This window comes from Prevotella sp. E15-22 (genome assembly GCF_023204875.1).
In the GTDB taxonomy this organism is placed as follows: Bacteria; Bacteroidota; Bacteroidia; order Bacteroidales; family Bacteroidaceae; genus Prevotella.
The window spans coordinates 1,556,851-1,787,536 of the sequence record NZ_CP096247.1 but is presented as its reverse complement, the minus strand read 5'-3'; the positions used below and the strand labels follow the sequence as shown (position 1 = coordinate 1,787,536).

Sequence of the window (230,686 nt, the reverse complement as noted above, 5' to 3'; positions counted from 1 at the left end):
CGTAATGATGATGCAATTATCGAAATAATAGTTATGAAGAAGTTCCTTTTAGCAGTCACCTTTTTTTTGCCCACTTTTTGTATGGCTCAGCAAAGTGATTTGAGTGTTCGCGATGCCTTGAAACTGATGCCAGATTCATTGGTTCCCTATTTGTCATTGAATAACCGCCTTGATATGGTTGATTTTATGGATGCAAAGATGAGGGCTGCTGTAGATAATTCTTTGGGAGGTGAGTCTGAGATGACGTTTCTTTCCGATGACTCGTTGGCAATTATGTTGAACGAGACGAGTATGCTGAGTATGAAGGTGGTGGCGAAAGATACCTCTTTGGTCATTGTTTTGCATCGTAGATATCAAACAAAAAGAAACCAATATGAGTTGGTCACTCAGACCTTTGACTCATATTGGCATCCTTTATCTAAACCTGTTGCGGTGTCAACGCTTCTGAAGCGAGATGATGAAGTGAAGAACCTGCCTCACTTCTGATTACTTGTCTCACCTTTGGTTTCCCTGACGATTACCACCAGCACCAGGCCAATTATTCCATCTTTGATTCTGATTGTGATTCTGCTGGTTCATCTGTGGAATCTGTGTGTTGGTTCGATTGAAGCGACGTAACATTCGACGATGGAATCGGTCCTCAGCTTGCAGCACCGCATAGAGTTTTGAGGCAGGCATGATTTCCAGGAATTTCTCGTGGTAGTTCTGTTGAATACGCTTCAGTTCCAAATCAATCGCATCACGCTCGCGGATAGCCTTTAGGCATGAACTCTCGTCGTGAGGGCGCTGCATGCCTAGAATGCGCTGTTTTTCATAGATGGCGCGTTGCTTTCCTTGCATCTCCTTGTAGATAGGGAAGAATTTCGTAGCCTCTTGCGGTGTCAGTTTTGCTTGCGAGGTGATGAATTCATGCAGTTCAGCATCAAACTTCTCTGGTGAGAATTTCTGCTGATCTTGTGCGTTCATGTTCAGTGTGAACATGAATGAAACGAGGAGATAGATTAGTCTGTTCTTCATACTTTTTCTTTTTTCGTGTCTGCTGACAGATGTATATTTTTACTCTATTGAAGATAGGTGTATTACATGTCTGCCAAGAGACTTGCGTAGATGTCGTCGTTGTCGAGCATAGCATAGTCGGTAGCTTCCTCGATGTATGAGTCGCTATAGCTATGAACGGTGACGATGTTACTCTGTAGCTGCTGTGTGTCGGTTGCTTGCTTATTAAGGTGATTATAGGCAGCGATACCGAAGACAGCAATGCATGTGCATGCGGCAGCATAGAATAATGGTCTGAGGGTGCGCATGATGGCCTTCTTAGCTGGCTTCATCTGCTGTATGCGGGCTGTCTGAATATTCTCCTCGCTATTGTCCTGAATGTTATCCTCGGGAATATTCTTCATGATTTGCTCGGTCAGCTGATCGAAGTAGCCTTGGGACACCGTGAACGGGTTCCTCTTGCCCATTTTGCTGTTTATCAATACTTCTTCGTTCATCATATCCTTAATCTTTTATTGTTTAGACGATTACGTGTATAAATGGTTTAATCATTATGCTTAAAAAATTCGGAGATTTTTTTCACGGCTATGTGATAGGATGCTTTCAGGCCTCCTTCCGATGTTCCCAGAATCTTGCTAATCTCGCTATATTTCATTTCGTCGTAGTAGCGTAGCATGAAAACTGTTTTCTGGACATCCGGCAGTTGTGCGATGGCTTCTTGCAGTTGAGCCTCCGTTTCGTCTCCGTCGAAATAGTTGTCGGCCATCAGTTGGTTGGCCAGTCCGAGTTCCTCGTCGTCTGTGCTTTGCAGAGGATGGTTCTTCTGTTTGCGTGTAAAGTCGAGAGCCTCGTTGATGGCAATTCGTGAGAGCCATGTGGACAGCTTTGAGTCGCCTTTGAAGGTGTCGAGCGATGTCCATGCTTTCATAAATGCGTTTTGCAATACATCATTACTGTCTTCGTGAGTCAGTACGATGCGACGCACCTGCCAATACAACTGTTCGCTGTATTGTCTGACCATCATTTCGAATCCTCGTCTTCGCGTGGTCTGATTCTTGATGAGCTCCTTTAAATGCTCGTCGTCATGCTGTTGCATCTCTTATTGATGGACGTTTATCGGCAGGAATGGTTTAATAGCTTTGATAATCTGGTTATCGTATTCATAGCGATCGGGCCAGGTTTCAAACTCTCCTGTTTCTGGGTTAGGATAATAAGTGTAATAGTCTATAGACAGCGGAATGTTTGGCTTTACGTAGGCCAGTTGAGTGAGTCGTATGGGCTCTTCGCTGTGTTCTTCGTTATGTTCTTTCAGATATTTGATGCCTCGTTCCGTCTCAGGTTTCATATCAATGGAGAGTCGGATCTTATCGAGCATCCATTCATCAGGGTCGTTGAGCACAAAGAGTAATAAGTTGAACGGGCGCTGCACGCGCACGCACCCGTGCGAGATGGTGCGTCGGTCGGCGTTGAAGGCGTTGTGGTTGTTGGTGTCGTGCAGATAGACATCAAACTGATTCTTGAACCGGAAGATGATTCGTCCCAACGAGTTGTGCTTGCCGCTGCGCTGAGCCACCCTATAGGCACCACTTTTCAGTTGACTGCTGGTGATTAGCTTCGGACTGATAGTGTCGCCCGTGTTGCGGTTCACGATGAAATAGTCGTTACGAGCAAAGTAGGCCGAGTCGCCCGCATGTGCGCTCACCTCATCACGCAGGATAGAGGCAGGGATGTTCCATTCTGGATTAAACTGGATATAGCTGATGTTGCTTTCCAGCAGAGGCGTTTTCGTCTTCCACGCGCCACAGCAGATGCGCATTGACAGTACGCTGTCTGGGCAGATGGCCCACAGCTGTTGTGCAGCGATGTTCACGAAGATGTGCTTCTCGTTAGGGTTAATCTGCTGAACGTGTCGCCAGCGCAGACGCTCCATATTGCAAAGGATGCGTTGACGGTTCGTGCCAGTAGAGTCGTTGGCTAGTTCCCGTTTCAGTTGTGCATATACTGGATGATCGGTCTCCGCCTTTTTCAGATAGTCTGCGGGATGCTTATCGCCCGCATGCCCCAGAGCCGTGGTCAGGAAGTTGTCGTCGGCCTTCTCGATGTCGATGTCGTAGATGATACGGAAGCCTCCCTCCTTGCGTGCATCCAAGCGGTTGAGCATCCGGTGAGGATTCGTAAATCCATAGCGCTGCCCCTGAGCATAGCGCAAGAAGGCCCTGGAGAGTTGCCATTCCAGAAGCGCCATCGTCTCGACAGCACTCACATGCGTAGAGTCGAAATCCATTTGGCGCAGCATTCGGATGTTCGTCCTGATATCGTCGATATGGAAAGCCTGGGCAGAAAAGCCCATCTCGTGTGCTTGCTTCTCAAGAAAATCCGTTATTTCGTCGGCCTTCGCCATGAAAGCCGTATCTTCGGACAACCAGAACCAATGGCCGTTGTCCTTGTAGTATTGATTCACCTTCTTGTCGGTTTGCACCGAGTCACGATGAGACGCGGCAAACGCCTGCAGCCATTGTTGTGCAGCGGGCAAACTGTCAGAAAGTAATTGCTGTCGTTTGTTGTATAGGGCTTCTTCTTCGGGCGACACACGATGCCAGAAGCACGCATTCAGAGTGCCCAGCACGAGTAGTCCGAAAAAGAGGGTTAACGCAATGTGACCTTGCGTACTGTTTTTCCAACTTTCAGAATGTAACATCCTTTGGCCAGGTTGAGTTCAATGCGCTGTGAAGGTCCTTCGATTTTGTAGGCTGCAATGGCCTTGCCCGTGAGCGACATGATTTCAAGTGTCATGCCTTGGGCATCTTGTACGGTTACGCTCTTGTTCTGGATTTTTATAGTGGGGGCGTTCTCCTCAACTTGCTCGGCGATGCCCAGTTCGGTAACCGTGTTCGTGGCAGCATAGGCCTGAACACCCATTCCGATTAGCATGGCGGCGGCTATTATGAGTAGTTTCTTTTGCATAAGCGTTTCCTTTATTCTATTTGGTGGCAAAGATATAGAAAATCCTTGAAACCTCCAAATATTTTCCCTGTTTTTTCAGATTACACGTCGAAAACCTTCATTTCGGCCGTGAGATAAGCGTTTTCGAACACCTCCTTAGCCTCGTTCAGCAGGATATTCTCGTCTGTATATCGAGCGCTGAAGTGGCCCAGCAGCAGCTTGCCCACGTGGGCGTCGCGAGCCACCGTGGCCGCCTGTCGAGCCGTGCTGTGGAAGTATTTCTGAGCTCCGTCTTCTTTGTCGTTGGCGTAGGTGCTCTCGTGATAGAGCGTGCTGATGCCCTCGAGCATCTCGTGCAGACGAGGCATGTAGCGCGTGTCCGAGCAGTAGGCATAGGAGCGCGGCTTGTCGGCAGGCGTCACCAGTCGTTCGTGCGGAATCTCGGTACCGTCGGGCAACGTGTAGCCCTGTCCGGCCTTGATGTTGTTGATTTGCGACACGGGGATGCCGTACATGTCAATCATCTCGCGACGGATGTGAGGCAGTGTGGGTTTTTCGCGGAAGAGGAAGCCAGCGCAGGGCATGCGGTGGTCCAATGGGATGGACTCGACACTGAGCGAGCGGTCTTCGTAGATAACCTGATGCTTGGTGGTGTCGACGGCATGGAACTCAATCTTATAGCCGATGTCGTAGTTGAAGAAAAGGTCCAACTGCGCCTTGAGCATAGGCTCCATCTCGGCCGGTGCATGCACATGGATAGTGGCCGTACGCCCCAGCAGTCCGAAGGTAGAGAGCAGTCCGATGAGTCCGAAGCAGTGGTCGCCGTGAAGATGCGAGATGAAGATGTGACCCACCTTCTCGAACGACAGTTGCGAGCGTCGCAGTTGCAGTTGCGCCCCCTCGCCGCAGTCCACCATAAACAGTTTGCCGCGACACTCCACGACCTGCATTGACGGCAGGTGGCGAGTGGTGGGCAGGGCACTTCCGCAGCCCAGGATATGTACGCGAAATGGTTCCATTAATTGTGGTCCGTTTTGTCTTAAATTTTATAATCACTTTCGTCGCCCGAGTCGTAGTTCACGCCATCCTCCAATTCGTCGTCGTCGGGCGTTGGATGCGTATATTCGTAAGTGTCATCCTCGTCGCGGATCACCAGCGAGTCGGGCGTCAGTTTTACGAAGTTGAACAGCATATACTCCTCCATGTCGATGCCGTCCTCGCGCGTGGCCTGCACCTGCATCTGTCCGTTGATGATGCGCCACGACTTATATACGATGCTGCTCTGCTCGATGCTCTCGGCCAGTCCGCCGCGCAGGATGCGGATGCCCGTTTCCGAGCTGCCGTCGATGGGGTTCGGCATGATCCATTCGCCGTGCAGCATGCTTTTGTTTATCACCATTGTAGCCTCCGTGGTGTCCTTGTTGACGAGGATGGCCAACTCGTCGCCCACGGCATAGCCGCCGAACACCTTGTCCATGTCGCGCGCCCTGGTGACGCTCACGTTGATGGTGTCGCCCGTGTCGGTGATCAGTTGCAGCGTGTTCATGGCCGAGCCCTCGCCACAGAAGCCATAGATGGTCGAGTCACGATAGGCATACTCTATCTCTTGTTCGTCGTTGTTGTCAGCGGTTTGTTGCTGGTTGCCGCCCTTACAGGCCGTCAGCAGTGCCAGTGCGATGATAGGAAAAAGTAGTTTTTTCATCTTTTCAGGTAGTTCTAAGTTATATTGATTAATGTTATTCTTTTTCGCAGTTTTTCTCGAAGCGCTTAGCCTCGTTCCAGAGGGCGTCCATCTCCTCGAGCGACATCTCGGTGAGCGGCTTTCCGGCCTTGATAGAGTGCTCCTCGATATAGTTGAAGCGACTGATGAACTTGCGGTTGGTGCGCTCCAGGGCATTGTCGGGGTTGAGGTGATAGAGACGGGCGGCGTTGATCACCGAGAAGAGGAAGTCGCCCAGCTCGTCGGTCGACCGCTCCTTGTCCTCTCGCGCCAGTTCTGCCTCCAACTCGCCCAGTTCCTCGTGCACCTTCTGCCATACATCCTCGCGTTTCTGCCAGTCGAACCCCACGTTGCGCGCCTTGTCCTGAATGCGGTAGGCCTTGATGAGCGAGGGTAGGGCGGCGGGCACGCCCGAGAGGACACTCTTGTTGCCGTCCTTCTCCTTCAGTTTTATCTGCTCCCAGTTCTGCAGCACCTGCTCCGAGGTCTTGGCGTTGGCAAACTCGCGCTCGCTGTTGTCCTCGCCGTAGGGCAGCGGTTTCGGTTCGGGAGCACCCACCTGCGAGGGGTGATAGATGTGCGGGTGTCGGAAGATGAGTTTGTCGGCCTGTCGGTTCAGCACGTCGGCCATGTCGAACTCGCCCTTCTCCGCACCGATCTTGGCATAGAAGCACACATGCATCAGCACGTCGCCCAGTTCCTTCATGATTTCGTGCTGGTCGTCGCGACCCAGCGCGTCGCAGAGCTCAAAGGTCTCCTCGATGGTGTTCGGCCTCAGGCTCTCGTTGGTCTGCTTCTTGTCCCACGGACATTTCTCTCTCAGTTGGTCCAGCACGTCCAACAGGCGTCCGAAGGCCTTCATCTGTTCTTCTCTTGTATGCATTCTTGCGTTTAAAAAATGTTGCGAATATGATACTGCAAAGGTACGGAATTATTTTGAACTATCCAAAAATGGGCGACTGTTTTTGCGTAAAAATTTGCAAAGAAGTGAAAATGCCACAGTGTAACATTGTAACAGTATAACAGTATCACACTAAGGAGTTGCGGGTGTTGGTGTATTATCAGTTAAATTATTATATATATTATAATATATATAATAATTTAGCATAATGATGCAGGGTATCTGTGTCTGACACCTTGAAATGTGCTTAATGTTATAATGTTATATTGTTACATTGTGGCAAATGTGAGGGTGAGGGAGTGGATGTGTGATGTTTATTTCGCGCGTATGTGATGTTTTTGTGTAAAAAGGGCCCCATGTTCGCCCTAAAATTTGCATATTTCAGAAATTTTTTGTACCTTTGCATCGTATTTGAAAGACAGAGAAAGCGAATATGATATCTATAGAAGGTCTGAAGGTGGAATTCGGGGTGAAGCCCCTGTTCAGCGACGCCACCTTCGTGATTAACGATAAGGACCGCGTGGCCCTGGTGGGTAAGAACGGTGCCGGCAAATCCACACTGCTCAAGGTGCTTTGTGGCAAAGAGAAACCCACGGCGGGCACGGTGAGTACGGGCTCGGACACCACGGTGGGCTATCTGCCCCAGGTGATGATACTGCAGGACGACACCACCGTGCGTCAGGAGGCTCAAAAAGCCTTTGCTGACATCCAGAAGATGGCCGACCGCATTCAGCGCATGGAACAGCAGTTGAACGAGCGCACCGACTACGAAAGTGACGACTATATGGCCCTGGTCGAGAAGTTTACGGCCGAGCACGAGCGCTATCAGATGCTGGGTGCCGAGGGCTATGAGGCTGAGATAGAGCGCACGTTGACCGGACTGGGTTTTGAGCGCACCGACTTCGACCGCCCCACCTCCGAATTCTCGGGCGGCTGGCGCATGCGTATCGAGTTGGCCAAGATTCTGTTGCGCCGCCCCGACGTGCTGTTGCTCGACGAGCCCACCAACCACCTCGACATCGAGTCAATCCAGTGGCTGGAGCAGTTGCTCGCCACGTGGAGTGGGGCCGTGGTACTGGTGAGTCACGACCGCGCCTTTATAAATAATGTGTCGAACCGCACCCTCGAGATTTCCTGCGGCCGTATCATCGACTATCGCGTGAAGTACGACGAGTATGTGGTGCTCAGAAAAGAGCGCCGCGAGCAGCAGTTGCGCGCCTACGAGAATCAGCAGAAGGAGATGGCCGACATCCGCGATTTCGTGGAGCGCTTCCGCTATAAGCCCACCAAGGCCGTACAGGTGCAGCAGCGCCTGCGCCAGTTGGAAAAGATGGAGATTATCGAGGTCGACGAGGTCGATAACTCGGCCATGCACCTGAAGTTCCCGCCCTGTCTGCGCAGTGGCGACTATCCCGTGATTTGCGACGAGGTCAAGAAGACATATCCTATTGCCTCAAACACCTCGGCCGACAGCGTTCATCTGGTGTTCGACCACGTGAACCTCACCATCAAGCGCGGCGAGAAAGTGGCCTTCGTGGGCAAGAACGGCGAGGGTAAGTCAACGCTGGTGAAGTGTATCATGGGCGAGATTCCCTTCGAGGGCTCGCTCAAGGTGGGTCACAACGTGCAGATAGGCTATTTTGCCCAGAACCAGGCGCAGTTGCTCGACGAGAACCTCACCGTGTTTCAGACCATCGACAATGTGGCCAAGGGTGATATTCGACTGAGAATCAACGACATACTCGGCGCCTTTATGTTTGGCGGCGAGGCTTCCGAAAAACGTGTAAAAGTGCTCAGTGGTGGCGAGCGTAGTCGTCTGGCCATGATCCGCCTGCTGCTGGAGCCCGTCAACCTCTTGATTCTCGACGAGCCCACCAACCACCTCGACATGCCATCGAAGGATGTGCTGAAGGAAGCCATCCGCGCCTTCGACGGCACCGCCATCATCGTGTCGCACGACCGTGAGTTCCTCGACGGACTCGTCACCAAGGTCTATGAGTTTGGCGGCGGCAAGGTTCGCGAGCATATCGGCGGTATCTACGACTTCCTGCACAACAGAGCCGAGAAGTTGGAAGTGCGAGGCGAGCGCATCGAGTTCTCAAGTGCCTCGAGTCCGTCGAAACAGTCGGCAGCCCCCGCAGCTCAGTCGCCTTCGGCACCCGCCCAGAAGCAGGACTATGCCGAGCATAAGGAGCAGCAGAAGCGCCAGAAGAGGGCCGAGAAGGCTGTGGAGGAGAGCGAGAAGAAGATTGCCAAGATGGAGCAGCGACTCAAAGAGCTCGACAGCCTGCTGTGCGACCCCAAGAATGCCTCGGACATGACACTCGTCACCGAGTATACCGACATCAAGCGCCAGCTCGACGAGGAGGTGGAGCGCTGGGAGCAGTTGTCCGAAGAGGCCGAAATGCTAAGAAACTAATCAATTTTTGTGCAACACAAATCATACAATGAAACTCAAAACATTTTTTACTGTTATGGCATTGACATCAATGTCGCTTGGAACCATGGCTCAGAAGCCATTGGGTTCGGGCCTTTCAAAGGGTGATCTGGACACATCAGTGAAGCCCGCCGACGATTTCTATGAGTACGCCTGTGGCGGATGGATGAAGCAGAACCCCCTGCCAGCCGCCTATTCGCGCTACGGCTCTTTCGACCGTCTGGGCGAGGAGAATAACAAACGCATCAACGGCATCCTGAGCGAACTGCTGAACAACACTTATGCCAAGGGAAGCATCGAGCAGAAACTGTCCGACCTCTATAAGTTGGCCATGGACTCTGTGCGCCGCGAGAAGGAGGGCATCCAGCCCGTTGTGGCCCGTTTGAAGGCCCTCGAGCAGGCCAAGACCATGAAGCAGCTGTTTGCCATCCAGCTGGAGATGGCCAAGTATGGCAACACCGAGTTCTATGGTGCCGGCATGGGTGCCGACGAGAAGAACGCTACGCAGAATATCCTAAACGTTCAGCAGGGCGGTTTGACCCTCGGCATGAAGGACTATTACCTCGAGAACGACGAGGCCACTACCAAGATTCGTAACGAGTATAAGAAGCACATTGTCAGGATGTTTCAGGTTTATGGCTTCAGTAAGGCTGCTGCCACGAAGAAGATGAAGAACATCTTTGCCCTGGAGCTGGCTCTGGCCAAGATTTCGAAGAGTCGCACCGAGCTTCGCGACCCTCAGGCCAACTACAACAAGATGACCCTGAAGGAGTTTACCGAGAAGTATCCCAACCTGAAGTTGGAGCAGGTGATGAACGCCCAGGGACTGAAGAGCGAGTTTATGCAGGAGATGGTTGTTGGTCAGCCTGCCTTCATGGAGGGCGCCAACAAGATTCTGGCCACGATGAAGCCCGCCACCTATCGCGACGTGATGGAGTGGAGCGTCATCATGAGCTCTACGGGCTGCTTGAACAACGCCGTTCGCGAGGCCAACTTCGAGTTCTTCGGCAAGGTGATGTCGGGTCGCAAGCAGGATCATCCTGCATGGCGCCGTGCCACCAGTCAGGTGGAGGCTCAGATGGGTCAGGCCCTGGGTCGCATCTATGTTGAGAAGTACTTCCCCGCTGCTGCCAAGGAGCGCATGACGAAGCTCATCAAGAACCTGCAGATTGCCCTTGGCGAGCGCATTGCTGCACAGGACTGGATGTCTGACTCGACAAAGGTGAACGCCCTGTTGAAGTTGAACACGTTCTATGTGAAGGTGGGCTATCCCGACAAGTGGATCGACATGACAAAGCTTGAGATCGACCCCAAGAAGTCGTACTACGAGAATATGCTGGCCTGCCGCAAGTTCTGGAACGACTACGAGATTGAGCACACCGCTGGCAAGCCCGTTGACAACGACGACTGGTATATGAATCCTCAGACGGTGAACGCCTACTATAACCCCACCACCAACGAGATCTGCTTCCCTGCCGGCATCCTGCAGCGTCCCTTCTTCGATATGGAGGCCGACGATGCTTTCAACTATGGTGCCATCGGCGTGGTTATCGGTCACGAGATGACCCACGGCTTCGACGATCAGGGTCGTCAGTTCGATAAGGACGGCAATATGCACGACTGGTGGGCCGCTTCCGACGGTGAGCAGTTTAAGACACGCACCGACAAGTATGCCGACTTCTTCTCGGCCATCAAGGTGCTGCCCGACCTCAACGCTAACGGAAGACTGACACTGGGCGAGAACCTGGCCGACCACGGCGGTCTGATGGTGGCCTATGCTGCTTATAAGAACGCTACAAAGAACAATCCGCTGCCCGTCATCGACGGACTCACCGCCGACCAGCGCTTCTTCCTGGCTTATGCTGGCGTGTGGGCTGGTAATATCACCGAGGCCGAAATCCGCAACCGCACCAAGAGCGATCCTCACTCGCTGGGCCGCTGGCGCGTCAATGGCGCACTGCCTCATATCGATGCGTGGTACGAGGCCTTCGGCGTGAAGGAGGGCGACAAGATGTTCATCCCCAAGGACCAGCGTCTGCCTCTCTGGTAAGCACCCGGTTCTGTTAAGGAAAAATGAAATACCCGTAGGCAGGTTGACTCCTCGCAGTCAGCCTGTTTGCGGGCTTTTCTTTGAAAATAAATAACTGAACGAAAGTTTTTTATGTGATTATTTGCAGATATCACAAACAATTTGTATCTTTGCAGCATTAATTTCATCAATGATTAACCGAAAATGACAGAAGAAAGACCCGTGTTTTCAGACCAGATACAAAGGGAACGCGAACTGCAGATGCAGCGCGAACAACCCATGATGCAGCAGCAGATGATGATGCAAGACGATGCTGCCAATGGTGTGGTGTGTCCTAAATGCGGCACCGTGAACGAGCCCGAGGCTCAGTTCTGTGCGTCGTGTGGCGAACCACTGCATATGGCTACATGTCCTAACTGTGGTAGCGAGATTGACCCCGACGCTGATTACTGTGAGGTGTGTCACCACTACATCCGTCAGGACGTTTGCTCTTTCTGTGGTGCCGACTTTAATATCAACGATGGCTATTGTCCGCAGTGCGGCATGCCTCGTGGCGGCATCGTGTGTCCGGCCTGTCATACACTGAACGACTTCTCTTTCTGCAAACAGTGTGGACAGCCCCTCACGGCCGAAGCTAAGGCTATTCTGGCCGAGATGCGTCAGCTGCCCGAATACAAGGAGCTGATGTCGCTCTCGCACGAATACAACGAACTGCAGATGCAGCTGCCCTACGAGACGGTGCAGGACAAGGAGCGTGGCGACGACCTTCACGGACTTCGCGAGCGTGTGCTCCGACTGCTGGCCGAGGACGAGGGCGAGGAGTTTCCCGAGATTCCTGCTCCTCACAAAAAGCGCGTCACCAAGGAGGAATTGCAGGAGGCTAAGCAGAAGAAGCTGGACCAGTTGGCCGAGCTGCTCAGTCGCATGACCATTCCGCCACATCAATCGCCCGCTAAGGTGCGCAACTTCGCCATGGCGCAGAAGCCTGCTGGTGTGCGTCTGGCATGGAAATGCAACTATAAGCAGGCGCTTCACTCCAGTCCCTGTGGATGCGCTAAGCCTCAGATGGGTGGCACATGGGTCATCCTGGGACATAATTCGAAACAAGAAATCAAGGACGATAAGTAATAATGGCAGACGATCTCGAAAAAACGACGATAATGGGCGGAGACAGCGATTTGTCTGACGACCTCGATAAGACCACCATTATGGACGGCGAACGCACCACTATCATGGATGGCGAACGCACTACTATCATGGACGGCGAACGCACCACTATCATGGATGGCGAACGCACTACTATCATGGACGGCGAACGCACCACTATCATGGACGGCGAACGCACCACTATCATGGATGGCGAGCGCACTACTATCATGGATGGCGAACGTACCACCATCATGAACGATGATGATGATAGCGACAAGACCATGGCCTATGGCAGCAATGATAGCGATAGGACAATGGCCTATAGTGGTGGCGGCGAAACAACGATGCGTCCTAATACCGACATCTCGAACGATCCCATTGACGCTCCTACCGTGTTCAATCTTCGCGGCATTGAATACGAACAGACTTCTGTACTTAGCGAGAATACGGGTGAGGCGCAGGTGTTCCTGGTTAAAAAGGATGGCAAGGAATACGTGCTCAAACTCTATTACCCCAACTTCGATATCAACAAGAAACTCATGCAGGTTGTCCGCTCGTTCGATTTCGAGATGATTGTCAACCTCATTGATTATGGCAGAACGTATGTCGACGGTAAGAACCGTCAGTACGAGTTGATGGAGTATCTGAAGGGTGGTACGCTGAAGGATGTGAAACTTCATGGCGATTTCAACCGCTTCCGCCGTTTGGCCCTGCAGGCTGCTGCCGCATTGGCCTACTGTCATAAGAGTTATGTGCTGCACAAGGACGTTAAGCCCACCAACTATTTCTTCCGTGACGAAGATCAGAAGGAACTGGTGCTGGGCGACTTTGGTATTTCTTCTCTGCAGGACGCACCAGGAAAGTCGTTCCGCACAACGCAGGCGCGTACGCCTATCTATGCTGCGCCTGAGATGTATACCGATGTGATCGACGGCGTGGTGGAGATTACATATGCTGCCGACTTCTATTCACTGGGTATGACGCTGTTCGCACTCTGGTTGGGCGAGAGTCCTATGAGTACCAACGAGCGCACCATGATGAAGCAGAAGAACGAGGGCCGTCTGCCGCGCTTGAATGAATTGCCCGACAGGGTGAAGCAGATTGTTCAGGGTCTGACCTCCGTAAACCAGCAGACGCGCTGGGGATATGACGAGGTGGAGCGCTGGTTTAAAGGTGAGGACGTGGCTGTCGATATATCATCGCCCTTCCTGCGCTATAAGAGCTTCGTGGTGGATCCCGAGCGTAACTTGATTGCTGAGAACGTACATGAGTTGGTGCCCTTGCTGCTTGACAACGAGCAGTTGGGCATGAACTATCTTTATAATGGTCGTATCATCCAGTGGCTGGAGCAGAGTGGCAACGTGAAGATGTCGACCATCGTTAAGGATATCGTCGAGAAGAAGTATCCTAACGACCAGCATGCGGGCTTGCACGCCAGCTGCTATGCGATGGAGCCCACGATGAACTATCGCGACGTGAGCAATGAGGAGTGTGAGGACGTGATGGCTATCGCAATGTCGCTGCTCACCTATCAGGAGAAGTATGCCATCATGCTGATGAATCCCAACGATTCGCTCTTCCTGTGGCTCGAGGCTCGCGGCATTGGCGACGTGAAGCGCTTGCGTAAGTACTTCGATGGTGCACTGGATCCGAAAGTGGCTGTGCTCAGAATGATATTCGAGCTCGATGCTAATATCCCCTTTATTGCACATCTGCCGTCGTCGTCGGTCGAGGAAATCGTTCATTCGTTTGGCTACGAGGATGTGCGTGAGGACGATTGGCATGCTTTGTGTGACGGTCGACTGCTGTCGTGGCTTTATTCTCACGAGGATCTGACCATCTGTGAAAAGGTTCGACTGCTCACGGAGAAACAACCGTTCTCCATGTCGTTGGCTTACAAGGTGCTCTATTCTATTGAGCCTTTCGCTGCCTACGACCTGAAAGAGGCTTCGACACCCGAGAAGATTGGAGCTTTACTGGCTCACGACTTGATAAAGTGTCAACGCATGTCGGAGGAGGAACTGGCCGACCTGATGGTGGAATATACCGACCCCAACGGACGATTCGTTTTCTATGCCCGTCAGTATGGCTGGGACTCGCTGGTTAGCGAAGCTGGAAGGTGCTTTGACTTGATGTCGGAGGAAAACCGTGAGCGATTGGGAGCCTACGACCTTCATACAGCGCTATATCGTTTCTGCTGTATCTTAGGCAACAAGCCTGTCTACTATCTGCAGAACGGCACTATGCTGACCGACGGAAGAAATCTGGACTCGAAGAAGATGCCGCAGATTCGTACGGAGATTCGTACGGGGTCGTTGATGCAATGGATGTCGGTGTTCTATCACGAGGATCCTTCTCAGTATTTCGACGAGGAATATAGCTATGAACAAGAACTGGCCGAATGGGTGAAGGCGCTGGGAGAACTTGATCCTCAGCAGAACTTCTACCGCCGCTATAAGAAGGCTATAACCGAGACGGAAGACCGTATTGATCAGGTACGTGTGGAATGGCGCACGGCTCATTATCGCGAGGAGATTTGTCGCATGTCGTTCTTCGTGCTCAGTGGACTTTGGGCATTGATGGTTCTCATCTTTGGACTGGACGACCGAACATACATCTTCCGCCACCATATCATGTGTATCATCCTGCCCTTGGGCGGTATGACGGGTGTCATCGTGGCTGCACGTTCTTATTTCAAAGGTATCGGTGCTTTCTTCTCGCTGATTCTGGGTGGCTTAGGCTTACTCACAGCATATTTGCCTTATTACGGACTGAATTATGTAAACAGTCATTTCCCCAGTCTGTTCCATCTTGCCGTACTCGCCTTTACTGGGGTGTATGTGGCAGTGGCTAAGTTGACCGACTTTAGTCGTGATCAGAAACTAGATAAGAAGTTCGTTAACGAGGCTTTGGCTCAGCAGGATATTAAAACCACTCTGCTTGAACCGCTGTATTTCGCATTTAAAACGAAGTCGCAACGTTATAAAGCTACGCATTTCAGCGTGCTCGACGAAATTGAAGACCATATCAACTCTTTGTCTGGCGAATCGGTGATCCACTATATCTTGTGGTCGCTGTTGGCTTTCGTCATGATTTTCGAGTTGTGTTTGTTCAGTCCACTCATTGTTGGCTGGAAATAAAAAACGGCAAGTACTCATAAAACATCTGAGAGTATAAAATGATTTGCGAAATCTGTCATAAGGAAAATAGGAACAGCGCCAAGTTCTGCAAATGGTGCGGTCAGCCTTTGGTGTCGCAGCATGTACTCGACAAGTTGGTTGGACTGAAGGATGTAAAGACTCAGTTGAAGACCGTTGTCGATACCTATGCTTATTTGCGCACACGTAAGGATATCTCTACCATACGTCTCTCTCTTAATGCCATCATCATGGGCGAGACTGGTACGGGAAAGACGGCTCTTGCAGAGATTATACGTGATTATTTCTATCAGCATAAGATTCTGGAAAAACCAAAACTGACGATGGTTGACGCTGTGGACTATCAGCGTTTCGTTGATCAGTGGGACGAGAATATCAAGAAGGCTCGAAACGGCATCCTCTTCTTTGATAATGTTCAGAAACTGCTACCTGACAAGTATTCTAATCAGGTGAATCCATTGGACAAGTTATTTGTGGAAATGGACAAGTGGGAGGGCAATCCTATTGTCATGATGGCAGGTTTGCCTAAGGGTTTTGAGGAGTTCCTCGAGAATAACCCTGCCGTTAAGAACCGCTTTAAGTACATGTTCCACCTGCCCACACCTAATTGTCAGGAACTGTGTGACATCGCCAAGCTACAGCTGCGCACGAAGTATAGTCTTACAACGTTCTCAGAGGAGGCTGACAAGCAATTGACTCGCTACTTCAAATATCAGATAAAGATTAAGGACGAGACCTTTGGTAATGCTCACTTGGCCATGAAAACGGCTGAGGACATCTTCACTTCTTTCATCAGTAGAGGTGCTAAAGACTCGATAGTGGAGTGTGAGGATATCAGGGGATATGTGCCCGAGGAGAGAACTCTGGATCAGATCTTGAGCGACCTTGATACGTTCATCGGCATGAACGACGTGAAACAAGCTGTGAAGGAAATGGCTTATTCCGTACAAAACGACATGCAACGTGCCGAACGTGGATTGGGTGAGTATCAAAAGATGTCTATGCACATTGTCTTGACGGGTAATCCTGGAACGGGTAAGACAACCATTGCTCGTAAGTTGGGCGAGATCTTAGCGGCCATCGGCTATCTGGACTCAGGTCATGTGGTCGAGGTGGATCGTTCAAAGATGGTGTCTCCGTATCAGGGCGAAACACCTAAATTGGTTAACCAACTGTGTGACAAGGCTATGGGCGGCATCCTTTTTGTCGATGAGGCTTATACTCTGGCACCTGTCAGTCAGGCGGGCGACCGCGATGCACAAGGAGCTCAGGCCTTGGAGACTCTGATGAAGCGCATGGAGGACGACCGTGGTAAGTTCGTGGTTATTGCTGCGGGCTATCGTATGGAAATGGATAATCTATTCCGTATCAATCCGGGAATGCGTAGCCGCTTTAACTATTTCCTAAATTTGGAGGATTATAACCCAGACGAGCTCTATCAGATCTTGATGGTGTTTCTGGGAGGCAAGAAATATAAGTTCTCGCCCGAGGCAGAGGAGTTGGTTCGTAAGCAGATTAAGGAACTGTATAACACACGCGATAAGGATTTTGCTAACGGACGCACGATGCGCTCTCTGTTTGATGAGATATGTAAGCGTCAGGCTCGCAGATTGCAAACAGGTGATGTGTCTCAAATGAGTAACGACGAATTAATGACTTTCATCACCGAGGATATCCCGTATGAGGCTCCGCAGGCTGTCGATTGCTCAGAATGTCTGAAGAAGTTTGATGGTATGGTGGGATTGGAGTCGGTTAAGAAGGAGGTTTCTAACTTGACTGCTTTCCTGACTCTTCAAATCAAGCGTGGCGAGACAAATACTTTCCAGGGAAAACACTATGTGTTTACGGGTAATCCAGGTACCGGTAAGACTACCGTTGCTCGCATCATGGCCGATGTTTTCAAGACATTGGGCATCCTTTCGCGTGGACAATTGGTCGAGGCTGACCGTTCGAAGTTGGTAGCAGGCTTCGCAGGACAGACTGCCATCAAGACCAACCAGTTGATTGACTCGGCTATGGGTGGCGTACTCTTTATTGATGAGGCATACACCTTGAAGTCGGGTGATAACGATACTTTCGGCGCTGAAGCCATTGACACTCTGTTGAAGCGTCTGGAGGACGATCGCGGCAAGTTTATATGTATTGTGGCTGGCTATACAGACAATATGCACGACTTCATCGACTCGAACCCGGGCCTGAAGAGTAGGTTTACGCAGACTATCCATTTCGAGGATTATACTGCAGATGAGTTGACGCAGATCTTTGTAAATATGTCTACAGCAAAGAACTTTGTTGTTGATGACGAGATGAAAACTGCTGTTCATCGATTGTTTGAACAACTCTATTTGCGTCGTGACAAGAACTTTGGCAATGCGCGTGAGGCTCGTAGAATCTTCGACCAGACAGTGGAGCGACAGAGTCAGCGACTGGTGAAGGAGATGAATCAACCTGGCGTTCAGGTGTGCGATGACGAGGCTAACGGCTTTGAACTGAATGATATGTATCGCTTCAAGGTGGAGGATCTGCCTACTGCTCAAGGCAATGCTGGACCTGCACGCTCGCTGGACGAGGTTCTCAAGGAACTGGAAGAGTTCATCGGTATGCGTTCGGTCAAGAATGCCATTCGCCGTCTGGCTGTACAAAGCATGTTTATTAAACAACGTGCGGCTATGGGAGCAGGTAGTGTTCAACAAATGAGTATGAACTTTATCCTGACGGGTAATCCTGGAACGGGTAAGACAACCATTGCCCGTAAGATGGGCGAGGTGCTGCAAGCTATTGAGGTGTTGCCAACCGCCAATGTCGTTGAGGCAAGTAGGGCAACGCTGATAGGAAAGTATATGGGTGAGACACCTAAGATTGTCAATGCAATGTGCGACAAAGCGATGGGTGGCATCCTGTTCATCGATGAGGCATATACACTTTCTGATCAAAACGACCAGTATGGCAAGGAAGCCATAGACACGCTGATGAAGCGCATGGAGGACGACCGTGGTAAGTTTGTGGTTATCGCTGCCGGCTATCAGGATAAGATGGATGAGTTCTTGACGATGAACGCAGGACTAGCCAGTCGTTTCACTCACAAGCTTCATATTGAGGATTACAATGCGGATGAACTGTTGGCAATTTTCAAGAAAATGGCCGAGAAAGAGCAGTATGTCCTGTCGCCTACAGCGGAGTTCAAGGCACTCGATGTTATCTGTAGGATGTTGAGTACCAAGGACGAGACTTTCGGAAATGCTCGTGAGATTCGTAACATGCTTGACGAGACGATACAGCAGTTGTCTGTCCGTGTAGCCGAGTTGCCCCCCGATCAGGTGACGAAAGAAACATATCAGTTAATACTTCCAGAAGATATTAAAGAAAGATGATTATTTGTCCAAACTGCAAAGAAGAAATAGATGACGATTCCCATTACTGTGACCAATGTGGTCAGATGCTGACCTATTGCGAGAAATGTGGACGTGTGGGAATGGGACGTCGCTGCACATCGTGTGGCGGACTGATGCTCTCGGCCGACGACTATCAGCGTAGAGGCTCAAATAGTATCAGTGTCTCTATGTCTATGGGCATGTCTCAGGGATTCCTATCTAGTTCTCAGCGCTATCTTAATACCACGGGAAACAGACCAGTCAATGCTTCGCATTCACAGCGTGGCGGAATGCCTCCGCAATTATTGCTCTACAATGATTCGCTTGGCATCCGCATCATTGGCATCAATGGAGGCGTGATTGGAAGACGTCAGGGACCTTATGTGCAATTCTTCCAACAGCAGAAATACATGTCGGGAGTGCATGCGCAGCTGATGTTCTATCCCGAGACAGGATGGCATATCGTTGACAAGCATTCCTCAAATGGAACAAAGTTGAATGATCATAAGTTACAGCCTGATGTCGAAATGTCGCTTAAGAATGGTGACATTGTGACTTTGGCCAATGTTGTATTGAAAGTAAGTATTAATTAAATCATCATATGGCACATTTTTATATTACTGCATCAAGTAGGGTTGGTTGCGTACGAGCCAACAACGAGGATATGATTATGCTTGATCACGATTTCATTCGTGATGCTGTTGAAAGTAAAACCATTGATCTTACTAGTTCAGAGCGCCTGATATTGGCCTTGGCCGATGGCATGGGCGGTCATAAATGTGGCGAAGTGGCGAGTTCTGAGGTGCTTCATAGCCTGCGCTATTTCTTTGGTGATTTGCCTAATAATCTGCCAGCCGATGAGTTTGCTTCTTCTATCCGGAAATGGCTGATGAGCATTAGTCTTGAGATTAACTCACGCGGACTTGCCAATCCAGCCTATTCCGATATGGGCACTACTGTGGTTGCTCTGGCCTATCTGGCAGGTGAGTATTATTGGATGAATTGTGGCGATAGCCGTCTTTATCTGCTTCATAAAGGTGAACTGCGACAGCTTACCACAGACCACTCGCTGAGTCAGGTCTTAGGTCTGAAGGAACACTCCAGTCAGATTGTGAATTGTATTGGTGGCGGATGCAAAGATTGCTATATTGATATAGAGAAAATTACAGAAAAGATAGAGGTGGGCGATAAGCTACTCATTTGTAGCGATGGACTCACAGATATGATTAGTGACGACATCATCTGTCAGCGAATGATGGATGGATGTGATGCTGAAACACTATGCCAGATGGCCGAGGATGCTGGTGGCTTTGATAATGTGTCGGTGATTGTAGTTCATGTAGAAGAATAATAAGTTTTAATGCCTTTAAGATTACCAGACAGATTGCCTGCGATAGATATTCTGAAAAATGAGAATATCTTTGTGATGGATAACTCGCGGGCTCATGCACAGGATATTCGTCCTTTGCGCATTGTTATTTTGAATTTGATGCCTCTGAAGATTACTACAGAGACAGATTTGGTTCGTTTGTTGTCGAACACGCCGCTTCAGATGGATATTAACTTCATGAAGCTGAAGAGTCATACACCAAAGAATACGCCCATTGAGCATATGATGATGTTTTATCGCGACTTTGAGTCGATGCGCAATGAGAAGTTTGATGGCATGATAGTTACCGGTGCACCCGTTGAGACGATGGACTATGAGAAGGTGACCTATTGGGATGAGATTGTGGATATATTCGACTGGGCTCGCACTCATGTGACGAGTACTTTGTATATCTGCTGGGCTGCTCAGGCAGGTCTTTATCATTATTATGGTGTGCCCAAATATCCTCTGGACAAGAAAATGTTCGGCATTTTCGAACAACACACTTTAGACCCCAAAATGCCCATTTTCCGTGGATTCGATGATAAGTTTATGATGCCACATAGCCGTCATACTGAGGTGAGGAAGGAAGATATCCTCACTCATCCGGAACTTCAGCTCATTGCCGAGTCGGAGGACAGTGGTGTCAGCATTGTCATGGGTCGCCAGGGACGTGAGTTCTTTATCACTGGTCATTTGGAATATGCGCCTAATACGCTCGATACAGAGTATAAACGCGATTTTGGTGTGCGCGATGATGTAGAGATGCCTCTCAATTATTATCGGAATGACGACCCTCAGCAGCCACCAATGGTCACATGGCGTGCTCATGCCAACCTCTTTTATAGTAACTGGATTAACTATTACGTCTATCAGGAGACGCCTTACGATATTACAAAGATCGGATGAGACAACTTGAACTGCTGGCTCCAGCCAAAAATCTGGAGTGCGGTATGGCTGCCATTGATCATGGGGCCGATGCCGTGTATATAGGTGCGCAGCGCTTTGGGGCGCGTGCGGCAGTGGGAAACAGTGTCGACGACATCCGCTCTCTCTGTCAATATGCCCATCGTTTTGGCGCAAAAGTCTATGTCACTGTTAATACAATAGTCTTTGACAACGAACTGGAGGATACGCGATTGCTGCTTCAGCAATTAAAAGATGCTGAGGTCGATGCTGTTCTTGTGCAGGACATGGGTGTGATGCAGATGGCTCAGGAGATAGGTCTCACCGTTCATGCCAGTACGCAGACTGACAATCGCACACCGCAGAAGGTGCGTTGGCTCAGTTCTCTTGGCTTCGCGCGTGTTGTTTTGGCTCGCGAACTATCGGCCAATGAGATTGCCGATATCCATCGTGAAGTTCCTGAAACTGAGCTCGAAGTCTTTGTCCACGGCGCTCTTTGTGTCAGCTATAGCGGACTTTGCTATGCCTCGCAACATTGTTTCGGTCGCAGTGCCAATCGTGGCGCTTGCGCCCAGTTCTGTCGCATGAAGTTTGATTTGCTTGATGCCGACGGCGAAGTGCTCGATCGTCAGCGTTATTTCCTATCACTCAAGGATATGAACCAGAGTGAACATTTAGGCGAACTCATCGAGGCTGGCGCTGTAAGCTTTAAGATTGAGGGGCGACTGAAGGATGTTACTTATGTGAAAAACGTCACAGCAGCCTATAGCGAGCTGCTCAACGACTATATCCGCCGACATGCTTCGGCTTACGAACGCGCGTCGAAAGGTCATTGTTCTTATACGTTTAAGCCCGATTTGCGCAAGACTTTTAATCGCGGCTACACAACCTATTTCCTCAACGGACGACAACCCAATATTGCTTCTTTTGATACTCCGAAGGCTATGGGTGAGTTTGTTGGCACTGTGAAGGAACTTCGCGGACACTCTTTTAATGTGGCGGGTGTGGCTTCGTTCAGTAATGGCGATGGCCTCTGCTTCGTAAACGATAATCGTGAGCTAGAGGGCTTCCGTGTGAATAGGGTAGAGGGCAATCGGCTTTTCCCATTGAAGATGCCCGAAAACCTGCGTCCGGGCTTGCGTCTTTATCGTAATAATGACCAGGAGATGGAACGACTGCTTGCAAAGTCTAGTGCCGAACGTAAGGTTCCTGTCAAAATGTCTATACGTGCCACACATGCTGGCTTTTCGTTGCGGATGAACGATGTTGAGGCTTGTATCGTGGCCGAGCATCAGGAGGCACAGAAAGACCCACGCGAGAATATTAATCGTCAGCTGACGAAACTTGGCGGCACACCCTATGAATGCTCTGAGGTGGACATCCCTGCCGATTTTAACTTCTTTATTCCAAGCAGTTTGCTGGCCGATTTGCGCCGTCAGGTTGTTGCCTTGCAGGATTCGTATCATCAAAAGCCCATGCTAACGCCCCGTAAGTGTGCCACTTGCGATGCGCAGACATATGATTTCCCTTATCTGTATAATGTGTCCAACAAGCAGGCACGTCAGTTCTATGAACAGCTCAATGTTTCTGCTGGCAATGCCTATGAGATTCGTCCTCAGCAAGGCCCCATCATGCAGTGCCGCCATTGCCTGCGCTATTCGTTGGGGTTCTGCGTGAAGAATGGCGGACGCCGACCCGAATGGAAGGAACCCCTGTCGCTTCGGTTGGGGGATGGACGTACGTTCCGTTTAGAGTTCGATTGTAAACGTTGTCAAATGAATGTCTATGCCAATGAATAAGTTCTATCTTTGCTTCCTCAGTATGATGATTCTGATGCTGAACAGCTGTTATCATCAGAATCCGGAGACGTCAGATGCCTGGATTGTGACGGAAGAACAGATGGACTCCATATCGTTCTATACCACTCACCATTATACACAGAACTATAATTTCATGGTGACGGCAGACTCTTTGCGACTCATTGTTCAGCAGCCATCAGAGTTGCTCAGCGAGATGCTGGTTGACACGATTGCCGTCTATCATGACGACCGTTTGGTGGTGGCTGATATCATGACTCTTCCTTCTGATACGGTGGATTCCGTGTGGGTTCAGGTGGCACGCGATCAGATGACTATTGGATGGATACGCGAGAAAGAAATGTTGCCTGGCGTGGCACCCGATAACCCCATTTCTCAGTTCATAGATTTTTTCTCTGACACCCACTTGCTGCTGATGTTGGCATTCTGGGCCGTTGTGGCGGCTATCTATACGATTTGGGCATTGACGCGTCGTAATGCCAAGATTGTGCATTTTAATGATATTCCGTCGTTCTATCCTACGCTCCTGGCTCTTTTCGTCGCAGCGTCTGCCGTGTTCTACAGCACCATTCAACTCGCTGCTCCCGATTCGTGGCGTCATTATTATTATCATCCCACACTTAACCCCTTTGCAGCTCCGTTGCATCTCAGTGTTTTCATCGTGTCGGTTTGGGGGCTCCTACTTATTTCCCTTGCGGCTGTCGATGACATTCGTCGCCATTTGTCGTTGGGCGAGACGATACTCTATGGTCTTGGCCTTATGGGTGTCTGTGCTATTAACTACGTTGTTTTCAGCATTTCCACCTTGTATTATATTGGTTATCCGCTTTTAATTCTTTATGCTTATCTGGCCATTCGCCAGTACGTGCATAAGAGTAGGGCAGCCTATTTCTGTGGGCGATGTGGAGAAAAGTTATATCACAAAGGTGTTTGCCCACATTGCGGAGCAATAAATGAGTGAATGATTATAATTGCATAGAATGAAAAATACAAAAGGGAGTTGGGATTACTTTAATTCCAACTCCTTTTGCATTCGTATAATTTCGTCGCGATACTGAGCAGCTTGCATAAAGTCCATCTGCTTGGCGGCTTCCTTCATGCGACGTGTAGTCTCGGCAATAAGCTTTTCCAGTTGCGGACGTGTCATCTGAAGCTCTATTGGGTCGGCTGCAATCTTCGCTTCCACTTGTTTTCCGCCAATGGCAGTCTTCAGTTCCTTCACGTCCGGACGGTCATCTCTGCTCAACGAACTGTTCAGTGTCTTGATAATCTGTTTTGGTGTGATGTGATGTTCCTCGTTGTAGCGCAATTGCTTGATTCTTCGACGGTTCGTCTCGTCAATCGTTTCCTGCATTGAATGGGTAATGGTGTCAGCATACATGATGACGCGACCATTGACATTACGGGCGGCACGGCCTGCAGTTTGTACTAACGAACGGCGTGAACGGAGGAAACCTTCCTTGTCGGCGTCGAGAATGGCAACGAGTGATACTTCTGGAAGGTCGAGACCCTCACGAAGCAAATTGACGCCTACCAATACATCATATTCGCCCTTGCGTAGTTTCTCCAGAATCTGGACACGATCAAGTGTGGCTACATCGCTGTGAATATAGGCTGTTTGGATGTTGTGGTTCAGCAGGAACTCAGACAACTCTTCGGCCATACGTTTGGTAAGGGTGGTTACAAGCACGCGCTCTTGACGTTCAATACGTATGCGAATCTCTTCTAATAGGTCATCAATCTGATGTTCGCTTGGCCGTACCTCTATTTCTGGGTCTAGAAGGCCTGTAGGACGGATGACTTGCTCGACAACGACGCCCTCCGCTTCTTCTAATTCAAAATCGGCAGGAGTTGCACTGACATAGACTACTTGCTTTACTTCCTTCTGAAATTCATCGAAAGTTAGAGGACGGTTGTCAAAGGCAGCAGGCAGGCGGAATCCATATTCTACGAGGTTGGTTTTGCGAGCTCTGTCGCCACCGTACATAGCACCAATTTGCGGTACGCTTACGTGACTCTCGTCAATAAACAGCAGATAGTCATCTGGGAAGAAATCTAGTAGGCAGTATGGGCGTTCGCCTGGTTTTCGCCCGTCAAAATAGCGTGAGTAGTTCTCAATGCCCGAGCAATGCCCTAGCTCTTTGATCATCTCCATATCGTATTCCACACGCTCTTTGATACGCTGTGCCTTGATGCCATCGCCTAATTCTTCAAAGAAAGCCACTTGTTTCACCAGATCGTCCTGAATATCATGGATGGCTTGATTTGTCTGTTCTTGTGTGGTCATGAAAAGGTTGGCCGGATATATTCTGTATTCGGCGTATCGACCAGTGCGATACATGGTGATGGGGTCGAGTTCTTCTATTGCATCAATCTCGTCGTCCCAAAAGGTGACGCGCAGAATAATGTTGTTGTAGGCCATGTAGATGTCAATCGTATCACCTTTCACTCGAAAGTTTCCTCGCTCCAAATTAAGATCATTGCGAACATAAAGTGATTGAACTAACTTTCTTAACAAAGCATTACGGTCAATATTTTGACCTTGGCGAATCTCAATGACATTTTCAGAAAGTGCATTGGGACTTCCCATGCCGTATATGCATGAAACCGATGATACAACAACAACATCTTTTCGTCCTGATAATAAGCTGCTTACTGCTGAAAGCCGAAGTCGATCTATTTCTTCGTTGATAGCCAGGTCTTTTTCTATGTATGTGTCGCTTGATGGTAGATACGCTTCTGGTTGGTAGTAGTCGTAATAACTTACATAATATTCTACAGCGTTGTCGGGAAAGAAACCGCGCATCTCGTCGTAAAGTTGGGCTGCCAACGTCTTGTTATGACTTAATATCAGGGTGGGCTTGTTTACGTTGGCAATCACGTTAGCCATCGTAAATGTCTTTCCAGAACCAGTGACACCTAGTAGCACTTGAGCTCTGTCGCCACGATTAATACCATCCGTTAGTTGGCGGATGGCTTCGGGCTGGTCGCCCGTGGGCTTGTATTTTGAAGTAAGTTTAAAATTCATAAATTTTGGGGCAAAGGTACTAATATTCTGTGAAATCTGTATAATCAGCGGTTAAAAAATATATAATCTCTTGTATGTTTAAAGAAAAATGAGTAATTTTGCAGTCCAAATATTAGTAAAATGAAAATTAAACTCATTATCATAGTTTCGTTCGCACTCGTCTTGACGGGTTGTGCTAGCGAATTTAATAGGGTTTTTAAGAGTTCGGATTTAGATTATCGATATGAATATGCCAAGCAGTGTTTTGCGCAGGGGCAATTCAGTCGAGCTGAAATATTGTTGCAGGATCTCATTACTACAAAAAAAGGCACGGATGAAGCGGAGGAGTCGTTATACATGCTTGCCATGTCGCAGTTCATGAATGCGGATTATGAGAGTGCTGCAGCAACATTCCGAAAATATTTTCAGTCGTACCCTCGTGGCATCTATGCAGAGCGTGCTATGTATTATGTTGGCCAGTCGCTCTATCAGAGTGCTCCGGAACCTCGTTTGGATCAGACTCCAACAATTGGTGCCATCAATGCTTATCAGCAGTTCTTGGATTATTTCCCCAATTCTTCACTGTATCAGAATGCACAAGATCGTCTTTTTGAATTACAGGATAAACTTGTGATGAAGGAGTTGCTGTCAGCTCAACTCTATTACAATTTGGGTGGATACTTTGGAAATATTTCTTCAAGCACCGAAAGCAATTATTCTTCTTGTATCATTGTCGCTCAAAATGCTCTTAAGAACTATCCTTATATGAGATGGCGTGAGGAGTTTACTGCCTTGATTATGAAGAGTAAGTTTGAATTGGCCGAGAATTCCACTGAGGATAAGAAGTTGGAACGCTATCGTGACGCCGAGGACGAGTGCTATGGCTTTATCAATGAGTTTCCTGAGTCGAAAGACAGGGCAACTGCAGAGAAGTATATAGTTAAGTGCAAGAAAGTTGTGAAAGATTAAATAGAATAAAATAACATCATTTGAATAATTTATAGAAAAACATGGATTACAAGAAATCAAAAGCACCGGTAAATACCGTAACCCGCAACATTATGGATCTCTGCGATGAGACAGGAAATATCTACGAGAGCGTATCCATCATCGCTAAGCGTGCCAATCAGATTTCAGTGCAGATTAAAGAAGACCTGTCAAAGAAACTGGCTGAGTTTGCTTCTTATAATGATGCTTTGGAAGAGGTGTTCGAGAACCGTGAGCAGATTGAAATCTCACGTTACTATGAGAAACTGCCAAAGCCCTCGCTGCTGGCTACTCAGGAGTTCATTGAAGGAAAAGTATACTGGCGCGACCCTGCTAAGGACGCTCAGACCGCAGAGGCATGATACAGCGCATACAAACCGTTTACCTACTACTTGCGTTAATATTGCTGGTTGTAGGACTCTTTGTTGGACGTGCGGATGAGTGGATTTTTAATGGGCTGTCTTGTATAATGATGGCAGTTACTTTGAGATGTATTCTCTTGTTTAAAAATCGTCCAGCACAATCTACATGGTGTTTGGTTCTCATGCTGATGGGTGTAGCGTATTATATTATCTTGGCAGTAAAACAGCCTACGATAGATTGGTATCATGCTATGCCTTTGGCTGCAGTATTGCTGACTTTTGTTGCTAGAAAGCGAATCATTAAAGACGAGAAACTTGTCCGATCGCTTGATAGAATAAGATAATTGAATCAAATAGGGGGCGTCGAACTAAACAAGCGAGTCGCCCCTTTTTTGTCTTTTTATTCAGTGTACTGTTTCATATATAGTTAATAGTTCCCGTCAAATCATATTACTGAATGGATATTAAAACTGCAGAATTCACATTGTCGTCGCCTAATGTTGGAATGTGTCCGAAAGACAATAAGCCAGAGTACGCTTTTATTGGAAGGTCGAATGTGGGAAAGTCGAGCTTGATTAACATGTTGTCTCGCAATAAGAAATTGGCAAAGACATCATCTACTCCTGGTAAGACGCTCCTTATTAATCATTTTCTAATGAATCGCGAATGGTATTTGGTAGACTTACCAGGTTATGGCTTTGCCAAGCGATCAAAGAGCGAGGTGGCTAAACTCGACCAGATGATACGTGGCTATATTCTTGGTCGTGAGCAATTGGTGAATGTTTTCGTGCTAGTAGATATCCGCCATGAGGCTCAGAATATCGATCTGGAATTTATCAATTGGCTGGGTGTCTCGTCTATTCCCTTTGCTATTGTCTTTACCAAGGCCGACAAGTTGTCGGAAGGTAAAGTGAAGGCCAATGTTAATGCATATGTTCAGAAGATGCTGGAAACATGGGAAGAGATGCCTCCCTATTTTGTTACTTCGTCCGAGAAGGCTCGCGGTCGTGATGAGGTGCTTAACTATATTGATGAGATTAATAAGTCGTTGAAATAGGGATTCCTGTAAAGACATTCAATCGTATTTTTTAGGAATGGCAAAAGAGATACCATATTTAGATGTGCAGAACCTTACAAAGTCGTTTGGCTCAACGGTTTTGTTCGAGAATATCTCATTCTCTATTGCAGAGCGTCAGCGTGTGGGACTTATCGCCAAGAATGGAACGGGTAAGTCTACGTTGTTGTCTATCCTGTCTGGCAAAGAAGGGTATGATAGTGGGGAGATAATCTTTCGCCGTGACCTGAAAGTAGGGTTTCTTGAACAGACTCCTGCTTTTCAGCCCAATGATTCTGTGCTCGATGCTTGTTTTAATCATCAAGGCAATGAGGAGAAAATCCTGAAGGCAAAACAGATTCTGACTCAGTTGAAGATTCGTGATTTGAGTCAACCTATGTGTCAACTCAGTGGAGGACAGCAAAAGCGTGTGGCGCTGGCAAATGTTTTGATTACAGAACCCGATTTGTTGATCTTGGATGAGCCAACCAACCATTTGGATCTTGAGATGATTGAATGGCTGGAAGGTTTTTTGAATCGTGGAAACAAGACGTTATTGATGGTTACACATGATCGTTATTTCTTGGATCGAGTATGCTCGGTGATTTTGGAACTTGACGATCGTACCATCTATACATATAGGGGCAATTACTCTTATTATCTGGAAAAGCGTCAGGAACGCATAGATAACCGCCGTGCCGAGATTGCTCGTGCTAATAATCTTTATCGTACAGAGTTGGAATGGATGCGTCGTATGCCTCAGGCTCGTGGTCATAAAGCTAAATATCGCGAGGATGCTTTTTACGATTTGGAGCGTGTGGCCAAGAGTAGGATAGAAGAGAGAGCTGTACGTTTGAAAGCTTCTAATGTATATATTGGAAGTAAGATATTTGAGTGCCAGTATATCTCTAAGTCTTTTCCTTTGTCAGATAGTGGTGATCACGGTTCAAACGGTGAACTCTGTATCATGAAGGATTTCTATTACAACTTCTCGCGTTTTGAGAAAATGGGAATCGTTGGTAATAATGGTACAGGTAAATCCACTTTCCTTAAAATGTTGCTCGGTGAGGCTCAGCCTGATAGTGGAAAGATTGTAGTAGGCGAAACAGTCCGTTTTGGCTATTTTTCTCAGGAAGGATTGAAGTTCGATGAGCAGACAAAAGTTATTGATGTGGTGCGTGACATTGCTGAGTATATCGACATGGGTGGCGGTAAACACCTTTCAGCTAGTCAGTTCCTTCAGCACTTTCTTTTTACGCCAGAACAACAGCATAACTATGTATATAAACTCTCGGGCGGCGAGAAACGTAAGCTATATCTTTGCACCGTTTTGATGCAGAATCCAAACTTTCTTGTTCTTGACGAGCCGACAAACGATCTCGATATTGTTACTTTGCAGATTCTAGAGGAATACCTGCAGGATTTCCCTGGATGTGTTATTGTTGTTAGCCATGATCGCTATTTCATGGATAAGGTGGTGGACCATCTCATGGTGTTCAAGGGTGATGGTGTGATAAAGGATTTTCCAGGTAACTATACACAGTATCGTGAATGGCAGGCTTTGCTTCCCAAAGAAGCAGGTGAGTTAAAGGTTGATAAAGATACAAAACCTACCAAGACTGTCAGAGAGAAGGTGAAGATGACTTTCAAAGAGAAACGTGAGTTTGAGCAATTAGAGAAGGACATCACACTCTTGGAAGATGAGAAGAAGAGAATAGAAGACGCATTGAGTACTGGAATGCTCAGTGTTGATCAGATAACAGAGATGAGTAAACGACTGCCAGTGCTGAACGATGAACTTGATGAGAAATCTATGCGCTGGTTGGAATTAAGTGAGTTAGCATGATACAGCAATATCCTTCACGACTATTGGAATCGGCTGTTCAAGAGTTTTCTAAACTGCCTGGTATCGGACGCAAGACAGCTTTAAGACTTGTGCTCTACATGTTGCGTATGGAGCACGAGGAGGTTTCGCGTTTTACTGAATCGCTTGATAGGTTGAAAAAAGAGGTAAAGTTCTGTCGCGTATGTCACAACATTAGTGATCAAGATATTTGCCCAATTTGTTCAGACGAACGTCGTGATGTTTCCACTATATGCGTAGTTGAGAATATTCAGGATGTAATGGCGGTTGAGAATACCCAACAGTTCAATGGACTGTATCATGTATTAGGAGGACTTATATCGCCGATGGACGGTATTGGTCCTTCTGACTTAGAGATTGGTTCGTTGGTACAGCGTGTTTCAGAAGGAGATGTAAAAGAGGTTATTCTAGCCTTAAGTTCTACAATGGAAGGTGATACAACTAACTTCTATATCTTTCGCAAACTTGCTGACTACGATGTAAAGGTGAGTATCATAGCAAGGGGTATTGCAGTGGGCAATGAATTGGAATATACTGATGAAGTGACATTAGGACGCTCCATTCAGAATCGTGTACCCTTTGAACAATAATAAACTATAAATATGAAAAGAATTAGAAATATACTTCTTATCGTTTATTGTTTTTTCTTGGCATTAGCCGGTTTGGTATATGTGTCAGGCGAGTTTCTAGAGATTGACTTAGCATGGCTCTCAGATACTTCTGCTATTCGGAATTATACTATTCAAATGGTAATGATTCTTGTTACATTAGGTCAAATACCCTTTGCACTACGCTTGTTTAGGTTTCGAATGATTCATAATGAATTGGTTAGTAACCCGATGTCTTTGCTTAAATGGGGTATCGTTCGTATTCTTTTGTTGGGTGTACCTTTAATGACCAATACCTTATTATATTATTTCTATGCTTTTGAGCCTGCATATGGTTATCTGGCCGTTATTACTCTTCTCTCAATGGTTTTCATTCTGCCTACTTCAGACCGTTGTGAATCAGAAATAACAGAAGAAATCATTGTAGAGGAATCTGAGAATATGACAGATAAAACAGAAGAAAACGAGGAGAAATGAATATGAAACTTTCAGTTGTTATTGTTAACTATAACGTCTGTCATTATATTGAGCAATGTATATATAGTGTTCAGAAGGCCACTTGTGATATGGATTGCGAGATTTTTGTTGTTGACAATCATTCGGCAGATGGATCTGTTGACTATCTTAAGCAACGTTTTGGTTCACAGATAAATCTCATAGAATGTAATCATAATGGTGGTTTTGCCAAGGCTAATAACCTCGCGATACGCCAGAGTAAAGGTGAATATGTACTTTTATTGAATCCCGATACATTTGTTGGCGAGGATTGTTTGAAGATGGTTGTTGACTTTATGGATGAGCATCCCAAAGCTGGTGGTTCAGGTGTTATGATGCACAATGCTGATGGAACGGTGGCACGCGAATCTCGTAGAGGTCTTCCAACCCCCTTTGTCTCGCTACTTAAAATGTTAGGTTTTACTCAACATTATTACATGAGTCATCTTTCGTGGAATGAGCCTGGACGGATTGATGTCATTAGTGGCGCTTTTTTTATGCTTCGTCGTGAGGCATTGAATAATGTGGGTTTCTTGGATGAAGATTTCTTTATGTATGGCGAGGATATAGATCTCTCATATCGACTATTAAAGGGTGGTTATGAGAACTGGTATGTTCCTGCTAATGTTGTTCATTATAAAGGTGAATCGACCCAGAAGACTAGTTACCGTTATGTCCATGTTTTCTATCAAGCCATGCTGATTTTTTTTCGAAAACATTATGGACACCTGACTTTTCTAGTCACACTGCCAATTAAGTTGGCTATATATTTCCGTGCCATGATGGCTCTGGCTATGATGGCCAATTGGCGCCTCCGGAAATACATGGGACTTGTTAATCGAGTCGTATCTCCGATTTATGTATTAAAAGGTGGCTCGGCAATGAAAAAGTCGTGCGAGGAAATACTTACGCGCAAGGGACTAAGCTATAAAAAGGACTTTGTGGATAAGAATAACGTATGCATTGTTTACGATGCTGACACACTTTCTTATGAAGATATTATTCGCTTAGCCAAAGAAAATGCAGGATGCATCTTGGGAACTTATAGTAGCAAGAATCACATGATTATCACTCCAAAAGAGATTATCAAATGAGTACGTCCATAATTACATTACGAGCTATTGAACCCGAAGATCTCGATTTGCTTTATCGCATAGAGAATGATGACGAGTTGTGGGGGGTGGGGGTAACAAACGTGCCTTATTCACGTTACGTTCTACATTCGTTCTTATCAGAAACAACATCTGACATTTATACTGATAAACAAGTAAGATTGGTAATTGAGAACGAGGAGAATAAGGTAGTCGGTCTTGCCGACCTTATGTCATTTGACCCAAAGAATTGTAGGGCAGAGTTAGGACTTGTTGTGATGCGTGAATATCGTCATCAAGGATATGCACGAGAGGCTGTACTTAAGTTGCAGGAATATGCATTGAACACCTTACACCTTCATCAGATATATGCAGTTATCCCTGTTGACAATGAGAACTCATTACAACTCTTTCGTCGATTGAACTATCAGATATCAGCGCACCTCAAAGACTGGCTTTTCGATGGCATACGTTATCATGATGCATTAGTGATGCAGCATGTGTTAGCGTAATATTGATATTGCAGATGTGATTCGTCCTTATCGTATTCTACGTTTAAACTCAGAGCATGTGATAGCCGTGGCAATGGCAACGTTTAAACTCTCTGGACCTTCTTGAAATTTGGGTATAAGTAACTTGTTTGTTATCAGTTGACGAATTTCGGGTGAAATGCCATTACCCTCGTTACCCATCACAATGATACCATGCTCAGTTAACTCTTGTGCGTAAATGTCTTTCCCATCAAGCAAAGTTCCATATACGGGCAGATTTGTTTGTTTTATTAGTTGCTTCAAATTCGTGTATACTACTTCGACTCGTGCAATACTACCCATTGTGGCCTGAATTACTTTGGGATTCCATACGTCGGCAGTATCCTCTGAACAGAAAATAGTATTGATACCGAACCAGTCAGCCAAACGGATGATTGTTCCAAGGTTACCTGGGTCCTGCACTCCGTCAAGAGCTAAATACAATTCATCTTCCGAGATGGATTTGCATGTCTTGCTTTCAGGAATTTCAAATACCCCTAACACTTGCTGTGGATGTTGCAGAAAACTTAATTTGCGTAATTCATCGTCGGTTACTTCCTGAACACATCCTGTTAGTTCCTTTTTTATCCATTCTTCAACAGCAAAGAGCATGCGGGGATTAAACCCCGCAGTCATTAGATCGCCTACCACCTTGGGACCTTCGGCAACGAACAGTCCTTCTTTGCGACGATATTTCTTTTGCTCCAGCTGATGAACAAACTTTAAATTGTTTTTGCTTATCATACGTGATAACACGAATCGTTTGATGAGTAAAATACATACTTACTTAAACTGGCGAAGAGCACCAATAAGTTCATTGTTTTCGTTGCGTGTGCCAATGGTGACGCGCAGGCAGTTTTTGCATAGCTGAACACGCGTGCGGTTGCGAACGATGATACCTTGTTTCACCAAATAGTCATAGATGCTTTGGGCATCCGTTACTTTAGCAAGGAAGAAGTTGGCGTCTGTTGGATAAACTTTCTCGCATAAAGGCAGCAGACTGAAAGCCTCTTGCATACGTACGCGTTCCTGAAGAATGAGCTGAATCCAGCGATCCACCTCATATGGGTCACTAAGCACTTTGATGGCTTGCTGTTGAGTTAGATAGTTCACGTTGTAGGGATACTTCACTTTGTTGAAGATATCGATAATCTCAGGCGATGCAAATGCCATACCTAAGCGAATAGCAGCCGATGCCCATGCCTTGCTCAGTGTGTTGAGCACAATGAGGTTGGGGTAGCGAGGTAACTCATAGCGTAAGGGACGCAATTTTGAGAAGTCGCTATATGCTTCGTCAACAATGACTATTCCGTCAAATGACTCGAGTAACTTTACTATTTCTTCGCGGTGGAGATCATTACCAGTGGGGTTGTTTGGACTACATATCCAGATAACCTTTGTATAATCATCGCATGCGGCCAGCAACTTTTCTGCCGTTATCTGATAATTTTCGTCTAATAAAACCGGTCTATATTCCACATCGTTGATGTCTGCACATACCTTATACATGCCGTAGGTTGGTTCGATGGCTACGACGTTGTCTTCCTTTGGTTCGCAGAAACAACGATATACCAAATCGATAGCTTCGTCGCTGCCATTGCCAAGAAATGTATAATTGGCTGGAATTCCTTTAACCTCCTCAATCTTTTGCTTCAACTCCATCTGCATTGGATCGGGATAACGGTTCAGTTGATTGCCATACGGATTCTCGTTGGCATCAAGGAATACAGTTGCATTGACTCCTGAAAATTCGTTGCGAGCGCAACTATAGGGAGCCAGGTTCCATATGTTTTTTCTAACTAATTGTTCTAAAGGCTTCATAGGGATAAATGTCTATGTCTATTTGTGGCAAACATGTCTATTTAGAGGCAATCTCTTGGATTCTCACCGTCATAGCGTTTTTGTGTGCATCTAGTTGCTCGGCTGCTGCCATAAGTTCTACTGCAGGGCCTATCTCACGAATGCCTTCTTCAGTGAGATGCTGGAATGTGACCTTGCGACAATAGCTGTCCAGGTTCACGCCGCTGTAGGCAGTAGCATAACCATGCGTCGGCAATGTGTGGTTAGTGCCGCTTGCATAGTCGCCAGCACTTTCACATGCATATTGTCCTAAGAATACGCTGCCTGCGTTCACCACCTTCTCTGCCATCTCTTGGTAGTTGGCTGTTTGTATTATAAGATGTTCTGGTGCATACGCGTTAGAGAGTGCCATCATTTCGCCTGCTGATTCTACTAGGACAAATCGACTATTGTCTAAAGATTTCTTCGCCATTTCCCTACGTGGCAACAAATTCAACTGTCGGTTAGTCTCATCGATTACCTTGTTGAGCATTTTTTCAGAGGTAGTAACGAATAGCACTTGTGAGTCAACACCATGTTCTGCTTGTGACAGTAGGTCAGCAGCCACGAATACAGCGTTAGCGGTTTCATCAGCCAGTACGCATACCTCACTTGGGCCAGCAGGCATGTCGATAGCAACATCACCCAATGATACTTGTTGCTTAGCTGCCATTACATATTGGTTGCCCGGTCCAAAGATTTTGAATACCTTGGGCACAGATTCTGTTCCGTATGCCATTGCACCAATAGCCTGTACACCACCGGCTTTGAAAATCTTACTGACACCAGCCGTACGGGCTGCCACAAGAATTGCTGGATTCACCTTGCCCTCGCGATTGGGAGGCGTACAAAGTACAATCTCCTTGCAACCAGCAATTTTAGCTGGTGTAGCCAGCATTAATACAGTAGAAAAGAGTGGAGCTGTTCCGCCGGGTATATAGAGACCAACTTTTTCAATGGGTACACTTTTTTGCCAACATTCAACTCCAGGGCGAGTTTTTATCTTCTGACCTTCAAACTTTTGAGCAGCATGAAATTGATAGATGTTTTCGTGAGCCAGTGCAATGGCATCTTTCAATTCTTTGCTTACTAGCGTTTCGGCCTCATCAATCTCACTTTCAGTAACTGACAGTGAATTGAGTACAACATGGTCAAAACGCTCTTCATATTCATACACAGCCTTGTCACCACGTGTTTTGATATCGCAAAGCACAGTATTCACAGTGCTCATCAGTTGCGTGATGTCAAGATGTGGACGTTGACATATCTCGGCCCAATCTTCCTGTCGGGGTCTTTTTATAATTTTCATGATAGCGGTATCAATTATTCACTATTCATTATTCCCCTTATTACAGGATCATTTTCTCGATGGGGGTTACAAGAATGCCCTGAGCACCTAATTCTTTTAATTGACCGATAATCTCCCAGAATCGTTTCTGGTCGAGTACCGTGTGAACGGAGCACCATTCCTCGTCTGCCAAGGGGATGATTGTTGGACTCTTCAGTCCAGGCAGAACGTTGATAATCTCCTGCATGCGTGCCTTGGGTACGTTCATGCGTACGTACTTTTTGTCTTCGGCCTCGCGAACAGCTGCAAAACGAAACAGCATTTGGTTCAAAAGATCCTTTTTCTCTTTGCTCATGCCAGGATAACCAATTAACAGAGCTTCGCTCTTCATAACAACCTCCACCTCGCGCAGATTGTTGCTCACTAATGTTGAGCCACTGCTTACAATGTCGAAGATTGCGTCTGCCAGACCGATACCTGGGCTAATCTCTACACTACCGGTGATTACATGAATCTCAGCATGGATATGATGCTCGTCGAGGAACTTTTTAAGAATGACGGGATACGAGGTGGCAATGGTTTTTCCTTCAAACCATTCCAGTCCTTTGTAATCAATGTCTTTTGGAAGGGCCAGTGACAGGCGGCAGCGACTGAATCCTAGACGTGAGACTATTTCTGCCTCAGCGCCCTTCTCCATGAATTCGTTCTCGCCAACCACACCTATGTCTGCCACTCCAGAGGCCACACTCTGTGGAATATCGTCATCGCGCAAGTAAAGAACCTCTAAAGGAAAGTTGCTGGATTCAACCAGCAGAGTTCTCTTACTGGCACTCACTTTGATGTCGGCCTCATTGAGCAACTGCATCGTGTCGTCGAACAGACGACCTTTTGACTGAACTGCGATTCTAAGCATAATCTAATTTTTTTCGTGTAAAACGTGTGCAAAATTACGGTTTTTTTCTTTAATTTCCAATAAAATGCTTACTTTTGCACGAAAATTCTGATTTTTTTGAAACACTTAAGTATATTTATGCTATTTCTTCTGTTGTTGGCGTCTTGTACACAGCGGCAGGATATTGTAACGCCACCTTGGGCTAATCAGCAGCAGATTTCCGATACTGCAGAATTCGATTTGGCAGCCATCCAACAAGCGGGCGAATTGATAGGCTTGACTCTTTCAGGTCCTGATACCTATTATACCTATCGTGGTCAACTTTTGGGCACACAGTATTTGCTGGGTGAAAGGTTTGCCACAGAGATTGGTGTCCGTCTTCGTATAGAGGTTTGTCGTGACAGTGCTGAACTTAAAACTCGTCTGGCTGCTGGTGATGGCGATGTGATATTAATGTCTATTGATACCACTAATCATTCTATGCCAGGATGGGTAATAGGTAAGGGTAAACCTCTCTTGACTGCAGCCATACGTCAATGGTATCGCCCCGCTTTGCTTGACGAAGTGAAAAAGGAAGAACGGCAGATGTTCTTACGGCCTTTAGTTCGTCGTAGAGTTTATGCGCCAATGCTTAGTCGTGGCGTTATTTCACACTATGACAGTTATTTCCGTACTTATTGTAAAAGTATTGGTTGGGATTGGCGCTTGTTAGCTTCCCAATGTTATCAGGAGTCTACTTTTGACCCACAAGCACAGTCGTGGGCTGGAGCAAAAGGCCTCATGCAGATTATGCCAGGTACGGCCGACCATCTTGGTCTTTCGCGTACCGATATGCATAATCCCGAGAAAAGTATTGAGGCTGCCACACGTTATATTAAAGAACTTGATGGAGAACTAAGTGACATTCATGATCGTTATGAACGCGAGAACTTTGTTTTAGCATCTTATAATGGTGGTTTGCAACATGTACGAGACGCTATGCGTTTGGCTCAACGCGATGGGAAGAATCCGCAGGTATGGGATCAGGTGAAACCCTACGTCTTAAAATTGAATTTGCCTCGTTACTATCGCGACACGTTGGTACATGCAGGCTATATGCGCGGACAAGAAACAGTAGAATATGTTGACCATATTCGACAAAGATATATGAAATATAGAAAATCTGCAAGATGAAACAACACATTCTGATAGCTGACAGTGGTAGTACCAAGACTGAATGGGACTTGGATGGATTACGCATAAAAACGCAGGGTATTAATCCCTTTCATCAAGACGATGACACTATTCGTGCCATTTTGTGTGATGAATTGCTTCCACAGCTATATTCTCATTGTTCTGTTTCAGAATTCTCGTCTCTCAAGGTTTCCTTTTATGGTAGTGGCGTGCGTCCTGAATTGGAGGAAAAGATTGTACGGTTACTTAGCGAAGCTTTCCCAGAAGCAAAGCAGATAGATGCTCATAGCGATTTGTTAGGAGCCGCTATTGCTCTATGTGGTCATAGTGAGGGTATTGCTTGTATACTAGGAACGGGCGCTAACTCATGCCTGTTCGATGGGCAGCGTATTGTGAAAAATACGCCACCCATGGGGTATGTTCTGGGCGACGAGGGCAGCGGAGCCGTGCTTGGTATTCGCTTTCTCAACGCCCTCTATAAGGACCGCTTGCCTCATACTATTCTTTCTGATTTTGAGGCTTACATCGGCATGAATCTTGCACAGGTTGTTGACCGTGTTTATCGTCAGCCTCTAGCCAATCGTTGGCTTGCTTCTTTGTCGGAGTTTATCCACGCCCACGTGGACGAACCATTGATTGAGGCGCTTGTTGTTGAGAACTTCCGCGATTTTCTTCGCTATAACGTTGACCCATACGGTCGTCGTGACCTTCCAGTATCTGCATTGGGCAGTATTGCATATTATTATCAGAGTCAGTTTCTTGAGGCCTTAAAATCAGAAGGCTACACAGTGGGAAAGATACTGCGCGGCCCTCTGGATGGTTTGGTGAGGCAGACGGTCTAGTCTGCTGTTATGTTGTCCGACTCTCAGTCCATATGAAACAACTCGGGTAGGGGGATGGTGACAGGCGAATTGTCGGCATTCACTTCCATAATGTCGGCCATCATGTCCCACCATCGCTGTGTAATGGGGTCAATGTTTTCCGTATCTTGCGAGCTGGTCTCTTTTGAACATTCTTGATATGCAAAGAGAATATTTGTGTCTTTGTCCCAGTAAATACTGTAGTTTCCCACTCCCTGTTCCTTAATCATCTGTTTTAACTCAGGCCATATGGCAGCGTGTCGTCTTTCGTATTCGGCCTCGCAACCCGGTTTTAGAAACATTTTGAATGCAAATCTTTTCATTTCTTTTTTGAGTGTTTTAGTTTCTGTTATATTGTTAAGTGTTACTTATCGTTCTTTCTTTCTATTGTTAGGAAATATCCTAACCTATAGAGTTTGAAAAGCTTGAGAGAGGGCCTCTTTCCACATAGATTCCGACGTTCTGCTTCGCCAAATAATCTGTGCCATAAAATAAAAATCCATTTTACTATTCCCACGTGAATGCCATCAACAAAAGTTAGCATTTGCGAGTAGCCGCGCAGATCGGTTCTGAATTCGTTAAGAGTGCGTAAGCCTTCTTCTGTCTTGCTGACAAAGTGGGCATTATCTTCGAAGTCGAAGAATCCCGCGGGATTGTCAATGTGACATATGCTGACGCCTGCCGCCCGTAGTTGCTTACCAAAGAGTACGTCTTCGTAGCCATAATGACGAAAACGCTCGTCGAACGGGTGTGACAGCATTAACTCTCTTTGAATCATGAAATTGCAGGTGTGAAAATGCTGAAACGGACGCTTCCTGCGCTCTTCGGCGCGATGCATCGGTTCGCATTGCTTCTCATACAGATATCGTAGTGAAGACGACTCGCCGCTGCCTACAATGTAGCCGCCATAGGCTAGCTGGCCGGTGTTGGCCTCAACCCATTGCTTTACAAAATTGTTACTAGGGATGGACATGTCGCCATCCATAAACAATAACCATTCGTAGCGAGCCTCGCGTGCCAGAAAATTGCGGATGGCGGCGCGTCCTACGTTATGCTTGCGGCGGATATAACGTACACCGGGCAGATGCTGCCATGTCTGCGAGAAGTCTGTTGATGGCTCAGGTCTGTTAGTCACGGTCCGCAACAGTCCTTCGTCCGACCCGTCGTCGGCCACTACAATCTCGAACTCCAGGTTCTTGATAGCCTGCGCCTGAGTGCTCAGGGCTTCCACTTGCTCACGGCAGTCGTTATTGTATATAGGTATGAGAATAGATAGTTGATGCTTCATTTCAGGTCCAAAATTACACAAAAAACTCTAAAAAACGACAGAAAAGTGTGGAAAAATTTGTTCAACTGCTTAAAAATGAGTAATTTTGCGGCCGCTTCCACGAGTTGGGAGCATGAAATTCAATTTTTTAACAACAAACAAAACATTAAAAAAACATGGCAACAAAAATCAGATTGCAGCGCGGTGGCCGTAAGAGCTATGCTTTCTACAGCATCGTAATCGCCGACGCTCGTGCACCACGTGATGGTCGTTTCACTGAGAAGATTGGTTCTTACAATCCTAACACCAATCCCGCCACGGTAGACTTGAATTTCGACCGTGCATTGTACTGGGTAGAGTGCGGCGCACAGCCCACAGACACTGTTCGCAACATCCTCAGCAATGAGGGCGTTTATCTTATGAAGCACCTTAAGGGTGGCGTAAAGAAGGGCGCTTTCGATGAGGCTACTGCACAGAAGAAGTTTGATGCATGGAAGGCTGACAAGCAGAAGGGTCTTGAGAAGGTAGCTGCTGAGGTCGCTAAGGCCAAGAAGGATGCTGAGGCAAAGGCTCTGGCTGAAGAGAAGAAGGTTAACGAAGCAATTGCTAAGAAGGTAGCAGATAAGAAGGCTGCTGCTGCAGCTGCTGAAGTAGAAGCTCCTGCTGAGGCAGAGGCTGCTACAGAGGAGGCTCCCGCAGAGGCATAATTTGCATCCTAACGATTCAGTCGTTACAAACCAACAATCGGACGTGTCATTAGTTTATGACTCGTCCGATTCTTTTTTATTTAATTGTTTCTGCTCCCGAAAATCATACCAATATATTTCCGAAGTATTTCTATGATGTTTAGTAATGGTATGTATGTCGTTTACATGCACAAAATATATTGTTTTTCGGTGATATGTTATTCAGATAAGAAACTGTTGTGTGATGTGGAAAAAATAAAAGACAGGACATTTGTCCTGTCTTACTGGTGGTAGGAACATTGGGACTCGAACCCAAGACCTCTTCAATGTGACTGAAGCGCTCTAAACCAACTGAGCTATGCTCCTATAGTGTGAACCCGAAGGGATTCAAACCCTTGACCTTCAGAACCGGAATCTGACGCTCTATTCAGCTAAGCTACGGGTCCCCTTCGTTTGTTTGCGGGTGCAAAAGTACTCATTTTTTTTTAATCGTGCAAATTTTTGGTTAATAATTTATCTTGATTGCAGATTTATTTGTAACTTTGCACCACAAATTGAGAGTGGTGCATAGAAAACGTGTTGATTATTTCATATTTGTATGAATAGATTCTTTTTGTTCTGTGTGGTTGTTGCTTGCTTTTTACAGGGATGCAAGCAGAATTCATTGGCAGAAAACAATGGGGGAACGGACGATACTGACAGCATCGGAATGGTGGATGATGATCCAACGGCCGACGAAACGGATGAGTTAATATCAGAGGAACCCATGCCTAAGGCAGCTGAGGAGTTTTTTGATGACTTCTTTTTTAATTTTGCATCGAACAAACGATTGCAAAAAGAGCGCATTTGCTTTCCTTTGTTGGTTCGCTCTAATGCCAAGACTGATACATTGCAGAGCAAAGACTGGCACACAGACCACTTCTTTATGCACCAAGAGGAATATACCCTGATTTTTGATAACGAAGAACAGATGAATCAAGCCAAGGAGGTTCCTGTGGAAGAGGTTACAGTAGAGAAGATATTTCTGTCGCAGGCTTTTGTTAATCAGTATGTTTTTCGCAAGAAGAACGGTCAATGGAAATTGGATGAGATTCGCAAACAGACCCTTTCGCTGAATCCTAATGCCTCTTTCCTGGCGTTCTATCGTAGGTTCGCGTCAGACTCGATATTTCAACACCAGAGTCTGAACGAGGAGATTCAGTTTGTGGGGCCTGATCCAGATGACGAGTTTAGCCAAATGGAAGGTGTTATTACGCCAGATTTTTGGGAAGCTTTTGCACCCGAACTGCCACGCGACACCATATATAATATTATCTATGGTAAACGAAAAACATCGGCCGACGACAAAATTTTTGTGATTCGTGGTATATCTAATGGACAGGAGGTGATGCTAACCTTCCATCATCAGCATGATAAATGGAAACTTACTAAACTGAGTGAATAATGACTGTTCAACATAATTATAGCCTGTTGGCACACAATACTTTTGGTATTGATGTGTGCTGTCACACTTTTATTGAATATGCTTCGGTTTCCGAAGCCAAGGAACTGGCACAGATGCTGAAGGGACAGAACGTTCCCCTGCTGATTGTTGGTGGCGGTAGTAACCTGCTGTTAACCAAAGACTATGAGGGTATGGTGGTTCATTCGGTGATTAAAGGTTATGAGGTAGTGGCCGAGAACGATGACAATTTGTTGCTGCGAGTGGGTAGTGGCGAAGTATGGGACGATGTCGTTGCCATGTGTGTAGAGCATGGATGGTATGGCGCAGAGAACCTCTCTTTGATACCTGGTGAGGTGGGCGCTTCGGCTGTACAGAATATTGGTGCCTATGGTGCCGAGGCTTCCGATTTGATAGACAAGGTCGAAGTTGTGAGCTTGTGTGATGGCAGTTGTCAGGTATTCTCTAATACCGATTGTCAGTATGGCTATCGGCAGAGCAAATTTAAAGGCGAATGGAAAAACCAGTATCTGGTGACACATGTGACATATAGGTTAAAAAAGACTTTTGAGCCTCAGCTTGACTATGGTAATATACGTTTGGAATTGGAACGCAGAGGTATTTCAGCCCCCACTGCCCAGCAGTTGCGTGAGGTCATTATCGATATCCGCCAAAAGAAACTACCTGACCCCAAAGTAGAAGGTAATGCCGGCAGTTTCTTCATGAATCCCATTGTATGTCGCGAGCAATATGAGCGTTTGTTGGATCAATATCCCCAAATGCCTCATTATTATATTGATGAAAACCACGAGAAGATTCCTGCAGGATGGCTGATAGACCAATGTGGATGGAAGGGACGCAGTCTGGGCAAGGCAGGTGTCCATTGCAATCAGGCATTGGTTCTGGTGAACCGTGGCGGTGCCACAGGTATGGATATCGTTAATCTATGTGAAGCCGTTCGACAGGATGTGAAACATCGCTTCGATATACAGATTGAACCAGAGGTAAACATTATATGAAAATAACGTTTCTTGGCACAGGAACTTCATGTGGCGTGCCCGTTATAGGCTGTCAATGCAACGTGTGCAGAAGTATGGATCCTAAAGATCGACGCTTGCGCTGCTCTATTCTTGTGGAGACAGAGGACACTCGATTGCTGGTGGATGTCGGACCTGATTTTCGCGAGCAAATTCTTCCACAGCCTTTTCGAAAAATTGATGGCATTCTCGTTACGCATTCTCACTATGATCATGTTGGCGGGATGGATGATATCCGTCCTTATTGCCAGTTCGGTCAGATTAATGTATATGCCGACCCCATAGCCAAAGAGGGAATGCTACAGATGTTGCCCTATTGTTTTGCAGAGAATCGCTATCCTGGTGTGCCTAGAATCGAACTTAACGAAATACATGCCGGATATGCTTTTACTATTGGTGATATTGAGGTGATGCCGATTGAAGTGATGCACGGTAAGTTGCCAATCCTTGGTTATCGTTTTGGTCACTTTGCATATATTACTGACATGAAGACTATCGATGACACTCAATTGGCACTACTTTCTGGTGTCGAAGTGCTGGTGGTTAATGCTCTACGCTTTGACAAACCCCATCATTCGCATCAATTGGTTGATGATGCATTGGCGTTTGCCAGAAGAGTGGGGGCCAAGCGTACCTTATTAACGCATATGTGTCATGATATTGGACTTCATCGTGAAGTGAACGATAAACTACCTCAAGGTGTTGAACTGGCGTACGACGGTTTGCAACTTACAATATAGGCACGTTTTCCAAAAGGTAACGTGCCTATATTGTTTTTTAAAATACAAATTCTTTTTATCTGCGGAAGATGTTGAGAATGTTACCGTAGTTGCGCTTCAACTTGTGAAACGTCATGAAACCATCGTAAGCCATGATTCCATATTTAATGAATCTTGCAATTTGCTCGCCGCGAGACATCTCTTTCTCCTCCTCAGTCAGTTGTTCCCACAAGCGCTTCAATTCTTGGTCTTCTAACTCAATGACCTCATTGAGTTGTTCCTTGCGCATCTGTATTTCTTCTAAAGAATGATAGGGCTTTGTTCTTCTCTTTTTGGCCATAATTTCGATCTCTAGTTCAATAATAGCTTTGACAGAAATGTGACAAGGGGACGCTCAATCCAGGACGAACGCATCGTATAGCCTATGATTAGCATCAGAAGATAGAATCCTGCAACTAACAACAGTGATTGGTGGAGCGCCATGTATTGCGACAACCAGACTGCGATGGCTGCTGATGTGAAAAGCAGAATAGCCGAAATGAGGATAATGACTATAAGAGCTAGTGCGAACATTGTGAGCAAGCGTACTACCTTCTCAACAATATCCAATTTGGCATATTCCTTGCGCAGTTCAAAGTTGTGCTTGACCATCTCTATGAGTTGCGAGAGGGTCTCAACGTTTTTGTCGCTCGATAGCATGATGCTTGATTTGTTTATTCGTCGGCCAGATTCTCTAAATCGTCAACTAAGTCGCCTACGTCTTTGCGCTTCAGTTTGATATTATGCTTCTTCAAAAATTCGTCAACGGTGTTTGACAGTTTCTCACGGGTGTTGCTGCCTTTGTCGGGAGCAATAAGGATACCAATGGCTGCACCAGCCAGTGCACCACCAAGGAATGCACCTACATAACCTAAACCTTTCATAGTCTTAAATGTTTTTATTAAAAAAATATTCTTATCGACAGCAAATATACGAATTATTTGGTAAGAAGAATAAAAAAGTGGCGTTTTTTTTGCTAAAATGAACATATTTGACCTATTTAACAAAGTTTAGTCACTATTTTATTCCGTTTTTCATTGATATTTTGTAACTTCGCACCAAATTTATACGGTAAGTAAATAAACTGACTATTTATGAAAAAGAACATCGTTTTGTGTGCAGGCCTTTGCCTCGCAATGGTATTCACTGGATGTAAGTCAAGTGAGAGTGCTTATAAGAAAGCCTATGAAAAGGCTCAGGCCCAGGCTGCTCAGCAGGTGGAAGCTCCTGTTCAGCAGGTGGCTGAGACTCCTGTGGTAACCCCAGTGGTAACAAAACCCGCTAACCAAACTCAGGTAGTTGACAATATGGATAACGTAACTGTACGTCAGGAGCGTGTGTCTGTTGTGAATGGCGCTGGTCTTAAGAATTACAGCGTTGTTGTTGGATCATTCTCAGTGATTGCAAACGCAGAGGGACTTCAGCAGCGTCTGAAGAACGCTGGCTATAGTGCACAAATCGTAAAGAACGACGATCGTAACATGTATCGTGTCATTGCATCAACTTTTGATAGTAAGGCTGATGCTGTTCAGAGCCGCGACCAGTTGCGTGCCACTTATCAGGACGCTTGGTTGTTGTTCTATACACGATAACTTTAAATCATTGGCAAGAATACTTTCCATCGACTACGGTCGTAAAAGAACAGGCTTAGCAGTCACTGATCCACTGCAACTTATTGCGGGTGGATTGGCGACTGTTTCTACATCAGAGCTTTTTGATTGGCTCAAAGCTTATATTGCTCGCGAACCTGTAGAACGAATTGTTATTGGAGAACCACGCCAGCCTAATGGCGAACCAAGCGAGAATCTTGCGCGTGTTCAGCAATTTGTGAACCGATGGCGCAAGGCTATGCCCAATATCCCTATTGATTACTTTGACGAACGATTTACATCTGTTTTGGCTCACAAGGTAATGATAGACAGTGGTATAGGTAAGAAAGCTCGCCAGAATAAAGGACTGGTAGATGAGATAAGTGCGACCATTATTTTGGAAGACTATCTGCGTTCTAAGAAATTGTTTTAAATTGATATAAGTATATATGATTTTACCTATTTATATTTATGGCCAGCCAGTACTCCGTAAGGTGGCAGAAGATATCACACCTGACTATCCGGAATTAAAACAGCTCATTAGTGATATGTGGGAGACGCTTTTCCAATCGGAAGGCATCGGACTTGCAGCACCACAGATAGGCCGTGACATTCGTTTGGTGGTGATTGATCTGGATCCATTGGCAGAAGACATGCCTGAGTATAAAGATTTCCGTAAGGTATATATTAATGCGCATATCGTAGAATATGACGAGACTTCAACTACCACTTCGGAAGAAGGCTGTTTGTCGCTGCCTGCTATACATGAGAAAGTGACTCGTCCCGCGAGAATTCGTGTACAATGGATGGATGAGAACTTTGAGGCACATGATGAATGGATAGAAGGATATCTGGCTCGAGTGATGCAGCATGAGTTCGATCACTTGGATGGCAAGATGTTTATTGACCGTGTTTCGCCTTTGCGTCGCCAGTTGATTAAAAGTAAACTAAAGTCTTTAACGCTGGGACGCTATCGTTGTGGTTATAAAACAAAGCCTGTAAGACGATAGTTGAGAGGGAAACATAGAAATAAAAGATAAAAAAGTAAAAGAGGTATTATGAATGGAATATGTCCTTTGCTGAAGAGGGATATAAAGAGGAGTAATATTTTACTTTTTTATCTTTTATTGTTCCTTCCTCTTAAAGCCCAGTATAATACAGACCATTTGGTAACGATAGGACGCTCTGCTTTATATTTTGAGGACTTTGTTTTGTCCATTCGTTACTTTAATCAAGCAATTTCTGCTAAGCCATATCTCTATGAACCATGGTTTTATAGAGGTGTGGCTAAATATTATCTTGATGATTTTTCTGGAGCAGAATATGATTGTAGTGAGGCTATTCGTCGAAATCCGTATGTAGTCAGTTCTTATGAGCTGCGAGGACTGGCGCGCATTCAACAAGAGAAGTATTCTGATGCTATAGACGACTATACTACAGCCTTACGATATGATCCTGAAAACAGAGGATTCTGGAATAACCGCGTGCTCTGTCGTATTCAGAATAAAGACTTTGAAAAGGCGCTAGCCGAGTTGGATACCATTCAGCGCAGATGGAGCCAGTTCTCAAAAGCATGGAATATGCGTGCAGATGTATATTTGCAGCAGAAAGATACGACGAAGGCAGATGAGGCGTTAAAGAAAAGTTTGTCAATGGATCCATTTGATGGGCAGACGTGGGCAGCACGTAGTATCATCAGTTTGTCAAGAGAAGAGTGGGATAGTGCAGAGGTTCAATTGAACCAAGCTATTCATTTGATGCCAAGACATGCTGGTTGTTATATCAATCGTGCTTTAGCCCGCTATAATTGTAATAATCTGCGTGGCGCCATGAGTGACTATGATATGGCGCTTGACCTGGAACCTAATAACTTTTTGGGTCATTACAATCGTGGACTATTGCGTGCACAAGTAGGCGATGACAATAGGGCTATCACAGACTTTGACTTTGTACTTCGTCTGGAGCCAGACAACATGATGGCATTATTTAACCGTGCAGTACTATTGGATAAAACTGGTGATTTAGAGGCTGCTATCCGTGATTATTCAAAGGTGATTGACGAATATCCAAATTTCTGGACGGGATTGGAGTTTCGTGCTGCTTGCTATCGACGTTTGGGAAAGGTAAAATTGGCTGAAGCTGATGAATTTACAGTTTATAAGGCACGTCTTTATAAGCATTTATATGGTACGCAGCCTCGGTTGAATCCCAATCAGATTCGTAAGCGTAGCGATGCTGATATGGAGAAGTATAACCAGTTGGTGATGGAGGACGAACAGGAACCAGAGAGGGAATACTCCAGTGATTATCGTGGACGTGTGCAGGATCATAAGGTTGATTTTGAGTTTATGCCGATGTTTGTTCTTTCGTTTGAGCAACAACATAGTGAGGTTCGATCCGATCATGCTTATGATAAATTGGTGGAACAAATAAACGAGCAGTCACATTTACGAAAAATTTACATCACTTATCAGCAAACATCGCTAGACGAAGAACACTCTAAGTCATATTTTGCATATGTCGATTCTCTTACTTTGGCCATAAATAGTGCAAAAAACACGTCAAAGGCCATTATTTCCTTAATGTATAGAGCTATTGCCTTTTCTATTATTCAGGATTATGATTATGCAATTGACGATTTGACAACCTATCTTCATGAAGATTCTACATCTGTGCTAGCTCTCTGGCAACGTGCAGTATGTCAGTCTCGTATTAATCAGGTCCTTGCGTCTCAAGGACAGATGATTGAATTGAAGGAGGTTAGTGTGAGGGAAGATTTGAATTTGGCACTTAGATATTCTCCAAAGCATCCTTATCTTTTGTATAATCGTGGCGTTTTTGAAGCCCAACATGCCGACTATCAAAATGCTATTGCTGATTTTACAAAGGCTCTTGAGTTCGAACCGTATTTGGCTGAAGCATATTTTAATCGTGGACTTTGCCAGTTGTATCTGAAGCATGAAATGGAAGCAGTTCAGGATTTGAGTAAAGCTGGTGAAATGGGGCTTTATCAGGCATATAGTTTAATAAAGAAGATTAGAAAGTAGCGCATATGTATGCAAGAAACAATAATTGTTTCTCATTTTTTGTTTTTTTTATTCCTGATTATTTCTATTTCTCGCGCGAAAGTTGTAACTTTGCCCTCGGTTTATGAAGACGAGTGAAAAAAAAGATAGTGTGCGCATGGCTGCAGAGCGCATTCTAGATAATTATATGGAGATGAGCAATCATCGTAAGACGCCCGAACGGTATGCTATCCTGCGGGCTGTCTATAGTATAGATGGACACTTTACTCTTGATGAACTTGGGGAGAAATTGGCAGCAGATTACAAGTTTCCCGTTTCTCGTGCTACTCTTTATAATACGCTAAATTTGTTCCTAGAACTACGATTGGTTATCCGTCATCGCTTCCAAGGAACTACTAAGTATGAATCGTGCTATGCAGGCACGGGACATTGCCACCAAATATGTACGGTATGTGGCAAAGTGACGGAGGTAAAGGTTCCGGAAATAACACAGGTAGTCGACCAGACACATTTGAAGCGTTTCCGTAAGGATGGTTTTTCGCTCTATATATATGGTATCTGTTCGACATGTCAATCGGCAATAACTAGAAGAAACAAGAAAACTAAAGAATAAAAAACAATGAAACAAGGTAAGGTTGATGTTCTGTTGGGACTCCAATGGGGCGATGAAGGTAAAGGAAAGGTTGTTGATGTACTGACACCACATTACGATGTTGTGGCTCGTTTCCAAGGTGGACCTAATGCTGGTCATACGTTAGAGTTTAACGGTGAGAAGTATGTCCTCCGTTCTATCCCTTCTGGCATCTTTCAGGGTGGTAAGGTAAACATTATCGGTAATGGCGTTGTTTTGGCTCCAGACCTTTTTATGGAAGAGGCCAAAGCATTGGAAGCGACTGGTCATCCTTTGAAAGAGCGTCTTCATATTTCAAAGAAGGCTCATTTAATAATGCCTACTCATCGTGTGCTGGATGCTGCATATGAGGCCCAAAAAGGAAAAAATAAAGTGGGCACAACTGGTAAGGGCATAGGTCCTACATATACCGATAAGGTGAGTCGCACAGGTCTTCGTGTAGGCGATATTCTTGAAAACTTTCCTGAGAAATACGCTGCTGCAAAGGCTCGACATGAGGCCATTCTGAAATCGCTAAACTTCGAATATGATATCACAGAAGTTGAGAAGAAATGGTTAGAGGGTATTGAGTATTTGCGTCAGTTCCCGATTGTTGATAGTGAACACGAAATCAATCAAATTCTGCGCTCTGGTAAGAGTGTTCTGTGCGAAGGCGCTCAAGGCACAATGCTTGATGTTGACTTTGGTAGCTATCCCTTTGTAACTTCTTCAAACACTATTTGTGCTGGTGCATGCACGGGTTTGGGTATCGGCCCCAACAAAATTGGTGAAGTGTTTGGTATCATGAAGGCTTATTGTACACGTGTTGGCGCCGGTCCTTTCCCCACAGAGCTCTTCGATGAGACTGGTAAGAAGATTCGTGACCTGGGTCATGAGTATGGTGCCGTGACTGGTCGTGAGCGTCGTTGTGGATGGATTGATCTCGTTGCTCTGCGCTATTCTATCATGGTCAATGGCGTTACGCAGCTCATCATGATGAAGAGTGATGTGCTCGATGGCTTCGACACTATCAAGGCCTGCACATCGTACAAGGTGAATGGCGTTGAAACGCGCGATTTCCCCTACAATATCGAGGAGGGTATCGAACCTGTATATGTAGAGCTGCCTGGTTGGAAGACTGATATGACGAAGTTTACTTCTGAGGACCAGTTCCCCCAACAGTTCTCTGACTATATCAAGTTTCTTGAGAAAGAACTCGAAACTCCAATTACTATCATCTCTATCGGCCCCGATAGAGAGCAAACTATCGTAAGAAAATAAATGGCAAATAAACCAAGTATTCCCAAAGGAACTCGCGACTTCGGCCCTGTAGAGATGGCCAAGCGCAACTATATTTTTAATACCATCCGTAGTGTGTACGAGCTCTACGGATTCCAGCAGATCGAAACGCCTGCTCAGGAAACCCTTCAAACCTTGATGGGTAAGTATGGCGAGGAGGGTGACAAGCTTCTTTTCAAGATTCTGAATTCTGGTGACTACCTGTCGAAGATTGATGATAGCGAACTAACCGAGCGTAACACGCTTCGTTTGGCTTCTAAGATTTGCGAGAAAGGTCTGCGCTATGATCTCACTGTGCCTTTTGCCCGCTATGTGGTGATGCACCGTGATGAACTGCAGTTGCCCTTTAAGCGTTATCAGGTTCAACCTGTGTGGCGTGCCGATCGTCCTCAGAAGGGGCGCTACCGTGAATTCTACCAGTTTGATGGTGATGTAGTAGGTTCGGACTCTTTGCTTAACGAGGTGGAACTGATGCAGATTGTTGATACTGTTTTCTCTCGTTTTGGTGTTCGCGTTCAAATTAAGATTAACAACCGCAAGATTCTAACTGGTATTGCTGAGGTGATTGGCGCTGCTGATAAGATTGTGGATATTACAGTTGCTATCGACAAACTCGATAAGATTGGAATAGACAATGTTAATGCTGAATTGCGTGAAGACGGACTTACCGACGAGCAGATAGAGAAACTGCAACCAATCATCATGTTAGAAGGTACTAACGAAGAAAAACTTAACATTATTGCTGAGGTACTCGCCTCAAGCGAGACTGGCTTGAAGGGCGTTGAGGAAACTCGTTATATTCTTGGATTCCTGACTACACTTAATAATGAGATTCAGCTTGATTTGACACTAGCGCGCGGTTTAAGCTACTATACTGGTGCTATCTTCGAGGTGAAGGCACTCGACACACCAATGGGGTCTATCTCTGGTGGTGGACGTTACGATAATCTCACAGGAATCTTTGGAATGCCGGGACTTTCAGGTGTCGGAATATCGTTTGGCGTTGACCGTATATATGATGTACTGAATGCTCTTGATCTATATCCCCAAGACTCTCTTAATACTACTCAGGTGCTTTTCATTAATTTTGGTGAAAAGGAAACTTCATATTGCCTGCCTATCATTGCTAAGGTGCGTGCAGCTGGCATTCGTGCAGAAATTTATCCTGATAGTGCTAAGATGAAGAAACAAATGTCTTATGCCAACGCTAAGCAGATTCCTTTTGTCGTACTAGCAGGCGATAATGAAATTGCTGAGGGAAAGGTTACATTGAAAAATATGGAGACGGGCGAGCAGAAACTTGTTTCTGATGACGAGCTTATTTCTGCAATCGAATAAGTAAACTCAGTTGTTACAGTCTTTCATCAATGTTGTACTGACAATGTTGAAATAGGAATTCTAAGAATATTAAAACAAATCTCGCAAAAAATTTGCGAGATTTGTTTTTTCTATGTATCTTTGCCAAATAACATTATTTATTTACTAAACAATAACTAACGACTATGAAGAAGAAATTTATTTGTGCTGTTTGTGGATATATCTACGAAGGCGAGAATCCCCCAGAAAAGTGTCCCATTTGTAAAGCTCCAGCTTCTAAGTTCTCGGAATTGAAGGATGATGCTGATATGACCTATGCTACTGTTCATAAGATAGGTGATGGTAAACCAGAGGGTGTTAGCGAGGAAATGATAAATGATCTGCGTAATCATTTTAATGGTGAATGTAGTGAAGTTGGTATGTATTTGGCAATGGCTCGTCAGGCAGATCGTGAGGGTTATCCTGAGGTTGCAGAAGCATTCAAACGTTATGCTTTCGAGGAAGCTGATCATGCTAGTCGTTTTGCGGAACTGCTTGGTGAATGTGTTTGGGACACGAAGACTAACCTCGAAAAACGTGCTGTTGCTGAGGCTGGTGCTTGTGAGGATAAGTTCCGTATTGCTAAGAATGCAAAAGCTGCAGGTTTTGATGCTATTCATGATACCGTTCACGAGATGGCCAAGGATGAAGCTCGTCATGGCGCAGGTTTCGCTGGATTGCTAAAACGTTATTTTGGTAAGTAGGCATTAAAAAGTAATATCACATACATCGAAAGTGATACAATAAAAATATGAAAAGTTCGTTTTATTTATATATGATAAGACGAACTTTTCTTTTTCTCAGTATAGTAATCGGTCTTTTGGCCTGTTCGGATAACGACACGTTTACAACGAGTCCTAATGCGTTATTGTCTTTCTCAAAAGATACAGTGAATATGGATACTATTTTCTCGAATTATGGTTCCAGAACACATGACTTTTGGGTTTTTAATAATACTTCAGATGGTTTGCGAATACAAAGCGTTCGCCTGAAGCGTGGAAACCAGACTGGATATCGAGTGAATGTAGATGGTATCTATCTTGATAATAATTATGGTTCAGTGCTGACTGACATTGAGGTACGTAAGAATGATAGTATTCGTGTGTTCGTTGAATTGACAGCACCGGAGAACGGTGAACTTGATCCTCAACCTATTGATGATCAATTGGTTTTCAAGCTTGAGAGTGGTGTCGAACAGGTGGTATCTTTGCATGCGTTTGCATGGGATGCCATTGAGTTACGTGATATGGTTGTTAAATCAGATAGTGTGATAGAGAGTCAACGGCCCATAGTGGTATATGGTGGAATTACAGTTGATAGTGCTATAACGCTTACCATCAAAAATTCAACCCTTTATTTCCATGATGGAAAAGGAGTTGACGTTTATGGTTGTCTGATGATGGATTCTGTTGTGTTGCGTGGTGATCGATTGGATCACATGTTTGACTATTTACCTTACGATCGTGTGAGTGGACAATGGGGCAATAAAGGAGGTATTCGTATTCATAGTTCCTCAAAGGGTAATAAATTTCGTCGAACAGAGATTCGTAATGCTGGTGAGTTTGGTGTGCGCTGTGATTCTGCTTCTTTCGATGCTGACGTGCTTCGACTGGATATGGAGCGTTGTATAATTCATAATTGTAAGGGTGTTGGTCTTGTAAGTCTTAATTCGAATATCCGCCTTCGTGACTGTCAGATTTCTAATACACAAGGCGATTGTGTTAGTATTGTTGGTGGCTTCGCAGATATTTCGCATTGTACTTTGGCACAGTTCTATCCTTTTGTTGGCGGACGCGGTGCCGCATTACGCTTTAGTAATCTTCTGCCTCTTTATGGTTTAGTCTGCGATAGTAGTATTGTTACAGGTTATGATAATGATGTTGTGATGGGGGTTAATACAGATACCTTAAATATTTTCGATTATCGATTCAGCCATACCTTATTGCGTACACCTATGGTCGAGACGGAAGATAGTTTGCGTTTTGTATGTATGATTTGGGAAAGTCCAAAAGATTCTATTCAAGGGAAGCAGCACTTCAGACTTGTTGATGAACAGAATCTGAAGTACGACTTCCATCTTGATTCTATTTCCCCAGCTCAAGGCTTAGGGTGTTATTATTAAAACTCGGTGAACGACAGCGGCATTAAATGTTTGATGCCGTCCATCACGTATACCTTATTCTTTCCGTAAAGAAGTATTCTAAGTGGCTTAGAGAAACGTGTCTCAGTCTCGATTATCACTTGACGACAGGTTCCACATGGACTTACGGGTTCGGCAGTCAATTCGCCATTGGGCTGTCGGGCCGCAATAGCTAGTGTTGTGGGAGCCACATCGGGATACAAAGCGCCAGCGGCAAAGATGGCAGAACGTTCGGCACAAATACCAGCAGGGAAGGCTGCGTTTTCTTGATTGCATCCTGGCAGAACCTCACCATTTTCTAGTTGTAAGGCTGCTCCCACATGGAAATGCGAATATTTGGCATAACTGTTGTTAGTCATTTCAATTGCCTTTGACAACAAGAACTGCTCATCGTTTGTCAATTCTTCCATTTTGCATTCCATAATAATGGGTTTCAGATTCAATTCTTTCATATGCGTTTTCTTAGATTTAATTCTAATTTCAGAATTCTATGTAGTTATGCAATTATTTGATACTTTGCCTTATATCTTTGCTTTTAGATATTGTCCCGTTATACTCTCTTGACACTTCACTACTTCCTCAGGTGTTCCTGCAACGACAAGCTGACCACCCTTATCACCACCATCCGGACCTAAGTCGATGATATGGTCGGCCAACTTGATAACATCCATATTGTGTTCAATGATGACAATGGTATGTCCTCTAGAGATAAGCGCATCCATTGATGACATTAAACATTTTATGTCATGAAAATGAAGACCTGTTGTTGGCTCGTCAAAGATAAAGAGTGTGGGGTCTTGTTTCTCCTGACCTATAAAATAAGCTAGTTTTACGCGCTGGTTCTCGCCGCCAGAGAGTGTGCTAGAACTTTGTCCCATTTTAATATATCCTAGGCCAACATTCTCTAATGGCCTCAGCCTGTTAACAATAGTCTTCTGCCCATGCGTCTTAAAGAACTCGATAGCTTCGGAGATGGTCATATTAAGGATGTCATCAATATTCTTTCCTTCATATCTAACATCCAAAATATCTTTCTTAAAGCGTTTCCCATGACACGATTCACATTCCAACACAAGGTCGGCCATGAATTGCATTTCTACCGTAATGGTGCCCACACCCTTACACTCGTCGCATCGTCCACCATCAGCATTAAATGAGAAGTATTGTGCAGTGAATCCCATCTGTTGTGACAGTGGTTGAGCTGCATATAAGTCGCGAATGGCATCCCATGCTTTTACGTATGTAGCAGGGTTCGAACGCGTTGATTTTCCTATGGGGTTTTGATCAACGAATTCTATGCGCCGAATAGCGTCGATATCGCCCGAGAGTTTACTGTATTCGCCTGGAGCATCGCATACATCGCCCAGATGGCGTTTAATAGCAGGATAGAGAATGCCTTTAATAAGACTTGATTTACCTGAGCCTGATACACCGGTAACAACGGTGAGAACATTGAGCGGAATTTGTACATCGATACCTCGAAGATTGTTCATTCTTGCTCCTAGGATGTCTATGTGACGATTCCAGGGGCGTCTACTTTGAGGAACGCTTATTGTTTCTGTTCCAGAGAGATAAGCTAGAGTGTAAGATCTTGTGTCGTTAGCCTTGTCTGCATTGTTAGAATGGGTGGGATTATCTGTTTTGCTATTTGAACTCTTGTTGTTTGGTTCACCTGCAAACACAATCTCTCCTCCTAGTCTGCCAGCGTCTGGACCAACATCAATTAGATAGTCTGCAGCGCGTATAATATCCTCGTCGTGTTCCACTACCACCACCGTGTTGCCTAGTGCTTGTAATTCTTTAAGTACTTTGATAAGACGGTCGGTGTCACGTGAATGCAGTCCGATGCTTGGCTCATCAAGGATATAGAGTGAACCAACCAGACTGCTTCCAAGCGATGTACATAGGTTGATGCGCTGACTTTCACCGCCGGATAAGCTGTTTGACAGACGATTAAGTGTGAGATATCCCAATCCAACATCTAGCAGGAACTGCAGACGGGAAGTAATCTCTGTTAGTAGTCGGCGTGCCACTTCCGTATCGTGTTCAGACAAATCTAGTTTATCAAACCATTCTTTTAGCCTTACTACAGGCATCTGAACCAAATCCGTAATACTTCTTCCACCTATCTTTACATACTCTGCCTCTGGTTTCAATCGTGTGCCATGACAAGTGGGGCACATCGTCTTGCCACGATAGCGCGCCATCATCACACGGTATTGTATCTTGTATTGATTTTCCTTCACCATTTCGAAGAACGCATCAATACATGGTTTTTCTTTAGCTTTCTTGTCCGATGGCAAGCCGTGCCACAACCAGTCCTTTTGTTGTTGTGTCAGATTGTAATAAGGTTCAAAAATTGGGAAGTCGTCTTTTGCAGCATGCTGGATAAACCAATTCTTCCATTCTCCCATCTTTTCGCCACGCCAACATACAACACAACCATCGTATAACGATAGGCTGGGGTCGGGGACGACGAGATGCTCGTCGATACCAATTACCTGTCCGAATCCTTGGCATTCAGGACATGCGCCAGCTGGCGAGTTAAACGAGAATAATTGGTCGGAAGGATCCTCAAAACTGATGCCGTCCGCTTCGAATCGCGTAGAAAAGTCGTATGCCAATCCTGCAGGCAATACCAAGAGTCGCATTTCCCCTCTGCCTTCAAAGAATGCTGTTTCGGCAGAATCAACCAATCGGTCAACGGTATCTTTGTTTGTTGATGCCGACAAGCGATCGATGACGATATAAATATCTTCGTCTGTAGCTCCACAGTCTAAATAGTCGTCAATACGCTGCACATCATTCTTTACATAGATTCGACTATATCCCTGAATGATATATGCTTTTAGCTGCTGTTCTATGCTGCGTCCCTCTGTGCGTATGAGTGGTGCCATCACCAGAAACTTCGTTCCTTCAGAGAACTCCAGCATCTTCTTGATAACATCCTCCGTTGAATGTCGCTTAACTTCTTCACCGCTTACTGGCGAGAATGTATGGCCGATTCGTGCAAAAAGTAGTCTCAGATATTCGTAAATCTCTGTCGACGTGCCAACCGTACTTCGTGGGTTACGTGCTATAACCTTCTGCTCTATTGCAATGGCCGGTGGAATGCCTTTGATAAAGTCGCATTCCGGTTTGTTCATACGTCCAAGAAACTGGCGTGCATAGCTAGAGAGACTCTCCACATAGCGGCGCTGTCCCTCTGCATATAGTGTATCGAAGGCCAGCGACGATTTGCCGCTGCCCGATACGCCTGCAATGACTACGAACTTATTTCTGGGAATTCGCACGTCAACATTCTTTAGATTGTTGACGCGCGCTCCCTTAATTACGATAAACTTTTGACTCACCTTATATATATTAGATGCGCTTCAGTACCAACAGCAGATGATCCCATACCATTTGGACAGTGGGAATATATAGACGCTCGTCTGGCGTATGAACGTCGCGCAGCGTAGGACCAAAAGAGATCATATCGATATTTGGATAGCGCTCCGAGAACAGACCGCATTCCAATCCGGCGTGAATACCACGTACCACAGGCTCTTTACCGAACAGTTCCTTATATGTCTCGACTACTGTATCGCGGAGTTTACTCTCTGCTCTCATCTTCCATGCCGGATAGCCATCGCTGCTGTGTGCTTCTGCACCAGCTAATTGGAAGGTGGCCACAATGGTTGCGCACATGTTGTCAAGGTTTGACATTACGTTAGAACGCTGTGATGAGAGAATGGTAATCTCTGTTTCGGTTGAGTGGATTGCTGCGATATTGCTTGATGTCTCTACCATATCGTTCAGCTCGGGGTCTTGACAGATGGCATAGATGCCATTGTCTACAGCCTGCAATGCCCACACAAAATTACGGGCAACTTGAGCTTCAATCACAGTCTGTGCCTCTGCGCTCTCCATGGTCCATACCATTTGTGTGTCAGTAACATGGAATTCGTCTTCTACCTGAGCGGCAAAAACGTTCCAGTCTGCCTTTACATTCTCTTTTACATCGTGAGGAACGGCAATAACAAACATACCATCGCGAGGAATGGCGTTGTGCAGTTTGCCTGAATGAAACTCTGCTAAGCGTACACCCTCATAGCGGTTCATTGTCTGGAACAGGAAACGTCCTAAAAGCTTGATGGCGTTGGCGCGCTTCTTGTTGATGTCGTCACCCGAGTGTCCGCCTGTCAGTCCCTTCAGTTGGGCACGCAGGAAGAAAGAATCTGCTGCAGCTTCCTCGCGCTTGAATGTAAATTTTGCCTGTGTGTTTCGTCCGCCGGCACACGATACGAACATTTCGCCCTCATCCTCCGAGTCAAGGTTAATCAGATAATCGCCTGTCATGAAGCCTGCCTTCATTCCCTCTGCGCCACTGAGACCAGTCTCTTCATCGCGGGTGAATACACACTCCAATGGACCATGCTCTATGTCGTTCGCCTCGAGAATTGCTAGTTCAATAGCACAACCAATGCCGTCGTCAGCACCAAGAGTGGTTCCCTTAGCTTTAAGCCAGTCACCGTCTACGTATGTCTGAATGGCATCCTTGTCAAAGTCAAAGTCAACATCCACCAACTTGTCGCACACCATATCCATATGGCTCTGCAGAATCACCGTTTTGCGATTCTCCATTCCTTTGGTGGCTGGTTTGCGAATCAGTACGTTGCCTGTCTCGTCAACAATGGTCTCAAGATTGTGGCTCTCACCCCAACTCTTGAGGTATTCAATCATCTTCTCTTCGCGTTTCGAGGGGCGGGGAATTTCGTTAATCTTTGCAAATTGCTCGAACACTGAAGCAGGTTTTAAATCACTTTTATTCATTTTTAATGTTTTATTGATATATTGTTTAATTTATTATTATTACCTTTGCAGCGCAAAATTACAAAAAATGAGTGAAATAATTGCTATCTGCACGTTAATAATTGCTATATCGATGGCATTTTTGTGCATTAAACTGTTTTTCCTGAAAGATGGACGCTTTGCTTCTCAGCATATTCATGACTCTGAGGCGATGCGTGAACGTGACATCCATTGTGTGATGGACCAAGATAGAGAGCAGCGTCGTAAGAGTCGCTGGGCAGTTAGTGAAAAATCAAATAAATAAATAATAGAAATGAAAAAGAACTTTTTTCGTGCTTATGCACTGTTGACTGTTGCCGTAGTCTTTGGGTCATGTAACAACTCTGCACCTCAGATGGACGAAGAACCCGTTGCAGAGGTGAGTGCTGAGGCAGGTAATGGCATGCGTATTGCCTACATTGAGATTGATACCCTGACTTCTCAGTATGAGTTTGCCAAGCAGAAGTCATTGGAACTCGAGAAGAAAGGAACTAATGCTCGCAACACCATTCAGGCTAAGAGTCAGCAGTTTGAGAAGAAAGCCGCTGCCTTCCAGCAGAAGTTGCAGAGTAACGGTTTTACCAGTCGTGAGCAGGCTGAGGCCGAACAGGCAGCCCTTCAGCGCGAACAGCAGAACATTATGGCTCTCCAGCAGCGTCTTGAGAATGAGTTGGCCAGTGAGCAGCAGAAATTCTTGCAGGCTTTCCAGGACTCACTCGATAATTATCTGAAAGCCTATAATAAGGCTAAGAAGTACGATATGATTGTCAACAAGGCTGCAGTGCTTTATGCTGACAAGCGCTTTGATATTACCTCTGAAGTGGTAAAGGGCATGAATAACCGCTATAAGAAGGGTTCTGCCTCTAGTACTGAGAAGAGTAAGTAAATATTAGAATATCATTTTAAAGTATTTCCTCAACTGATGACACCGATTATCGTTATACTCCTGCTGTTTAGCTATTTACTAATAGCTACTACCCATCTTACTGGGGTGAATAAGGCAGCTATCAGCATTGTTCTTGCTGCCATAGGTTGGGTTGTGTACATCAGTTGGGGTTTCGACTTTGTGATGGACCTGCATTCTGTTGCCTATTCAGAATATCTGGGCGAGAATGTAGCTACCAGCGATACTGTCAAAAATTTCATTTACGACAATGTCTTCCTGAAGTATGTAGGTAAGGCAGCGGCTATTGTGATGTATTTGTTGGCTACTATGTCGATAATAGAAATACTCAACACCAATGGCTGCTTCGACTTTATCAACGAATGGATCCGCACACGCAATACCAATCGCTTCCTGTGGACCATTACTTTGGTTACCTTTGTACTTTCGGCCAATCTCGACAATCTCACTACAACCATTGTGATGTTGGTCATCATGCATAGCCTTGTCAAGAGTCGCCCGCAGCGTATGCTCATTGGCTCTGCTGTTGTCTTGGCTGCTGTTTGTGGAGGTTGCTTCACTGTTATTGGTGATCCTACGGGCCTTCTGTTGTGGGCCAATGAAGCCGTTACTGCTACTGACTTTTCTAGCTATTTGGCTTTCCCTGCATTGGTGGCTTGGATTGTGCCAACGTTCTTGATTGGACGCCAATTACCAAGTCGATTGGATATAGAGTGGGGAACTGCTGCTCCGTTCCGTGGAGATGATACGCGCCTGAACCGTTGGCAGCGAATGCTGATGCTCTTTGTGGGTATTGGTGGCTTATGGTTTATACCTACGTTCCTCAGTATTACACGACTTCCTGCTTTCTTGGGAGCCCTGGTGGTACTGTCACTATTGTGGGTGGTTAACGAGGCTTTTAATCGTAAGTTAATGAATGCAGACCAAATGTCTCAGCGTCGCATACCTCGTGTTATACAGTATGAGGCCATCCAGCAGATGCTCTTCGTTATGGGTATTATGCTAGGTTTGGCTGTTGTCATTGAGACGGGTGTATTTACCGAAGTGGCCGACTGGCTCGATGCTACTATCAGCAATATTTGGATTGAAGGTCTTATTGCTGGCGTTCTTAGTAGCTTGGTCGATTCGTTTACCATTGCTGCTTCTGGTATATCGCTCTATGATGTATGGAGTGCAGGCGACTATGCCCAGGACGGCCTCTATTGGAAAGTCATCGCCTATAGCACTGCTGCAGGAGGCTGTCTGCTGTCTGTTGGCAGTGTGTGTGGCTTGGCTCTTATGAAAATGGAACATATCCACTTTGGCTGGTACTTCAAAAACATTTCCTTCAAGGTTCTTTTGGGATGGCTCTTGGGGCTGGGTGTATTGTGGATAGAGTCCATGATTTATTCTTAAGACATTCACTACTACTATTATAACTATGACAAAGATAAAAACTATCGGCATTCTTACCTCAGGAGGTGATGCTCCTGGCATGAATGCAGCTATCCGTGCTGTCACACGTAGTGGCATATGCAACGGATTCACTATCAAAGGTATTTATCGTGGTTATGACGGACTCATTAAGGGTGAGGTTGAGACCTTTACCACAGAGAACGTCTCTGGTATCATTACCCGTGGCGGTACTATTCTTAAGACTGCTCGCTCAAAGGAGTTTATGACACCTGAAGGAATGGCTAAGGCTTATGAGACATGTCAGCGCGAAGCCATTGATGCTTTGGTGGTTATTGGTGGCAATGGCTCACTTACTGGAGCGCGAAATTTCGCTATGGAATACGACTTCCCTGTGGTTGGACTGCCTGGTACCATTGATAATGATCTCTATGGTACTGATTCAACCATTGGCTACGACACCACTATGAACACTATTATGGAGTGTGTGGACCGTATTCGTGATACTGCCAATTCTCATGAGCGTATCTTCTTTGTCGAGGTGATGGGACGTGATGCTGGCTTTTTGGCACTTAATAGTGCTATTGCATGTGGTGCTGAAGCAGCCCTTATTCCTGAGGAAGAAACAGATGCCGACCAGTTAAAGGACTTCATGGCACGTGGCATTCGCAAGTCTAAGAAATCGTGTATCGTTATCGTCAGCGAAAGTCCAAAGTGCGGCGCTCTTTATTATGCCGATCGCGTGAAAAAGGAGTTTCCTGAGTTCGATGTACGTGTGTCAATCCTTGGCCACATGCAGCGTGGAGGTAGTCCTTCGGCTCACGATCGCATATTGGCTAGTCGCACGGGTGTGGGTGCTATTAAGGCATTGATGCAAGGACAGCGCAACGTTATGATTGGTGTTCGTAACAATGAGGTTGTCTTTGTTCCGTTCTCCGAGGCCATTCGCAGTGATAAGCCTTTTAACAAGGGATTGATTAAGGTGCTCGACGAACTAAGCATCTAATAAAGTACAAAAGAAGCGGATATCAAAAATATCCGCTTCTTTTTTATTTAAACATCTTCAGGTCAATGCAATTACCCATTGTTTCATAACCTTTGGCATTCAGGTGCAGCCAGTCATTTTCAAAAAGAAATTCTTTTTGCATGGCTTGCAGGTTATTTGGGTCGCGTACAGCCTTGTCAAAGTCAATCACGCCGTCTAATTCTTTCGATGTGCGAATCCATTCATTCAGCGTGGTACGACCTTGCTCGTGATTCTCTGAGAAATAGTTATTTCCCTTAAATGGTGTGATGGTAGCTCCAAACACCTTGATTCCCTTCTGGTGAGCCTCACTGATAATCTGCTTGTATACATCGATGATTCGCTGGGCTGTTTCATGGCCGTTTCTACTATAGCCTAGATCGTTTACAGCTTCAAAAAGGATAATCCATTTTACGCCCTCTTGCTGAAACAAGTCTCTGGGATAGCGTTTTACTCCTGCAGGTCCCAGGCCGCCGCCTAGCACGCAATTGCCACCGATTCCCATGTTCAGAACGCCAATCATACTTGTTTTCTTGTTTTCCAGGAGCCTGCGCGAAAACACGTCGGCCCATCGGTTTTGCACGTTAGTAGTTGAGCCGCGCCCGTCTGTAATTGAGTTGCCTAGAATAACCACGGCACCTGCCTTTTTCGGTGCGTCAACTTCTAGTGCCAGAATGTTGTACCAATGATCTGTGCGGATGGCATCAGTAAAGTCGGTGGTATTGCCTGCCTTCAGATATGATGTCGTACGTGATCCTGGGTGTCCACTCACGCTTTCCGAAGTTTTGCCATAGTGTATGGTTATGGCCACATTTTCGCGGTTGCCAACTTTAAAGTCCACAGCATCCGACACCACTTTCTCACCGGCAGCCATGGTTATTGATTCGCTTCCGCCAAAGGTTAGTTTCACAGTTGATTTTTCGTCAATGTCACTACTGCTGCCAGCTGTCTTGGCTATGGCCAACTCTACAGCCTTAATCTCTGTGGGTGTGTTACTAAATTCATTTGTCAGTTTTAGGCGTATTCGCTTTCCGCCTATTGACACTTGTACAATCTCACGTAGCGAATTACCTGTTAGTCCGGGTTGTGGAGGGTTGTTGTGTCTCTCTACTAACTGAGGCGCTGTAGCCCATGTACCTACCCAGTGTTCCTCTGCCTGGGCCATTCCTGTTGTCAGCATGCAAGCCAACATCATCAACAGTTTTTTCATTTCTGTAGGTTTTTGGTTCTTGTTCTTTAAAAATTTGTTTGCAAAGATATATAAAAAAAGCCGCCTGACAAAATCGGGCGGCATTTTTTATTTGTTAGTATGTCACTTTGTGAACCAAAGTATAATGTTTCTTCATTGAAAGTATGTTGTTTAGCTCCCGTAACTATATTGTTTTGAGAACCCAAATGAAATCTGCCTTTATTGTATTTCGAACGATAGTTCTTCTTTATCAGTTGCTTTATCGATGACGATAGTTGCACCTGCTGGCAGACTTTCTGCGAGAAGCATCTCGCAGATACCGTCTTCAATGTAGTTTTGGATGGCGCGTTTCAGAGGTCGCGCACCAAACTGAACATCATAACCTTTGGAAGCCACAAATTCTTTTGCCTCAGGCGTGAGAGTCATCTCGTAGCCTAACTCGTGAATGCGGTGATATAAGCCTTTGAGTTCAACATTGATAATGCGCTTGATTGCTTCAAGATCGAGTTGCTCAAACGTAATAATCTCGTCTAAACGGTTTAGAAATTCTGGTGAGAACTGTTTCGACAGAGCTTTCTGAACAATTGAACGAGCGTGCTCGCGGTCTTTCTCATTCATGTTTAGGCCCAATGACGAGGCGGTAAAGCCAATGCCATTGCCAAATTCCTTGAGCTGACGGGTGCCAGCATTGGACGTCATGATGATGACCGTATTGCGGAAGTCTACAAAACGACCGTTACCATCGGTAAGTCGACCTTCGTCTAATACCTGAAGTAGGAGGTTGAAGACATTTCCGTGTGCTTTCTCAATCTCGTCGAGCAGTACAATGGAATAGGGCTTGCGACGTACACGTTCTGTGAGTTGACCGCCTTCTTCGTAGCCAACATATCCCGGAGGAGCACCAATGAGTCGGCTTACGTTAAACGACTCAGTATATTCGCTCATGTCTATGCGAATAAGGGCATCGGAAGAACCAAACATCTGTTCGGCAAGTTTCTTTGCCAGATATGTTTTGCCAACGCCCGTGGGACCTAGGAACATAAATGCACCAATGGGGTGATTGGGTGCTTTCAAACCAACACGATTGCGCTGAATAGCCTTGACCATCTTGTCGATAGCTGCATCCTGAGCAATGACACTTGACTTGAGGTTTGGTGCCATGTCTTTAAGGCGCTGACCTTCGTTTTCGGCCATGCGTTGAACAGGAATTCCCGTCATCATAGATACAACATCGCTTACTTCGGCTTCGGTAACTATCTGACGCTGGGCGTCTGTACCTTTCATCCATTCTGCCTGCATGTCGGCCAATTGCTTCTCGAGCATGGTCTGCGTGTCGCGATGGCTGGCTGCCAGTTCGTAGTTCTGATCCTTAACAGCCTGATTCTTTTGTTCCTTGATTTGTGTAATCTGTTTTTCCAGATTTGCAATCTCAGGTGTTATCTTTGCGTTCTTTAAATGCACACGAGCACCTGTCTCATCCATAGCATCAATGGCTTTGTCTGGCTGAGCGCGGTCGGTGACATAGCGTTCTGTCAATCTGACACATGCCAAGATAGCATCGTCTGTGTATTCCACATGATGATGTTTCTCGTAGCGGTCTTTAATATTATGCAGAATCTGTAGGGTCTGTTCGGCCGTGGTGGGGTCGACTATTACCTTTTGGAAACGGCGTTCCAAGGCTCCGTCTTTCTCTATGCTGTTACGATATTCATCGAGCGTGGTGGCGCCAATGCACTGAATGGTTCCTCGTGCCAATGCGGGTTTCATGATGTTGGCAGCATCCATACTGCCCGGGGTTGAGCCGGCACCAATAAGAGTATGAATCTCATCGATAAATACGATAATCTGTGGATTGGCCTCTATCTCCTTGATAAGGGCTCGGATGCGTTCCTCAAACTGTCCGCGATACTTGGTTCCTGCCACTACACCTGTCATGTCGAGACTGACAATTCGACGGTTGAAGAACATGGGGGAGCATTTGTGCTGAGCAATGAGCTGAGCCATGCCTTCTACAATGGCGCTCTTGCCTACACCGGGTTCGCCAATTAGGATGGGGTTGTTCTTCTTTCGACGTCCAAGAATCTCCATAACACGTTGAATCTCTTGCTCGCGACCTACGCATGGATCGAGTTTTCCATCAAGAGCTGCTTGTGTTAGGTCTGTTGAGAAGTTGTCGAGTACGGGAGTCTTCGACTTTTCACCTTTTTCGTCGGTAGCGGTTTTTGTGCTACGAGAAGTTGAATTGCTCTTAGTGTTATCGTATTCGTCTTCGTCCTCCTCTGGCAACTGCAACATATCCTTGGGTTGATGAATGGGTTGTGACTGCTTCAAGAGGTCACAAACATTGTTATAGTCTATATGACGCTCTTCAAGCAATTGCTTAGCGGTGTTGTTTGAGCGATCATGCAGAATGGCGAGTAACAAGTGTTGTTCGTCAATGTCCTGCTGATGCAGCAAACGGGCCTCAAGGACTGCCAATTTTAATATATTGTTGGCATTCTCGTTAAGTGTGAGTTCGCTGCCATCGGTGGGCGGAAAAACCGTTTCTGTGCGGTGGAGTCTCTCTTCGATTTGTGTTTTAAGTATGTCTTGATTGACATTGAACTTCTGACACACCTTGGCTAGAATGCCGTCGGTGGAACGCATCATACCTAACAGCAGGTGCTCTGGTCCAACGTAGTCATTCAGCAGACGTGCGGCTTCTTCGCGGGAATAAGCCAGGATTTGAGAGACTTTATTTGTGAACTGGTTTGTCATTATTCGTTTTCTTCTTTCTACGTTTGTTTGGTGATGAACTTGCAAATGGCGTGCCAGAATTATTTGGCTTCTTTGAACTTCCATGAGAGTTCTTCCTGCTGCCTCTGTGCGAACCATTCTTGGAACCTCGACCACGTCCTCTGTTGCCTTTCTTCATCACCGATAGGGTTTTGTAGTCTGGACCTTCGCCTAAATCTTCTGGAAGAGGTAGTTTTTCTACTTCTTTTTCGAGGAAATCTTCTATTTGTTTGAACGAGGGTGCATCAGCATCGCTGACAAAAGTGATGGCCTGACCATCGCGATCGGCACGGGCTGTACGACCAATTCGGTGAACATAGTCCTCGCTGTCGTGAGGAACATCGTAGTTGATGACCATTCGAATGTCGTCAATGTCTATGCCACGAGCTACGATATCTGTGGCCACGAGTACGTCGACCTGACCGGTTTTAAAGCGATACATTACATCATCACGTTCCTGTTGGCTGAGGTCGGAATGCATGGGGGCGCAGTTAATCTTAAGTTTCAGCAGAGCACGGTTAATGTCTTTAACCTTGTCTTTCTTGCCGCAGAATATGATGACGCGTTTTAAATCGCCTTGAGTGAAAATATGTTTTACAATGCCCACTTTCTGAGGTTCGTAGCATACGTATGCCATCTGACGAATCTTCTCTGCCGGACGGCTTACTGCCAGCTTTATTTCAACAGGATTGTGGAGCAAAGATACTGCTAACTCGCGAATTTTTGCGGGCATGGTGGCAGAGAACATTACTTTTTGACATGTCTTTGGTAATAAGGCGTTAATCTGAAGAATATCTTCCATGAAGCCCATGTCGAGCATACGATCTGCCTCGTCGAGAACAAAGAATGATGTTCGTGAAAGATCGAGATTGCCCACCTTAAGGTGACTGAGCAAACGACCAGGAGTAGCAATCACAACGGGAGCTCCGCCACGCAAACTCTTTATCTCTTGATCGTATCGGCCACCGTCGTTTCCACCATAGACAGCAATGCTGCTAACGTTGTTAAGATAATAACCAAATCCCTGCATGGCTTGGTCAATTTGTTGGGCCAATTCGCGGGTGGGCGACATAACGATGCAATTGATGGCATCTTCAGGGAAACCTCCATCGTCGAGCATCGAAAGAATGGGGAGAAGGTATGCAGCAGTCTTACCTGTACCTGTTTGAGCCACACCCAGCACATCGTGCCCGTCAAGAATTTCTGGAATACAACGCTCTTGAATAGGAGTCATTTCCTCAAAATGCATGTCGTAAAGCGCATCGAGGATATTATCGTTTAAGTATGTTTCTTCAAATGTCATGTTTATTTTAATTTGGTGCCTGACGATAGCAGAAATAGGCTATCACGGCATAAATGATATTGGGAATCCATGCAGCCAATATAGCAGGCATGCCGGCGTTGATGGCAAATGTTGCACTAATGGTTTGCAGTAGGATATACGAGAACGAGAGTGCTAGACCGATACCTAGCGATAGTCCCATACCTCCTTTGCGCTTGCGGGCCGACAGTGAGGCACCGATAAGGGTGAGGATAAACGAAGCAAAGGATGTGGCTATGCGCTTGTGGTATTCTACTTCGTATTGCACAACGTTCTGTGAACCGCGTTCCTGCTGTTTTGATATGTAACGAAGAAGCTCGGGTGAGGTGAATGTCTCTTGTTGCCCCGTACTATATACCAGGTCCATAGGTTCCATCATAATCAGCGTGTCGAGCTCGCCGCCAGTTTGAATCTGTTCACGAAGTCCCTTTAGTGTACGTATCTTGTAACTGATGGCCTTCCAATGATAACGTGAGTCCGAAATAGTGTCATATTGAATGACGTTGGCTGTCATATGACTGACGAGTTTTTTGTTCTCAAACTTGTCCAACGAGAAGCCATAACCGCGTCGGATGTTGTTGTCATATTGCTGAAGGTAAGCAATGACTCCAGGTGCCACCTGTAGTTGTACGTTGCTGGCAGATGTTATACGCCTTTTGTTCTTGTACTTTGTTTCAAAATTATAACGTGTTACATTGCCGTGAGGGATGACATAAGCTCCGAGATACAGATTGACTACTGCAATAATGGCTGCAGACACCATGTAAGGGCGCAACAGTCGTTTAAAGCTTGTTCCTGCCGCCAGCATAGCGATGATTTCGGAATTGCCTGCCAGTTTCGAAGTGAAGAAAATGACAGCAATGAACACGAACAACGGCGAGAAGAGGTTCGCAAAGTAGGGAACGAAGTTTGCGTAGTAGTCGAAGATAATGGCACTCCAGGGTGCATGATATGTAGAGAACTTGTTTAAGTTCTCGTTGAAATCGAATACGATACTTATGCTGATAATCAGCATGATAGAATATATATACGTTCCGATAAATTTGCTGATAATATAGCGATCAAGCCGTGGGACTAGTCGTGCCAAAATCTTCTTCATACTCTGCGTCCTAAGTCGTTAATAACTGAACGTTTCCATTGTGAGAAGTCGCCCTGTTCAATATGCTGACGTGCATCGTTGACCAATCGTAGATAGAAAGCCAGATTGTGTATAGAGGCTATCTGAAGTGCCAACAACTCTTGAGCTTTGAAAAGATGGTGCAGGTAAGCCTTTGTATGAAGGCGGTCTATGTCGCAGCCGTCGGGGTCGATGGGCGAGAAATCATTCTCCCATTTTTTGTTTCTCATGTTCATAGTACCCTGATAGGTAAAAAGCATGGCATTACGACCATTTCGGGTAGGCATCACGCAGTCGAACATGTCGACACCGCGTTCAATGCCTTCAAGGATGTTCTGTGGTGTGCCTACTCCCATCAGATAGCGTGGGCGATCTTTGGGCAGAATGTTATTGACGACCTCTATCATTTCATACATTACCTCCGTTGGTTCACCAACAGCCAGTCCGCCAATCGAAGCTCCACCACCGTCGTTCAGCATACCTAAGCGGTCAACCACGTGTTTGGCTGCATCCTGTCTAAGATCTTTATATTTGCAACCCTGAACAATGGGGAAGAGAGTTTGACGATGACCATACAGAGGTTCTGTCTCATTGAATCTTTTGATGCAACGGTCCAACCATCGCTGTGTGAGGTGAAGACTGTTCTTTGCATATTGATAGTCGCTTTCGCCTGGGGGACATTCGTCGAATGCCATCATAATGTCGGCACCGATGATGCGCTGTGTGTCCATTACATTCTCGGGCGTAAAAATATGTTTTGAACCGTCGATATGCGAGCGAAACTCGCAACCTTCTTCTTTTAATTTGCGAATACCAGTTAGCGAAAATACCTGGAAGCCTCCTGAATCTGTTAGGATTGGACGGTCCCATGTGTTAAACTTATGCAGTCCGCCGGCCTTTCGTAACGTGTCCAGTCCAGGGCGCAGATACAAGTGATAGGTGTTTCCCAGGATAATCTGGGCCTTTACTTGTTCGCGGAGTTCAGAGAAATGTACACCCTTCACACTACCACATGTGCCTACGGGCATGAAGATCGGTGTCTTAATTTGTCCGTGGTCGGTGGTAATCACGCCGGCACGGGCGCTGCTATAGGGGTCTGTATGTTGTAGCTCGAATGTCATTTCTTCTCTTTTTCTTCGTCAATATCGAAAACTAGTGGATTGTCAACAGTCTCGTTAGTGAGTGCAATCTTCCATACGTCAAGTACATTTTCAACATAATGGAATTTTACGCCCTTGAGGTACATTTCAGGAATCTCAAGAATATCCTTCTCGTTCTCCTGACACATAATAATGTCGGTGATGCCAGCGCGCTTGGCAGCCAGTATCTTTTCTTTGATGCCACCAACGGGAAGAACTTTTCCGCGAAGAGTAATCTCGCCAGTCATTGCTATGTTCTTGCGAACCTTACGTTGTGTAAGGGCTGATGCAATACTGGTAGCGATGGTAATACCTGCCGATGGGCCGTCTTTCGGTGTAGCACCTTCTGGTACGTGGATGTGGATGTTCCAGTTGTCGAAGATGCGATAGTCGATGCCCAACTTGTCTGCATGAGCCTTAACATACTCCAATGCCAGTATAGCCGACTCCTTCATTACGTCGCCCAGATTACCTGTAAGCGTAAGCTTAGAACCCTTGCCCTTTGACAATGATGTCTCGATGAAGAGAATCTCGCCACCAACGCTAGTCCATGCAAGTCCGGTGACCACACCTGCATAACTATTGCCCTGATAGATGTCACGATAGAAAGGTGGCTTGCCAAGAAGGTCTTCCAATGACTCAGGTGTAATCTTCCAGTTGTCAATTGTGCCATTTAACTGTTGGTTGTAAGCCAATTTGCGCATGGCCTTGTTAATCTGCTTCTCCAACTGTCGTACGCCGCTTTCGCGCGTATATTGTTCAATCATCTTTTCAATGGCAGCCTTATTGAACTTAGGCTTGTTTTCCAATGTCTTCAAACCGGTATTGTCCAGTTCGCGCGGAATCAGATGGCGTTTCGCAATCTCAATTTTCTCTTCTGTGATATAACCGCTCACTTCGATAATCTCCATTCGGTCCAAAAGGGGACGGGGAATGGTACTGAGGTTGTTGGCGGTGGCAATAAAGAGAACCTTTGAAAGGTCGTAGTCCACATCGAGGTAGTTGTCGTGGAAAGCGGTGTTCTGTTCAGGATCTAAAACCTCGAGAAGTGCTGACGCAGGATCGCCATTTACGGTGTTCTGAGTCACTTTGTCAATCTCATCGAGAATAAAGACGGGGTTACTAGAACCTGCCTTTTGGATGCTCTTGATGATACGACCAGGCATAGCTCCGATATAGGTGCGACGATGGCCTCTGATTTCAGCTTCATCGTGAAGACCACCCAACGACACGCGCACATATTTGCGCTTCATGGCTTCGGCTATACTCTTGCCCAATGATGTCTTACCAACACCTGGAGGGCCGTAGAGGCAGATGATAGGACTTTTCAAATCGCCGCGTAGCGACAGTACGGCCATATGTTCAAGGATACGCTCTTTCACCTTCTCCATTCCATAGTGGTCGTGGTCCAGAATCTTTTGTGCTCGCTGCAGATTCAGGTCGTCCTTGGTATATTCGTTCCAGGGGAGCGATACGAACGTCTGAAGATAGTTCAGTTGAACATTATAGTCGGGACTCTGAGGCTGTACATTATCCAGCTTGTCGCACTCCTTATAGAAAATCTTCTCAATCTCCTCCGGCCATTTCTTTGTTTGTGCCTTGCGCAGCAGCTCAGATTTCTCGGGCGACTGTTCATGGCCCATCTCTGCTTGCATATTTTTAATTTGCTGCTGCAGGAAGTAGTTCTTCTGCTGTTCGTCAATATCCTCGCGTGTCTTATTACGAATGTCTGTCTTCAGTTGTTGAAGATTAATCTCGCGATTCAAGGCTTTCAGAGCACCAAACAGTCGCTCTTTTACACTTTCGGCCGAGAGCAATTTAATCTTCTCCTTGATGGTGAAGGGCATATTGGCACACAAGAAACTCAGCATCATCTCCTCGTTGCTGATGTTGCGGATGGCAAACAAAGCCTCGTCAGAGATTTCATCCACCATTGTGATGTATTGTTCAGCCACTTTCTGCAAGTCCTCGAAAGCAGTCTTCCATTCTTTGTCGTGCTTGTCGGGGTGTATCTCTGGCATATGCTCAACCTCTCCTTCAAGGTAAGGAACATATTTGGTGAGCTTCTTCAAACGGAAACGCCCCAGTGCCTGAACGATGACCGTAGTAGATCCGTTGGGCAAAGTGAACAACTTGACGATTTTTGCAGCGACGCCATAGTTGTAGAGGTCACTTTCCAAAGGCGCTTCTACATCGGGATCGCGCTGACAGACGACGCCGATGAGCATATTATTCTTGTTGGCCTGACGCACCAACTTCAAACTTGATTCACGTCCAAGCAGAATAGGCCACACAACGCCAGGGAAAACTACAATGTTTCGAACGGGTAGGATGGGGAGATTGGTGGGGATTTCTCCGTCAATCATTTCCGAGAAGTCACCCTCCACATCTGCTATCATTGAAATAGACTTAGTGTTATACTGATTGTCACTCATTTTAATTTTATACTGCATATTGGGATGCAAAGTTACTAAATTATCTTGATAAATTGGTATATATTAGTTGATTATTAACAAAAAATGTATAACTTTGCGGCCGATTATGGCAAATAACTACTTTGAATTCAAACAATTTACCATCTGGCAGCAGCATTGTGCAATGAAGGTTGGAACAGACGGAACGCTACTTGGGGCTTGGGCCGACGGTGGTGAGCGCATCCTGGATGTGGGTACTGGCACAGGACTCATTGCGTTGATGATGGCACAGCGTTTTCCTTCTGCTCAAGTGGTGGGGGTTGATATCGACGAGAAGGCTGTTGGTCAGGCTTCTCAGAACGTTGCGACAGCACCTTTTTCGCATCGCGTCAGAATTGAACAGGCAGATGCCAATATCCTGGAAGGTAGTTATGATTGTGTGGTGTCTAATCCGCCATTCTTTGAAAAGTCGTTGACGTGCCTTGACAACCAGCGAACCATGGCCCGACACGATGACGGTTTTTCGTATGCAGCCTTATTCGAATTGGGAAAAAGGGTATTGACGGCACATGGAAAGTTGTCACTTGTGGCGCCTGCCGATTATCGCAGCAGAGTGTTGGAAGAGGCAAGTCTGCACGGTTTCTTCCTTCATAGGGAGTGTGCAGTAAAGACTACCCCCCAAAAACAGCCGCGCCGCTATCTGTTTTGCTTTGCACTTAGTAGTGCAGCCAGCATAGATAGTGGCACGGGTGTGATTGAGGATGCGCCAGGCGTCAGGTCGGAATGGTATCGGCAGCTTACTGACGACTTCTACATTAAATAACCAGTGGCGCTTTCCATTACTTGTTTCTTAGTTCTTGATTAATCTGATTGGCGAGTTCAGACCGCTTGGCATCGGTTCCCATTGGTCGTATGTCGTCTTTTTGTAGTTGATGTCTACAACATTTATTTCCTCCATCTTGCGCCATTTCACGCCTTGACGGTCAAGACTGGCAATACGGTTGGCAGGCAGATTAGTGACCTCAATGCGGAGTTCGTTGCTGCCCGCTTTCAGAGTGCCTTTCGTGTCGAGAATAAACGGCACCGACCAAGCGCATCCAACAAATTGGCCGTTGATATAAACTCGGGCTGATTCGCGTACGTCGCCTAAGTCAATAAGCCATTGGCCGTCGCCTAGCGCTTTCTTCGACAACTTGAGTGTAGTGGTGTAAACGCCAGTACCCATCAGCGCACTTGTCTCATCGTTCAGATTCTCCCATGTTTTTAATGTGTCGATTTTGTACGATTTGTTTGTGTCGATGGACGAATCTATGAATGAGAGATTCCAAGGACCATTGATGGCTATTTCTCTTGAGTCTTTTCCTGCGTTTAAAGGAGAAATGTTGGCTGTTATTTCTTCGTTGAATAATTGAAGAATCATGGATTCTCCACTCTTCAGATGTATGGAAACTTTATTGCCATTGCTGCATTCGCAACGGGCAATATCACCATTCAAAGGATTAAACCAAAGCGCATCTTTGAATGGAACGGCTATTGTCACATCCTCGTCGACGTCGTTTGGCGTCAGGTTGGCGATGAAATAGTGATATCCGTTGTCGTTTTTGCGACGGATGGCTTTGAGTCCCAACTTGCTTTTCATGAGTTCGGGTTGCGCAAAGCGAGCCATGTCAGCGTCGTTCTCTCCATAGATAACCATTGGTGACAGGCGTTCGAGTGTCCTTTTGAGTTGAGGTGTGATAGTGGTGCCAGTGGGTATAACGATGGCTTTGTAACTTGTGCCTGCCTCGGTGACCAATCGGTTGCCGTCTCTTCGAACTTTTTCCAGCAGTTGGTCGCTAATATAGTCGCAGTCGTAACCTGCCTTCTCGATGGCCAGGATACTCTTGATAAACTCAGGCGCCAACTGCCCCATGGCGTGAATAGAAAACTGCATGAGCAGTTTGCCCGTATTCTTTTTCCACATGTCGCGCACAGGCAGGTATACAAGGAAGTCGTTATCCGGCTGTCCCATCTGCAGGAAACTCTGGCAGCGCGTCACGTAGTCCATAAAGAACGGCGCATCACGCCAGATGCTGTTCGTGGGACTCATATCAATAGAGGCATAAAATTTCCATCCGGGCCATTCGTCGTCTTTTGGAGAATAACAAGTGCCGTGAAAGAACATGTGGTTGACACCAGCGCAGAACATCAGGTCGATGTCGGGTTTGAGTTGCGATAGCGATGTGCGGAAATGCTCGGTGAGCCATGTGAAAGTCTCACTCGACGTGTAGGTTTTCCCGCAGATATGAGCCGCAGAAGGCGCATATTTCAACATGGAGAAATCACTATCGTTCTTGCGTGTTTTACCGGGATCTTGTCGCAGACCCTTGATGCCGAAATCAGAAAGGCCAAAACCCTCAATCTCGGGTATGTCGACAGCAGCGTAGCAGTCAATTAGGTTGGCAGGCGAACCGTGAGCCTGATTGCGCGTGATGGCACCGTGCTTATGTGCCCAGGCTGTCCACTGGCGCGTGAAGTTTTCGAGGAGCAGGTCGCCAAGCGTTTCGCGATAGTCGCTCAAAACCTGCGGTTCATAGGCCAATAACTCGGGAAAATGATTTTCCAGTTTATAGCCGCGACGTTTCTCAAACTCATCCAGAAGGGTAGGGGTCCAAGTGCCAGCCTCTACTTCGTACGAGTCGTTGAAGAACGTGTGAGGATAGGGCGTCTTGGTGCGTTCAAAGGCCTGCTCAATATGCTGCAGATAGTGCGCCACGGCATTGCGGTCGAAATGGTCAATCACAAGTCCTTCGCCGCCAGGAGCTGCACGCTTCACCTTCATTACACCATATTTGATATAAAGAGCCACGATGGACTTTGGCTTAAACGGGATGCTGCCGGGTAGCGTTAGCTGATTGTTGCTGACTTGCGAAGTTACATCGAGAGCCTGTCCATCGCCATACAGCATGACCTTTTCAAGAAAGGCATTTTTGGCATCTGAACCTGCCGGATTGATGTCGCAAACAGCCTGTTTGCTGTTCGTAAGTGACTTACTTACAAAAACGGCCTTACAGGCACTTTCCTTCAAAGGAACCCAAGGGCCGCCGAAGGGCCAGCCAGTACCAGTCGACATGTCCAGTTCAATCCCGTTGTGCTCCACTTGCTGTTGTGTATAGCGCAGCATGTCGAGCCATTGGTCCGACAAATATGGAATGTTGTTCTTGTCGTTTCCTTGAACGCCATAGATTGGTGTTATCTCAACTGCTCCAATGCCGTGCTTGGCATATTCTGAGAGGTTCCATTTCAAGTTCTCCTTGTCGACAGCCGACCCCAGCCACCACCAACGGGTGCCTGGCTTCGCTTCTGTTGTTGGCGTTGGCCAAGACTGGGCAGAGGCAATAGTTGTCAGAGAAGCCAGCGTAAATATAAATAGTAGTTTCTTCATCGTTGTTTAGTTGCCGTCAGGTTTTGCATCTTCCACCATACGCGAGGGCGCCCACTTAAACGTCCTCCAATTGTCGGGCTGAGCAGGGTTGAAGTCCTGCCAATCATCACGCAAATATTTCGCAATGGGCAGATTCAGCTCTTTGATACCCATCACCACGCATTTGGCCACCTCGTAGGCTCCGAAGGGATTGAAGTGCGTATTGTCGGCCAACTCCTTGCCATACATGCTCTTCGGGTAGTGAACCAACGCGCGCTTGGAGTCTTCGAACCCTAAAGTTTCAAAGAACACCTTCGTCTTTTGGTTCAGATCAATCAGGGGCACATGCTCCTTTTCGGCCACCATCTTCATGGCCGCGGGAAAGTCGCCGTGCGTGTTCATAATGGTTTTGTTGTCCTTGTCGAAAAAGCGTCGCTGCGTGGGTGTGCAGAACACGATGTCGGCGCCCTTTGCGCGCACCTCGTCAATAAAGATCTTCAGTTGGTATTGATAGTGATACCAGGCACCGTCGCCGGGGCGCTTTTCTTTTTCGTCGTTATGACCGAATTCCACAAACACATAATCACCCTTTTTGAGGGTCGACAGAATCTTGTCCAGTCTGTTCGAGGCGATGAATGTGCGGGCCGTGAGACCGCTTTCGGCATGATTCGAGATGGCTACCTCGGGGCCGAACCAGCGTGTAATCATCTGTCCCCACGAGGCCCATGGCTCGAAGTTCTGGTCGACCACGGTCGAGTTGCCGCAGAGGTAAATCGTAGGTACGTCAACCCTCTCGATGTGAATACTTTTGACGGCGGGGTTCGAGCCATTAAACTCCAGAGTGAGCTTGTCATCCCACGCCATGTAGTCTTTCTCGCGCGCCTTAATCTTAACCTGTTTTGTTTCAGAGATATATGTAGAGCGCTTGTTGACCACAAACACCACTTTCTTAGTGTCCTTCTGTTTGACTGTTTTGATGTTCTCGGCCATCAATCTGCGCCCTTCCGCTCTGACGGTGTTGTCAGAATTCTTCTTGCCTCCAACGACCACCTCAACGCGATAGTTACCGTCGGGCACCTTTACCGAGAAGTAGAACGGATCGGTGGTGTTCTTTGTGCGAGGGGCGGGTAGGATGTCGTATCCGAATCCGATGCTGTCGTTATAAACCGGTTGCGACTTCGTCAGGTCGAAGTCATAACATTGCGCTACCATCTGCATGGGAAGTGTGGCAAGTAGCGAAAATAGTAAGTTTTTTGTTATTGTTTTCAAGTTTGTAAGTTTGTTATGTTAATTTGTTGTGCAAAAGTACTCTTTTTTTTCAAAAAGGCAAAAAGATTTTGGTAAAATATGTCTTTTGTTTGCAAATTAATTGCTACCTTTGCACCGCCTTTAAAACAGACGATATTGTTATAACATTAAATAGTTTTATGAATTTCACAATGTTAATTACCGTCCTAGTGACGGCTATTACACTGGTGGCAGCAGCTTACGTTACGGCGAAACTATTAGGTCCACGTTCCTATAATAAGGTCAAGGGTGAACCGTTTGAATGCGGTATTCCTACACGTGGTTCCAGTTGGATTCCCATTAACGTGGGCTATTATTTATTTGCCATCCTCTTTCTCATGTTCGATGTAGAAACTGTGTTTCTGTATCCGTGGGCTGTAGTTGTGAAGGACTTCGGACCGATGGCTCTGCTGTCAATCGGGTTCTTCCTGGTAGTATTAGTATTTGGCCTGGCTTATGCTTGGCGGAAAGGAGCACTGGAATGGAAGTAAGAAAGCCAGCAATCAAGTCTCTACCATACGACGAGTTCAAGGATAACGAATCGTTGGAGAAAATCGTTGACGAGCTCCATGAGGGCGGTGTCAACGTGGTAACAGGCAATCTGGACTCCCTGATCAACTGGGGACGTTCAAACTCGCTTTGGTCACTTACGTTTGCCACTTCGTGCTGCGGTATCGAGTTTATGGCGTGCGGTTGTTCGCGCTACGACTTCTCGCGCTTCGGTTTCGAGGTAACGCGTAACTCTCCCCGTCAGGCCGACCTCATCATGTGTGCCGGCACCATTACCCACAAGATGGCTCCTGCCTTGAAGCGTCTTTACGACGAGATGGCCGAGCCTAAATATGTGGTAGCTGTTGGTGGATGTGCCATCAGCGGTGGCCCCTTCAAACAGAGTTATCATGTGGTGAAGGGTATCGAGGAGATTGTTCCTGTGGATGTGTTCATCCCAGGTTGTCCTCCCCGTCCGGAGGCCATCCTCTATGGCATGATGCAGCTGCAGCGTAAGGTGAAGATCGAGAAGTTCTTCGGTGGTGCCAACCACAAGCAGACCAAGGAAGAGGCCGCTCTGGGTGTCTCTAACGAAGAGCTGACCTACGGACGCGGCGGCAAGAAGCCCATTGTGGTGACCGAGGTGCCTGCAGAGTTTACAGAAACCCTTAAAAAAGAACAGGAGGAAGCGAAATGAAACTGAATCATCTTGTATTTGACTTCGACAAGTTCGCACAGGAGATGCAGAACTTGAAAGACAAGAAGCACTTCGACTTCCTGGTGACCATCGTTGGCGAGGACTTCGGCGAAGAAGAAGGTCTTGGCTGTGTGTATATCCTCGAGAATACCGAGAGTCACGAGCGTGTCAGCGTGAAGATGCTGGCAAAGGTTGTTGATGGCGAGAGCGTCATTCCTACTGTGGTTAACATCTGGAAGGGTGCCGACCTCCTGGAGCGCGAGTGCTTCGATTTCCTCGGCATCAAGTTCCTGGGACATCCCGACATGCGTCGCCTGTTCCTGCGCAACGACTTCAAGGGATACCCCCTTCGCAAGGACTTCCAGGCCACTAACGAGTATACACTTGAGGACGACAACGAGCCCGACTTCGGACTCGAGTATTCGCTTGATCGCGACGGCCGTCTGCAGAAGAAAGAGAACAAGCTTTTCGCTTCCGACGACTACGTCATCAATATCGGTCCTCAGCACCCCTCAACCCATGGTGTGCTCCGCTTGCAGACCGTGCTGAATGGTGAGACCGTGAAGCGCGTTTATCCTCATCTGGGATATATTCATCGTGGCATCGAGAAGATGTGGGAGTCAATGACCTATCCTCAGACGCTGGCTCTGACCGACCGTCTGAACTACCTCTGCGCCATGCAGCAGCGCCACGCGCTGGTGGGCGTCATCGAGGAAGCTATGGAGGTTGAGTTGACCGACCGCATCCACTATATCCGCACCATCATGGACGAGCTTCAGCGTTTGGACAGTCACCTGCTGTTCACCTCATGCTGTGCTCAGGACCTGGGCGCCCTCACCGCCTTCCTTTATGGCATGCGCGACCGTGAGCATGTGCTCAACGTGATGGAGGAGACCACCGGCGGACGCCTCATTCAGAACTATTATAGAATAGGTGGCCTGCAGGACGACATTGATCCTAACTTCGTGAACAACGTGAAGGAACTCTGTAAGTACCTGCGTCCGATGATTAAGGAATACATGGACGTGTTTGGCGATAACATCATCGCCCACAACCGTCTGGAGAATGTAGGTCCTATGTCGATGGCCGACTGTATTAATTATGGTGTGACAGGTCCTGCCGGTCGTGCTTCTGGTTGGAAGAACGACGTTCGCAAGAACCATCCTTACGACATGTATGGTAAGGTGGACTTCGAGCAGATCACCCTCGACACCTGCGACTCTATGGGTCGTTATCTGGTTCACATCAACGAGATGTATCAGAGCTTGAACATCATTGAGCAACTCATCGACAATATCCCCGAGGGTGACTTCTATGTGAAGCAGAAGCCCATCATCAAGGTGCCCGAGGGACAGTGGTACTTCTCTGTCGAGGGTGCTGCAGGTGAGTTTGGCGTATACCTTGATTCAAAGGGCGACAAGAGTCCTTACCGCATGAAGATGCGTCCTATGGGTCTCTCGCTCGTTGGTGCACTCGACCCCATGCTGCGTGGCCAGAAGATTGCCGACCTGGTGACCACTGGTGCAGCTATTGATATTGTTATACCTGACATCGACAGATAAAACAAACTATGGAACATATATTTGATTTCTCACAAGTAACCACTTGGTTTCACGAACTGCTTATGCAGACCCTGGGACTGAGCGAGTTCTTTGCGATTCTCATTGAGTGTGTGCTCGTGGGTGCAGCCATCCTGGGTGCCTACTCGGTAATCGCTATGATACTGATTTTCATGGAGCGTAAGGTCTGCGCCTACTTCCAGTGCCGTATCGGCCCGGTTCGCGTAGGACCATGGGGCTTGATGCAGGTGCTGGCCGACGTGCTGAAGATGCTCATCAAGGAGATCTTCATCGTTGATAAGGCCGACAAACTGCTTTATATCGTGGCTCCCTTCCTGGTTATCATCGGTTCGGTTGGCGCTTTCGCCTTCCTGCCCTGGAACCGTGGTGCTCACATCCTCGACTTCAACGTAGGCATCTTCCTGCTCACCGCCATCTCGTCAATTGGCGTCGTAGGCATCTTCCTCGCCGGTTGGGGCTCTAACAACAAGTATTCTGTGGTATCGGCCATGCGTGCCGCCGTTCAGATGATTTCTTACGAGATGTCACTCTGCCTCTGCCTTATCACGGCTGTCATCCTGACAGGCACCATGCAGGTGAGCGGCATCGTCGAGAGTCAGGCCGGTCCTTGGGGATGGCTCATCGTCAAGGGTCACGTGCCCGCCATCATCGCATTCCTGGTGTTCCTTATCGCCGGAAATGCTGAAGCCAACCGCGGCCCGTTCGATATGGCCGAGGCCGAGAGCGAGTTGACAGCCGGTCACCACACCGAGTATTCTGGTATGGGCTTCGGCTTCTTCTACCTGGCCGAGTTCCTCAACCTCTTTATTATTGCCGGCATCGCTGCCACCGTATTCCTGGGCGGCTGGGCACCCATTCAGATTGGTGTCGAGGCCTTCGACGAGGTGATGCAGTATATCCCCGGCATCGTGTGGTTCATGGGTAAGGCCTTCCTGCTGGTTTGGTTGCTCATGTGGATTAAGTGGACGTTCCCCCGTCTGCGTATCGACCAGATTCTGAAGTTAGAGTGGAAGTACCTGATGCCGCTGGCACTTATCAACCTGGTGCTGATGACGGTCATTGTGGCCTTCGGACTGTATCTTTAAAGCGACCTTAAATACTTAAGGACCTTAAAAAGAAAAAGTAAAAATGGAAAAAGAAAAATCATATTTCGGAGAAATAGGGCACGGCATCAAGACGTTGGCCACCGGTATGAAGGTCACCCTGGGTGAGTACTTCAAGGACTACTGGACCAACAAATCTACTGAGCAGTACCCTGAGAACCGCAAGACCACACTCCACGTGTCGAAGCGTCATCGCGGACGTCTGGTCTTCAAGCGTAACGAAGATGGCGCCTACAAGTGCACGGCCTGCACCTTGTGCGAGAAGGCTTGTCCTAACGGCACTATCAAGATTACTGCCCACATGGAGGAAGATCCCGAGACGGGCAAGAAAAAGAAGGTGCTCGACGACTATCAGTACGACCTGGGCGACTGCATGTTCTGTCAGCTCTGCACCAATGCCTGCAACTTCGACGCCATCGAGTTCACCAACGATTTCGAGAACGCCACGTTCAGTCGCGACTCATTGGTACTTCACCTTAATAAAGAGGTATACGGCGGCGGCTCGCTGCCCAACATCCTTGAAGGTGGAGCCGAGTGGCAGGTTGGTAAGTTTAACACTAAAAAGAAGTAAACCGCACTATGGCTAGTATAGTAGTATTTTCTATTCTCGCTGTTGTCATCCTGGGTTCTGCCCTGTTGTGTGTGACAACAAAGCGAATCATGAGAGCCGCCACCTATATGTTGTTCGTGCTCTTTGGCGTAGCAGGTCTTTACTTCCTGCTCGATTACACCTACCTGGGTGCCGCACAGATTGCCGTTTATGCCGGTGGCGTAACGATGATCTATGTGTTTGCCATCCAGCTGGTAAGCAAGCAGACGCTGCAGGGAATGGTTGAGCACATCAAGTGCTCGCGCATGCTCCAGGGCCTGCTTCTCTCGGTTGTAGGTCTGGCCACCGTAGCTGTTGTCTTCCTGAAGAACAGCTTCATCAGCGCCGCCACCACCGACGAGTTGCCTATGGACCAGATTGGTACCGCCCTGCTGGGTAGCGAAAAGTATCAGTATGTGTTGCCGTTCGAGTTTATCTCAGTATTCCTGCTGGCATGCATCATCGGCGGTTTGGTTGTTTCACGTAAAAAGGAGGATTAAGCTATGGTACCTGTAGAATGTTATTTTGTGCTCTCAGCACTCCTGTTCTTCATCGGCGTCTATGGTTTCGTCACCCGTCGCAACCTCATCGCTATGCTCATCTCTATCGAGCTGGTGCTCAATGCCGTTGACATTAACTTCGCAGCGTTCAACCGCCTGCTGTTCCCCGGCGAGCTCGAGGGCTTCTTCATGACCCTCTTCTCGATTGGTGTGAGTGCAGCCGAGAGTGCTGTGGCTATCGCTATTATTATTAATGTGTTCCGCAACTTCAAGAGTGACAGCGTGGACGCTATTACTAACATGAAAGGATAAACCGCTATGATCTACGAATTATCTTATTTGATTCTGCTTCTGCCGCTGCTGTCCTTCCTCGTGTTAGGACTGGCTGGCATGAAGATGCAGCACAAGACTGCCGGACTCATCGGCACTTGCTCGCTGTCGCTGGTTACTGTTCTGTCATACCTCACGGCCATCACCTATTTCACGGCCCCCCGTACGGCAGAGGGTATCTTCCAGACCATCGTTCCCTTCAACTTCACATGGCTGCCTCTGGGCAATCTCCACTTCGACATGGGTATCCTTCTGGATCCTATCTCGGTGATGATGCTCGTGGTCATCTCAACCGTGTCGTTGATGGTTCACATCTACTCATTCGGCTATATGCACGGTGAGAAAGGTTTCCAGCGCTACTACGCTTTCCTGAGCCTCTTCACCATGTCAATGCTGGGCCTGGTTTTGGCCACCAACATCTTCCAGATGTACATGTTCTGGGAGCTTGTGGGTGTATCATCTTACCTGCTCATCGGCTTCTACTATCCTTTGAAGCCCGCCATTGCAGCCAGTAAGAAGGCCTTCATCGTGACCCGCTTTGCCGATATGTTCTTCCTGATTGGTATTCTGACCTTCGGCTATTATACCGATTCGTTCAGCTTCTCGTTTGCTGGCGACATCGTGATGGGTCAGGGCACCACACCGTTCATCGAGGGCAATATGGCCAAGGCCGTTGCCGCAGGTGGTTTTATTCTGCCTACGGCTCTGGTGCTGATGTTCATCGGTGGTGCCGGTAAGAGTGCCATGTTCCCCCTGCACATCTGGCTGCCCGATGCCATGGAGGGCCCAACACCTGTATCTGCACTCATCCACGCCGCTACGATGGTGGTGGCCGGTGTGTTCCAGATTGCACGTATGTTCCCCCTCTGGATTGAGTATGCCCCCGAGGCTATGTCGATTGTGGTTTGGGTAGGCGTTATCACCGCCTTCTATGCAGCTGCTGTGGCTTGCGCCCAGAGCGACATCAAGCGTGTGCTGGCCTTCTCGACCATTTCTCAGATTGCCTTCATGATGGTGGCCCTTGGCGTATCGCTGCCCGGTCATCACGGCGCTCTGCTCGACAACCACGCACAGCTGGGTTATATGGCTGGCATGTTCCACCTCTTCACCCACGCTATGTTCAAGGCCTGCCTGTTCCTGGGTGCCGGCTGTATCATCCATGCCGTTCACTCTAACGAGATGGCCCTGATGGGTGGCCTGCGCAAGTATATGCCTATCACCCACATCACCTTCCTCATCTCATGTCTGGCCATTGCCGGTATTCCCTTCTTCTCGGGCTTCAGCTCGAAGGACGAGATTATCACCGCCTGCATGGCCTACAGTCCGGTGGTTGGTTGGATCATGACGGGTATTGCCGCTATGACCGCCTTCTATATGTTCCGCCTGTACTACGGCATCTTCTGGGGTACAGAGAACAAAGAGGCACACGAGCATCACACACCACACGAGGCTCCGCTCACCATGACCCTGCCTCTCATTGTGCTCTGTGTGATCACCGTTGGCGTGGGTGTTTATTCTACGCTGGCAGGCTTCCTGGATTGGGGTGGCAGTTTTGGTTCGTTCGTATCGGCTGCCGGTACCGACTATACCATCCACTTCGACACCCAGATTGCAGCCACCTCAACGGTCATCGCCATCCTGAGCATCTGTCTGGCCACCTATATCTATAAAGGTGAGAGTCAGCCCATTGCCGACCGCCTGTATAAGACGTTCCCCAAGTTGCACCGTGCAGCCTACAAGCGTTTCTATCAGGACGAGATTTGGCAGTATGTCACCCACCGCATCATCTTCCGTTGCGTTTCTACGCCCATTGCCTGGTTCGACCGCCATATTGTTGACGGTACGTTCAACTTCCTGGCTTGGGGTGCCAACGAGGGCGGCGAGAGTCTGCGTGCCTGGCAGAGTGGCGACGTGCGCAAGTATGCCGTTTGGTTCCTCACCGGCACAGTGGCATTAACATTAATCCTATTAGCTCTATAGTACTATAGTATCTATAGTGCCTATAGTAACTATAAGAAAGGAATAAGATTATGAATATATTAAGTTTATTCGTTTTGATTCCCGCCCTGATGCTTCTGGGATTGTGGATTGCCCGCAACCTCAACCAGGTGCGTGGCGTGATGGTGGCCGGCTCGTCAATGTTGCTGGCGCTGTCCATCTGGCTTTGCTATTATTTTGTGACCGAGCGTAACGGCGGCAACGATGCAGAGATGCTGCTCGTGGCCTCTACGCCTTGGTTCAAGCCCCTGAATATTGCCTACAGCGTAGGCGTCGACGGCATCTCGGTGGTCATGCTGCTCCTGTCGAGCATCATCGTGTTCACCGGCACCTTCGCCTCATGGCAGCTGAAGCCCATGACCAAGGAGTATTTCCTTTGGTTCACCCTCCTTTCAACGGGTGTTTACGGCTTCTTTATCTGCACCGACATGTTCACCATGTTCATGTTCTACGAGGTAGCCCTGATCCCCATGTACCTGCTCATTGGCGTGTGGGGTAGTGGACGCAAGGAATACTCGGCCATGAAGCTCACCCTGATGCTGATGGGTGGCTCGGCCCTGCTGATTCTCGGTGTGCTGGGTATCTATTACTTCAGCGGCCACACCACGATGAACGTCAACGAGATTGCTGCTATGCACAACATCCCCGAGGAGGTTCAGAATGCCTTCTTCCCCTTCATCTTCATCGGTTTCGGTGTGCTGGGTGCACTGTTCCCCTTCCACACATGGAGCCCTGACGGTCACGCTTCTGCGCCCACAGCCGTATCAATGCTGCACGCAGGCGTACTGATGAAGCTCGGTGGCTATGGCTGTTTCCGCCTGGCCATGTATCTGCTGCCCGACGCCGCTCAGAACCTGTCATGGATCTTCCTGATTCTCACCACCATCTCGGTGGTCTATGGTGCCTTGAGCGCTTGCGTGCAGACCGACCTGAAGTATATCAACGCCTATTCGTCGGTGTCACACTGCGGACTGGTGCTCTTCGCGCTGCTCATGATGCAGAAGACCGCCTGCACGGGTGCTATCCTCCAGATGTTGTCACACGGTTTGATGACCGCCCTCTTCTTCGCCCTCATCGGTATGATCTACGGACGTACCCACACCCGCGACATCCGCGAGTTGGCAGGCCTGATGAAGATTATGCCTTTCCTGGCTGTGGGCTATGTCATTGCCGGTTTGGCCAACCTGGGTCTGCCCGGCTTCTCAGGCTTCATTGCCGAGATGACCATCTTCGTTGGCTCGTTCAGCGCAGGCGAGATGTCGGGCGATCCCTCATCGTCGTTCCGCATGGTGGCCACCATCATTGCCTGTACGTCGATTGTGGTCACCGCAGTCTACATTCTGCGTGTGGTGGGTAAGATTCTGTATGGCGAGGTTGAGAACAAGCACTTCCTGGAACTCACCGATGCCACATGGGACGAGCGCGTGGCCGTGTGCTGCCTCATCTTCTGTGTGGCCGGTCTGGGTTGCGCTCCCTTCTTCTTCAGCGATATGATCTCGCCCTCAGTAGGAAATATCTTAAGTTCAATTGGAGTCATGTAAAGGAGGAAAAGAAATGGATTACAGTCAATTTTTGAATATGATTCCCGAGGCAACCCTGATGTTGGCCTTGATTATAGTGTTCTGTGCCGACTTTGCATTGAGCACGAGCCCCCGCAAGACCCACGTGCTGAGCATCCTCACCGGCGCTCTGCTGCTGTGCCAGTTGGTGCCCTGCTTCATGGCCCAGCCTGCCACAGCCTTCGGAGGTCTGTATGTTTCGTCGGCCATCGTCAATGTGATGAAGACCGTGCTCACCCTGGGCACCTTCATCGTTGTCGTGATGTCGCAGTCGTGGATCAACAACAACGCCACCAAGATCTCGGGCGAGTTCTATGTGCTGGTCATCTCAACACTCCTGGGTATGTATATGATGATGTCTGCCGGACATTTCCTCATGTTCTTCCTCGGACTCGAAATGGCATCCGTGCCCATGGCCTGCCTCGTAGCCTTCGACCGCTACAAGCAGAAGTCGGCCGAGGCCGCTGCCAAGTATATCCTCACAGCCACCTTCTCGAGCGGCGTGATGCTCTATGGCATCTCGTTCCTCTATGGTGCTGTAGGCACGCTTTATTTCGATGATATGGCCGCACAGATTCAGCTCACCCCGCTCACCATTATGGGCATGGTGTTCTTCTTCAGTGGACTCGGTTTCAAGATCTCGCTGGTGCCCTTCCACTTCTGGACGGCCGACACCTACGAGGGTGCTCCCACACCCGTCACGGGTTATCTGAGCGTTGTGTCGAAGGGTGCAGCCACGCTGACGCTGGCCATCATCCTCATCCACGTCTTCGGACGCCTGGTAGACCTATGGCAGCCCCTGCTCTGGATTGTCATCATGCTCACCATCACCGTGGGCAACCTCATGGCCATCCGTCAGAGCGAGTTGAAGCGCTTCATGGCCTTCTCGTCAATCTCGCAGGCAGGCTATATCATGCTGGCCGTGGTGGGCAACAGCACCGCCAGTCTCACCGCCCTCACATTCTACGTGCTGGTTTACGTGGCTGCCAACATGGCCGTGTTCACCGTTATCAGCACCGTGGAGGAGAACAATGGCGGCAAGACTCAGATGAGCGCCTACAACGGCCTTTATCAGACCAACCCCAAGTTGGCCCTGCTGATGACCCTTGCGCTCTTCTCGCTGGCCGGCATTCCTCCCTTTGCAGGCATGTTCTCAAAGTTCTTTGTATTTATGAGTGCCGTAGGTGGTCACGAGAGTGCACCCTTCTGGCCCTATTTCGTGGTGTTCATCGCCCTCATCAATACGGTGGTCAGCTTGTACTACTATCTGCTCATCGTCAAGGCCATGTATATCACCAAAGAAGAGAACCCACTGCCCACCTTCCGCAATGGCGCTGCCATCAACTGGAGCCTCGCCATCTGCACCGCGGGCATCCTGCTGTTCGGCATTTGCTCGTGCATTTACGAATGGATTGACAAGGCCGCTGTGGCCTCGCTCTAAAATGATGAAATCATTTAGTTAAGTATATCGTGGCCGTGAGGCTACTTTCATGGTTTTTCGAAAGCATTTTTCTATAAAAATGCTGTAGAAAAGAATTTTTGTTATTTATTTGCAGGAGGCCCGCGTGATGCGTCCCTCCTGTTTTTTTATTAGAACAAAAGGGATGCACTCGTTTTGAGTACATCCCTTCTTTCTTTGTCATCGATGCTCAGACTCCCATGCACGAGGTGGTGCCCAGTGTGGTGAGGATGGCCGTAATGACGCTTGCAATAATCTGCAAGATTGTTTTCCAACCTTCTTTCTTCATGATACTTTTTGATTTTTAATGGTTAACCGTTGTTGTTGCCGTTGCCAGAGTTGTTGTTCTTGTGGGCAGCCTCGTCAGCCTTAATCGATGCAACATATTCGCTGAAAGATGTCTCGCCTTTTACCGCTCTACCGTCGGGGCCTTCCTCGTAGTTGACGATGCTCTTGACGCGCAGAGCGCACTTCTCCTTCATGACGCGACTTGTCAGGTTGTCCAGCGTGGTGCTGTCGGGATGGAAGCGCACGTGCACACCCTTCACGTGCTCTGCAACGCTGTACTCTTCGATTTTGTTGGCACCTGCCGACTCAAGCATGGGATAGAATGTGCCGATGCCCTCCAACTGAATGGCCACGCCCTGCGCAATGAGTTCGGGAATGCAGCGACGCAAAGTGGCAATGACACCAGCCACCACATCACTTGTGTAGATGCTTCCGTGACTCTCAATGTGCTGACACAGTGCGCGAGTGTTCAGCGTTGTACGACGAATCACACGGCCATACCACTTACAGTAGGCCTTCGAGGCCATGTTCTTGTTCTGGGATAGAATAATGTCCAGAGGAATTCTTGATTTTGCCATAACTTTTAATGGTTCTTTAATGGTTAAACTTGCGTTATTTTTAATGGTTAAGGACGTCTCTTAAACGCATTACAAAGGTACAAAATTTTTCTGAATCCTGCAAATATTTTGCCAACTTTTTTCTGAAAAATATTTGTTTTATTTTGTGGGTGAGGAAACGGCAGATCGTGGGGCTCGAAACGGCATATCGAGCCCCACGAAACGGCATATTGTCACGAGTCAGCCGATTTTGATAATCGCTTTAAGTACAGTTCACTAAAGTCTTTGCAGTCAGGTGGCAACTGATGATGCACCAACGAAGGCAGCACCTCTTTCAGTTGCAGGAACAGTCGCTCGCCAGGCGCATCACGATCGGGATACATGTGATAGCTAATTGATAATTGAGAATTGAGAATTGACAATTGTTCCATGTCCGCTTTTATGAGCAGCGTGGCCGAGGGGATGGCAATGGCCTTATGACCTGCCGAGAGCATGGCCCAGCAGTCGGAAGCGCCCTCGGTGATAAAGAGCTCCTCGCCCGATCGAAGCAGGTTCAACACGGGCAGGTTGTAGATGCCACATTGCGAGCCCTGAGGAAAGCGGAAGCGAGGCAGAGCACCCTTTATCAGGTTGCGGTTCTGCACGCCCACCAGTCGCCCCTCACAATCGTAATAAGGAATCTGCAGCCACGGCACGCCCTGCTTATCTTTCCACGAAGTGAGTCGGCACCAGCGAACCACCCTCGGGTCAATCCGTCGCTCGTCAAAAAGAAACCGCCGTGCCTCGTCGTTCAAAAACGGCCGATCAAAAAATCTTTCGTATCGATGCAGACTCACCCCCAACCCCTCCCTGTGAGGGAGGGGAGTGGTTACCTCTTGCGACTTCCATTCGTCAAGGATGATGTTGTTCTCGTTGGCCAGCCACTTGCAAGCAGCTCGGAAGTCCAGATGCAGGTGCCGCATCACCAAGTCAATCGTGCCGCCCGAAGCCCCACACACAAAACACCGATACGTATTCTTGCTTACCTTAAACGAAAGACTCGGATGCGAGTCGGCATGAAACGGACACAGCGCTTTGTGCCTCGCCACCCGCAGTCCAAGTCGCTCCGCGACCCCCTCGATGGGGAGGTCGCGGAGCTTCTGAAGTTCGTACTTTTCCATTATCGTGTGCGGTTTAGGTAAGACTCGGTCTTCGTGTAAAGCCCTGTCTGCTCGTTGAAGGTTATCAGTCCGCGATGCACCCACACGCGCAGCTGTCGCTTGGTGCCTTCCTTGCTCTTGCCTGACTCCAATCGAAGAGCCTCCAGTTGCTGTTCGTTAAACGAGTCGCCCTTGATATCGTCGAGCATATTGGCAGGTGCGGCCTTCGAGGCCTCAGTCGTACAGGTGTCACCCTCTTTCAGCAGGTCGCCCAGCACCTGGTATTTACTCCACATGTCATGGAAGACCAACCATTCTACCACGTCGCCCATCGAGCGCGTCCATGTCATATTGTTGAGCGCCCACATGATGCAACCAGCCTTCCAAGCAGAAATCAGACTACGCTTACCCATATCCCAGAGGCTGTCGTTATCGGTCAAGTCGCCCAACTCGGCGATGTCGTTGGCCAAATGTTCTATGAGCTTGTTCAGCGGTTTGATGACATAGCGCCCCTTGCAGTTGTCGAGGCGAGCTAGATACTCGTCCAACTTCCCATAGAAATCATCACTGAACTTACCTATGCGTGGAATCTTTCCGTCACGGTTTCCACGAGCCTTATAGGAGAAAACCATGCGTCCCAGCGTGCCGTCGTAGAGGTTGTACTTGAAGAATTGGCGTGCTCGGATGGGCGTCGTGCTGACGGTCAGGTTAGTTCTTAATAAGGCCGAGCCCGTGATGCCATCCACCGTAGCACGCAGGGCGTTGTACACCTCACGGTCCCACATCAGGCGCAGCATCTGCGTCACCTGCTTGTGATTGCCGCAAAGGTTGTCCAGCTGCTCAATCTCTTTCAGGTCGATGTAGGTGCTCAGTCCGCCATGCTCCTGACAAGCCATCTGTGCTTTCAGGTAGCCCGGCTTCGAGCAGTCGGCAGGCAGGAATCTGAGCAACGGAAACACCTCTTCAGGTCGTTCCTTCGACTGAGAGCGCTTTTTGTAGGTCTTCTGATATTCGAGATACTTTCTCAGTTCTTCAGCATCCTGCTGACGGAAATCGCGGTTGCAGGCTTCCACTAAGAGTCCCAACTGACCCTTGTTTCCTGCACTATCGGCTATCAAAGCAGCCTGCTGACCGCACATTTCGAACCATTGACCCGAGGGATATTGAAATTCTGCCTGACTGATTTTGGTGCCTATTACAGGAGAAAGCATGGGTAGGAGTGGTTCATTCATGTCCTGACTGGTCTGCGAAAGCAGCAATTTAAAACATTCTGTGCCCTTGCCAAGAGTAGGCATTGAGGGTGCTGTTGATTTTGTGATATCGTATTTCATGTTGATAATCAATTATTTACGTTAATACTATGGCGTTTCAGCGTTTCGCGTTTCAGCGTTTCAGTAGGGGGTATGTGGGGTGTTTAATCTCTTTTCTTATATATAACTTATTAATTATTAGATAGTTATAAGTATTAATAAAGAAGATGAAACGACTTTTCCTTGGGTGAAACGCTGAAACGCTGAAACGCTTCAGCCTGTCACTTACTTCTCTATAAGGCTCTTCAGTCCTTGACGTAGTTCGCGATACACCTCGAAAGCATAGTTGTCAATACTCAGGTTCGAACCAAGCTTTGGCATCTGTTTTAAGTTTGGACGATAAGAACCATCATCCCTGCGAGTAATCGTGACGAACATACTGTCGAATACGTGTGGATTGCGCTTGATGGCAGTCTGAGGTACGGTCTCCACAAATGTGTAGTGTGGATCACGGCAGATGAACTCATCAACTTCGGCATCCGTGTCAAGTCTCAACACGCCCGGGTAGCTCTTGCCCGCCTTTGCTCGCTTGTCGTTGCGTAGAAGTGTCTTCACGTTACACCCCAAGTCCGTGTTCGCGTGCCAACTTTGCTCTTCATCTTCCTCATTCTCCTGAGAAGCGATGTACTGGCGGTAGCCAATAGCGAGCGGTGAATTATCATGAAGCATTTCTGATACGATGCTTCCGAGAAGGCGAGGTTCGTTAGATTCTCTTGAACCTGCCTCAATGTTGCTTTTTAATACCTTTTTCATAATTTTATAGCGGTATTAAGGGCGTGAGACCATCTGCATTGCCCAACCACAGCGGCCAAGAACTGAACTGTTCAATTCTCGGCAGCAAAGGACTTAAGACCTTTTAGTACCCTGAAAATCAGCAAAAAGACCTTTTTAGACCCAGGGTACGGAAATCGTACCTTTTCGGACTTTGTTCAAATTCGGGCATTAAAAAAGCCTTTGAACAGTATTCGTTTACCATTCAAAGGCTAATATGTATTATCAATCTGATGCTGCTAACTTCCGACTATCTTCTTGTATTCCTCTTTCACAAGGTCTTTGTATTTCCAGCCAAGATACTTGTAAGATGCATTTCTTGTATCGGTAGGAGAAACACTTACAGATAATCTGTAATGACGGAAAGCATTTCCTGCTTCCTTGTTCATGATATTCTTTGTACACCACGTGTCATGCTGATTAAGCTTATAGCCACTTACATGATGGTCGGCAATCCATTTATAGAAATCAAGAAAATCCAACATAGCAGCAGTATGTCCAAATGTGTCTGCTATAGTTTCCTTTTCTTCAAGCAGGCATTCCACCAACTGACGAATCTTCTGTGGTGTGCCAAGTTCTTTGACCTTGGGCATTTCCGAGAAAGTATAAAGATTGGCTGCTTCAAGAAACAAATCGAATTTGTCTTTGGGAAGGACTGAAGCAGTAGCTGTTTGTTCTTGAGATATAGATTGGATGGTGTTCACTCGTCGGATGACAGATGGGGTAAAAGCCTTCACCTTTTCGTTGTATCTCATTACAACATCAGCATCTGGGAATTCGCCTTTCCAATCGAAAACGAAATTCTCAAAGTCCGTTTCGTACTTCTGCTGTAAGCTTTTCTCCAATACTCTTCTGAAAGTATGGTATACTTCAAAATAGAATTGGGTGAGCGATTCCTTTATGTATGTTTCGTTTGCGTCTTTGCATAGTGACGTGATAGAGGAGAACAGCTTGCGAATATAGGTGCGTACTACACCATCATCCTGAACAGACATTACCAACATCAGTAGGCATTCCATAGTTCTGCAACATTCCACCTTGACCAACAAATGAAGGAACTTTTCCGTTGGAGTCGTTTCCGGGGTAGGTGAAAATAATCCTTCAAGACTAAGCTTTTCATCGACTCTTGTATAGTCATCATCTCCAAAGTTCATGCCTTGTTTTCGTGCTTGTTCTGCCCCCTGACGTATCTCTCGGTCATCTTTATAGTCGGCAGACACCTGCACTAATCCGCTTGTTTCGACAGCAGCAATTAGAGATTCCTCTAATGCCATCAGGCTTTGCCCACCTTGAGAAAAGATTTTCATCAAGTCACGCCAGAGCAGAGAAATCTCTTTATCCGTTTTTAACGTGGAGAGTATCTGTCTGCGCAGGTCGCCTCTCAACATGCTATCAATAATGGCTAATGTCATAGTTTCAATCCGTTAGAGCATCCAGAGATTATGTTTTCCAAACTCCGGCAAGTCCTCATCGTTGAAATGTGGAACGTATTCAGCTACCAATTCCGGGTATGCAATCGTAATAGGCACATTCTGCATCTTGACCGACTTCCAATAGAGTCGGCAGAATTGATAAACCTGAGTGATAATATCGATGGTATCTTCCTTAGTCAGAATGCCTCCAGTATTGGTATTTGCGCTTGTAATAGTCAATTTGATTGGGAAGAGGATGTCAGCCTTTCCATAATCGGAATATCTCTCGTTGTTGTAAAGCAAAAATTGTGTGTCTCTCAGATGCACGTATGTACCACTTGCAGGCATAAAGTCGTTCTTGCTTACATCGAACGCTATCAAATCATCATTCACGGCTGTTACCATGTTGACCACATATACAGGACATTGCAAGTCATTCTGTTTGAGCATCATTTCAATCTGCTCTCCTTCTTCGCGGCGAAGTTTCTTATAATAGTGAATAATAAGTCGGTCGGGGTTCTGGTACTCTTTACAGAATTGCCAAAGTGCTTTCTTCAAGCTCGTTCCTAAAGCTTCGGTATCTTCTGCCTGACAGCAATCGAACTCACGGAATTGTCCCTCCTTGTCGAAGCAGAAAGCAGTACCGAGGTAAGGTCTTCGTCCTTGCTGCTTAGATGCTCCAATGCCAACAATCATATCGTTTCGTTGAGACAGACTTTCCAATCCCCACGGCATACCAAACTGCTTACCTGTAATGGCTGCGGCGATGTTGGGAAGGAAATATCCAAAACTGTTGTTGTCGATATTTGGAGCGTAGATGACCTGCGACGTAATTTTTGATTTCATCAGCAGTTCTTTCATCCTGTAATATATTTCATGCAGACGCGGTTCTTGCGTGTCCTTATGAATCTCACTTATGATGATTGCTATGTAGTTTGTGCCAGGAATGAAGCGGCTGTCATCCATCAGATGTTGCTGCAATTCCTGTAGTGCCGTGTCGTATGACTTATATGAAAGACTGAGTTTGGGTACCCATGATATGGGTTGGGTAAGATACTCACCCAATCGTTTGAAAGTTCTGTTTGTACCTGTTTCTATATCGCCCTTGCATACTACGGAAGTGTCACGACCATTCTGGAAAATGTTGTAAAGACGATTGCGTGTAGCATTACTCTTCGGTGAATCCAAACTGACAAAGAAGTATTTGAATGGCTGCGGTTGAGTAAATGGGCCATGCTCAGAAAACTCATTGCGAGGTATTGCCCCAACATAGCCATCGCCGTATTTGAGGTTCTTCGCCTTGTCATCTACCATAAATATATTACTTGGTTTGACTTCAATTAAAGCACCGTTGTTCAATATATTAATGTCAAGAGCATCTTGAAACTGCGATATGACAAGGTATGTTTGGATGAAGTCTTTTACCTTCTTCATCTTGGTAGCATACTTATTTCTGTCGTATGAGCGAGGTTCTGACAAATTAAGCATCTTCTTAGTGTACCTATTTACAATAGGACATCCGCCACCATATTTCTGAAAATGGTGTTGCTTGACTTGCTTTCTGCGAAGCACTTCTGTTCCTACTACGACTTCAAAACCATGATCATCAAGGTCAACTTCATACAAGGTCTTCTTTGAACACCGACTTTCGCCACTATGGCTGACATCAATCTGCCATCCATCTGTTATGTCTTTATAGTAAGGTCTGAGAGTATATCTGTTGTAAAGGATGGCGTTTCCTTCGTCCTTGGGAATCCAAACCTCGATTCTTCCAATGAAATCGCGGCACACAGGAAACCCAAGGCCTCTAAAATAACGCACAATCTTCTGGGTCATTTCGAATCTACCTATACGACACAAATCATTCAGGTCTGCCTTGATAGAGAATTGCTCACCTCTTGGGATGTCCCGGAGTTCCTCTTCCCAGTCGGCAAGGAACACTTCCGATAGATCGTTTAAACATGGATTGTCTTTCCATAGGTTCTCGCATGAATCTTTTGCCACACGGATTGTACCATACTTCCATGTGCTCTTTTGCTCTTTGGTTAGACCTCCACATCCTGCGAAGAGATCAATTACTTTGATACTGCTGCGTCGTTCGACCGCGATGCTGTTAAAAACCAGTTTGTTCATCTTTTATTTTGGTTTATTAGAGTGCAAAAATACTAAAAAATAATTAGAAAAGTGGAGAATTCGTCATATAAAAGATATTTTTTTCGTGATTATTTCGGTTTGGTGCATGCTAATTCGGGAATTATTAGTATTTTTGCACTTGTAATATTCATCTAATAACGATTCACGATGGCGAAAAATCTGAATAGAATTAAGGCTGTCTTGGCCGACAAACAGCGCACCAACAAGTGGTTGGCAGAGCAATTGGGTAAAGACCCCGCAACAGTCAGCAAGTGGTGTACAAACAGCAGCCAGCCCCCGCTGGAGACTCTCATGCAGATAGCCCGTGTGCTGGGTGTCACGGCTGACGACCTCTTGAGGCTCGAAGAGCTACCAGCTATTGGTGCTCGTGGAGAATTACTATAATTAAAAGTAATACGAAGATACAATGGCAAAGAAGGTTACAAATATAGAAGTAAAGGACGCAACAGTTCGTACAATTAAACACGAAGGAGAGGACTTTGTTTGCATTACAGATATTGCACGCCAGAAAAATAGTAGTGACCCAAATGGCGTAATAGCAAATTGGATGCGCAATCGCAACACGATAGAATTCCTGGGTATTTGGGAACAACTATTCAATCCTTGTTTTAACCCCCTCGAATTCGAGGGGTTTAGAAAAGAGGCAGGACTCAATGCTTTCACAATGTCGCCATCAAGATGGATTGAATCAACAAATGCAAAAGGACTTGTAGCAATGGCAGGTCGTTACGGAGGTACTTACGCACGCACAGATATTGCCTTTGAATTTGCATCTTGGATTTCTGTGGAATTCAAACTTTATCTCGTCAAGGAATTCCAACGTCTCAAAGCTGACGAACAGAAGCAACTTGCATGGTCGGCCAAGCGTGAACTTTCGAAAATCAACTATCGTATTCATACCGATGCCATCAAGAGCAACCTTATTCCCGCAGAAGTAACTCGCGAGCAAGCAGCGATGAAGTATGCTGAGGAAGCCGATGTGCTCAATGTGGCTATGTTTGGTATGACTGCCAAGCAATGGCGCGAAGCAAATCCCGACAAGAAGGGTAACATACGCGACTATGCAACCATCAACGAGCTCATCTGCCTCTCGAATATGGAGAACATAAATGCCGTGCTCATCAACGACGGTATGCCACAGGGCGAAAGGCTCATCAAACTCAATCAGATTGCCATCCAACAGATGCAGGTGCTGGAGGATAATGAAGGAAGGAAATTGCTGAAGTAAAACGAAAAACTATCTAGATATGCCAGAACAACGACTACACGAACATTATTATCATCAGTCCCAATTACCATCGCATTATTCATAAGAACAATCCAAGGTTCAATCGCAAGAAGTTCCAGTTCGAGTTTGGGAATGGCGAGGTTTTGAAGCTGAAGTTGTATGAGCATTTGAAGGTATAGAGAATAAAGCAAGTAATAAATAATAACGCAAAATGTAGTTCTATGTCGATTATCGATTTCATAAAAGGTCTTTTTGGTGGAGAGCCTAATGAAGAGACTGATCAGAACGCAAACGTGGTTGAAGATAAGTCTGCAAACTCTGTTTGTTTCGTCGACAACACTCCATCTTTAGAGAATGTAGCTCGTTTTGTCATCCAAAAAGGGATATGTAAGGGGGCAGACATTCAAAGGTATTTCCAAATAGGTTATAGACTATCTGGTAGCTTGATGTCGCAACTTCAGCAGAAAGGAGTTCTTGATAACAATTATAATGTGTTGGTTGATGCCAATATTTCCGATCAAGAATTGGCTCAATTGTTAAGCAAGGAGATACCGGAAACACTTGATTGTCATTCTGCTTCATCTGCCTTCGGGTTTGAGTTAAAAGTAATCTCATCATCCCCTACAGAAATTGAATCATTCATAAAACCTTATATACCTGGGCTATCAAAATATGAGAGCTACGTAGTTTTCGATACAGAGACATCTGGATTATCACCTCAGCAAGGTCATGAGATTCTTCAGATTGGAGCAGTAAAATACAACACTCGGACAGGAGAAACCATTGATACTCGAAGTATCTACATTAAGCCATCCCCCAATTGCGTAATAGAGCCATCTGCTTTGCGTGTCAATGGTATTGACATAGAAAATTTGAAACAAACAGGCGTATCAAAAAGTCAAGCCATCAACACTTTCATCGATTTTATTGGCACATGCCCTCTTTTTGCATACAATGCACCTTTTGATATGCGATTCTTGAAATCTACATGCGAAATGGTTAACATACCTCTGCCGACAAATCCTGTGTGCGATGTTCTTGCAATGGTTAGAAAACTAGCATTGCCAACAGAAAACAAAAAGTTGGGAACCATTTCGGAACATTTTGGGTTTGAAGGAGGCTGTTTTCATGAAGCAATAAAGGACTGTGACGCTACTAATTTTGTGATTCGCCAAATATACTTCAATAACGAAGGAAAGCCTATTGGCAAATCTGTTGATGACATACATTCCAATCTCTATAGAAATGGAGTGAAGCTTGAGCCTTACATAGAGCAAAACATGTTGGAACTTGACGTTTATTCTCGCTTAACAGGTGAGTTTCTGTTCACGAAAACCATAAGGCAATGTGCCGAGAAGGGAATCTATGTGTCATATTCTACGGTAAAAGATTTAGAGGAAACTTTGTGGACAACCGATTATGGCATAAGGCTGCATGAAGATTCGATAGGAAAAATAGAACCTGATATCTATTATGGGAAACGCCTTATTGACGTATATTCCAGAACGACTGGTGAATTCCTTTTCACCAAGACATTGGAAGAATGCGCTGGATTAGCATCGTCTTTAACACAAAAGAAGATTGCGAATGCCACACTAGAAAAGAGTTGGTTAGGTGAATATGGTTTCCGAGCTCATGAAGAAGAATCACAAACGAAGATAGATCGTGACTTCACCTATGGAAAGCGGCTCATTGATTGCTATTCCAAGGATGGTGATTTCTTGAAAAGGTATGAGAGCATTTCTGACATCGTTACTGAGTTGGGCTTTGCTGGGGATAGTCCTATCAAAACCATGCTTCGCCAAGACAAGATAACGTATAATCTAAATGGCTATATTTTCATTTATGCGACGTCCGAACAACCAATTCTGAAAATCGAAGGTGCGCTAATGACGAAAGAGGCTAAGCGCCCCATTTACGTATTCGACCTTGACGGAAATTATCTCAATGTATTTTTGAAGATAACAGATTGCACAGCGACGTATGGTTTACAAGCCGAAGGTGTAAGGAGATGTTTGTCTTCTGGCAAGCCTCAGTATAATGGCTACATCTTCAGATATTCCAATACGCCTTTGAGCGAAGAAGAATTAGCAGCAGCAAAGGAGAATTATGCATATAGGGAAACGTCAAAAGTTGAGAATTAGCACATTGCATCGAAACTCCCAAAGGCTATTCGCTCAAAGTATTTGTCTGTATTAGATTGATTTAGATGTGGTAAAATGGAAATAAATAACAATGACAATACAAGAATTTCGTGATTACATGGCATCGGGCAAACCTGTCGTTGGCGGTGGTGATGTCCACATGATGTTTCATCAACTGTCGCAGGAGGCACTGAAGATAACAGCAGAGATTAACGGCAAGTATCATACTCCAGAGCAGTTGCACGATTTGCTGGAACAACTTTGGGGGCGTGAGGTCCCCAAGACGGTAGGCCTGTTCCCTCCGTTTCATACCGATTGCGGCAAGAACACTATCGTTGGTGAACGGGTCTTCATCAACATGGGTTGTAAGTTCCAAGACCAGGGCGGCATCACCATCGACGAGGGTGCACTCATAGGTCACAACGTCGTGCTGGCAACCATCAATCACGACCTTGACCCGGCCAACCGCCAGAGCATGAGCTATGCACCAATTCACATCGGCAAAAACGTATGGATTGGAGCCAATGCCACCGTTCTTGCAGGCGTGACTATTGGCGATGGAGCCGTAGTAGCTGCTGGTGCAGTAGTGACAAAGGATGTGGAACCGAATACCATTGTTGGTGGCGTTCCAGCCAAGGTGATTAAAAAGATAGAAATGTAAACAGATAAATCGGAATTTACAGCTATGGATTGGAATGAAATGTTTCATGGAATTATTGGATATCACAAAAAGACATTAGTCTCAGATGATATTGTGGAAAAATTCCCTAAGTTAAGTGGAAGGTTGTCATCGATTATTCAAGAAGTTCCCTGTACACCTAATGTCTTGTATTTATACAAGCTCAGGAAAGGGTTTTCCAAAGAGTGGAAATGGTGGGCTATAGAAATGATGGAAAAAGGATTCCAGACACCAGGCATCATTCAATTAGCAGGTGAGGATAAGAATATGAATCCCATTGAATTTTCATCACTTGTCGAAACCATTTTTCATGAATTGGATTTGGACATTAGCAATGATGATGCATTCTATCAATATGCTCTATGGGTGGCTCATCAGGTTCTCGACGGTATGATCTCAGCTGAAGAAGGCTTTAAAGAATTAACTCAAGCTGCAATAGACACAGACTATCACAAAGCCTTTTTGGAGTTCTATTATCTGGAAGAAAACGCAGACCTTTTGCGTGACCATCTACCAGGGTGCTATGGCGATGGGAATATGCGCGAAGATAATATAGAAGCATGGATGCACCAATATTTTGAAAAGTTAATCGAAAGGAACTAATGAGGGCTGTCTTTTGGGGCAGCCCTTTTTTGTATTGTCTTTTGGGTAGTAGAAATCCGGTCAAATCCGATTATTTCCGATCTTTTCCGATCGTTCGGAAATGACCGGAAATGGCCAGAAAAGTTCGGGAAAGTTCGTAAAAGTTCGGAAAAGTTCGGGAAAGTTCGTAAAAGTTCGGAAATGTTCGGAAAAGTTCGGAAAAGATCGGAAATGGCCAGAAATGACCGGAAATGGCCAGAAATGATCGGAAATGATCGGAAAAGTTCGGAAATAAAATTTGGAAATCAACTTTTCTCGCTCAGCGCGGCGAAGGGCGCAAACTGGGCGGCACGGCTCTGCATCGACATGCGGGGATGATGCTTGGGCTCGTAGTGGGGCAGATTGATGATGTCGTCGTAGTCGTGGGTCATGCCTTGTGTCCTCCTATTTGTTTGTTGCGCTCCTTGGCCGTGGCACCTTCCTCGAAGTTCAGGCCTCGGAGGATGGCGTTCTTGCCAAAGCGCTTCTTGATTTTTAACTGTACCTCCTGCATGCGGCGCTCCTTGTCGAGCTTGGCCTGCTCGGCCTGCCGCTGCTTTTCAAGTGCCTCGTAGTCGGTGAAGAGGTCGAGCTGCTGGGGCGCCTGGTCCTTGGCCACGACGGACGCCTCAGGAACCACGTGGTTGGCGGTGATGTTCATGCGGCGCACGAGTAGGTCGGCATTCACGCAACGGTCGAACAGCTGGGTGGCGCCGTCCATGATCTGTCGCGACGACGACGTGGGGCGGTCGAAGTTGAACGTGCCGTGAGCATGCTTGGGCACGGGCTTTCCATAGTGGTTGGTGGTAATCTCGCCGTGGTATTTCTCGCGAATCTCGGGGCGTGTCAGGCATTCGGCATCGTAGCTCACGGTGAGCACCAGCTGGTCGGCCACCAGATGCTTCGACACGAGGCTGAGCGCCATGCCCTCGGCCATCTCGCAAATCACCACGCGGGCTTTTCTGAAGGTGTAAGGCTCGTGCAACACCTGTCCGCTGCTCAGCGAGTTGGTCTCGGGGCGATAGGCCTTCACGGCCTCCATCGTGGCCGGTTCCCAACCCCAGGCATGGTCGATGAGCAACTCGGCATTCACGCCAAAGAGACGGTAGAGCAGTCCCTCGTTCCGAATAGACATGCGGGCCAACTTGCCCATGGTGTCGATGCCATAGATGGCCAGTTTATCGGCTATGCCGCGGCCCACACGCCAGAACTTGGTGATGGGCTGATAGTCCCACAGCTCGCGGCGGTACGACATCTCGTCCAACTCGACAATGCGCACGCCGTCCTTGTCGGCGGGCATCTTCTTGGCCATAATATCCATGGCCACCTTGCAGAGATACATGTTGGTGCCGATGCCTGCCGTGGCCGTGATGCCCGTGGTGGCCAGCACGTCGCGAATCATCTTGATGGTCAGTTCGTGGGCGGTCATCTTATAGGAACGCAGATAGGCCGTGACGTCCATAAACACCTCGTCGACGCTATAAACGTGGATGTCCTCGGGGGCAATGTATTTCAGATAGGTTTCATAAACCTTGTTGCTCACCTCAAGATAGCGCGCCATGCGAGGTGGGGCGATGATAAAATCCACGCCACGCGCCTTCTGATACACCTCAAACAATCGGGCGCGCCCGCCAATGCCGTAGGCCTTCAGCGAGGGCGAGACGGCCAGGCAGATGGTCTTCTCCGTTCGACTGGCATCGGCCACGACGAGGTTGGTGGTCAGCGGGTCGAGCCCTCTGTCCACGCACTCAACCGAAGCATAGAACGACTTCAGGTCGATGGCTATATAGGTGCGCTGTGCCTCTTGCATAATTACCAGACCTCCTTTTCGTCGTCAATCGGGTCGCCGCCGCTGGGAAGGTCGAGGGATTTTTGATCGCCTGGGCTGCCTGCCAGTAACTTTGTACGATGCTGCAGCTTGACAACCTGAATGTTGGGTGTGATATATTGCTTTTTCATAATTCTTTTTTTTATCCCTGTATTATAGCCGCCCTTATCAAGGGGCTCTAAATTTTACTTGATTACTATCTTACGTCCATTATTAATATATAGTCCCTTCGTGGTCGGCTTGCCGTCCAGCTTGCGACCATCGAGTGTGTACCACGCATTGTCATTCGTGTCATTCGTGGTTGAAGAAATACCCGTGGTTTCGTCGAGCGTCATCGTCAGCCCTCGGGCCTGTGCGTCGCCGTCGATTCGCAGGTACGCCTTGCGGGCGGGCATATACTGGGCGGTGTACGGGAAGAATCCGAAGTTGCCGCTCTGCTTACCCATGACGTAGAATGTGCCGGTGCCCAGCGCCGACGTCGCCGTGCGGATGTCCGTGCCGTGCAGGTCGTTGGCCACCGTGTTTTGTGCAGCCTCGCTGCTCGCCATCATACTGATGCTGTTGTCATCGCCCACCAGGATGACCGCCGTACCCTTGGGAATCACCTTGCCCAGCTTGTGCAGCGTCAGCCGTGCGTTCCCCGCATCGTATTCAGCCGTATAGGCCCATGCGTTCTCGCCCTCGTCAATCTTGTAGCCCGTGTGTCCGCAGTAGAATGTCGTCCAGTAGTTGCCGTTGGCGAGGTTGGCAGCAAGGTCGAGGTGCTCGGTATAGAGGTAGAGCGTCTTTTCGGCAATGTCGTTCTTCTGGTCGTCCGTCAGCGTGCCGCTGTAGGTATTCGTGCCGTCGGTCAGCGTCTGGCCGTCGGCTACCTTGACGGCACCGCTGTAACTTTCAGCGGTGATGTAGTCGGTGGCGTTGCTCAGACCGAGGATGATGGTGCCGCTATAGGAACAGATGCCAGGGTCACCGGTACTGGTTACCTTGCCACCATTGATGGTGACGTCGCCGTCGGAGCAAATGCCGGTGGTGTTGACCGTGCCGCCGTTGATGGTGACGCCGTCGATACCATAGATGCCAACATCGCTGGTGCTGGTGACAGTGAGAATGCCGGTGCCAAGAGCCTGGCCGTAAATGGTCAGGGAACAGTCGCCATCGATGCCATGGCTATTGCCGCTTGCGGTCATCGTCTTGCCGTCGGCGAGGATGAGGTTCACGTCGCCATCGAGGGTAATCTGGCCCGTGTAGTTGACGTTATCGTTCACCACATACCAGCCGCTACCCAGCGTCGTCATGGTGTTGATTAGCGGGATGGCGACAACATTCTCGTGCAGTGTGCCAGTGGCATCGACATACGACGTGGCGACGGTGGGATAGACGATGGTAAACGTCGTCTCTTTTGAGTCCGAGTAGTTGCCCTTGCCGGTGATGGTGGCGGTGGCTGTTCCAGCGTTGACGTTATTGCTGTAAGCCACCTCGTAATCCGTGCCAGGAGCAAGCGTTGTTTCTCCGTCAGTTACGACTACATCTGGTTCGATTGCCAAGCCGGTATAGGTTTGGTCAGCGATATTGGCGATGCTGATGTCTTCACTGGTCACGGCTTTCGGGGCGATGGTCACCTCGATAGAACCTAAAACATCGTTATGATTGTCATCGCCTACCACCTTATAATATATGGTATAGGTTCCAGCATTCGTTGCTGTTGGGATGTCCTCTGAATAATTTTCGCCATCAAGGCTGTAAAGCAGGGTTCCGAAGTCTGTAGAACCTGCATTCACCAACGCCGGTGCCGAGCCCTTATATACAAGGTCTTCGACTGCAGTCGGAGCATTGACAGTGGGTGTAGCCTTTTCAATGGTGAACGTTGCAGTAGTCTCGCCTGCATAGTTGCCCATGCCGCTGATGGTATAATTATAACTACCAGCGTCCTGAATCGGGCCGTTTGGAGCTGTTACAGTATAGTCGGTATCCAGTGTAAGCGTTGTCTCGCCGTCCGTCACAGTAATTTCGGGTGTCAATTCGTCGCCCGTATAGGTCTGCTTTGGAATGGTGATGCTGATGTCTGCGTTCGTCATCAACTTCTTCCACTTAGCGTAGAACGTCTTGTCGCCCATCGAACCTTTTGTGATGGTGGTTGTAGCAGCAGTGGTGAATTCTGCATCGCTAAACCAGCCGCAGAACAGATAGCCTTCCTTGCTGGGATCGTTCAGTGTGAAGGTTTCCGTGTTGATGGTATAGAAGGCGGGGTTGCCGTTGATGCCGTCGCCATCGCCTAGGTGGTAAGTTATGGTGTAGGCAGGCTGAAGGGTCTTGCCGTTGAGGGAAGCCGTTGTCATGAGCGTCCCGATATAAAAATTTCCTTCGCCGTCGGTCATGGCCTTGTCGAAGATAAAGGTTCCCCAGTAACTGTCACCTCGGATAAAGTCGCTGGTTTGTCTCCAGCTAAGGTGAATCGGCGCATCCCAGCTGCCGATGGCAATTGAATTATCGTTATAACTATGGGCTGTCACCTGACCGCCAAAGATAGAGATAGTACCACTATAGTAACCAACAAAACTGCCGATAGTAGCTATATTATTTGCGCCGCTAGTGGCCGTGATGCGGCCGCCATAGATGTTGATGGCGCCACACTTTTTGCTGGATAAACTGGCGCCTATGGCTGCATTGATACTATCACCATAGGCTATCAGCGCGCCTGTTCCCTGGCTCTGCTGGAAGATGTTCAGCGTGTTGTTTTCGTCCACAACTATTCCTTTCTCGGCTGTCAGCGTTGTGCCGTCTCCGAGAATCAGGCTCACCGTGCCATATACGTTGATGCGGCTGCCGACGGTGGTGTTCTCCCCGACAAAGAAGGTACCTTCGGGCAGCTCGGTATAGTCGCTCTCCATAGGTGTATAGTCTGTGAAGTCAGTGACAGTCTGTCCGCTGGCGTCGATATAGCTGATGGGCGCCACGGCGGTCCACTTGGCATAGAGCGTGAAGTTGGTGGTGACAGCCGAAGAGAAGTCGTAAGCATCGCCGCTGAAGTTTTCGTCTGCATACCAGCCGGCAAACTTATGGTTAGGCTTCAGCGGCTTGCCGGGCTCGGTGATGGTGTTTCCGCTAAGGATGGTCTGTGCTGTCACCTCAGTGCCGCCGTTACTCTGGAATGTGACGGTGTAGGGAGTGCCCCTGGTTGGCACTATTCGTTGTCCGTCACTGTTCTCCGCCGTCGCTACAATGGGGGTTTCGTCGAGCACGAAGTTCTTGTCGAAGACGACGGTACCCTCGAAGCCTTGTGTCTCGATGAAGTCGGCATCGCTGCGGCACCAACCGAGATGGATGGTTGCACCTGAGCCGCCAATGCCTGTGCCACCTGTGCCATTACAGCTTGCCGTAATCTTTCCACCATAGATATTGATGGTTCCAGCTGTGCCCCCGTATGCCCTGCCGATGCCCGCAGACTTAAAGCAGGCTGTGGCATTGATTACACCACCGTGGATGGTGATGGTGCCAGCCTTGACGGGAGTACCAGTGTCTTGAGAAAATTTTCGATATCTGTCGCCTCCGATAGCTGCATGCAAATCGTTTGTTTTACTGTCATGAATGGTAGCCATCAGCGTACCCGTATTGCCGCTCTGCGAGTAGATAGTCAACGAGTTGCCGTCGGTCACGCTGATGCCTGTTTCGGCGGTCAGTGTAGCCCCGTCGCAAAGAACGAGGTGGACATCGCCGCTCACCTTGATGCGGTCGGTCACGGTAACGTCGTCACTCACAACATACCAGCCCGACTGTATGGTGGTAGTAGTGCTGGTTATGATAAAGGCATTGTCTTGATTCTCGGGCAGGGTAGCCGTTGCAAGTGCCGTACCGTCATATTTCTCGAAAGTCAGGACATGTACATTGACCGTCTGGCTGCCGGTGAAAGGGGCTTTTCCGGTAACAGTCAGCGTATAGACACCAGGTGCCTGCATCCTAGCTGCGCCAGTGTAGCTAAATGTATAGTTGATGCCATGAGTAAGCACCTGTCCAGCGCTGTTACGCACTATGGGTCTAACGGCACTGCCCGTATAGCGATAAACTCTCTGGATGATGGCATCCGAGATGTTGAAGCTGAAGGCGTCGGTCCACTTGGCATAGAGCGTGAGGGGGCCTGTCACCATTTCCGTGAAACTGTAGAGATTCTGTAAATCGCTGTCGATATACCATCCACTGAATACCTTGCCTTCTTTTGTGGGTACTGTCGGATTCGTGGCTTTGGCGCCGCTGGCAACATACTGGGTGGGGACTGCACTGCCGCCGTTGCTATCGAATGTCACGGCATAGATTTCGACTGGTGAGAGGCGGGTATTGGTGAGAGCCAGTACGTCAGAGGCATTTGCCGCAGCGTAATAGTTACCCTTGCCATCGGTGAAGGTCTTTCCTTCGGCAATGGTCAGGGAAGAGCTATTAGAAAAGCTATTAGAATAGCTGTTTGCCTCAATAAAGTCGGATAGATTCTTCCAGCTCAGCGAGATGCCGCTCGTACCAATAACACCTTTATTGCTACCCCAAGCGGTCAGCTGACCTCCGTTGAAAAAGACACGAGACGCCTTTACGCCAAAACTCTCAGAAACCACGCCTTCCCACAGGCTAGTTCCAGTAGCCGAGGCGTTAATCACGCCGCCATTGATAGTCACATTTTCATATACACGTAGTCCACTAGCATCTTCGCCACTGGCGCTGGCTGTAATCTTTCCGCCATTGATGGTGAGGTAATCAACAAGGATGGCATCATGATTCCATCCGCTGGTAAAGACATTCAACTCACCTGTGCCGCTCGCCTGACCATAGACGGTAAGGGTGGGTGCTGTTCCGTCTATTCCCCTTTCACTATCTAATGGACTCTCGCTGCTGCCGATGTTCATTTGGCCGCCGTCTGCCAGAATCAGGTGGCATTGGCCATCTGCCAGTAAAACGGTGCTGGTATAGTTGATCGTACTGTTGACCACATACCAGCCAGGCTGCAGGCTCGTCTCGCTGCCCGTCAGCACCGTCACGTTATTCGCCGTCTGCGGTTGACCATTCTCATCGATATAGCTCACGCCATTGATGGTCTCCGCCCACGCCGTCTGTGCGGTCATCGTGAGCAGCATCACAAGCAGCAGCATCGCTGCCCGCCTCGTTGCGCCCAGCCCCGAGGCCAACGGCGCGAAAATGTCTTTCTTAATACTCATAGTTATTGTTTATTTTTGATTATCTATTTGTTTCGTAGGGTATAAATATGACCTCAAACTTTCTCATCGTTGAAAAATGCAAAAAAACGTTGCAAAGGTACGAAAAAATCTGCAAATAATAAGCAACTAAAAGAAAAAAATAGAGGAGCAGCACCCTGATGGATGCTGCTCCGTATGTCTGTGCTCAACTTCTTCGGACGTTATCGTAGCGCATTGACCGGCTTAATCACCACGTCTCGGTCGAAAGCGACGGGCTTCACTCGATACTCGTCCAGCACATAGATGCAGGTGCAGCCTACACCCGTGGTGGAGTAGTCGAGGTTGAAGGTGTAGCGGTCTGCCTGTGGTTGCAGCTGATAGGTGAACTGGCTCTTCGTCAGGTTGTCGGTCGTGAACTGATAGGCGTTGAAGTTGAAGGGCTCGTTCATGGAAATCTGCACACCCTGGCCCTCCTTGTTGAGCAGCTGCACATAGCGGTTGTCGGTACGCAGCGCATGGTCTTGCGGGAAAAGGTAAGGCTCGTACATGTCAGCCACACTCTTGCTCCAGATGCCCACCTGATAGCCAGTCTTGCGGTCGGGATAGTTCTCTTCAGGACCACGGCCATACCAAGTGATGCGGTCGAAGTCGTTCGCCACCGAAGTGGTGAAGCCGACGCGTGGCAGGATTTCGGGCAACTTGCCGTTCGGGCTCAGATGGTTGTGAATATTGACGGTGCCGTCGTCGTAGAAGCTGTATGTGTATTCGAGCATATAGCCTGCAAACTGCACGCCAGAGATGTAGAGGTCGAGGGCACCATAGGAAGATGCGCCCACCTGCACAAACTGGCTCACCGTGACGGTGGTCTCGTAGTCAGAGTGGTGGAGACGGATGGATGTGGGGCGAGGAAGCACTTGGTTCACGCCCTTGCTGTACCAGAGCGTGGCCACCTGATTGCCATAACCCTCGGCATAGCCGCCATTCACACGGAAGGCGTCCCAAGAGTCGAACTCATTGGCGATGGGTGCTCGCCAGAGGTTGAAGGTGACAGGGGCTTTGAGCACAGCCTTTCCGCCCACTTCAATCTGCTCCAGATTACCCGTTTCCTTGCTGATGACATAGCTGAAATCCTTGCCGCTGATCTTGATTTGCTTCTCATCCTCCTGAGCGTTCACCTGCTTGGCAGAAAGCTGTGGAGCAGGGGCAGGAAGGTTCCACGATGAGAGTTCCAGCTGGTTCCAAGCCACCTCATGACCTGCCTTGGCCCACACCTCGTCTTTCTTCAGTTTCGAGGTGACAAGCACACGGTATTCCTTTCCTGCCACAATTGCGGGCTTATGATAAGGTATCTTGATGAGCTGAGTCTGCTGCGGAGCCGTGGTGAACTGAATGTCGCCCTCTTCCAGCACTTGGTCGTCAGCCATCAATGCCCAGTGTGAGGCGTATTGAGTGAGGTCGGTGAAGAAGAGGCGGTTGGTCACTTCAGCCTCGCCCGTCTCAGCATTGAGCAGACGCACGCTGACAGGCTGGGTGGTCCATTTCATCTGCTTCATCTCGGGCTGCACGGTGCGGTCAGGCCAGATGCTGCCATAGGTGCGCATATTGCCGCCAATGGTGTAGAAGGTGCCTTCGTCCCGATTGCCGTCGAAAGTGAGATAGAGCACGGCATCTTCTGCTTTACCCTCGCCGTCGGCAAGACATTGGCTGTAAATGGCCACATTGTCCATCTCGGCATCGGCGGTATAGGTGGTTTGAGGGTCTTGAGCGTGGTTGCCCGCAATTCTTCCTATATTGATGGGGTAAGGGAAGTTGCTCAATATGCCTCTTTCACCCCCTCCGTTATTGCCACGTCGGTTGTTGTTAGGTTTGGTCTGTGCAATGGTCTCGGTGCCTTTGAGCTGTCCGTCGATGTAGAGCTTCATCTCCTTGCCGTCCCAAGAGGCGGTCACGTGGTGCCAGTTGCCAATCCAGTTGGCAGGCAAATCGACGGTCAGGGCATGCTTCACACCCGAATGCAGATAGAACTGCAGCTTGTCGGCTCCCTTCTGCACCACACCAAACTGCGTGTTGCCCTTCGTGATGTAAGGTGCGCCCTCGTAGGTGCCACACAGTTTGCCGGGCTTCACATCGAAACTGATGGTCAGCGCCTTGCTGGCAAGTTCCACGTTGTTGCTGCGATACACTTCCACCCATTCGTCATGTCCGCTCAGGTGCAGCACACCTTTCTTCACCTTGGCGTTACCCATCAGGTGGACAGGCGTGTTGTAGGGCGAACTGTCAGTCAACGGACGGATATGCTCGGTGAGACCAGGGTTCACAAAATCCCAGATGGCTCCACCCATCAGGCGTGGATGACGGCGGATGATGGCCCAGTATTCGTCCATGCCGCCACCAGCATTACCAGCCACCGACAGGTATTCGTCCATGAACGATGGACGGGGGTCTTGTGCTTCAGGCGTCATCGCCGTGTTCATTTCCAGCTCATAAGGGGCAGGGTAGCGGGGACCGATGATTTCCTCGCCGGGATGAGCGTAGGCGTTGCCGCCATACATGAAATAGCGAGTGGGGTCGAGTCGCTTACCTTCCTTGATGACTTCGGTGATGAGGGGACCCTCGCCACTCTCGTTGCCAGCACTCCAGAAGAGCACACAAGCGTGGTTGCGGTCGCGCAGCACCAGCTTCTGTACACGTTCCAGATACATCTCACGGAAGCGCTGGTCGTTGGAGATGAATTCCGTGGCATGCGCCTCGGTGCCAGCCTCGTCGATGATGTAGAGGCCGTATTCGTCAGCCAGTTCCAGATACTTGTTCACAGGAGGGTAGTGCGAGGTGCGCACTCCGTTGAAATTATGCTGTTTCAGAATCTCCATGTCCTTGCGGATGGTCTCCTCGTTCATGGCATGACCCAGTTCGGGATGCTGCATGTGGGTGTTGGTGGCGTTCACCTTGATGGGCTTGCCGTTCAGGAAAAAAGTCTGATGCCTGATTTCCGTCTCCTTGAATCCCATCTTGCTGGCGATTTCCTGCATCACCGCGCCCGACTCATTCAGCAGCTCGAGCTTCAGGCCATACAACACAGGCGTTTCACAAGTCCACTTGTCGGGGTTTGTGATGAGCGACGAGAGTTCCACCGTCTTCTTTCCCTTACCGTTCATCGTGAATCGGTCGGATGTCAGCTCCTTCACCTTGTTGCCCTTGGGGTCGGTCAGCGTGGCGCGAACAGCGTAGGAACCCTGTGCGTCCTCATATTTCTTCACATCCACCTGCACCTTCATCGTGGCATCCCTGTATTGGTCGTCAAGGTCGGTGGTCACGTACCAGTCGAAGAGGCGCGTCTTGGGTGTGGCATAGAGCGTCACATCGTCGAAGATGCCAGCCAGTCGCCAGTAGTCCTGACCTTCCAGATAATAACCGTCACAATACTTCACCACACACACAGCCAGCACGTTCTTGCCGGGCTTCAGATAGGGAGTCACGTCATATTCAGCAGGTTCCTGTCCACCCTCGTTATAGCCCACCTGCTGACCGTTCAGCCACACAAACGAGCCGCTCTGTGTCTTCTCCATACGAAGAAACACCTGCTGTCCCTTCCAGTTGGCAGGCAGGGTGAAGGTCTTGCGATAAGCACCTGTTGGGTTATAATCTCTCGGCACAAAAGGCGGATTCGCTCTGAAGGGAGCAGGCACATTGCGGAACTGCGCATCGCCATATCCCTCCATCTCCCAGTTGCTGGGCACATGGATGGTGTTCCACTTGCTGTCCTTGAAGTCCGTCTTGAAGAAAGTCTGCGGCACCTCCTCGGGTGTGTTGGCAAAGAAGAAACGCCAATCGCCATTCAGCGACAGATGTTCCTTGGCAAGGTAATAAGCATGTCCTTCCTCTTGGTTCTCCTCAAACACCGAGGTGTTCTCGATGTAGTCATAGATATGCTCCAGATACTGAGCGCTCGCCTGCAGCGAGCAAGCTGCAAACAGGCAAACGGTAAGATGTTTAATGTTCATATTGTTTATTTTTTTGTATTCTCTACAGATAGGTTTAGTTTTGGTTTGCAAAGTAACAACAAATTTTCAACATTCAACGGCATAATAATAAACAAAAATAGTACAAAAGTGATATTGAGACATCATATAGATAACGATTACGCCCCCCCCCCTTATCTACATGATGCTCTTTTCTTTACTCTGATGTATATTCAAACCAATCAAAATCTGCATATCCGTCATCACCCTGGGCAAACAAGCCAAGCATCACGCCTGTGAACCCGCCGATCACCTCGGTGGATAGGTAGCGGTAGTCCATCTTGCTGAGTGTGGTGAATGATTTACCATCGGCGGAAACTTGCATGTAGTAATAGTCCTTGTCGGAACTGATGCGTATGTAAGCCTGTGCGTCTTTCAGTTCAATGGGTTGGCCGTCATGGCTGAGTGCTCCCACACGGATATTTGACTGAGCCAAAAGCTTTCCGTCCTTTCGTTCTATTATCACATCATAATGGTTCAGGGGTGCTGCATAGGCCGTGATTCCTGCCTGAGAGCCTTCTGCCAGATGGGATGCGTCAATGAGTGCGGTGGCGTTGAAACGTAGCTCAGTCTGACGTCTTGCCACGAAAGTGGGCGACGTGGCTGCATCGAGAGGCGTAGAAGTGGGACGCAGACGCAACCAGCCCTCCAGCTCAGTAAGAGAGTAGCGGGAATAATCGGGATTACCGATGCTCATCCATCCCCAGGGAAGTCCGATGCTGCTGTAGCTGTCGGCTGGTACATCGCGCTTGACGAAATTGAACTCTTCGCGTACAGGGTCAAGGAGCATTGGAACTTGAGGTAAGGTCTGACATTTCATATTGATGGCCAAAGTGCCGTCACCATTGACCACAGGCCAAGCATTCTTGTCCCAACGTACAGGTGCAAGCATCGTCTCGCGTCCCATCACATGCAGGAGGTAACCGCTGGTGCGATAACCCAGACAAATCATCCACCATGAGGAGTCGGGTGCTTGTATGAGGTCAGCATGTCCGAGCCCTTGAATATTGCTGTTCTGCATCTTCATGCTGAAATGCGTGAGAATGGGGTTGGCAGGATTCGATTCATACGGCCCGAACAGAGAACGGCTTCGCAAGATGTTGACGTGGTGGCCATGCTCCGTACCCCCTTCGGCAAGCATCATGTAATAATAGCCGTCTTTCTTGTATATGTGTGGACCTTCAGGATAACGTCCGCCGAGTCCCGTTCCCAAGTGATGAACATCGCCTATACGCCGACCAGTATGAATGTCAATCTCGCAGATGTTGATTTCACCCGGCTTGATTCCTGGGCGTGTTTCGTCTGCTGCTGCTTTCCATAAGAAATAGCACTTCCCTTCGTCCCAAAAGAGGGTAGGGTCGCAACTGCCGAGGGCAAAGTCAATGAATATGGGGTCGGACCATTCTTTAGATGGGTCGTCTGTCCAGACGTAGAAATGGCGACGTGATGGGAAAATGGTGGTCACCATGTAATAGCGCCCCTCATGATAGCGGATGGTTGGAGCATAGATGCCCGCATTAGTCCAACCCAGTTCTGGCTGGTTTTGTGTGTAAAGCCCCGAGAGGTCAAGCTGCGACTTGCGCGAGAGGCAATTACCTACCTGTTCCCAATGTATCAGGTCTTTGCTGTGGAAGACAGGTACGCCTGGAAAATACTGGAACGTGCTGTTCACAAGGTAGAAGTCCTTTCCGTTTGTACACACACTTGGGTCGGCATGAAAGCCGGGAAGCACAGGGTTGCGATAGCCCTGAGCCAGAATGCTCAGAGACGCTATAACAGCGATAGAGATTGTGAATTCACCCCTACGCGATCCATGCCCCAGTGGGCGTATCTTACCACCTATATCAACCCCATGCACTACTTCATTGATGCCATCCGCACCATCTTCATCCGTGGTGGTGGGCTGCACGAAACTGCCCATCAGGTCTTAGCCCTTGCGGGCATCGGCACACTGATGGGCTGTTGGGCGGTGCAGAGCTATAAAAAGAATAGTTAATCTATTTTCCCACGCAGAAAATGGAAATATTTTATTTTTTGTCCATTTTTTCAAAGAAAAATAGTATCTTTGCATTTGTTTTTAAAAGCAGTTCTCGAAGAGAAAGGAAGGATGAAATCCAACCATTCTGCTAAACCATATACATCGATATAATCCCAAAACAAAAAAAATGACTTACAAGAAATCTATTCTATTAACCGGTTGTGCTCTCTTTGCATTGGCAATTCAGGCACAGGTAACTATCGACATCGATACCCAGCAGCGCGGACCGAAGGTTAGTCCGATGCTCTATGGAATCTTCTATGAAGATATCAACCACGCAGCCGACGGCGGCATCTATGCCGAGTTGATACGCAACCGCTCGTTTGAAGACGGACCACGCTATGGCGCCCCTGCCGATATGCAGGGATGGACGACCGATGCTACCGCTCCTTCTCTGTTGTCGGCAAAACTCATACAACCCTCTAAAAAGGCACCGTTGCTCAACAGCGTGCAGCATAATGCCTTGGAACTGACAGTCAAGGCCTCAAAGGAATCTCCCGTACGCTTGGTGAATGAGGGTTTCTGGGGAATTAATGCCGTGCAAGGGCGCAGCTATCATCTCACATTCTGGGCAAAAGCCTTGAAATATCAAGGTAACGTGAAGGCTATGCTCTACTCGCATGACGGCTCACAGATATATGCTGAGACTATGGTAAGCAGTCTTTCTTCCTCTAATTCAAAGGGCTGGAAGAAGTATGAGGCTACGCTCACAGCTGATGGCAATGATCCTAAGGCACGGTTTGCGCTGGTCTTCGATGGCGTGGGACAGGTACAGCTTGACATGGTAAGCCTTTTCCCTCCAACCTTCAAGAATCGCGAAAACGGCATGCGTCCCGATCTTGCCAATATGCTGTGGCAGATGCATCCTAAGTTCATGCGCTTCCCCGGCGGATGCTTTGTAGAGGGACAGGAGAGTCCTGATAACGCCTTCCGATGGGAGCGCACCATAGGACCGATAGAAGAACGTGAAGGGCATTGGAACGTGAACTGGGGATACCGCACAACCGACGGACTCGGTTATCACGAATATCTACAACTGGCAGAGGACCTGAACGCCAAGCCGCTCTATGTAGTAAACGTAGGACTATGGCACGGTGGTATGACTCCATACGACAACATACAGCCGTGGATTGACGAATGTATGAATGCCTTGGAGTATGCCAATGGTCCCGTCACTTCGAAATATGGTGCCTTACGCGCCAAGAACGGGCACCCTGAACCATTCGGAATAGAATATGTAGAGGTGGGAAACGAGAACAACCAGCCTGATCCCAATCAGCAGAGTGACCACTACTATGAGCGTTATGAGCAGTTCTATAAAGCCATACGTGAAAAGTACCCTGAGATGAAAATCATAGGAAACGTGGTCGCATGGGGCGATGACAACCCGAAGTGGAACAGCAAGCTGCCTGTGGATCTGCTTGACGAGCATTACTATCGCTCACCTGACTGGTTCGCTGCCGCTTTCCATAAATACGACAGCTATGACCGTCAAGGGCCAAAGGTATATGTGGGCGAATATGCTGTAACAAACGGCTACGGCAATCTGGGCAATATGAATGCAGCCCTTGGCGAGGCTGTATATATGATGGGAATGGAGAATAACTCTGACGTAGTCGAATTAGCTTCCTATGCGCCAATCTTCGTCAATGAGAATGATGCCCGCTGGCGTCCTGATATGATACGTTTCAATAGCAGTCGTGTAATGGGCACCCCAAGCTACTACGTTCAGCAGCTCATGCCTCAGCATCTGGGCACCCAGGTAGTGAAGGTGGTACAGAACAATCCCTACAAGGATGTGGCACGAAAACCTCTTACTCCCAAGCAGAGCCGTGTAGGATTCGGCACATGGAGCACACATGCTTCTTTCGAAACCGTCAAGGAATACGATTATGTCAAGGGCGACTGGAACAAAGAAGGTAATATCGTTCGGCAGACAGGGCTGAAGGATGCCACCCTATGTATAGAGAAGAATGTTATCGACAGCGACCACTACACATGTAAGTTCCGCGCACGCAAAGACGAGGGAGCAGAAGGATTCATCATCATCTTCAACTATGTGGACGACAAGAACTACTGTTGGGTGAACTTCGGAGGATGGACAAACTCACAGCATGCCATAGAGCAAATCAGCAATGGCGGAAAGCTGCTGACCGCAAGTAAGCGAGGACATATCGAGTCTGGACGCTGGTATGATGTAACACTTCAGGTGGCAGGAGATAGCGTCAAGGCATGGCTCGACAACGAACTTGTTTTCGACACGGTCTTGAAGCATGATGAAACGAAAGGAATCTTCTCGTCTGCCACTATCGACGATGCCACAGGTGAACTTATCGTAAAGGTAGCAAATACCAGCGATGTCGCAACAACCGCCAACGTCAACCTCAAGAATTTCACACCGGCATCAGCCCGAGTAGTACGCTTGGCAGCCAACGATGGTATGGAAGAGAACACGCTCGATGCCCCTACCACCATTCACCCTGTGGAGCAGTTACTCTCCCCAGAGAACAATAGCGTTCAGTTTGATGTACCTCCATACTCGCTGAACATCATTCGGCTTACAGCTCCAGCCAAGCCCTAACAAGCGTTAGAGAAATAAATGGTTCTTCATAGGAATGCCGTGATTCTGGCTCTGTACGATGCCGGCATCACGGCATTCCTATGAAGAACCGTATAATAAGGACTGCCGTTTCTGCTTTGGTGAGTCGATGAAATTAGGTTGCAAAGGTAACTGTTGTTCCTTCATCTACCCAAGGTGATCCAATGGTATGCCTCAAAATCTCCACACCATACGGGTTGTATTTGGAGCCATAACCTTGTGCTGATGGTCACAACACCTTGTACTGCTTGGCAACGGAGACAACGAAACGGAGATTCGCAGTCACCAATTTATTCTTTGCTTCTTCTCCTTTCTTTCCGCCCTTCCTGATAATCTGGGCTAATTCGACCTCCTGATCTGGGGTGATCATAGGTATACGGTTTATTTCTACAAGGTACTTGTCAAGTGACTCTTCAGAACGATTGGTGTAATAATAATGTGAAAATCGCAAAAAAAACAATGTCATTCGAAAAATAATTGTTATTTTTGTGGCATAAAATAATCAGCAGACTTTTAGATGATATGAAGAATTTGCTTATTTCCCTGCTGCTCTGTATCCTGGCAATGGGAGCACAGGCACAACGGCAGCCTCGCCTGGAGCATCGTGATAATAGTACGGCTAGGATTGTTGTCAACGACAGGCCTATGCTGATGATTGGTGGTGAGTTGGGTAACTCGTCAGCTTCGACGCCAGAGGACGTGAAGCGTACGTTTTCGCATCTCCACAAGATGGGACTCAACACTGTGCTCGTTCCCGTGTCGTGGGAGTTGATTGAGCCCCAAGAAGGTGAGTTCGACATGGGGACGCTCGACGTGATTCTGAGCGAAGCAAGGCATAACGAACTGAAAGTGGTGCTGTTGTGGTTTGGGGCTTGGAAAAACTCAATGAGTTGCTATGCGCCAGAGTGGTTTAAGCGAGACGTGAAGCGCTTCCCTCGTGCCCATACGTCTGAAGGTGTGCCCGTTGAGGAGGCTTCTTCGCTGAGTAAGAATGTGCTGGAGGCCGACAAGCGTGCCTTCTGTCATGTGATGGCGTATCTACGTGATCATGATGCTCTGGAGCAGACGGTGATCATGGTGCAGGTGGAGAATGAGATCGGTATGATTGAGGTGCCGCGCGACTATTCGGCGAATGCGACGCGGTTGTACCAGAGCGCTGTGCCCAAGCAACTGACCGACTATCTGAAGAGGTATCAGAAGTCGCTGCACCCTTATCTGAAAGAGAAACTGCAGCCGCAGGCTAAAGCGGGTGCCAACTGGGCGCAGCTGTTTGGGGATGACATCTATACGGAGGAGATCTTCCAGACGTGGACCTACGCCACCTATGTGGAGCAGATAGCCAAGGCGGGACGTGAAATCTACAATCTGCCAATGTACGTTAATGTGGCTCTCAACAGCCGCGACCGGAAGCCTGGGCAATATCCGTCGGGCGGTCCGTTGGCTCATCTCATCGACCTGTGGCATTGTGGGGCTCCATCTATCGATGTGCTGGGGGTGGATATCTACGACAAGGGCGTCAAGTCGTGGCTGGCAAAATACCACCAGCCCAACAATCCGCTCTTCGTGCCAGAGATACGACTGGAGGATAAAGACGCGATGTATGCTCTCTACGCCTTCGGGCATCATGGGGCGATGGGGTTCTGTCCGTTCAGCATCGAGAACTATCCGCTCACAACAGTTTCTAATGCCAACGACTGGAAGCAGATGGATTTCTCGCAGGATGATCAGCTCAATGCCTTCTCTGCCGTAGGCACATCGCGGTCGCCGCTTGTGGCTGCCTACCAGCTGTTGCGACAGGCAGAACCGTTGATTCTTGAGCGACAGGGCACGAAAGATATGGATGCTGTGCTGCTCGACAACGAACAGCGAGAGGCTGAGATTGTCACTGCAGATGGTTTCCGCTTCACCATCAGGCATAGTTATTCGCTGGGTTGGGAACCAGGTGCAAAGGGGGCGGAATGGCCAGAGACGGCTTGCATCATCCTAAGACTGGGTAAAGAGGATTATCTGGTGATAGGCAGTGGGGTGGTGGTTACCTTTCAGCAGCGCATCGGGTTGGCGAAATGCGAGGAGGTGGAGATCGTTGATGGCAAACAGCGCATCATCCGTCATCTGAATGGCGACCAGACGCATCAAGGTCGTCATGTGCGCATACCCGTAGGAGCATTCCAGATTCAACATTTCAAATTATACAGATACTGATGAGAAAGAACTTGCTTATTTTCCTGCTACTCTGCCTTCTGACAATGGGAGCGCAGGCACAACTGAAACCTCGTGTGGTGATCTTGACTGACATCGGACAACCGGATCTTGAACCTGATGATACGGAGTCGCTGGTGCATCTGCTTTGCTATGCCGACCAACTGGAGATTGAGGGTATCATCACCTCGACGGGCTGGAACTGCGACCCTTATCCCACGAAGAGCGCTGCCTATCGTGATTCGGTGGTAGAGGCTTACGGGGCGGATGTGCATAACCTGATGAAACGATCTGACCAAATGGCTTTTCTCAGTTTAGAGAAAGAGAACGGTTGTCAGGAGATGGGCTACTGGCCAAGTGTGGAGTACATTCGTAGCCGGAGTGTGATGGGTAGTCAACGGGCTGGCATCAAGGTGATTGGCAGCGACAACGACAGCGAGGGAAGCGAACTGATTATCCGTCTGGCTGACGAGAAGGATGAGCGCCCCATCTGGGTTTGTGCGTGGGGTGGTGCCAACACATTGGCTCAGGCGATCTGGAAGGTGAAGCAGACGCGTACGCCCGAACAGCTGAAGGCGTTTCTACATAAGCTCCGTCTATACACCATCACTGATCAGGATATGGTGTATGCAATGCGCATGGATCTGGCATACAGCTCTCATCAGTGGATGCGCAGGGAAATTGCCAGAGATCTTCTGTTTGTGTGGGATGAAGGCACATGGCAGTTGCAATGCAGTCTCGGACAGGATTACTGGCAGCTGATCAGAACGCAGATTCAGGGACATGCCACTTTGGGCAGACAGTATCCTGATTATAAATATGGTGTGGAGGGTGATACACCTTCGTTTCTGAACGTAATTCCCAATGGTCTGCACAATCCTGAAGAACCGATGCAGGTGGGTTGGGGCGGTTATCATATTTGGACAATGACCAAGGACTCGACAACCTGTGCGTGGACCAGTTGGCAGGAGCCTGTGAAGAGCATCTCGGAAACGTATTACAGACAGTTCTATCCTTCACAACTTAACGACTTCATCGCCCGCATCGAATGGGCTGAGAAGGGACAGGGTAACCGCAATCCGGTAGCTGTCGTCAATGGTGAGAACGGAACTGATGCTATCGTCATCATGGCAAAGGCTGGGCAGACCATCAGTCTCGACGCTTCTGCGTCATTCGACCCCGATGGTGATGAGCTCACCTTCAAATGGTGGCAACAGGATGGTATCAGTCAGGCAAAGGCAACTGTCAGCAATGCCACTTCTTCGACAGTTAAAGTGGACATGCCAACAACTTTTACAAACGATGAGATTCACATCATCTGCGAGGTACACGACCAAAGCAAGTACGCCTTGCCCGCTTATCGCAGAGTCATCATCAAACCTACAGAATGACGATTTTGAAATAGGTGCAGGTAATGACAAATTGATATAACGTAGTCTCATATCACTTTCCCACGCAGAAATTCTTAAAGATATTTCCCAGTACTTCGTTGGGGGTTATCTGACCGCCAGTGATCTCGGCCAGGGTGTCGAGGGCCTGACGAAGGTCTTCGATGAGGAGGTCACCACTGAGTTGCATCTGGAGTCCGTCGATGACGCGCTGAATACAGTCGTGCGAGCGGGTAAGGGCTTCGTAATGACGGGCGTTGGTGACGATGATATCGTTGTCGGTGAGGGCGGGAATGTCGGCCGCTTCGTGGATGGTCTGCTCCAACTTATCAATGCCTTTGCCAAACTTTGCGCTGATGGATACAAGGGAATGATGGGGCAAGGTGAAGTTGTTGATATCGCCTTTGTCGTTCTTGTTTCTTACAACGATAAGGTGCTTATCTTTAATACGTTGAAGAATGTTACTTATTTCTTCACTTGAAGGATCGCTGTCGATAATCCAAAGCACGATGCGTGCCTTGTCGATGGCGGCATAGGTGCGCTCGATACCTATCTGCTCGACGGTGTCTTGCGTCTGGCGGATGCCGGCCGTATCGATGAAACGGAAGGTGACGCCTTTGATGTCGATGGTGTCCTCGATGGTGTCGCGCGTGGTGCCGTGAACGTCGGAAACGATGGCGCGATCGTCCTTCAACAGGGCGTTCAGCAGGGTGGATTTTCCCACGTTGGTCTTACCCACAATAGCCACGGGGATGCCTTGCTTCAGGGCTTGTCCTGTCTCGAATGAACGGGCTAGTTTGGTGATGTGGGTGTCAATTTCTTTCGTCAGCTCCATGAGTTCGCTACGGTCGGCAAACTCCAGGTCTTCGTGGTCCGAGAAATCGAGTTCCAGTTCCAGGAGCGACGTGAGCTTGAGCAATTGCTCGCGCAACTGGGCCAGCTTGGAAGAAAAATGGCCTCGCAACTGACTCAGTGCCATCTGGTGGGTGGCCTGGTTCGTAGAAACAATCAGGTCGGCCACGGCCTCGGCCTGCGTGAGGTCCATCTTGCCGTTCAGGTAGGCACGCTGAGTGAACTCGCCCGGATTGGCCATTCGGCAACCCTGCTGAATGAGCAGTTCCAGCACCTTGTTTAGGATATAGCGCGAGCCGTGACAACTGATCTCGGCACTCTCTTCGCCCGTATAGCTGTGGGGCGCGCGGAACACGCTGACCAGCACCTCGTCCACAATGGTTGCTGTTTGTTGCTGTGGCACAGCAACTTGCTCAACGATATGCCCATAGTGGATGGTGTTGGGGTGGGCGTCCGCGAGATTCTTGGTGAATATACGAGAAAGAATCTCAAGCGTTTGGGCGCCTGAGATTCTGATGATTCCTAATGCGCCACCAGGGGCGGTGGCCAAAGCACATATTGTTTCGTTCATTTAAATGCGGTCGAGTACTTTCTGAATGAGGGTGTCGATAGAGTTTTTGTATTCGGTGTTCATCTCCTGGGCATAACGGTTGGAAATAACCATACAGCACGTCATGCAGCGATGACCCAGAATGGCTCCGAGTCCGGCGAGGGCCGACGACTCCATCTCGAAATTACAGATCTTCATGCCCTCATACTCGAACGACTCAATCTTCTCGTTCTGCTGCGGGTCTGAAATGTCGGCACGGAGCTGGCGTCCTTGAGGACCATAGAATCCGCCACACGACACGGTGTAGCCACGTACCATATCGTCCTGGGCAATCTGGTCAATCAACTCGGCATCGGCCACAGCCACATAGGGCGCGCCCTTGATGGGGTCCCACTTCATGTGCTCGGTGAAGGCTTTTTCCATGGGCACGTCGCACACCACATTGCGTCCGGCATAATAGTTCAGCAGACCGTCGAAGCCGATGCTCTTGACCGAAGCCACAAAACAGCCTGTGGGCGTGAAGGGCTGCAGGCCGCCGCAGGTGCCGATGCGCACCATGGTGAGGGTGCGGTGCTCGGGTTTCTCTGTGCGGGTGTTGTAGTCGATATTGGCCAGCGTGTCGAGCTCGTTGATCACGATGTCGATGTTGTCGCAGCCAATGCCGTGACTCTGACAGGTGATGCGCTTGCCTTTATAGGTGCCGGTGATGGTATGGAACTCGCGACTGCTCACTTCGTTCTCGATGGTGTCGAAATGGGCGGCAACGGTGCTCACGCGGGCTGGGTCGCCAACGAGGATGACCTTATCGGCCAGATGTTCGGGTTTCAGATGAAGATGGAAGCACGATCCGTCTTCGTTGATGATGAGTTCGGAGGGTGCAAATGTTTTCTTTTCGTTTGTCATAGTCTTATAAGGATTTGTTAGTTGTTATCTTTATATTTGATTGCATTCTGTTTCTTTTCTTCCTGGCGAATCTCCAGTAGAAGGGCTTCCAACTCCTTCTCACTGGTCAGTATCTCGTGGCGCAGGTTCTGGCGCTCGGCACTGGTGGCGCGAGCATAGTATCTGCGGGCCAGGTCGAGGGCTTTTTCAAGGGTCTCGGCCTGATGGCGAAGCGACTCCAAGGGGGTGAGTTTCGTGTTGGCCTGAGTTGCTTTCGACTGCTGCTGGCGGGCGGCATAAAGGCGGTTGAGTGCCTCGTTGCGCTGCGCCTTGTTGTCCCAACTGTCGGCAATGTGTTCGATGGCTGCCAACGAGCGTAGCTGGTCGTCGGAATAGGTCTCCGAGGGATAGACCTTGCGCGTTTCGTTGGGGATGAAGACGTAGATGCACACCTTGCCGGCGGGCTGTCGGCGGTCGGTGACAAAGTAGCCCAGGTTGTTGGCCTCGTCAATGGCATAGAGATAGTCGTTGGCTGTCGACGAGAAGGGCATGCCCAGATTCTCGGCCTTGAGATAGGTGCCCGTGTCGCTGTCGTAGCGCGTCACGAAGATATCGTAGCCGCCAATGCTGTTGGGGCCTTGCTGCGCGAAATACAGGGTGATGCCGTCGGACATCAGGAAGGGGAAGTTGGCCGAGGCGCTACTGATGCCTTCCAGGGGCTGTGCTTCGGTCCATCTGTTGCCAATATAATCGCTCTGCGAGATGTGACAGGTTGAGTCTTTCGTGTCGAAATAGGTGGTGAGACGGTGGTCTTTCAACTCGTTGGTAAACTGTCCCAGCGTGTCGTTCTGCTCCAGGTAGCCAGCATCTTTCGACAGGGGAATGCGGCGCAGGAAGTCTTTCTTGCTGGCCACGATGCTGTCGATAAAGACTACCTTCTGGGTGGAGGCGAGCATCTGCTGGATGCGTGGGTCTTCAACAACGACGGGTTTCGCCACTTTCTTGGTGGTTTTCTTCCTGCGCTGGGCATTGGTGGCGGTGGGCCACGCTAGGCACAAAGCGAGCAGAATGATGGCGTATCTTTTCATTATTTTTCCTTCTTTAAAAAAGCAAAGATACGATAATTAATTGAATATTGGTGTGGGATGAATAGATAATTAACTGAATTTAAGATATGTCGACCAGTTTGTCGGCCCTGACAAGAGCATTCCACAGACTGTGACGGGCTTCGGGGTTCTGCTGCTGAATGTTTTCGAAGAGGGTGCGCATGTCGTCGCGGTGACTGTCTTTCTCGTAAGGACAGAATTTTACCTGCTTTTCGTAGCCGCGCAATTCGGCATAGCGACGAATGTCGGCTTCTTCGACAAGGCACAGCGGGCGGATGATGCTGAGGGGCATCTTGCGCATCTTTAGGAGGGCTGGCATCGTGTCAAAGCGCCCCTGATAGAAGAGGTTCATCATACTGGTGTGCAGCAGGTCGTCCTGATGATGGCCCAGGGCTATCTTGTTGCAGCCCAGTTCCTGCGCCAGGTTGAACATCTGCTTGCGGCGGTTCCAGGAGCAAAGAAAGCAAGGCGGCTTAGGTTTGAATTGAGAATTGGGAGTTGAGAACTGAGAGTTTTGATCAGTTGGCGTGGCAGAGAAACTTGTTGTGACGATATGGAGTTTTACGCCGAGATCATCGCAAAAATGCTGCAGATAGTCGGTGGAGGTTTCGTAGGCAATGTTCTCCATCCTCACGTGAATGGCTTCAACCTTAAACTGGGGCTTGTCGATTTTTGCACGCTTGCCCAGCATCTCAAGCAGGCATAACGAATCCTTGCCGCCCGAGAGAGCAACAAGAATGTGGTCGCCATCCTCAATGAGATGATAGGTTACAAAGGCTTTGACAAAGCGCTCGCGGATGCGCTTCTCCAGTCGGTCTACTTCTGTGCGCATGCCTCGCGGTTATTTCATAAACACCAGATAGACGGCACAGATGATGAGCAGGAAGGCCAGGATGTGGTTCCAGTGCAGACTCTGTCCCTGGAACATGATGTTGGCAATGATGCAGAACACGGCCAGCGAGATGCACTCCTGAATCACCTTGAGTTGAATAAGGTTGAAAGGTCCGCCGTTTTCAACAAAGCCTAAGCGGTTGGCGGGCACCTGACAGCAGTATTCGAAAAAGGCGATGCCCCACGAAAACAAGATGACACCAAAAAGGGGCCAGTTGCTTGACGTGCCCGACTCCTGGAGTTTTAAATGCCCATACCAAGCAAGGGTCATGAAGACATTACTTAGTATGAGCAATAAGATAGTATATAATCCGTTCATTTCTTTAAATATTCATCCATATTCTGAGCTGCACGACGACCGTCGCCCATAGCCAGAATAACCGTAGCGCCACCACGAACGATATCACCACCGGCAAAGATCTCTGAGCGGGCCGACTGCATGCCTTCGTTCACCACAATAGTGTTCTTGCGACCCAGCTCCAGTCCCTCGATGCTCTTGGGAACCAATGGGTTGGGACTAACGCCTACGGCAACAACCACCTGGTCGACATCGAGCGTCACGGTCTTGCCCTCAACGGGAACAGGACTGCGACGGCCACTGGCATCGGGCTCGCCCAATTCCATCACCTGGAGTACAGCTGCCTTCACAGCGCCATTCTCGTCGGCCAGATATTCTATGGGGTTGTGGAGCGTGAGGAAGTTAATGCCTTCTTCCTTAGCGTGCTTCACCTCTTCCAAACGGGCGGGCATCTCCTGCTCGCTGCGGCGATAAACCAATGTTACCTCGGCACCCAGGCGCTTGGCTGTGCGGCATGAGTCCATAGCGGTGTTACCACCGCCCACAACGAGTACTTTCTTACCCAGGTTGATGGGTGTATCGGTGGTGGGGTTGGCAGCATCCATCAGATTGACACGCGTCAGATACTCGTTCGACGACATGATGTTGATGGCATTCTCGCCAGGAATGTTCATGAAGTTGGGCAGACCGGCACCAGAGCCAACGAAGATACCCTTAAAGCCTTGCTTCTCAAGGTCTTCAACGCTGATGGTTTTACCAACGATGACGTCGGTCTGGAAGTGAACGCCCATCTTCGACAGGTTCTCAATCTCTACATCCACAATCTTGTTGGGCAGACGGAACTCGGGGATGCCGTACTTCAGCACACCGCCAATCTCGTGAAGGGCCTCGAAGACATAGACATCGTAGCCTTTCTTCACCATATCGCCTGCAAACGACAGTCCTGCAGGACCAGAACCCACAACGGCAATCTTGATGCCGTTAGAGGGCGCTATCTCGGGCAACGAGATGTTGCCGCTCTCGCGCTCGTAGTCGGCAGCAAAGCGCTCCAAATAGCCAATGGCCACAGCGGGCTCATTCATCTTCAGATGGATACACTTGCTTTCGCATTGCTTTTCCTGCGGACAAACGCGACCACAGACAGCGGGGAGGGCAGAGGTCTGTTTCAGTACCTTTGCGGCTGCCAGGAACTGGCCGCGCTCAATATTCTTGATGAACGATGGGATGTTGATGTTAACGGGACAGCCTTCAACGCAAGAGGGCTTGGCGCAGTCAAGACAGCGCTTGGCCTCCGTCATGGCCATCTCTTTGGTTAGACCGATGTTAACCTCCTCCGTGCGCGTGGTGGCACGATAGACGGGGTCGAGCTCGGGCATCTTTACTCGGGCGATCTGCGTGCGCTCCTTGGGCTTCATGCTCTTTCTGAGCTCATCGCGCCAAGCAGCGTTGCGGTCGTTGAGGACCTCGATGGGGTCGTTTGTTGGATTGTCGATGGGCTCAGCCTTTGCTGCACTCTTCGCACTCTTTGTATTGTCTGCGTTATTGGCATCCAAGTGCTCCTGGAAATGCTCCATCTCCTCGAGTTCGGCCTTCTTGAAGGTTCCCATGCGCTTGAACATTTCGTCCCAGTCAACAAGGGCGCCATCAAACTCGGGTCCGTCGATGCACACGAACTTGGTCTTGCCGCCAATGGTCAGTCGGCAAGCGCCACACATGCCGGTGCCGTCAACCATAATGGTGTTCAGGCTGACCTCGCAAGGAATGTTGTGCTTCTGGGCGGTGAGGTTCGAGAACTTCATCATGATGGGAGGACCAATGGCAAAGACTTTGTCAACGTGCTCCTGCTCGATAAACTTCTCAATACCTACGGTGACCACACCTTTCTCGCCATAAGAGCCGTCGTCGGTCATGATAATCACCTCGTCGGAACTCTCGCGTACCTTATCTTCTAATATAATTAAGTCTTTTGAACGTCCGGCCATCACAGACAGCACGCGGTTGCCCGCTGCTTTCAAAGCCTGGATGATGGGCAGCATGGGAGCAACACCCAGACCGCCGCCAGCACATACTACTGTGCCAAACTTCTCGATGTGGGTGGGATTTCCCAACGGACCAACAATGTCGGTGACAAAATCGCCTTCATTGAGCATACATAACTTTTTGGACGAAAGACCCACCTGTTGAACAACTAAGGTGATTGTACCTTTGTTCTTGTCGGCACCTGCAATGGTAAGCGGCATACGCTCACCTTTCTGTCCGACACGTACAATGACGAAATTTCCAGCCTTTCGACTGTTAGCAATGAGTGGTGCCTCTATTTCAAAGAGGAAAACCTTCTCAGAGAACTGCTCTTTTCTAACGATTTTATTCATAATCTTTGTTTATTATGTCCAAATTGTTTGTCAATTGGCTGCAAAGGTAACAAATTGTTTTGAGAAAACCATATAAATGTGACAAAAAAAAGATGCAAACAAATATTTTGTTTGCATCTTTGATTATGATAGCGTCTATTTTCTTAGTCAATCATGTCGCATCCCATGTAGGGCACGAGGGCTGCAGGAATCTTAATGCCATTCTCTGTCTGGTTGTTCTCAAGCAGAGCGGCCACGATTCTGGGCAGAGCCAAAGCTGAACCATTCAGCGTGTGGCAAAGCTCGGTCTTCTTGGTCTCGGCATTGCGATAGCGGCACTTCAAGCGGTTGGCCTGATAGGTGTCGAAGTTTGACACGCTTGATACCTCGAGCCAACGCCCCTGAGCCTCTGAGTAAACCTCGAAGTCGTAGCAGATAGATGATGTGAACGACTGGTCGCCACCACAAAGCAGCAGGATGCGGTAGGGGAGTTCGAGCTTCTTGAGCAGACCCTCTACGTGCTCCAGCATCTCCTTGTGACTCTGCTTTGAGTGCTCGGGCTTGTCGATGCGTACGATCTCAATCTTTGAGAATTCGTGCAGACGGTTCAGACCGCGAACGTCCTTGCCATATGAGCCAGCCTCGCGGCGGAAGCACTCGGTGTAAGCACAGTTCTTGATGGGCAGGTCCTTCTCGTCGAGAATCACGTCGCGATAGATATTCGTAACGGGCACCTCAGCGGTAGGGATGAGATAGAAATCGTCTACCTCGCAGTGGTACATCTGGCCCTCTTTGTCGGGCAACTGACCTGTTCCGTAGCCAGAAGCTGCATTAACAACTGTGGGAGGCATAATCTCGGTGTAGCCACTCTTGCGGGCCTCGTCGAGGAAGAAGTTGATGAGGGCACGCTGCAAACGGGCACCCTTGCCGATATAAACGGGGAAACCGGCACCTGTGATCTTCACACCCAGATCGAAATCGATGAGGTTGTATTTCTTAGCGAGTTCCCAGTGGGGCAGGGGATTGGCGATACCCAGAGAGGGGTTTACGTCCCAGTTGCCTACGGTATCGTTGGCGGTGCATTCCTTCAGGTTGCTCTTCACCACGTGGTTGTCCTCGGCAGCCTTGCCTTCGGGTACTTCGTCGTAGGGGATATTTGGAATTTGGCAGAGCAGACGCGTCATCTCGTTCTGAGCGTTGTTCATCTTCTCTTCCAATTCTTTATTGGCTTCCTTCAACTTGGCAACGTTTTCCTTGATGGCGTCTGCTTCGGCTTTCTTGCCTTCCTTCATCAAACCGCCAATTTGCGCAGCCATCTTCTTAGCCTCAGAAAGGTTCTTGTCTAATTCCTGTTGTGCCTCACGACGACATTTGTCTACATTCAGCACTTCGTCGATAGCTTCTTTTGCGCCTTTAAATTGCTTCTTTTCCAAACCGCGAATAACGCGTTCTGTTTCCTCTGTAATGAGTTTCAGTGTAAGCATAATGATATGTGATTTTTTATTGTTTTATTTCGTTGAGACGAGCAATATACTTGCCCCAAATGTCGAATTCAATGTTTACAACCGTTCCGACCTTGATGTCCTGGAAGTTGGTGTGCTCAAGGGTATAGGGGATAATGGCCACCTGAAACGTGTTGCTGGTGGGATTGCAGACGGTAAGCGATACGCCGTTAACGGTGACGGAACCCTTGTCTACGGTGAAATAGCCGCGAAGTGCCATTTCCTTGTTCTCGGGATACTCGAAGGTGAAATAGGTTGAACCGTTGGCATCTTCTTTCTTGATGCAGGTGGCTGTCTGGTCTACATGTCCCTGAACGATATGGCCATCCAGTCGGCCATTCATGATCATAGAACGCTCCACATTGACCTTGTCGCCCACTTTCAATAAGCCTAAGTTGGTGCGGTTCAGAGTTTCTTTCATGGCTGTCACCACGTATTGATTGTTTTCAATATGGACAACCGTCAGGCAGACGCCATTATGTGCCACACTCTGGTCTATACTCAGTTCGTTGACGAAAGAGCATGTTAGTGTGAAATCAATGTTGTCTCTATCTTGATGGATGGCAACTACCGTAGCAAATTCTTCTATGATACCTGAGAACATATTCTAAATTTATTAGGAAAGGGACCGTCAGGGTGATGTGATGAAAACTCCTTTATCACAGGTTGTGGATGCTCTCCGTCTTTGTAATCCACCGGCATGAAAGAAGTATGCTTGGATAGTGGCCCGCCATTGACAAGAGAAGACAGTCCGGTTTTCAACGTTATTTGATGAGTATCCCGATCGAACCAAGACGGTCCCTTATTTTTTATTCTGGGTGCAAAGTTAATACTTTTTTGTCGATATTTGCTATGTTTTGCGAGTTTTTATTTTATAATTTAGTTTTCTCCAGATGTATTATCGTTGCTTTCCGTGTACTTGTCGCGATATTCCTGGGGAGTCATGCCTGTTTTATGCTGGAAAAGCATCTCGAATTTACCCATGGTTTTGAAGCCAATAATACGAGCAATATCTTCCAGACTATCGTTGGTGTTCACCAACAAGTCTCGGGCCTTTGACAGACGGAAATCGTAGATGTATTCTTTTGGCGTCATGCCTGTGATACGTTTGATATTGTCTTCAAAGTCGGCCAGGTTCATTTCGAGTTCTGTGAGTATCTCGTTAACATCAAGCTTATGCTCCATATAGTGGATTGTCATCCAGTCATAGAGCTTCATCATAAACACTTGGTCTTCCTTTTGCTTCTCCAGCATTAGTTCCGAGTTCATACTTTGCTCCTTACGTTTTTTCTCTCTTGTCTTTATTCTGTTTTGTATCCAGAACATGAATATGATGGCAAGGATAACACCAAGAAGCATGTATAGCCATATAGAGTTTTCTGACACGAGGAATGCGGAAGGTACAACCACTTGTATTTCTTTTATGTCGTAGTTGTCGGGCGAGTCAAGGAGGAACGCTTTCACTTTGAAAGTGTAGGTTCCTGCTGGCACATCTTCGTAGGTGGCCATACGTTGGCTGTTCGCGTTTATCCAATCATCGTCATAACCCTCCAGCATATACTGATAATGAATACGGTGTTGCAACTGATAGTTGAGTGCTGCAAACTGGAACGCGAACTTGTTGCAGGAATCCGGTATATGAACCGATTTCGAATCGGGCACATAATAATCGTAGATATTGCTAAGTCGCGGACTCTGAACTTCGTCGTTGAGATAGAAGTCGGTTATTCTAAGCTTTAGCATCGAGGCATTCGCGGTGGTCAGTTTCTTTTGATCCACCACATAGTAGCCGTCAATGGTTCCAAAGAGGATGTGTCCGTTAGATAATGTCGTGGCAGATGCCTCTGAGCATATGGTCTCGTCAACACCTTCCAAATTAGAATAGGTGGAGAATATGCCTTTGTTCACGTTAAAGGAGCAAATCTTATTGTCGGTGGCAAACCACACATTATTCTTATTATCAAAGGTGACACTCCTGATTTCCTCGGAGGGGAGTTTATAGTGTGTATTGATGTTTTCAAAAAGCCAGCAACCTTCATCGTCCTTTCCTATGGTGCGTGCCAGTCCTCCGCCGTTGGTGGCAATCCACATGGTACCCTTTGCATCGCAATTAAGACTGACAACGTCGTTAGACAGAAGGACGTTCTCAGGATGCTCCTTAGAGTCTTTGAGCTTTTGAATGGTCAATTGATTGTTCTTATACGAAAGAATCAATATGCCATCCGTTGTGCCTGCCCAGATATTTCCGTCGCTATTAACTGCGATGGTACGTACTTTCTGATAGGCATTGATAGGGTAGTTCTTCATGCCTTTCTTGGGGCTGAGGAAATAGTTCTTGCCTTTTGGTCTTAGGTTTACGCCTCCACCATAGGTGGCCACCCATATGTTACCATATTTATCTTCTGTAGTGAGATAAGCATGATCATCGCTAAGTGACATCTCGTCGTTATCGTTATGCTTCATGTTGACAACCGAGAATCCTTCGCCTTTGGGCGATAATCTGAAGATACCATTGTCTTTTGAAGATAACCATATGTTGTTTTGCGAGTCTTTCGATATGCCATATATTCTGCCAAAGGGTGCTCCAGCGTCGGTCTTCGTGTATGTGGTCTTTGAGCCATCTGAATTGATAATGAAGAGTGTTCCGCTTTTATTGCTTATATAGAGTCGGTTCTTGGCCTTATCGAAAAAGATGCCGCGAACCTCGTTATCCATATCTGATGTAGGAGACTCAATAAGTCGTTTGCGAACAATCGTCTTGTTCATGATTTCCAACTTCTCGAGTCCGCGTCGACTGGTAGATTCGAAAACCACGCCTTCGGGCAATTCGAGTGCTGCGTTGACCGTATTAGACAGGTTCCATGAGTTTGATGGGTCGTTGTGGAAGTATTCAACCTCGTCTTTCTCTCTGTTGTAATAACCGTAACCTCCATGATTCATTCGAACCCACACAATGCCGTTTACCTCGTTACACATTGATCCAACGCCATCATAGTTGGGAACTCTTAACTCTTGAGTGAAATGTTTCTCGTTCTTTGTGGCAGGGTTATAACGGATGATGCCTGGTCTGACATCGGCAAACCAGATGATGCCGTGACTATCAGCAAAGATACTGTTGATGGCTGTTTCGCCAGAACGGATTACTTCGGCTTCTTGTCCGTATGAGAACGACAGAATCTTGCCAGACTTTGTTCCAGCGAAGATGTTGTATCCATTGGAATACAGACAGGTGATGTTCTCGTCAAGGAAATAGCCCTTTCGCTCGATGGTCATGTTACTGACATCCAAACGATGTATGCCTTTGTCTGTTCCAAGCCATACATCATTCATATAGCCTTCGGCCATCGAAGTGATGGTCATGTCGGCAGTCGTGATGAGCTGCGTATTGAATTTGTCGTGTTCGTTTCTAATCTTATATAAGCCAACGCCTTCGATGCTGACTAAAACATCTCCGCCACTTGTCACGGTGATGCGATGCTTTGTGCGATATTCGTCGCTGCCTTTGATTGATTCGAACGGATTGACGATGCAGTCTGTTGAGCGCTTTAAGACAAAGACTCTGGAATCGTACATTCGCATCCAGATGTTTTGTTGGTTGTCTATGGTTATCTGCCATATTCTATTGTGCAGGTTGGGAATGTGACTGGCTGTTCCCGTCTTATAGTTGTTAAACTTATATCCGTCAAATCGAGACAGACCATTCCAGGTGCCTATCCAGATATAGCCGTAGTCATCTTGTGCTATTTGGGTTATGGCATTGCTCGTTAATCCGTCATCGGTTGAGAAGTGATGGCGGGTTGCCTGAATCAGCTGAGCCTGTATACCTGTTGGCATCAGCATCCCCAGGCAAAATGTGATAAGTTCGATTTTGTGGCGTATATTCATGTTGATTAGTAGTTTTGACGTCGGTATTGAGGATTAGAAACATTCGAAGGCTGCGTTCGAGTTCTTCCTGACAGCCATACACTCCATCTCGATGAGCCAGTTGGGTCGGCATACTGGAGCCAGGACGATGATGTAGGGCTTCTCAGGGAACTTCTGCCTGAAGAGTTTGCTCACAACGTTGTAGTCGCTTGGGTCTCGTAGATAGACAATAATCTGTGCGATATCGTTGAAAGTACATTCAGCTTCTTTAAGCAAAGCTTCTACATTCTCCCACATACGTTGTGTTTGTTTGACAATGTCTTTTGCAAAAACCACTTCGCCTTTGTTGTTGATGCTGGCCGTACCCGAGATGAATACATGGCTGCGGTCGCCATAGTCCACACATGTGCCTCGCTCAAAACTAACACCATAATCACTTGTGCGGTTCAGGTGTGTTGGGGCATAGAGGTATCGTATCTGCTGGGGCTGTATGCCTGCGATGGCATAGTTGTCCATTTGTGTCAGCACGTTAGGATCGGCTTGGCGACCTCCAATGCCGGTGGATGCTATGAAATGCGTGTTGTTGGTGAGTCCTTGAGTAAAGAACACCTGATTTCTTGCCCTTACAACTCCTCCGTAGTTAAGGTCAACATCATTAACGAATAACCAGGTACGTATACAGTTGTTGGCCAGTGTGCATCCCTCTTGAGTGAGTTGCATAATATATTCATTAAAGAGCAAGCGGGTTTGGTATTCTGAATTGGCTGCCAAATTATGGGCGCTTCCATTCCAAAGATGTCGGTAGGCACCATGTTTCACTTCGTATAGCTCGCTTGTGAGATAACGCGTCTGAACACCTTTAATAAGGTATACCCACATACCTATCTTGGTGCCATCGAGAGGCGCTTGCTGGATAATACTCTTTGCACAATCACTCGTATCGGCAGCAGCTACGTCGTCTGCCTGGTTGGCTGCGTCACTCAGGAAATAGCGTTTGAACACAGCTACAGTTCCTGGCAGTTTGTTGGAAAGTATGTCTTGATATGCATCGAGGATAGCATCAAGTTGCTGCTGAAATGTTGATTCACTATTTGAAGCATGAAGAATGATATGATGTTCGTCTACTTCGTTGGCTCCCGTGAATGAAAAGAGCTCAGCCTTGGCGTTAGGATAAGTAATATGTTGTGTCATTTTTTAGCTATTTTGCTGCAAAAGTACATAAATTCACTGAATTATCCAAATTGTATAACAATAATTTCATCAGATATTATTACCTTTGCATTCGCATTTATAGATGAATATAGAAGAATGGGACTTTTAGATATTATTCTGTTGGCAATAGCCCTGGCAATGGATTGCTTCACGGTGTCTATTGTGAGTGGTGTGATTTTGGGACGCAGAGAGTGGCGTGTTATATTGCAGATGAGCTTTCTGTTTGGACTCTTCCAGGCCTTGATGCCGCTTGTGGGATGGGTAGGAATGAATATTCTCTCTAATTTCATCATGGTTTACGGACACATCATTGCTTTCCTCATGTTGGCTTTTATTGGAGGAAAGATGATTTACGAGTCGTTCGGCTCATCCGAAGAACATGCTTTTAATCCAAGAAAACTGGTGACACAGCTGTTGCTTGCTGTTGCCACCAGTATTGATGCAATGGCTGTAGGCGTTTCGTTTTCAGCCATAGGTTATAATCATGTTGATTCCTTGTGGGGACCACTTGCCTGGATTGGATTCTTTTCCTTGTTCTTTGGCGTTGCTGGTCATTTGACAGGCCTTCGTTTCGGATTTATCACGGAGGGGCGTATAAAGCCTGAATTGTTGGGCGGTGTCATTCTTCTGTCTATAGGTCTTAAGATTCTTCTATTTTAGTTTGCTCAAAGCCTCTTTTACGGCAAGTACAGCTCTGCGCCAATCGGTGTCAAGCGAAAAGCGTGTCATGCTCTCGCCATCTTTAAAGAACACCAATACAAGTTCTTTATCGGGATCATTAAACAGAGGATTGCCGTATGATGCATCCATAAAGGCGCTGATAACCTTTACCTGGAAAGCTGCAGGCTGCTGACTGTTTTCCACTAAGGCATTTGTATAGATTGTTAGAAACGTATTGAGAGATAATGCTTCCTTGTCTAATAACTCGACGGTGGAATCTGGCATTTCTTCCCTCATTTTCATAGCCATATAGTTGAGTGCTTCAACCTTGAATCTGCTGAATTTCTTTACCAGCGGATTAGCAGATGGATTTGCGATGTTCGCTTCTGCACTATTCTTTATTTCATAAAATATTTCCTGTGCAGACGATGTGGTTGCTAAAGCAAATGTGGCAAATAAGATAATAAATAGTCGTTTCATATTATTGCAGTTTTAATAATTCTTTCTTTTGGTTGAAACATCCTGGAAGCTCTTCATCATAGTGAGTCACCATAATAAGAGTCTTGTTGGGTAGTTTGCTGTATGTCTCGATAATGTCTTTTACAAGTGTCTTGTTTTTGTTGTCAAGTCCATGAAGGGGCTCGTCAAGAATCAAGAGTTGGGGATCTTTTACGAAAGCACGGGCAACAAGTACGAGTCGTTGTTCTCCACTTGAGAGTGATAGAAACGGACGCTTTTCCAATTGTTCTATTCCAAATATGCGCATCCACCATCTACAACATTCTCGTTCGGCTTCGTTTGTTCTAGTGTAAAGTCCAACTGTGTCCTTTAATCCACTTGCCATAACCTGGATAACGGGGATGTTGTGGTGATACGAACGATGCATCTCTGGAGATACATAGCCAATGTGGCGTTTTATCTCCCATATACTCTCTCCAGAGCCGCGTTTCCTTCCAAACAAACTGATGTCGCAGGCGTATGCTTGTGGATTGTCAGCGCATATTAATGAGAGTAGGGTAGACTTTCCACTTCCATTCTGTCCGCACAGAGCCCAGCATTCGCCATTCTTGATGGTCCAATTGACATGTGAGAGAATCGTTCTTTCGCCGTATTTTATGCTTACATCGTTCATTTTTACCACCTCTTCGGAGAATGTCATGTTGGAAGAATAAGCACGACTAAGAATAGATTGTTGTTTCTCTTCGTCAAGGTGGCGCGGTTCTGATGTAAGTTTCAGCTTGGGTGTAATCCAGATAATGTCGTCTGCATAATCGGGTATGTCCTCTGGTCTAGCTACAACAAGGTAAATAGTGAGCTGTTTTTCTTTGCTCAGGCTGAGAATAAGGTCTTTCAAGTTCTGTCTTGTTGCAGCATCGAGTCCGATAAATGGATTGTCTAATATTAGAGTGGAAGGTGCTGAAAGTAAGGTTTTTATAATCTGATACTTTCTGAGCTCGCCACTTGATAATGAGATGACGTATTTATCAAGTAGTGAGTGGAACTGAAACAAGTCGTATAAATGCTGTTGGTACGCTCTTCTTTCCGGACTATCGTTGCCAGACAATATGTAAGAACGCTCCAAAACTTCTCCAGTGATGGGCATTTCATTGTCGATGTCGTGCTGATTCCATCTTTGTTGCAAGTAATATGCTTTGTCTGTGATTGTGCCGTATGTGTCGCAAAAAGCAATATAACGCACCTTGTCACTGGCCAGTTGCTTGCGCATCTGATTAACATAGGCCGTTTTTCCACTTCCGTTAAGTCCGGCTATAGCAATTATTTTTGTTACTTGCATACCTTATCCTTGTTTTTGTTGACAAAGTCTTTCCATCCTCTGTAGTGCGGCGCGTTGGATTCTGGCCTTCCCATCTGCAGAAAATGACAGTAGGCGGCGGCCAATGCGTCGGTGGAGTCCATGAATTTTCCCATTTCGGAGTCAGGAATGCGAAACAAACGCTGCAGCATATTAGCAACTTGCTCTTTTGAAGCTGTACCGTTGCCCGTTAATGCCATCTTGATTTTCATTGGAGCATATTCGTGAATGGGCACGCCGCGTTCGATAGCTGCTGCTATAGCCACACCTTGCGCACGACCTAGTTTAAGCATAGACTGAACGTTTTTTCCGAAGAAGGGAGCCTCAATGGCCAGTTCGTCAGGAAGAAAAGATTCAATGATACCTGTCACGCGTTCAAAAATGTGTCCTAACTTCAGGTAGGCATCTCCGAATTTCCTGAGGTCTATGATACCCATTGTTATCATCTGGGCTTTGCCGTCTTTAACCTTCAAGACGCCATATCCCATGATGTTTGTTCCAGGGTCTATACCCATGATTACCTTTTCCATATTGATTGCAAAGTTAGCTAAAAATTCCTGTTAAACTGTTTTTTTACAGCATTTTTAACGAAAATATAAAAAAATATTTGTCATATGTTTGGCGTTTAATTTATTTTTGCTAAATTTGCACACCATATAAAGCATTTAACCGTCAGAATTGTTTATGCTGGAAAATGAGAATCTAGAATCCCGAATAGTTAAAAGTGACTATAAGATACTGATCGTTGACGATGTGATGAGTAATGTATTGCTGCTCAAAATATTGCTGACCAACGAGAAGTATCAGGTTTGTACTGCCAACTGTGGAAATATGTGTATTGAGCAGGCTAAGGCTGAAAAGCCCGATTTAATCTTGCTTGATGTGATGATGCCTGATATTAGCGGATTCGATGCTGCTCAAATCCTTAAGAAAGACCCCGAAACGGCCCATATTCCTATAATATTTCTGACGGCTCTGAATAACCCCAGCGATCTTGTACATGGCTTCCAAGTGGGCGCTAACGACTTCTTGACCAAACCATTTAATAAAGAGGAACTTGTTGTTCGCGTGTTCCATCAAATCAAGCTGGTAGCTGCAACCCGTATTATTGAGCATCAGAACGAGGAACTCCGTGCCACCATTAGCAATAGAGATAAGATGTACTCTGTTATTGCGCACGACCTGCGTTCGCCTATGGCAAGTATACGTATGGTGCTGAATCTTGTCGTGAATGCAATGTCGCCAGATATTATAGGTCCGGAACTGTTTGAGCTTCTCGATAAAGCTAATCGCGAGAGTGAAGATGTTCACGACCTCCTGGACAATCTGTTGAAGTGGACAAAGAGTCAGACAGGCAGACTGAATGTCGTTCGTCAGGATTTGGATTTGAATGATATTATCCCTGGCGTTGTTGACATCTTCGAGATGATTGCTCAGACAAAGAAGATTGATTTGAAATATCAGGGCAGTAGTAATCCTGTGGTTGTGTATGCAGACAATGACATGCTTAAAACCGTTGTTCGTAATTTCCTTTCGAATGCCATTAAGTTCTCACCGGAAAACAGTTCCATTGAGATAACATTGAGCGAGGAGGGAGATTTTGCCAAGGTGAGTGTCCGAGATCATGGCGTTGGTATTGCTCCGGATAGAATAGATTCAATCTTTAAAAAAGGTGAGACAACCTATGGAACTGGTGGTGAGGAAGGCTCAGGTTTAGGTCTTCAGTTGTGTGCAGACTTTGCTCGCAAGATTGATGGCGATGTGATGGTGGAGTCAACTCTGGGCGAGGGATCTACGTTCAGCGTCCTCGTTCCGCTCAAGAAATAATAATGAATTTTCTAAGTATGCCATTTAGCATCTCTAAACATATTGTTTACTGATTCTAAATGGCATATTTTCATGAATTAAACAATATACTAGCAATTGTTTATTATCATCTTTTTGTGATGCAATATATAAAAAGGTGTTATTTTCTTTGCTAGTATAAAAAAAATGATTATCTTTGCAATCGATTTCGAAAACAGCGTTTCAATTCTCGAATCGCTTTCTTATAAAAAATCACAATCACGATATTATTTAAATTGTACGCAAACATATTATTGTATATATGTACACCAAGGAACAATTAGAGAAATTGGCAATCCCCGAATTGATGGAGATTGCAAACCAATTGGGAGTGAAGGTATCTCAGGACGACACGATGGAACATGTTATATATGAGATACTTGACAAAGCTGCCATAGATAGCTCGTTAGGTTCTTCGACAGCTAAACGTAAACGCACTCGCATTGCCAAGAAAGACACAGACAAAGTATATACTGTTAGTGGTAAAGAGGGCGAGAACCTTGATGCCAAAAACCAAAAGAGCAAAACAGTAGAAGCGCCATCTTTGTTCGCCGATCAGCCTCTGATGGAAGAGACACCTGAGGTTGTTGAGGAGGAAAAGCCTGCTCCAAAGCGTCGTGGACGTAAGACTAAGGCAGAAGTTGCAGCCGAGGCTGAAGAACAGAAAAAAGAGGAAGAGGTTGCGCAGGCAGCAGCTATTCCTGAAGAACAGCCTCTGGAAGTTGACGCAGTGCCCGAAGCTAATGCTGAGATGATGGGTGCTGACGAGCCAGATGCCGAGATGCTTGAACAGTTACAAGAGAAAATGTCACAGCGCCAGAATGTAGACGCAATGGACATGATGGAAGATAATAATGTGTGGGAAGGTGATCCTGGCGATGGAACAGACTTTATCACGGTGGTTGATTTGCCTATTGAGGATCAGGCTGCCATACCAACGCTTGATATTTTTGACAGACCCGTTGTTCAGCAGGCTGATCCCATATATCAGGCTAATGTACAACCATCAACGCCCGACTATGATTTTGCCGATTTGATTTCAGGAAATGGCGTGTTGGAACTGCTACAGGATGGCTACGGATTCCTTCGTTCAAGCGATTACAATTACCTGTCATCGCCCGACGATATCTATGTTTCACCACAGCAAATCAAAAAGTATAGTTTGAAGACAGGCGACGTTGTGGAATGCACTGTTCGTCCGCCACACGATAACGAAAAATACTTCGCTATGTCATCCGTTAAGTCTATTAACGGACGTGACCCAATGGAGGTTCGTGACCGCGTGTCATTCGAACATCTGACACCACTTTTCCCCAACGAGAAGTTTAATCTCTGCGGTAATCCTGCAACAACAAATCCTTCAACACGTATTGTTGATCTCTTCTCACCAATCGGTAAGGGACAACGTGCGCTGATTGTGGCTCAGCCCAAGACCGGTAAGACCATCTTAATGAAGGATATTGCCAACGCTATTGCAGCCAACCATCCTGAAGCTTATATCATGATGCTGCTTATTGACGAGCGTCCTGAGGAGGTGACAGACATGAGTCGTACGGTTAATGCAGAGGTTATTGCTTCAACCTTTGACGAACCAGCCGACCGTCACGTGAAGATTGCCGGTATCGTCCTGGAAAAGGCAAAGCGTATGGTGGAATGTGGACATGATGTCGTCATCTTCCTGGATTCTATCACCCGTCTGGCACGTGCATACAACACTGTGTCTCCTGCATCTGGTAAGGTTCTTACTGGTGGTGTCGATGCGAATGCTTTGCAGAAACCTAAGCGTTTCTTTGGTGCTGCCCGAAATATTGAGAATGGTGGTTCCTTGACTATTATTGCTACGGCACTTGTTGATACTGGTTCAAAGATGGATGAGGTGATCTTCGAGGAGTTTAAAGGTACAGGTAACTCTGAAATCCAGCTGGATCGTATGCTTTCTAATAAGCGTGTGTTCCCCGCTCTTAACCTCGTACAGTCATCTACTCGTCGTGATGATTTGCTGCAGGATCAGACAACGTTGAATCGTATGTGGATTATTCGCAAGTTCATTGCCGAGATGAATCCTATTGAGGCAATGAATACTGTTCGTGACCGTCTCGTACAGAGTAGAAATAACGAAGAATTCCTCATGTCGATGAATGGATAAACCTGGAAAATAACTAAATAAAACTATCTAAAAACGAATATACAATGGCAAAAATTGTAACACTGGGCGAGATTATGCTTCGCCTGTCGCCTCAAGGCAACGACAGATTTATTCAGAGTGAGTCTTTCCGCATCATCCCTGGTGGTGGTGAGGCTAACGTAGCCATCTCTGTGGCTAACTATGGCCACGAGGCTTATTTTGTATCTAAGTTGCCTAAACACGAAATCGGACAGATTGCAGTTAATGCATTGCGCCGTTATGGTGTCAATACACAGTTCGTAGCTCGCGGAGGTGATCGTGTTGGCTTGTATTATGCTGAAACAGGCGCCTCGATGCGCCCTTCAAAAGTAATTTATGATCGCGCACACTCGTCAATTGCAGAGGCCGAACCTTCTGATTTCGACTTTGATGCAATAATGGAAGGTGCAGACTGGTTCCATTGGAGTGGTATCACACCTGCTATTTCTGACAAAGCTGCAGAACTGACTAAGTTGGCTTGCGAAGCCGCTAAACGTCATGGTGTAACTGTTTCTGTTGATTTGAATTTCCGTAAGAAACTTTGGACAAGTGAAAAGGCTATCTCAATTATGCGTCCGCTGATGAAATATGTTGATGTATGTATTGGTAACGAAGAAGATGCTGAACTTTGTCTTGGTTTCAAGCCCGACGCTGACGTGGAAGGCGGCCAGACCGATGCTGCTGGTTATGAGGGAATCTTCAAGCAAATGATGCAGGAATTTGGCTTCAAGTATGTTGTTTCAACACTACGCGAGAGCTACAGTGCCACGTATAATGGATGGAAGGCATTGATATACAATGGTAAGGAGTTCTATCAGAGTAAGCGCTACGAAATTAATCCTATCATCGACCGTGTGGGTGGTGGTGACTCTTTCTCTGGTGGTTTGATTCATGGATTGCTTACCAAGAAAACTCAGGGCGAAGCGCTTGAGTTTGCTGTTGCTGCCTCTGCATTGAAGCACACCATCAATGGCGACTTTAATTTGGTTTCTATTGACGAGGTAGAGGCTTTGGCTGGCGGAAATGCTAACGGACGTGTTCAACGATAATGTTAATAATAAGGTTGTTGAGGTCTTCTAAGGCCTTAACGACTTTTATGAATTATAAGACAATAAAACAAAGATGGCAAAGTTTGATAAAATCACCGTGCTAAAGAAAATCGGTGATACAGGTATGGTTCCTGTTTTCTATCATAAAGATTTGGAAACTTGTAAGAATGTTGTGAAAGCTTGCTATGAAGGGGGCGTTCGTGCGTTTGAGTTTACCAATCGTGGTGATTTCGCTCAAGAGGTCTTTGGCGAGTTGGTAAAGTGGGCAGATAAAGAATGTCCAGAATTGGCATTGGGTATCGGTTCTATTGTAGATGCTCCTACTGCTGCTATGTACATCCAATTAGGAGCAAACTTTGTTGTTGGTCCTCTGTTTAACCCAGAGATAGCTCCTGTTTGCAACCGTCGTCTGATTCCTTATTGTCCTGGTTGCATGACTGTATCAGAGATTGGTAAGGCTCAGGAACTGGGATGCGACCTGACTAAGGTATTCCCTGGCGATGTGGTTGGGCCTAATTTTATTAAGGGTCTTAAGGCTCCGATGCCTTGGTCAAAGATCATGGTTACTGGAGGTGTATCTCCTGACGAGGAGAACCTGACCAAATGGTTCAAGGCTGGTGTGTTCTGTGTTGGCATGGGATCTAAGCTTTTCCCTTCAGAAAAGGTGAAGGCTTGCGACTGGCAATATGTTACTGATAAATGTCGTGAGGCTCTTGGATACGTAGCCAAGGCTCGCGCATAACATTTTATTATCTTATTTGAATAGGAGGTTAAGGGATGAAAAACTGTTTTGTATCTTCATTTCTTATCCTCCTTTTGAATTTGTGCTTCTCTTGCACAGACAAAAAAAGTACTGAGATTGATCAACTAAATGATTTCTCGTACGGTTTTCATTACCGTAACCTTGATTCTACATCTTACTATGCTCGCAAGGCCTATTACTTAGCTGAAAAATACAATTATAAGGACGGAGAGGCTGAAGCACTTAATAATCTTGCATTCGTTGATATTGTCAAGATGCAGTATGTAGATGCTTACAGTCGTCTTGACAGTATTCTTGATATAACAGATAATCATTTGGAACTGCTCATTGCCTATATTCAACAAATGAGACTTTGCCAGCGTCAGTCGCAGAATCGTGAGTTTTATGAATGTAGGGAACATGCACAGCAGTCTTTGCGTAGAATAAACGAGGAGCGTCATCTACTGTCGGAACGACAAAAACACCGCTTGATTTATGCTGAGAGCGAACTTGCTATTGTCACTTCTACCTATTATTACTATGTGGGACTGGAGCGTCAGTCTATTGAGGCCATAGAGTCTATATCACCTGAAGTTGAGAATGATACAGCACAATGGCTTAACTATCTTTACAATGTCGGTGCTGGAGGCATCATCACTCAGGGAACACAAACCGAGATTAATCAGAAGGAATTTGATTATTTGATGCGATGCTATCTGTTAGCCAAGCAATATAATTGTCCATACTTCTTGGCTAACTCACTTGAAGCTTTGGCCGAGCATCTCACCGTTTTTGATTATCGAATGCAACTTATGTCTGATAATCAACCTGCTATGAAATTTATAAATCCTCAGAATGTGTCATCTGAGGAATTACCTTTATGGCTTGCTGAAAATGCTCTCTCACTATTTGAGTCGTATGGCGATACTTATCAGACTGCAGGTGCTTATCGAACATTAGCAACATGTTGTCTTTCCAAGACAGACTACGATGGTGCGTTACAAAATCTAGAATTGGCTTTGAGTGATACTCTCATCTTTCAAGCACCAGATTTGGTTGCTAGCATTCGAGAGCAATTAAGTGTTGTGTATTCCGCTATTGATCAAAAGAACGAGAGTGATTACAACAGAAATATATATTTAGACTTACAAGAACGTACACGTCAAGACCAGCGCTTGGAAGCTCGTGCTGCTCAGTTAGAGCAAACGATTACACAATTAAATCGCTTACTTGTTGCTGTTGTCATTGCGCTGATACTGTTTGTAATTATCATTATCTCTTTCTATTATCATAGAAAAAAATCCCTAAGAAACAAGAGCAATCCTGAACTTGAAGAACGTCGTGATGAACTTGAAGAGCAGATGAATCTTACTCGTTTACATCTGATACAAGAGAAACGGTTGAATGTTGAACAACGTGCAAAACTATCTCTTGTTAATGCTATTACACCGCTTATCGATCGTATGATTCATGAAATTAAGATGCTTGATAAGTGTAGTGGAGCCGACAAAGATAACAGAATAAACTATATCTGTGAACTTACAAATCACATTAACTCACAGAATGAAATCCTCACTCATTGGATTCAATTGCGAAAAGGAGAACTAAGTCTGCATATTGAATCATTTCCTTTACAGGAACTTTTTGATATAATCCAAAAGAACAGACGAAGTTTTAGCTTAAAGGGAATTGAATTGAGAATAGAACCTACCGATGTATATGTTAAGGCCGACAAGGTGTTAACATTATTCATGTTGAATACATTGGCCGATAATGCTCGCAAGTTTACTGCAAAAGGTGGTACAGTGAGCATAGAAACTTTATCAACTGATTCCTATGTGGAAATATCAGTTGTTGATAATGGTATTGGAATGTCTGACGAACAAGTAGAACATGTGTTTGATTGCAAGGCAATCATAGATGGTTCATCGACTTCGCATGGATTTGGTCTACTAAATTGCATGGGCATTATCAATAAGTATAGGAAAATTAGTCAACTGTTCTCTGTCTGCCAGTTATCAGTAGAAAGCGAATTGGGTAAAGGTAGCCGATTCTTTTTCCGTTTACCAAAGCGTGCATTAAGTGTAATAGCATTTGCTTTTATCTTTGTGTCGTTAAGCGCTCAAACGACACTTGAGAAAGCTAGTTCTTTTGCCGACTCTGCCTATTTCTCTAATATAGAAGGAGACTTCCAGCGCACATTGGATTATGCTGATTCTTGCAGAATATGTTTAAATAAGCATTTTAAAAGTATACGTCCTTATTCAAATGATACGTTGATGCGGATTGGTGATTTATCAAACACGCCTCCAGAAATCAATTGGTTTCATGATAGTATTGATATAAATTTTGACATCCTACTTGATATCCGCAATGAAAGTGCTGTCGCTGCTCTTGCACTTCATCAATGGCAGTTTTATCAATACAACAATCGTATATATACCCAGTTGTTTAAGGAATTATCAGCCGACTCGACGCTAGATTCCTACTGTCGTAAGATGCAACAATCACAATCGAATAAAGAGGTTGCCATTATTTTATTAATCCTTCTATTTATCGCTATTATTATTGTGGTAGTTTGGCAGTTTTTCCTTTTGCATAATAAGAGAGTAAAAGTTCTACAGCAGCAGCAAATAGAATTAGATTTCATGGCTGATGAATTGCAACGTCTGAAGATGGAAGAGGGTAACTATCATATCATCAATGCGGTACTTGATAATACTCTTTCTACGCTAAAGCATGAAACGATGTACTATCCGAGTCGTATCTTTCAATTAGCTACAGTAGGAGATCATGATGCTCTTCCTGAGGTTGTTGAGTATTATCGTGAACTTTATGGCATTCTTAGTGAACAGGCCATAAGACAGTTGGATGACAGAAAAATGCATCTTCAAGCCTTAGAACATGAAGTCTTGGGGGATGCTGTTTATCTTGATTATCTATTTGATATCTTACGTCGACAATCTGGCGAAAAGAAGCTGGAAATGGAATGGGCTATTCGTGATAAGAACTATGTCATGGTGCGGGTGCTTATGATGAATTTCAACGCATCTGATGTTCAGCTACAACAACTCTTTATGCCTGTTCATCAGAAGAACATTCCATTCTTGATTTGTCGTGAAATTGTTCGCCAACATGGTGAAGCAACAAATCGTCATGCTTGTGGCATTTATGCAGAACGTGATAAGAACAATATTGTAAATATCAACATTATACTACCTAGAATATGCAAAACTTTAAAGTAATCATTGTTGAAGATGTTCCTTTGGAACTTAAAGGAACTTTAGGTATTATTAGAACTGACATACCCGAAGCAGAGGTTATAGGTACAGCTGATTCTGAGACAGCCTATTGGCGTTTAATAAAACAACAATTGCCTGATTTAGTGTTGCTTGACCTTGGCTTGGGAGGCTCTACAACTGTTGGAGTAGAGTTGTGTCGACAAACTAAAGAGATGCACCCTGATGTACGCATACTTATTTTCACCGGCGAGATTCTCAATGAGAAATTATGGGTAGATGTACTCGACGCTGGTGCAGATGGCATTATTCTTAAAACAGGAGAATTACTTACTCGAAATGATGTGTTGGCTGTGATGAACGGTAAACAACTGGTGTTTAATGAGCCAATTCTTAAAAAAATTGTTGACCGTTTTAAGAAAAGTGTTGGTTCTGAATTGGCAAAACAGGAAGCTTTGATTAATTATGAGATAGATGAATATGATGAACGCTTCTTGCGGCATTTGGCTTTAGGTTATACCAAAGAGCAGATTACACAATTGCATGGCATGCCCTTTGGCGTCAAGAGTCTTGAGAAACGTCAGAATGAACTCATTCAAAAACTATTCCCTGATGGAAAGAGCGTTAATGCAACTAGATTGGTTGTTCGCGCTATGGAACTCCATATATTAGATTTAGACAACCTTGAACCAGACGAGGAGTAAATATGCCTAAAAGAAATACATCAGTAGCATATATTGCCATAGTACTTGTGTGTGCGGAACTATTGCTCATGCTTTTATCATGGTCTCTTGTCGCCACTCAAACAGAAGGAGTACGTTCTTTGCTCTCAAGCGAAGGACTTCGTTGGTTCTTTGGTCAGTATACTGAAGTTATACTACGACCAGAACTAATTTGGCTAATCCTGGTGTCAATGGCTGTTGGTGTATTTTGGCACAGCGATATCATCGGACGAGGTGGGCGAAACTATCGTCGTTATTTTGCACTGCGTGTTTCTTTCGTTGTATGTGTATTTCTACTATTTGTAGGATTACTACTTGTTATTCTTCCGCATGCTGTTCTGCTGTCATCTACTGGTCAATTATGGCCATCTCCATTTAGCAGGGCTTTGGTTCCATTGTTATCATTGCTTACCATTATAACGTCGTCCATTTATGGATTAGCATGCCGAACCTTTACTTCACTGGTTGATATTATTTCGTCGATTACTTGGGGTATTGAGAAAGCATCATCATTAATTCTACTATATATTCTTTCCTTTCATTTATACGAGTCTTTATACTATGTTTTTTTCTGAACCAAAATTACTGATGAAAAGAATTCTTTTATTGTTTATTGTATGTTTCAATGTGCTGCATGGCTTTTCCCAGTCAGTTTGGAATGCCCGATACCAGCGCTATATAGACCAGTATAAGGATTGTGCTATAGAACAGATGCTGAAACATAAGATTCCTGCATCTATTACACTTGCCCAAGGCTTGCTGGAAAGTGGGGCAGGCGAGAGTACACTGGCACGCAAAGGTAATAATCATTTTGGAATTAAATGTCACGGATGGACAGGCGGAACCATGTATATAGATGATGATGCCCGTAACGAGTGCTTTCGAACCTATAATTCTCCGTTTGATTCCTATGAAGACCATTCACGTTTTCTTGTATCTGGACAACGTTATCGTAGTCTTTTTAGTCTAAAAATAACTGATTATAAAGGTTGGGCGCGTGGATTAAAAGCGGCAGGTTATGCAACCAACCCAAAATATGCCGATAGACTGATAGATATTATTCAGGTCTACAAACTCTATGAATACGACAATGCTCATTCTTATGACAAGTTCATGATGCAACATGCAAAGAACCAGCATGTTAGTGGAAGTCAGCTTCATCCTATTGGCATTTACAATAAGAACTATTTCCTATATGCACGACGTGGGGATACATTCCGTTCCATTGCAGATGAAATTGGAATTTCTTATCGTAAATTGGCCCGTTATAATGAGCGTGACAAGAATGACCGTTTGCAGGAAGGCGAAGTTATATGGCTTAAGAAGAAACAAAGTAAAGCTTCAAAAGAATATAAAGGCCGTACTCACCATGTTCGTCCAGGAGAATCGATGTATACGATTGCTCAGAAATATGGTATTCGTTTGAAGTCTTTGTACAAAATGAATAAACTATCGCCTGACTATGAAATACGTGTTGGTGACGAACTTAAATTGCGATAATCATTTAATTACAATAGTATAAAATTATAGTTGTGGAAGTAAGTTCTTGACATAATGGCGTTCCCAGTCAGCCAAGTGATGACGTTCGTCATCAAACGCCAGTATGTCGAGATCTAATCTCACAATGCCTTTCTCACGTTCTCCAGGCGTACGACCCATTTGTAGCTCAATATCCTTCAAACAACTACGAAGATCTTCGTAGGATAAGGTTGTAGAAGCCTTTACTAACTGGTTCAAATATAGATTTTTCAATTTACAGCCGATAGGTTCTGTCCATACTGCGTCTGTATAATGTGTAAAAGTAAGAATCTGCTCGAGGCACATGCGTGCTTCGGGCAGATTCTTTTCGGCCTCAAAATTTGCGGCCAGCGAGATTATGCAACTATGCATAGCAGTTCTTTAATTAATATACAATATTAAATACTGCGATTATTAATGCGTGTTTTTACTTTGTCAACGTAAGCATCAATTGTTGCAACTGCAACGATATTCACAACATCGCGTACAGAGGCACCGAAGTCAATAAAGTGAATTGGCTTGTTCAGACCCATCTGAATGGGACCAATAATTTCGACATCGGCATCCAACATTTGCAGCATCTTATAACTTGCGCGTGCAGATGTTAGGTTGGGGAACACTAAAGTGTTTACATCCTTACCTTTCAGGCGACTGAATCCATACTGCTCGTCACGCAGCTCGCGATTCAATGCAAAATTTATCTGCATTTCGCCATCGATGGCTAAATCGGGATACAACTGCTGCATCTTATCTACGGCATCACGTACCTTCTGAGCACCATCGCTGTTTGAGCTACCGAAGTTTGAATGCGAAATCATAGATATGACAGGTTTCTCATTAAAGAAACGTACGGCTGTAGCAGCTAACTTCGAGATATCTACAAGTGTATCGGTATCAGGATTCTCGTTTACGAGAGTGTCTGCGATATAAAGTGTGCCCTTTGGCGAGTTGATGATATGCATTGTGCCAAAGTGGTTGTACTCTGGACGTATTCCAATAACCTCGTTAACCACTTTAATAGTATTTGAGTACTTGGTGTAAAGGCCCGTGATAAAGGCATCAGCATCACCGGTTTCAACCATCATCATACCAAAGTAATTGCGCTCAAACATCTTGTCGTTTGCCTCTTGGAAGGTATATCCATCACGTTGGCGCTTCTCTGTTAAAATACGAGCATAACGCTCACGACGCTCTTGCTCTTTAGGATGACGCAGGTTTACTATTTCTATGCCATCCAGGTTGAGGTCCATTTGTCTTGCCATCTTCTCGATAACCTCATCGTTACCCAAAAGAATGGGCTGACAGATACCTTCGCTCTTGGCCTGAACTGCAGCCTTCAACATTGTGGGATGAATTGCCTCGGCAAATACAACGCGCTGAGGATGAGCAGCCGCAGTAGCATAGAGCTTTTGAGTGAGTTTTGTTTCCTGTCCAAGCAGAACAGACAAAGAGTCTTTGTACTGCTCCCAATCATCAATTGTCTTACGTGCAACGCCGCTATCAATAGCAGCTTTTGCCACAGCCGCACTCACTTCAGAGATAAGTCGTGGATCTACAGGTTTAGGAATGAAATAGTCGCGACCAAACTTCAGATTGTTCACTTTATAAACGTCGTTCACAACATCGGGAACAGGCTGCTTTGCCAAATCGGCAATGGCGTGAACGGCCGCCAGCTTCATTTCTTCGTTGATAGCTGTTGCATGTACATCGAGCGCGCCGCGGAAGATGTAAGGGAAGCCGATTACATTGTTAATCTGGTTGGGATAGTCCGTACGTCCTGTTGACATCAACACATCGGGACGAGCGGCCATTGCATCTTCGTATGAAATCTCTGGAACAGGATTTGCCAACGCAAAGATAACGGGATCTTTTGCCATCGAACGCACCATGTCCTGTGTTAATACATTACCTTTAGACAGTCCTACAAAGACATCAGCACCAACAACCGCTTCTGCTAAGGTATGAATATCAGTACGGTTGGTGGCAAAGAACTTCTTTTGTTCATTCAGGTCTTTGCGTTCTGTTGATATGACACCCTTGGAATCGAGCATGACAATGTTTTCCTTTTGGGCGCCAATGGCCATATATAGTTTCGTACATGAGATAGCAGCTGCACCTGCACCGTTTACCACGATGCGTACTTTCTTGATATCTTTGCCATTAACTTCAAGCGCATTCTTTAATCCTGCAGCACTAATAATGGCTGTACCATGTTGGTCGTCGTGCATTACGGGAATGTCAAGTGTACGCTTCAGACGTTCCTCGATGTAGAAACACTCAGGAGCCTTAATATCCTCAAGGTTTATTCCTCCGAAAGTGGGAGCGATACGTTCAACGGCCTCACAGAATTTCTCTGGGTCTTTCTCGTTGACTTCAATGTCGAACACATCAATACCACCATAAATCTTAAAGAGCAAACCCTTACCTTCCATCACAGGTTTGCCACTTAGAGCACCGATGTCGCCAAGGCCCAGAACTGCGGTACCATTCGAGATTACGGCCACTAGGTTTCCTTTATCCGTATATTTATATGCGTCGTCTGGCTTCTCCTGAATTTCCAAGCAGGGATAAGCCACTCCGGGCGAATAAGCGAGTGAAAGGTCTGTTTGTGTCCTGTAAGCTTTTGTGGGCTTTACTTCAATTTTTCCAGGTCTGCCGCTCTCATGATACTCCAAGGCAGCCTCTTTTGTAATTTTTGCCATATTAATGAATCATGTTAAAAATGCAGCGCAAAATTACAAAAATCTCGTGAAAATAGCAACACTTTATTTATCTTTTTTGTACCTTTGCATTATAAAATAAATAGATATGCAAGAAATAAAGGTTTTATCTACTTACAGGTTGTCATTGAAGAGCAAAATCCTTGATTCAGCCATGCTAGATTTTGCCCAGCGCGGCATCAAGTCGGTTAAGATGGATGATATTGCAAAGGGACTTAATATATCTAAGCGTACGCTATACGAGTTGTATGAAAACAAGGAGATTCTGCTTTATGAATGTATCAAGAAGGCAAAGGCTCAGGATGAGCGTGAAATGTTGACGATGATGAGCCAACATGACAACGTGATTGATATTATTCTGAACATCTATAAGATTAAGATAGAGCAGTTCAAGCAAGTCACCCCTCAGTTCTATTCGGACCTGGAGAAGTTTCCCAAAGTAATGTCTTATCTTGAGGAGCAACATGAACGTGACCGTGTCTTGCAGAAACAGTTTATTGTTCGTGGCGTAGAAGAGGGTTACTTCCGTAAGGACGTAGACATTGATATCGTTATCATTATGTTTGATGCACTAAGTCAGTATGTACGTCGTACACGCCTATATAATCAGTATCCTGTGAAGGACATTTTCAACAACATGTTATTTATATCATTTCGTGGCATTTGCACGCAAAAAGGTATAGAGGTTATCGACCGTTTCCTAACGAATGAATGATAGTGCGCGTACTTTTGTACTCGTTGGTTTGGTGGTAGTCATTTTGTTGGCGCTTCATCTCATGCCAACCTTGCATATTGGCGATACAGAACTTCGCAAAGTTAACATCCTTAGTGACGTTCTTCCTGAATACATCAGGGAGCGTGATGCCATTGACCATATACCAACAATTTCGGTCTCTCAGGCTTCTGCTGATAGTACTTGCGAAAATGTAGTTGATGATGGGTTGTCACATTTCTATTCTCAGCTGAATCATATTAAAGAACTTGGCAGACCTTTACGAATTGCCTATTTTGGCGACTCTTTTGTTGAGGGGGATATACTCTCGTGTGATATCCGTGAACAGCTGCAGACAATATACGGCGGAAGCGGAGTGGGGTGGATAGATTGTGGAAGTCAGGTTGCAACATTCCGTCAAACAGTACGACATTCATTCTATGGCATTGACGAATATGAAGTGGTAAAGCTTCCATTTGACAAACAAGTAGAGAGTATAGCCCAACGATATTTCATTGCTCAGGGTGATGCTGGGTTTTCATACAAAGGCGTTTCTGCTCGTAAACATTTGAATACATGGTCGTTGTCTACGTTTTTCTTTCGCACATCCGGTGGCTTTTCTGTTTCCACGAGCATAAATAATGATTCTATTCATGAGGAATATGTTAGTCCTGGCGAGGGGTTGCAAACCATCAAGAATTATCGTAAAGGCACCCATAGCATTAGTTATTGCTTGTCGGACATCAGTCCTAATACCTATTTATATGGTGTAGCCCTTGAAAGTGAATCTGGCGTTGTTGTTGACAATTTCAGCATGCGTGGCTCATCGGGAGTCAGTCTGAAAGATATGCCCCGGAAAGTCCTCAGTGAGTTTGCCTCTGTGCGCCCTTACGACCTCATTATCATTCATTTTGGTCTTAATGTGGTGAACGAAAAGAGTCATGCGGCCAATTATAAAGCCTATACAAGTCAGATGGGGAAAGCCATAGAACATTTGCGTGAGTCTTTTCCGGAGGCCAGTATCCTTGTTGTTAGTATGCCAGATCGCGATCAACGAACGGCAGCTGGTATACGAACGATGCTTGGCGTTGAGAGCCTGGTAGCTTATCAGCAGATTATGGCAGCCGAACATCACACGGCATTCTTTAATCTTTTCGAGGCTATGGGTGGACGTGAGAGTATGAAAGCCCTTGTGGATCAAGGATTGGCCAATAAGGATTATACTCACCTGACTATTGCTGGCGGTCGTCGTTTGGGCACTTTGATTGTCAACTATTTGAATTCGGGCTACGACAGATACAAAAGTATACATCAATGAAAGACAGAATTATTGAACTGCTGACATACCATCCCGACGAGCCAATGATTTTTTCAACTGGCTTGTTCCTTATTTTGTTTTTGGGATTCAGCTTTATATATATGCTATTGCAGCGGCAGCTTAACCTACGCCTTTTGTTCGTCACAGCTTTTTCCTATTATTTTTATTATAAGAGCAGTGGTTTCTATTTCTGTTTGTTAGCTGTCGTAACACTTAGCGACTATCTTATTGCACATTGTATAGCGCGTCATCGTTCACGCTGGCTTGTTGCCTTGAGCTTAATTATTGACCTTGGTTTGCTAGGCTATTTTAAATACACCAATTTCTTTGTAGGCATGTGGACGCAGATGGTTGGTGCCAATTTCCAACCATGGGATATCTTTCTGCCAGTGGGCATCTCTTTCTTCACTTTTCAGAGCATGAGCTATGTCATTGATGTATATCGTGGCGATCTTAAGCCCCTGCCATCATTATTGGATTACGCTTTTTATGTATCGTTCTTCCCTCAACTGGTGGCTGGCCCCATCGTTCGCGCAAGAGATTTTGCACCTCAGATTCGAAAACCAATTACGGTGACAAGCGATATGTTTGCACGTGGCTGTTATTTCATTGTTATAGGTCTGTTTAAGAAAGCAGTTATCAGCGATTATATATCACTCAATTATGTTGATCGCATCTTTGATAACCCGGCATTATATAGTGGTATAGAGAATCTACTCGGCGTCTATGGCTACGCTCTGCAAATTTACTGTGACTTCTCAGGCTATTCGGATATGGCCATAGGTATAGCTCTCTTGTTGGGATTTACCTTCCCCCAGAACTTTAATTCTCCTTATCAATCGGTGAGTATTACAGATTTCTGGCGTCGTTGGCATATTTCTCTTTCTACATGGATTAGAGACTACATTTATATTTCGTTGGGAGGAAATAGAAAGGGTAAGGTTCGACAATATGTCAACCTTATTATTACCATGCTACTGGGTGGCTTGTGGCATGGAGCCAGTCTAAATTTCATTGCTTGGGGTGGTATGCACGGCATTGCACTTGCCATACATAAGTGGACCAGAGAGCACGTCTTTCACCACGACAAACATTACCAAAGCTCAGGTATTCGTTGGTTTATGGCTGTTGTTCTCACCTTTCATTTCGTGGCATTCTGCTGGATATTTTTCCGTAATCATACGTTCGTTGATTCATGGACGATGATTACTCAGATCTTGTACGATTTCCATCCAGAGCTTTTCCCTCAGATCATTTCTGGATATTGGATAGTATTTGCCATGATAGTTGGAGGTTACGTCTTGCATTTTGTTCCTGACTCATGGCAAGAAGGTTTTATTTTAATGTTAAAACGCGGTGGTGTTATTGTTTGCGCATTGCTCATAGCGTTAGTCATCTTCATTGTTATTCAGGTGAAAAGTAGCGAGATTCAACCATTTATATATTTCCAGTTCTAGACTAGAAAGGATTGTGATTAAATAAGTCCTTATGTCTATAAAACAAAAGTATGATATTTACGGCTCGTAAACATCATACTTTTGATTCTTAAATAGCATATTTACTGTCTGAAAACAATATAGTAACGGATTGTAAAATGCAATGCAGATTCTGATAATATATTAATTAAAGAAATTCCATGATATTCCGAAGTGTAGAACTGAAGCATTCATCGGATAGTGAGGCGTCAGGAAATACTGCTTGCGGAATGAGTTTGAAGCCACGTTTTGCATGAGCAAGAAGAATCGTGCATGCTTCAGATGCAGATTTGCATAGAGGTCGATAAATGGAAAATTACCAATCTCCGTAATTGAATTCTGATTCTTCTGTACTGCAAACTGGTTTAGGGCGCTGCAGAACTCAGGAGCTTTATATGATGTGAACCACGTTGCGGAGCCGCCAAGCTCAACTTTGAGAACCTTGGCTATCATGAAATCTAAGTAGAGATTCGAGAATACATTGAGGGTAGGCAAGGGTAGAACATCTTCGTTTGATGAAGACTGGTACGTAATAAGGTTGTCCCAATGCAGAATGCCTAAGCGAATCTTCTGATCCAACTGGGCAGTCATTACATTCAGGTTGCCTCCATGTTGATAAAAACTGGCTGTGAGATTCCTAATTGTTTCGTCGCTACGCACGTATGACATTCCCAGATAAGTGTAATTCTGTATTTCCTCTACTGCCAGGCGAAGGCTTGTGTTCGTTTTTTCGTAAGTGAAGGTTCCTTCAATGCGAGTTCTTGTCTCCTTGTCCAGGTTGTTGTTCCAGCCGAAGTGCTTCGAATTATAATTTCGCTCATAGAATGTAGGATTCAAACGATGAACATATCCTTTGGCCATGAGGCGAACCGTGTCGCCAAGGAAAGCGAAATTCAAATCGGCAGAGGCATCAAGTTTCATCTGACCAGCATCTTCGCCAACGAGCCATGTCTCGCCCAACAAGTCATAGTGCAGGGTATGTCCAAGTGATTTGCGGATTTGAGCGCCTATGCTAACATTGTGTTCGTTGTAACGTTGCATAAAAGCATTGCCGTTTTCATCGTATGCTGGCAACTTGAATCGTCTGATTTCATGTGCTGCAAAGACCTTTAATCCTGCGGGAACATATTTGTTGAATCCCTCAAGCAGTGCGACGGCCATCGTATTCTTCATGGCGAAATGACTGGTGATGTCACAGATGGAGTCACCTGTATAATCTTCATAAGGATATTCGCATGCCCATTTATAGTACTTTTTGGGCGTATCGTATGCTAAATAACGTCGCTCGTAGTCGCCCAGTTCAAGTGTATGGATAAAACTCGTTACAGGCACAAATTCCTGTTTCATATACTGTTCTGTCGAGTCCATTTTCTGAATCTCGGCACGCATACTGTCTGTTTCGGCAAACTGTCGGGCTTTGATCTCGTCCTCTGTCATTTTTACCTTTTTATAGAAACCTAACGCATAGCGATGTGTAAGAAACAGCTGCTTATTATCGTTTCTATTCCAGTTTCTTTGCAGTATGACGGGTATCTCGTTTGCCCTAAACGATTGCTCAGTTAATTCTGGATGTGTGATATAATTATCATTAGTAATACCGCCATTCTCGGTGGCCTTCTCATGGAAGGTTGAGAATAGTGCGTGTAATTGATATTGATCGGCTAAATAAGCTGTCCAGAATGTTGCTCCAAAATGGCTGATGCTTTGGTTCTGATAATAACCACGGGCGTAGGCATAGTCAAGATCGAAGCCAAATCCCAACTTCTTTCCTGCATTAACAGCAAATTTTGCATTCAAATGATCTTCGCCATCTTGTTTGTCGCCGCAGTTGTCGTATGTTAAATTGGTAATCGGAGATAGGGAGTTGGTAAAGTGCCACTCATCAGGTTGCTTGTGTACTTGATCATAAACATCAAGGAAGAGAAATTGTGATTTCTCCTTACGGTCAATAAAAATACGGTTTTGACGTGCCGTATAGTTTGAGCCCACGGTGTTAAACTGCCCATATCGTCCCGTACCAAGTGTTGACTGTGGGAAAAGATGGGGCATTGTGTCAATATCAGCCTTAATGATATCGCCGAATTTTCGGTCTATTGTCCAGACTTTTAATCCAATAGGAATTTCTTTGTCTTGTTTTGTTGAATCGTTTCCGTGGGGATTGAATGTGTGATTTCTTGCCCCATACGTGCTTATTTCGTCGGGTTGATTAAATGCATCGAAATCATCTTGGGCAGAAATGTTTATGCCGCCTACAAGGATGAAGGCGGCAATAAGAAATAATCGATATGGTGCTAAACTCATATTTTTAGTATTCGCAGCGCTAATTCTATAAATTTGAATACGGAGGCTACAATAAGAATATAAATGGCCACCTGCTGACTGGCGTAGAAATATACAATCAAACCAGCGATGGCACCAATCATAAAAATGATATTAAGCCAAAAACGGAGGTTTCGTGTCTTACTTGAATCGCGAAAGGGCTCTAGATTATGGCGCTTGGGATGTTCTACTAGGTCGCGTTCTTCGGGACTAAGTAGCGATTCATTATTGTTGCTCATTTACTTTTGAAGCAGTTTCGTGAAACGATTAAAGAGGTAATCCTTGCGGTCAATAGTCTTGCGGCGGAATTTACCGCTAACGCGCGCCAGTTTATTCTGCTTGCGATTTAATCCGTAGCGGTCTGTAATCCACTCTTCTGCATTATAAGCCGTTGCATCACGCTCCTCATCATAAAGATAATGAATGCGAGTCAACTGAATATCAGCAGCACCATCTTTACAATTAACCATTATGGTATAAAAGAATCGTGTGCGGTCGAGAACAAGGGGCTTGTTCTTGAATACCAACCATTCTTGATATTGTCCCACTAATTTACCGGTACTCTTATCAGCTAATGATAAACGAGACTGCTCTATCTGATTTGGCTCTTTAGTCAGCCGTAGTAAGTCTTCCTGGAGCAATGAGAATATCTCGTCCGCATTCTTGCCTGGTGCATTAATGGTTGTTTGGAATATAACGTGTCCATCCTTTTCAGGGACAGCTCCTACCAGATATTTGGCATCGTTTTCTACAACTTGTACCTGTTCCCATGTGTTGTCTTGTGCGAAAGAAACCATGGGCAGTGCCATCATCATTGCAACTAAAATTATTTTCATATCCATTAATTTTAAAAAATGCTGCGCAAAGATACAAAGTTTTTCCTTTTCTCACAACCACTTTGTCATGTTTAACTCCATTTAACAGCAAAAAAGTAAAGATTGAAGTTTATCTAGTGAATTTAACAGAACGTGTCTGGCCATCGACTGACCACATGACCATATAAACACCATTACGCTGAGAAAGCATGGAGAAGGTGTCCTTGGCAAGGAATGTGCCTACCAACTGGCCATTAGCTGCATAAACTTTTACTGTAAAGGTTAGTTCCTCTGGACTACTACATCCGAAGTGAAGTTCCTTCGTTTGTGGGTTATATGCTAGGGCATAGTCTTCTGGTTCTTTTATGTCATTAATACCGTCAACTTCCTCTGGTATACTTCCATTGGGAGTAATAAACCATAGTCTGTTGGTACTAGTACTATTCTTCGAGTCATTTGTGTAACTCACTATGGGAGTGTTGTCGTCCGCATTGCCGGCATATAAATTCGCTATGTGTTGGGTATGAATGTTAAGCAAATTATAATAACCTGCTGAACCTTGTGGTATTATTTCCCATAGTTGTCTTTCGTCTTGGTCATTAACGTCGGCAACGTTCAGCTGCGTTCCTACGTTTGTCTCTGGTCCAACATCTCCAATTGTTGGGTCATTAAGGGCTTTATTCGTATGACGATTAATAATTTGGTAACGCGAACCAATCTTCTTTATAATCCAATCCTGTAATTCACTACCAAGGTCATTGGTTAGTTGTATAATGTTTTCTCCATCAATACTTACAGCTTTCTGGGTTTTTGCATTTGTAATATGATAATAGTAGTTTTGAGGTTCAAATGCTACTACAGGTTTTTGGGTTTGTTTGTCGGCAAATGCCTGCAAGAGATAATCGCAGTGCTGAGTTATAAAATTCTTTAAATCAGTAACATATCGATCGTATGAAGAGTATAGAACAATTTCATGATACATTCTTTTATTAATTCCCCATTTCTCATAATTTAGTTCTTGCGATTGCTGAAGCAACGAGGTAATACTGTCTACTTTGGATTGTAGATAGTCAACAAGACCTAAGGAAAGTAGTTCCTGATAACGTTCGTTGACCTTGTTTTGAAACCAAGGATCTTTCCACATCTTAATAATCCATGATCGTGATCCGTTGTAAGCAATGTCGACCATAAGAGAATTAACAGAACTTTCAAGATTCTTCTCATTTTTAATTCGATAGTCGTTGTTGTATGCAATATCGTAATCCCATAAAGGCCCCCAGAAAAGACGTGGATTATCTTTCTCTTTATAAAAATAGGTACTATAAAATCCGTCGATGTTAGCACTTACCTCTGTGCAGAGGTACCAGTCAATTAGCGAGGTGGTATCTACGTAAGCCCTATAGCCAGTCAAGCTGTCTGTGAAATTGGTGGACGAAAGTGCCTTCTCGAAGGTGTTGTTAATATAGTTGCGGATATACTGAGTCTGTCTACTGTCTATCTCGTCGTCCTCGGGATAGTGAATTCGTACAGGTGTATAAAATGTGCTTGTATTGAAACAATTACCATCACGGAATCCATCTACTTCAAGAAGATATCCGCCTGTGATATTTGTTGTATCTGTAATCGGGTAGGGCTGTTCTTCTATATTAACTCGATGGGCCTTTACTTCTACTTGATCACTTATTTGATAAGTACCAATATACTCATTGTTAAGTATCAAGTCAACAAATTTTGCTGCAGGGTTGAACTTTAGCGATGTAAAAGCACCCATAGCCGATGTGACGGCGTTGCGCATCATTGTCTTGTCACCAGCATTTGCTAGTAATGTCCACTTCTTGGCTTTTGCATATCCTTTTCCAAGGAATTTCTCTTTATTGTTGAATTTTAGTTTGTATGGCTTTTTTGCCATATTCCATGTGGAATTACCTCGTCCACGAATAGACACACTGTCGTATGAAATGACATTATCAATTTCATCTACATAGTAAAGTTTGCAATACTTATACTCTTGTTTACTATAAATATTTCTTCCATCGAATGTTTCAATATATATAGCTGGCAAATCTGTCTTTCGAACATATTGAGCATAGACAGACTGAAGAGATAACAAAAATAGTAGAAGTATAGTAGATTTTAGTTTCATGTAGTGAAATGTTATTGCGCAATTAGTTTCTAGAGTAGTATAGAAAAGTGTCCACGATGACCTCGCGATCATCGTGAACACATTATTATATTATGCGAACGGATTCTCTGTGGGGTAGAAGTCTCCCTTGGGGAAGTTGTAGTCAATCTCCTCAACAGGGATTCCCATATACTTCAGAACCTCCCACAAATACTTACCAGCGTGCTCGAACATCACGGCTGCGTGGTGAGGATAGTGCTTTTCGATCAGCACGTGACGATAGAAGCGGCTCATGTTCTTGATACCGAAGATACCGATAGAGCCGAATGAGCGTGTGGCCACGGGGATGATCTCGCCCTGAGCGATATAGGCGCGCAGCTTGGTGTCGGCAGTAGACTGCAGACGATATACAGTAGCCTTGCCAGGAGTCAGGTCGCCCTCCAGAGTACCGTTGGTCACCTCTACAGGCAGGGCGCGGGCCATAATGCGCTGGAAGCACATTTGACAGTTGCAAACCTTACTTGAAGCAGTGTTACCACAGTGGAAGCCCATGAAGATTTCCTTGTCGGTGTAGGTGTCGCAAGCGAACTTCTTGCCCTTGATGCTCTCCTCGTACATATCCTTAGGAACGCTGTTATTGATGTCGAGCAGTGTAACGGCATCCTGAGTGATGCAGGTGCCGATATACTCAGACAGAGCACCATAGATATCCACCTCGCAAGCTACGGGGATACCGCGACCAGTTAAGCGGCTATTCACGTAGCAAGGAACGAAACCGAACATGGTCTGGAAAGCAGGCCAGCACTTGTTTGCCATAGCTACGAACTGGCGTGAACCCTTGTGACCCTCAATCCAGTCGGTCAGCGTAAGTTCATACTGAGCAAGTTTAGGCAGCACTGAAGGAATCTTGTTTCCTGTGCCCAGTTCTTTTGCCATATCTGCTACAACAGCATCGATACGTGGATCGCCTTGGTGCTTCTGGAAAGCTTCGAGCAGGTCGAGCTCTGAGTTCTCCTCGATTTCAACGTCAAGGTCATAGAGGGCACGGATAGGAGCATTACAAGCTAGGAAGTTGTTGGGACGAGGACCGAAGCTGATAATCTTCAAGTTCTGCAGACCTACAATAGCACGTGCGATGGGCAGGAACTCGTGAATCATCTCAGCGCATTCGGCAGCGTCACCTACGGGCTCCTCAGGGATGTAAGCACGGGTCTTACGCAAAGAGAGAGCCTGGCTGGCGTTCAGCATACCGCAGTAAGCGTCGCCACGACCGTCGATCAGGTCATTCTGAGTCTCCTCAGCAGCAGCGCAGAACATGGTGGGGCCCTGGAACCAGTCAGCAATCATGGTCTCAGAAATCTCTGGACCAAAGTTGCCAAGATACACGCAGAGGGCATTACATCCAGCCTTCTTCACATCCTCAAGAGCCTGTTGAGCATGAATCTCGCTCTCGACGATACAGATAGGACACTCGTAGATACTGTCCTTACCGAACTTCTCTACATATTTTGCGATAACAGCCTTACGACGGTTAACAGCAAGAGATTCAGGGAAACAGTCGCGGCTTACAGCGACTATTCCGACTTTGATTACAGGAATATTTTCCATTTTCAACATAAAGAGTTAATAAAGTATTTTTTTTTAAGTTCGTGCAAAGATAGGTACTTTTTTCTAATCTGCCAAATAATTTGAACAAAATCTGATGTAGTTTTTTTATGAGAAAAATTGGAGTTTGAGAATTTTTGAGTAATTTTGCACCCTGAATGGTTTATGTTGATGAGGAAATATATGCATTTGATCTTCAAAAGGCTTTGCTTAGTATTAGTGAACAGCGCCGTAAACAAGCTCTTCGCTATAAAAATGAGCAAGGCCAACGCTTGTGTGTAAGCGCTTATCTTCTATTAAAGCATGCATTAAAAGATCAAGAAGGAATCACCGAAAACCCAATCTTCGAATTTGGACCTCATGGCAAACCATCTATTGTAGGACATCCAGAGCTGCATTTCAGCTTAAGTCATTGCAGAGAGGCTGCAGTATGTGTACTTAGTCGTCGCCCTATTGGTATTGACGTGGAGAGCTTAGGCCGCTATCGTGAGGCAGTAGCACGCTACGTTATGAGTAATTCTGAGATGCAGCGTATCAAGCAGGCAGCGAATCCTGAATTGGAGTTTGTCCGACTATGGACTATGAAGGAGAGTTTATTAAAACTAACAGGAGAGGGTATAAACGATTATATGAAAAATGTACTCAAGGATATTCCCGAAAGTTGTTTTACGACTATAGAAAATTTGGAAAAGAACTACATTTATACCATATGTGAACTATGAAAATGAATACAGAATACCTTCAAGGAGGTGAATACGAATACTATACTGTTGAGAATTCAATGCCATTGTTAGAATGGTTGTTGGAACACGTAGGTCAGAGCAGAACAAAAATCAAAGCAACTCTGCAGGGACGTGGCATCAAGGTTAATGGAAAAACTGTAAGTCAATTTGACTTTCCATTATTGCCAGGCATGAAAGTAGCAGTAAGCAAAACAAAACGTAACCAGCAACAGTTTAAAAGTCGTTACGTTAAGATTGTTTATGAAGACCGTTGGATTATTGTTGTTGAGAAGAATATTGGAATATTATCGATGGCAGCTGGTCATTCTTCACTAAATGTAAAAAGTGTACTTGATGATTATTTCAAGAAAAGTCGACAGAAATGTACTGCACATGTTGTACATCGTTTGGATCGTGACACTAGCGGATTAATGGTTTACGCTAAAGATATTGAAACAGAACAGATTTTGGAACATAATTGGCATCAGATTGTGTACGATCGTCGTTATGTAGCAGTAGTAAGCGGTGAGATGATGGAAGACGAAGGTACCATCCAAAATTGGTTAAAGGATAATAAAGCATACATCACTTATTCTTCACCTGTGGACAATGGTGGCAAATTGGCCATCACTCATTTCCACGTGATTGATCGTACAACAGAACACACATTAGTAGAGTTTAAACTTGAAACGGGACGTAAGAACCAGATTCGTGTTCATTCAGCAGATATGGGTCATCCTGTTTGCGGTGATGTAAAATATGGCAATGGTGATGATCCTCTTCATCGACTTTGTCTGCACGCTTGGTTATTATGCTTCCATCATCCCATTACAGGTGAACCGATGGAATTCGAGACTCCTATACCTACAGTTTTCCGTCAACTATTTAAGAAATAATAATGATTACTTGCAATTGGATATATTATGTGGTAGCATTGGCAATTATTGTATTTGTTGCCCTATTTATAAAAAAGGTGACGAGTTGTATGATGAAACTTGCCCTGTTTTTCATACTACTCGTCATCTTATGCGTTTCTTATTATCTTTTATCTTGCAGAAACGTATTTGTGTAACGTCTTACGTACGGCACCTTTGCCAGCAAATAATTCCTTTACCATATCTTCAATCTGCTTGCCAAGACCTGCTTCATAGAGGTCGAGACCAAATACATCTTTCCTGCTGTATAGAGTCTTCAAACATGTCCAATCTTGATTGGGTTTCCCAATCTCTAATGGAGCAATGATAGATTGAAGTTCTGCTAACATGGGATCAGGCGAAGGTTCGAATGTGGTAAGATCATCTTTTAAACCTTTTAAATAACGTGCATAACCAGCCAACGTGAGGGGAATAAGCACAAGATTATTCATGTCTAGTCCTCGCGTGATATACTTCTTTAAAGTCTCGCCAAAGCGGATGGGTAATTTCTGAGAGGTATCACATGCTATACGCTGTGGTGCATCTGGCATAAAGGGATTGGGGAGACGACGATTAATAACTGCACCGATAAATTCGTATGGATTTAACACTCCTGGATCAACAACAACAGGCATTGCCTCAATATAACCAATTTTCTGAATAAACGATCTTATATCTACATCTTTCATCTCTGCAGAGATAAGTGTATAATCGAGCAAACATCCATAGATACTCATTGCTGTATGAAGAGGATTTAGGCAGGTCGTCACTTTCATTGTCTCAACCTTGTCTACGGTTTCACGAGTGGTATATAAAGCACCACCAAGATTTAATGGAGGACGTCCGTTTGTATAGTTATCCTCAATTACTAAATACTGTACCTCTTCTGCATTCACAAATGGTGCGGTAAACGTATGTTTTTCAGTTTCAATATAATTATTGTCTTCGAATCCATCAGCCGCAAGAAGCTCTTTTACTTTTTCATGAGGGCGAGGAGTAATTTTGTCAATCATAGACCAAGGGAATGTAATCTTAGTCTCATTTCTTAAATAGTCGAGGAAGGCAGAGGGAGCTAATCCATCCTTCACCCATCGCTCTGCATAGGCTAATACGCCTGTTTTTACTTTGTCACCATTATGCGAGCAATTATCCATACTTTGAATGGTGAGAGGTAATTGACCAGCCTTAAAACGCTCGAGTAATAATGAACAGACCTTACCCATTGCAAATATAGGATTTAATCCTCGTGCCAAATCGTTATCATTGAACGTATATCCCTTTTCGGTAATTGTAAAGGAAATCATTTGCAAACTAGGCTTTTTGAATATTTCTATGAGCCTTTTCCAATCCTCAAATTGTGGGTCAGCCTTCAGTGCTTCGGTAACTGATGCAATCACTTTCTTTTCAATATTGCCTGAACTTTGCAAGCTAACCAATAATGACAGATTATTATATGGTGTATATGCTTTGTCAATTACTTCGAAGTCAAAAGTTTCTGCCACAATAACTCCACGATCGTATTTGCCTGTATTTAAGGCATCATTAAGAATAGCCGCAGGAAAAGCACGAAAAATGTTTCCTCCTCCAAAATGTACCCAAGTAGGTTCTTTGTAGGTTTTTTCACGAATTGCTTTAATATCAAACTTAGGGAGTTCGTAACCTTTCTGCTCCCATTCTGTGGCATTTAGTTGACCACTTAGTATTTCGTTTAATTTCATAATTAGAATGTTTTGGTTTTTGGTATGCAAAGGTACAAATAAAGTGGTCAAATGCAAAAAAATGGGTATTAATTTTGATAAATTGTATAATTTACTTGTACAAATCAAGATTATTTTGTATATTTGCACTCGATAAGATGTTATATTGACATCAATTCACTTTTTGTTATTTAATGGTTATGGTGTTGCCTTTCGTGAGAAACGCATCATTTGTGTTTATGATTGATAAAAAACGCCTTGTTTGTGAAAACAAGGCGTATTTATTATCTAAATATATATTTCTGTAATTATTTAATCTTTCATACTTAGTGAGATGCGATTACGTCGATGATCTATTTCAATGATACGTACATTTACATGTTGATGAAGTTTTACCACATCATTGGGATCTTTCACGAATTTATTTGCCATCTGTGATATATGTACGAGGCCATCCTGATGAACACCGATATCAACAAAAGCTCCAAAAGCTGTGATGTTGGTGACAATTCCAGGCAATTCCATTCCTTCAACAAGGTCATCTACTGTTTCTATTCCTTCGGCAAAATGAAATTCTTCAGGTTGCATGCGAGGATCTCGACCGGGTTTCTCAAGCTCTTTAATTATGTCGTTAAGGGTGGGTAAACCTACTTCGCTTGTGACATAATGATGTATATTAATATTGGATCTATAATCTTTTTCATTAATGAGATCTCGTATGGTGCAATGCTGATCCATTGCCATACGTTCGACAATGGAATAACTTTCTGGATGAACAGCACTATTGTCGAGCGGATTTATAGCATCAGGGATACGCAAGAAACCTGCACACTGCTCGTAGGCAGATGGTCCTAGACGTGGAACCTTTTTAAGCTGAGAACGACTAGTGAAAGCACCGTTCTCTCGACGATAGTCAACAATATTCTTAGCTAACGCAGGCCCTAGTCCACTAATATATTGTAGCAGATGTTGTGAAGCCGTGTTAACGTTAACACCTACCGCATTTACACAGAGAATTACTGTTTGATCAAGTTGTTGCTTGAGCTTAGCTTGATCTACATCGTGCTGATATTGCCCTACACCAATGCTCTTGGGATCAATCTTGACCAGTTCTGCCAGCGGGTCCATAAGTCTACGACCTATAGAAACTGCTCCTCTAACTGTTACATCTTCATTGGGAAATTCTTCGCGAGCAACTTTTGAGGCAGAGTAGACGGAAGCACCGTCTTCACTGACAACGAAAACTTTTGGTTTGTCATTAGATGCTGTGTTGGAAGACATGTCAGAAATACATTCCTCCACAAAGGTGCGAGTCTCTCGACTCGCTGTACCATTGCCTATAGCGATAGCCTCTATTTTATATTGCTTAATTAACTGCTGTATGTGTGTGTTGGCTTGCATACGCTTGTTTATGGGCGGATGGGGAAATATAGCTTCATGGTGAAGTAATGAGCCTTGAGAATCGAGACACACTACCTTGCAGCCTGTGCGGAAACCAGGATCAATACCCATCACACATTTTTGACCTAAAGGAGCCTCTAGTAATAGTTGGCGTAAATTTTCTGCAAATACACGAATAGCTTCTGCATCGGCTTGTTCCTTACTCATGTTACTAAACTCCGTCTCGATGGCGGGTTTTAATAGACGTTTATAGCCATCTTCAACAGCTTCTGCCACGAGTTTCCCACACGGTGTATCGCCGTAGACGTAATGTCGTTGCAGACGTTCAATGCATTCGTTGTCATCAATAGGATTAATGCTTATACGAAGGATACCTTCGTTTTCACCGCGACGCATGGCCAAGAGGCGATGACTTGAACAATGCTTCAAGGGTTCGTGCCAATCAAAATAATCGCTATATTTTGCAGCTTCACTACAATTTACCTTTGTTTTAACGGCCTTTGAGGTAATAATTGCTGTACGACGGAAGGCACCACGCACTTGTTGTCGACTGCGTTCGTTCTCACTCACTTGTTCAGCAATGATGTCTTGAGCACCTTTAATGGCGGCAGCAATAGTTGGAACATCGTCAGTAATAAAACGGCGGGCTGCTAACTCTGGATTACGTTCTCGCTGCAGAAGAAGTATATTTGCCAAAGGATCCAGCCCTTGTTCGCGGGCTATTTGAGCACGTGTGCGACGACGAGGCTTGAACGGTAGATATATATCCTCAAGTTCGTTTGCATCCCAACAATCATTGATACGTTTCGCGAGTTCTTGCGTCAGTTTGTCCTGTTCTGCGATGGTTTTCAGAATAGTTTCTTTACGTTTCTCGATGTCTTTCAATCGTTCATAGTAATCACTTATTGCAGCTATCTGCACTTCGTCAAGACCACCGGTACGTTCCTTGCGATAGCGCGAAATAAAAGGAATGGTGCATCCCTCATTGAGAAGTGTCAATGTGTTGATAACCGCTTCCATGCTTAATTGCAGACTTTGGGCTATGAGTTTGGCAATGATGTTCTGTTGCATATAAATATTTGTTTCGTTATTTAATACTACATAACTGTTTGTAGGGACAGTTGCGACAGCGATTTCGATCATCAGTAGGAACAAAGGCTATTTGTGAATTGAATATCTCATCAATCTTTTCTGTAACTAACTCGGTGAAGCGTTTGCTGTAGTCTGCAACATCGTTAATTGGGGTTCGGCCGAAGCATATTGTTGGGTCATAATCTGGACCACTAGAGTGCTGGATGAACAACAGAGCAGGTGATACTGGTATTGTTGGATGCTGGGCACGGACAATACATGAATAAAGAAAGGCCTGCAGATAATAGTCACTATGATTCTGAAGACTCTCTGGGGCGAATATTGCATCGACATCAGTCAGCGGGCGAGGCTGTCGACTCCCAGTCTTATAGTCAATAACACGAATTATTTCAATGCCATCTTTATTAATGCGATCAAGACGGTCGATACGTCCGCCAATCATTGTTGTGATATATTGTGTTGATACAGTGCTCTTTACATCAATCTCAAGTCCTTCAATATAAAAAGGTGCCAAGTTGCGATCAATTTCAAGCAAGCGCATGATATAATGAATAATAACCTCGCGGTTTATGAGTTGCAAACCGTTTAGTTCCAAGCGCTCGGAAGGCTTGCACTTGAACAGTTCCTTACTTATGGCCTCATCAACAGCTCGTTCAATGTCTATACGATTATTTAATAATTGTTCGACATCCCCTTTCATAATCTGGCGACTCTTATCCATGAGTCGAGCATATATTTTTTGTGATGCCTCGTGGAAGATATTTCCAAAGATACGGTTATCAATGGTCTCATCTATAGGAGCATCTGGTTCACGGAGGCCGCAGGCATAGGTATAATAGAACATCAATGGGCAACGCATATAACGATTGATGGCAGTAGGAGTGAGTAGTGCCTGTGGATGGAAATGACTTAAAATAGCCTGCATTACTTCAGGCGATTTTTCTACAGCAACGGGTTGGAAAGGTGTGAACTGCTGTCCCGCCTGAAGTGTTTCGTATTTAATTGCGTGATTATTATCTTCAACCATCAATTGAAGCATGAACCGACTCATCTCTCCCTTACCGTTGTCTGTTGTGGCGTTGCTATATAGTATGGTGACGTCGGAAGCGCGCTGAATTAGACGGTGGAAATAATAGCTGAAGATTGCTACCTTGTGGTCGACGGTGGTTAATCCATAAGCCTTGCGAAGGTTGTATGGAATAAAAGATGTATCGTTGACACCGCGAGGCAGGTTGCCTTCATTGCATGAAAGAATAAGTACGTGGTCAAAATCAAGATTTCGTGTTTCAAGAACTCCCATAATTTGAATACCTTCAGCGGGTTCACCGTGAAAAGGGATAGATGTCGATTGAATAATCTGGCCGATGAGTCGTTGAAGAGTAGAGATGTTTACCAGCAGGTCTTCACTTTTGATGAGTGACAGCAAGCGATTGAGTAGGGTATAGGACTTGAATACAGCTTCCTGGAATAGGGGCGAGTTGTCGTCGGATTTGCGAGCTATTGCGGTGAGAATATCGCACATCCATTCCACTAGCTGAGCGTTGTCGTCGGCTTGCTGCAAGGGATGAATGAGTTCCGCAGGAACGTTGCTAATGTAGGGATGGCGCATAAGGTTGTTGAGCAAACGAGGCCTGAAGCGTTTGCGATGCTGATCATAACCTAATGTCTGAAGGTTGATGAGCATGTTGATGAGTGAGGCCACGGGTGATTGTGAAAGAGGGAAGCCTGTTGTGATGTTCAGCTTTTCTACTTCGTTGGGAATACAGTGGACCACAGTTTGTAGCAGGTTCTCGTTACACAGGACGATAGCCGTACGCCGACCATCGTCCAATCGTTGATTCTCGCGGAGCCATGTGCTGATATAGCGTGCCTGAATATTTTCTGTTGGAGCCGACATGAAAGTAATCTCTTTCTGTTTGACAAAGTTACGATAAATATCGTCGCAGTTGATGTCAAGTTCATTAGGAAAATCTGCCAAATGATGGCAGATGTAGTGGCCGGCTTCATTATCTTTCATGTAATAATGATCAAAATCCCAGTAGAAATAAGCATGTCGCTCGCGCTTGAGTTTCATGAAAAGCTGTCGTTCAACTTCTTGTAAGAGATTAAAACCTATGAAGATATATGTGTCATAAGCAAAGTCAATGTCTTCACGTGTAACAACCTCGCGATAGAGAGCACCTTCATAGGTCAAACCCTGTTCTGCAAGTCTATCGTTAAAATCATGATAGATGTCAACCATGTGAGACCATAGGCGCAAGAAGCGTTCCTTAAGTTGTGAGTTGTTGTCTTCTGAGAAATTACTAAAGAACTTAGCTAGTATTTCTTTCTGATGAGGTGTTAGATAACTGGCATCATCCAGTTCATGGAGGTCGCGTAGATTAGCAAATACTTTCTCAGCATCAGCCATGTTCTTATCTAGGTCGTCGAAGTCGGCTAACAGAAGCTGCCCCCAGCTATAAAAGTGGTCAAGGGTTTCTTCGATGCCTGTTTGCGAAATGAAAGACTTATGAAGATCACATACTTGTTTGATAGAATCGGCAACCGTGCGAGATGAGTTATGACGGAAGAGATCGCTGATGGTGATGTAGGAAGGACTCCAGATGGGCTTATCTGCAAGTTTAGCCAAATGTGAATTTAAAAACAATGCTGCACGCTTGTTTGGAAACACGATGGCCACTTTACTCAAATCGCTTCCATGTTTTGCGAGGATATCTTTTGCTACGTATTCTAAGAATGATTTCATGTTACTTCACTTCAATTATTTTATTTGAATAGACAAACCACAGATAACCTGTAACATGGGGCATACCCATCTGTCGGAGTAAGTCCATATATTCATGCACTTGGTCGTGGTATTCTTGATGCTCACAACCAAACTTGAAATCGACAACTATCGTTTCTTTTCCGTCGGTCATCACACGGTCGGGTCGACGCTCTTGTGTATCTGGCGTTAGTATGGTGCATTCGTTAAACAACTGCCAATGAGGGGAGAACCATTGTAAAACATGAGGGTGGGAGAGACGTTTACGAATCATATCCTCCAACCGTTGATGGGAAATACCATTATTATAAAGAATTCCCTCTAATTCTAAGTCTTTCAATGCTTGTTCCACATCAGCGATGGTTCGAATATTTGAGAAAACCTTGTGTAATATGCTTCCCAATTGAATATAATCGGTAGCATTTGCTTCTTCATCATCACCCGAGAAGGTGGCAAACTCCTTACTTTTGTTACTTTGACGAAACTCCACTTGTTGTTCAAAGGGCTCAATCTGAACGTTAATAGGTGTAGCATTCTGCAAAAAAGGATTGTCGCTCTTCTTTTCATAATGAGTATCTTGTGCGTTGGCTGGCAGCTGTCCAAAGATAAAGTGAAGTGGCGATTTGGTGTCTACATCACATTCCAGGATAGAGTCTGACAATTCGTCAGCAACAAGCGGCAATACATTTTCAATCAGCATAGAACGTGTAGCCCCCGCATTTCTACGCCCCATAACGAAAAGACTCTTGGAAGCACGCGTGAATGCCACATAAAGAAGATTGAGATTGTCGATAATAACCTGCTGATGCTCCTGTTCGTAATCTTTCTGATAAATGGTGCCATTCATACTCTTCATGCTATAGTCAATTGGAGCGATAGGCAGTTGATTGAATGGAGACTGCTGAGGAATACACCAAAGAAGATCAGAATGTTCCATACGCCAGTCGCAGAAAGGCAGAATGACATGTGAGAACTCAAGTCCTTTCGATTTATGTATGCTGATGATACGGATACCATTTACCTCAGGACTCTGAATTGGTTTTGAACATATTGTCTCGTCCCATTCGGAAAGAAATGTGGGTAGGTCAGATGTCTCTTCATTTATATAAGTAGCCAACTGATCATAGAAAGCACATAAGTAGGCAGTTTGTCCTTTGCTCTTTTCTAAATGGAAAATGACATAGAGTTGCTCTGCCAGTTCATAGAGAGGTAATCTTTGTAGCTGGCTTGTTTTGTCAGTAAAGTCGGAAGGTAGGGTGCCATTGAGTTTGCCTGTAGTGAACTTTGCCAGATAGGCACGGGCAATAGTGTCGTCAGGATTTAAAAGAAGGCGCATTGCCTGTATAATTGTAATGACAGCAGGAGATGCGTCTAAGCGGAAGGCCTCATCACTGACCACGTTTATGTCTGGCATCGTCTGCATCAAGTAATTGGCAATCGTTGGAATGATGCTATTTGTTCTGACTAAGATTGCTATTTCCGTAGCAGAAACATGTTGGTTACGAAGTGTATTTATATGGTTTACGATAGCATCCAATGTCGTTTGCTGATAGTCTTCTGCAGGCAACAATGTAACTTCAACCATTCCTGTTGCTGCTTTTGTTGCGGGATATTGCTGTTTGACATCATCATATGCATTAACACCCTCCATCATTGCTGCATGAGTGAAGAAGGCATTATTGAAATCGATGATATTGCGTTCTGAACGATAGTTGATGTTCAGTGGCTTTTCCTCTATCAGTTGATCGGCATGAGGAAATTCGTCTTTGATGCCTGCCAATAAACGCCAATCACCGTTACGCCATCTGTAGATGCTTTGCTTGACATCACCAACAATAAGATTAGATGATCCCTCGTGGCTCATCGCTTCTTGAAGCAAGACCTTGAAATTCTTCCATTGAATGGTTGAAGTATCTTGAAACTCGTCAATCATAATGTGTTCCAGATGCGTGCCAATCTTTTCGAAGATAAAAGGCGAATCACTTCCATCAATCAGTTCATGAAGCAATTGCTGGGTGTCGCTAAGAAGAAATCTATTGGCATTTTCATTGAGTTCGTGCACCTTAGCTTCTATACTGCTCAGCAAGCGTAACTGACTAAGGTGTCGTAACGTAAGTTCGGCACTCTTATAGAGTAGCCATTGGCGTGGTTGTTCTTCTACGGCAAGACGCAAGAGTTTGTCGAGCTTGCAGTCAACTAACGCGTGAATAAATTCTGCTCGATCGCTTGTTTTTGTATACCATTTAGATGGATTGCCAATGGCATCTGCAACAGTTTGAGTGATAATACTCTCATCAAACTGTCCACGTTGCATCTTCAAGAAGATAGAGCAAACGCCTTTACTTTTCCTGGAGAAATCGTCAACGGTTAATCCTTCTTGTTTGATAGTTTCAAAGAATGACTCGGAAATTATCTGGATGCGATTGCTGGCGTCCTCACGTATTTGCCGTAATTCCTTGGTGTAATCATCAAAAAAGTTCTTCTGACTAATCACATCGTTGAGTTTCTTGCTTTGTTGCTTGTAATAGTCACGAAAGATGGTACGGCCAAACTGCTTAATCTGTGAGATAACATTCCATGATCGGTCGTCACTGATATTGTCCATGATATATCGCAGAAGCCATTGCAGCATTTGGTCAGTTGCTTTCAAACTATCAATGAGTTGGTCAACTGCCACTTCCTCTACTTGCACGTCATTTAGTCCAACGCGTAGATTGGCAGTCAGATCAAGCTCGCGCGCTAGATTGCGCAACACACTCTGGAAGAATGAGTCAATTGTCTCTACACGAAAATAGTTGTAATTGTGAAGTAATAGATGTAGGGCCGTACCTGCCTGACGACTGACAAACTCAGGAGAGGCTTCTAACTCCTGACATATCTTTTCTTGATAAGCCTTGGAACTTTCCAAACCACGCCAGATACCATATAGTTGACTCAATATGCGCATTTTCATCTCCTCTGTAGCCTTATTCGTAAAGGTTACAGCAAGCGTCTGTTTGTATGCCAGAGGATTCTGTACTAACAGTTTAATATATTCAACAGCAAGCGTGAAGGTCTTTCCACTACCTGCGCTAGCTCTATAAACAACAAGAGGTTTTACCATCTGCGGAATAATTCGAATGTAAATTTACAGCCCATGTTTTGATATTCAGTATTGAGAAAACTAGCAAAGATTCCCATAGAGAAGAAACGACATGAGAATCCGTAGCCTAGTTCTGAATATTGACGGGTGTGGTCTATTGAAAGGGTACTAAGATATGTTCTTTCTCGCTCAACATATCGGCCTATAGCAGGAGTTAAGAAGGCTCCCAATAATGGTGCCTCATAGGACAGATGACCACGAAGATAGTAACTAGACTCGTTGTAGAGTCTTGAGCTAAGAAGTTGAAAATCTCCCGACCAGTCATCGTCCCATCCATCTGGCAGATTGTTTGCACGGAAATTTGCAAAGTCTAGGAAGTAATTGTTTTTCTTGTCGGTATAAAGACCTCCACCAATACGTGTATTTATTTGTTCCGTGCGTCTCATCTTATATTTAAAAGAAGCATCAGCCTCTATACGTTCATATCTTATATAATTATTATTTAACTTGAAACCACGTTCATAGTTAACTGTAAAGAATGGTGCATTCTGCCATGGATTTAATTGAAGAGTAATCGATGGAGCAAGTGAATAGTACTTTTCGAACTTACCATACTGTTTCATTGCCTGAGGATTAATGGCGCATCGTTGATGGAACACAAGACCAGAACTTATATTTATCCAATTGCAAGGACGAATGTGATGCGATACGTTCCAATAATAGTCATCGAAAAGATCGAGATCCATCCCGTCTAAATCAATGCTCTCGCCATATTCCTTCTTAATCTCTTCAAGTACGCTGGCATTTCCAATACGGTTGTCTTTTCCGTAACTGGCATCAATACCAGCATCTAAACTTGAATTATAAATGAAATGAAGAGGAGCATTGAAATAGAATTCCTTAAGTTTGAAGTTGTAACCTACACGTGGACGAAACTCTATCCACGACAGATCGCTGAAATGATAACTTGCATATAGTTTCATCTTATAAGACAAGCCTTTGCTGCGACTGTAACTTATATACTGCGGATCGATGATAGACGAAAGTTGGATGCTACTTTTCTTTGAACGATGACCGATACTGTGGAATAGATTGTCTTCAATAAAATCCCAACTGTCTTTTAGATAATTATGATGTGGTTTGGTCGTCTCATCCTGATCGTCACCTTCTTCGTCCAGTTTCTTCTTACCAACAAGTGTCGCAGTTATGTTTAACGAATCTGTCTCCTCTTCTAAAAGGGTGTCTTCTTGCTCAACTGGCGAGTGTGCGCGAATAAAGTCTTCATAGATATCCAATTCTTGCTGGGATAGACTCATTGGCCGAATAGAATCCATCAAGTTATAGTCGCCTTTAACATCAACCGTATCCGACAATGTTATAGGGCAATCAAATACCGCTTCAAAATGTGAAGTAATGTGATTCCCTGCAAATTTAAAACTAATGTCGGTGATGCAATATTTTGGCAACAACGCATGCAATCCATCTTCACCTTGCATCGTTAGTGTTTGGAAGTGTATCATATCATATTCTCCTTCCAATTCGGCTTGCTCAATACGCCCTGTAATGCAATCCACAATAGCCTTTCCTTGTACCAACTGTGTGTTTGGTACAATCTTTGGACGGAAGTAAATACGCATTTGATTATTTGAGAGTGGTACTGATGAATAATGATAATAAATGCGGTTCTCACGGCAAAAAGGGGAAAGAATATGACCTGAGTATATGGTAGTTCCGTACAGATTTGGAGTAACATAGGACATAAGCACGGGCATAGTATGACGTTGCCTAGGAATTGTGGTGTTATATACTTGTTGGATGTTGTCATAATCGTCAACGGTGCGGAAGTTGAATCGACTATATTGCTCACTGACAAACGTTCTCTCTCCTTCAGCAATTGTATACATATGTGGAATTGCCCACAAAGTGACATTTCGCCGATGGGTTTGATAAATATGCTTCATGTAGACGTTGGACGAGAAACCATTAACGTCATGTGTATAGTTACGTTGAAAATTAAAGACGCGATTCATCACTAGCGAGTCTAAACTCTCGCCAGAAGCCATAGACGTCATGACTATTGTCATAGCTAAGGTTAGTAATACGCGTTTCATTGCCACAAAGGTATACAAAAAGAATGAAACGACCAATATTTCTAAAAGAAAAAAAACAGGAACTGAGTAAATCTTCTACAGTTCCTGTTCTATTCGTATTTTTATCCTAAGTATTTCATTAGTATCTTGGCATTGCCTGAGTCTCGGAGTTTTGCAATACTCTTCTCACGAATTTGGCGAACACGCTCTCGGGTAAGACCAAGTTCATCTCCAATCTCTTCAAGTCCTTTCTCGTGACATCCTATACCAAAGCATTCGCGAATAATGATGATTTCACGATCTTTCAATACTTTTGAAAGAACGGAGTTTAATTCCTGAGCCATAGATTCATGGTCCACATGGCGATCCGTACGACTATCATCGCCTGAAGCCATCACGTCAAGCATGCAGTTATCTTCACCGTCCTGGAACGGGGCATCAATTGATACATGATGACTGTCGGCCTGCATAGATTGACCAATCTTCTCCTCATCAATATCAGTCATTTCAGCCAACTCGCTAACAGAGGGGTGACGCTGATTCTCCTGTTCAAACTTATTGATTTCGTGATTAATCTTGTTCAGCGAACCTACTTGGTTCAGAGGCAGACGTACAATTCGACTCTGCTCAGCAATAGCCTGCAGGATACTTTGACGAATCCACCATACAGCATATGAGATGAATTTAAATCCTCGAGTCTCATCGAACTTCTGGGCTGCTTTGATGAGTCCAATATTTCCTTCGTCAATCAAGTCAGTAAGTGTCAGACCCTGGTGCTGATACTGTTTAGCCACTGACACGACGAATCGCAGATTAGCGGTAACCAGTTTATCCTTCGCACGTTCACCTTCCAAGCCTCCCTTGCGAATTTTTTGTGCCAACTCAATTTCTTCGTCAATACTGATTAGTGGGGCACGTCCAATTTCTACAAGATACTTATCAAGAGCTTCGCTTGAACGGTTGGTGATACTTTTCTGAATCTTTAGTTGTCTCATCTATCTTTCCTCGAATTTAATAAACTAACTGCCTGATATATAGGCCTATACATGTATATTTCTTTATTTGCGGCTGCAAAGTTACAAAAAATATCAATACGTTGTTCTCGAAACGGCTATTTTTTTCTGTTAAAAAAAGAAAATAGCAATGTTTCTTGCGTTAAATCATTTACGCAGAATCGTGCATCAGGACGATGATTTACCAACCAAATTATATGGCCTTGTTTGTCACAAAGCACTAATGTACGACGTTTCTCGAAGATTGATAAATGGCGATCGGTTAGATAATCGCTTAGTAATTTACTTCCCTTCATTCCGTATGGGAAGAATCTGTCACCAGATTGAATTGGTCGGATAGTCAATGGAAATGATACTTTTGATTTATCCAGGCACGCATACGATGAATCTTTTAAAATATATTTTTGAGGTTGAGATTCAATTTTCAGCATACAATCGTTATTATAGATATAATTTCCAGGTTCAGGTATACGCAGAATGGGAAGGTCTGGAACCTTTACTTCTAAGAGTAAGCATCCCTGATGAATAGTTAACTGATGGGTTTCAGAAGTCCATTCCCTGCCTGATTGCAGAGACGTAAGTGATTCATAAATGTGGTCGATTGTAGCTGGAGAATAATTGTATGTCTTGAGCCATTCGAATAGTATGCTTTTGGGCAATGTTTCTTTTAACAAAGCATGAATATCAAGTCTGTTTCCATCCAGAAGTTTCTCCAAGGCTTTACTTACTTCTTTGTCATAGATTGAAACAATCTCGTTTAGGTTCTGAGCCGCCCGCAAGATATTATTCTCAACGTTTGGATTGATTTCTTTTAACAACGGGAGAATGTTAAGACGAATCTTATTCCTAACAACCTCTGCTTGCAAATTACTCGAGTCAGTAACATAATCCTGATGTTGCTCAACAAGCCACCTCGTGATTTCTTCTTTATTGACACACAATAAAGGTCGGATAATATATCCATTACATGGATTAATACCTGTGAGTCCGTGAATTCCTGTGCCTCGAATCAAGTTGAGAAGAACAGTCTCGGCAGAGTCGTTTTGATGATGAGCCACACAAATTCCATCAAACCCAAGATCCTGACGCAAACGTTCGAAATAATTGTATCTAAGTTCACGGGCAGCCATCTCGACGCTTATTTTGTGGACCTTGGCATATGTCCTTGTATCAAAGTGAATAAGATGTAATGCAATATCATATTTATTACAAAGATCAACAACAAATGACTCATCTCGGTTGCTTTCCTCTTGACGCAAATGAAAGTTGCAATGAACGGCTTCAACATGATAACCCAAACGCAGCATAGCCAGCAAGAGGCACACACTGTCGGCTCCACCGCTCAAAGCAACTATATAATGCTTGTCGAAACTAAGCAACTGATGCTTTTCGATATATTTCTTTACCTTATTCAACATAAAGTACTAGACCCTTAAGGTATTCTCCCTCGGGATGATAGATGTTGATGGGGTGATCAGCAGGCTGATGCAACTGATGCAAGATACGCACTTTGCGACCTGCCAGGGCAGCTGCAGTGAATACTGCATTACGGAAATGATCTTTTGTAACGACTTGTGAGCAAGAGAACGTAAAGAGTATTCCGCCTCGTTCAATCTTTTCGAAAGCCTTTTGATTCAAACGTGTATAACCCTTCAATGCATTATGAAGTGCACCACGATGCTTAGCAAAAGCAGGTGGGTCAAGAATAATCAAGTCATAGCCTTTGATTTTATCTAAATACTTGAATGCATCCTCGCAAAAGGCTTCATGACGCGGGTCTCCCGGAAAGTTAAGTTCCACGTTGCGACGCGTCAGTTCAATGGCTTTTGCTGAGCTGTCGACGGAATGAACGCACTTTGCTCCACCACGCATGGCATAAAAGGAGAAGCCACCTGTATAGCAGAACATGTTTAGGACGTTCTTTCCTTTAGCGTATTTCTCAAGTAAAGCACGATTCTCACGTTGATCTACAAAGAAGCCAGTTTTCTGTCCACGAAGCCAGTCAACATAGAATTTCAGGCCGTTTTCTATTGCAATGTTATTGTCTGTCTCTCCAAGCAAGAAACCATTTTCAGGTTCCATGAACGATAGGGTAGTCTCGCTCTTGTAATAAATGTTAGAAACATGTTCCTTCATCACCTCAGCAAGTGCTGAAGCAATGGTGTGACGCGCTAAATGCATGCCGATGCTATGCGCCTGCATTACCGCTGTGTCTGCATAAATATCGATGATAAGTCCAGGAAGAAGGTCACCTTCGCCGTGAATTAATCGATAGGCGTTGGTCTGAGGATTGTTTGTTAGCCCGATAGCAATACGCATGTCAAGAGCAGATTGGATACGGGAAGTCCAAAACTGTTGGTTGATTTCTACATCATTAAAGGTGAGCACACGCACAGCAATTGACCCTTGCTGATAGTGCCCGATAGCGATGAAATCACCCTTTTCCGTAACCACACGCACTACTTCTCCTTCTTCAATTCCGTTATCCATATGATGGATTGCACCAGAGAAAATCCATGGGTGAAAACGAAGAAGACTTTCTTCTTTGCCTCGTTTTAAATATACTTTATTCATTATTATGTTCTTCTTTAATAATTAATTTGTAATTGCCCGATTCTTTGAGTTTTATGATTTCTTGGTATATCATGATGCAAGCCCATGCATCTGTGGCAGCATACATCTTTTGCTTATCAGTTAGAATATCAGTTTCCCAATTGCTCAACTGTTGTCTTTTGCTGATTTTCTGATTAAATAGATTTGCATATAATTTCTGTAGACTCAAGTCTTCTATACCCAAATCGCGAACAAGGTCTTGGATTTCAATAAAACTACCCGTTTTGAAATTCCCGATTTTATTGAGTGAATTTAAGTCATCATGCCAGGAAAGACCTATTTTCTTTACTGTTCGGTCTTCCAATAATTGAATGATTGCAGGGGTAAGCCCTGTGTGGTTTAACCTAAACAAGAAACATGTGTCTATGGTAGACACTTGCAAAAGCGATACTTTGTATTGATGACCACGCTTAAAAGATGGCCGAGTCTCTGTATCAAATCCCAAAATGGGTTGTGAGAGTAAATATCGCACAGCCTTCTCTGTTTCTCCTGGCGTCAGAATCACAATGATTCTTCCGGGAAATTGGGCAATTGGCAACGATGGAATCATTGCCTTGTCATATTTGTTGTATATCGTTTTAAGCATTCTATATCTTTTTCGTGGTGCAAAAATACAAAAAAAATGTGATTTTATGATGATAACTGATTTTTTTCCGCTAATTTTGCAGAAGAATTAACGAAATACTATAGAATAATGGCTAAGAAAAAGAGCAAGAAGTCGATGTCGCAATCTGCAAGTCCGTCTATGTTGGAATCATTGGGACTACGTCATATTTCACAAGTTTTTCAAAATGAGCGTTTGCATTTCTTCTTAGGAATGCTTCTTTTTGCGCTCTCTGTTTGCTTAACGTGGGCCTTTGTTTCATACTTCACAACAGGAGCTGCCGACCAGAGTATCATTGAGAATTTAAGAGAAGGCGATTTGGAAAACGAGCCTCAGAAGTTTGGAAATGCCGTAGGTAGCCTTGGCGCCTATGCAGCCTATTTCTTCATGAATCATTGTTTTGGTGTGTCCTCTTTTGGATTACCCTTGTTGATGTTCCTTTTCTCATTGGCATTAATGAAGGCCTACAAACCTTCATTGCTCAAATGGTTCATTTGCGTAGCCGTGGTTATGGAATGGTTCTCAGTAGCCTTAGCAAAGTTTGCAACGCCTTTGTGCTCTTCTTCGCATTTCTGCCCAGGAGGTGAACATGGCTTATATGTTTGCCGCTTGCTGGAACGATACATAGGAAGTCCTGGTCTTGTTGCCATATTGATTATTGTTGCTATATTGTTTCTGATGTATGTTAGTTCAGAGACCATTGTGTGGATTCGCAAAATTCTGAATCCAATGGGATTTGTCAGAAAGGTGAAATTCACCGTCAACAATAATGACACGACGGAAGTCGCACCTGACGATTCCTACGAGAAATTAATTCAAACAGAAGAGGACCCTGAAGTGTTTGACAACCCCCAGACGCAGGTTGTGGACTTTGGACAACAAAAGACTGTTGTCGAGCCTGTTGTAACAACGATGGAACAAAAGGATGAGCCTGAAATTGAGATAACTGTTGCTGGCGAAGAGGAGAAGGCCGACGACACGGAGAATCCCCAGGTGGACGTTGACAACTTAGAGCCTTATGACCCTAAACGTGATTTGGAAAATTACCATTATCCCACGCTGGACCTGCTAAACACCTATGAGTCGGATGGCAAGCCCTACATTGACATGGAAGAGCAGACAGCCAACAAGAATCGAATCATAGAAGTCCTTCGCACGTTCGGCATTGAGATTAGCAGCATCAAGGCCACCGTTGGCCCAACCATCACTCTTTACGAGATTACTCCAGCTCAAGGTGTTCGCATATCTAAGATACGCGGCCTTGAGGATGATATCGCCTTGAGTCTGAAAGCTCTTGGTATTCGTATCATTGCACCTATTCCCGGTAAGGGAACTATAGGTATTGAGGTGCCAAACGCAAAAGCAAACATCGTGTCGATGGAGTCAATCCTTAACTCAAAGAAGTTCCAGGAAACCACGATGGAATTGCCTTGTGCCATGGGTAAGACTATCACAAACGAGGTGTTTATGTTTGACCTTGCAAAAGCCCCGCACTTGCTTGTGGCCGGTGCCACTGGTCAGGGTAAGTCTGTTGGTTTGAATGCCATCCTAACCTCATTGCTATACAAAAAGCACCCAGCCGAGATGAAAATTGTGCTGGTTGACCCCAAGATGGTTGAGTTCAGTATCTATGCCAAGATTGCTAATCACTTCTTGGCAAAGGTACCAGATGACAATGCGTCACCTATCATTACTGACACCACAAAGGTTATTCGTACGCTTCAAAGTCTTTGTGTAGAGATGGATGCTCGTTACGAGTTGCTGATGGCTGCGGGCGAACGCAATATCAAGGACTATAACCGCAAGTTCATTGCCCGAAAGTTGAACCCCGAGAAGGGCCATAAGTTTATGCCATACATCGTGGTTGTTATCGATGAGTATGGCGACCTGATTATGACTGCAGGCAAAGAAATCGAATTGCCTATTGCCCGAATTGCCCAGAAGGCCCGTGCCGTAGGTATTCACATGATTATTGCCACTCAGCGTCCTACCACGAACATCATTACTGGTACCATCAAGGCCAACTTCCCAGCGCGTATTGCCTTCAAGGTTTCACAGGGAATTGACTCGAAGACCATTCTCGACCGTATGGGTGCGCAGCAACTTATTGGCCGAGGCGACATGCTTTACCTCCAAGGAAACGATCCCGTTCGTGTACAATGTGCATTCGTTGACACACCAGAGGTTGATAATATTAATCAGTTTATTGCTCAACAACAGGGCTATTTGGAACCTTACGAGTTGCCTGAGCCTCCCGTAAGTGAGTCTGAAGGCTTGAGTTCATCTGGCAGCGATGCAGATTTGAGTCATCTTGACCCAATGTTTGATGATGCTGCACGCCTCATTGTTCATGAGCAGAGCGGTTCGACGAGTTTGATTCAGCGTAAGTTTGCCATTGGCTATAACCGTGCAGGCCGTTTGATGGACCAATTAGAGAAGGCAGGTATCGTAGGACAGGCACATGGATCGAAGCCCCGTGAGGTTTTGATCCAAGACGACATGAGTCTGGAGAACCTATTGAATTCATTAAAATAAAACAAGCGAAAGAGTTCATTATATAATAGAAAATAAATTCAAATAAGGTATATGAAAAGATTGTTTTTAGTTCTCACGCTGTTGACAGCATGCTTTACAGCTTCTTATGCACAGGATGCTAAAACCGTTCTTGACAAGTGTGCGGCTTCTATCAACGCAAAAACCGGCGTACAGGCTGATTTCATTATGAATAGCGCTCAGTATGGTAATTCATCTGGAAAGATTTCTGTGAAGGGCCGAATGTTTACAGCTAACACGTCAATGGCTACTTTGTGGTTCGACGGCAAGACACTTTGGACCTATATGTCAAATAATGATGAAGTGAATGTGACCACTCCCTCTGAAGCTCAACTACAGGTGATGAATCCTTATAATTTTATTAATATGTATAAGAAAGGATTCCGCTATACGATGACTCAGTCTGCAGGTGCCTATCAGGTTCATCTCACTTCAACCGATTCGTCGAAACGGGTAAAAGAGATGTTTATCACCGTTGATAAAAAGACATATCATCCCACTGAGGTTAAGTTGCTTCAGAAACAAAAGTGGACCACCTTTACGATCAAGAATATGAAGACAGCCAAGCTGAGCGATGCTGCTTTCAAATTCAATTCAAAAGATTTCCCCACAGCCGAGGTTATTGACCTAAGATAATTACCAATAGATTTTCAACTATGAATCGCTGGAAACTCCTCCTTATTTTGCGCAAACAGGGCAATTTGGCTCTGCGTCGTAGTCCTGCTTTCGAACAAAGCATTGTGGCTAAAATCATGACGTTGTTTGGCGCAGGCATGTTTATTATCTATTTTATTTTCATAGGCTCCTTTATGGCTTTGGGGGCCACGGAGTCTCGAACATACACTTTGGTACTAGCTTTGCTGCCATTGTGGCTGGCCATAGACTTCGGCGAGCGTCTTGTCTTTCAGCAAACACCAGCGGTAATGGTGAAGCCGTACTTGCTGCAACCACTGCCTTTCTATTCCGTAGTTGAGACCTTCCTGCTGAATACACTCCTGGCAGGATTCAATTGGATTTGGTTGGCCCTCTATTTGCCCTACGCTGTCATTTTGGGCTTTGGCGGAGCTTCTTTCCTTACTGTGCTTTTGGTTATTCTTTGTGGATTAATCATGACGCTGGCCAATAGTCAGTTCTATTTGATGGTTCGCACGCTTGCTCAGCGTTCTGTGTTGTGGTGGATACTGCCCATTGTTGTTTATGGAGCACCATGGATAAGTTTGCCTATCAACGAAGATTGGTTTGATGCTCAGATGGATATGATCCTCGACTTTACATCCACATGGTTCTTCTTTGTTTTCAGCGTTGTTCTGCTGGCCGGATTATTCTATCTGAATCGCTGGATGCAGTTCCGCTATGTGCGCGAGGAGATTATGAAACTTGAGAAAAAAGAGGCCGACATGAAGCATATTTCACAGTACACGTTCCTCGAGCGATTTGGTCAGACGGGTGAATACCTGAAGCTAGAGCTCAAGTCCATCTTCCGCAACAAGGCCATCCGCCAGCGAGTCATCATGAGTCTGACTTTGATAGTCATTCTTACGTTGCTCATTTCCTATACATCAATTTACGATGGTCATATGATGCTTAATTTCTGGTGTTTCTATTTCTTTGGACTCTATGGCATGTCCACCTTAATTAAGATTATGGCACCAGAAGGCAATTATATCGACCTGCTGATGACCAACAAAGAAAATATCCTGTCGCTGCTAAAAGCCAAGTACTATTTTCATGTAGCTATTCTTGTTGTGCCTCTGTTGTTGATGATTCCAGCAATAATTGCAGGCAAGTTCTCGCTGTTGATGGTCATCGCGTATTTCTTGTTAAGCAGCGGGATGCTTTATTTCACGCTGTTCCAGATGGCTGTATACAACAAGCAGACGATTCCTTTGAACGAGAAGATTACAGGCAAGAATAACGTTGAGAATGGCATTCAGTTCATTATCCAAATGGTGGCAATGTTCCTGCCGCTGGTTTTAGTGTCTGTGTTCATTCTTCTGTTTGACGAGACCACGGCTTATGTGGCTTTGGCCATCATCGGCTTACTCTTCACTCTGACTCATCCTATTTGGTTGCGTAATATCTATAAGCGCATGATGAGCCGTAAATACGAGAATCTTGAAGGCTTTCATGCTTCACGTTGATAGAATAGTTTAAATACAAATAAAAAAGTATGGCACTTAGCTATTGAAAGTATATGACTTTCGTTTGCTAAGTGCCATATTTATTACCTGTAAATATGATACTTTCTTGGTGAAAGTATCATATCATGGATTAGTCTGCCGACTGGAACTCTTCCAGGAAACGGGTGTCGTTCTCCGAGAACATGCGAAGATCGCTCACACGATACTTCAGGTTTGTGATACGTTCAACACCCATGCCGAATGCATAGCCGCTATAGATGCTTGAATCAATGCCACACTGCTCCAGCACGTTCGGGTCTACCATACCGCATCCCAGAATCTCTACCCAGCCAGTGTGCTTACAGAAACCGCAACCTTCGCCACCACAGATAAAGCAAGAGATATCCATCTCGGCGCTAGGCTCGGTGAATGGGAAGTATGAAGGACGCAGACGAATCTTCGTGTCGGCACCAAACATCTCGCGTGCAAACGAGAGCAACACCTGCTTCAGGTCGGTAAACGATACGTTCTTGTCGATATAAAGTCCCTCAACCTGATGGAAGAAGCAGTGAGCGCGGGCTGTAATGGCCTCGTTACGATAAACGCGACCCGGGCAGATGACGCGGATTGGTCCTGTGAGTTTGCCATCCTCGGTGTGCATCTGCTCCATCACGCGAGCCTGAACACTCGATGTGTGAGAACGGAGTAGAATGTTCTTTGTTACATCGTTGGGATGCTGGCTCACGAAGAAGGTGTCCTGCATATCACGAGCGGGATGGTCAGCGGCAAAGTTCATGCGAGTGAACACATGAAGATCGTCTTCCACCTCAGGACCATCGGCCAATACGAATCCCATACGACTGAAGATGTCGATAATTTCGTTGGTAACAATAGTCAGCGGGTGGCGTGTTCCTAACTGGATAGGATAGGGGGTACGTGTCAGGTCGATAGCTTCGGCATCACCCTCCTGAGTGGCCAATTCGTCACGCAATTGGTTAATGCGGTCGGTGAAACGTTGTTTCAACTCATTAATCTTAATACCTACCTCTTTTTTCTGCTCAGCAGGCACCGAGCGGAAATCGTTCATCAACTCCGAGATTTCGCCTTTTTTACTCAGATATTTCAGTCGAAGTTGTTCTACTTCTTCTGCGTTGCAGGCCTTCAGGCTATCTACCTGCAGAAGGAGTTCATTGATTTTATCAAGTATCATTTTTTTTATAAATTGCAATTTCGGATGCAAAGGTAGTGCAAATCGAGTGAAAAACCAAATGAAAATCCATTTTTCTTTCCTCTCATGCGCCTCTGCATCCGAAACATTATTGCTTATAGCCTTATTTTAAGACCTGCCACAAACCATCGACCAGGTTGCGGCACGTTTCCAAAGTCTACATACGAACGATTATTCAGTAGATTGTTTACATCTGCATAGACTACGTAACGCTTGGCATCCCATTGTATGTGGGCATCCATCAGCATATACGGTTTGTAGTTCATTGTCTCACCGCTGAAGGATGTATATGAGCCCACGCGGTCTTGCCAGCGATAATCAAGTCTCAGACTTAGGTTTTTCCAAACATCTGTTTGCAGACTTCCTACAAGTTTATGACGCAGATATTCCAATGCATATTGCGACACAATGCCTTCCTCCAAGTCTTTGTCTTGATAAATGTAGCTGTAACTAAGGCTGATTCTCGTGTTCCTGTCGTTAAACTTAAGCCATTGCGACAAGTTCACGCCCATATTTGCCTCCACGCCATACGAGTTTACCTTTGTGTGGTTCACACTTTTCCATTGTGCCTCACTACCTTGGTTGGTGTCCATAATCCAGTCTATCATATCTTTACCATGATGATGATAGATACTGGCTTTTGCGTCGATAATGGACGAGATGTAGTGCGCTCCTATTTCCAAGGCCTGCATTTCCTCGGGCTTCAAATGCGGATCAGCCGAATAGCCTTGTAACTTGTAGTACATCTCCGTGAACGACGGTAAACGAAGTGAACTATTATAGGATGCGAATAGTTTCAGAGAAGACGATTGGCGACTGACGGATGATGCGCCATGTCCCATCAACTGATAACTCACATCAATGCCCGGATAGAGCGTCATATTCATGTTACTCCAGGAACTCTTAGCTGCCACAAAACCAGCCGAGATGGTTAGTCTGTTTAATAGCACATTATGTTCCAAATGGGCCGAGATGTTTGTTCGGTTAACACCAAGTGTATAGTCGCGATCGGTGCCGTTGATGTGATGCGTACGGAATAGTGGCTCCCCAAGATTGCCACTCACCAGATCTTCGTTTCGCATCTCTGCACCAAGAGCAGTTCGTCCACATATCCAATCAAAATAACTATTTAATTTCAAACCGTATACATTACAACGGTTATAGTTATATTTCATCTTTTCCGGACAATCTCTGTAGCCTTCGTATCGATCCTTGTTCTGGTTCCAATAGATGGCCGTTTGAAAGTGAACAGGACCTTCACGATTCTCGCCTTGCAGTGCAAAAAACGTTTTGGTGGTATGTTCATATTGCTCGTCAGCCTGCCATTTCGGCGTAGCATAAAATGTACCGGAGCCCCATCCTTTATCACTGATACCTAGGTGCCATGACAAACGCACAAGCTGGTTATGATATCCACCCTGATAGAATGCTTTTGAGCCACTGAAATCTGTATTCAGTTTACCGTCTCGCGAACGTGAATAGCCATCACTTCTTGCATACGATGCAGAAATCATTCCGTTCCAGTGAAGTGCATTGCTTAGTGGATTAATACGTGCTCCTGCTTTTGCATAGCCGTATGAACCGCTTTCCAGTCTAATTTCCGCATGAGTATTAGGCTGATGTGTGCGGGTAACGATGTTAATGGCGCCAACGAGTGACGAGGTACCATATGTACGGCCCGCAGGACCTTCAAGCACCTCAATACGCTCAATGTCGGACACATCGCATGGCAGGTCCATTGTGTTATGGGCCGTTTGCGGGTCAGAGATGTTGATGCCATTCAGTAGGATGATGATTTGCTCCTGAGTGCCTCCTCTAATTGAGATGTCTGTCTGCGAACCAAGTGGCCCACGTTGCCGGACGTCTATGCCTACGGCCATCTTCAGCAAATCGTTAATACTTTGTACTGGCGCCTGCGCAATATCTTCGCGGCTCAGTACAGTTACCATTCTCGCAGCCTGACTCACGGTCAGGGGAGCCCTAGAGCCTGTAATACTCACGTCGTCGAGCATTACTTCTCGGGCTGCAGTCTTGGTGCTGTCTTCGTTAGCTCGCCAAGTCTCGTCGCTAATGCTGGTGGCTCCTGCTGATTGGAGGGTTGCCACACTGAGCACAGAGATTACGACTTCACGACCCAGACAGGCAAAAAGCGAATAGCCTTTGCGCTGAAACTGGCGGAATACCAACACCTCATGCTTGATGAATTGTGGTTTAAACATACTGAGTTAATTAAAAAAAAACGGTGCAAAGGTATAAAAAATCTCCGAATCATCGTTAGATTCGGAGATTAAAGTGTGTTAAAGAATTGTCTTGACGGCTTCAAGCATTCCTTTTTCTTGTATCAAATCCAAGAATTGTTTTACCATTTGATTCAATCCTTGAATTTTATTCAGGTCTTCTTGCCATATAAACTCGGCACCAAGTACGCCATCAGTTACTTTCTGAGTGTCGCCAGTAGCCCAAAGTTCTTTTAGCAGGCCCGTAATCTTTTCATCGTCATTGGGCACGATCTCAACACCATCTGCGCGCTTGCCACCTTTATAGTAGGTGATGATGGCAGCCAAGCCAAATACAAGTCCCTTGGGCAGTTCACCTTTACGCTCTAAGAATGTCTTTACACCAGGCAGGTCGCGTGCTTGGAACTTTGGGAATGAATTAAGCATGATAGAAGTTACCTGATGATCTACGAATGGATTGTCGAAGCGCTCCAATACGTCGCCAGCAAACTTTTCCAATTCGTCCATCGGCAAATCAAGTGTCTGCATCAATTCTTCGAACTGAACCTTGTGGATATACTTCGATATAACTTCATGCTGACAGGCATCACGTACAATGTTTACGCCACTAAGGAAAGCTACTGGCGAGAGAACCGTGTGCGGGCCGTTCAGCAGAGTCACCTTACGTTTGTGATATGGTTCTTCAGACGGAACGAACAATACGTGCAGACCAGCTTTGTCGGCAGGGAATTCCTTTGCAACCTCTTTAGGAGCCTCGATAACCCAAAGATGGAAGTTCTCGGCCTGTACTACGAGGTTGTCGCGATAGCCCACCTTCTCCTGAATCTCGGCTATGTCCTTACGAGGGAAGCCTGGCACAATACGGTCAACAAGCGTAGCATAGACGCCACAGCATTCATCAAACCATTTCTTAAAGTCTGCGCCTAGATTCCATAATTCTATGTATTTATTAATGCAGTCCTTCAGTACATGGCCATTCAGGAATATCAATTCACAGGGGAAGATAATCAAGCCCTTAGTAGGATCACCATTAAATGTCTTATAACGACGATACAGCAGCTGAACCAATTTGCCTGGATAACTCGATGCGGGTTTGTCGTCAAGTTTGCAAGTAGAATCGAAAGCAATACCAGCTTCTGTAGTGTTTGAAATAACAAAACGAATCTCAGGCTGATCGGCCAACGCCATGAAAGCATCATTCTGAGAGTAGGGATTCAATGCGCGACTAATGACATCGATGCGCTCAAGCGTATTGACCGGTTTGCCATTTTCACGACCTTGAAGGTTCACGTGATACAAACAATCCTGACCGTTAAGCCATTCTACCATGCCTTTTTCGATGGGCTGCACAACAACAACCGAACCATTGAAGTTTGTCTTCTGGTCCATATTCCAAATAATCCAATCTACGAATGCACGGAGGAAGTTACCCTCGCCAAACTGAATCACTTTTTCTGGCATCACACTTTTAGGTGCAAAGTGTTTGTTTAATGGTTTCATTTCCATTGTTAGTATTATTTTATAGATAATGTTTTGCCTTTTTGAGCATGCAAAAGTACTAAACTTTTTCTGATTAGCCAAAGAATTAGCAAATAATAGGGGTGATAAATCATTTATTGTCAATTTGCACCATCATGTCAGTTCATTGAGTCCTATATACAAAAATCGAGCGGGTTAAAACCAACCCGCTCGAATAGTGTTATAACATTAATAGATGCATTATACAATGCCCTGAGCCATCATAGCCTTAGCAACCTTCATGAAGCCTGCAACGTTAGCACCCTTCACATAGTTGATGTAGCCATCAGCCTGAGTACCATACTTCACGCAGTTCTCATGAATATCGTTCATGATGCGCTTCAGGTAGTCGTCAACCTCCTTAGCTGTCCATGACAGGCGCTCAGAGTTCTGTGACATCTCAAGACCTGATACTGATACACCACCAGCATTAGAAGCTTTACCAGGAGCATACAGAATCTTAGCATCCTGGAAGATCTTGATAGCCTCGGGCAGTGAAGGCATGTTGGCACCCTCAGCAACAGCGATAACACCGTTGTCTACGAGAGCCTGAGCCTGCTCACCGTTAATCTCGTTCTGAGTAGCGCAAGGCAGTGCGATGTCGGCCTTTTCGAACCAAGGACGCTTGCCTTCGTAATATTTTGCAGTGGGATACTCCTCAACATACTCCTTAATACGTCCGCGCTCCACGTTCTTCAACTGCATGATGTAGTCAAGCTTCTCACGAGTGATACCATCGGGATCATAGATATAACCGTCAGAGTCTGACATGGTCATAGGAATAGCGCCGAGCTGCAAGCACTTCTCTGCAGCATACTGAGCTACGTTACCTGCACCAGAGATAAGAACCTTCTTGCCCTTCAGCTCGATGCCGCGAGTCTGCAGCATAGAAACGAGGAAATAAACTGTGCCATAACCAGTAGCCTCAGGACGGATGAGAGAACCACCAAACTGAATGCCCTTACCAGTGAGTACACCCTGGAACTGGTGGGTGAGCTTCTTGTACTGACCAAACATATAGCCAACCTCACGACCACCTACACCGATATCACCTGCAGGAACGTCCTCGTCAGGACCAATATGGCGATAAAGCTCATTCATGAAAGCCTGGCAGAAACGCATTACCTCAGCATCGCTCTTGCCACGGGGAGAGAAGTCTGAACCACCCTTAGCACCACCCATAGGAAGGGTTGTCAGTGAATTCTTGAAAGTCTGCTCAAAAGCCAAGAACTTCAGAATGCCCAGGTTTACAGACTTGTGATAACGGATACCGCCTTTGTACGGGCCAATGGCGTTATTGTGCTGAATGCGATAACCCATGTTGGTCTGAACATTGCCCTTATCGTCAACCCATGTCACGCGGAACTCAATCACACGATCGGGGATGCAAAGACGCTCGATAAGGTTGCTCTTTTCAAACTCGGGGTGCTTGTTGTACTCTTCCTCGATAGTGGGAAGTACCTGACTTACGGCCTGAATGTATTCGGGCTCGTTAGGAAAGCGCTGTTTCAACTGCTCTACAACTTGTGCTGCATTCATAATCTTTTACCTTTGAAAATTAAATTGAACTAAAGTTTGTTTATTTTGCATTTGCGTGTGCAAAGTTATCGTATTTTTTGGAAAACACAAACGTTTTATCATCTTTTTTGTGAAAAATGTGACGTTTTGATAATTAGATTATTATATTTTTGATATATGTCAAGGATTTATGTATAAATATATCGAAATATCACAAACAAATGGCAAAAAGCAACAAAAGGAAAAGAGACACCTTGTCATACTTGACAAAATGTCTCTTTATACATTTCATGCCTAACGTGGCAGAAGTTATTTCATATATATAATTAATAAGGTATATCCTTATTTTCCTATCCAGCGTTCCAGCCACTCGAAGTATGTTCTCTGCCACAGAATACCATTTTGTGGTTTTAGAACCCAGTGATTCTCATCAGGGAAGATGAGAAGTTCTGCTTCTATGCCACGCATACGAGCCGCATTGAAAGCGCTCATGCCTTGAGTTGCATTGATGCGATAGTCCTTTTCACCGTGGATACAGAGTATAGGTGTATCCCATTTGTCTACGAAACGATGGGGCGAGTTATCGTAAGTCTTTTTGGCTTGTGCAGTCTGATCCTTATTCCAATAAGCATCATCGTACTCCCAGTTAGAGAACCAGTTTTCCTCGGTCTCAGTGTACATGGCCTCCAGGTTGAAAGCACCATCGTGAGCGATAAAGCACTTGAATCGCTTATCGTGATGACCTGCCAGATAGTAGACAGAGAAGCCGCCAAATGATGCTCCTACTGCCGCCAGACGGTCGCGATCGACATAAGGTAGACTGTCGCATGCGAAGTCAATGGCCGAAAGATAGTCGTTCATGCATTGGCCAGTCCAGTCACCCGAGATTTCCTCGAGCCATTCCTGACCAAATCCTGGTAACCCACGACGGTTCGGTGCCACAACGACATAGCCCTGAGAAGCCATAATGAAGAAGTTCCAGCGATAGCTCCAGAACTGAGATACAGGACTCTGAGGACCACCTTCGCAGAAGAGCAGGGTGGGGTATTTCTTTGTTTTATCAAAATGTGGTGGAAGAATCACCCATGTAAGAAGTTCCTTGTTGTCGGTTGTCTTCACCCAATACTGTTCAACAGAAGGTTTAGCCAACTGATCGAGAATCTCCTTGTTGACCTCAGTAATCTGTGTTTTCTTTGCACCGTTATTTCCATCACCAGGTGTTATTACATAGAGATCATATGGTGATGTAAAACTGTGCTGCTCAGCTAAGATTTGCTTATCGTTCAGCATCTTTAGCGAACCGAAGTCGGCCCATTCGGTGATGATAGGCTTAACCTCACCCTGTAAGTTAGTGCTGTAAAGATTCTCTGTAGCATGCCATACACCAATGAAATAAATAGTCTTAGAATCGGGAGCCCAGCAATAGTCATCCACGTTTGAGTCGAACGACTCTGTGACGTAGCTCTTTGTGCCTTCTTTCAGATCGTAGACACAGAGGCGATTGCGGTCGGCCTCATAGCCGTCGCGCTCCATCGAGAGCCAAGCCACATAGCGGCCGTCTGGCGAGAACTTCGGATTGGTATCGTAACCAACGTTCATGTCCTTCAGATTTGTGTTGACGAACTGGTTCTTGAGAGACTTTGTTGGGTCGAGCAGATTATCAGTCTCGTACGGAACGGTGCCATCAGACACGACACCCCACTCACATCCTTTGCAGAGGTTCTTAGTTTTATTCATGTCGCCGCTCTCCACGTCATAGAGAAATATGTCTGAATCGGTCGAGACACTGTAGGCCAGTCCTGTCTTACAGCGACAAGTGAAGGCTATACACTTTGAGTCGGTGCTCCAAGCTAACTGTTCCATACCACCAAAGGGTTCCATTGGACATTCAAAAGGCTCACCTTCGAGCATATCTTTGCCCTCATTAGCGATGGTAAAATCATCATCCACAGTGAATACGAATGGATGCTGGATACTCTCCACATAATGGTCCCAGTGGCGATACATCAAGTCGGTCACCACGCGTCCAGTAGTCTTGGGCAGGTCGGCAGGTTTCTCTTTGATGATTTCGTTGAAGGGTATGCTCTGTAGGATAATAACCTTTGAATAGTCGGGCGAGAACATAAAGCCCTCAACCTTGCCATCCGTCTCAGAGAGTTGCTTACGACCAGAACCATCGAGGTTCATTTTCCATACCTCGCCACCCTTGATGAAGGCCACAGTCTCGTTGTCGAGCCACTGTGCATCCGTCTCGTTGTCAGCGTCCTCGGTCAACTGTTTCTGCTCCGTGCCATCGGCATTCATCATCCACAACACCTGGTGGCTTTTGTTCTCCTCTACACTATAGTATCCCATCTGAAATACAATGTGTTGGCCGTCGGGCGAAGGCTCGTAACCACCAATGCGACTCATAGCCCAGAGAGCCTCTGGAGTCATTTGGTCACTGGTAAGTTCTATCGTCTGTTTCTGGATATTCACTGTATCAGTCTCTTTCTGTGTGCCGCAGGCCGTCATCAGTAAAGCTGCTGCAGCAAGTGATAATGCTTTGTTCATATTATGTAGAATAGGCTAATTATTTCTTTTTCACAGGATCACACGTCAGTCCGCAACCCAATTTATTAAAGATTTTGCGGTCTACCTCAGAAAGCATCACCGTAGAGTGGACCTGACAGCCTTTGAGTTTAGGCAACTGCTCCAATGCACGACGACACATTTCATCATCCTTAGAAAGAACGCTAAGAGCGACCAACACCTCGTCAGTATGCAAGCGAGGGTTCTTTCCTCCCAAGTACTCAATCTTAGTTTTCTGAACAGGTTCGATAAGACTCTCAGGAATCAGTTTTATCTGATGGTCGATGCCAGCCAAATGCTTCGTAGCATTAAGCAACAAAGCAGCCGAGCAACCAAGCAGGGGAGACGACTTAGATGTGATGATTGTGCCATCTTCCAGTTCCATAGCAGCCGATGTCTGTTCGGTGAGTTCCTGTTTAGCCTGAGCAGCAACGGTAACACGTCGATATGCTGTGGTGATCTTAGCCTGATTAAAGAGCATCAGAATCTTATTTACCTCACGCTCGTTGTCTGCCCCCTCAGCCATTTTGTTCGTGGCCGAGTAATAACGGCGGATAATCTCGTCGCGAGAAGCCTGACAGCACACCTCATCATCGCTGATACAGAAGCCCACCATGTTGACACCCATATCCGTGGGACTCTTATAAGGATTCTCGCCATAGATACCCTCGAACAGAGCGTTGAGCACAGGGAAAATCTCGATATCGCGGTTGTAGTTGATGGCAATCTTGTCGTAGGCCTCCAAATGGAACGGGTCGATCATGTTCACATCGTTCAGGTCGGCAGTTGCTGCTTCGTAGGCGATGTTCACAGGATGCTTCAGAGGCAGGTTCCATACGGGGAAAGTCTCGAACTTAGCATAGCCGGCACGCACACCGCGCTTGTTCTCGTTGTACAACTGAGAAAGGCAAACGGCCATCTTGCCTGAGCCAGGACCAGGTGCAGTAACAATAACCAGCTCGCGAGAAGTCTCCACATAGTCGTTCTTGCCGAACCCCTCGTCACTGGCAATCAATTCCACATTGTGGGGATAACCATCGATGAGATAGTGAACATACGACTTGATGCCCATGCGCTCGAGACGATGACGGAACTGATCGGCAGCCTTCTGACCATTATAATGAGTGATAACAACAGATCCCACCATGAAGTCGCGGTTCATGAACTCTTCACGCAGGCGTAGCACATCCTCATCGTATGTTATGCCCAAGTCGGCACGCACCTTATTCTTCTCGATGTCCTCAGCGCTAACCACGATAACGATTTCCAACTGATCGCGCAGCTGACCGAACATACGCAACTTTGAATCGGGCTTGAAGCCAGGCAGCACACGGCTGGCGTGATGGTCGTCAAAGAGTTTGCCACCCAACTCCAGATACAGTTTGCCATCGAACTTCGCAATGCGCTCTTTGATGTGTTCCGACTGTATCTTCAGATATTTGTCGTTGTCGAATCCTATTTTCATTTCTGTGTCTATGTGTGTGAATGAATGTTCGTTCGTTTTTTACTTACGGTTCTGCTGCTGCATCTTCTGAATCTCGGCAGCACGCTTCTGCATCTCCTCCAGTCGGGCGGCCAGTCCGGTCATCTTCTTGGGGTTGTTCTGATTCTCCTTGTATTTTGCTTCGAGAATGGCCAGGAGCTTCTCGTCATCAGTAGTCTTGCGCAGTGTCCACATAATGGCAGCTGAGAAGAACAGCGAGATGAAATAATAGAAGTTAAGACCGCTTGAGTAGTCGTTGAACATGAAGAAGAACATCAAAGGCATGATATACATCATCCACGACATCATCTTCATCTGCTCGGCCTGCTGACCCACCATCTGGTCGCGCTGCTGACGCATGGTCATGTAAGAGTAGAGCAGGTTGCTGACGCAGAACAAGATACAGGTGAGCGACAGATGGTCGCCAATGCCCCAGATATGGAAGCCCCATTCCACGAAAGGATCGTAGGTTGACAGGTCGTCCATCCATAGGAACGACTCGCGGCGCAGCTGGATGGCGTTAGGCACGAAGTTGAACATCGCAATCCAGATGGGCATCTGAATGAGCATAGGCAGACAGCCACCCAGAGGAGACACGCCATATTTCGAATAGAGCGCCATCATGGCCTGCTGCTTTTGCATTTGGTCTTCAGGCTTGTTAAACTGCTTAGTAGCTTCGTCGAGTTTCGGTTTCAATACACGCATCTTGGCACTCGACATATAGCTCTTTTTGACCATGGGATAGGTGATGGCCTTGAGAAGCAGGGTGATGAGAATCAGAACGATGCCCATGGGCAATCCCAGCTTGGTGAGCCAGTCGAACACATAGAGTGTGAACCAGCGGTTGATGAAGCGGAACAACGGCCATCCCAGATATACAAGACGCTCCAGTTCCAGGTCTTTTCCGAAGGTGCTCTGTTCCTCAACGTCCTGAATCAGTCGGAAGTCGTTAGGACCGATGAACATCTCGAACTCAGAGGCCTGTGTTCCCGTGGGGTCAAACTTCGTTGTGAGGTTGGCCTCGTAGTTTTTTAGGATGCGGGTACTCTTATCGAGCGGTGTACTTGTCAACTCGGCACCAGCATTGAAGGCATCCTTCGAGATGAGTACAGCCGAGAAGTACTGGTTTTTGAATGCCACCCAGTCGATAGCCTCGTCGATGGTTTCCTTCTTGTCGGAGGTCTCGCTCAGATAATCGGTGCCACCGTCGCAGAACTTATAGGTGAGGGCCGAGCGATAGTTCTCAAACGTAAAGCCTTTCTCCTGCTGGCGACATGAGTCTTGCCACTGAATGGTGAGTTCCTTACTCGTGGGGTCCAGCTGGTCGGCCAGTCCATTTGCCTGAAGAGCGAAGTGCAGCATATAGTCGGGACCCAGCGTGTATTTAAACACCAGCGTACCGCCGTTTTGTGCCTGTGCTGTCATCAGCAGCGAACCATCGGCGCTGACAGAGTCGGTGAAATACAAATCGGCAGTATTGATATATTTTTTCAGGCCTTTCAAAACAAAGTTCATCTTCTGACCCTCGGCACTCAGCAACTCAATACCTGCGTTGTTGGCGGTGTCTTTGTGGGCAATGATACGAGCGCTGGCCAATGTGCCACCCTTGGTGTTGAATGCCAGCTCCAGCGAATCGTTTTTCAGCACCACCAGGCGGTTCTCTGCAAGTGCCGAATCGTTCATAACGGGCAAGAAAAGGTCGGTAGAATCGACCTTCACCACTTGTTTCTCCTGAGCGGCCGCCAGCTGACTAGCCTCAATTTGTTTCTTTACAGCCTCGATGCTGTCCTGTTGTCGGTTGTAGGCTTCAATCTCCTCCTGCGAAGGTGTGTTCAGATAACTGAATGCGATGAGCACCACAGCAATGAGGCTAAAGCCAATAAGAGTGTTTCTGTTCATTATTTTAGAATATTTTTATTACTTTTTCTCAAACAAGGTGCAAAGTTACAAAAAAAAATCATAACTTTGCACGCAGTTATGAGAAAATTTGCATTATTTATGGTGGCAACAATTGCGCTAAGCGCAAGTGCCGCACAGTATGGTAATTTGTCGAGCGGACAATACTTCCGTCTTTTTGCTCCGCTCACGTTCTATCACTCAGTTGCCAGCAACCAATTGTCTATTGCATCGTCCGACCCCGACGAGGTGAGCCAGGCCATTGACCAAGCACTGATGCATGTTTATCTGACTCGTCCGGAATTAGTACAGGTCACACAGTCGGAGCAGGAGAAGTCTGGCGCCCTTCGTCAGGACATCATCGAGGAATCGGTTGTGAAGCAGGAAGTCGAGATGGTTGAGCAGGCAGCTCCTATGCCGGAAATGCCTGAGGCAGAGCCTGTTCAGGTGGTGATTGAAAAGCCAAACTTTTGGAAGTACAAGGCCGACACCTACCTGCAGTTTATGCAGAACTACGTATCGGACAACTGGTATAAAGGCGGTGAGAATAACTATGCTGCAGTGGGTAGTTTCACCGTTGAAGCCAACTATGACAACAAATCGATATGGAAGTGGGACAACAAGCTCGAGATGAAACTCGGTTTCCAGACGTCGCCCTCGGACACCGTACACCGCTTCAAGGCCAACGAGGATCTGCTTCGTTACACCGGTAAGGTGGGTCTGCAAGCCGCCAATCGCTGGTACTACACACTGCAATTGCTGGCCTACACGCAGTTTACGCGCGGTTTTAAGGCCAACAACACCAAGACATTCTCGGATTTCATGTCGCCGTTCAACCTCAGTGTAGGTCTTGGTATGGACTATAAAGTAGAAGCTTTCAAGAAACGACTCACGGGTACTGTCAACATCGCCCCCCTGGCCATCAACTATCGCTATGTGGACCGTGCCGACCTGGCCGGAAGCTTTGGTGTAAAACTGGATCGCCACACACATTCGCTGACCGATTTCGGTTCGCAGCTGACGGCTTCACTCACATGGAAACTTAACGACAATGTAGAATGGAAATCGCGCATCTACGGCTTCACCAGCTATCACCGTCAGGAGATTGAATGGGAAAACACATTTGCACTTCGCGTGTCAAAATACATCTCAGCAAATCTATTCCTATTCCCACGCTTCGACGATGCCAACAATAGAGACGAAAACCTTGGATATTGGCAGTTTAAAGAGTATTCGTCACTGGGATTCTCTTATTCGTTCTAACATAAAAAAGGTTTCGGATTTTTCCGAAACCTTTTTCTTTTCTCACTTATACTTTCGTAGCGTTTTTATTTCTTGATAGTAATAGCCTTGAGCAATTGCTTCAGACTGTTGTTATCGGTCCACGAGAAGTCCTTCATTTCAATCACCGTGCGATACCTACGATTGAGTTCCTTGTCGCTCTTGGGCAAGCGTCGCGATATCTCGCGCTCATGAGCTTTGATGAGCTCGCCGTTAAACATAATATAGAAATGCGGGAACACAGGCAACTGATAATCGCCCTCGTTGTTCAAGTCTGTTGACGAGGTACTGATCATGTCGCCCGAGAACGACGGGATGGCTGTGATGTTCACATTGTTCTTGATTTGCTGATTATAAGCATCCAAATCAAAGATATCAATGCGATAGAGGATATTGCCGCCAACGGAGTCAACAATATAAGCCAATTGGTTGTTCACGTTATAGAACGTTTTGTTGTCGAACTGCACTTTGGCCACGTTGTCCATGTTGGCCTCCATGGCATGGTCGCCCTGCATGTAGACCAGCGAACTGTTCTTCAGGAACACGTTCGTGAGCGACTGCTTGATGCTGCGACCGTTCTTCAGCGTGATCGTACTGGGTTTAAACTGCTTGTAAAGCGTGAGTTGTGTGGTGCGCTTCTGAGCAAATGTGCCCAGTGTCAAAGCTACCAGCGCTGCGGTTAAGAAAAGTTTTTTATTCATAGTTTCAGCGTTTATAGTTAAAAAGCCCATCGATTTGGTAATCAATGAGCTTCATATTTTTTTTGCGGTGCGTACGAGATTCGAACTCGTGACCTCCTGCGTGACAGGCAGGCATTCTAACCTACTGAACTAACGCACCAAACCGTGATTTACGCTGCATTTCAGATTGAGAGCGGTGCGTACGAGATTCGAACTCGTGACCTCCTGCGTGACAGGCAGGCATTCTAACCTACTGAACTAACGCACCAGTTAGTGTCTCTTTCTGTTTTGCGGGTGCAAAGGTACGAATTTTTTGCGAATAAAAAAAACAATTTGCAGGAAACTTTCATGCGATAACATCCTTTAACATTTCATGTACAATTCCGTTCCACTTTCCATGCTTTTTCACCCGTTTTACCCACACTTTAAGGAAATGTGCCACAATATAACAATATAACATTATAACACTAAGCGTGTTTTTGTAATATTGGCGCGCGGGGAGGGTAGAGTAATATATATTATATATAATGGTATTAATAATAATATAATATATTAATTGATACAATATCATATTTCTATCTTGCCATACCAGCACGCAGCAAAAACGTGCTTAGTGTTATAATGTTATATTGTTATTTTGTGGCAAAATGAATGCATTCACAATTTGCGCATTGAAGATGATAAAAAAAATAAAAAAGAACGAGCGAATCAGTATGTCTGAATCGCCCGTTCTTGCGTGGGTGCTGATGGATTCGAACCACCGAAGTCGAAAGACAGCAGATTTACAGTCTGCCCCATTTGGCCACTCTGGAAAACACCCATTGCCCGAAAGCGGATGCAAAGGTACAAAAAGTTTTTGAGTTGTGCAAGTATTCGACGATTTTTTATAAAAATAAACGCCCTACTTTTTCAAGTAGAGCGTTTTCTTGGATTATTTCACCTTATTATATTATGCCTTAATGTTTGGCTCTTCCAAACCAAGACCCTTCTTGCGGTCGACAACCTTCAGCAGAAGACCAAGCACCAGAGCAGCTACACCTAACGAGGCAAGCATGATAAGAGGCCATGTGTAATCGTACTGTGTGGGGTCGGTAACGCCGGGGTTCGTCTTGTCGAGCACCTTACCAATGAGCAAGGGGAACAGCCAGAGGCCGATGTTCTGAATCCAGAAGATGAGCGCATAGGCCGAACCGATAATCTTGGCGTCTACGAGCTTGGGAACACTGGGCCACAATGAAGCAGGAACCAGCGAGAACGAGGCACCCAGCACAAGGATGGTGGCATAGGCCACAATAACGCCGCCAACGGTGCTACCATTAAACATGGGCAGAACAAAGGCAAACGTGAGGTGACATGCAATCAGGAGCAGCGAACCCAGCACGAGCATCGAAGCAGCCTTTCCCTTGTGGTCAACATAACTTCCAAGGATTGGCGTGATGAGTACTGCCAACAGGGGGAACACGGCAAAGATTGACTCGGCAGACTGACGCATATAGCCCATGTAGCAATAGGTGATGAGCGATGCAATAGACAATGCCAGAAGGGTGTACTTGGCGCTGGCCTGCTTCTGGAAGTTGCTGGCGAAACCGAATCCTGCCACGAGCAGCATGATGACATACTGTACGATGGTAACGTCGGGCAGCGCCCAGAACGAATCGGCTGCTGGAGCTTCGAGCGTCAGGTTGCACTGAAGCATGTTGACGGCATACTTCTGGAAGGGGAAGATGGCGCTATAGTAGAGCACGCAGAGCAGAGCCACGAGCCAGAAGCCGCTAGAGGTAAGAATCTGTCCAAGGTCAGAAATCTTGAAGGGATCGTCCTTCTCCTCAGCCTCGCCAGTCTGTGCGTCGAGTTTCTTATCCATCACAAAATAAACGATGGTCATAATGAGGGCGATGCAAAGCAATACTACGCCGAAGGCCACCGAACGGCTCACGCTGATGGTGCCGCCCAGACGGGCAAAGAAGGGCGAGAAAATCATACAGGTGGCCACACCCAGACGAGCCAGTGCCATCTCGGAACCCATGGCCAATGCCATCTCGCGACCCTTGAACCACTTAACAATACCGCGACTGACGGTGATGCCAGCCATCTCGCATCCGCAACCAAATATCATGAAGCCACAAGCGGCAAACTTAGCCGAAGCGGGCATTCCCTCATAGAAAGGCGATACGCCCAATTCATCAAACACGGGAATGTAGTTAAGGTTGTTGGTGAACCAAGTATCCAGACCTGAGCCCACGAAGGCATCGGTAACAGCGTACCACTTGATGACTGCGCCCACCAGCATAACCACAGCCGAAAGAACAGCTGTGAAGCGAACGCCCATCTTGTCGAGGATGATACCTGCAAAGATCAGGAAGAATGCAAATACATTGAGGAACACCTCAGAACCCTGCATCGTGCCAAAAGCACTTGAGTCCCATCCGCGCTCTGAGAGCATCAGATCCTTGATGGGCGAGAGGATGTCCATGAAAATGTAGCTGCAGAACATGGCTAGGGCCAATAGCAGCAGTGCGGTCCACCGCATGGCGGCAGAATCGCGAAGTGTCTTTTGAATAGTTTGTGACATTGTTTTTATGAATGATTTTACTAAGTTATAATTTCATTTGTCGGAGACTTGTGGTGGTTATGCCTTCTCGCCCAGGAGGTCGGGACGCAGGCGGCGTGTGCGCTCCATGGCCTGTTCCAACTCCCAATTGCGAATCTTGGCCTCATTGCCACTCAGCAGAATCTCGGGCACCTTCCATCCTTTATAGTCGGCAGGACGGGTATAGATGGGCGCTGCCAGGATGTCGTCCTGAAAACAGTCGGAAAGGGCGCTCTGCTCATCGCCAATAACACCGGGCACCACACGCACCACGGCATCGGCAATCATAGCTGCCACCAACTCGCCCCCCGTCAAAACAAAGTCGCCAATGGAAATCTCGCGGGTAATCAGGTGGTCGCGAACACGCTGGTCTATGCCTTTGTAGTGACCTGCCAGAATAATCAGGTTGCCTTTAAGCGATAACTCGTTGGCAATATGCTGGTCAAAGCGCTCACCATCGGGCGAGGTAAAGATAACCTCATCGTAGTCGCGCTCGGCCTTCAGGGCTGTGATGCATCGGTCGATAGGCTCACACTGCATCACCATGCCGGCACTGCCGCCATAGGGGTAGTCGTCAACGCGGCGCCACTTGTCCAGTGTGTAGTCGCGCAGGTTATGCAAACGTATCTCGGCCAGTCCTTTCTTCTCGGCACGGGCCAGAATGCTTTCGTGAACAAAGCCCTCGAGCATCTCGGGCAATACGGTAATGATGTCTATTCTCATTTTCTTAGATTTACTGTTCTTTGTAAAAACGGATGATGTCGGCAATGCGACGCTCGCCTTCCTGACGCCCCATGTCGTAGGCGTGTTGCATTTTTGCGGGGTCATGACTCACATGGCCTATGGGGATTGGGCCATTGGGACGAATCACAAGGCAACGGCCTTCCTGCTCGGCTTTCTTAACATAGTCCAACTGGCGATTATACATCAGATGGCGCTTGTCGAGGGCCTCAATCATCTTAGGGTATTTCCTCAGCGATAAACGGAGTAGGGGCATCAACTTGTTGTGCTCCTTCTGATAGCCATCGGGCTGGGTCAACACAACGACGTTCCTGTCGTATCCCAGACTCTCGAAATACTCCAAGGGAATAGAGTCAGATACTCCGCCATCGAGCAATTTGTAGCCTTCAAGTTCGATGATGCGCGAAACAAGGGGCATTGATGCCGACGCACGAATCCAGTCGTAGGTTGTGTCGTCGGCTTTCTCCAAGTGTTTGTACACGGCTTTTCCCGACTCAACATCGGTGCACACCGCATAAAACTGCATAGGGTTGGCATTAAAAGCCTCGTTATCGAAAACATCCAGTTCGCGGGGCATTGTGTGATAGGCAAACTGGGCGTTAAAATAATTGCCTGTAGTAAGGAATGAGCGAACACCACTGTAGCGCGAATCGCGGGCATAGGCTTTATTATAGCGAATGGCACGGCCAAGCTGTCTGCTCTTGTAATTACAACCGAAAGCAGCACCTGCCGATACACCGATGAGTCCGTCTGGCCACACGTCATGCGCCATCATCACATCGATGATGCCTGAGGTGAATAGCCCTCGAAAGGCGCCGCCTTCTAATACCAGTCCGCACTTCATTCCTTATTCTATTAGTTTTTGACGTGCAAAAGTAGTACTTTTTTTTTTATTATGCAAACAATATTCTATTGAAGTTGAAGATATTCAGTTTTTTATTTGTAATTTTGCAGTCGTAATTTCAGAAACTTATGGACGAGAAATTAAGAATAGAGCAACTCAGAAAGGAACTTCACGAGCATAATTATCGTTATTATGTATTGAACCAACCTACCATTGGCGATCAGGACTTCGACTTAATGATGAAAGAGCTTCAGGATCTGGAGGCAAAACATCCGGAGCTCTACGATGCAAACTCACCTTCGCAGCGTGTGGGCAGCGACTTGCAGTCTGGTTTCCAGCAGGTGACTCACCGTTATCCCATGCTCTCGTTGGCCAACACTTACAGCGAGGCTGACGTGCGCGACTGGTACGAGAGTGTAAAAAAAGGCTTGGCAGGCGAGGATTTCGAAGTATGCTGCGAGATGAAGTACGATGGACTAAGTATCTCACTGACCTACGAAAAAGGCCGTTTAACACAGGCTGTGACACGCGGCGATGGTGTGCATGGAGACGATGTGACTGCCAACGTGAAGACAATCCACTCTATTCCCTTGATTCTTCCTGGAACTGGCTATCCTGATGAATTCGAGATTCGCGGTGAGATACTGATGCCCTGGAGTAGTTTTGAGCGGCTTAACAAAGAACGCGAGACTGCCGAGGAGCCTCTGTTTGCCAACCCAAGGAACGCAGCCAGCGGCACCTTAAAGAGTTTGGACTCGAGAGTGGTGGCTCAGCGCCAGTTGGATGCTTATCTGTACTATTTACTGGGCGAGCAATTACCTGCCGATGGACATTACGAAAACCTGGAGGCAGCAGCGTCGTGGGGCTTCAAAATTTCGCAAGGCATGCGCAAAGTTCGCACCGTGGACGAGGTGATGGACTTTATTAATTATTGGGACAAAGAACGTAAAAACCTACCCGTTGCAACAGACGGTATAGTTCTGAAGGTCAACTCTTTAAATCAACAACGTTCATTAGGATATACAGCAAAGAGTCCCCGTTGGGCCATCGCCTACAAGTTTAAAGCAGAGCGCGAGGCTACGCGTTTACTGGAGGTGACCTATCAAGTAGGGCGAACAGGTGCGGTGACGCCTGTGGCCAACATGGAACCCGTGCAGTTAGCAGGTACCACAGTGAAGCGTGCAACATTGAACAACGAAGACTTTATCCGTAGTTTCGACCTGCATATTGGCGACATGGTGTACGTGGAAAAGGGTGGCGAGATTATTCCGAAAATTGTCGGGGTGAACATCGATGAGCGTCCTATCATCGCCCAGCAGGTACAGTTCATCAAGAAGTGCCCTGAGTGCGGTGCTCCATTGGTACGTTACGAGGGAGAAGCTGCCTGGTATTGCCCCAACGATGCTGGATGTCCACCACAAATCAAAGGAAGGATAGAACACTTCATTGCTCGCAAGGCTATGAATATTGATTCGTTAGGACCAGAGACGGTGGATGAATATTATCGTCGAGGACTGATTAAGAACGTAGCCGACCTGTATGATATTGATGTACAACAAATTAACGGTGATGGAAGTCGTACAAAATCCGCACAACGCATTGTCAATGGCATACAGAAGTCAAAGGAAGTGCCTTTCGAAAGGGTGGTCTTTGCATTAGGTATCAGATTTGTAGGCGAAACGACGGCACGCTTGTTAGCTCGTCATTTCAAGACGATGGATGCGTTAATGGGGGCCGGACTGGAAGAACTTCAGGAGGTGGAAGGTGTTGGCGAGGTGATGGCCAAGAGCATCATCAGCTATTTTCACAATGAAGAGAATTTACGCATCGTTAACCGTCTGTGCAACTATGGTGTTCAGATGCAGTTGTCCGAAAGTCAGATGATGCCCGCAAGTGAGAAACTGGCGGGGCAAAGCATCGTAATCAGCGGTGTTTTCCAGCATCACAGTCGCGATGAATACAAATTGCTTATTGAACAGAATGGCGGAAAGAACGTTGGTTCCATCAGCAGCAAAACGTCATTTATTTTGGCAGGAGAAAACATGGGACCATCAAAACTTGAAAAGGCCCAAAAACTAGGAATACGAATCATGAACGAGGACGATTTTCTCGACTTAATCAAATGAATATCATAGTATCAAACGAAATAAAATCAGTTTGCCCTGAGTTTGTTGGAGCTGCAGTAGAGGCAAGGGTAAGAAATTCGCAGTTTTGTCAGGAATTATGGAATGAGATCCATATCCTAGAAGACCGCTTCCGTCAGACGTTGACCACCGAATCGCTGAAGGATATGCCGAGTATCGCTGCAACTCGTCGCGTATACAAAGCTTGTGGTAAAGATCCCTCGCGCTACAGACCAGCAAGCGAGCAATTGATTCGCAGGATGCTGCAGGGAAAGGAGCTATATCAGATTGACACACTCGTCGACCTAGTCAACCTTGCATCTATTGCTTTCGGCTATAGCATCGGAGGCTTCGATGCCGACAAATTTGTGGGCAACACACTGACACTGGGCATTGGACGCGAAGGTGAGCCATATGAAGGCATAGGCCGTGGTCCGTTGAATATCGCAGGACTGCCTGTATATCGCGATGCACAGGGTGGAGTAGGGACTCCGACAAGCGATAACGAGCGAACGAAAATGACTCTGGAAACCACACACCTTGTGGTCTTGATTAATGGCTATGACGGCAATCGAGAACGCGTCATGGAGAACGCTCAATATCTAAAACAACTCATCGAACGTTTTGCATCTGGCTCCGATTGCTCGATAACGCTTTATCCGTAAGCCTAAAGTTTAACACCGATTAACTCGATTTTAGTCGGTGTTCTTTATTCTTGTTTCAATATTTTTTCGTACCTTTGCATGCTGAAAAGAGAAAGCATTATTAAATTGGTATGGAAATAGCAAGTAAGTACGACCCAAAAGAGGTCGAAGGCAAATGGTATCAGTACTGGCTGGACAATAAACTGTTTAGTTCTAAGCCAGATGGTCGTGAACCCTACACGGTGGTGATTCCACCCCCCAACGTTACAGGTGTGCTCCACATGGGACACATGCTGAACAACACAATCCAGGATATCTTAGTTCGTCGCGCCCGCATGGAGGGTAAAAACGCATGTTGGGTGCCTGGCACAGACCATGCTTCTATTGCTACCGAAGCAAAGGTGGTAAAGAAGTTGGCCAGTCAGGGTATCAAGAAGCGTGACCTGACACGTGAACAATTCCTTGAGCACGCCTGGGATTGGACCAATGAGCATGGAGGCATCATTCTGAAGCAGTTGCGCCGTTTGGGTGCCAGTTGCGATTGGGACCGCACCGCCTTCACCATGGACGAGAAGCGTAGTGAGAGCGTCATCAAGGTGTTCGTTGACCTTTACAACAAGGGCCTTATCTATCGCGGTCTGCGTATGGTCAACTGGGATCCAAAGGCTCTGACAGCTCTTTCAACCGAGGAGGTTATTTACAAAGAAGAGCAGAGTCATTTATTCCACCTGAAATATTATGTTGACGGCTTGACATCTCTCGACAATGAAGAGACTTTGAAGGCCGAAGGCAACGTCATCCACAAGGATGCCAAAGGTTACTATGCTGTTGTTGCCACCACCCGTCCTGAGACCATCATGGGCGATACCGCTATGTGCATCAACCCCAAGGACCCGAAGAACCAGTGGCTGAAGGGCCGCAAGGTGATTGTACCTCTGGTGAACCGCGTGATTCCCGTTATCGAGGACCGTTATGTGGACATCGAGTTTGGTACAGGCTGTCTGAAGGTTACACCTGCCCACGATACTAACGACTATATGCTGGGTAAGACCCACAATCTGGAGACCATCGACATCTTCAATGCAGATGGAACCATCTCTGATCAGAGCACCCTCTATGTAGGCATGGACCGCTTCGACTGCCGCAAGCAGATTGCCAAAGACCTGCAGGAAGCCGGTCTGATGGAGCGAATCGAGGACTATGTCAACAAGGTAGGCTATTCAGAGCGCAATCCCGACACAGCCATCGAGCCACGTCTCTCATTGCAGTGGTTCCTCAAGATGCAGCACTTCGCTGACATCGCCCTGCCTCCTGTGATGAACGACGAGTTGAAGTTCTATCCCGCTAAGTATAAGAACACCTACAAGAACTGGTTGGAGAACATTCAGGACTGGTGTATCTCTCGTCAGCTGTGGTGGGGACATCGTATTCCCGCATATTACTATAATGACAACGATGACTACGTCGTTGCTGAGACCCGTGAAGAGGCACTGAAACTGGCACAGCAGAAAGACGCATCGGTTACAGATGCCGACCTTCGTCAGGACGAGGATGCCCTCGACACATGGTTCTCTTCATGGTTGTGGCCTATCTCGCTTTTCGATGGCATCAACAACCCCGGCAACGAGGAGATCAAGTACTATTATCCCACCAGCGATCTGGTGACCGGTCCCGATATTATCTTCTTCTGGGTGGCACGTATGATTATGGCCGGCGAAGAGTATCTGGGCACCTTCCCCTTCAAGAACGTGTACTTCACCGGTATCGTTCGCGACAAGCTGGGACGCAAGATGTCAAAGTCACTGGGCAACTCGCCCGATCCCATCGACCTCATCGATAAGTTTGGTGCCGATGGTGTACGTATGGGTATGATGCTCTCAGCCCCTGCAGGTAACGACATCCTCTTCGACGAGGCACTCTGCGAGCAGGGACGTAACTTCAATAACAAGATTTGGAACGCCTTCCGACTGGTGAAGGGTTGGCAGGTAGCCGACGGTGCTGCCTCAACCACAAACAAGACCGCCGTTGCTTGGATGGAAGCACGCATCAAGCAGGCCAACGAGGAACTGAAAGACCACTTCTCAAAGTACCGTATCAACGATGCACTGATGACCGTCTACAAGCTCTTCTGGGATGAGTTCTCACAGTGGTATCTCGAGATGGTGAAGCCCGCCTATAAGGATGGCGTGCAGCAGCCCATCGATCGCGAGACCTACGACGCCACCCTGCGTTTCTTCGAACTTCTTCTCAAGATGCTTCATCCCTTCATGCCATTCATCACCGAGGAATTGTGGCAGGCACTCTACGAGCGTAAGGATGGCGAGAGCATCATGCGCGACAGTCTCGTGCTCGACGCACCCACAGCAGAGGAGCTGAAGCTCATTGAGAATATCGAGCAAGTAAAGCAAGTTGTCTCTGGTGTTCGCACCGTTCGCAGTCAGAAGAACATTGCTCCCAAAGAGCAGCTCACCCTTCAGACCGTTGGTCAGAACCAGTTCGAGGCCTACAACGACGTCATCATGAAGATGGGCAACCTTGCATCCATCGACGTGGTAGAGGCAAAAGACCCCTCAGCTTCAGCCTTCATGGTTGGAACAGACGAGTTTGCAGTGCCCCTGGGCGACCTTATTGATGTGGAAGCCGAGATTCAGAAGATGGAAGCACAGCTCAAGCACCTTGAGGGATTCAAGGCTGGCGTTGAGAAAAAGCTCTCAAACGAGCGATTCGTTCAGAATGCGCCTGAGGCCGTGGTGGCACTGGAGCGCAAGAAGTTGGCCGACTCAGAAGAGAAGATTGCCGCACTGAAGGAATCAATAAATGCACTTAAGAAATAATAATTATCAGGATAATTTATGGAATGGTTTGTTAATCTATTTGCTAATACGGAATCGGTGGCGCACATCGCGTTGATATACGCCATCGTGATTGCTGTGGGTGTATACCTCGGCAAGATTAAGATTTTTGGTATTTCACTTGGTGTCACCTTCGTGCTCTTTGCGGGCATTCTGTTGGGTCACATCTACAAGATCTACGCCCCGGAGTCGGAGTTTGCCGCTCCGGGTGCCACCCTCACCTTCATTCAAGACTTCGGATTGATACTGTTTGTCTTCATGATAGGTTTGCAGGTAGGTCCCGGTTTCTTTGAGAGCTTTGGTAAAGCAGGCATCAAACTCAATGCCTTGGCTGCATCGGCCATTGTGCTCAACATCCTTGTGATGTTTGCATGCTACTTTATCTTCTTCTATCAGAAGCACGATGTGAACGATCTGCCCATGATGGTAGGTACCCTCTATGGTGCGGTGACGAACACCCCCGGTCTGGGTGCTGCCAACGAGGCCCTGAACTCAGTGTTCGGACAGTTGAACCTGCCCGTACCCCAGATTGCTTCAGCCTATGCATGTGCCTATCCCCTTGGTGTGCTGGGTATCATTGGTGCTACCATCCTGGTGCGCTATATCTGCCGCGTGAAGTTAGAGAAGGAAGAAGCAGCCCTTGAGGAGCAGGCTGGTGCAAAGGCCACTCAGAAGCCCCACCACATGCACCTCGAGGTGACGAACAACTACCTTGAAGGCAAGACCGTTCTTCAGGTGCACAACTTCCTGAACCGCGACTTCGTGGTATCACGCATTCTGCACGACGGCCACGTATCGATCCCCAATCGCGACACCGTGTTCCACGTAGGCGACCAGATGTACATCGTATGTGCCGAGGCCGACTACGAGGCCATCGTAGCCTTCATCGGTCCCGTTATCGAGGTAGACTGGGACAAGCAAGACCAGCCCCTGGTATCAAAGCGCGTATTGGTGACCAACCCCAAGATCAACGGTAAGTCATTCGGTCAGATGCACTTCTCAAGTGTCTATGGCGTTAACGTGACCCGCGTGACCCGTCACGGCATGGACATCTTCGCATCGCCCAACCTTCCCTTGCAGGTAGGCGACCGCATCATGGTTGTCGGTCCTCAGGACGATGTAGACCGCGTGGCCAATATGATGGGCAACAGTATCAAGCGTTTGGATGCGCCCAACATCGCCACCATCTTCGTGGGCATCATCATCGGTATCATCTTCGGTTCGCTGCCCTTCATCCCCGGCATGCCCCTGATGAAGCTGGGTATTGCAGGCGGTCCGCTGATCATCGCCATTCTGATTGGCCGTTACGGCTATAAGATGAAGCTGGTGACCTATACCACCACATCCGCCAATATGATGTTACGAGAGATAGGTCTGGTGCTCTTCCTGGCATCAGTAGGTATTAAGGCCGGAGCCAACTTCTTCGACACGGTGATGACAGGCGACGGTGTGCTCTACGTGCTCACAGGTTTCCTGATCACCATCATACCTATCTTAATTATCGGTCCCATTGCCAGCCGCATGAAGTTCAACTACTTCACCATCGCAGGTATGCTGGCCGGCACCTACACCGATCCCCCCGCACTGGCCTATGCCAACAGCATCTGTTCGAAGGAAGCACCCGCAGTAGGCTATTCTACGGTATATCCTCTTGCCATGTTCCTGCGCATCCTGACGGCACAGCTCATTGTGCTGTTCTGCTGTGGGCAACTCTTTTAACGCTACGACCTATATAATAATACACATTTAAATAATTACCAATATGACAAACTTAAGACTTATGCTAAGTTCGCTGACATTGCTTAGCTCGGTGGCGATGTTTGGACAAGGAGCCAAGAACATCGTCATCAGCGAAGTAATGACCAGCAACGTAGAAAGCATTGAGGATGAGTTTGGACATCGTGAGGCCTGGGTTGAGTTGGCCAATACATCGTTCTCCACGTACAACGTCCGAGGCATGTATCTGACCACCAATCCCAAGGTTCTCGACGAGTCGCTCTCAGCCCCTCAGCGTATTGCGATGATGAGTGTCATACCTAATGGCGACGACCGCACCAATCTTGGCGGCCACCATTATCTGATGCTCTTCTGTAACACAAACCCCGCACAGGGAAAACTACACCTCTCATTGCCTGTCGACAGTACAGGTTCCGTATTCCTTGCTCTTTACAATGCCAATGGCGTAGAGCTCGTCGACTCAGTCACCGTACCCGCGTTGAAGGCCGACGAGAGTTATGCGCGCATTGACGGCAAATGGACAGTATGTGGAGTAGGGGAAGCCACCCCTGGTCACGACAACAAGGTACAATCCAATGCAGCCAAGGGAAAGATAGAGCAGTTCAAGGACCGCGACCCGCACGGCTTTGCGATGGCCATCATGGCCATGGGCATCGTGTTCCTGTGTCTGGCCCTGCTGTGGATCTTCTTCACGCTCTTCGGCATGGTGATGCGCCACATTGACACCGCCAAGAAGGTAGTCAACCAGCAGCCCATCAAGCCCATCACGAAGACCGTTGAGATGACCGCCGAGATAGGCAGAAAGACCAGCAATCTCCTTCAGGAAGGCTTTGATAAGAAAGGTATTGACATGGAAGTCTATATGGCCGTCATCGGCATGGCCATCCGTCAGTATGAAGATGATGTGCACGACGTAGAGAGTGGCATCATCACCATCAAGTCAAAGGATACCGAATGGGACAACGAATACAGTCAGATGACCCACTTGCACAACCCCTTCCTGCCTCTCGACCACAACGCACCAAATATTCCTACAACTCCAGAATTATACTAAACCCATGAACAAGTATCAATATAAAGTAAAAGGCGTGGACTACGAAGTTGAAATCGCCGAAGTAGAAGGCAACATTGCCAAGGTAAACGTAAACGGAATCCCCTTCGAGGTGGAACTGCAGAAGCCCATCAATGCCGCCAAGCATCCCACGATGACGGCTCCCAAGGTGCAGGCCCCCCAACCAGCCGCCGCCAAACCCGCAGCCGCACCCGCCGCAGCACCCGCTGCCCAGGCAGAAGCACCCGCAGCCGCACCCGCCGCAGGTGCAGGACAAGCTGTTAAGGCGCCACTTCCCGGCACCATCACCGACATCCGCGTGCAGGTGGGCCAGCAAGTAAGCGCCGGCGACATCGTTTTGGTGCTCGAAGCCATGAAGATGCAGAACAACATCGAGGCCGAGGCCAGCGGTAAGATCAGCGCCATCATGGTGAAGCAAGGCGACTCAGTGATGGAAGGCACCGTATTGCTGACGATAGCATAGCTTAATGTTATACTGTTATAATGTTACATTGTTACAATGTTACAAAGTACATGCGAACGGAAGATATTAACACATAACGATTAAGAATTATGTTTGAGTTTATCATCGACAATTTCAACGAGTTTCTCACCTACACAGGCTTTGCCAATGCCTCGGTGGGCAACTTGATTATGATAGCGGTGGGCGCCCTGTTCATCTATCTTGCCATCAAGAAAGACTTCGAGCCCCTGTTGCTGGTGCCCATCGGACTGGGTATTATCCTGGGAAACATTCCCTTCCGTGCTGATGCAGGCCTGGAGATTGGCCTCTACGAAGACAACTCCGTGCTGAACATCTTCTATCAAGGCGTGCGCCAAGGCTGGTATCCGCCCCTCATCTTCTTGGGCATAGGCGCCATGACCGACTTCTCGGCCCTGCTGGCCAACCCCAAGCTGATGCTCATCGGAGCCGCCGCGCAGTTTGGCATCTTCGGTGCCTACATGCTGGCCCTGGCCCTGGGTTTCGAGCCCAACCAGGCAGCAGGTATTGCCATCATCGGTGGAGCCGACGGCCCCACGGCCATCTTCCTTTCGTCGAAGTTGTCGCCCAACTTGATGGGAGCCATTGCCGTTTGCGCCTATAGCTACATGGCCCTGGTGCCCCTGATCCAGCCCCCACTGATGCGCCTGCTCACCACCAAGAAAGAGCGCGTGATCAAGATGAAGCCCTCGCGCCAGGTGAGTCAAACCGAGCGCATCCTGTTCCCCATCATCGGCCTACTCATCACCACCTTCATTGTGCCCTCGGCCCTGCCACTGCTCGGCATGCTCTTCTTCGGCAACCTGCTGAAGGAAAGCGGCAAGACCACCCGTCTGGCCAAGACAGCCGGCAACGCCCTGAACGACATCGTGGTAGTGCTGCTTGGTCTCACCGTGGGCTGCTCGACGCAGGCCAGCGAGTTCCTCACGCTGAACACCATCTTCATCTTCATCATCGGCGCCTTTGCCTTTGCCATCGCCACGGCCAGCGGAGTGTGCTTCGTTAAGTTGATGAACCTGTTCCTGCCCAAGGACAAGAAGTTGAACCCCCTGATTGGCAATGCCGGTGTGAGTGCCGTGCCCATGGCCGCCCGCATCTCGAACAACCTTGGACTGGAGTACGACCGTCATAACTTCCTGCTGATGCACGCCATGGGACCCAACGTGGCCGGCGTCATCGGTTCTGCAGTTGCGGCAGGCGCATTGTTAGGCTTCCTGTCGTAATACACTTTAAATTAGAATATGAGAAGAGAGTGTCAAGTCGCCATACATCTGCTGAGCATTCTGATCATGCTTTCGTCGTGCTCGAGCACGAAATACGTACCCGATGGAGCGTATCTGCTGAACAAGATGAAGGTCAGTAGCGAAGGCGAGTATCGCGACTTGAACACCCTCGCTTTGCGTTCCTACGTGCGCCAGACGCCCAACCAGCGCTGGTTCTCGCTGTTTAAACTTCCCCTGGCCACCTATTCGCTGTCGGGGCGCGACTCGTCGCTATGGATCAACCGCGCGCTGAAGAAGATGGGCGAGCCCCCCGTGATCTACGACAGCACCCAGACCCAGCGCACCCTGTCGGACCTCACCCAGCAGCTGCTCAACGAAGGATTTTTAAATGCCCGCGTAGAGGCGAGCGAGAAGAAGCACGGCAAGAAGGTTGACCTGACCTATCTGCTGAAGCCCGGTGAACCCTATTTCGTGCATCGCATAGACTACGCCATCGAAGACACGGCCATTGCCCGCATGCTGTCGGAGCAAGACTCCACGAAGAGCATCATCAAGGCCGGCATGAAGTTCGACGTGGCCCGACTGGATGCCGAGCGCAAGCGCATCACCAAGTTGCTGAGCGACAGCGGCTACTACCGTTTCCACAAAGACTACATCACCTATATCGCCGACACCTTGGGCGGTTCGCGACTCATCGACCTCACCCTGCGACTGCAGGAGTATCAGCAGCCCGACATGACCACCATGCCCCACACGCGCTATTGGATACGCCATATCGACCACGTGAGCGGCGACAAGAACGACCCCCGCATACACCTGCGCCACCACGTGCTGCAGGAGTGCACCCACCTGAAGGAAGGCGAGCCCTATTCCGCCACAGGACTGCAGAACACCTACAACCACTTTGGCCGACTGCAGGCTGTGAAATACACCAATATCACCTTTAGCCAGGTGCCCCAGACCGACTCGCTCGACTGCACCGTGCAACTGCAAACCAACAAGGCATCGACCATCAGTTTCCAGCCCGAAGGCACCAACACCGCTGGCGACCTGGGCGCCGCCGCCTCGCTCACCTATCAGAACCGCAACCTGTTTCGCGGCAGCGAGGTGCTCAGCATACAGCTGCGCGGCGCCTACGAAGCCATCAAGGGACTGGAAGGCTACTCGAACCAAGACTTCGTGGAATATAGTGCCGAGGCCCGCCTGCAGTTTCCCCGCTTCATCTCGCCCTTCATCAACAACCGCGTGCGCCAGAACGTGAACGCCACCAGTGAGGTGTCGCTGCTCTACGACCTCCAGGACCGCCCCGAGTTTCACCGCCGCCTCCTGTCGGCCGCGTGGCGCTATAAGTGGAGTTTCCCTAATCGCAACGACCGCTTCCAGCTCGACGTGCTCGACCTGAACTACGTCTTCATGCCCTGGATATCGAGCACCTTCCGCCAGATGTATCTTGACAACGACAACACCAGCAATGCCTTTCTTCGCTACAACTACGAAGACCTCTTCATCACGAAGATAGGCTTTGGCTATTCATGGAGCAAGAACAACACCGCGCTGAAGACCAACATCGAGAGCTCGGGCAACCTGCTGTCGTTGGGCGCCAAGACCTTCGATGCCGAGAAAGACGAGATGGGTCACTACCGCCTTTTCAATATAGCCTTCGCACAATATGCCAAGTTCGACTTCGACCTGAGTCACTCGCTCCAGATAGACAACAACAACCAACTGGTGCTGCACATGGGCTTCGGCATAGCCTATCCCTATGGCAACTCCAACGTGCTGCCCTTCGAGAAGCGCTATTTCTCGGGCGGTGCCAACAGCGTTCGCGGCTGGACCGTGCGCTCGCTGGGCCCCGGCAAATACAAAGAGAAGGACGGCCGCATCAACTTCATCAATCAGACCGGCGATGTGAAGATTGACCTCAACGCCGAATACCGCACCAAACTGTTCTGGAAGTTCAGCGGTGCTCTGTTCGTGGATGCCGGCAACGTGTGGACCCTGCGCAACTACGAGGCACAGCCCGGCGGACAGTTTCATCTGAAGGACTTCTACGAGCAGTTGGCCGCCAGCTACGGACTGGGTCTGCGCCTTAACTTCGACTACTTCATCCTGCGTTTCGACATGGGTATGAAGGCCGTGAACCCCGCCTACGAGATAGAGGACGACGAGCATTACCCCATACTCAAGCCCCGTCTCGGTCGCGACTTCGCTTTCCACTTTGCCGTGGGAATGCCCTTCTAAGAAGACACCAATTAGAATTCAATAGATAGAAAAAGAAATACTATGTTACGATTCATATCATTTGGAAGTGGAAGCAGTGGCAACTGCTACCTGCTATATACCGACACCGACGCGCTGATCATAGACGCAGGCGTGGGCATCCGCACGCTGAAGAAGCATGTGCGCGACTACGGACTCAGCTTGTCGAAGGTGCGCCACGTGCTCATCACCCACGACCATGCCGACCACATCAAGTGCGTGGGCAGCATGAGTCACGAGCTGCAGGTGCCCATCTATGCCACGAAGACCGTGCACAGCGGCATCGACCGCAACTACTGCGTGGCGCGCAAGGTTGACGCCTCGCTGCGCCGCTATGTCGAGCCGGGCGTTGCCCAGCAGCTGGGCGAGTTTACCGTGACGCCCTTCACCGTGCCCCACGACAGCAGCGACAACGTGGGCTATTTCGTTGAGACCGCTGACACCAACTTCTGTCTGATGACCGACGTGGGACGCGTGACCGACGAGATGGCCGAGTATATCGGTCGTGCCCACTACCTGGTGATAGAGGCCAACCACGACAAGGAGATGCTGCAGCAGGGCTCATACCCGCAGTTTCTGAAAGACCGCATCACCAGCGGCTCGGGCCATCTGAACAACGAGCTCTGCGGCGAGGCCATTGCCAAGAACATGGGCGAGCACCTGCGCCACGTATGGCTGTGCCACCTGTCGGAAGAGAACAACCATCCCGAGTTGGCCCGCAAGACCGTTGAGACCGTGCTGCGTTCGTATGGCATCGTGGCCGGCAAGGACTTCGAACTCGAAGTGCTCAAGCGCACCAAGCCCACAGGCATCTTTGAGCTAGTGTAGCGTGTAACGTGTAACTCCTTAATGTTATACTGTTATACTGTTACATTGTTACAACACTAAACACTAAACAAAGAACAAAATAAAAGAAGGACACCCGATTTTCATCGGATGTCCTTTTTGTTATCAGATAGGATAGGGGAGAGATTACTCGCCCTTCTCCATCTGAGCCTTCAGATTGGCCAGAACGTCCAAGTCACCCAGAGTGGTGCTTGCAGCAACGTTCTCAATCTTAGGAGTATCGTCCTTCTTGGCAGCACGAGTCTTCTTCTGAGCAGCCTTCTCCTCACGCTTCGGATCCTCGAAGGTGCGGCTGTGGCTCAGGATGATGCGCTTGCTGTCCTTGTTGAACTCGATCACCTTGAACTCGAGCTCCTCGCCCTGCTGGGCCTGTGAGCCGTCCTCCTTAACGAGGTGCTTAGGAGTAGCGAAGCCCTCAACGTTCTCCTCGAGAGAAACAACGGCGCCCTTCTCCAGAACCTCAGTGATCTTACCAGTGTGGATTGAACCAACGGTATACTTCTCCTCGAATACATCCCAGGGGTTGTCCTCCAGCTGCTTGTGGCCGAGGCTCAGGCGACGGTTCTCCTTGTCGATGTCGAGAACGACAACGTCGATCTGCTCGCCAACCTTGGTAAACTCAGAGGGGTGCTTCACCTTCTTGGTCCAGCTCAGGTCGCTGATGTGGATCAGGCCGTCAACACCCTCCTCGAGCTCAACGAATACGCCGAAGTTGGTGAAGTTGCGAACCTTAGCGGTGTGCTTGCTGCCAACGGGGTATTTCACCTCGATAGCCTCCCAGGGATCTTCCTTCAGCTGCTTGATGCCCAGTGACATCTTGCGCTCCTCGCGGTCCAGAGTCAGGATCACTGCCTCTACCTCGTCGCCCACCTTCATGAACTCCTGAGCTGAGCGCAGGTGCTGGCTCCATGACATCTCAGAAACGTGGATCAGACCCTCAACGCCGGGCTGAACCTCAACGAATGCACCGTAGTCGGCGATAACAACCACCTTACCCTTGATGTGGTCGCCCACCTTGAGGTTAGCGTCCAGAGCATCCCAGGGATGAGGAGTGAGCTGCTTCAGACCCAGAGCAATGCGCTTCTTCTCCTCGTCGAAGTCGAGGATAACCACGTTGATCTTCTGGTCGAGCTCCACAACCTTCTTGGGATCGTCTACGCGGCCCCAGCTCAGGTCGGTGATGTGGATCAGTCCGTCTACACCACCCAGGTCTACGAATACACCGTAAGAAGTGATGTTCTTGACAGTACCCTCCAGAATCTGACCCTTCTCCAGGCGAGAGATGATCTCCTGCTTCTGAGCCTCGAGCTCCTGCTCGATGAGGGCCTTGTGACTTACAACCACGTTGCGGAACTCCTGGTTGATCTTCACGATCTTGAACTCCATGGTCTTGCCCACGAACTGGTCGTAGTCGCGTATGGGGTGAACGTCGATCTGGCTGCCGGGCAGGAAGGCCTCGATACCAAATACGTCAACGATCATACCACCCTTGGTGCGGCACTTGATGTAGCCCTGTACAATCTCCTGTGCCTCAAGAGCCTCGTTCACGCGATCCCAAGCCTTGCTCAGGCGTGCCTTCTTGTGTGAAAGCACCAGCTGGCCTTTCTTGTCCTCAGCGGTCTCCACGTAAACTTCTACTACGTCGCCCTCTTTCAGCTCGGGGTTGTAGCGGAACTCTGCAGCGGGGATGATACCGTCGCTCTTGTAGCCGATGTTAACGACTACCTCTTTCTTGTCAACCGAGATGACTTTACCCTCAACCACCTGATGATCGGCTACCTTGTTCAGGGTCTCATCGTAGGCCTTGTCGAGCTCTTCCTTGCTGATGTTGGCCACGGTGCCATTTTCAAACTCGTCCCAGTTGAAGTCCTGCAACGGCTGAACGTTCTTTGTTAATTCTGACATAAATTTAATTTTCGCCCTTTAGTGGGCATTGTTTGTTGTCTGACCAGGCGTTCTCAGACAGTTTAATGGGTTAATATTTCATAGGCACCAGCGCCTGTTCCGGCACCTACCGCCCCGTCGTGGGGCATAAAACGGGTGCAAAGGTACTCAAATTTTTTTAGACTTGAGCACGCTTCACCTTATATATATATAATATTTAAGAAATTTTAAGAATGTTCATTGTTCATTGTACATTGTTCATTGTACATTGTTCATTGTACATTGTACATTGTACATTGTTCATTGTACATTTCAAATCTTATTAATGTCAACGTAGCCATGCGTCACGGCATAGATGGTGAGGGCCGACACGCTCTTCATGCCCAGCTTCTCCATAATCTTGCGGCGGTGGGTCACCACGGTGGCCAGTCCGATGTTCAGCTTGTCGGCAATCTCCTTGTTGATGCAGCCCTGCACGATGAGTGCCATCACCTCTATCTCTCTGTCGCTCAGTATCTTCTGCTGAAGCACCGGGGGCATGGGCGGCATGTTGCGGCCGCCGCCGTGGGCCATCTGCTGCAGGGTGAGGAGCTGGCGCACCAGCTGGTCTTCGGGCACGTTGATGCAGATGGAGTGAAACTCGGCCAACTGACTGCTGGAGGCCAGCGAGAGCGTGAGCACAATGGTCTTGCGGCGGTGGTCACTGAAGAACGCGCGGTTTTCCAGCACAATGTTCATCGCCACGAAATAGTGCATGTATTGCTCGGGGTTGTTGGCCGTGAGTTCGGTCATGGTGCCATAGGTGTCAACGGTCATGATGGGCATCACCGTTTGGAGCAGTTGTTTCAGTCCCAGCACCGACAGGGTGTTGGCATCAACGATGGCTATTTTTGGACGTGTATAATTCATTCGGCTGCAAAGTTACGAAGATTCTGCGACACGCGCAACTAAATCTGTATCAATAAGTTCTACAAATAGCCCCAAAAGGGTTAATAAAGATTAAAACTCGAATAAATATTAGTGTAAAACGCACCATGTTTCGCTAAATCTTACTATATTTGCACAGTGTTTTTCATGGTATTAGATTATTAAGGTTAATTCGAAGATTGATTGTCGTGAGATAAGCAATCTTCCCCAAAATCGATTGGTTGTTAATTTCAATCGAAAGTAATTAAGTAAAGAGAGGGAGCCTGAGAAGGTTCCCTCTTTTGCTTTTCAGAGATTGTAACTCCTTAATGTGATACTGTTCTTTTCAGAGATTGTAACTCCTTAATGTGATACTGTTATAATGTTATTTTGTGGCACTCCAAAAACTCCTATTTATCATAATGCCGATTCTGATACTTTTATGTATGACTCATGCAACTGGTGGTTCCAATGGTTGTGAGTACGGCGGTGATGATGCTGACAATCACCTGGAGAACGGTTTTCCATCCTGAATTCTTCATTTGCTTCTGAATTTTTTAATCGTTAATAACTTGCTTTTTCCTTGGCTTCCGATTTTTAATCGTTAGTAACTTCCTCCTTCTTGGAGTCTGGATCGATGTACTGACGTGCCTCGCGCAGGTGGCCGTCGCGTGTGATCATCGAACGCGTAAACTTGCCAGTGGCTCGCGCGCGCATGTATGCGCTTTTAATGTTGGCCGTGGTAAACAGCTCGGGCTTGTCGACACCTTCGCTCTTGATGCCCACAGAGAAGATGGCCAGGTCGGGAATCTTCACTGCGCGGCCGTCGAGCACCAGCTCGCGAATGCAACTCACCATGTCGGTCAGGATGCCCTTGACAACGCCCTTCGAAAACGGTGTGTGGTGACTGGCCATGTGCTCGGCCAACTCGTCGAGGCCCACCGTGCTCACGGTCACCGTGCGTGCATACCACTTGCAGTAAGCCTTCGACTCCATGTTCTTGTTTTGATACTTTTCGTAGATAAGACTCATAATGTTTGAATTAAATTAAAATGGTTAAGGTTTATGTCTGAATGACGATGCAAAGTTAGCCAATTTTCGTCCGAATAGCAAATTGAGGGCCCTGCGAGGTGTGAATAATCGTTAAAAGTTTGTACAATATATTTGGAAGTTGGAAACATGTTGTTTTGGGTCAAAATGTAACATTGTAACATTGTAACAATATAACAGTATCACATTAAGGAGTTACGACCCAAGGTGTAATATATTATATATATTATAATATATATAATATATTAAGGCATTAGTACAGGGTGCAGAGTACAGGGTGCACCACCTCGGCCAAATTATTCTGAAAACCGCTTAGTGTTATACTGTGGCGCTGTTACATTGTGGCACGTAAAAGAAATTTCCACGCGCAGAATTTGCAAGTTCTCAGAAAAATCCGTACCTTTGCATCGCTTAATTAAAACTATGCGAAAACAACGCAAAAACAAAAACATATCCATCAATGGGTGCGGCACGGTAAATTTTACCACCGCACCCATTACAGTAAATATCGAAAATTGTATTATCAATATCCCTGACTCGAGACCCACACGGAGCGAGTCGGCCAGTAGTCCGTTAACCATCTCGGACGACGCCCACCAGCAACTGATGGCGCGCCTCTCCCCTATCTTCTATGGCATCGAGGACTACGTGGACGAGTTTCTCAAGCAGGCCAAGGTGGCCGATTCGCAGCACGTGATAAGGATTGTGAAGCAGATGGTGGCCGAGCATAAGATATCGGACATCTCGTGCCGCCGCACCCTGTGGCAGGTGCTCCACGAGTTCGAACTCTATACCAGAAGCGAGTCGAACTGGAACCAGCAGATGCGGAAGAAAGAGAAGTAAACTGTTACAGTCTACTGTTATTCACTGTTATTCACTGTTATTTTTCATAATTTTAGCACACCACGGCCCCATTCGTCAGGTCGTTAGGGAAAACGTGTGTACCTTTGCATCGTCGGACAGCCACCGAAAACGAAACCCGACTGTTCGGCCTAGGAATCATAAATACCCATTAATTTAACAAACAAAGGTTAAAAGATTATGACACAGACCATTAACCAACCGGCCACCATGGCCATGAACCCACGCCAGACGCCCGAGCAGAACCGCGCCTATGTGGGTACGTACAGCCTGAGCGAGTACAACAAACTGACGCGCAGCGAACAGCTGAAAACACTGGCCCGCGACATTGCCGCCGCCACCAGCGAGGAGCAGCAGCGACAGCTGAAGAGCAGACTGCCCTACCGCTGCCCCCACTACACCCGCTTCACGGACAACCACCGCGACCGCCAGCACATCGACCCCGAGAGTTTCACGTTTATGACCTGCGTGGACATCGACGATGCAGCGCTGGTGGACAAGGCCAACGAGATGTCGGAGCGACTGGACATGAAGATTGGCGGACCGTGGCAGGGCATGATGCTGCACAAGGACTATTCCGCCCGCCGCAAACTGCACATCGACATCCGGCTGCCCGTGGGCATGACCGTGGCCGAGGCCCAGCGCGCCTATTGCGAGGCACTGGGTGTGGAGCCCGACACCAGCTGCTTTACGCCCGAGCGCGCCATCTTCATCACGCCCGACACGTATGAGATCTATCGTGCCGACGGCTGGTACGAACCCCTACCCGACCGCGACATCGCTCTGCGCCGCAAGGCCTACACCGACCGCGGACTCACCATCGACGGCCGAACCAAGGAGGGCGCGTATTATGATGGTAAGTCGCTCAGCAGCAGCACGTTCGGCAGCCACGAGCAAGACATCTCACATCTTTCATCTCTCATCTCTCATCTTTCCTTCAAAGGCATCCCCTACTCCGCCATCATCGCCGAATACTGGCAGCGCACGGGCGGCGAGCCCCAGACGGGCGAAAGGAATGTGAAGTTGCACAAACTGGCCGTGAACCTGCGCGCCATCTGCGACAACCATCCCGACGTGCTGATGCAGGTGATGCCCCGCTTCGGACTCACCGACATGGAGCTGCGCCAGGTGGTGGAGTCGGCCTGCAAAGAGCCCACGAAGGGCTCCCGACTGATGGATCAGATTGTGGACCAGCTGTCGAAAAAGACCGAAGAACCCGAGGTGGCCGACACCATCGACGAAGCCCTCGAAGCCGAGACAACCACCGTCGCCGAGCCCGCATCGCCCCTGGCCGCGCTGCACACGAAGCTGCCCATAGGCCTCAAAGAGAGTCTGGTGGGCGTGCCCCCGTCGATGCACATGCCCGTGCTCTGCGCCGTGATGCCCATTGCGGCCGCCTATGCCGACCAGGTGAGCGTGGAATATTGCGACGGCAACATGCAGCAACTGGGACTGATGGCCATCGTCAGGGGCGAGCAGGCCTCGGGCAAGAGCGTGTGTAAGATGGCCGTCGACCTGTGGAAGCGCCTGATGGATGCCGAGGATGCCGTGAGTCGCAAGCGCGAGGAAGCCTGGCGCGAGCAGAAGAAGAACCGCAAGGCCAACGAGAAAGCACCCGACGACCCCCACGTGCTGATTCGCGTGGTGCCCGTGACGGTGAGTTGCTCAACGCTGCTGAAGCGACTGAAGAATGCGCAGGGCCACACGCTCTTTTCCTTTGGCGAGGAGCTCGACACGCTGCGCAAGACCAACGGCGCGGGGTCGTGGTCGAGCAAGTACGACATCTACCGACTGAGTTTTGACCATGGCGAATGGGGTCAGGACTACAACTCGGACATGGCCGAGAGTGGCATGGTGAACGTGGCCTACAACTGGACCATGCTGGGCACGAACGGTGCGCTGCGCAAGTGCTTCAGAAGCGACAACATCGAGAATGGACTCTCGTCGCGCGTGCTGGTGGCCGAGATGCCCGACGCCTCGTTCCAGAAGATGCCTAAGTTCCACAAGCGCTCGGCCGCCGAGGAAGGACGCATCAGTCAGGCCGCGGAACTGCTTCGCCGATGGCAGGGCGTGGTCAACGTGCCCCGCCTGCGCCGCACCATCGAGCAGTGGGTCGAGGAGAAACGCATCGAGGCCGCCAAGGACATAGACCACGTGAAGGACACCTATCGCAAGCGTGCGGCCGTGATCGGCTTTCGTTGTGGCGTGGTGTTCCATCTGCTGGAGAACGGCATGCGCGAGAGTAAGGCCATGCGCGAGAGTAAGGCTTGTCAGGACTTTGCCGTCACCATGGCCGAGTACTGTCTGGAGCAGCAGATGAAGGCCTTCGGCCATGCGCTGAGTAAGGAGTTTGTGGTGGCCGAGGAGGAATGCCAGCGTCGCAGTGCCAACCATTCGGTGTTCGACGAGCTGCAGCCCGAGTTCACCCTCGACCATCTGCGCCAGCTGAAGCGCGGCGTCTGTTCCGACAAGTCATTGCGCATGATCATCTCACGCTGGCTGCGCGACGGCTGGATCGAGAAGGTGGGCACACAGTGCTGGCGAAAAAAGGATAGTTTTTAAATGTGTAACAATGTAACAGTATAACAGTATAACATTAAGGAGTTATGGAACTGATATTAAAAAGAAAATTCAAGAAAGAAAAGTATACCATCGGTCATCTGTACATCCGTCAGGAAGTGAGCACCGAACTGGTCACCTATCAGAAAGACCAGTATTTCTGCGACACGCTGGAGCCGCCCGTACTCGAACAGAAGGACACCACACTCGACATGGGACAGCTGATGCGCACCCGCTCGGCCGACAAGGTAAGGAACCTAAAGCCCTTCGCCATTCCGCCCGGTCGCTATGCCGTGGTGATCACGTGGAGCCCCAGGTTCAACAAATGGCTGCCCCTGCTGCTGGGCGTGCCCCTGTTCGAAGGCATCCGCATGCATCCCGGCAACTCGGCCGCCGACACCGAGGGCTGCATCCTGCTGGGCCGCAACCAACTGGTGGGCCTCGTGCTGGAATCGCGCAAGTGGGTCTATGAACTGAAGCAGCGAATCGTCGAGGCGAAGAAGCAAGGTGAAGGGGTGTGGATTACGATTGAATGAACAATGAACAATGAACAATGTACAATGAACAATGTACAATGAACAATGAACAATGTACAATGAACAATGTACAATGAACAATGTACAATGTACAATGTACAATGCACAATTAACCCTTAACCACTTTCTTGTACATCCCCTGGAACTCGCCCTCAAGGGCGGGTTCTTTTTTGAATATGCCGAACAGGGCGCTGCCGCTGCCACTCATGGCCGCATAGACGGCACCGAGGTCGTAGAGGCGCTGCTTCACGGCGCCAATCTCGGGATGCAGGGCGAAGACACTCTCTTCGAAGTCGTTCACCAGCTCGTGGCGCCAGGTGTCGATGGGCTGTCGCACAATGTCCAGGCAGTTTTTCGCGGGCATATGTGGCGTGATGCGTGAAAAGGCCTCCTTCGTGGGCACGGGAATATTGGGGCGCACGATGGCCAGATAGTAGTCCTTCAAACTCAGTTCGATGGGGGTCAACTTCTCGCCGATGCCCTCGGCATAAGCGGGGCGGTTGAGAATGAAGATGGGGCAGTCGGCACCCAGGCGGGCAGCCCTGTCGATGAGTTGCTGCTGGGTGAGTCTGAGGCTGAACATGCGGTTCAACAGCAGGAGCATGGCGGCACAATCGCTGCTGCCCCCGCCCATGCCTGCCTGCGTGGGTATGTCCTTGCGCAGGTGGGCGTGCACGCGCGGCATATCAGGGAACTCGCTCTTCAGCATGTTGTAGGCCCTCACCACGAGGTTGCGCTGCTCGTCGCCCTCCACGGCGATGTTCGTCACCTTGAGGTCGCAGTCCACCTCCGAGGGGAAGGCGGCATCCATCTCGTGCACCTCGAGGGCGTCGGTAAGCGGCACGGGCATGAACACGGTCTGCAAGTTATGATAGCCGTCGGGCCGACGCTCAACAACGTTCAGTCCGAGGTTTATTTTTGCAAGGGGGAATGTAATCATATGTTTTTTTTTAGAGTTCATAGTTCATAGTTCATAGTTTAGAGTTCAGCGGATAGCTCTTGCAGGCTTCCTTGATTTCGCATTGATGGCAATGGGGCGCGCGGGCGGTGCACACATAGCGGCCGTGAAGCAGCAGCCAGTGGTGGGCCAGCGACAGCACATCCTCGGGCAGGTGTCGGCGCAGGGTGGTTTCGACCTTGAGCGGCGTGTTGTCGGCAGGAGCAACGAGTCCCAGTCGGTGACTCACCCGAAAGACGTGCGTATCCACGGGCATGGCTTGTCCGCCAAAGGCCACGGCCACCATCACGTTGGCGGTCTTGCGCCCCACCCCGGGCAACTGCATCAGCTCGTCGATGGTGGCGGGCACGGCGCCTTGGTGTTGCGCCATGAGCAGGCGCGCCATCTGAACCAGGTGCCTACTCTTGGCGTTGGGGTAACTCACACTGCTGATGTATTCCAGCACCTCGTCGGGCTCGGCCTCGGCCATGGCGCGGGCATCGGGATAGCGGGCAAAGAGTGCGGGCGTCACCTGGTTGACGCGCTTGTCGGTGCACTGGGCACTGAGCATCACGGCCACCAGCAGTTGGAACGTGCTGCCGTAGCATAGCTCGGTGTCGGCCTCGGGCATCTCGCGCCTAAAGTGGTCGACCACATAGCGGTATCGTTCTTCGCGTCGCATCGTTGTTCGCGGTCTTTTTATTTCGTCAGTTTTCGATGGGTTATTTCGTCAGTTTCTCAACATACTCCACGGGGTCGCCGTCCTCGTTTCGGAGCACGTCGGCAAAGTCGGTGGCCTTGAAGCGCACGGGGCCGCGCATAAACTCGGGTATGTTGTAGCTCTTCATAAACTGGCGGTGATACTCGGGGTCGGCCTGCGGCAGGACAAAGGCCTTGGTGCTGTGGCCCTGGGCATCGACATGGGCAATGAACGGGCGGGTGTAGTTGCCGTCCTCGCGCCTACTGCTCACCACCATCCAGCGGCCGTTGCTCGACCATGAGTGATAGCTCTCGGTGTTGTCGGAGTTGATGCCGTCCATGCGGCGTGCCTGGCCCGTGGTCAGGTCCATCAGCCATAGGTCGGCCTCGTGGTGCCAGATGTGGAACACGCCATAGTTGCCCAAGGCAAACACCAGGAAGCGGCCGTCGGGCGACAGGCGCGGCAGCGTGGCACTCTTGCCCATGGCGACAGCGTCGAACACCAGTTGGCGGGGCCCGAAGGTCATCGTCTCTGAATCAAAACTCTTCTTATAGATGTTGTATTTGATTTCCTGGGTGCGCAGGATCACGTCGGCCTCGTGGTCAACGCTATCGCTAAACTCGAAGTGGGCGCTGCAGTAGTAGAGCGTGCGACCGTCGGGGGCCCAGAAGGGATAGACCTCAAACTCGGTGGTGTCGGCCTCGATGGTGGTCACCTGGTTTTTCTTCACGTCGTAGGCAATGAGGTCGCTGGCGGAATCGAACACCTCAATCTTGTTGCGGTGGGCAGTATGAAAGCTCTGTCCGGTGTGGTTCGTCGAGAAGACCACGAGGGGCAGCGTGGGGTGCCATGTGGGATAGACGCCGGCCGAGATGATGCTGTCGTGGCGCATGTTGATCTTGCGCACCTGACCGTCGTAGGCAATGATGGTACCGCCCATATTCTGGCGGGCGTGAAACAGCATGCGGTCGGGGTTGTACTGCTGATAGTTGTGGCAGTTGACGCACTGGCCGCTCTTCTCGGTGCTGCACAGCATGTTGTCCACCATCACGCGCTCGTCGTAGTTCTCCAGGCAGCGCTGGTTCAGGGTGAGCTCTTCGTAGGTGACGTAGGAGGGCGAGATGAGTCGGTAGCTGAGCCAGGGGTCGATGCTATCCGTAGACACGTGGAAGGCAAACTGCTGATAGCGCTTCCATTGATCGTCGCTATAGCGGGCATAGACATCGACGGTGATGTCGCGGCCCTTGGACTGCTGGAGCAACTCGTGCCATTCGTCGATGTCGGGCTGCACCTTGTCGCCGCCCACAATCAGCTGGTTGTCGCCGCACGCAAGTCGGGCCACCACCTCGAGGGCGTCGTCGTTCATCATAAACGTGAGGGGCGCTATGTTCACGGGGATGGTCACGTCGGTATAGTCGGGATAGATATCGGGCTGAGCATTGACGGTGGTATAAGTCTGGGGCACACTGGCGCCGCCGCACGACATCAGCGCGAGGACGGCCATGAGGGTGTATATCAGGTGTTTCATCGGTTTAATAAATCTTTTGGTTTCTAATCAGGAAGTACTCGTAGTAGAAGGTGCGGCCAAAGCGGGGATAGAAGATGGGCTTCATCTGCTCTTCGCTCATGCCGACATACTGCTGGGCCATCTTCATAAACTCGTCGTAGTTCTTTTTCACATCATCGTCGAAGGGCATGCGACTGATGTCAACCTGGTGCTCCAGATGGCCGTAGAGATAGGCGGCCTCCTGATAGTGCTTGGGCATGTGCTGGCCCGGGTGGAGCGAGGCATAGTTGAAGAAGCGGGGCCAGAAGAGGGCGATGTCTTTCTTCCACATGGCCGACAGGAGGGTGAGCTCCTGAACCAGCGGGTCTTTGGTGTTGATGTCCATGAGCACGCTCATCAGATACATCTCGATCATGCCGTTGTCGGTGCCCAGGTGGTCGTCCTTCATCAGCAGTCGGCGGATGATGGCGTAGTCTTTGTCGGTCTTCATCTTCTCGGGATGATTGACGAAGGCTTCCTGCTGCAGGGCCCAGTCGCGATGGAAGCGGGTGTGCTTCAGCAGGTTGATATATTTGCGGGCCACTTCATATTCGCCATTCACCAGGGCGCAGCGGGTCATCAGCTTCAGGTACTCGGCGCGCCAGCCATACTCCACCCCATCCTCGAGGCACCAGCGATAGCAATAGTTGGCCTGGCCATACTGATAATAGATGGCGCAGCCCACCACCTGGGTCATATATACACGGAAAGGGGCTTCGGCTTTCTTAGCACCGGTGCGATAGTGGTACATCTCGTCGCCCTGACGGCCCAATCGGAACAGGGCCAGGTTCTTCATCATCACTATGGCGCGGGTGGGTTCTTCGTCGAGGTTGGCGGCTGCACGCAGCATGTCTTCCCACTGACTGTTGTCCATGGCGCGGCGCATCTGCAGCTCTTTCTCGAAGTTGGCATCGTGATACCAGAAATGGTGGGCACACGCCACGCACACCCCCACGAGCAGCACCTGACAGCCCAGCCACACGGGCAGGCGGTTGAAGAGCTTTTCTATCTGCTGGGGCATGGGCAGGGCCATCACCACATAGCTCACACCTATTAATATAAAGGGCAGGTAGTATTGGTTGTACTGCTCCTCCAACTGGAACATGGGCAGGGCACTCATGTAGATGTAGTCGAGGTTGGTCTGATAATAGACGAAAGCATAAAAGAGTCGGGGCACCACAATCACGGCTGCCAAAGCCACAACGGTGGTGGCGAGGCGCATCCACAGCGTCGCATCATTCAATCGCCACACGAGCACACCCATCAGCAGAACAATGAGCAGTCCGTAGGCACCAAGCAAGGGATAGAGCATCAGGGGCAGCACGGCGGTCATTACCAGTCGCACCATGCGGGGCATCAGTCGCCAGCCCCAGAGCACGGCCATGCCTAAGGTGAGGGCGATGGTGGGCACGAAGAAATAGCCGCGCAGTTTCATGTAGTATATCCAATAGCCCATCTGCATGTTGGCGGCCAGCAGCAGGGCCACGGGAACGGCCAGCAGCAGGCACCACTTCATGGGCACCTTCAGGGCCTTGGCCGACAGCCACACGAGCAGCATCCACCAAGCGCACACGATGAGCACGCCCTGCCACGCATAGAAGAAGTACTGGGTGAAATAGGTGCCAAGATAGGTGAGCAGGCCGCCGGGCACCACCAGTTGCTGCTTGAAGAACAGACTGGTGTCCATAAAGAGGTTCAACTCCTGCAGTTTCCACAGCTGATTGTCCTCATAGGTCAGCAGACTCCACCCTGCCAAACACAGCAGCACAGCAACCAATGCAATGGGTAGGTATTTTAATAGTTTCATATTCTATAGTTTTTTAGCCGTGCAAAGGTACACATTTTATCACAATGCACAAACCTTTTCACTCTTTATTTTTCACTTTTGCCACAATGTAACAATATAACAGTATAACAATAAGCACTTTCCACATGCAAAACTGTCCAATAACCTCTCACATATAACCCCTCACCTCAAAAAAAAATAAAAAAAGTTGCCGTAAAATTTGGTAGTTTCCCAAAAACTCCGTACCTTTGCACCCGCAATTCAGCAAGAGAGCTGAACAAGTACACAAAACGTTGCACCCGTAGCTCAGTTGGTAGAGCACCTGACTCTTAATCAGGGTGTCCAGAGTTCGAGCCTCTGCGGGTGTACAAAAGGAGAGGTGAACCACAATGGTTTACCTCTTTTTTGTTTCATATAACAACGGACAATAACCGCGAACTGACAGCGATGTCGTTCGAAAAATCAAGATAAAATCATGCATAAGATTCTCTTCGTGTGCCACGGAAACATCTGCCGCAGTCCGATGGCTGAGTTTGTGATGAAAGACCTGGTGAGCAAAGCCGGACTGGACAGCGAGTTCTATATCGAGTCGGCTGCCACTTCGACCGAGGAAATTGGCAATGGCGTCTATCCGCCTGCCCGTCGCAAACTGGCTGAGCATGGCATTGGCTGTGCTGGCAAGACGGCCCGTCAGATCACCGCTGCCGACTATCGCCGCTTTGACCTGCTCATTGGCATGGACTCGTGGAACATTCGCAACATGCGTGCCATCTGCGGTGGCGATGACGAGGGAAAAATCAAGATGCTAATGGATTATACCGACCGCCCGGGCGACGTGGCCGACCCATGGTATACGGGCAACTTCGAGGCTACGTGGCGCGATGTCCTCGAAGGATGCACCGCCCTGCTGGCGCTATTTAAACAGCTCTGAGTGAGAGCCAAGTCTTACAAGTTCAATGATGTCGGTCTCTTCGTCAATCCAAATCAGAAGAAAGTCGCCTTCTATGTGACATTCCATACAGCCTTTGTATTCACCGAGGAGCATATGTGGTTTATACTCTGCGGGAACAGGTTGCTCATTCATCAACATTTTCAGCACTTCCTTTAGTGCTTCAACCTTTTTGGGATTATTTCTGTATTTCTTATAGTCTTTCTTATACTGGGTTGTAGGTTGAAGTTTTTTCATTTATCCGAATCTAAATCCTTAAAGAGTTCATCAACACTATCATAAACCTTGTTGGGGTTCTTACCTGACTTAGCTTCCTTAATAGCGGCTTTAGTCTCCTCGTTAGGTTCATCAAATACAATACCGAGCAGCACGCTCTCAACATAGTTGTTAAGCGTCCTGTTCTCTCGTGCGGCATTTCGCTTTAATCCCTCTAAGAGGTCAGCCCTAAGTCTGAATGAAGCGGGCTTTCTTGTAATCGTTGTTGCCATACTATGTAATTCAATTGTAATACATTCGATTGCAAAGATAAGACAATTATCCGAAACCTCCAAGGATTTATGAATATTTTATCTGTTAAGTCTAACTGATATTGCCATGAGGCAGAAAATCATTCTCTTCATAATTATATAGCTTTTGTTTGGGTTTTCTGTTTGCAAAAGTACGAAAAAAGAATAAAAATTGCTATCTTTGTGCCCAAATATTACAATACTTTAAGAAGAAATGATTGAGATTGGATTAAAACATACCAGCGAGTTGACGGTTACTGATGCTGTCACCGCTGTTCGAATGGGCTCTGGCGACATGCCCGTATTGGCCACGCCTGCCATGCTGGCTTTGATGGAGAATGCGGCCATGCTGGCCGTTGCCGACGAACTGCCCGAAGGTAGCACTACCGTTGGCGGACATATTGAGTCATCGCATCTGAAACCATCGAAGGTTGGCGACAGGGTTTCTGCCACGGCCGAGGTGACCAAAGTTGAAGGCAAGAAGATTGAGTTCAAAATCTCTGCCTATGCTGGCGATGCACTTCTTGGCGAGGGCACGCACCTCAGGTTCATCGTCGACAGAGAACGCTTCATGTCAAAACTTGGATAATTAAAAGACTATAATCAAATACAAACAAAAAAAGCAGGCCTTAAAGGTCTGCTTCTTTGTTTCTTAGTACACCCGCAGAGGCTCGAACTCTGGACACCCTGATTAAGAGTCAGGTGCTCTACCAACTGAGCTACGGGTGCAACGTTTTGTGTGCTTGTTCAGCGCTCTTGCTGAATTGCGGGTGCAAAGGTACACATTATTTGCGTAACAGCCAAATTTTTCGGAGTTTTTTTTTGAAAAACAACGAAAAAAGAGGAATTGAGCGGGGTTTTACCTAAAATTTATAGGTATAACCCACACCCAACACATGGAAATTGCCTTCGTCGGCATCGCTGTCGTAATAGCGCTGGTAGATGTATTTGGCATCGAAAGAATGATGCTTGTCCAAGCGGATCTCGGTGCCAACACCATAACGAATCTTCTCGAGCGAACGGGCCACGGTACTCTCGGCATTGATATAAGGACGGAACGTGCGCGTGAGCTTGTACTTCAGCATCAGACGATTGCGCCAGACGTTCTTGCCTTTGCCGTTATAGGTCTTGTCCTTCACCTTGCCGCTGTTCACATTGGTGCGGCCCACGGTGACCTCGGGGCGGTAGGTGTATTGCCAACGCTCGCGAAGCGAGATGTCGAGGCGCCCGATGCTCAAAGAACCGGTGAGCGAGGTGTTGAAGCGGTGGCGCGTGCCCCAGTATTCGGCCAACTTATCGTGGTCGTCGTTCCACTTCTCGTTGTTGTCGCGGAGCAGTGTGTAGCCGGCCGAGAGTTTCAGCCAACTGGTCATCTTATAACTTGCATCGGCACTCAGACTCCAGCGGGACAACTCGCTGCTGTTGTCGCGTGTGCGAAGCTCTGCCCCACCCTGAACACTCCAGCGAGAGTCTATCTTTTTCTCAACATTCACCTCGCTCCATATGCCGAAATCATCGTCGCCCTGAGCATATGCAGATGCAGCGAAAAACGCCAGGAAGAGGACTGCGACGAGTCGACTCTTCATGCTACGGATGCCTAAAACAAAATTCTTCATGCTACGGATGTTTATTACACGTTTCTCCATTGCGACTTGCGAACTTTAAACTGTCCATCAACCTCGTTGGCCTTGCCCGATCCGTCGTAGGTGACGCGCAGCACCACGGTGTCTTTCAGGAAATCGAAACCACCCACTTCCACCTTCCTGATCTTCAGTCCGGTGCGCTCCTCAAGGTCGGCAATGAGTTTCTCTTTGTTCTCGGGCTTGCACAGCTCGGGACGGTCGTACTGAATGAGTTTGGTGTTAAGAATCTTCAGACTGCGTTCGCACATCACGATGAAGCTCATCACAATAGCATCGATGATGGCCAACTTTAGGAGGTCTAACAATATGGCGATGCCCCACTCGCTCTCGGCATCGAACATGGCGTGAACCACCGACAGGCAGATGATGATGAAGAGGTAGGTCATCTCGCGTACGGGCATCGTGTCGGTGCGATAGCGCATGATGCTGAAGATGCCGAACAGGCCGAGACCTACGCCCATTGTGGCTTTGCCGCGATCCATGCCCATCATGAAGAACACGAGGAAGAAGATGGCCACCGACATGAGCATGAAGGTGAAATAGAAATCACGGCGGCGCGACTTCTTGTAGTAGAGTCGGTCGATGATAACCCAGTTGACCAGCATGCACAACGCGAATCGGAGAAGTGCATAGCCAAAATCACTCACGAAGAAATTAAAAATGTAGTCCATTAGTTTTATTTTTTACCTTAAATTATTATTCTTTACTTATCTCTGATTTTGCCACAATGTAACAATATAACAGTATAACATTAAGCATATATTCAGTGCGGGGCCTTAGTCCTTTGCTGATAATATCTTCTCAACGTCGCGCAACTTCTGGCGGAAGCGGTTTACGGGCAGCGACTGATTGGTGAGGGCGGCACCCATGCAGTATTTACTGAAACCGTGGGGATGGATGTGCAGCTGGCGCAGCATCTCGAGCACGGGCGAGAAGACGAGTCCGTCGCGCTTCAACTCGATGATAACCAGTTGGCCCATGTCGCGGTCGGTGTTGGTCTGCACGTTATGAAACTGCAGGGCGGTGTCGATGGTGAGGCGCTCGGTCTTGGCCTTGTTCACCAACGTGACGCGACGGAAGTAATTATGCATGTGGGGTATCAGCGTGTCGACATTAAACCGAAGATGCGAGGCCAAGAATTCTCTTTTACCTTCATCGGTTAAGTCCATGTCTTTCACCTCAATACGCTTCTTCTTGGTACGTCCATGATTGTTCTTTGTCTTCACCTCCATAAACTGCAGGTGACTACTCACATAGGTGCGGAAGCGAATCTTCTGACGGTT

General features: G+C 47.0%; 186 protein-coding genes, 7 tRNA genes and 2 pseudogenes (2 of these 195 running past the window's edge). 93 read left to right on the top strand and 102 right to left on the bottom strand.

Annotation, left to right across the window (positions count from 1 at the left end; translation table 11 throughout):
- A protein-coding gene (locus tag M1D30_RS07275; RefSeq protein WP_248502462.1) for a 16S rRNA (uracil(1498)-N(3))-methyltransferase crosses the window boundary here: on the top strand, positions 1–28 show its final stretch. The gene continues 689 nt to the left of window position 1, outside the view; 28 of the gene's 717 nt are visible here — the last part of the coding sequence; its start codon lies off the left edge, out of view; its stop codon occupies positions 26–28.
- A gap of 5 nt (positions 29–33) precedes the next feature.
- Positions 34–486 (top strand): DUF3256 family protein, encoded by a 453-nt coding sequence (locus tag M1D30_RS07270; RefSeq protein WP_248502460.1) that lies wholly within the window; start codon positions 34–36, stop codon positions 484–486.
- Positions 487–495: 9 nt separating this feature from the next.
- Here the strand turns inward: M1D30_RS07270 and M1D30_RS07265 are convergent, their stop codons facing one another.
- The 8 genes from M1D30_RS07265 to mazG form a co-directional block, all read right to left on the bottom strand.
- Entirely contained in the window at positions 496–1,017 is a 522-nt protein-coding gene (locus M1D30_RS07265) for a hypothetical protein (RefSeq protein WP_248502458.1), read from the bottom strand.
- Positions 1,018–1,079: 62 nt separating this feature from the next.
- Positions 1,080–1,496 carry a hypothetical protein gene (locus tag M1D30_RS07260; RefSeq protein ID WP_248502456.1) on the bottom strand — a complete coding sequence of 139 codons (417 nt, stop codon included), beginning with the start codon at positions 1,494–1,496 and terminating at the stop codon, positions 1,080–1,082.
- Positions 1,497–1,540: 44 nt separating this feature from the next.
- Positions 1,541–2,092: an RNA polymerase sigma factor gene (locus tag M1D30_RS07255; RefSeq protein WP_248502454.1), complete on the bottom strand. Its 552-nt coding sequence runs from the start codon at positions 2,090–2,092 to the stop codon at positions 1,541–1,543.
- A gap of 3 nt (positions 2,093–2,095) precedes the next feature.
- Positions 2,096–3,694 carry a L,D-transpeptidase family protein gene (locus tag M1D30_RS07250; RefSeq protein ID WP_248502452.1) on the bottom strand — a complete coding sequence of 533 codons (1,599 nt, stop codon included), beginning with the start codon at positions 3,692–3,694 and terminating at the stop codon, positions 2,096–2,098.
- The gene (locus M1D30_RS07245; protein WP_248502450.1) at positions 3,643–3,960 is read right to left on the bottom strand and encodes a T9SS C-terminal target domain-containing protein; all 318 of its coding nucleotides are present in this window, start codon (positions 3,958–3,960) and stop codon (positions 3,643–3,645) included. Before M1D30_RS07245 ends, M1D30_RS07250 begins: the two co-directional genes overlap by 52 nt.
- Before the next feature lie 80 nt (positions 3,961–4,040).
- Positions 4,041–4,958 carry a ribonuclease Z gene (locus M1D30_RS07240; RefSeq protein WP_248502448.1) on the bottom strand — a complete coding sequence of 306 codons (918 nt, stop codon included), beginning with the start codon at positions 4,956–4,958 and terminating at the stop codon, positions 4,041–4,043.
- Between the two features lie 20 nt (positions 4,959–4,978).
- Positions 4,979–5,641, bottom strand: coding sequence for a lipocalin family protein (locus M1D30_RS07235; RefSeq protein ID WP_248502447.1), 663 nt, complete (start codon positions 5,639–5,641; stop codon positions 4,979–4,981).
- 34 nt (positions 5,642–5,675) lie between these two features.
- Positions 5,676–6,542 carry a nucleoside triphosphate pyrophosphohydrolase gene (mazG, locus tag M1D30_RS07230; RefSeq protein ID WP_248502445.1) on the bottom strand — a complete coding sequence of 289 codons (867 nt, stop codon included), beginning with the start codon at positions 6,540–6,542 and terminating at the stop codon, positions 5,676–5,678.
- Between the two features lie 451 nt (positions 6,543–6,993).
- Between mazG and M1D30_RS07225 the strand changes: the two genes are divergently transcribed.
- The 10 genes from M1D30_RS07225 to M1D30_RS07180 all read left to right on the top strand — a co-directional run bounded on the left by M1D30_RS07225 (position 6,994) and on the right by M1D30_RS07180 (position 23,757).
- On the top strand, positions 6,994–8,979 hold the full coding sequence (locus M1D30_RS07225) for an ABC-F family ATP-binding cassette domain-containing protein (protein ID WP_248502443.1): 1,986 nt from the start codon (positions 6,994–6,996) through the stop codon (positions 8,977–8,979).
- Positions 8,980–9,007: 28 nt separating this feature from the next.
- Positions 9,008–11,047 (top strand): M13 family metallopeptidase, encoded by a 2,040-nt coding sequence (locus M1D30_RS07220; protein ID WP_248502441.1) that lies wholly within the window; start codon positions 9,008–9,010, stop codon positions 11,045–11,047.
- A 183-nt stretch (positions 11,048–11,230) separates the two neighbouring features.
- Entirely contained in the window at positions 11,231–12,154 is a 924-nt protein-coding gene (locus M1D30_RS07215; protein WP_248502440.1) for a zinc ribbon domain-containing protein, read from the top strand.
- A gap of 2 nt (positions 12,155–12,156) precedes the next feature.
- Positions 12,157–15,315 carry a protein kinase gene (locus M1D30_RS07210; RefSeq protein WP_248502438.1) on the top strand — a complete coding sequence of 1,053 codons (3,159 nt, stop codon included), beginning with the start codon at positions 12,157–12,159 and terminating at the stop codon, positions 15,313–15,315.
- A gap of 38 nt (positions 15,316–15,353) precedes the next feature.
- Entirely contained in the window at positions 15,354–18,704 is a 3,351-nt protein-coding gene (locus tag M1D30_RS07205; RefSeq protein ID WP_248502437.1) for an AAA family ATPase, read from the top strand.
- Complete coding sequence (locus M1D30_RS07200) at positions 18,701–19,297, top strand: FHA domain-containing protein (protein ID WP_248502435.1); 597 nt, start codon at positions 18,701–18,703, stop codon at positions 19,295–19,297. The genes M1D30_RS07205 and M1D30_RS07200 overlap by 4 nt, the downstream gene beginning before the upstream one ends.
- A gap of 8 nt (positions 19,298–19,305) precedes the next feature.
- Positions 19,306–20,055, top strand: coding sequence for a PP2C family serine/threonine-protein phosphatase (locus M1D30_RS07195; RefSeq protein WP_248502428.1), 750 nt, complete (start codon positions 19,306–19,308; stop codon positions 20,053–20,055).
- 9 nt (positions 20,056–20,064) lie between these two features.
- Entirely contained in the window at positions 20,065–20,982 is a 918-nt protein-coding gene (metA, locus tag M1D30_RS07190) for a homoserine O-succinyltransferase (protein ID WP_248502426.1), read from the top strand.
- Positions 20,979–22,778 carry a U32 family peptidase gene (locus M1D30_RS07185; protein WP_248502424.1) on the top strand — a complete coding sequence of 600 codons (1,800 nt, stop codon included), beginning with the start codon at positions 20,979–20,981 and terminating at the stop codon, positions 22,776–22,778. Before metA ends, M1D30_RS07185 begins: the two co-directional genes overlap by 4 nt.
- Positions 22,771–23,757: a zinc ribbon domain-containing protein gene (locus tag M1D30_RS07180; RefSeq protein WP_248502422.1), complete on the top strand. Its 987-nt coding sequence runs from the start codon at positions 22,771–22,773 to the stop codon at positions 23,755–23,757. Before M1D30_RS07185 ends, M1D30_RS07180 begins: the two co-directional genes overlap by 8 nt.
- Before the next feature lie 45 nt (positions 23,758–23,802).
- On the opposite strand, the gene uvrB is transcribed toward M1D30_RS07180, so the two are convergent.
- The gene (uvrB, locus tag M1D30_RS07175; protein ID WP_248502421.1) at positions 23,803–25,824 is read right to left on the bottom strand and encodes an excinuclease ABC subunit UvrB; all 2,022 of its coding nucleotides are present in this window, start codon (positions 25,822–25,824) and stop codon (positions 23,803–23,805) included.
- A 120-nt stretch (positions 25,825–25,944) separates the two neighbouring features.
- On the opposite strand from uvrB, the gene M1D30_RS07170 reads away from it, so the two are divergent.
- From M1D30_RS07170 to M1D30_RS07130, 9 genes are all read left to right on the top strand, one after another.
- The gene (locus M1D30_RS07170; protein WP_248502419.1) at positions 25,945–26,772 is read left to right on the top strand and encodes an outer membrane protein assembly factor BamD; all 828 of its coding nucleotides are present in this window, start codon (positions 25,945–25,947) and stop codon (positions 26,770–26,772) included.
- A gap of 41 nt (positions 26,773–26,813) precedes the next feature.
- Positions 26,814–27,152: a DNA-directed RNA polymerase subunit omega gene (locus M1D30_RS07165; RefSeq protein ID WP_248502417.1), complete on the top strand. Its 339-nt coding sequence runs from the start codon at positions 26,814–26,816 to the stop codon at positions 27,150–27,152.
- A complete protein-coding gene (locus M1D30_RS07160) occupies positions 27,149–27,496 on the top strand; it encodes a DUF4293 family protein (protein WP_248502415.1) in 348 nt (115 codons plus the stop codon). Before M1D30_RS07165 ends, M1D30_RS07160 begins: the two co-directional genes overlap by 4 nt.
- Positions 27,497–27,609: 113 nt before the next feature.
- Positions 27,610–28,209: a ribosome biogenesis GTP-binding protein YihA/YsxC gene (gene yihA / locus M1D30_RS07155; RefSeq protein WP_248502413.1), complete on the top strand. Its 600-nt coding sequence runs from the start codon at positions 27,610–27,612 to the stop codon at positions 28,207–28,209.
- A gap of 37 nt (positions 28,210–28,246) precedes the next feature.
- Positions 28,247–30,052 carry a ribosomal protection-like ABC-F family protein gene (gene abc-f / locus M1D30_RS07150; protein ID WP_248502407.1) on the top strand — a complete coding sequence of 602 codons (1,806 nt, stop codon included), beginning with the start codon at positions 28,247–28,249 and terminating at the stop codon, positions 30,050–30,052.
- Positions 30,049–30,660, top strand: coding sequence for a recombination mediator RecR (recR, locus tag M1D30_RS07145; protein WP_248502405.1), 612 nt, complete (start codon positions 30,049–30,051; stop codon positions 30,658–30,660). The genes abc-f and recR overlap by 4 nt, the downstream gene beginning before the upstream one ends.
- Positions 30,661–30,672: 12 nt before the next feature.
- Positions 30,673–31,155: a hypothetical protein gene (locus M1D30_RS07140; RefSeq protein ID WP_248502403.1), complete on the top strand. Its 483-nt coding sequence runs from the start codon at positions 30,673–30,675 to the stop codon at positions 31,153–31,155.
- 2 nt (positions 31,156–31,157) lie between these two features.
- A complete protein-coding gene (locus tag M1D30_RS07135) occupies positions 31,158–32,267 on the top strand; it encodes a glycosyltransferase family 2 protein (protein WP_248507768.1) in 1,110 nt (369 codons plus the stop codon).
- Positions 32,264–32,776, top strand: a complete 513-nt coding sequence (locus tag M1D30_RS07130; RefSeq protein WP_248502401.1) for a GNAT family N-acetyltransferase — start codon at positions 32,264–32,266, stop codon at positions 32,774–32,776. The genes M1D30_RS07135 and M1D30_RS07130 overlap by 4 nt, the downstream gene beginning before the upstream one ends.
- Positions 32,777–32,803: 27 nt before the next feature.
- On the opposite strand, the gene M1D30_RS07125 is transcribed toward M1D30_RS07130, so the two are convergent.
- From M1D30_RS07125 to hisG, 4 genes are read right to left on the bottom strand one after another with little or no spacing between them, the layout of a single operon-like run.
- Complete coding sequence (locus M1D30_RS07125; protein ID WP_248502399.1) at positions 32,804–33,538, bottom strand: RNA methyltransferase; 735 nt, start codon at positions 33,536–33,538, stop codon at positions 32,804–32,806.
- 39 nt (positions 33,539–33,577) lie between these two features.
- Positions 33,578–34,615, bottom strand: coding sequence for a histidinol-phosphate transaminase (hisC, locus tag M1D30_RS07120; protein WP_248502397.1), 1,038 nt, complete (start codon positions 34,613–34,615; stop codon positions 33,578–33,580).
- 37 nt (positions 34,616–34,652) lie between these two features.
- Positions 34,653–35,942: a histidinol dehydrogenase gene (hisD, locus tag M1D30_RS07115; protein ID WP_248502395.1), complete on the bottom strand. Its 1,290-nt coding sequence runs from the start codon at positions 35,940–35,942 to the stop codon at positions 34,653–34,655.
- Positions 35,943–35,982: 40 nt separating this feature from the next.
- Positions 35,983–36,834, bottom strand: coding sequence for an ATP phosphoribosyltransferase (gene hisG, locus M1D30_RS07110; protein WP_248502393.1), 852 nt, complete (start codon positions 36,832–36,834; stop codon positions 35,983–35,985).
- 135 nt (positions 36,835–36,969) lie between these two features.
- Between hisG and M1D30_RS13755 the strand changes: the two genes are divergently transcribed.
- The gene (locus M1D30_RS13755; RefSeq protein ID WP_305883831.1) at positions 36,970–37,986 is read left to right on the top strand and encodes a transglycosylase SLT domain-containing protein; all 1,017 of its coding nucleotides are present in this window, start codon (positions 36,970–36,972) and stop codon (positions 37,984–37,986) included.
- Complete coding sequence (locus tag M1D30_RS07100; protein WP_248502386.1) at positions 37,983–38,828, top strand: ATPase; 846 nt, start codon at positions 37,983–37,985, stop codon at positions 38,826–38,828. The genes M1D30_RS13755 and M1D30_RS07100 overlap by 4 nt, the downstream gene beginning before the upstream one ends.
- Before the next feature lie 23 nt (positions 38,829–38,851).
- Here the strand turns inward: M1D30_RS07100 and rhaM are convergent, their stop codons facing one another.
- Together rhaM and M1D30_RS07090 are read right to left on the bottom strand one after the other, a co-directional pair.
- On the bottom strand, positions 38,852–39,169 hold the full coding sequence (gene rhaM, locus M1D30_RS07095; RefSeq protein WP_248502385.1) for an L-rhamnose mutarotase: 318 nt from the start codon (positions 39,167–39,169) through the stop codon (positions 38,852–38,854).
- 41 nt (positions 39,170–39,210) lie between these two features.
- Positions 39,211–40,134 carry a glycosyltransferase family 2 protein gene (locus M1D30_RS07090; protein ID WP_248502380.1) on the bottom strand — a complete coding sequence of 308 codons (924 nt, stop codon included), beginning with the start codon at positions 40,132–40,134 and terminating at the stop codon, positions 39,211–39,213.
- Between the two features lie 155 nt (positions 40,135–40,289).
- Between M1D30_RS07090 and M1D30_RS07085 the strand changes: the two genes are divergently transcribed.
- Positions 40,290–40,820 (top strand): 30S ribosomal protein S16, encoded by a 531-nt coding sequence (locus M1D30_RS07085; protein ID WP_248502378.1) that lies wholly within the window; start codon positions 40,290–40,292, stop codon positions 40,818–40,820.
- 267 nt (positions 40,821–41,087) lie between these two features.
- On the opposite strand, the gene M1D30_RS07080 is transcribed toward M1D30_RS07085, so the two are convergent.
- Together M1D30_RS07080 and M1D30_RS07075 are read right to left on the bottom strand one after the other, a co-directional pair.
- Positions 41,088–41,165, bottom strand: a tRNA-Val gene (locus M1D30_RS07080).
- 6 nt (positions 41,166–41,171) lie between these two features.
- Positions 41,172–41,245: transfer RNA gene (locus M1D30_RS07075), tRNA-Arg, on the bottom strand.
- Between the two features lie 152 nt (positions 41,246–41,397).
- On the opposite strand from M1D30_RS07075, the gene M1D30_RS07070 reads away from it, so the two are divergent.
- The 3 genes from M1D30_RS07070 to M1D30_RS07060 are packed head-to-tail and all read left to right on the top strand — an operon-like array spanning position 41,398 to position 44,017.
- Positions 41,398–42,243, top strand: coding sequence for a DUF4348 domain-containing protein (locus M1D30_RS07070; RefSeq protein WP_248502375.1), 846 nt, complete (start codon positions 41,398–41,400; stop codon positions 42,241–42,243).
- Complete coding sequence (murB, locus tag M1D30_RS07065) at positions 42,243–43,259, top strand: UDP-N-acetylmuramate dehydrogenase (RefSeq protein ID WP_248502373.1); 1,017 nt, start codon at positions 42,243–42,245, stop codon at positions 43,257–43,259. Before M1D30_RS07070 ends, murB begins: the two co-directional genes overlap by 1 nt.
- Positions 43,256–44,017 (top strand): MBL fold metallo-hydrolase, encoded by a 762-nt coding sequence (locus M1D30_RS07060; protein WP_248502371.1) that lies wholly within the window; start codon positions 43,256–43,258, stop codon positions 44,015–44,017. The genes murB and M1D30_RS07060 overlap by 4 nt, the downstream gene beginning before the upstream one ends.
- A gap of 55 nt (positions 44,018–44,072) precedes the next feature.
- On the opposite strand, the gene M1D30_RS07055 is transcribed toward M1D30_RS07060, so the two are convergent.
- The 3 genes from M1D30_RS07055 to M1D30_RS07045 are packed head-to-tail and all read right to left on the bottom strand — an operon-like array spanning position 44,073 to position 44,919.
- Positions 44,073–44,336 (bottom strand): hypothetical protein, encoded by a 264-nt coding sequence (locus M1D30_RS07055; RefSeq protein ID WP_248502369.1) that lies wholly within the window; start codon positions 44,334–44,336, stop codon positions 44,073–44,075.
- A gap of 11 nt (positions 44,337–44,347) precedes the next feature.
- Complete coding sequence (locus M1D30_RS07050; RefSeq protein ID WP_248502366.1) at positions 44,348–44,695, bottom strand: phage holin family protein; 348 nt, start codon at positions 44,693–44,695, stop codon at positions 44,348–44,350.
- 14 nt (positions 44,696–44,709) lie between these two features.
- Entirely contained in the window at positions 44,710–44,919 is a 210-nt protein-coding gene (locus M1D30_RS07045) for a YtxH domain-containing protein (protein ID WP_248502364.1), read from the bottom strand.
- Between the two features lie 210 nt (positions 44,920–45,129).
- On the opposite strand from M1D30_RS07045, the gene M1D30_RS07040 reads away from it, so the two are divergent.
- From M1D30_RS07040 to M1D30_RS07000, 9 genes are all read left to right on the top strand, one after another.
- Complete coding sequence (locus tag M1D30_RS07040; protein ID WP_248502362.1) at positions 45,130–45,627, top strand: SPOR domain-containing protein; 498 nt, start codon at positions 45,130–45,132, stop codon at positions 45,625–45,627.
- 10 nt (positions 45,628–45,637) lie between these two features.
- A complete protein-coding gene (gene ruvX, locus M1D30_RS07035; protein WP_248502360.1) occupies positions 45,638–46,057 on the top strand; it encodes a Holliday junction resolvase RuvX in 420 nt (139 codons plus the stop codon).
- Positions 46,058–46,073: 16 nt separating this feature from the next.
- Positions 46,074–46,634 carry a peptide deformylase gene (def, locus tag M1D30_RS07030; protein WP_248502358.1) on the top strand — a complete coding sequence of 187 codons (561 nt, stop codon included), beginning with the start codon at positions 46,074–46,076 and terminating at the stop codon, positions 46,632–46,634.
- Positions 46,635–46,682: 48 nt separating this feature from the next.
- On the top strand, positions 46,683–48,671 hold the full coding sequence (locus M1D30_RS07025) for a tetratricopeptide repeat protein (protein WP_248502356.1): 1,989 nt from the start codon (positions 46,683–46,685) through the stop codon (positions 48,669–48,671).
- Between the two features lie 103 nt (positions 48,672–48,774).
- Entirely contained in the window at positions 48,775–49,263 is a 489-nt protein-coding gene (locus M1D30_RS07020; protein WP_248502354.1) for a Fur family transcriptional regulator, read from the top strand.
- A 6-nt stretch (positions 49,264–49,269) separates the two neighbouring features.
- Positions 49,270–50,541, top strand: a complete 1,272-nt coding sequence (locus M1D30_RS07015; protein WP_248502352.1) for an adenylosuccinate synthase — start codon at positions 49,270–49,272, stop codon at positions 50,539–50,541.
- Entirely contained in the window at positions 50,542–51,897 is a 1,356-nt protein-coding gene (gene hisS, locus M1D30_RS07010) for a histidine--tRNA ligase (RefSeq protein ID WP_248502350.1), read from the top strand.
- 164 nt (positions 51,898–52,061) lie between these two features.
- Positions 52,062–52,619 carry an NADH peroxidase gene (locus tag M1D30_RS07005; protein WP_248502348.1) on the top strand — a complete coding sequence of 186 codons (558 nt, stop codon included), beginning with the start codon at positions 52,062–52,064 and terminating at the stop codon, positions 52,617–52,619.
- Between the two features lie 47 nt (positions 52,620–52,666).
- A complete protein-coding gene (locus tag M1D30_RS07000) occupies positions 52,667–54,037 on the top strand; it encodes a right-handed parallel beta-helix repeat-containing protein (protein WP_248502346.1) in 1,371 nt (456 codons plus the stop codon).
- Here M1D30_RS07000 and M1D30_RS06995 read toward each other — a convergent pair.
- From M1D30_RS06995 to M1D30_RS06985, 3 genes are all read right to left on the bottom strand, one after another.
- The gene (locus M1D30_RS06995; RefSeq protein ID WP_248502344.1) at positions 54,034–54,507 is read right to left on the bottom strand and encodes a cytidine deaminase; all 474 of its coding nucleotides are present in this window, start codon (positions 54,505–54,507) and stop codon (positions 54,034–54,036) included. The two genes, M1D30_RS07000 and M1D30_RS06995, sit on opposite strands and share 4 nt — an antisense overlap.
- Before the next feature lie 69 nt (positions 54,508–54,576).
- Positions 54,577–57,408: an excinuclease ABC subunit UvrA gene (gene uvrA, locus M1D30_RS06990; protein WP_248502342.1), complete on the bottom strand. Its 2,832-nt coding sequence runs from the start codon at positions 57,406–57,408 to the stop codon at positions 54,577–54,579.
- 10 nt (positions 57,409–57,418) lie between these two features.
- A complete protein-coding gene (locus M1D30_RS06985) occupies positions 57,419–58,870 on the bottom strand; it encodes an aminoacyl-histidine dipeptidase (RefSeq protein WP_248502340.1) in 1,452 nt (483 codons plus the stop codon).
- Positions 58,871–58,937: 67 nt separating this feature from the next.
- On the opposite strand from M1D30_RS06985, the gene M1D30_RS06980 reads away from it, so the two are divergent.
- Genes M1D30_RS06980 through pfkA form a run of 4 tightly spaced genes read left to right on the top strand, consistent with a single transcriptional unit; the run spans position 58,938 to position 62,190 of the window.
- Entirely contained in the window at positions 58,938–59,153 is a 216-nt protein-coding gene (locus M1D30_RS06980; protein WP_248502337.1) for a hypothetical protein, read from the top strand.
- Between the two features lie 9 nt (positions 59,154–59,162).
- Positions 59,163–59,774: an OmpH family outer membrane protein gene (locus M1D30_RS06975; RefSeq protein ID WP_248502335.1), complete on the top strand. Its 612-nt coding sequence runs from the start codon at positions 59,163–59,165 to the stop codon at positions 59,772–59,774.
- 36 nt (positions 59,775–59,810) lie between these two features.
- On the top strand, positions 59,811–61,187 hold the full coding sequence (locus M1D30_RS06970) for an SLC13 family permease (RefSeq protein WP_248502333.1): 1,377 nt from the start codon (positions 59,811–59,813) through the stop codon (positions 61,185–61,187).
- 25 nt (positions 61,188–61,212) lie between these two features.
- A complete protein-coding gene (pfkA, locus tag M1D30_RS06965; RefSeq protein WP_248502331.1) occupies positions 61,213–62,190 on the top strand; it encodes a 6-phosphofructokinase in 978 nt (325 codons plus the stop codon).
- A 43-nt stretch (positions 62,191–62,233) separates the two neighbouring features.
- On the opposite strand, the gene M1D30_RS06960 is transcribed toward pfkA, so the two are convergent.
- From M1D30_RS06960 to lon, 6 genes are all read right to left on the bottom strand, one after another.
- Positions 62,234–63,418, bottom strand: a complete 1,185-nt coding sequence (locus tag M1D30_RS06960) for an SGNH/GDSL hydrolase family protein (RefSeq protein WP_248502329.1) — start codon at positions 63,416–63,418, stop codon at positions 62,234–62,236.
- A 198-nt stretch (positions 63,419–63,616) separates the two neighbouring features.
- Positions 63,617–66,154, bottom strand: coding sequence for an ATP-dependent Clp protease ATP-binding subunit (locus tag M1D30_RS06955; protein WP_248502327.1), 2,538 nt, complete (start codon positions 66,152–66,154; stop codon positions 63,617–63,619).
- A complete protein-coding gene (locus tag M1D30_RS06950; RefSeq protein ID WP_248502325.1) occupies positions 66,132–67,475 on the bottom strand; it encodes a DEAD/DEAH box helicase in 1,344 nt (447 codons plus the stop codon). The genes M1D30_RS06955 and M1D30_RS06950 overlap by 23 nt, the downstream gene beginning before the upstream one ends.
- Before the next feature lie 7 nt (positions 67,476–67,482).
- The gene (locus tag M1D30_RS06945) at positions 67,483–68,592 is read right to left on the bottom strand and encodes an LptF/LptG family permease (RefSeq protein WP_248502322.1); all 1,110 of its coding nucleotides are present in this window, start codon (positions 68,590–68,592) and stop codon (positions 67,483–67,485) included.
- On the bottom strand, positions 68,589–69,731 hold the full coding sequence (gene tgt / locus M1D30_RS06940; RefSeq protein ID WP_248502320.1) for a tRNA guanosine(34) transglycosylase Tgt: 1,143 nt from the start codon (positions 69,729–69,731) through the stop codon (positions 68,589–68,591). The genes M1D30_RS06945 and tgt overlap by 4 nt, the downstream gene beginning before the upstream one ends.
- Complete coding sequence (lon, locus tag M1D30_RS06935; RefSeq protein ID WP_371874187.1) at positions 69,728–72,148, bottom strand: endopeptidase La; 2,421 nt, start codon at positions 72,146–72,148, stop codon at positions 69,728–69,730. Before lon ends, tgt begins: the two co-directional genes overlap by 4 nt.
- Positions 72,149–72,290: 142 nt before the next feature.
- On the opposite strand from lon, the gene M1D30_RS06930 reads away from it, so the two are divergent.
- Positions 72,291–72,986, top strand: coding sequence for a tRNA1(Val) (adenine(37)-N6)-methyltransferase (locus M1D30_RS06930; RefSeq protein WP_248502316.1), 696 nt, complete (start codon positions 72,291–72,293; stop codon positions 72,984–72,986).
- 27 nt (positions 72,987–73,013) lie between these two features.
- On the opposite strand, the gene M1D30_RS06925 is transcribed toward M1D30_RS06930, so the two are convergent.
- A complete protein-coding gene (locus M1D30_RS06925) occupies positions 73,014–75,587 on the bottom strand; it encodes a glycosyl hydrolase (RefSeq protein WP_248502314.1) in 2,574 nt (857 codons plus the stop codon).
- A 6-nt stretch (positions 75,588–75,593) separates the two neighbouring features.
- Complete coding sequence (locus tag M1D30_RS06920) at positions 75,594–76,835, bottom strand: rhamnogalacturonan acetylesterase (protein WP_371874050.1); 1,242 nt, start codon at positions 76,833–76,835, stop codon at positions 75,594–75,596.
- Positions 76,836–76,993: 158 nt separating this feature from the next.
- Here M1D30_RS06920 and M1D30_RS06915 point away from each other — a divergent pair, with 158 nt between their 5' ends.
- From M1D30_RS06915 to M1D30_RS06870, 10 genes are read left to right on the top strand one after another with little or no spacing between them, the layout of a single operon-like run.
- On the top strand, positions 76,994–77,344 hold the full coding sequence (locus M1D30_RS06915; protein ID WP_248502312.1) for an NADH-quinone oxidoreductase subunit A: 351 nt from the start codon (positions 76,994–76,996) through the stop codon (positions 77,342–77,344).
- Complete coding sequence (locus M1D30_RS06910; RefSeq protein ID WP_248502310.1) at positions 77,335–78,039, top strand: NADH-quinone oxidoreductase subunit B; 705 nt, start codon at positions 77,335–77,337, stop codon at positions 78,037–78,039. Before M1D30_RS06915 ends, M1D30_RS06910 begins: the two co-directional genes overlap by 10 nt.
- Entirely contained in the window at positions 78,036–79,601 is a 1,566-nt protein-coding gene (locus M1D30_RS06905; RefSeq protein WP_248502307.1) for an NADH-quinone oxidoreductase subunit C, read from the top strand. The genes M1D30_RS06910 and M1D30_RS06905 overlap by 4 nt, the downstream gene beginning before the upstream one ends.
- Positions 79,602–79,618: 17 nt before the next feature.
- The gene (gene nuoH, locus M1D30_RS06900) at positions 79,619–80,704 is read left to right on the top strand and encodes an NADH-quinone oxidoreductase subunit NuoH (RefSeq protein ID WP_248507764.1); all 1,086 of its coding nucleotides are present in this window, start codon (positions 79,619–79,621) and stop codon (positions 80,702–80,704) included.
- Between the two features lie 43 nt (positions 80,705–80,747).
- Positions 80,748–81,293, top strand: coding sequence for an NADH-quinone oxidoreductase subunit I (locus M1D30_RS06895; protein WP_248502299.1), 546 nt, complete (start codon positions 80,748–80,750; stop codon positions 81,291–81,293).
- Positions 81,294–81,301: 8 nt separating this feature from the next.
- Positions 81,302–81,811 carry an NADH-quinone oxidoreductase subunit J gene (locus tag M1D30_RS06890; RefSeq protein ID WP_248502297.1) on the top strand — a complete coding sequence of 170 codons (510 nt, stop codon included), beginning with the start codon at positions 81,302–81,304 and terminating at the stop codon, positions 81,809–81,811.
- A gap of 3 nt (positions 81,812–81,814) precedes the next feature.
- Positions 81,815–82,123 carry an NADH-quinone oxidoreductase subunit NuoK gene (gene nuoK, locus M1D30_RS06885; protein ID WP_248502295.1) on the top strand — a complete coding sequence of 103 codons (309 nt, stop codon included), beginning with the start codon at positions 81,815–81,817 and terminating at the stop codon, positions 82,121–82,123.
- Between the two features lie 6 nt (positions 82,124–82,129).
- On the top strand, positions 82,130–84,121 hold the full coding sequence (gene nuoL, locus M1D30_RS06880) for an NADH-quinone oxidoreductase subunit L (RefSeq protein WP_248502293.1): 1,992 nt from the start codon (positions 82,130–82,132) through the stop codon (positions 84,119–84,121).
- Between the two features lie 50 nt (positions 84,122–84,171).
- Entirely contained in the window at positions 84,172–85,680 is a 1,509-nt protein-coding gene (locus M1D30_RS06875) for a NuoM family protein (protein WP_248502290.1), read from the top strand.
- Positions 85,681–85,693: 13 nt separating this feature from the next.
- Positions 85,694–87,139: an NADH-quinone oxidoreductase subunit N gene (locus M1D30_RS06870; RefSeq protein ID WP_248502288.1), complete on the top strand. Its 1,446-nt coding sequence runs from the start codon at positions 85,694–85,696 to the stop codon at positions 87,137–87,139.
- Positions 87,140–87,347: 208 nt separating this feature from the next.
- Here the strand turns inward: M1D30_RS06870 and M1D30_RS06865 are convergent, their stop codons facing one another.
- From M1D30_RS06865 to M1D30_RS06835, 7 genes are all read right to left on the bottom strand, one after another.
- Positions 87,348–87,446 carry a smalltalk protein gene (locus M1D30_RS06865; RefSeq protein WP_248502286.1) on the bottom strand — a complete coding sequence of 33 codons (99 nt, stop codon included), beginning with the start codon at positions 87,444–87,446 and terminating at the stop codon, positions 87,348–87,350.
- A 22-nt stretch (positions 87,447–87,468) separates the two neighbouring features.
- Positions 87,469–88,023 carry a hypothetical protein gene (locus tag M1D30_RS06860; RefSeq protein WP_248502284.1) on the bottom strand — a complete coding sequence of 185 codons (555 nt, stop codon included), beginning with the start codon at positions 88,021–88,023 and terminating at the stop codon, positions 87,469–87,471.
- 212 nt (positions 88,024–88,235) lie between these two features.
- Positions 88,236–89,162 carry a CHC2 zinc finger domain-containing protein gene (locus M1D30_RS06855; RefSeq protein WP_248502281.1) on the bottom strand — a complete coding sequence of 309 codons (927 nt, stop codon included), beginning with the start codon at positions 89,160–89,162 and terminating at the stop codon, positions 88,236–88,238.
- Positions 89,162–90,472: a hypothetical protein gene (locus M1D30_RS06850; protein WP_248502279.1), complete on the bottom strand. Its 1,311-nt coding sequence runs from the start codon at positions 90,470–90,472 to the stop codon at positions 89,162–89,164. Before M1D30_RS06850 ends, M1D30_RS06855 begins: the two co-directional genes overlap by 1 nt.
- A 204-nt stretch (positions 90,473–90,676) precedes the next feature.
- Positions 90,677–91,204 carry a hypothetical protein gene (locus tag M1D30_RS06845; protein ID WP_248502277.1) on the bottom strand — a complete coding sequence of 176 codons (528 nt, stop codon included), beginning with the start codon at positions 91,202–91,204 and terminating at the stop codon, positions 90,677–90,679.
- Between the two features lie 257 nt (positions 91,205–91,461).
- Positions 91,462–92,634 (bottom strand): hypothetical protein, encoded by a 1,173-nt coding sequence (locus M1D30_RS06840; RefSeq protein WP_248502274.1) that lies wholly within the window; start codon positions 92,632–92,634, stop codon positions 91,462–91,464.
- 12 nt (positions 92,635–92,646) lie between these two features.
- Entirely contained in the window at positions 92,647–94,767 is a 2,121-nt protein-coding gene (locus M1D30_RS06835) for a Piwi domain-containing protein (RefSeq protein WP_248502272.1), read from the bottom strand.
- Positions 94,768–94,935: 168 nt separating this feature from the next.
- Between M1D30_RS06835 and M1D30_RS06830 the strand changes: the two genes are divergently transcribed.
- The 5 genes from M1D30_RS06830 (at position 94,936) to M1D30_RS06810 (ending at position 99,442) form a co-directional block, all read left to right on the top strand.
- Positions 94,936–95,172 carry a helix-turn-helix transcriptional regulator gene (locus tag M1D30_RS06830; RefSeq protein WP_248502269.1) on the top strand — a complete coding sequence of 79 codons (237 nt, stop codon included), beginning with the start codon at positions 94,936–94,938 and terminating at the stop codon, positions 95,170–95,172.
- A 22-nt stretch (positions 95,173–95,194) separates the two neighbouring features.
- Positions 95,195–96,016, top strand: a complete 822-nt coding sequence (locus M1D30_RS06825) for a KilA-N domain-containing protein (protein WP_248502267.1) — start codon at positions 95,195–95,197, stop codon at positions 96,014–96,016.
- Positions 96,017–96,237: 221 nt separating this feature from the next.
- Positions 96,238–98,160: an exonuclease domain-containing protein gene (locus M1D30_RS06820; RefSeq protein ID WP_248502265.1), complete on the top strand. Its 1,923-nt coding sequence runs from the start codon at positions 96,238–96,240 to the stop codon at positions 98,158–98,160.
- 91 nt (positions 98,161–98,251) lie between these two features.
- Positions 98,252–98,821: a DapH/DapD/GlmU-related protein gene (locus M1D30_RS06815; protein ID WP_248502262.1), complete on the top strand. Its 570-nt coding sequence runs from the start codon at positions 98,252–98,254 to the stop codon at positions 98,819–98,821.
- Between the two features lie 24 nt (positions 98,822–98,845).
- Positions 98,846–99,442 carry a hypothetical protein gene (locus M1D30_RS06810; RefSeq protein ID WP_248502260.1) on the top strand — a complete coding sequence of 199 codons (597 nt, stop codon included), beginning with the start codon at positions 98,846–98,848 and terminating at the stop codon, positions 99,440–99,442.
- Between the two features lie 284 nt (positions 99,443–99,726).
- Here M1D30_RS06810 and M1D30_RS13735 read toward each other — a convergent pair whose 3' ends face one another.
- The 6 genes from M1D30_RS13735 to M1D30_RS06785 all read right to left on the bottom strand — a co-directional run bounded on the left by M1D30_RS13735 (position 99,727) and on the right by M1D30_RS06785 (position 112,213).
- The gene (locus M1D30_RS13735) at positions 99,727–99,852 is read right to left on the bottom strand and encodes a hypothetical protein (protein WP_256466187.1); all 126 of its coding nucleotides are present in this window, start codon (positions 99,850–99,852) and stop codon (positions 99,727–99,729) included.
- Entirely contained in the window at positions 99,849–101,270 is a 1,422-nt protein-coding gene (locus tag M1D30_RS06805) for a DNA methylase (protein WP_248502258.1), read from the bottom strand. The genes M1D30_RS13735 and M1D30_RS06805 overlap by 4 nt, the downstream gene beginning before the upstream one ends.
- 2 nt (positions 101,271–101,272) lie before the next feature.
- On the bottom strand, positions 101,273–101,419 hold the full coding sequence (locus M1D30_RS06800; RefSeq protein WP_248502256.1) for a hypothetical protein: 147 nt from the start codon (positions 101,417–101,419) through the stop codon (positions 101,273–101,275).
- Positions 101,420–101,473: 54 nt separating this feature from the next.
- Positions 101,474–106,483, bottom strand: coding sequence for an InlB B-repeat-containing protein (locus tag M1D30_RS06795; protein WP_248502254.1), 5,010 nt, complete (start codon positions 106,481–106,483; stop codon positions 101,474–101,476).
- Between the two features lie 200 nt (positions 106,484–106,683).
- Positions 106,684–110,463: a glycoside hydrolase family 2 TIM barrel-domain containing protein gene (locus M1D30_RS06790; RefSeq protein ID WP_248502251.1), complete on the bottom strand. Its 3,780-nt coding sequence runs from the start codon at positions 110,461–110,463 to the stop codon at positions 106,684–106,686.
- 175 nt (positions 110,464–110,638) lie between these two features.
- Positions 110,639–112,213, bottom strand: a complete 1,575-nt coding sequence (locus tag M1D30_RS06785; protein ID WP_256466164.1) for a glycoside hydrolase family 43 protein — start codon at positions 112,211–112,213, stop codon at positions 110,639–110,641.
- A 63-nt stretch (positions 112,214–112,276) separates the two neighbouring features.
- On the opposite strand from M1D30_RS06785, the pseudogene M1D30_RS06780 reads away from it, so the two are divergent.
- Positions 112,277–112,477: pseudogene (locus M1D30_RS06780) on the top strand (ABC transporter permease); the annotation flags it as partial.
- A 169-nt stretch (positions 112,478–112,646) separates the two neighbouring features.
- Positions 112,647–115,100 (top strand): alpha-L-arabinofuranosidase C-terminal domain-containing protein, encoded by a 2,454-nt coding sequence (locus M1D30_RS06775; protein ID WP_248502247.1) that lies wholly within the window; start codon positions 112,647–112,649, stop codon positions 115,098–115,100.
- Between the two features lie 256 nt (positions 115,101–115,356).
- Here M1D30_RS06775 and M1D30_RS06770 read toward each other — a convergent pair.
- Positions 115,357–115,584: pseudogene (locus M1D30_RS06770) on the bottom strand (sigma-70 factor domain-containing protein); the annotation flags it as partial.
- A 56-nt stretch (positions 115,585–115,640) separates the two neighbouring features.
- Here M1D30_RS06770 and M1D30_RS06765 point away from each other — a divergent pair.
- Together M1D30_RS06765 and M1D30_RS06760 are read left to right on the top strand one after the other, a co-directional pair.
- Complete coding sequence (locus M1D30_RS06765) at positions 115,641–117,320, top strand: DUF5597 domain-containing protein (protein ID WP_248502244.1); 1,680 nt, start codon at positions 115,641–115,643, stop codon at positions 117,318–117,320.
- On the top strand, positions 117,320–118,708 hold the full coding sequence (locus M1D30_RS06760) for a DUF1593 domain-containing protein (protein WP_248502242.1): 1,389 nt from the start codon (positions 117,320–117,322) through the stop codon (positions 118,706–118,708). The genes M1D30_RS06765 and M1D30_RS06760 overlap by 1 nt, the downstream gene beginning before the upstream one ends.
- A 52-nt stretch (positions 118,709–118,760) precedes the next feature.
- On the opposite strand, the gene mnmE is transcribed toward M1D30_RS06760, so the two are convergent.
- From mnmE to M1D30_RS06710, 10 genes are all read right to left on the bottom strand, one after another.
- Entirely contained in the window at positions 118,761–120,128 is a 1,368-nt protein-coding gene (mnmE, locus tag M1D30_RS06755) for a tRNA uridine-5-carboxymethylaminomethyl(34) synthesis GTPase MnmE (protein WP_248507670.1), read from the bottom strand.
- Positions 120,129–121,010, bottom strand: coding sequence for a nucleoside phosphorylase (locus M1D30_RS06750; RefSeq protein ID WP_248507668.1), 882 nt, complete (start codon positions 121,008–121,010; stop codon positions 120,129–120,131).
- A gap of 17 nt (positions 121,011–121,027) precedes the next feature.
- The gene (locus tag M1D30_RS06745) at positions 121,028–122,077 is read right to left on the bottom strand and encodes a hypothetical protein (RefSeq protein WP_248507666.1); all 1,050 of its coding nucleotides are present in this window, start codon (positions 122,075–122,077) and stop codon (positions 121,028–121,030) included.
- A 79-nt stretch (positions 122,078–122,156) separates the two neighbouring features.
- Positions 122,157–122,927 carry a tRNA 2-thiocytidine biosynthesis TtcA family protein gene (locus tag M1D30_RS06740; protein ID WP_248507664.1) on the bottom strand — a complete coding sequence of 257 codons (771 nt, stop codon included), beginning with the start codon at positions 122,925–122,927 and terminating at the stop codon, positions 122,157–122,159.
- A gap of 9 nt (positions 122,928–122,936) precedes the next feature.
- Entirely contained in the window at positions 122,937–123,305 is a 369-nt protein-coding gene (locus tag M1D30_RS06735; protein WP_248507662.1) for a DMT family protein, read from the bottom strand.
- Positions 123,302–125,656 (bottom strand): bifunctional dihydroorotate dehydrogenase B NAD binding subunit/NADPH-dependent glutamate synthase, encoded by a 2,355-nt coding sequence (locus tag M1D30_RS06730; protein WP_248507660.1) that lies wholly within the window; start codon positions 125,654–125,656, stop codon positions 123,302–123,304. Before M1D30_RS06730 ends, M1D30_RS06735 begins: the two co-directional genes overlap by 4 nt.
- A 143-nt stretch (positions 125,657–125,799) precedes the next feature.
- Positions 125,800–127,119, bottom strand: a complete 1,320-nt coding sequence (gene serS, locus M1D30_RS06725) for a serine--tRNA ligase (protein ID WP_248507658.1) — start codon at positions 127,117–127,119, stop codon at positions 125,800–125,802.
- A gap of 16 nt (positions 127,120–127,135) precedes the next feature.
- Positions 127,136–127,741, bottom strand: a complete 606-nt coding sequence (locus M1D30_RS06720; protein WP_248507656.1) for a riboflavin synthase — start codon at positions 127,739–127,741, stop codon at positions 127,136–127,138.
- A 275-nt stretch (positions 127,742–128,016) separates the two neighbouring features.
- Positions 128,017–130,971, bottom strand: a complete 2,955-nt coding sequence (locus M1D30_RS06715; protein WP_248507655.1) for a two-component regulator propeller domain-containing protein — start codon at positions 130,969–130,971, stop codon at positions 128,017–128,019.
- A gap of 84 nt (positions 130,972–131,055) precedes the next feature.
- Positions 131,056–132,192: a Rid family hydrolase gene (locus M1D30_RS06710; RefSeq protein WP_248507654.1), complete on the bottom strand. Its 1,137-nt coding sequence runs from the start codon at positions 132,190–132,192 to the stop codon at positions 131,056–131,058.
- A gap of 117 nt (positions 132,193–132,309) precedes the next feature.
- On the opposite strand from M1D30_RS06710, the gene M1D30_RS06705 reads away from it, so the two are divergent.
- On the top strand, positions 132,310–132,873 hold the full coding sequence (locus M1D30_RS06705) for a manganese efflux pump MntP family protein (RefSeq protein ID WP_248507653.1): 564 nt from the start codon (positions 132,310–132,312) through the stop codon (positions 132,871–132,873).
- Here the strand turns inward: M1D30_RS06705 and M1D30_RS06700 are convergent.
- From M1D30_RS06700 to ruvC, 3 genes are read right to left on the bottom strand one after another with little or no spacing between them, the layout of a single operon-like run.
- Positions 132,865–133,353 carry a hypothetical protein gene (locus M1D30_RS06700; protein ID WP_248507652.1) on the bottom strand — a complete coding sequence of 163 codons (489 nt, stop codon included), beginning with the start codon at positions 133,351–133,353 and terminating at the stop codon, positions 132,865–132,867. The two genes, M1D30_RS06705 and M1D30_RS06700, sit on opposite strands and share 9 nt — an antisense overlap.
- A gap of 1 nt (position 133,354) precedes the next feature.
- Entirely contained in the window at positions 133,355–134,668 is a 1,314-nt protein-coding gene (locus tag M1D30_RS06695) for an ATP-binding cassette domain-containing protein (RefSeq protein WP_248507651.1), read from the bottom strand.
- Positions 134,659–135,216 (bottom strand): crossover junction endodeoxyribonuclease RuvC, encoded by a 558-nt coding sequence (gene ruvC, locus M1D30_RS06690; protein ID WP_248507650.1) that lies wholly within the window; start codon positions 135,214–135,216, stop codon positions 134,659–134,661. Before ruvC ends, M1D30_RS06695 begins: the two co-directional genes overlap by 10 nt.
- 154 nt (positions 135,217–135,370) lie before the next feature.
- Here ruvC and M1D30_RS06685 point away from each other — a divergent pair, with 154 nt between their 5' ends.
- From M1D30_RS06685 to M1D30_RS06655, 8 genes are all read left to right on the top strand, one after another.
- Entirely contained in the window at positions 135,371–136,513 is a 1,143-nt protein-coding gene (locus M1D30_RS06685; protein ID WP_248507649.1) for a hybrid sensor histidine kinase/response regulator, read from the top strand.
- Positions 136,514–136,793: 280 nt separating this feature from the next.
- The gene (gene rho / locus M1D30_RS06680) at positions 136,794–138,677 is read left to right on the top strand and encodes a transcription termination factor Rho (RefSeq protein ID WP_248507648.1); all 1,884 of its coding nucleotides are present in this window, start codon (positions 136,794–136,796) and stop codon (positions 138,675–138,677) included.
- 44 nt (positions 138,678–138,721) lie between these two features.
- Entirely contained in the window at positions 138,722–139,744 is a 1,023-nt protein-coding gene (locus M1D30_RS06675; RefSeq protein WP_248507643.1) for a sugar kinase, read from the top strand.
- Between the two features lie 73 nt (positions 139,745–139,817).
- Positions 139,818–140,486: a bifunctional 4-hydroxy-2-oxoglutarate aldolase/2-dehydro-3-deoxy-phosphogluconate aldolase gene (locus M1D30_RS06670; protein WP_248507641.1), complete on the top strand. Its 669-nt coding sequence runs from the start codon at positions 139,818–139,820 to the stop codon at positions 140,484–140,486.
- A 35-nt stretch (positions 140,487–140,521) separates the two neighbouring features.
- Positions 140,522–143,731 carry a DUF5112 domain-containing protein gene (locus tag M1D30_RS06665; protein ID WP_248507639.1) on the top strand — a complete coding sequence of 1,070 codons (3,210 nt, stop codon included), beginning with the start codon at positions 140,522–140,524 and terminating at the stop codon, positions 143,729–143,731.
- Positions 143,713–144,429 carry a DUF5932 domain-containing protein gene (locus tag M1D30_RS06660; RefSeq protein WP_248507637.1) on the top strand — a complete coding sequence of 239 codons (717 nt, stop codon included), beginning with the start codon at positions 143,713–143,715 and terminating at the stop codon, positions 144,427–144,429. Before M1D30_RS06665 ends, M1D30_RS06660 begins: the two co-directional genes overlap by 19 nt.
- A 2-nt stretch (positions 144,430–144,431) precedes the next feature.
- Positions 144,432–145,022, top strand: coding sequence for an AbgT family transporter (locus M1D30_RS13795; protein WP_371874178.1), 591 nt, complete (start codon positions 144,432–144,434; stop codon positions 145,020–145,022).
- A 13-nt stretch (positions 145,023–145,035) separates the two neighbouring features.
- Positions 145,036–145,947 (top strand): glucosaminidase domain-containing protein, encoded by a 912-nt coding sequence (locus M1D30_RS06655; RefSeq protein WP_248507635.1) that lies wholly within the window; start codon positions 145,036–145,038, stop codon positions 145,945–145,947.
- A 24-nt stretch (positions 145,948–145,971) separates the two neighbouring features.
- Here M1D30_RS06655 and M1D30_RS06650 read toward each other — a convergent pair whose 3' ends face one another.
- A complete protein-coding gene (locus M1D30_RS06650) occupies positions 145,972–146,337 on the bottom strand; it encodes a 2-amino-4-hydroxy-6-hydroxymethyldihydropteridine diphosphokinase (RefSeq protein WP_248507627.1) in 366 nt (121 codons plus the stop codon).
- A gap of 26 nt (positions 146,338–146,363) precedes the next feature.
- Positions 146,364–148,667, bottom strand: a complete 2,304-nt coding sequence (locus M1D30_RS06645) for an NADP-dependent malic enzyme (protein ID WP_248507625.1) — start codon at positions 148,665–148,667, stop codon at positions 146,364–146,366.
- Positions 148,668–148,773: 106 nt separating this feature from the next.
- On the opposite strand from M1D30_RS06645, the gene M1D30_RS06640 reads away from it, so the two are divergent.
- The 3 genes from M1D30_RS06640 to M1D30_RS06630 are packed head-to-tail and all read left to right on the top strand — an operon-like array spanning position 148,774 to position 152,172.
- Positions 148,774–149,400: a TetR/AcrR family transcriptional regulator gene (locus M1D30_RS06640; protein WP_248507623.1), complete on the top strand. Its 627-nt coding sequence runs from the start codon at positions 148,774–148,776 to the stop codon at positions 149,398–149,400.
- The gene (locus M1D30_RS06635) at positions 149,393–150,715 is read left to right on the top strand and encodes a GDSL-type esterase/lipase family protein (RefSeq protein ID WP_248507621.1); all 1,323 of its coding nucleotides are present in this window, start codon (positions 149,393–149,395) and stop codon (positions 150,713–150,715) included. The genes M1D30_RS06640 and M1D30_RS06635 overlap by 8 nt, the downstream gene beginning before the upstream one ends.
- Positions 150,712–152,172 (top strand): MBOAT family protein, encoded by a 1,461-nt coding sequence (locus tag M1D30_RS06630; protein WP_248507619.1) that lies wholly within the window; start codon positions 150,712–150,714, stop codon positions 152,170–152,172. The genes M1D30_RS06635 and M1D30_RS06630 overlap by 4 nt, the downstream gene beginning before the upstream one ends.
- A gap of 162 nt (positions 152,173–152,334) precedes the next feature.
- Here the strand turns inward: M1D30_RS06630 and M1D30_RS06625 are convergent, their stop codons facing one another.
- The 5 genes from M1D30_RS06625 to M1D30_RS06605 form a co-directional block, all read right to left on the bottom strand.
- Complete coding sequence (locus M1D30_RS06625; protein WP_248507617.1) at positions 152,335–154,491, bottom strand: putative porin; 2,157 nt, start codon at positions 154,489–154,491, stop codon at positions 152,335–152,337.
- On the bottom strand, positions 154,488–154,748 hold the full coding sequence (locus M1D30_RS06620) for a hypothetical protein (RefSeq protein WP_248507615.1): 261 nt from the start codon (positions 154,746–154,748) through the stop codon (positions 154,488–154,490). Before M1D30_RS06620 ends, M1D30_RS06625 begins: the two co-directional genes overlap by 4 nt.
- Positions 154,749–155,345 carry a DUF4468 domain-containing protein gene (locus tag M1D30_RS06615; protein ID WP_248507613.1) on the bottom strand — a complete coding sequence of 199 codons (597 nt, stop codon included), beginning with the start codon at positions 155,343–155,345 and terminating at the stop codon, positions 154,749–154,751. It lies immediately after the preceding gene.
- A gap of 109 nt (positions 155,346–155,454) precedes the next feature.
- Positions 155,455–157,467: a CotH kinase family protein gene (locus M1D30_RS06610; protein ID WP_248507611.1), complete on the bottom strand. Its 2,013-nt coding sequence runs from the start codon at positions 157,465–157,467 to the stop codon at positions 155,455–155,457.
- 90 nt (positions 157,468–157,557) lie between these two features.
- Positions 157,558–159,054, bottom strand: coding sequence for an L-fucose/L-arabinose isomerase family protein (locus M1D30_RS06605; RefSeq protein WP_248507609.1), 1,497 nt, complete (start codon positions 159,052–159,054; stop codon positions 157,558–157,560).
- A 155-nt stretch (positions 159,055–159,209) separates the two neighbouring features.
- On the opposite strand from M1D30_RS06605, the gene M1D30_RS06600 reads away from it, so the two are divergent.
- Both M1D30_RS06600 and M1D30_RS06595 read left to right on the top strand, forming a co-directional pair.
- On the top strand, positions 159,210–159,773 hold the full coding sequence (locus M1D30_RS06600) for a 4'-phosphopantetheinyl transferase superfamily protein (RefSeq protein WP_248507607.1): 564 nt from the start codon (positions 159,210–159,212) through the stop codon (positions 159,771–159,773).
- Positions 159,774–159,775: 2 nt separating this feature from the next.
- Positions 159,776–160,669, top strand: coding sequence for an RluA family pseudouridine synthase (locus M1D30_RS06595; RefSeq protein ID WP_248507762.1), 894 nt, complete (start codon positions 159,776–159,778; stop codon positions 160,667–160,669).
- Between the two features lie 149 nt (positions 160,670–160,818).
- Here M1D30_RS06595 and M1D30_RS06590 read toward each other — a convergent pair whose 3' ends face one another.
- The 9 genes from M1D30_RS06590 to M1D30_RS06550 form a co-directional block, all read right to left on the bottom strand.
- Complete coding sequence (locus M1D30_RS06590) at positions 160,819–162,405, bottom strand: mannitol dehydrogenase family protein (protein ID WP_248507593.1); 1,587 nt, start codon at positions 162,403–162,405, stop codon at positions 160,819–160,821.
- 291 nt (positions 162,406–162,696) lie between these two features.
- Positions 162,697–164,856 (bottom strand): Tex family protein, encoded by a 2,160-nt coding sequence (locus tag M1D30_RS06585; RefSeq protein ID WP_248507591.1) that lies wholly within the window; start codon positions 164,854–164,856, stop codon positions 162,697–162,699.
- Positions 164,857–164,872: 16 nt separating this feature from the next.
- Positions 164,873–167,623: a PD-(D/E)XK nuclease family protein gene (locus M1D30_RS06580; protein ID WP_248507589.1), complete on the bottom strand. Its 2,751-nt coding sequence runs from the start codon at positions 167,621–167,623 to the stop codon at positions 164,873–164,875.
- Between the two features lies 1 nt (position 167,624).
- The gene (locus tag M1D30_RS06575) at positions 167,625–170,744 is read right to left on the bottom strand and encodes an exodeoxyribonuclease V subunit beta (protein WP_248507587.1); all 3,120 of its coding nucleotides are present in this window, start codon (positions 170,742–170,744) and stop codon (positions 167,625–167,627) included.
- Positions 170,738–172,834, bottom strand: coding sequence for a DUF5686 family protein (locus M1D30_RS06570; RefSeq protein WP_248507585.1), 2,097 nt, complete (start codon positions 172,832–172,834; stop codon positions 170,738–170,740). Before M1D30_RS06570 ends, M1D30_RS06575 begins: the two co-directional genes overlap by 7 nt.
- Positions 172,835–172,935: 101 nt before the next feature.
- Complete coding sequence (locus M1D30_RS06565; protein WP_248507583.1) at positions 172,936–173,808, bottom strand: RNA polymerase sigma factor RpoD/SigA; 873 nt, start codon at positions 173,806–173,808, stop codon at positions 172,936–172,938.
- Positions 173,809–173,924: 116 nt separating this feature from the next.
- Positions 173,925–175,244 (bottom strand): tRNA lysidine(34) synthetase TilS, encoded by a 1,320-nt coding sequence (gene tilS / locus M1D30_RS06560; RefSeq protein ID WP_248507580.1) that lies wholly within the window; start codon positions 175,242–175,244, stop codon positions 173,925–173,927.
- The gene (locus M1D30_RS06555; RefSeq protein ID WP_371874177.1) at positions 175,234–176,400 is read right to left on the bottom strand and encodes a class I SAM-dependent rRNA methyltransferase; all 1,167 of its coding nucleotides are present in this window, start codon (positions 176,398–176,400) and stop codon (positions 175,234–175,236) included. The genes tilS and M1D30_RS06555 overlap by 11 nt, the downstream gene beginning before the upstream one ends.
- On the bottom strand, positions 176,393–177,025 hold the full coding sequence (locus M1D30_RS06550; RefSeq protein WP_248507578.1) for a 3'-5' exonuclease: 633 nt from the start codon (positions 177,023–177,025) through the stop codon (positions 176,393–176,395). Before M1D30_RS06550 ends, M1D30_RS06555 begins: the two co-directional genes overlap by 8 nt.
- A gap of 108 nt (positions 177,026–177,133) precedes the next feature.
- Here M1D30_RS06550 and M1D30_RS06545 point away from each other — a divergent pair, with 108 nt between their 5' ends.
- The 3 genes from M1D30_RS06545 to M1D30_RS06535 are packed head-to-tail and all read left to right on the top strand — an operon-like array spanning position 177,134 to position 181,737.
- Positions 177,134–179,578: a DNA translocase FtsK 4TM domain-containing protein gene (locus M1D30_RS06545; RefSeq protein WP_371874176.1), complete on the top strand. Its 2,445-nt coding sequence runs from the start codon at positions 177,134–177,136 to the stop codon at positions 179,576–179,578.
- 51 nt (positions 179,579–179,629) lie between these two features.
- On the top strand, positions 179,630–180,232 hold the full coding sequence (locus tag M1D30_RS06540) for a LolA-like putative outer membrane lipoprotein chaperone (protein ID WP_248507577.1): 603 nt from the start codon (positions 179,630–179,632) through the stop codon (positions 180,230–180,232).
- Between the two features lie 20 nt (positions 180,233–180,252).
- On the top strand, positions 180,253–181,737 hold the full coding sequence (locus M1D30_RS06535) for a DUF5687 family protein (RefSeq protein WP_248507575.1): 1,485 nt from the start codon (positions 180,253–180,255) through the stop codon (positions 181,735–181,737).
- Positions 181,738–181,867: 130 nt separating this feature from the next.
- Here M1D30_RS06535 and pheS read toward each other — a convergent pair whose 3' ends face one another.
- The 7 genes from pheS to yidC form a co-directional block, all read right to left on the bottom strand.
- Entirely contained in the window at positions 181,868–182,926 is a 1,059-nt protein-coding gene (pheS, locus tag M1D30_RS06530; RefSeq protein WP_248507573.1) for a phenylalanine--tRNA ligase subunit alpha, read from the bottom strand.
- 113 nt (positions 182,927–183,039) lie between these two features.
- The gene (locus M1D30_RS06525) at positions 183,040–185,163 is read right to left on the bottom strand and encodes a TonB-dependent siderophore receptor (RefSeq protein ID WP_248507571.1); all 2,124 of its coding nucleotides are present in this window, start codon (positions 185,161–185,163) and stop codon (positions 183,040–183,042) included.
- A gap of 78 nt (positions 185,164–185,241) precedes the next feature.
- Entirely contained in the window at positions 185,242–186,681 is a 1,440-nt protein-coding gene (locus tag M1D30_RS06520) for a tagaturonate reductase (protein ID WP_248507570.1), read from the bottom strand.
- Positions 186,682–186,900: 219 nt separating this feature from the next.
- On the bottom strand, positions 186,901–188,238 hold the full coding sequence (locus tag M1D30_RS06515) for an NADP-specific glutamate dehydrogenase (protein ID WP_248507568.1): 1,338 nt from the start codon (positions 188,236–188,238) through the stop codon (positions 186,901–186,903).
- Positions 188,239–188,559: 321 nt separating this feature from the next.
- The gene (locus tag M1D30_RS06510; protein WP_248507566.1) at positions 188,560–190,770 is read right to left on the bottom strand and encodes a S9 family peptidase; all 2,211 of its coding nucleotides are present in this window, start codon (positions 190,768–190,770) and stop codon (positions 188,560–188,562) included.
- Positions 190,771–190,789: 19 nt separating this feature from the next.
- Positions 190,790–192,253, bottom strand: coding sequence for a DUF1846 domain-containing protein (locus M1D30_RS06505; protein WP_248507564.1), 1,464 nt, complete (start codon positions 192,251–192,253; stop codon positions 190,790–190,792).
- Positions 192,254–192,292: 39 nt separating this feature from the next.
- The gene (gene yidC / locus M1D30_RS06500) at positions 192,293–194,170 is read right to left on the bottom strand and encodes a membrane protein insertase YidC (RefSeq protein ID WP_248507562.1); all 1,878 of its coding nucleotides are present in this window, start codon (positions 194,168–194,170) and stop codon (positions 192,293–192,295) included.
- A gap of 99 nt (positions 194,171–194,269) precedes the next feature.
- Between yidC and M1D30_RS06495 the strand changes: the two genes are divergently transcribed.
- Positions 194,270–195,430: a DUF3078 domain-containing protein gene (locus tag M1D30_RS06495; RefSeq protein WP_248507560.1), complete on the top strand. Its 1,161-nt coding sequence runs from the start codon at positions 194,270–194,272 to the stop codon at positions 195,428–195,430.
- A gap of 65 nt (positions 195,431–195,495) precedes the next feature.
- Here the strand turns inward: M1D30_RS06495 and M1D30_RS06490 are convergent, their stop codons facing one another.
- From M1D30_RS06490 to M1D30_RS06460, 7 genes are all read right to left on the bottom strand, one after another.
- Positions 195,496–196,149, bottom strand: a complete 654-nt coding sequence (locus M1D30_RS06490; protein WP_248507558.1) for a hypothetical protein — start codon at positions 196,147–196,149, stop codon at positions 195,496–195,498.
- Positions 196,150–196,214: 65 nt separating this feature from the next.
- Positions 196,215–196,288: transfer RNA gene (locus tag M1D30_RS06485), tRNA-Asp, on the bottom strand.
- 34 nt (positions 196,289–196,322) lie between these two features.
- A tRNA-Asp gene (locus M1D30_RS06480) sits at positions 196,323–196,396 on the bottom strand.
- Between the two features lie 469 nt (positions 196,397–196,865).
- A tRNA-Tyr gene (locus M1D30_RS06475) sits at positions 196,866–196,948 on the bottom strand.
- A 129-nt stretch (positions 196,949–197,077) separates the two neighbouring features.
- Positions 197,078–198,700 carry an MFS transporter gene (locus M1D30_RS06470; protein WP_248507556.1) on the bottom strand — a complete coding sequence of 541 codons (1,623 nt, stop codon included), beginning with the start codon at positions 198,698–198,700 and terminating at the stop codon, positions 197,078–197,080.
- Positions 198,701–198,757: 57 nt separating this feature from the next.
- Complete coding sequence (gene trmD / locus M1D30_RS06465) at positions 198,758–199,441, bottom strand: tRNA (guanosine(37)-N1)-methyltransferase TrmD (RefSeq protein WP_248507554.1); 684 nt, start codon at positions 199,439–199,441, stop codon at positions 198,758–198,760.
- 10 nt (positions 199,442–199,451) lie between these two features.
- Entirely contained in the window at positions 199,452–200,303 is an 852-nt protein-coding gene (locus M1D30_RS06460; RefSeq protein ID WP_248507551.1) for a patatin family protein, read from the bottom strand.
- 128 nt (positions 200,304–200,431) lie between these two features.
- Between M1D30_RS06460 and ligA the strand changes: the two genes are divergently transcribed.
- The 9 genes from ligA to M1D30_RS06415 all read left to right on the top strand — a co-directional run bounded on the left by ligA (position 200,432) and on the right by M1D30_RS06415 (position 213,522).
- Positions 200,432–202,429: an NAD-dependent DNA ligase LigA gene (ligA, locus tag M1D30_RS06455; protein WP_248507549.1), complete on the top strand. Its 1,998-nt coding sequence runs from the start codon at positions 200,432–200,434 to the stop codon at positions 202,427–202,429.
- Entirely contained in the window at positions 202,426–203,091 is a 666-nt protein-coding gene (locus tag M1D30_RS06450) for a B3/4 domain-containing protein (RefSeq protein ID WP_248507547.1), read from the top strand. Before ligA ends, M1D30_RS06450 begins: the two co-directional genes overlap by 4 nt.
- A gap of 110 nt (positions 203,092–203,201) precedes the next feature.
- Positions 203,202–205,904 carry a valine--tRNA ligase gene (locus tag M1D30_RS06445; protein ID WP_248507545.1) on the top strand — a complete coding sequence of 901 codons (2,703 nt, stop codon included), beginning with the start codon at positions 203,202–203,204 and terminating at the stop codon, positions 205,902–205,904.
- Between the two features lie 18 nt (positions 205,905–205,922).
- Positions 205,923–207,641 (top strand): putative transporter, encoded by a 1,719-nt coding sequence (locus M1D30_RS06440; protein ID WP_248507538.1) that lies wholly within the window; start codon positions 205,923–205,925, stop codon positions 207,639–207,641.
- 43 nt (positions 207,642–207,684) lie between these two features.
- On the top strand, positions 207,685–208,713 hold the full coding sequence (locus tag M1D30_RS06435; RefSeq protein ID WP_248507537.1) for an OadG family transporter subunit: 1,029 nt from the start codon (positions 207,685–207,687) through the stop codon (positions 208,711–208,713).
- Between the two features lie 4 nt (positions 208,714–208,717).
- Entirely contained in the window at positions 208,718–209,194 is a 477-nt protein-coding gene (locus M1D30_RS06430; RefSeq protein ID WP_248507534.1) for an acetyl-CoA carboxylase biotin carboxyl carrier protein subunit, read from the top strand.
- Between the two features lie 89 nt (positions 209,195–209,283).
- Positions 209,284–210,435 (top strand): sodium ion-translocating decarboxylase subunit beta, encoded by a 1,152-nt coding sequence (locus M1D30_RS06425; protein ID WP_248507532.1) that lies wholly within the window; start codon positions 209,284–209,286, stop codon positions 210,433–210,435.
- Between the two features lie 18 nt (positions 210,436–210,453).
- Positions 210,454–212,676 carry a BamA/TamA family outer membrane protein gene (locus M1D30_RS06420; RefSeq protein WP_248507530.1) on the top strand — a complete coding sequence of 741 codons (2,223 nt, stop codon included), beginning with the start codon at positions 210,454–210,456 and terminating at the stop codon, positions 212,674–212,676.
- Positions 212,677–212,718: 42 nt separating this feature from the next.
- Entirely contained in the window at positions 212,719–213,522 is an 804-nt protein-coding gene (locus M1D30_RS06415) for an MBL fold metallo-hydrolase (protein ID WP_248507529.1), read from the top strand.
- Positions 213,523–213,666: 144 nt separating this feature from the next.
- On the opposite strand, the gene rpsA is transcribed toward M1D30_RS06415, so the two are convergent.
- The 4 genes from rpsA to M1D30_RS06395 form a co-directional block, all read right to left on the bottom strand.
- Positions 213,667–215,445, bottom strand: coding sequence for a 30S ribosomal protein S1 (gene rpsA / locus M1D30_RS06410; protein ID WP_248507527.1), 1,779 nt, complete (start codon positions 215,443–215,445; stop codon positions 213,667–213,669).
- Between the two features lie 291 nt (positions 215,446–215,736).
- Complete coding sequence (locus M1D30_RS06405; protein ID WP_248507525.1) at positions 215,737–216,333, bottom strand: response regulator transcription factor; 597 nt, start codon at positions 216,331–216,333, stop codon at positions 215,737–215,739.
- Positions 216,334–216,770: 437 nt separating this feature from the next.
- The gene (locus M1D30_RS06400; protein WP_248507523.1) at positions 216,771–216,872 is read right to left on the bottom strand and encodes a smalltalk protein; all 102 of its coding nucleotides are present in this window, start codon (positions 216,870–216,872) and stop codon (positions 216,771–216,773) included.
- A 55-nt stretch (positions 216,873–216,927) separates the two neighbouring features.
- Positions 216,928–217,362, bottom strand: a complete 435-nt coding sequence (locus tag M1D30_RS06395) for a DNA-binding protein (RefSeq protein WP_248507521.1) — start codon at positions 217,360–217,362, stop codon at positions 216,928–216,930.
- A 441-nt stretch (positions 217,363–217,803) separates the two neighbouring features.
- On the opposite strand from M1D30_RS06395, the gene M1D30_RS06390 reads away from it, so the two are divergent.
- The 3 genes from M1D30_RS06390 (at position 217,804) to M1D30_RS06380 (ending at position 221,336) form a co-directional block, all read left to right on the top strand.
- A complete protein-coding gene (locus M1D30_RS06390) occupies positions 217,804–218,223 on the top strand; it encodes a hypothetical protein (protein WP_248507519.1) in 420 nt (139 codons plus the stop codon).
- A 198-nt stretch (positions 218,224–218,421) separates the two neighbouring features.
- A complete protein-coding gene (locus M1D30_RS06385) occupies positions 218,422–220,803 on the top strand; it encodes a DUF3987 domain-containing protein (protein WP_248507517.1) in 2,382 nt (793 codons plus the stop codon).
- A gap of 44 nt (positions 220,804–220,847) precedes the next feature.
- Positions 220,848–221,336: a DUF5675 family protein gene (locus M1D30_RS06380; RefSeq protein WP_248507511.1), complete on the top strand. Its 489-nt coding sequence runs from the start codon at positions 220,848–220,850 to the stop codon at positions 221,334–221,336.
- A 109-nt stretch (positions 221,337–221,445) separates the two neighbouring features.
- Here the strand turns inward: M1D30_RS06380 and ispE are convergent, their stop codons facing one another.
- Genes ispE through M1D30_RS06360 form a run of 4 tightly spaced genes read right to left on the bottom strand, consistent with a single transcriptional unit; the run spans position 221,446 to position 226,326 of the window.
- Positions 221,446–222,276 (bottom strand): 4-(cytidine 5'-diphospho)-2-C-methyl-D-erythritol kinase, encoded by an 831-nt coding sequence (gene ispE, locus M1D30_RS06375; RefSeq protein WP_248507509.1) that lies wholly within the window; start codon positions 222,274–222,276, stop codon positions 221,446–221,448.
- Between the two features lie 31 nt (positions 222,277–222,307).
- Entirely contained in the window at positions 222,308–222,955 is a 648-nt protein-coding gene (gene nth, locus M1D30_RS06370) for an endonuclease III (protein WP_248507507.1), read from the bottom strand.
- Between the two features lie 40 nt (positions 222,956–222,995).
- Complete coding sequence (locus tag M1D30_RS06365) at positions 222,996–224,501, bottom strand: hypothetical protein (protein ID WP_248507506.1); 1,506 nt, start codon at positions 224,499–224,501, stop codon at positions 222,996–222,998.
- Positions 224,502–224,505: 4 nt separating this feature from the next.
- Positions 224,506–226,326, bottom strand: coding sequence for a DUF6057 family protein (locus tag M1D30_RS06360; protein WP_248507504.1), 1,821 nt, complete (start codon positions 226,324–226,326; stop codon positions 224,506–224,508).
- 274 nt (positions 226,327–226,600) lie between these two features.
- Here M1D30_RS06360 and M1D30_RS06355 point away from each other — a divergent pair.
- Together M1D30_RS06355 and M1D30_RS06350 are read left to right on the top strand one after the other, a co-directional pair.
- Positions 226,601–226,673 (top strand) — tRNA-Lys (locus tag M1D30_RS06355).
- 107 nt (positions 226,674–226,780) lie between these two features.
- Entirely contained in the window at positions 226,781–227,236 is a 456-nt protein-coding gene (locus M1D30_RS06350) for a low molecular weight protein-tyrosine-phosphatase (protein ID WP_248507502.1), read from the top strand.
- On the opposite strand, the gene M1D30_RS06345 is transcribed toward M1D30_RS06350, so the two are convergent.
- A complete protein-coding gene (locus M1D30_RS06345; RefSeq protein ID WP_248507500.1) occupies positions 227,219–227,491 on the bottom strand; it encodes a type II toxin-antitoxin system YafQ family toxin in 273 nt (90 codons plus the stop codon). The genes M1D30_RS06350 and M1D30_RS06345 overlap by 18 nt on opposite strands.
- On the bottom strand, positions 227,488–227,742 hold the full coding sequence (locus tag M1D30_RS06340) for a toxin-antitoxin system protein (protein ID WP_248507498.1): 255 nt from the start codon (positions 227,740–227,742) through the stop codon (positions 227,488–227,490). Before M1D30_RS06340 ends, M1D30_RS06345 begins: the two co-directional genes overlap by 4 nt.
- Before the next feature lie 232 nt (positions 227,743–227,974).
- On the opposite strand from M1D30_RS06340, the gene M1D30_RS06335 reads away from it, so the two are divergent.
- Positions 227,975–228,349, top strand: a complete 375-nt coding sequence (locus tag M1D30_RS06335; RefSeq protein WP_248507496.1) for a thioesterase family protein — start codon at positions 227,975–227,977, stop codon at positions 228,347–228,349.
- Positions 228,350–228,416: 67 nt separating this feature from the next.
- Here the strand turns inward: M1D30_RS06335 and M1D30_RS06330 are convergent.
- The 4 genes from M1D30_RS06330 to M1D30_RS06315 all read right to left on the bottom strand — a co-directional run.
- Positions 228,417–228,489, bottom strand: a tRNA-Lys gene (locus tag M1D30_RS06330).
- Positions 228,490–228,623: 134 nt separating this feature from the next.
- On the bottom strand, positions 228,624–229,376 hold the full coding sequence (locus M1D30_RS06325; protein ID WP_248507494.1) for a DUF2490 domain-containing protein: 753 nt from the start codon (positions 229,374–229,376) through the stop codon (positions 228,624–228,626).
- A 14-nt stretch (positions 229,377–229,390) separates the two neighbouring features.
- Complete coding sequence (locus M1D30_RS06320) at positions 229,391–230,074, bottom strand: DUF4956 domain-containing protein (protein ID WP_248507492.1); 684 nt, start codon at positions 230,072–230,074, stop codon at positions 229,391–229,393.
- Positions 230,075–230,179: 105 nt separating this feature from the next.
- Positions 230,180–230,686: the 3' portion of a VTC domain-containing protein gene (locus M1D30_RS06315; protein ID WP_248507490.1), read on the bottom strand. 243 nt of this gene lie beyond the right edge of the window; 507 of the gene's 750 nt are visible here — the last part of the coding sequence; the start codon falls outside the window, past its right edge; its stop codon occupies positions 230,180–230,182.

What these genes read in the sequence shown, in the direction of transcription:
- M1D30_RS07185 (WP_248502424.1), top strand. Translation starts at nt 20,979, where the DNA reads ATGAGACAACTTGAACTGCTGGCTCCAGCCAAAAATCTGGAGTGCGGT.
- M1D30_RS06735 (WP_248507662.1), bottom strand. Translation starts at nt 123,305, where the DNA reads ATGAACGGATTATATACTATCTTATTGCTCATACTAAGTAATGTCTTC.
- M1D30_RS13795 (WP_371874178.1), top strand. Translation starts at nt 144,432, where the DNA reads ATGCCTAAAAGAAATACATCAGTAGCATATATTGCCATAGTACTTGTG.
- metA (WP_248502426.1), top strand. Translation starts at nt 20,065, where the DNA reads ATGCCTTTAAGATTACCAGACAGATTGCCTGCGATAGATATTCTGAAA.
- M1D30_RS06700 (WP_248507652.1), bottom strand. Translation starts at nt 133,353, where the DNA reads ATGAAACGACTATTTATTATCTTATTTGCCACATTTGCTTTAGCAACC.
- M1D30_RS06925 (WP_248502314.1), bottom strand. Translation starts at nt 75,587, where the DNA reads ATGAAGAAACTACTATTTATATTTACGCTGGCTTCTCTGACAACTATT.
- M1D30_RS06400 (WP_248507523.1), bottom strand. Translation starts at nt 216,872, where the DNA reads ATGAAGAATTCAGGATGGAAAACCGTTCTCCAGGTGATTGTCAGCATC.
- M1D30_RS06910 (WP_248502310.1), top strand. Translation starts at nt 77,335, where the DNA reads ATGGAAGTAAGAAAGCCAGCAATCAAGTCTCTACCATACGACGAGTTC.
- M1D30_RS06640 (WP_248507623.1), top strand. Translation starts at nt 148,774, where the DNA reads ATGCAAGAAATAAAGGTTTTATCTACTTACAGGTTGTCATTGAAGAGC.
- M1D30_RS07210 (WP_248502438.1), top strand. Translation starts at nt 12,157, where the DNA reads ATGGCAGACGATCTCGAAAAAACGACGATAATGGGCGGAGACAGCGAT.
- M1D30_RS06930 (WP_248502316.1), top strand. Translation starts at nt 72,291, where the DNA reads ATGGCAAATAACTACTTTGAATTCAAACAATTTACCATCTGGCAGCAG.
- M1D30_RS06850 (WP_248502279.1), bottom strand. Translation starts at nt 90,472, where the DNA reads ATGAAATACGATATCACAAAATCAACAGCACCCTCAATGCCTACTCTT.
- M1D30_RS06970 (WP_248502333.1), top strand. Translation starts at nt 59,811, where the DNA reads ATGACACCGATTATCGTTATACTCCTGCTGTTTAGCTATTTACTAATA.
- M1D30_RS06575 (WP_248507587.1), bottom strand. Translation starts at nt 170,744, where the DNA reads ATGGTAAAACCTCTTGTTGTTTATAGAGCTAGCGCAGGTAGTGGAAAG.
- M1D30_RS07200 (WP_248502435.1), top strand. Translation starts at nt 18,701, where the DNA reads ATGATTATTTGTCCAAACTGCAAAGAAGAAATAGATGACGATTCCCAT.
- pheS (WP_248507573.1), bottom strand. Translation starts at nt 182,926, where the DNA reads ATGATACTTGATAAAATCAATGAACTCCTTCTGCAGGTAGATAGCCTG.
- hisD (WP_248502395.1), bottom strand. Translation starts at nt 35,942, where the DNA reads ATGAAAATTATAAAAAGACCCCGACAGGAAGATTGGGCCGAGATATGT.
- M1D30_RS06320 (WP_248507492.1), bottom strand. Translation starts at nt 230,074, where the DNA reads ATGGACTACATTTTTAATTTCTTCGTGAGTGATTTTGGCTATGCACTT.
- M1D30_RS06520 (WP_248507570.1), bottom strand. Translation starts at nt 186,681, where the DNA reads ATGAAACCATTAAACAAACACTTTGCACCTAAAAGTGTGATGCCAGAA.
- M1D30_RS06670 (WP_248507641.1), top strand. Translation starts at nt 139,818, where the DNA reads ATGGCAAAGTTTGATAAAATCACCGTGCTAAAGAAAATCGGTGATACA.
- M1D30_RS06545 (WP_371874176.1), top strand. Translation starts at nt 177,134, where the DNA reads ATGGCTAAGAAAAAGAGCAAGAAGTCGATGTCGCAATCTGCAAGTCCG.
- M1D30_RS06510 (WP_248507566.1), bottom strand. Translation starts at nt 190,770, where the DNA reads ATGAACAAAGCATTATCACTTGCTGCAGCAGCTTTACTGATGACGGCC.
- M1D30_RS06535 (WP_248507575.1), top strand. Translation starts at nt 180,253, where the DNA reads ATGAATCGCTGGAAACTCCTCCTTATTTTGCGCAAACAGGGCAATTTG.
- M1D30_RS06830 (WP_248502269.1), top strand. Translation starts at nt 94,936, where the DNA reads ATGGCGAAAAATCTGAATAGAATTAAGGCTGTCTTGGCCGACAAACAG.
- M1D30_RS06890 (WP_248502297.1), top strand. Translation starts at nt 81,302, where the DNA reads ATGGCTAGTATAGTAGTATTTTCTATTCTCGCTGTTGTCATCCTGGGT.
- M1D30_RS06390 (WP_248507519.1), top strand. Translation starts at nt 217,804, where the DNA reads ATGCGAAAACAACGCAAAAACAAAAACATATCCATCAATGGGTGCGGC.
- M1D30_RS07270 (WP_248502460.1), top strand. Translation starts at nt 34, where the DNA reads ATGAAGAAGTTCCTTTTAGCAGTCACCTTTTTTTTGCCCACTTTTTGT.
- pfkA (WP_248502331.1), top strand. Translation starts at nt 61,213, where the DNA reads ATGACAAAGATAAAAACTATCGGCATTCTTACCTCAGGAGGTGATGCT.
- mnmE (WP_248507670.1), bottom strand. Translation starts at nt 120,128, where the DNA reads ATGAACGAAACAATATGTGCTTTGGCCACCGCCCCTGGTGGCGCATTA.
- M1D30_RS06845 (WP_248502277.1), bottom strand. Translation starts at nt 91,204, where the DNA reads ATGAAAAAGGTATTAAAAAGCAACATTGAGGCAGGTTCAAGAGAATCT.
- M1D30_RS07045 (WP_248502364.1), bottom strand. Translation starts at nt 44,919, where the DNA reads ATGAAAGGTTTAGGTTATGTAGGTGCATTCCTTGGTGGTGCACTGGCT.
- uvrB (WP_248502421.1), bottom strand. Translation starts at nt 25,824, where the DNA reads ATGAATTTTAAACTTACTTCAAAATACAAGCCCACGGGCGACCAGCCC.
- M1D30_RS06795 (WP_248502254.1), bottom strand. Translation starts at nt 106,483, where the DNA reads ATGAGTATTAAGAAAGACATTTTCGCGCCGTTGGCCTCGGGGCTGGGC.
- rho (WP_248507648.1), top strand. Translation starts at nt 136,794, where the DNA reads ATGTACACCAAGGAACAATTAGAGAAATTGGCAATCCCCGAATTGATG.
- M1D30_RS07255 (WP_248502454.1), bottom strand. Translation starts at nt 2,092, where the DNA reads ATGCAACAGCATGACGACGAGCATTTAAAGGAGCTCATCAAGAATCAG.
- M1D30_RS07055 (WP_248502369.1), bottom strand. Translation starts at nt 44,336, where the DNA reads ATGGCCAAAAAGAGAAGAACAAAGCCCTATCATTCTTTAGAAGAAATA.
- M1D30_RS06685 (WP_248507649.1), top strand. Translation starts at nt 135,371, where the DNA reads ATGCTGGAAAATGAGAATCTAGAATCCCGAATAGTTAAAAGTGACTAT.
- M1D30_RS06620 (WP_248507615.1), bottom strand. Translation starts at nt 154,748, where the DNA reads ATGAGCAACAATAATGAATCGCTACTTAGTCCCGAAGAACGCGACCTA.
- M1D30_RS06955 (WP_248502327.1), bottom strand. Translation starts at nt 66,154, where the DNA reads ATGACAAACCAGTTCACAAATAAAGTCTCTCAAATCCTGGCTTATTCC.
- M1D30_RS06870 (WP_248502288.1), top strand. Translation starts at nt 85,694, where the DNA reads ATGGATTACAGTCAATTTTTGAATATGATTCCCGAGGCAACCCTGATG.
- M1D30_RS06800 (WP_248502256.1), bottom strand. Translation starts at nt 101,419, where the DNA reads ATGAAAAAGCAATATATCACACCCAACATTCAGGTTGTCAAGCTGCAG.
- M1D30_RS06360 (WP_248507504.1), bottom strand. Translation starts at nt 226,326, where the DNA reads ATGAAACTATTAAAATACCTACCCATTGCATTGGTTGCTGTGCTGCTG.
- hisS (WP_248502350.1), top strand. Translation starts at nt 50,542, where the DNA reads ATGGCAAATAAACCAAGTATTCCCAAAGGAACTCGCGACTTCGGCCCT.
- M1D30_RS07265 (WP_248502458.1), bottom strand. Translation starts at nt 1,017, where the DNA reads ATGAAGAACAGACTAATCTATCTCCTCGTTTCATTCATGTTCACACTG.
- M1D30_RS06775 (WP_248502247.1), top strand. Translation starts at nt 112,647, where the DNA reads ATGACTTACAAGAAATCTATTCTATTAACCGGTTGTGCTCTCTTTGCA.
- M1D30_RS06395 (WP_248507521.1), bottom strand. Translation starts at nt 217,362, where the DNA reads ATGAGTCTTATCTACGAAAAGTATCAAAACAAGAACATGGAGTCGAAG.
- M1D30_RS07020 (WP_248502354.1), top strand. Translation starts at nt 48,775, where the DNA reads ATGAAGACGAGTGAAAAAAAAGATAGTGTGCGCATGGCTGCAGAGCGC.
- M1D30_RS07000 (WP_248502346.1), top strand. Translation starts at nt 52,667, where the DNA reads ATGAAAAGTTCGTTTTATTTATATATGATAAGACGAACTTTTCTTTTT.
- M1D30_RS06825 (WP_248502267.1), top strand. Translation starts at nt 95,195, where the DNA reads ATGGCAAAGAAGGTTACAAATATAGAAGTAAAGGACGCAACAGTTCGT.
- M1D30_RS06835 (WP_248502272.1), bottom strand. Translation starts at nt 94,767, where the DNA reads ATGAACAAACTGGTTTTTAACAGCATCGCGGTCGAACGACGCAGCAGT.
- M1D30_RS07220 (WP_248502441.1), top strand. Translation starts at nt 9,008, where the DNA reads ATGAAACTCAAAACATTTTTTACTGTTATGGCATTGACATCAATGTCG.
- recR (WP_248502405.1), top strand. Translation starts at nt 30,049, where the DNA reads ATGATACAGCAATATCCTTCACGACTATTGGAATCGGCTGTTCAAGAG.
- M1D30_RS07125 (WP_248502399.1), bottom strand. Translation starts at nt 33,538, where the DNA reads ATGATAAGCAAAAACAATTTAAAGTTTGTTCATCAGCTGGAGCAAAAG.
- M1D30_RS06435 (WP_248507537.1), top strand. Translation starts at nt 207,685, where the DNA reads ATGACAAACTTAAGACTTATGCTAAGTTCGCTGACATTGCTTAGCTCG.
- M1D30_RS07235 (WP_248502447.1), bottom strand. Translation starts at nt 5,641, where the DNA reads ATGAAAAAACTACTTTTTCCTATCATCGCACTGGCACTGCTGACGGCC.
- M1D30_RS06895 (WP_248502299.1), top strand. Translation starts at nt 80,748, where the DNA reads ATGGAAAAAGAAAAATCATATTTCGGAGAAATAGGGCACGGCATCAAG.
- M1D30_RS07170 (WP_248502419.1), top strand. Translation starts at nt 25,945, where the DNA reads ATGAAAATTAAACTCATTATCATAGTTTCGTTCGCACTCGTCTTGACG.
- M1D30_RS06730 (WP_248507660.1), bottom strand. Translation starts at nt 125,656, where the DNA reads ATGAATAAAATCGTTAGAAAAGAGCAGTTCTCTGAGAAGGTTTTCCTC.
- M1D30_RS06415 (WP_248507529.1), top strand. Translation starts at nt 212,719, where the DNA reads ATGTTACGATTCATATCATTTGGAAGTGGAAGCAGTGGCAACTGCTAC.
- M1D30_RS06625 (WP_248507617.1), bottom strand. Translation starts at nt 154,491, where the DNA reads ATGAGTTTAGCACCATATCGATTATTTCTTATTGCCGCCTTCATCCTT.
- M1D30_RS06345 (WP_248507500.1), bottom strand. Translation starts at nt 227,491, where the DNA reads ATGAAAAAACTTCAACCTACAACCCAGTATAAGAAAGACTATAAGAAA.
- M1D30_RS06570 (WP_248507585.1), bottom strand. Translation starts at nt 172,834, where the DNA reads ATGAAACGCGTATTACTAACCTTAGCTATGACAATAGTCATGACGTCT.
- M1D30_RS06805 (WP_248502258.1), bottom strand. Translation starts at nt 101,270, where the DNA reads ATGCAAGAGGCACAGCGCACCTATATAGCCATCGACCTGAAGTCGTTC.
- M1D30_RS06675 (WP_248507643.1), top strand. Translation starts at nt 138,722, where the DNA reads ATGGCAAAAATTGTAACACTGGGCGAGATTATGCTTCGCCTGTCGCCT.
- M1D30_RS07005 (WP_248502348.1), top strand. Translation starts at nt 52,062, where the DNA reads ATGAAGAAGAAATTTATTTGTGCTGTTTGTGGATATATCTACGAAGGC.
- M1D30_RS07205 (WP_248502437.1), top strand. Translation starts at nt 15,354, where the DNA reads ATGATTTGCGAAATCTGTCATAAGGAAAATAGGAACAGCGCCAAGTTC.
- M1D30_RS06875 (WP_248502290.1), top strand. Translation starts at nt 84,172, where the DNA reads ATGAATATATTAAGTTTATTCGTTTTGATTCCCGCCCTGATGCTTCTG.
- M1D30_RS06365 (WP_248507506.1), bottom strand. Translation starts at nt 224,501, where the DNA reads ATGAAACACCTGATATACACCCTCATGGCCGTCCTCGCGCTGATGTCG.
- rhaM (WP_248502385.1), bottom strand. Translation starts at nt 39,169, where the DNA reads ATGAAAAGATTTGCATTCAAAATGTTTCTAAAACCGGGTTGCGAGGCC.
- M1D30_RS06565 (WP_248507583.1), bottom strand. Translation starts at nt 173,808, where the DNA reads ATGAGACAACTAAAGATTCAGAAAAGTATCACCAACCGTTCAAGCGAA.
- M1D30_RS06450 (WP_248507547.1), top strand. Translation starts at nt 202,426, where the DNA reads ATGAATATCATAGTATCAAACGAAATAAAATCAGTTTGCCCTGAGTTT.
- M1D30_RS07215 (WP_248502440.1), top strand. Translation starts at nt 11,231, where the DNA reads ATGACAGAAGAAAGACCCGTGTTTTCAGACCAGATACAAAGGGAACGC.
- hisG (WP_248502393.1), bottom strand. Translation starts at nt 36,834, where the DNA reads ATGCTTAGAATCGCAGTTCAGTCAAAAGGTCGTCTGTTCGACGACACG.
- M1D30_RS06610 (WP_248507611.1), bottom strand. Translation starts at nt 157,467, where the DNA reads ATGAAACTAAAATCTACTATACTTCTACTATTTTTGTTATCTCTTCAG.
- M1D30_RS06630 (WP_248507619.1), top strand. Translation starts at nt 150,712, where the DNA reads ATGAAAGACAGAATTATTGAACTGCTGACATACCATCCCGACGAGCCA.
- M1D30_RS06950 (WP_248502325.1), bottom strand. Translation starts at nt 67,475, where the DNA reads ATGACATTTGAAGAAACATACTTAAACGATAATATCCTCGATGCGCTT.
- M1D30_RS06980 (WP_248502337.1), top strand. Translation starts at nt 58,938, where the DNA reads ATGAGTGAAATAATTGCTATCTGCACGTTAATAATTGCTATATCGATG.
- M1D30_RS06405 (WP_248507525.1), bottom strand. Translation starts at nt 216,333, where the DNA reads ATGAATTATACACGTCCAAAAATAGCCATCGTTGATGCCAACACCCTG.
- tgt (WP_248502320.1), bottom strand. Translation starts at nt 69,731, where the DNA reads ATGACATTCGAGCTACAACATACAGACCCCTATAGCAGCGCCCGTGCC.
- M1D30_RS06720 (WP_248507656.1), bottom strand. Translation starts at nt 127,741, where the DNA reads ATGTTCTCAGGTATCATAGAAGAATTTGCTACGGTAGTTGCCATCCAT.
- M1D30_RS06765 (WP_248502244.1), top strand. Translation starts at nt 115,641, where the DNA reads ATGAAGAATTTGCTTATTTCCCTGCTGCTCTGTATCCTGGCAATGGGA.
- def (WP_248502358.1), top strand. Translation starts at nt 46,074, where the DNA reads ATGATTTTACCTATTTATATTTATGGCCAGCCAGTACTCCGTAAGGTG.
- M1D30_RS07250 (WP_248502452.1), bottom strand. Translation starts at nt 3,694, where the DNA reads ATGTTACATTCTGAAAGTTGGAAAAACAGTACGCAAGGTCACATTGCG.
- M1D30_RS06605 (WP_248507609.1), bottom strand. Translation starts at nt 159,054, where the DNA reads ATGGAAAATATTCCTGTAATCAAAGTCGGAATAGTCGCTGTAAGCCGC.
- M1D30_RS07070 (WP_248502375.1), top strand. Translation starts at nt 41,398, where the DNA reads ATGAATAGATTCTTTTTGTTCTGTGTGGTTGTTGCTTGCTTTTTACAG.
- rpsA (WP_248507527.1), bottom strand. Translation starts at nt 215,445, where the DNA reads ATGTCAGAATTAACAAAGAACGTTCAGCCGTTGCAGGACTTCAACTGG.
- tilS (WP_248507580.1), bottom strand. Translation starts at nt 175,244, where the DNA reads ATGTTGAATAAGGTAAAGAAATATATCGAAAAGCATCAGTTGCTTAGT.
- M1D30_RS06555 (WP_371874177.1), bottom strand. Translation starts at nt 176,400, where the DNA reads ATGAATAAAGTATATTTAAAACGAGGCAAAGAAGAAAGTCTTCTTCGT.
- M1D30_RS07260 (WP_248502456.1), bottom strand. Translation starts at nt 1,496, where the DNA reads ATGATGAACGAAGAAGTATTGATAAACAGCAAAATGGGCAAGAGGAAC.
- M1D30_RS06665 (WP_248507639.1), top strand. Translation starts at nt 140,522, where the DNA reads ATGAAAAACTGTTTTGTATCTTCATTTCTTATCCTCCTTTTGAATTTG.
- M1D30_RS06860 (WP_248502284.1), bottom strand. Translation starts at nt 88,023, where the DNA reads ATGGCAAAATCAAGAATTCCTCTGGACATTATTCTATCCCAGAACAAG.
- M1D30_RS07245 (WP_248502450.1), bottom strand. Translation starts at nt 3,960, where the DNA reads ATGCAAAAGAAACTACTCATAATAGCCGCCGCCATGCTAATCGGAATG.
- M1D30_RS07025 (WP_248502356.1), top strand. Translation starts at nt 46,683, where the DNA reads ATGAATGGAATATGTCCTTTGCTGAAGAGGGATATAAAGAGGAGTAAT.
- abc-f (WP_248502407.1), top strand. Translation starts at nt 28,247, where the DNA reads ATGGCAAAAGAGATACCATATTTAGATGTGCAGAACCTTACAAAGTCG.
- M1D30_RS07040 (WP_248502362.1), top strand. Translation starts at nt 45,130, where the DNA reads ATGAAAAAGAACATCGTTTTGTGTGCAGGCCTTTGCCTCGCAATGGTA.
- M1D30_RS06540 (WP_248507577.1), top strand. Translation starts at nt 179,630, where the DNA reads ATGAAAAGATTGTTTTTAGTTCTCACGCTGTTGACAGCATGCTTTACA.
- M1D30_RS06865 (WP_248502286.1), bottom strand. Translation starts at nt 87,446, where the DNA reads ATGAAGAAAGAAGGTTGGAAAACAATCTTGCAGATTATTGCAAGCGTC.
- M1D30_RS06385 (WP_248507517.1), top strand. Translation starts at nt 218,422, where the DNA reads ATGACACAGACCATTAACCAACCGGCCACCATGGCCATGAACCCACGC.
- M1D30_RS06325 (WP_248507494.1), bottom strand. Translation starts at nt 229,376, where the DNA reads ATGAAGAATTTTGTTTTAGGCATCCGTAGCATGAAGAGTCGACTCGTC.
- M1D30_RS06915 (WP_248502312.1), top strand. Translation starts at nt 76,994, where the DNA reads ATGAATTTCACAATGTTAATTACCGTCCTAGTGACGGCTATTACACTG.
- M1D30_RS06710 (WP_248507654.1), bottom strand. Translation starts at nt 132,192, where the DNA reads ATGACACAACATATTACTTATCCTAACGCCAAGGCTGAGCTCTTTTCA.
- M1D30_RS06660 (WP_248507637.1), top strand. Translation starts at nt 143,713, where the DNA reads ATGCAAAACTTTAAAGTAATCATTGTTGAAGATGTTCCTTTGGAACTT.
- M1D30_RS06760 (WP_248502242.1), top strand. Translation starts at nt 117,320, where the DNA reads ATGAGAAAGAACTTGCTTATTTTCCTGCTACTCTGCCTTCTGACAATG.
- M1D30_RS07050 (WP_248502366.1), bottom strand. Translation starts at nt 44,695, where the DNA reads ATGCTATCGAGCGACAAAAACGTTGAGACCCTCTCGCAACTCATAGAG.
- M1D30_RS07240 (WP_248502448.1), bottom strand. Translation starts at nt 4,958, where the DNA reads ATGGAACCATTTCGCGTACATATCCTGGGCTGCGGAAGTGCCCTGCCC.
- M1D30_RS06430 (WP_248507534.1), top strand. Translation starts at nt 208,718, where the DNA reads ATGAACAAGTATCAATATAAAGTAAAAGGCGTGGACTACGAAGTTGAA.
- M1D30_RS06810 (WP_248502260.1), top strand. Translation starts at nt 98,846, where the DNA reads ATGGATTGGAATGAAATGTTTCATGGAATTATTGGATATCACAAAAAG.
- M1D30_RS06740 (WP_248507664.1), bottom strand. Translation starts at nt 122,927, where the DNA reads ATGCGCACAGAAGTAGACCGACTGGAGAAGCGCATCCGCGAGCGCTTT.
- M1D30_RS06815 (WP_248502262.1), top strand. Translation starts at nt 98,252, where the DNA reads ATGACAATACAAGAATTTCGTGATTACATGGCATCGGGCAAACCTGTC.
- M1D30_RS07130 (WP_248502401.1), top strand. Translation starts at nt 32,264, where the DNA reads ATGAGTACGTCCATAATTACATTACGAGCTATTGAACCCGAAGATCTC.
- M1D30_RS06635 (WP_248507621.1), top strand. Translation starts at nt 149,393, where the DNA reads ATGAATGATAGTGCGCGTACTTTTGTACTCGTTGGTTTGGTGGTAGTC.
- M1D30_RS06550 (WP_248507578.1), bottom strand. Translation starts at nt 177,025, where the DNA reads ATGCTTAAAACGATATACAACAAATATGACAAGGCAATGATTCCATCG.
- M1D30_RS06440 (WP_248507538.1), top strand. Translation starts at nt 205,923, where the DNA reads ATGGAATGGTTTGTTAATCTATTTGCTAATACGGAATCGGTGGCGCAC.
- M1D30_RS06515 (WP_248507568.1), bottom strand. Translation starts at nt 188,238, where the DNA reads ATGAATGCAGCACAAGTTGTAGAGCAGTTGAAACAGCGCTTTCCTAAC.
- M1D30_RS06855 (WP_248502281.1), bottom strand. Translation starts at nt 89,162, where the DNA reads ATGGAAAAGTACGAACTTCAGAAGCTCCGCGACCTCCCCATCGAGGGG.
- M1D30_RS06615 (WP_248507613.1), bottom strand. Translation starts at nt 155,345, where the DNA reads ATGAAAATAATTTTAGTTGCAATGATGATGGCACTGCCCATGGTTTCT.
- lon (WP_371874187.1), bottom strand. Translation starts at nt 72,148, where the DNA reads ATGATAGCAGATGTGGAGGGTGACTTCTCGGAAATGATTGACGGAGAA.
- murB (WP_248502373.1), top strand. Translation starts at nt 42,243, where the DNA reads ATGACTGTTCAACATAATTATAGCCTGTTGGCACACAATACTTTTGGT.
- M1D30_RS06820 (WP_248502265.1), top strand. Translation starts at nt 96,238, where the DNA reads ATGTCGATTATCGATTTCATAAAAGGTCTTTTTGGTGGAGAGCCTAAT.
- M1D30_RS13735 (WP_256466187.1), bottom strand. Translation starts at nt 99,852, where the DNA reads ATGACCCACGACTACGACGACATCATCAATCTGCCCCACTACGAGCCC.
- M1D30_RS06745 (WP_248507666.1), bottom strand. Translation starts at nt 122,077, where the DNA reads ATGAAAAGATACGCCATCATTCTGCTCGCTTTGTGCCTAGCGTGGCCC.
- M1D30_RS06445 (WP_248507545.1), top strand. Translation starts at nt 203,202, where the DNA reads ATGGAAATAGCAAGTAAGTACGACCCAAAAGAGGTCGAAGGCAAATGG.
- M1D30_RS06335 (WP_248507496.1), top strand. Translation starts at nt 227,975, where the DNA reads ATGATTGAGATTGGATTAAAACATACCAGCGAGTTGACGGTTACTGAT.
- M1D30_RS07015 (WP_248502352.1), top strand. Translation starts at nt 49,270, where the DNA reads ATGAAACAAGGTAAGGTTGATGTTCTGTTGGGACTCCAATGGGGCGAT.
- M1D30_RS06350 (WP_248507502.1), top strand. Translation starts at nt 226,781, where the DNA reads ATGCATAAGATTCTCTTCGTGTGCCACGGAAACATCTGCCGCAGTCCG.
- M1D30_RS06945 (WP_248502322.1), bottom strand. Translation starts at nt 68,592, where the DNA reads ATGAAGAAGATTTTGGCACGACTAGTCCCACGGCTTGATCGCTATATT.
- M1D30_RS06705 (WP_248507653.1), top strand. Translation starts at nt 132,310, where the DNA reads ATGGGACTTTTAGATATTATTCTGTTGGCAATAGCCCTGGCAATGGAT.
- ligA (WP_248507549.1), top strand. Translation starts at nt 200,432, where the DNA reads ATGGACGAGAAATTAAGAATAGAGCAACTCAGAAAGGAACTTCACGAG.
- M1D30_RS07085 (WP_248502378.1), top strand. Translation starts at nt 40,290, where the DNA reads ATGGCAACAAAAATCAGATTGCAGCGCGGTGGCCGTAAGAGCTATGCT.
- M1D30_RS06595 (WP_248507762.1), top strand. Translation starts at nt 159,776, where the DNA reads ATGAATACAGAATACCTTCAAGGAGGTGAATACGAATACTATACTGTT.
- M1D30_RS07140 (WP_248502403.1), top strand. Translation starts at nt 30,673, where the DNA reads ATGAAAAGAATTAGAAATATACTTCTTATCGTTTATTGTTTTTTCTTG.
- M1D30_RS06960 (WP_248502329.1), bottom strand. Translation starts at nt 63,418, where the DNA reads ATGAAAAAACTGTTGATGATGTTGGCTTGCATGCTGACAACAGGAATG.
- M1D30_RS06420 (WP_248507530.1), top strand. Translation starts at nt 210,454, where the DNA reads ATGAGAAGAGAGTGTCAAGTCGCCATACATCTGCTGAGCATTCTGATC.
- M1D30_RS06600 (WP_248507607.1), top strand. Translation starts at nt 159,210, where the DNA reads ATGGTTTATGTTGATGAGGAAATATATGCATTTGATCTTCAAAAGGCT.
- M1D30_RS06590 (WP_248507593.1), bottom strand. Translation starts at nt 162,405, where the DNA reads ATGAAATTAAACGAAATACTAAGTGGTCAACTAAATGCCACAGAATGG.
- serS (WP_248507658.1), bottom strand. Translation starts at nt 127,119, where the DNA reads ATGCTTACACTGAAACTCATTACAGAGGAAACAGAACGCGTTATTCGC.
- M1D30_RS07195 (WP_248502428.1), top strand. Translation starts at nt 19,306, where the DNA reads ATGGCACATTTTTATATTACTGCATCAAGTAGGGTTGGTTGCGTACGA.
- M1D30_RS06650 (WP_248507627.1), bottom strand. Translation starts at nt 146,337, where the DNA reads ATGCATAGTTGCATAATCTCGCTGGCCGCAAATTTTGAGGCCGAAAAG.
- M1D30_RS06905 (WP_248502307.1), top strand. Translation starts at nt 78,036, where the DNA reads ATGAAACTGAATCATCTTGTATTTGACTTCGACAAGTTCGCACAGGAG.
- M1D30_RS07225 (WP_248502443.1), top strand. Translation starts at nt 6,994, where the DNA reads ATGATATCTATAGAAGGTCTGAAGGTGGAATTCGGGGTGAAGCCCCTG.
- M1D30_RS07180 (WP_248502422.1), top strand. Translation starts at nt 22,771, where the DNA reads ATGAATAAGTTCTATCTTTGCTTCCTCAGTATGATGATTCTGATGCTG.
- M1D30_RS07165 (WP_248502417.1), top strand. Translation starts at nt 26,814, where the DNA reads ATGGATTACAAGAAATCAAAAGCACCGGTAAATACCGTAACCCGCAAC.
- M1D30_RS06985 (WP_248502340.1), bottom strand. Translation starts at nt 58,870, where the DNA reads ATGAATAAAAGTGATTTAAAACCTGCTTCAGTGTTCGAGCAATTTGCA.
- M1D30_RS07100 (WP_248502386.1), top strand. Translation starts at nt 37,983, where the DNA reads ATGAAACAACACATTCTGATAGCTGACAGTGGTAGTACCAAGACTGAA.
- M1D30_RS06495 (WP_248507560.1), top strand. Translation starts at nt 194,270, where the DNA reads ATGGTGGCAACAATTGCGCTAAGCGCAAGTGCCGCACAGTATGGTAAT.
- nth (WP_248507507.1), bottom strand. Translation starts at nt 222,955, where the DNA reads ATGCGACGCGAAGAACGATACCGCTATGTGGTCGACCACTTTAGGCGC.
- M1D30_RS06995 (WP_248502344.1), bottom strand. Translation starts at nt 54,507, where the DNA reads ATGAAAGAATTGAATCTGAAACCCATTATTATGGAATGCAAAATGGAA.
- trmD (WP_248507554.1), bottom strand. Translation starts at nt 199,441, where the DNA reads ATGAGAATAGACATCATTACCGTATTGCCCGAGATGCTCGAGGGCTTT.
- M1D30_RS06525 (WP_248507571.1), bottom strand. Translation starts at nt 185,163, where the DNA reads ATGTTTAAACCACAATTCATCAAGCATGAGGTGTTGGTATTCCGCCAG.
- M1D30_RS06490 (WP_248507558.1), bottom strand. Translation starts at nt 196,149, where the DNA reads ATGAATAAAAAACTTTTCTTAACCGCAGCGCTGGTAGCTTTGACACTG.
- nuoL (WP_248502293.1), top strand. Translation starts at nt 82,130, where the DNA reads ATGATCTACGAATTATCTTATTTGATTCTGCTTCTGCCGCTGCTGTCC.
- M1D30_RS06425 (WP_248507532.1), top strand. Translation starts at nt 209,284, where the DNA reads ATGTTTGAGTTTATCATCGACAATTTCAACGAGTTTCTCACCTACACA.
- nuoK (WP_248502295.1), top strand. Translation starts at nt 81,815, where the DNA reads ATGGTACCTGTAGAATGTTATTTTGTGCTCTCAGCACTCCTGTTCTTC.
- M1D30_RS07090 (WP_248502380.1), bottom strand. Translation starts at nt 40,134, where the DNA reads ATGAAGCATCAACTATCTATTCTCATACCTATATACAATAACGACTGC.
- M1D30_RS06340 (WP_248507498.1), bottom strand. Translation starts at nt 227,742, where the DNA reads ATGGCAACAACGATTACAAGAAAGCCCGCTTCATTCAGACTTAGGGCT.
- M1D30_RS07060 (WP_248502371.1), top strand. Translation starts at nt 43,256, where the DNA reads ATGAAAATAACGTTTCTTGGCACAGGAACTTCATGTGGCGTGCCCGTT.
- M1D30_RS06380 (WP_248507511.1), top strand. Translation starts at nt 220,848, where the DNA reads ATGGAACTGATATTAAAAAGAAAATTCAAGAAAGAAAAGTATACCATC.
- M1D30_RS06645 (WP_248507625.1), bottom strand. Translation starts at nt 148,667, where the DNA reads ATGGCAAAAATTACAAAAGAGGCTGCCTTGGAGTATCATGAGAGCGGC.
- mazG (WP_248502445.1), bottom strand. Translation starts at nt 6,542, where the DNA reads ATGCATACAAGAGAAGAACAGATGAAGGCCTTCGGACGCCTGTTGGAC.
- yidC (WP_248507562.1), bottom strand. Translation starts at nt 194,170, where the DNA reads ATGAACAGAAACACTCTTATTGGCTTTAGCCTCATTGCTGTGGTGCTC.
- ruvC (WP_248507650.1), bottom strand. Translation starts at nt 135,216, where the DNA reads ATGGAAAAGGTAATCATGGGTATAGACCCTGGAACAAACATCATGGGA.
- M1D30_RS06840 (WP_248502274.1), bottom strand. Translation starts at nt 92,634, where the DNA reads ATGACATTAGCCATTATTGATAGCATGTTGAGAGGCGACCTGCGCAGA.
- M1D30_RS06975 (WP_248502335.1), top strand. Translation starts at nt 59,163, where the DNA reads ATGAAAAAGAACTTTTTTCGTGCTTATGCACTGTTGACTGTTGCCGTA.
- M1D30_RS06460 (WP_248507551.1), bottom strand. Translation starts at nt 200,303, where the DNA reads ATGAAGTGCGGACTGGTATTAGAAGGCGGCGCCTTTCGAGGGCTATTC.
- M1D30_RS06790 (WP_248502251.1), bottom strand. Translation starts at nt 110,463, where the DNA reads ATGAACATTAAACATCTTACCGTTTGCCTGTTTGCAGCTTGCTCGCTG.
- M1D30_RS07135 (WP_248507768.1), top strand. Translation starts at nt 31,158, where the DNA reads ATGAAACTTTCAGTTGTTATTGTTAACTATAACGTCTGTCATTATATT.
- M1D30_RS06580 (WP_248507589.1), bottom strand. Translation starts at nt 167,623, where the DNA reads ATGAAATCATTCTTAGAATACGTAGCAAAAGATATCCTCGCAAAACAT.
- ispE (WP_248507509.1), bottom strand. Translation starts at nt 222,276, where the DNA reads ATGATTACATTCCCCCTTGCAAAAATAAACCTCGGACTGAACGTTGTT.
- M1D30_RS06585 (WP_248507591.1), bottom strand. Translation starts at nt 164,856, where the DNA reads ATGCAACAGAACATCATTGCCAAACTCATAGCCCAAAGTCTGCAATTA.
- yihA (WP_248502413.1), top strand. Translation starts at nt 27,610, where the DNA reads ATGGATATTAAAACTGCAGAATTCACATTGTCGTCGCCTAATGTTGGA.
- M1D30_RS07160 (WP_248502415.1), top strand. Translation starts at nt 27,149, where the DNA reads ATGATACAGCGCATACAAACCGTTTACCTACTACTTGCGTTAATATTG.
- M1D30_RS06695 (WP_248507651.1), bottom strand. Translation starts at nt 134,668, where the DNA reads ATGCAAGTAACAAAAATAATTGCTATAGCCGGACTTAACGGAAGTGGA.
- M1D30_RS06470 (WP_248507556.1), bottom strand. Translation starts at nt 198,700, where the DNA reads ATGTCACAAACTATTCAAAAGACACTTCGCGATTCTGCCGCCATGCGG.
- M1D30_RS06750 (WP_248507668.1), bottom strand. Translation starts at nt 121,010, where the DNA reads ATGACAAACGAAAAGAAAACATTTGCACCCTCCGAACTCATCATCAAC.
- hisC (WP_248502397.1), bottom strand. Translation starts at nt 34,615, where the DNA reads ATGAAGCCTTTAGAACAATTAGTTAGAAAAAACATATGGAACCTGGCT.
- M1D30_RS06655 (WP_248507635.1), top strand. Translation starts at nt 145,036, where the DNA reads ATGAAAAGAATTCTTTTATTGTTTATTGTATGTTTCAATGTGCTGCAT.
- M1D30_RS06715 (WP_248507655.1), bottom strand. Translation starts at nt 130,971, where the DNA reads ATGCCAACAGGTATACAGGCTCAGCTGATTCAGGCAACCCGCCATCAC.
- M1D30_RS06505 (WP_248507564.1), bottom strand. Translation starts at nt 192,253, where the DNA reads ATGAAAATAGGATTCGACAACGACAAATATCTGAAGATACAGTCGGAA.